The organism is Kribbella sp. NBC_00889 (genome assembly GCF_045207705.1).
Taxonomy (GTDB): Bacteria; Actinomycetota; Actinomycetes; order Propionibacteriales; family Kribbellaceae; genus Kribbella.
Genome location: NZ_CP108783.1, coordinates 3,241,020 through 3,463,838, shown reverse-complemented (window position 1 = coordinate 3,463,838; position 222,819 = coordinate 3,241,020). Strand labels below are relative to the sequence as shown.

The following is a 222,819-nucleotide window of genomic DNA, read 5'->3' as shown; positions in this document are numbered from 1 at the left end:
CCCAGTCGAGATGTTGCCCCGCGACCATGAAATAAAGCTCGTCGCGGTGGTACCCGTACCGCCCGGACAACGCTGTCAATACGACGGCCACGACCCCAGCGACGGCGCAGACGGGAACAGCAGCCAAGGCAGGCACCGACGGACGCGTGGCGGTCATGCTCGAATGCTGACAGCCCGCAGGGTCCCGAACCACCCCGATTCACCCCGAGGAAACCCCGGTTGCTGCGCGGTTGGCATGCCATCGCGCATGATCTGATATGTCAACCGGACAACGTGAGGGGAGAGGCCGTGGCGTTGCTCTACGAGCGGATCAGTGCGCACGTGCTGGAGCAGATCCGGCGTGGTGCACTGCGGCCCGGTGACCGGGTGCCGTCGGAGATGGAGCTCGCGGCGGAGTTCGAGGTCAGCCGCATCACGTCCAAGCGGGCGCTCGAGGTCCTGCGGGAGGCAGGCCTGGTGGAGCGGATCCGTGGCAAGGGGACGTTCGTCGTACGCCATCTGCCCGACCTGACCGGTGTCACCGTGCCGCTGCGGGGCCGGGTGCCGCGTCCGAGGCCGGAGGCCCGCTCGATCGCTCTCGTCATCCCGGATGTGTCCGAGGCGTACGGCCTGGAGTTGCTGTGCGCGGTCGAGGAGCGGTGCGCCGAGTACGGCGCGCATCTGATCGTACGGCGGACGCACGGCCGGCAGTCCGATGAGGAGAAGGCCGTGGACCTCCTGGTGGCGACCGGTGAGGTGGACGGTCTCATCGTGTTCCCGGTTCACGGCGACTTCTACAACGCCAGCCTCCTCCGGCAGGTGCTGGACGGCTATCCGGTTGTGCTGGTCGACCGCCACCTGTCCGGGATCCCCGTCGCGGCGGTCCACACCGACAACGTGGCAGCGGCGAAGGCCCTCACTGAGCGGTTGCTCGACCAGGGGCACCGGCACATCGCCTTCGTGTCTCCGCCACCCGTGAACACGTCGTCGATCGAGGACCGGCTGGAAGGGTTCCGGTCCGCGTTCGGCGACCGCGGTCAGGCCTACGAGCTGACCGATCTGCGCAGCACTCTGCCCGGGTCGACGACGACGGACAGTGTCGAGGCGGATGTCGAGGTGATCCGCGCGTTCCGCGAGCGGCTGCCTGAGGTCACGGCGTACTTCGCCTGCGAGTACAACCTGGCCCGGATGACGGACCGGGCGCTTGGCGGCGACCGCGTGGTCGCCTGCTTCGACTCACCAGGTGACTCGATCGGCGGACCGCCGTACCTGCACGTCCGGCAGGACCAGCAGGAGATGGGCCGGAGAGCGGTGGACCTGCTGCTCGCCCGGCTTCGCGGTGAAGAGGTGCCGAACCTGACCATGGTGCCGTTCGAGCTGGTCGATGCTGAGGGCAACGGGTAGGAGACCTGACTTTCGGCAGTACGGCGATGTCGGGGTGACTGTGTAGCGTCTGGGGCATGAACTGGCGGCGCCTGGGAGACGTCGGCCTGTGGGCCGCGCTGAGTTTCCTCGTGCTCGCGGAGAGCGGTGCCCGCGGCGACCCGTACTGGATGCAGGCCGCCTTCATCGCGACGCTGTTCGTGGCGGTCTTCGTCCGCCGACGCTGGCCACTGGTCGCCCTCACCGCCGTCGCCTGGGCGGAGATCGTCGTCCTGGCCTTCGCGCTCGGCACACAGAACGGCGTACAGGTCGCATTGATCCCGGCGATCACCTTGATGAGCTACCTGGCGGGTCGCCGGGAGACTCAGCTGAAGCACTTCGTGATGGTGTGCAGCTGGTCGCTGCTCGGCGGACTGCTCCTCGCTCTGGTGGTGCAGCGCGAGCAGCACGCCACGGAGGCGGTGCTGAGCTGGCTGGTGATGCTGCTGCTCGCACTGCTTCTGGTCGTGCTCCCGTGGCTGGTCGGGCGGTACCGCGCGCAGCAGGCTCTGCTCGCCTCGGCCGGCTGGGACCGGGCGGAGCGGATCGAGCGCGAGCAGCGGATGGCGATCGACCAGGAGCGACTGCGCGAGCGGTCCCGGATCGCCCAGGACATGCACGACTCGGTCGGCCACGAGCTGAGCCTGATCGCCCTCCGCGCCGCCGCCCTTGAGCTCGACCCGTCCTTGCCGGAGGAGCACCGGCAGGCCGCAACCTCGTTGCGTGAAGCTGCCGCCACGGCGACCGATCGGCTCGGCGAGATCATCGGCGTACTGCGGGACTCGGACGCGCCGACGGTGCCACGTGACGAGAGCGTGCCGTCGCTGATCGAGCGGGCGGCCGAGTCCGGTCTCGAGGTCCGTCTGATCGAGGAGGGTGACGGCGAACTGTCACCAATGGTGGATCGCGCCGTGCACCGCATCGTCCAGGAATCACTGACGAACGCCAGCAAGCACGCACCCTGCGCCGCGGTCACCGTGACCGTGACGCGCACGGACGACGACGTACGCGTGCAGGTCCTCGACACCGGCGCAAAGAGGCCGGTCCAGGCGGTTCCCTCGAGCGGACGCGGCCTGGACGGGCTGCGCGAACGCGTCCGGCTCGTCGGCGGGTCGCTGACCGCGGGGCCAAGGAGCGGCGGCGGTTTCGAGGTGGTGGCAACAATGCCGCGAGCAGGCGGCCCGCCCGAGCCCGAAGCACCGCCGATGTCTGCCGCTGAAGCGGAGCGAGCCACGGTACGACGCAGTGCGCGACGCGGTCTGGTCACGGCCGTCGCCGCACCGCTGATCCTCGGAGCGGTCGTCGGCGTGGTTGCCTTGGGCTACTACCTGATCGCCGGCTACAACTCGATCCTGCATCCTGGCCAGTACGACGCTCTGACCATCGGGCAGCCGGAGGACGACGTGGAGAAGGTGCTCCCGGCGATGCAGATGATCGACCCGCCCAGCGAGGGCTACACGGCCCCGGCCGGCTGGTCCTGCCGCTACTACAGTCCGGACGTCCCGTTCTCGATCACCTACGTCTACAGGCTCTGCTTCGCCGACGAGAAGCTGGTCGCCAAGACGGTCGTGCAGAGCGGCTCCGTCGTACCGACCCCCGAAAGCACAGGATGACCACATGATCAGGGTGCTGCTGGCCGACGACGAGGCGATGGTGCGGGCCGGGGTCCGCGCGATCCTCGACACCGACGAGGCGATCGAGGTCGTTGCCGAGGCAGCCGATGGGGCGGAGGCGGTCGAGCAGGTCCGGCGGCACCGGCCCGACGTGGCGGTGCTCGATATCCGGATGCCGCGGATGGACGGTCTTGCGGCCGGCGCCGAGATCCGGCGGAGCGTGCCCGAGACCGCAGTGGTGATCCTGACGACCTTCTCCGAGGACGCGTACATCGCCCGTGCCCTGGGCGACGGCGCGAGCGGCTTCCTGCTGAAGTCGGGCGACCCGCGCGAGCTGATCGCCGGTCTCAAGGCTGTCGCGGAAGGTGCCGCCTATCTGTCGCCTCGCGTCGCCCAGCGGGTGATCGCCGAGCTGAGCACCGGCACCGGCGGTGGGGCGATGGCCCGCGCCGCGGCTGCCAAGGAGCAGGTCGCCGTACTGAGTCCGCGTGAGCTGGAGGTGCTGGGACTGGTCGGCGCGGGCCTGTCCAATGCTGAGATCGCCGGGCGGCTCTTCCTGGTCGAGGGCACCGTGAAGGCGTATGTGAGCGCGATTCTGCTGCGGCTGGCGGTCAAGAACCGGGTGCAGGCCGCGATCGTCGCCTACGAGGCCGGCCTGGTGACTGGTTGAGGGGTCAGATTCCGTTACCCGGTGGTGGTACGACGCTCCGGGTGGTGACGTGGTGTGGACACCCGGTCATGGGATAGTGGACCTTCCCCGGGGACCTCACCTCCGGAATCGAAACCCAGCAACCCCAGGGGCCACCCGCCCCCTCTGACAGAATCGGGGACCCAGGTCGTGACCGACTCGCACAACTCCGGACAGCACAAGGACCGGGAAGCGGCGGCGGCCGAGGTCCGGAGAATGTGGCAACCGACGCCCTCCTGGACCCAGCCGGATCCGAACACGGCGCCCGCCGACGAGCCCGAGAAGCCCGACGAGCAGCCGGACGCGCTCTCCCAGGAGTTCCCGGGCGACGCGTGGTCCCGGCCCAACCAGCCGCCGCCCAGCCCGTCCTGGTCGCAGCCGGCGGCCGAGTCCGACACTCCGGACGAGTCCGACGACGCCGAGGCGGACAGCGCCGACGACCAGTCGTCCGCCCCGGCAGCCGGCGGTCAGGGCGACAGCGGTACGGCGCCGCAGGGTGCCCCCAACAGCCCGGTGTTCGGCGGATCGTCGTTCCAGGGCTCCGGCGCGGGCCACGGCGCCCCGGAGAACCCTCCGGCGGCGGCCGGTGGACCCGCGCAGAGCGGTCAGCAGCTCTCTCCGGCCGCGCAACACTTCTTCCCACAAGGCGTCCCCGGTCAGAACGTGCCGCAGCAGCGTGAAGTCTCCTACCGCACCGACGAGCTGATCCAGGCGCTTCCGCTGCCTCGGGAGGCTCCGGCGGAGCGCGGCGTCCGCAGTGTGCTGAAGCTGCGTCCGGGCAGCGGCGAGCGGCTGGAGCGGATCGCCCGCGCGACCGCGGCGACGGCGTTCCGGCGCCCGGTGACGATCGTGGTGGCCAACCCCAAGGGCGGGTCGGGCAAGACGCCGACCACGCTCGTGCTCGCCGGTGCGCTCGGTCAGGCGCGCGGTGGTGGCGTAGTCGCCTGGGACAACAACGAGCTGCGCGGCAACATGCACCTGCGCACGCACGACACGAACTCCCGGTCCACCGTCACCGACATGCTCCAGGCGATGCCGATGCTGACCCAGCCGGACGCCCGGCTCGGCGACGTGGCGGCATACCTGCGGCACCAGGTCGCCGGGCAGTACGACGTCCTGACCTCGGCGACCACGACGTACGCGCAGATCGAGGCCAAGGACTTCGACCAGATCCACCGGTTGCTGAGCCGGTTCTACAAGGTGCTCGTGATCGACACCGGGAACAACGAGGGCTCCAGCAACTGGCGTGAGGCGATGAAGGCGGCCGACGCCCTCGTCATCCCGATCAAGTGGAAGAGCCTGTCCTGCGCGGCCGCCGTGCAGATGCTGGAGGAGCTCGACAACCAGGGCCCGGAGGCGCAGCGCCTGATCCGCCGTGCGGTGATCGCGGTGTCGAACGGTCCCGGCGACGTGAACAAAGAGGTCGAGAAGCAGCTCCGGCCGTACTTCGAGTCCCGCGCGGCTGCTGTCGTCGACATTCCGACCGACCAGCACATCGCGGCCGAAGGCCCGCTCGACCACTCCGCCCTCCAGCCGACCACCCGCCGCGCAGGCCTGGAGCTGGCAGCAAAGGTATCGGAGCAGATCACCATCGCCCTGAACGTCCCGCGGTAAGCCCGTGCCGAAGTCGCCCGGACCTTCATGATCCGGGCGACTTCGTCGTTCCTACCGGAACGGGATCAGACGGGGTCGCTGGCGGGTTGTGTACCGGCTGACCGGATATAAGGCGCCAGTGATGGGACAACCCGGTAGCGAGTCGGCCGATCAGGCGTCGCGGTGGGACAGGATCCGCGAGCCGAGGGCGAGACCGAGGACGGCCCACGCGATCAGGAGAACCGCGCTCAGGGTTGGGGAGAGTGGGTCGGTTGTGCCGGTCAGGTAGTTCTGGCCGGCGCCGCCCGGGAGCAGGGCCGCGATCCACACGAGTGCGCGGATCGAGCTCTGGCCGAGCATGAGCGGGACGACCATGAGCAGGAGGAAGGCCACGGTCAGTGTTCCCGCCGTACTGCGGACGACCCAGGCGATTCCGGCTGCGAACAGCCCGGCTGTCGTCGCGTAGAAGGCGACCGACAGCAGGTCGACCGCCAGTGCGCTCGCGCTCCAGTCGGCCCACGAGCCCGCGGCCAGGCCGCCGGCGAGAGCTGCGGCGCCGGCGAGCACCAGGCCGTAGACGAACAGGACCGGTGCGAGCACGATCGCCTTCGCGAGTACGACGTTCCGCCGTACTGGAGTCCACTGCAGGGTCGAGCGGATGCTGCCGGTCGCGTACTCGGAGGTGACGGTCAGCAGGGCGAAGGCGGCGACCACCACCTGCACGATCATGATCACCGAAGCGCCGAACTCACCGACGGCCTCCGTCTGCGCGACCTGCCCCGGCTCCAGATGGGTGCTGGTGTAGGCGAGGTTGAAGCCGAACTGCAGGCCGAGCAGCGTGGTCAGCACGAGTGCTGCCGCGAGGTTCAGCCAGCTCGACCGGACTGTCCACAGCTTGGTCCACTCCGAACGCACCGCGTCCGGGAGACCGGTCCCCAGGGTGACAACCGCCGTACTCACCGCTCACCTGCTTCCACGAGTTCAGCTTCGGGCTCGACGTGAGCCCGCTTCTTCTTGTTCAGTCGGTGCCGGACGACCTCCACGATCAGCGTGACCGCGAGCGCCAGCCCGATGCCGAGGATCACGCCCTTCAGCGGGTTGTCCTCGAAAGCTTTTCCGCCGATGTAACCGACCAGGGTGCAGTACACGCCCCAGCTGACGGCCGCGATGGCGGCGAAGGACGAGAACTTGCGCAGCGGGTACCGCACCGATCCCATCGTCAACGTGACCGCGGTGCGCCCACCCGGCACGTACCGAGCGACCACGAGTACGAGTCCGCCGCGCTCTGCCAGTGCCCGTCGAGCCCACAGCACGGCCGCGTGCCGTTTGGTCCCGGGCTTCATCCGATCGAGCAGCCGGCCGCCGGCGCCGCGGCCCAGCGCGTAGGACACGTGGTCGCCGACGAACGCACCGACGGCGGCGGCCGCGATCACGGCGTACAGGTTGGGTTCACCGTTGGCAGCCACGAACACGCCCGCGGTGACCACGAGCGTCTCGCTGGGGATGGCCGGGAAGAACCCGTCCAGGGCAGCGAAGCCCCACAGCGCCAGGTAGATCCACCACGAGGACATCAACTCCTCGGCGAAATGCAGGATCGCGGAGCTCACGACGCCACCGCGACGCCGTACTGGACGCTGTCCGCGGTGAGCTCCATGTACGCCTCCTCCAGCGAGGCCCGCTGTGTCTGCAACTCGTGCAGCCGCACGCCGAGCTCGTACGCCAGATCTCCGACCCGCTCCGCCGGTACGCCGGTCACGATCAACTGGCCGTCCGCGGACTCCACCCGCTCCGCCTCCGCGACGAGCCGATCCCGCAGTACGGCGAGGTGCGCCCGATCGGGGACGCGGACGGCGACCGTGGTGCGCGACGACCGCGCGATCACGTCCGCGACCGGAGCGTCTGCGATCAGCCGGCCGCGCCCGATCACGACGAGCTGGTCGGCAGTCAGCTGCATCTCGCTCATCAGGTGGCTGGAGACGAACACCGTCCGGCCCTCCGCCGCGAGCGAGCGCATCAGCCCGCGGACCCAGCGGACGCCGTCCGGGTCGAGGCCGTTCACCGGCTCGTCGAACATCAGCACCTCGGGGTCGCCGAGCAGCGCACCGGCGATGCCGAGGCGCTGTCCCATGCCGAGCGAGAACTGTCCGGCCCGCTTGCCGGTGACGGAATCCAGGCCCACGACGGACAGGACCTCGTCCACCCGGCTGACCGGGAGACCGTTGCTCCGGGCCATCGCGATCAGGTGGTTGCGCGCGGACCGCCGCGGGTGCAGCGCCTTGGCGTCGAGCAGTGCGCCGACCTTGGTGAGCGGTACCGGCCAGTCGGCGTACGGGCGGCCGTCGACCAGGGCAGTGCCCTCGGTCGGTGCGTCGAGGCCGAGGATCATCCGCATCGTGGTCGACTTGCCGGCGCCGTTCGGGCCGAGGAAGCCGGTCACCCGGCCGGGGAAGACGGTCAGGTCGAGCGAGTCCACCGCGCGGGTGTCGCCGTACCTCTTGGTGAGTCCTTCGAGCGTGATCACGCTGGGGGCCCTTCTGGAACGGATTGGTGACTCGAACCTAGGAATCCGGGCACCCCTGGCACATCGGACGATGGGCGTCGGCGACCCCCTACTTTCGTCAGGTGGCCGGACCTGTGGATACGCCGTCGGGCCGTGGGTCGCGACTCGATACCATCTGTGGCGTGACCAGCATCTCGGCCGGTCGGCAAACTCGAGGAGTGAACGTGTCGGAAGTCAAGGTCCATCTGATCGGCGTCGAGGGCGAGGCTGAGCGGAGTGTGACCGAGACGACGACGATCGGGGAGCTGTTCGCCGCAATCTTCGGCCAGGACCGCTCCGCCATCGCCGCCCGCGTCAACGGTGAGCTCCGGGACCTGTCCCGGGTGGTCGCCGACGGCGACGAGATCGAGCCGGTGAAGGCGTCGTCGGAGGACGGCCGGGCGATCATCCGGCACTCGACCGCGCACGTGCTCGCCCAGGCGGTGCAGGACCTGTTCCCGGAGGCGAAGCTGGGCATCGGCCCGCCGGTCGAGAACGGCTTCTACTACGACTTCGACGTGCCCACCCCGTTCACCCCGGACGACCTGGGCAAGCTCGAGAAGAAGATGCAGCAGATCATCAAGGAGCGGCAGCGGTTCAGCCGCCGGGTGGTCTCCGACGACGACGCGCGGACCGAGCTCGCGACCGAGCCGTACAAGCTCGAGCTGATCGGCATCAAGGGCTCGGCGGCGGACGCGGCCGAGGGCGCGAGTGTCGAGGTCGGCGGCGGCGAGCTGACCATCTACGACAACGTCCGGCGGGACGACTCCGTCGCCTGGAAGGACCTGTGCCGCGGCCCGCACGTGCCCGCGACCGGCTACCTGGGCAACTTCAAGCTGATGCGGACCGCCGCGGCGTACTGGCGGGGGAGCGAGAAGAACCCGCAGCTCCAGCGCATCTACGGGACGGCGTGGGAGTCGCGCGACGAGCTGAAGGCGTACCTGAACCGGCTGGAGGAGGCCGCCAAGCGCGACCACCGCAAGCTCGGCAGCGAGCTCGACCTGTTCAGCTTCCCCGACGAGATCGGTTCGGGGCTCGCGGTGTTCCACCCCAAGGGCGGCGTACTGCGCAAGGTGATGGAGGACTACTCCCGCCAGCGCCACGTCGAGGACGGCTACGAGTTCGTCTACTCCCCGCACATCACCAAGGCGCAGCTGTTCGAGACCTCGGGCCACCTGGACTGGTACGCCGACGGCATGTATCCGCCCATGCACCTGGACGAGGAGCGGGGCGCAGACGGGCAGATCCGCAAACAGGGCCAGGACTACTACCTGAAGCCGATGAACTGCCCGATGCACAACCTGATCTACGGCGCCCGCGGCCGGTCCTACCGGGAGCTGCCGCTGCGGTTGTTCGAGTTCGGCACGGTCTACCGGCTGGAGAAGTCCGGCGTCGTGCACGGCATGACCCGGGCCCGCGGCTTCACCCAGGACGACGCGCACATCTACTGCACCCGCGAGCAGATGCGCGACGAGCTGCGCAAGCTGCTGACCTTCGTGCTCGGCCTGCTCGCCGACTACGGCCTGGACGACTTCTACCTGGAGCTCTCGACCAAGAACCCGGACAAGTTCGTCGGCTCCGACGAGGTCTGGGAGGAGGCGACCGAGACGCTGCGGGAGGTTGCCGAGGGCTCCGGTCTCGAGCTGGTCCCCGATCCGGGCGGCGCCGCGTTCTACGGCCCGAAGATCTCGGTCCAGACCAAGGACGCGATCGGCCGGACCTGGCAGATGTCCACGATCCAGCTGGACTTCAACCTGCCGGAGCGGTTCGAGCTGGAGTACACCGCGCCGGACGGTTCCCGGCAGCGGCCGGTGATGATCCACCGTGCGCTGTTCGGCTCGATCGAGCGGTTCGTCGCGGTGCTGACCGAGCACTACGCCGGCGCGTTCCCGCCCTGGCTGGCCCCGGTCCAGGTGGTCGGCATCCCGGTCACCGACGGCCACGTGGACTACCTGTACGACGTCGCCGCGCAGCTGAAGGTGCAGGGGATCCGGATCGAGGTCGACTCGTCCGACGACCGGATGCAGAAGAAGATCCGCAACGCCCAGAAGTCCAAGGTGCCGTACATGCTGATCGCCGGCGACGACGACATGGCCGCCGGGTCGGTGTCGTTCCGGTACCGCGACGGCACGCAGAAGAACGGCGTACCGATCGCCGACGCGGTGAGCGAGATCGTGGAGGCCGTCCAGAAGCGCGTCCAAGTATGACGGATTCCCCCGACCAACCGTCCGCCGGCGATCAAGGCGGCGTACCGGAGTCGCCGTACGCGCCGGATGAGGTGGTTGTGCAGGACGGGGTCGGGGTGCCGGATCCGTTCATGCGGTTGTGGACGCCGCACCGGATGGCCTACATCGAGGGGGAGAACAAGCCGACCAGTGGTGCGGCCGGGTCGGGTTGCCCGTTCTGCCGGTTGCCGGGGCTGCCGGACGCCGACGCGCTGATCGTGCACCGGGGCGTGGCGGCGTACGCGGTGCTGAACCTGTACCCGTACAACCCTGGCCATCTGATGGTGGTGCCGTACCGGCATGTCGCGGACTACACGGAGTTGACCGACGCGGAGGTCAGGGACGTCTCGGAGCTGACCCGGCAGGCGATGCAGGCGGTCCGGACGGTGTCGGGCGCGCACGGCTTCAACATCGGCATGAACCAAGGCGAGATCGCCGGCGCCGGGATTGCCGCCCACCTGCACCAGCACGTGGTGCCGCGCTGGGCAGGCGACACCAACTTCATGCCGGCGATCGCCCACACCAAGGTGCTGCCGCAACTCCTGTCCGAAACCAGAGCCCTGCTCGCCAAGTCCTGGCCGTAGGCGGGTCAGCGCAGGAAGAGGGGCATCATCGGGTCGACGATGCCTTGGAGGGTGGTGAGGGGGACCACGCGGGGTGGGTTCGTCAGGCCGGTGACGCGGACGACGCGGCGGCCGAGACGGAAGACGAGTTCGCCCTTGTCCGGCAGGTAGTAGCCGGGCTGGCCGACCGGCGCGAGCTGCGGTGGTGGCGTCCGCTCCGCCTCCGGGATCGTCGGCTGGTCGAACGCCTCGACGATCGACACCGTCGCGTCGTACGTCCCCCAGATGCACGTCAACGCACCACGCACCCGATAGTCCCGCCGCAGCTGCACCTGCGCCCCGGCGAACTCCTCGGCCTGCGAGTTCGACAGCTGGCACGCGGCATCGGTCTGCCGAGCGTTCCGCAGCGACGTCGGTACGGCGTCCCGTGTCGCCAGCGCGATCGCCACCGCCTTGGCCCGGTCGATGCCGTCCGCGGTACTGCGATCGATGCCGCCCGCCGGCGTGATGCGGACCGCCCGGTCGCCGACCGTGAACACCATCCGGGACTCGGTGATCAGGGCGCTCGGTCCGAGTTCGGTCAGAGGCTCGACCTTGCCGGCGCCGGTGAGCAGCCGGTTGAGCGAGTCGGGCTGCCGGGGGAGCGCGGTGACACCGATCGTGACGACCCGATCCTCGAGAAGCAGCGTGCACAGGTCCATAGCCGGCAGGCCGCCATCGTTCCAGGCGTTCGGTTTCGCGGTGACGGGCACGTGCAGCTGGGTGGTCAGCGTTCTGGTGATCGCCGTACACACCTGTGGTCCCGGTGCCCCCGCCGTACCGTCCAGGCCCTCGGCCTGCGGGGGAGCGATGACGGTGGGGACGACGGCGGGAGGCTGCGTCGGCACGGTGAGCGGACGGGAGCCGTCGGCCTTGCGTGCGACCGAGCAGCCGGAGGTCAGCAGCGCCAGAGCCAGTGCACCAGCCAGTGCACTCGCCAGCGCGCCGCGGCTGAGCCGCGGTGTCCTCCGTCGCGTCCTCACCCCGTCAGCATCGCGCGAAATCAGGTCTGTCGCAGGCGGAACGCCGTGGCTTGTCACCGGATGGTGATCCGGCTGGACTACGATCGGCCCGCCATGCTTAACAGATTCCGGCAGTTCTGGACCAAGGTGATCACGCCGATCGCCAAACTTCTGCTCAGGCTCGGCGTGACCGCTGACATGGTCACGCTCGTGGGCACGATCGGCGTGTGCGCGGGCGCGCTGATCTTCTTCCCGCGCGGCCAGCTGTGGCTGGGCGTCGTGATCATCACCTGCTTCGTGTTCTCGGACCTGATCGACGGCTTCATGGCCCGCACGTCGGGCACGTCGTCGAAGTGGGGGTCGTACCTCGACTCCACGCTGGACCGCATCGGCGACGGCGCGATCTACGGCGGCCTGGTGATGTACTACGCCAACTCACGCGCCGGCGACTCGACCCTGATGGCCGCGGTCACGCTGTGGGCGCTGGTGATGGGTGCGGTGACGTCGTACGCGCGGGCCAAGGCCGAGAGCCTCGGTCTGAAGGCGAGCGGTGGTCTGGCCGAGCGCGCCGACCGGCTCGTGTTCACCCTGGTCATCGCGTTCTTCTCCGACGTGTTCGACCTGCCGATCCTGCTGAAGATCGTGATCTGGGCGGTCGCTCTCGCCAGCACCATCACAGTGGTCCAGCGGTCACTGTCGGTCCGCAAGCAGGTCCTCGCCGATCCCGCCAACGCCGGCCTCGACACCCCGCCGCCCGCCACGACAGAGCCCCAGGCCACGACCGAGCCCACTGTCGCCACCGAGCCCCCGGCCGAACCGGATCCGAAGAACTGAGGCATGGACGGCCTCCGTCAGCGGGCTGCCGATCTCGCGTTCGCCCTCGCCTGGGCGCTGGTCCGACGGCTGCCTGAGAAGACAGTCACCTGGTTGTTCCGCCACGCCGCGGATCACGTCGTACGCCGGAACGGTCGCGGCGTACGACGCTTGCGCGGAAACCTGGCAGTGGTCCGCCCGGATGCCACACCGGCGGAGCTGGATGCGCTCACGCTGGCCGGAATGCGCTCGTATCTGCGCTACTGGCAGGAGGCGTTCCGGCTGCCCGAGTGGTCGGACCAGGAGGTCGTCGGCCGGGTCCGTACGGTCAACGAGAAGCTGCTCCGCGACGCTCACGCGGCTGGCCGGGGCGTGATCTGCGCGCTGCCGCACCTGGCGAACTACGATCACGCCGGCGCCTGGGCAGGTCTGACCGGTATGCCGGTGTCGACGGTGGCCGAGCGGCTGAAGCCGGAGTCCCTGTTCGACCGCTTCATCGAGTACCGCAAGAAGCTCGGCATGGAGGTTCTCCCGCTGACCGGCAGTGACCACGATGTCGTCGGGATCCTGGTCGAGCGGCTGCAGGCGGGCGGGTTCGTCTGCCTCGTGGCCGACCGGGACCTGTCCGAGCGCGGCGTACCGGTGACGTTCTTCGGTCGTCCCTCGCGGATGCCGGCCGGTCCGGCCGCGCTGAGCCTGCGGACGGGAGCTCCGCTCATCCCGGCGACACTGCACTACGACGGGCCTCGGCTCGTGATCACGTTCCACGACGCCATCGAGCCCGAGGGCGGCACCGCCGGGATGACCCAGCGCTGCGCCGACGCCTTCGCCGCCGGGATCGCCGCGCACCCCCAGGACTGGCACATGCTGCAGAGGATTTTCCTGGAAGAGTGAGAATCGTTCCGTGAGGATCGGTGTGGTCTGCCCGTACTCGCTGGGCACGCCCGGCGGGGTGCAGAACCATGTCCGCGACCTCGCCGAGGCCTTGCTCGGCGTCGGCCACGAGGTGTCCGTCCTTGCGCCGGTCGACGACTCCGACGCGGTCCCGCCGTACGTCGTCTCGTCCGGGCGCGCGGTCGGGGTCCCGTACAACGGCTCGGTCGCGCGGGTCACGTTCGGCCCACGGACGGCGGCGCGGGTGAAGAGCTGGCTCGCCGAAGGCCGGTTCGACGTGGTCCACGTGCACGAGCCGACGACTCCGAGTGCGTCGATCATCGCGCTTTGGTCGGCCGACGGCCCGTTCGTCTCGACGTTCCACACCTGGCAGGTCCGGTCCCGCGCGATGAGTGCCGCCGCCAGTCTGCTCCGGCCCGCGCTGGAGAAGATCGACGCCCGGATCGCGGTCTCGGAGAACGCGCGTTCGATGATGGTCCAGCACATCGGCGGCGAGGCGGTCGTGATCCCGAACGGTCTCTACACCGCGCGTTTCAAGGGGAGTCCCCGCGCGGAGTGGATGGGCGACGACGGCACGATCAGCTTCCTCGGCCGCCTCGACGAACCCCGCAAGGGCCTGGGCGTCCTGGTGAAGGCCGTCCCCGCATTGATCGCGGAGCGGCCGGGGCTGAAGATCCTGTTGGCCGGGTCTGGTCAGGCGGACGAGGCGCGGCGCGCTGTCCCCGGGCGGTTCCGCGACAACATCCTCTTCCTGGGCGAGATCGACGACGACGCCCGCGCTGACATGCTGGCCGGCTCGGACGTCTATGTCGCGCCGCATCTGGGCGGCGAGAGCTTCGGCATCGTCCTGCTCGAGGCGATGGCGGCAGGTGCTCCCGTCCTGGCCAGCGATCTGGCCGCCTTCCGGCAGGTCCTCGACGGTGGCCGCCTGGGCGAGCTGTTCGAGCCGGGTAGCGCCGACGAGCTCGCTCAGCGTGCACTCAGACTCCTGGGTAGTCCCGACGACCGCGAGAAGCTTCGCTCCGCCGGACTGGGCGCCGTACCTCGGTACGACTGGTCGGTCCTGCTGCCAGAGCTCCTGTCGGTCTACGAGCTCGTCGCCCGCCGGACGTGATCGTCGCGATGACCCGCGGCGAGCCGCACGATCGGCCCGACGCCGTCATCGACTCCGACCCGGACACGTTGGCGCGGGTCCTCGTCGAGGAGGGACGCCTCACCACCACCGGCGACACCGAGGCTGCTGACCGCCTGTTCGACGCCGTCCGGCCCTGATCAGGACCGACCGGAGCGGAAGGCGTTGAGGAGTGCGCTGCGGGCGTCGCCTGGCAAGCCCTCGCCCGGCAGGTCGTTCAGGGTCTGCGACGTCTGACGGATCTGGTCGAGGTAGCGCTCACACCCGTCGCACAGGGCCAGGTGGTCGACGAAGTCCTGCTCCGCCTCGGGACTCAGGGTCCCTTCGAGGAACGCCGTCACGCGCTCGACGAACTCACGGCACTCGAGGTCGCTCATGACCCGTCACCTTCCCGCTGGTAGAACTCTTCCAGTCTGCCGCGCAGGAACGCCCGTGCGCGGTGCAGGAGCACCCGTTGGTTCGCCGCCGTGATTCCGAGCAGCTCGCACACCTCGTCGTACGGGCAGCCCTCGATGTCCCGCAGTACGACGACCAGGCGCTGGCGCTCCGGGAGTTCGGCCAGAGCCTCGGTCAGGTAGGCGCGGACCTCGGCGGTGAGCAACCCTTGCTCCGGCGACGGCCAGGCCGGCGGGTAGTCCCACCAGTGGCCAGGGAACGGATCGCCCGCCGGGCGGAACCGGCTCGGGTCCACGGTCGGCCCCTGGTCGTCGATGCTGCTCATCGGCACGACCTTGTGCTCGCGGGTGCCGCGGCGCTTCGCGGTGTTGGTGAGGATCCGGTAGACCCAGGTCTTCAGCGAGGACCGGCCCTCGAACCCGCCGATGCCCTCGATCACCGCGAGCCAGGTCTCCTGCACGACCTCGGCGGCCGACTCCTCGGTCGACACGAACGAGCGCGCCACCCGCCGCATCCCACCGGACCAGCCGTCCAGGAGCAGCGCGAACACGTCCTCGTCGCCGGTCCGCAACCGCTCGAGGAGTACGTCGTCAGACGGCAGCCCAGCCATCATCGGCTCAGCGTACGGCGACCGCATGCCGCTGCACCCAGACGAGCGCGGCACCGGCGAGCGCGACCGCGCCGGTGATCATCCAGCCCGACACGTAGACGCCGGCGTGCTTGCTCACGGCACCGAAGATCAGCGCGAACGGCGTGAACAGCAACCACGAGACGGCGCTGATCCCGGACGCCACCCCGGTCCGGATCGTCGACGGCACCGCGTCGTGCATCAGTTGACTGAGGTGGATGCCGATCACTACGAGCAGCAGCGTCAGCGCGACCATGGCGGCTGTCAATGCGGCCAGGCTGCGGCTGGTCGTCATGGTCACGCAGGCAGCCAGCATAGTGAGTACGACGATCGCCACGGGCAGCGGTCGCTCGAGATGCAGCAGACTCGCGAGGAGTCCACCGACCCCGATCATCCCGACCAGCAGTGCCCAGAACGGTCCGTAGTACCCGGCCTCTGCCTTGAGCGTGACCAGCCAGAGCGGACCGAACTCGTACATCGCCTGCAAGATCATCGCCGACATGATGGTGGCTGCCGCGATCGGCACCAACCGCCCACGGTCGGTGATCGCGCGGTACGTGACCACGAGGTGATCCCGGAGCGAGGTCCGTTCGGCCGTCCGATGCAGCCGGGGCTCGCAGAACCGGCTCAGCGCGACCAGGTAGAGCGCTGCGAACGGCAGCGTGAGGAAGTACGTCGCCCGCGGCGAAAGCGCGGCTGCGATCCATCCGCCCGCCAACGCACTTCCCACCAGGGCGACGCTCTCGACGAAGCGGACCCAGCCGATCCGCCGCTCGTACTCCGCACCGTCACCGGTCTCCTCGACGACCACGTCGTACACAACGGCCTCGACGGTCCCGGAGTACATCGCGAAGTAGATCCCCAGGATCAGCGCCGCCACGATGTAGGTGACGACGTTCTGGCTGATCGCGCCGATGAACACGCTCAGCAGGAGAGCGACACCAGCCACCATCAGCACGCCCCGCCGCGACCAGCGGTCCGCGAGTACGCCGGACAGCACCTCCATCACCGGCACGAGCGCGGCGTACGCGGCCGCCATCACTCCGATCGTGGCCGCATCGAACCCGATCCCGCTCATGAACAGCTTCTCGACCGGCACCCAGAACCCCACGCCCTGCAGGAAGGTGGCCACCCACAGGGGCAGCAGCCGTCTTCGCAGCAGCGCGCTCTTGGGCTCGACGCACGGCGTGGGAGGAGCGGTGGCGATGGCTTGCGTCATGACGACTCCCAGGGCTGAGGTGTTCGGTCAGCCCTGCAGTGTCGTGAGGGTGCGGCAGCGTTACACCAGCTTCGCGGCCGTGGCTTGGATCTGGTCCATGTCGCCCGGGGTCGGGTGCCAGGGGAGCTGGAGCGGGTCGTCCTGGTACCGCGGGATGACGTGAAGGTGGGTGTGGAAGACCGACTGCAAGGCGGCCTCGCCGATGCAGCTGAGCAGGTTGGCGCCGTCGGCGTCCAGGCGATCGATCATCCGGCTGACCAGCGACTGCGCGAGCAAAGTCGCCGCGGTGAGGTCCTCGGCGCCCGCCTCGCGCAGATCGGTCGAGTGCGCCCGCGGAATCACCAACAGATGCCCGGCCGTCGCCGGGTTGATGTCCATGAACGCGATCGCCCGCTCGGTCTCTGCGACCCGTGTCGCCGGAATGCTCCCAGCGACGATCCCGCAGAACAGACAGTTCGTCTCACTCATCGCCCCAGGCTAATGCCCGCCAGAGCAGTACACTGCGCGTGCCCAGATCGATGGCCCATCGAGGAGCCTCATGCCGGACGAACTGTTGCGCCCGACCATCGGCGCCGGTGTGGACATGTCGGTGCGCCCGTGGCGGCTGATGTCGCAGACGTACGTCGCGTTCTTCGGCGGGGTGATCGCCTCGACGGTGATCGCGTTCCTGAACGCCCGCAGGCTCGGCGTCGACGCGGCCAAGCAGCGCCTGATCCTGGGCGTCGGCGCGATCGGCCTGGCTGTGGTGATCGCGGCCTTCGCCGTCCTGAACACCGACGGTGATCTCGGCTCCGGCCTGCGGGTCGGGATCCGGGTCGTCGCCGTGGTCTGCTGCCTGATCCAGCTCCGGATCCAGCGACCGATGGACCGCGCGTTCCAGCTCCGCGGCACGGACTACGGCTCACTGTGGGGCACGGGCTTCGGAGTGACCATCGCCGGCGCGGTCGCCGAAGCCCTGATCCTGTTCCTTGTGACGGTGGCCCTGTGAGCGAACCGACCGAGGCCCGCCTGCAGATGGCCGGCCACTGGCTGCAGATCGGCCACCCGGAGCGCACCCTCGACGAGCTCCAGGGCCTGTGGGGCGACGCCGCGGTCGACTTCCGTGCGTACCTGTTCCGCGGTGCCGCCCTGCACGCGCTGGACCGCAATGCCGAGGCGATCGACGTACTGAAGGACGGCCTGGCTCAGCACGGCCCGTTCCTCCCGATGCTGCAGATGCTGGGCTCCGCGCTGCGGTCCGAAGGACGTCTCCCCGAGGCCGAGGCCGCGTTCCTGCAAGGTCTCAGCCTGGATCCGAACGATCCCGATCTCCTGATCGGCTACGCCCGGGTGTGTCTGACCGCCGGCCAGGCGCAGAAGGCGAGCGCCCTGGTCGAGCGCGCCGCGTCGTATGCGCCGGAGAGCGCTGCCGTCTCGGCCGCCCGCGCTCAGGTCGCCTTCGCTCTCGGCAACGACCGCGACATGCACCTCCACAGCACGGAGGCTCTCTCGCACGACCCGGAGGACCCCGGCGCCCGCGCCCTGCACGGTACGTCGTCGATGCTCACGGGCGACTCGCGATCCGGCTACAACTCGCTCGCCTCCGCCGCCGCGTCCCAGCCCGGCGACCCCGACCTCCGAGCCGCCGCACGCGAGGCGAAGCTCATGAACCATCCTCTGATGCTGCCGCTGCGTCCGTTCCAGCGCTTCAACCCGCTGGTCGTCTGGATCGGCGCGGTCGCGATCATCTACGGCCTGCGCATGGTCGGGCTGGCCCCGCTCTCGTTCGCCTTCGCGATGGTCTGGCTGGCGTTCTGCGTGTACTCCTGGGTGGCGCCGCCGCTGGTCCGCCGCTGGATCAACAGAAAATGGGGCTCATGACGAACGATCGGATCGCCGCTCTGCGCAAGGCGGTCGACACCAGCCCGGACGACGTACTGCTGCGGCTGGTCCTGGCCGAGTCGCTGGTGAGTGCCGGCGACACCGATGAGGCCCTGGACCAGTACGTCGTACTGCTCGACCAGCAGGGGTTGCCGGAGGACCAGTTCGTGCCGGTCGGTGAACTGGCCGCGGCCAACGGGCGGCTCGCGCTGCTGCGGAGCCTGCTCGAGGCGGCTCGTCAGCAGGGCGTGGTCGAGGGGACCGGTCGCCTGCAGCAGCTCGTCGACGACATGATCGCCGAGCGCAGCGGCGTCAAGATCAAGGTCGGTCCCGAGGCGGACGCGCCGTTCGAGCTGGACGCCCCGAAAGAGACCACGACCTTCGACCAGGTCGGCGGGATGGAGGACATCAAGCGGGTCATCCACCGGATGGTGATCCTGCCGCTCAGCCGCCCGGAGCTGTACGAGAAGTACGGCCGGAAATCCGGCGGCGGTGTCATGCTCTACGGTCCGCCCGGCTGCGGGAAGACCCTGCTGGCCCGGGCGACAGCGGGGGAGTGCGGTCTGCCGTTCATCAACGTCCGGATCGAGGACGTGATGGACCCGTATCTCGGTGTCTCCGAGCGCAACCTGCACGCCGCCTTCGAGCGTGCCCGGGCGAATGCGCCGTGCGTGTTGTTCCTCGACGAACTCGACGCGCTGGCGTTCGCGCGCCACAAGCACGGTGGTTCGGAGGCGCGGCGGCTGGTCGACGTACTGCTGCAGGAGCTCGATGCGATCGGCTCCGAGAACGACGGTCTGCTCGTTCTGGCCGCGACCAACGCGCCGTGGGACGTGGACGAGGCGATGCTGCGCCCGGGACGGTTCGACCGCGTCATCTTCGTCCCGCCGCCGGACGAGCCCGCTCGCGCCGACATCCTGTCCGTGCTGGTGCAGGACGTACCGGCGGACGGACTGGACCTGAAGGCGCTCGCTGGGCAGACACCGATGTTCAGCGGAGCGGACCTGCGCGCCCTGATCGAGCGTGGCGTCGACCAGGTGATCGACGAGGCGCTGTCGAGTGGCGGCGAGCCGCCGCTGGCCATGCACCATCTCACCGACGTGCTGCCCGCGGTCAAGCCGTCGACGCTCGACTGGTTGCACCGCGTCCGGTCGTACATCGAGTTCGCCAACCAGAGCGAGCGGTACGACGACGTCGCGTCGTACCTGAAGTCGCGGGATGTCCGGCGCCGCCTCAGCTGACGGCGGCACCGGACAGTGATCCGTCAGGCAGATGACTTCATCTTCGCCGCGGCGCCCTCCGGCATGGCCTCGTAGCGGGAGAACTCCCGGCTGAACGACGCAGCACCGTGGGACAGCGAGCGGAGGTCGATCGCGTACCGAGTGATCTCGACCTGCGGCACCTCGGCCTTCACCACGGTCCGGTCGTCGCCGACCTTGTCGGTCCCCAGCAGCCGTCCGCGCCGCCCGGACAGGTCGCTCATCACCGCGCCGACCAGATCGTCCGGCACCAGCACCGAGACGAGATCCACTGGCTCGAGCAGACTGACCTTGGTCGCGGCCGCGGCCTCACGCAGGGCGAGCCCACCGGCCATCTGGAACGCCATGTCCGACGAGTCGACGCTGTGGGCCTTGCCGTCGAGCAGCGTGACCCGGATGCCTACCATCGGATACCCGGCGGAGACACCCCGCTCCATCTGCGCCCGGACGCCCTTCTCGACGCTCGGGATGAACTGCCGCGGCACCGCGCCGCCGACCACCTTGTCGACGAACTCGAAGTCCGAGCCCTGCGGCAGTGGCTCGACCTCGATGTCGCAGACGGCGTACTGGCCGTGGCCGCCGGACTGCTTGACATGCCGGCCGTGGCCCTTCGCCTTCCCACCGAACGTCTCCCGCAGCGGAACCCGCAACTCCACGGTGTCCACGGTCACGCCGTACCGGTTGGCCAGGGCGTCGAGTACGACGTCGGAGTGGGCCTCGCCCATGCACCACAGCACGATCTGGTGCGTCTCCGGGTTCTGCTCGATCCGCAGGGTCGGATCCTCGGCCGCCAGCCTCTGCAGGCCGACGCTCAGCTTGTCCTCGTCGGTCTTGGCGTGGGCCTGGACCGCGATCGGCAGCAGCGGTTCCGGCATGTTCCACGGCTTCAGCAGCAGCGGATCGGACTTGTCGGACAGTGTGTCACCGGTCTCGGCCCGGGTGAGCCGGCCGATCGCGCACAGATCACCGGCGACCACCTGAGCCGCCGGACGCTGCACCTTGCCGAGCGGGAACGACAGGGTGCCGATCCGCTCGTCCTCGTCGTGGTCGGCGTGCGAGTTCTGGGCACCGAAAAACGACGTGAAATGGCCCGACACGTGAACCGTCGCGTCGGGCCTGATGGTGCCGGAGAACACCCGGACCAGGCTGACCCTGCCGACATACGGGTCCGACGTCGTCTTCACCACCTCTGCGAGCAGCGGACCGCCCGGATCGCAGGTCAGGCCCGCGCGCGCCACACCGTGCGGCGAGAACACCTCGGGCAGGGCGTGCACGAGCGGCGACGGGAAACCGCTGGTCGCGACCTCGAGCAGCTCGTGGGTGCCGACGCCGGACGCGCTGCAGACCGGGATGACCGGGAAGAACGACCCACGCTCGACGGCGCGCTCGAGGTCGTCGATGAGCACCTTCTGGTCGATGTCCTCGCCTTCGAGGTAGCGGTCCATCAGCGACTCGTCCTCGGACTCCTCGATGATCCCCTCGATCAGCGTGCCGCGCAGTTCCTCGATCTGGTCGTCGTACGACGAGTCGGGCGTGGACGTCGACCGCTTGCCGCCGGAGTAGTCGTAGTACGTCTGGGAGAGCAGCCCGATCAGCCCGTCACCAGCGGGCAGGTAGAGCGGCAGCACCTTGTCGCCGAACGCCGCCTGTGCGGCCGCCAGCGCGCTGTGGTAGTTCGCCCGGGCGTGGTCGAGCTTGGTGATGACCACGGCTCGCGGCATCCCGACGTGGGCGCACTCCTGCCAGACCGTCTTGGTCGGCTCGTCGACGCCCTCGCTCGCCGAGATCACGAACAGCGCACAGTCCGCGGCCCGCAGGCCGGCCCGCAGCTCACCGATGAAGTCGGCGTACCCGGGCGTGTCGATCAGGTTCACCTTGGCGCCGTCGTGCGGCAGCGACGCGAGCGACAGGCCCACCGAACGCTGCTGCCTGATCTCGGCGTCGTCGAAGTCGCACACCGTGGATCCGTCCAGGACGGTACCGGGTCTGTTCAGGACTCCGGAGGCCACCAGCAGGGCCTCGACGAGGGTGGTCTTGCCGGACCCGGACGGGCCGACCAGCACCACGTTGCGGATGGCGTCCGGACTGTCCACAGCGGGCGCGGCTCCGGTGCCTTGGGAAGTGTTCGTCTTGTCTGCCATGACGTTCCTCCTGGTTCACCCACGATTCCCCCAACGGCCCCTTCGCACAAGAGCCATCACGTGCCGGATTCGCTGAGCCGTCAGCCGCCCAGTCGGGCCGCCGCGCCTCGGCGGACCCTCACGCTCGGTAGGGTCGCGGCCATGCGTAGGGCACTCGGGGTCATCATCAGCACGCTCGTCGCCGGTCTGGCAGTCGTCGGTTTCGCACTGCCCGCGGCGGCGGCGACGGGTGACGAGATCAAGAACTTCACGATCGACTACAACGTCACTGCCGACGGCGTGCTGCACGTGAAGGAGACGATCGCCTACAGCTTCGGCGACACCGGCCGGCACGGCATCTTCCGGGACTTGGTGACCCGCGAGCCGTATGTCGACGACGACTCGAAGGACCAGGAGTACGAGGTCTCGAACATCACCGTCGACAGCCCGTCCGGCGCGTCCGACGAGTTCACCACGGAGACGTTCAAGTACAACGACGACCGCGACGAGAGTCTGCGGATCAAGATCGGCTCCGCGAACGAGACCATCTCCGGGTACGACGCGACGTACGTGATCACGTACGACGTACGCGGGGCGCTCCGGCACTTCGACGACCACAGCGAGCTGTACTGGGATGCGACCGGCGACGGCTGGGACGCGGTGCTCGACCAGGTCGATGTCAGCGTCAGCGTGCCTGAAGGTGTGCAGAAGACGCAGTGCTTCCAGGGACCGTACGGCTCGACCGACGAATGTACGAGCAGCGTCAGTGGTGACAAGGGCATCTTCAGCGCCAGCCGTCTGGCCCGCAGCGACCAGATGACGATCGTCGCCGGCATCAAGGCCGGAGTTGTCAGCAACGACGCTCCGATCCTGGTCGACGCGCCCAGCTGGATGGAACGCAACGGCGTGAGCCTGCCGGCACTGATCGGCTCGGGCGTCGTCACCCTCGCCGCGATCGCCGGCGCGTGGCTGTACTCGCAGCGGGGCAACAAGGACCAGCGGTACGCCGGAATGCCACCCGGCACGTTCCCGCCGGACGGTGTCGCTGCCGAGCCGGTGAAGGACGACCTGGCCGAGGACCAGATCCCGGTCGCGTTCGCGCCGCCGAGGATCCCGGTGGCCGAAGGTGGTCTGCTGATCGATGCGAAGGCGACCACGACCGAGACGGCCGCGACGCTGATCGACATGGCGGTGCGCGGCGGCGTACGGGTCGAGAACACCGGCAACGATCAGAAGGCGGTGCTGCTGAACCCGGCGGTCGCGACCGCGCCACACGAGCAGGCTCTGATGTCCGGACTGTTCCCGACGCTGGAGCCGGGGTCGGAGGTTCTGCTGCGCCGTGGTGCGGTGGGGGACCACACGATGCGGCGGGCGCACGACGCGATGATCGCGGCGCTGCGGGCCCAGGTGAAGGAGCGTGCGTGGTACCTGCGGATGCCACGCGCCGGCGGCGGCTCGGTGTTCAAGAGCGGTACCGGGTGCGCGTGCATGGCGATGATCGGGTTCTGGGTGGTCGGTGCCGGCCTGGCAGGCACCGCCACCGCAGCGTTCACCGGCGGCCTCGGTCGTGCGGTGGTGATCGCGGTCCCGGTGATCGCGGTGATCGTTGCCGTCGGCCTCTGGATCGCGATACGCGGGCGTGGGCAGCGCAATCCGGCCGGGCGGGCGGTCACGGATCAGCTGATCGGGTTCCGGAAGTACCTGGCAACGGCGGAGGCGGAGCAGCTCCGCTTCGAGGAGGGTGAGGACATCTTCTCGAAGTACCTGCCCTGGGCGATCGCGTTCGACCTCGCCGACCGCTGGCAGAAGGTCTGCGAGCGGTTGGTCGCCGCGGGCCGGCTGACGCCTGACCCGTACTGGTACAGCGGACCGTCGTACTACACCTCCGGCTGGACGGCCGGCGCGGTCAGCTCGACCGTCGCGCAGACGTTCGATCCGCCTCCCGCTCCGGCCAGCAGTGGGGGAGGCGGCGGTAGCTCGTCCGGCTTCAGCGGCGGTTCGTCCGGAGGCGGTGGTGGCGGTGGAGGCGGCGGTAGCTGGTAGTAGTGGCGGCTCTTACGCTCGGTAGTGTCGCAGGCGTGCGTCGGGCACTCGGGGTCCTGTTCAGCCTGCTCGTCGCGGCTCTGGCGTTGGCCGTGCAAGGCTCGGCACACAACCAACTCTGGCCGGGGCGGCGAGGACCTCAGGCAACCGTGCCGGCCGCATGGGCCACCCGATCAGCCAAGAGACAACTGAGAAGTACTAAACCCGACCGCCGGCCGCAGTCGGAGCGGTGGGGTCGTCGGCGGCGGCTCCGGAGATCTCGCGGGCCAGAAAGTCTTCGAGGTGGAAGAGGTTGTCCCCGGCCCGCTTCGCGACATTGACGAGGGTGGTCATCGCGGCGACCTCCTCGACCTGCTCCTTCAGGAACCACTGCATGAATTGCTCGCCGATGTAGTTGCTCTCGTCCCGAGCGGCCCGCGCCAGCGTCTCGATCTGCTTGGTGACGGTGATCTCCTGCTGCAGCGCGAGCTCCAGCGGCTCCAGCGCCGTCTTGAAGTCGCTCTCCACCTCACCGACACCGGGGATGTGCGGCCGGATGTCCTTGTCCAGCAGGTATTGCACCATCATCATCGCGTGGTTGCGCTCTTCGAGTGCCTGCTTGTAGAAGTGCCCGGCCAGCTGCGGCAGATCCTGATCGTCGTACCAGACAGCGACTGCCGTGTACTGCTGTGACGCCGTGAATTCGTTACGGATCTGTTCCTGCAAAAGTTTCTCGTACGTGCTCATCCCGTCAATCTACTGATCAGATCCGGCGAGCACACGATTGGTGAGCCTGACCTAAGGGCGTGTCCGCCCGAGCTCGACCACCTCGGCACCCCCACCAGGCAGGCTGATCCGCACCGTCGTACCGTCCACCGCGACATCGATGCCCTCGGCAAGCGCTTCCGGCCGCAGCGCGTCCCGCGTCAGCAGTACGGCGCTCACCAGCACGAGCGGATCCCCGTTGTGCGGAGCGGTGAGGTACGGCGTCGCCGAGTGCACACCGAACGGGTTCGCACCGAGACCCCGGTGCACGCCGGCTTCGTCGTACCCGTGCAGACCGACCACCGCGGAGAGCAGCCCGTCGAGAGTGCGGGCCGACGCCGAGCGGTCCCCAGCGGTTGCCTCAGGCAAGGATGCCCCGGCGACCGCGAACCCGCCGCTGCGCACCAACGTCCCGGCCGGCCCTTCGACCAGCGCACACCGGATCTCCCAGCCGCCGTGCACGACCGACGCCGTCTCGATCCGCCACGGTCCGTCCGATCCAAGCCACGCCTTGTGCCACGACGACGCCGTACGTCCGCTGACCGCGATCCGCCGGATCCGCCCGCGCGCGCTCGACCGGCCGTCCGCGTCGACGAGCGCGATCAGGTTGTCGACTCCCGGCGCGTGGTCGGACAACTCCGGCCCGGCGTGGTTCGCGTATGCCAGCCGGTTGTAGTGCGCATCGCCCTCCGGCTCCACACCTTCCGGCTCCGCCTTCGGCGCGTGATCGGCACCGTGGTTCACCAACTGCACGATCTGGTCATGCCGGCTCGCATGCACGATCCACCCTGGCGCCGGCATCGCCCGCACCTGGTCCGCGTCGTCCAGTGGGATCGAGTCCTCCGGGTCTGTCCACACCGGGTGCTCCGGTGGCAGCAGCAGCCCGATGAATCCCTTCGACGCCCAGTACGGCGAGCCAGGCCCGGAGTACTGCTGTGTCGTCGGCAGGAACGTGTCGTACCACCCCAGCGTCAGCAGCCCACGCTCGTCCGGCACACCGTGCTGCACGAAGTGCCGCGCGATCCCGGAGCACAGCCGCCGCGTCTGCCCGGGCGACAGGGGAGTGGAGTCCAGCAGCGCGCCCATCCAGTACGGCGTCGCCGCGGCCATCCGGTACGTGAGAGAGCGGCCCTGGTACACCGGCGCGCCGTCGTTGCCGACCAGATGCACCGCGTCCTCCAGGAACAGACCGATCCGCTCCCGATAGACCTTCAGCCGGTCCTCGTACGCCGCACCCGGCGTCGCAGCAGCCATCCGCGTCCACAGACCCGGGTAGAGGTGCATGGCCCAGCCGATGTAGTTGTCGAAGTTCTGCCCGTCGCCATCGGAGTACCAGCCGTCACCGACGTACCAGTCCTCGATCCGGTCCAGCCCGCCGTCGATGTCTTCCTGCGAGTACGGCGCTCCGACCGACGCGAGGAACTGCTCACTCACGACCTGGAACAGCCGCCAGTTGTTGTCGTGCGTCGTGGACCCGATGAACCCGCCGAGCCACTCGGCCACGTGCTCCTGCGCGCGGGTGTCGAGCCGGTCCCAGATCCACTCCCGCGTCTCGTGCAGGGCCACCGCGATCGCCGCGGCCTCCACCATCTGCTGCGAGCGCGGGGTGAGCCGCAGCCACGACTCCGGGTGGTCCGGGTTCGCACCGTTCGCGACACCGCGGGCGTACCGCTCGATGAGCGCCTCGCACCCCTCACCCCGCACTCCACCGATCCGGAACGCGGCCAGCATGAACGACCGCGCGAAACCTTCCAACTGGTCGGACGCTGTACCCGACCGGCTGGGCCGACCAGGCAGCGCGATCAGCGACGCACCGGGGGAGAAGTACGGCACCAGCGACTCCAACAGATGGTCCGCAAGCGCCTCCCAGTGCGCACGCACCCACCCGGTCTGACGAGAAAGAACACGATCAGTGTCAGGCAGAACAAGGCGGCTCATGCGAGTCTCCCGATCTCGGAAGCGTTGATGGCGTGCTGCAGGGGTTCGCCGGCGGCGAGGCGTTCGAGTTCGCTGACGGCGAGTTCACCGAGCCGGGCGATTTCGTTGCCGACCGCACCGGCTACGTGGGGCGTGACGAAGACGTTCGGTAGGTCGAGCAGTGGCGAGTCCGGCGGCAGCGGCTCGGGGTCGGTCACGTCGAGGACCGCGTCGATCCGGCCGGAGACACACTCACGCTCCAGCGCCTCGGAGTCGATGATCTTGCCGCGGGCGGTGTTGATCAGGACCGAGCCGTCCCGCAGCAGACCGAGCAGGCGCGCGTCCACCAGCCCAACCGTCTCCGGGATGAGCGGCGCGTGCAGGCTGAGGATGTCGCTGCGGCTGAAGAGGGTGTCGTTGTCGACCAGTTCGGCGCCGAGCCCCGCGGCCTCGGCCTCGTTCAGGTACGGGTCGCTGATCAGTACGTTCAGGTCGAAGGTGCGGAGTCGCTCGGCCACCATCCGGGCGATCCGCGAGGCGCCCAGCAGGCCGACCGTCGTACCGTAGCTGCCCGGCATCGCGTGCGGGTCCGACTTGCGCCGCTCCAGCCGGTACTGCGCCGCCAGCCGGAACGCCCGCTTGCCGGCCAGCACGATCGCGGCCACGGTGAACTCCGCGACCGGCAGCGCGTTGGCGGTGGCCGCCGACGAGACCTGGATCCCGCGGTCGAACGCGGACGGGTCGACCATCGCCTTCACGGAACCGGCCGCGTGCAGGATCGCCCGCAGCTTCGGCGCCGCGTCGAGCACCTCGGGACCGATCCGCGGGCAGCCCCACCCAGTCAGCAGTACGTCGACGTCGGCCAGCGCGGCGTTGATCGCGGGGTCGGCGAGGAAGCTGGTCCCGGGACCGACCGGCAGCACGGTCGCGGCCGCTTCCAGGCGCTTGCGGACCCGCGGGACGAGCACGCGATCCCGACTGGCGTCGTTCATCGCCAGCATGACGGTCAGGGCGGAGTCAGGTTCGGTGCGCACGACAGCAACCTAGCAAGCGCTTTCCAACACTGTCTCCCCGGTGCCGAATCTTGGAAGAAGCTGAAAGATCGCGAGCACCGGAATGTGGGCCCGAGGTCGGGCGTTGTGAGGTGGAGAGGGCAGGATAGAAGGGCCTACCCGCCCTGTTGGCCAGATGTGAAGGAGAACGACGATGCTGCGACCGGACGACCTCTACGAGATCGTCGACGAGTCGGTGGCGACCGGCCCGGCGGCGACGCCGAAGGTTCTGGTGCACTCGCTGGACGGGTTCATGGACGCGGGTCAGGCAGGCCGGGTCACGGCCGACCACCTGCTCGAGGTGCTGGACCACCGGCTGCTCGCGCGGTTCGACATCGACCTCCTGCACGACTACCGGGCCCGGCGACCTGAGGTGACGTTCGCCGAGGACCGGTTCATCGACTACACGCCGCCGCGGCTGAGCCTGCACCTGCTGAAGGACGACGCGGGGGTCGAGTTCCTGCTGCTCGAGGGCCCCGAGCCGGACAACCACTGGGACCGGTTCGCCGGCGCGGTCCGGCAGCTGATCGAGCGCTACAACGTGACGCTCACGGTCGGCGTACACGGCATCCCGATGGGCGTGCCGCACACCCGTCCGCTCGGCCTGACCGCGCACGCGACGCGGCCCGAGCTGGTCACCCGCTCGAACATCTGGGACGGCGAGATGCGCCTTCCGGCGAGCGCCGGCACGATGCTGCAGGTGCGGCTCGGCGAGGCCGGCAAGGACGCGATGGGTTTCGCGGTCCACGTGCCGCACTACCTGGCCGAGAACCGCTTCCCGGGCGCCGCGCTGGCGCTGGTGCACGCGGTCTCCGCCGCGACCGGCCTGCTGCTCCCTAGCAAGGCTCTGCTCGACGAGGCCGCCGTCACCGGCCGGCTGGTCGATGAGCAGGTCGAGGCCTCTGAGGACGCGTCCGCGGTCGTGAACGCGCTCGAAACGCAGTACGACGCCGCTGCCGGCTCGGTCAGCCGTGGCAGCCTCCTGGCCGGCTCCACGCCGTCCGCGGAGGAGCTCGGCGCCGAGGTCGAGCAGTTCCTCGCCGAGCTCAACCGCAACGACGAGGACTGACTACCTCCCCGCGCCGGCGGTGCGTACATGATCCGGGGACCTCGGACAGGAAATAACCTGTCCGAGGCCCCCGGTTCTTGTCCGCGTGACCGGTTCCACAGCGGGTTTGGGGCCGGGGCCTGTCAGGATGAGGCATGCCTGAGTCGCTGGAGGATCTGGTCGAGCTGCTCGACCTGGAGATGATCGAGGTCGACCTGTTCCGCGGCCGTCAGCCGGAGACCTCCTTGCAACGCGTGTTCGGCGGCCAGGTGCTCGGTCAGGCGCTCGCAGCGGCGAGCCGGACGGTCGATCCCGAGCGGGTGGTGCACTCGTTGCACGGCTACTTCCTGCGTGCCGGGGACACCGCCGTACCGATCATCTACCGGCCGGAGCCGACGCGGGACGGCGGAACGTTCAGCAGCCGGCGGGTGGTCGCGTCGCAGCACGGCAAGCCGATCTTCTACATGTCCGCGTCGTTCCAGCGGCCGGAGCCGGGGCTCGACCATCAGGACCCGATGCCCGAGGATCTGGTCCCGCCGGAGGAGGCGCCGCGGCTGGCGACTGTCCTCGAAGCACGCTCGGGCCGCAAGGCCGCCGACTGGGACAAGGAGTGGGCGGCGCTCGACGTACGCCTGGCCGGCCTCAGCGGTCGTCAGTTCTGGATCCGTGCCGCAGGCAAGCTTCCCGACGATCGCGCCCTGCATGCGTGCGTCCTGGCCTACGCCAGCGACCTGACCCTCCTCGGCGCCAGCCTCCTGCCCCACGGCATCATCATCGGCGACCGCCGGATCCAGCCGGCGTCTCTCGACCACGCTCTGTGGTTCCACCGGGAGTTCCGCGCCGACGACTGGCTCCTGTACGACCAGGCATCCCCGTCCGCGTCCAATGCCCGGGGGTTCGCCACCGGCCGCCTCTACACCGAGTCGGGCCAGCTGGCCGCCTCGGTCGCCCAGGAAGGCCTCATCCGTCCCGTCGGCCTGGACCTCAGCGAGTAGTACGTCTCCACGCCTGTCGAGTGATCTGTCTCACGCGCCGTCACAACGATCGACGACGCGGTGTCTTGTGGCCGAACCCCGAGACAAGGCAAGGAGAGATCGTGAACCTCGTTCTGTGGATCGCTGCCGGACTGCTGGCAGCAGTCGCGCTGACCGGCGGCATCAGCAAGACGTTCGTCCCCAAGGAGAAGCTGGCTGCGCACAACGGTGGGGAGTGGACCGGGCACTCGGGTGCCGGCTTCGTGAAGAGCCTCGGGATCCTCGAGCTCCTGGCCGCGGTCGGCCTGATCCTGCCCGCCGTCGTCGACATCGCACCGGTGATGGTGCCGGTGACGGCGGTCTGCTGGGTGGCGCTGATGATCGGTGCGATGATCACCCACGGTCGGCTTGATCAGTACAAGTTCGTCATGCTGAACTCGGTCTACCTCGTGCTGGCGGCCTTCATCGCGCTCGGTCGCTTCAGCCTCGAGCCCTTCACCGGCTGACGCCGGGCCGGCCACGAACATGAGGAGCGAAGGATGAGCGACCACGCCGCCGACCGGGCGACCGAGACTTTCGTTGCCCATCGCAACCTGCTCTTCACCGTGGCCTACGAGATGCTCGGGTCGGCGGCCGACGCCGAGGACGTCCTCCAGGAGACCTGGCTGCGCTGGGTCAAGGTCGACCCGGAGGAGGTCCGCGACGAGCGCGCATACCTGGTCCGGATCACCACCCGGCAGGCGCTCAACCGGCTGCGCACGATGAAGCGCCGCAAGGAGGCGTACGTCGGCCCGTGGCTCCCGGAGCCGTTGCTCACCACGCCGGACGTGGCCGAGGATTTCGAGCTCGCGGAGAGCGTGTCGATGGCGCTCATGCTCGTCCTCGAGACACTCACGCCGACCGAGCGTGCTGTCTTCGTACTGCGCGAGGTGTTCGACGTCAGCTACGACGAGATCGCGGCCGCCGTCGACAAGACCCCGCCGGCAGTTCGCCAGATCGCGCACCGCGCCCGCCAGCACGTCGATGCCCGCCGGCCGCGCGCCGCCGTATCGCAGCGCCAGACCAAGGCTGCCTTGCAGTCCTTCCAGCGCGCTATCGAAACCAGGGACCTGCAGGGTCTTCTGGACGTGCTCGCCCCCGATGTCGTCCTGATCGGCGACGGCGGTGGCCTCAAGCAGGCCGGGCTGCGACCGGTCGTCGGCGCCGACAAGGCAATCCGCTACATCCTCGGCGGCATCGGCAAGACACCAGCCACGCTCACCAGTGAACCCACCGTGGTCAACGGCAATCCGGGACTCGTCCTCCGCCTGGACGGCGAGCTCGACGGCGTCATGGCCATCCGCGTCGACGACGACCGCATCACCGGCGTGTACTACGTCCGCAACCCGGAGAAGCTGTCCCGGGTGGAATCCGAGACCCCACTCACCCTCCGGTAAGGCCGGCGAACATCTCGTCCCAGTGCCCGAAGATGGCTCCGCCATGCCCCTCGCCGGGATGGATCACGACGGTGGATGTCGGAATGCGGGCGGCCAGCCACTGACCATGGGACGCAGGAACGAGGCGGTCCTCCGCGCCGTACCAGAGGTAGGCAGGGACCTCCAGCCGAGTGGGATCGATGTCCCACGGGCCTCCCCAGGAGACATTGTCCCGCGCATAACCGTCGTACGTGCGAAGGGCGTCGCGTACGTCGGCAGCCCAGTGGCGTCGGGCGTCGTCGTCGAGCCAGCCGAGGTCGGCTGCCGGTGCGCCGCGGAAGAACTCGTCGATCATCGACTCGTCCGCGAGCGTGAGCATACGGTCGAAGGCGACGCGGCCCTGCACCCGGAACCCGTCCAGCGCGCCGTCCACGTCGCCGGCGTCAGCGAGTGCGAGCAGCGGCAGGTCGGGATCGGTGCTCTCGGTCGACTCGATCAGCCGCCACGGACCGATGCCGGCGGCGAGCCCGACCGCCCGCACCCTGCCTGGATCAGCAAGCCCGGCAGCCAGCGCATAAGGCCCACCTCCGGACGCCCCCAGTACGGCGAACTCCGCGAGGCCGAGAGCGTCGGCCACCCGCAATGTGTCGACACCGACCGACGCGAGACTTGGTGGCGTATCGGTCGAGTCGCCGTACCCCGGGCGGTTGAAGGACACGAGCCGAACGTGATGCCGGGCAGCGGCTTCGGCACCGAGCACCGCCTGGAGCCGTCCGGACGGCGTCCCGTGGTAGAACACGATCGGGAACCCTTCAGGCGATCCGCCCTCCCACACCGAGAGGGTCCGCCCGTCGGCGAGAGTGAGCAACTCGGCGGTCATGGCTCAAAGGTAAATCGTGCGGAAGCCCCGTGGGGGTCTGCTACCGTTGACGACATGTTGCAGCGCGCAGTATTGACGACGCCGGAGTCCGTCCCGGCGCGCTGACATCTGACTGTCTGACAAAGCCCCGGGGCGTGTGCCCCGGGGCTTTGTTGTGCTCCGTGGTCCTCGCCCCACCTCGTGAAGGAGCCACTGAGATGTACGACCACCGCAAGCTCGGCCGTGAACTCGGCCTGTTCGATTCTGACCCGCTGATCGGCGCCGGCCTGCCGTACTGGCTGCCCGCCGGTGCCGCGATCCGCCACTCCTTGGAGAGTTACATCGCCGAAGTGGAGCGAAGAGCCGGCTACCAGCAGGTCTATTCGCCCGTGATCGCAAAGCGAGAGCTGTACGAGATCTCCGGTCACTGGGAGAAGTACAGCGACGACATGTACCCGCCGATGGACGTCGGCAACGAGCAGCTCGTACTGCGACCGAGCATCTGCCCGCACCACGCGCTGATGTATCGATCCAGAGCCCACAGCTACCGCGAACTCCCGCTCCGCTACTCCGAGCTCGGCGGTCAGTACCGCTCCGAGTTGTCCGGCGCGATCGGCGGCCTGAACCGGGTCCGTGCCATGCAGCTCAACGACGCGCACATCTTCTGCCGCCTGGACCAGGTCGAGGAGGAGGCCGCGAGTGCGCTCGAACTGATCAACCAGGCGTACCGCGACATGGGCATCAGTCCGTCCCGCTACGTCCTCGCCTTGCCGTCCGAGGACGCCGATTTCAACAGCCCCGACTGCAAGTACGTCGGTGATGCCGAGAGCTGGGCGCATTCCGCGGATCTCCTGCGCGACGTACTGAAGGACGCGGGCATCGACTACGAGGAGGCGCCCGGCGACGCCGCGTTCTACGGCCCGAAGATCGACATCCAGATGGAGGATTCGGCCGGCCGGGAGTCCAGTCTGTCGACCGTCCAGATCGACTTCCACCAGCCGGAGCGGTTCGGCCTCGAGTACATCGGTGCTGACGGCAACAAGCACCGGCCGGTGATGCTGCATCGGGCGATCGTCGGCAGCATCGAGCGCGCCGTCGCGCAGCTGATCGAGGTGCACGGCGGGGCGTTCCCGGCCTGGCTGGCTCCGGTGCAACTCGTCGTACTCCCGATCTCCGACGACGAGGAGCAGGTCGCGATCGACGTCGCTCGGCGCGCGGCACAGCGCGGCCTGCGGGTCGAGGTCGCGCACGCCGACGAGGGCAGTCTCGGTGCCCGCATCCGGGAGAACCGGTTGGCGCCGTACCAGGCCGTCATCGGTGCTCGTGAAGCGGCCGCCGGGTCGCTGGCGATCCGGGAACGCGGTGGTCAGAAGCACGAGGCCGCACCGATCGGCGAAGTGCTCGACCGGATCGCGAAGCTCAGTGTGCCTGCAGCTGTCCGATCAGGTGAGTGAGTTCGTGCTGCTCGTCGTACAGCGCGAAGTCGGTCGTCTTGCCGGTGTCCTTGAACCCGAACTGCACACGTGACGGGAGCAGCAGCGGCTTGCGGAAGTCGACGCGGACAGTGAAGGCGTCCGGCAGTTTCCCGGCGCGCTCGATGGAGGCGAGCGCGGCGGCCTTGGCCCACATGCCGTGCGCGATCTGGCGCGGGAACCCGAACGCCTGAGCGGTCAGCTTGAACAGGTGGATCGGGTTCCGGTCGCCGGACGCGGCGGCGTACCGGCGGCCGAGGTTGCCGCGCAGGTCCCACCATGCGGCGGGGGCGAGCTCGGGGTCCGGTAACAGGTCGACCTGCACGGACTCGTCACCGGACGAGCGGCTGAGCAGGGTGGTGAGGTCCGTCCACACCACCTCACCGTCGACGCTCACCTCGCTGATCACGTCGAAGACCGTGCCCTTGGGGTGCGGGCGTTCCGGCGTACTGTGCACGCGGATCGCGGGCTCGGTGTGGATCGGGAGCGGCTGCCGCTGCGTGATCGTGTTGGACAGGTGCACGATCCCCATCGGCTTGTAGGGGAACGATGGATCGGACATCAGGTCCAGGTGCAGCGGGAACGCCAGGACATGCGGGTACGTCGCCGGAAGCGCCGGACCTGCCGGGAACCCGGTGACCTCCCGGTACGCCGACAGATGGTCCTGATCGATCGCCGACCGCGGGAGCTCCAGCGTCAGACCGTCCGCGTCCGGCTCGTAGTCCGCTCGCCGCAGCGTCGCCTTCACGGTCCGGGCGTAGAGCGAGCCGAACCCGGGCGTGTCGTCGTACCGTCGGGTCGGCATGTCATGCGCCCAACATGCTCTGGCCGCAGACGCGGACCACGTTGCCGGTCACGCCCGCCGACGCGGGATCGGCGAACCAGGCGATCGTTTCGGCCACGTCGATCGGCTGCCCACCTTGCTGCAGCGAGTTGATCCGGCGGCCGACCTCGCGGATCGTGAACGGGACCTTGGCGGTCATCTCGGTCTCGATGAAGCCCGGTGCGACCGCGTTGATGCGGATGTTCCGCTCGGTCAACTTCGGCGCGAACGCCTGGACCAGGCCGATCACGCCGGCCTTGGAAGTCGCGTAGTTCGTCTGGCCGTTGTTGCCCGCGATCCCCGCGATGCTGGCGACCCCGATGATCGAGCCGCCGTCCCTGACGGCTCCGGACTCGAGCAGATGCTGGGTGATCCGCTCCGGCGCGCGCAGGTTCACATCGAGTACGGCGTCCCACGCGTCCGTCCGCATGTTCGCGAGCCGCTTGTCGCGCGTGATGCCGGCGTTGTGGACGACGATATCGAGTCCGCCGTGCTGCTCCTGCGCGTGTGCCGCGATCCGCTGCGCTGCGTCGACCGCCGTCACGTCGAGGAGGAGTTCGCTGCCGCCGATCCTGGACATCACCTTGCGCAGCGCATCCGCGTTCTGCGGTACGTCGACGCCGATGACGGTCGCGCCGTCGCGAGCCAGCGTGCCGGCGATCGACGCGCCGATTCCACGCGCGGCGCCCGTCACGAGTGCGACCTTGCCGGCCAGCGGGTGACCCGGGTCGTTGCTCACCAGCGGTCCGGTCCCGACCCGCGCGACCTGGCCGTCGACGTACGCGGACTTGGGGGAGAGGAAGAAGCGGAGCGTCGAGTCCAGCTGCTCGTGCGCGTCCGGAGCGACGTACACGAGGTTGACGGTGGCGCCACGCTTCACCTCCTTGCCGAGGCTGCGCGTGAAGCCCTCGAGAGCGCGCTGGGCGATCTGCTGCTCGGTCGAGTACGCGAGCTCCGGCGTACGTCCGATCACGATCACCCGGCCGGCGGGCGCCAGCTGACGGATGACGGGGGAGAAGAACCGTTGCAGACTCGTCAGCTCAGCTGTCGACGTCGCGCCGGTGGCATCGAAGACAAGTGCCTTCGGCCGGATCTCGCTCGACGCGACGCCCTCGGTCGCCGTACTGAACGAGGCCCCGATATCCCGCAGCAGGGCCTGGATCGCCTTGCCGGCGTCGGTCTCGGAGATCGCGCCGAACACGACCGGCCCGTCGATCACCGGCGAACCCTCGGTCCAGCGCGGCAGCGGGGTCGGGTCGGGCAGACCCAGGTTCTTCACCAGCGTCTGGCCGAGCGGCGTGCGGGTGAAGGTCTGGTAGCGATCCGTCATTCTCTGCTCCTACTTCTCGAGGATGGCGACGACGCCTTGGCCGCCGGCGGCGCAGATCGAGATCAGGCCCCGCCCACCGCCGTTCTCGTTCAGTTGCTTGGCCAGCGCGGCGACGATCCGCCCGCCGGTCGCCGCGAACGGGTGGCCCGCGGCCAGCGAGCTGCCGTTCACGTTCAGCTTGTCCCGGTCGATCTCGCCGAGCGGCGCGTCCAGGCCGAGCCGCTCCTTGCAGAAGATCGGGTCCTCCCACGCCTTCAGGGTGGCCAGCACCTGCGACGCGAACGCCTCGTGGATCTCGTAGTAGTCGAAGTCCTGCAGGGTCAGACCGGCGCGGGCGAGCATCCGCGGTACGGCGTACGCGGGCGCCATCAGCAAGCCCTCGGCACCCTTCACGTAGTCGACCGCGGCGGTCTGCGAGTGCGTGAGGTAGGCGAGCGGCCGCAGACCGTGCTCGGTGGCCCACTCATCGGTCGACAGCAGCACGGTCGACGCGCCGTCGGTCAGCGGCGTCGAGTTGCCGGCCGTCATTGTCGCGGTCTCGCCCTTGCCGTAGACCGTCTTGAGCTTGGCCAGCTTCTCCAGCGAGGAGTCCGCGCGGAGGTTCTGGTCCTTCTCGAGACCGAGGTACGGCGTGATCAGGTCCTGCTGGAAGCCGCGGTCGTACGCCTTCGCCAGGTTGACGTGGGAGCGGTACGCGAGCTCGTCCTGGTCCTCGCGGGTGATACCCCACTCCAGCGCGGTCAGTGCCGCGTGGTCGCCCATCGACTTGCCGGTCCGCGGCTCGGCGTTCCGGGGGATCTCGGGTACGACGTCCTTCGGACGGACCCGCGCGAGGACCTTGAGCCGGTCCTGGAAGCTCTTGGCCCGGTTCAGGTCGAGCAGGATGCTGCGCAGCCGGTCGTTGACCGAGATCGGCGCGTCGGACGCGGTGTCGACACCACCCGCGATGCCGACGTCGATCTGACCGAGAGCGATCTTGTTGCCGACCAGGATGGCCGCCTCGAGCCCGGTGCCGCACGCCTGCTGGATGTCGTACGCCGGGGTGGTCGGGGCGAGCTTGGACCCGAGAACCACCTCGCGGACCAGGTTCCAGTCGCGGGCGTGCTTCAGCACCGCGCCGGCCACCACCTCACCGACCTCCTGGCCGCCGAGGCCGGCCCGATCGACCAGGCCGTTCAGTGCGGCGGTGAGCATGTCGGAGTTCGAGGCGTGCCGGTAGGTCTTGTCCTGGCGGGCGAACGGGATCCTGTTGCCGGCGACAACGGCCACTCTGCGGGTCTCGGTCACGATTTCTCTCCTGCTCTGGTGGAGCGCGGGGTTGTCTTCTTGCCGTTCAGGGCCTTGCGGCCCACGGCGGTTGCGAGCGTGGCGGTGATCGCGGTCGACCGGACGGTGCCGATATCCGCATGATGCACGACCGGATGTCCGGGCCGGCCGCTCGACACGATCAACCCGACCCTTGCCATGTGCAACGAACCGAGTGTCTGCGTGTACAGATGGTTGGCGAGGTAGTCGCTGTCGACGTCGTCGAACACCCCGGTCCGCTGGCCGGCCTCGAGGATCGCCGAGATCCGCTCCAGCGCCGAGGCCATCGCCGTACCGAGCTTGGTCATCACCGGCTCGGTGATCTCGCCGAACAGTTCGTCACCGGTCCGCCGCAGCAGGCTCATCGCGCAGTCGGCGAAGGCCGGGAACTCCAGGCAGAAGTCGACGAACACCTCACTGAGCGCTTTCAATCGATTGAGCGGCGCCCGCCGGGGGTTGTCGACCTGGGCCAGCCGCTCGTCGAGCTCGCCGAGATAGTCGACCAGGGTGAGCGCGAACAACTCCTCCTTGCCGGCGAAATGGCGGTAGATCAGGGCCTTGTTGATCCCGACCCGCTTGGCGATATCGTCGATCTGGGCGTCGATCGTGCCCCGCTCGTCGAACAGTTCGCGGGTGGCCCGGATGATGTCCCGCTCCCGGTCGCGCCGGCGCTCCGCCGTGGTGCGGCGGCGTCCGATCGCGAGCAGCGCGGAGCTCATGGAACGATCTTAGTCACAGGGGTGCCCCCCGGTGCAAACGACGGTTACACTCGTCGGTAACATCTGGCTTGTCTGCTTCTTGCCGCCGGAGGATGTTGATGACCGACCCGAAGTCCGCGCCCAACCTGTCCGCCAACGTGATGACGCTTGCCGGAGAGCTCGGCGCCGAGCGATCCAAGCCCGGCTGGAGCACCTTCTCGCTCGCCGTCAACGACGATCAGCGGGAGATCCGCGACTGGACCCACGCCTTCGCCGCCGACGTCATCCGCCCCGCCGCATCCGAGTGGGACGAGCGTGAGGAGACGCCGTGGCCGATCATCCAGGAGGCCGCGAAGATCGGCCTGTACGGCCTCGACATGAACGTCAACCTCTTCGTCGACCCGACCGGCCTGCTGATGCCGCTGGTCCACGAGGAACTGTTCTGGGGCGACGCCGGCATCGCGATGTCACTCAAGGGCACGGGTCTGGCATCGTCCGCGATCTTCTCCAACGGCACCCCTGAGCAGTGGAGCCAGTGGATGGGCCGGTGCTACGGGACACCTGACGACGTACGCGTAGCCGCCTTCTGCTCGTCGGAGCCTGGTGCGGGTTCTGACGTGTCCGCGATCCGTACACGGGCGACGTACGACTCGGTGACCAACGAGTGGGTCATCAACGGGCAGAAGGCCTGGGCCACGAACGGCGGCATCGCGGACATCCACGTCGTCGTCGCCACCGTCGACCCGTCGCTCGGGACGAAGGGACAGGCGGCGTTCGTCGTACCCAAGTCCGAGGTGCACGGGCTGGAGATGGGGACGAAGCTGCGCAAGCACGGCCTGCGCGCGTCACACACGGCCGACGTCTTCTTCGACAACGTGCGCATCCCGGCCGAGAACGTGCTCGGGGGCAAGGAGAAGCTGGACGCCCGCCTGGCCCGCGCTCGCGAGGCCGCGGGCCAGCGCGCTCGGGTGCCCGCTGCCGGCCAGCAAGGGCGCAACGCGTCGATGGCCACCTTCGAGATGACCCGCCACCTGGTCGGCGCCCAGGCGATCGGCATCGCACGGGCGGCGTACGAGGTGGCCCTCGAGTACGCCAAGACCCGCGAACAGTTCGGCCGCCCGATCATCGACAACCAGGGCATCGCGTTCAAACTCGCCGACATGGCCCTCGAGATCGACGCCGCCCGGCTGCTGGTCTGGCGCGCCGCCAACATGTCGTCGGCCCTGATGCGCGGCGAAACCCCCGACTACCAGCACGGCGAAGGCTCCATGGCGAAGCTGAAGGCCGGCGAGGTAGCCGTCAAGGTCACCGAAGAAGCCATCCAAATCCTCGGCGGCAACGGCTACACCCGCGAATACCCCGTAGAACGCATGCACCGAGACGCCAAGATCTACACGATTTTTGAAGGCACCTCAGAGATCCAGCGCCTCGTGATCGCCCGCGCCCTCTCCGGCATGCGAATCAGGTAGAGCAGCCCACACGCGCTACGCAGGCGCTTCGTCGCTTCGCTCCTCCCGCGCCTGCTACGCGCGCTCCCGCCCACCCCCCGGCTTATCGCCGTCCTTCCCATTGCCGGCTGCCGCGGGCGACCGGCGGGCTGCCGCCCGCGGTGCGCGCTGCCGCGCGGGCGACCGCTCCGTGGTGGCGGCAGACCGCGATGGCCGAGGGCACCCTGGACGGAGCCCGCTGGGCGCGCCGTTGCGACTGCCCGCGGGCGTGCGCCACGCCGCGTCCGCTCAGGGGCCAGCGCCTGCTTTGGGGCAGGAACACCAACCAGACCTGGTGAGGTGATCGGGTTGCGCTCGCGGTGGTGCGGCGGAACGGACGCGGGGTGCAGGGACTGGAGGAGAACGAGGGACGTCCCCTCAGCACGTCCGCTCCGCCGGCTTGGTGGCGATCAGAACCTCGTGGGTGCATTGGCGGAGGTGGTCTCTGATCTGAACCGGATGGCCGAGGCCGGCGAGGTGGTGCAGTGTCGGCACAACGAGCGGCTGTCCGTCGGACTCCAGGAGCGATTCGAGGAGGTCGAACGCCGCGCTGGGTGGTCCCGGCTCTTCGACGTACACCTCGGTGAGGTGAAGCTCGTGCTCGATTGCGAGCGCCAGCAGTTCTCGGCGGATGGCGAGGAGTTCGCCGGGGTTGCGTACAAAGGACATGGAGATGAATCCGAGGGCCGGGGTCGCCGACATGTGCACCACTCGTTCCTTACGGCCGCGGTGTCTAGTCGCCGGCCACGATCGTGATGCCGTTGGACTCAAGGCGCTGTCGTACCAACGATGGGTCGCCGGCTACCTCGAGGTGGTGGATGTCGGGCGTGATGATCATGCGCTGTGCGTCCTGCATCACGACCGCGAGTAGATCGTGGAAGGCTTCGGGAGATGTCTCGATCTCCTCGACGTGAATCGCTACGAGCTCCACACCACGAGTCTGAGCGGCTTCGACGATGAGTTTCCGAGCCTTCGCCAACTCCGTCTCGTTCATCAGGAAGTGCTTCCGGATGTAGCCGTACGCCCGCATGGCGCTGCCCAGCTGGTGGTGATTTGTACTTGGAGGAGTGCTGGTCATTTGTCCGGCCGCCATGTCATTCGTTGCGGCCGGACAGGTCTCGGAACAGATCGGAGAGCATCGCGATCGTCAGCCCCGCAGCCAGGCAGATCACGATGAACAGTGGCGTCGTCATGGTGGGTGTCCTTCGTTGATGTGTTGTAACGCTCTGTATTCACACCATGGCGCTGTGGCGGCAACTTCCACTACCGGCTGTGCTCATCGAGGCGACCTATCGGCGACGCCGATAGACGGAGCGGATGCGCGCGGGCTAACTTCACAGAGCCGCCCAGGGACAAGGAGTGACGATGACGGCAACGCAGCCGCTGCTCGACTCCTCGTGGTGGGACAGCTCGGATCTGCGTCCTGTCCTGGCATCTCGCGACGTGGCAGGCATCTTCCGCTGGCTCCAGCGGCATGGCTGGAGCCAGACGCAGATTGGCGCCCGGACATACCAGTCCCAGGGTGAGGTCTCGGAGATCCTCAACGGCCGCCAGGTCAAGGCGTACGACGTCTTGGAGCGCATCGCGGACGCGCTCGAGATTCCGCGAGGAAGGATGGGGCTTGCGTACAGCTCGACCGCCCAAGCGGCGGCCGACGAGTCGCACGAGTTGACCAGCGAAGATCGCAGGAACTTCGCCGGCGCGGTGGCGAGCGTGGCGTTCGGCTCGGTCAATGACCATGCTCGGAAGTGGCTGCCGGAGTTCCCCAGCAGCGTCGCCGCCGTGCCTCCGACGATCACTGAGTCCGACGTCGATCAAGTCGTGTCGATGACAGCAGAATTCCGGAAACTCGATCAGCGCTACGGCGGGGGAGCGGCGGTCGACGCTGCCCGTGGTTTTTACGGCTACGCAAGACGGATGATCCATTCCACCGCCGACCAGCGCACGCACCGAGACCTCAAGGTGTCCCTCGCGGACTTCAGCAGCATGGTCGGATGGTCGTTCCATGACATCGGCGATCAAGCTGCCGCAAGACGCTTCCTGATGAACGCTCTCGTACTCGCGAAAGACGCCGACGAGCCCTCGCTGGCTGCGTCAGTTCTGTACCGGCTCGGTCGGGTCAGCATGCAGGAAGCTCAACCCGTCGAGGCGTTGAAGATGCTGCAGCTCGGCCAACTCGCCGCACAGGACGCGGGCGATCCAGCCGAGGTCGCAAGACTGCACGCCAACGAGGCGCTGGCCTACGCGATGCTGGGCAAGCACGATCACGTCGTCGAGGCTCTCGCTCGTGCGGAACACGAGATGGGACGTGCCGATAGGCGTCGGGTCTCTCCGTGGACGACGCTGTACTTCACGCCAGGCGACTACACCGGACACCAGGCGCTCGTGTACAACTCGCTGTCGAGTTACGCGAAGGACGATGCGCAAGCCCGCGAGTACGCCATACGCGCCGTCGCATTCGCGCAGCAAGCAATCGCAGAATCCGGCCCCGACAGGTCACGCCGAAGTCGGACGTTCGATCGGATCATCTTGTCGACGAACCTCCTGCGTACGAACGAACTGGACGTCGGCATCGACGTGGCTCGTGACGTGATCAACGAAGCGCAACATCTCCGCAGCGGCCGGGGACTCAGCCGCCTGGCCGAGATCGGCACCGCAGCCTCACAACACTCCGACAACTCCGACGCCGTGGACCTGTTACACCAGATCGAATCCGTCCGCACAACCGCGCCGAAGGCACTCACAGCATGACCAACCTGTCCTCAGAGCTCGACCAGCGGCTTAAGCACGCCCTCAAGGGCCTCTGCCAAGAAGCAGGCCTCCTGCCGGATGAAGCCGAGCTGATCAAGTACACCAACAACGCCGTCTACCGGCTTCCCAACCAAGGCGTTGTCGTCAGGTTCGGAGCCGGCGATGTAGCCAGCCAACGGGCCGACCACGTAGCCCGAATCGCCACCTGGCTGGAGCACCACGAAGCGCCGGCAGTCAGGCTCGCGGCAGGTCTGACCCAGCCCGTCCTGTTCGAGAACTACTCGGCCACAATCTGGCAGCTCGTCGAAGCCAGCAACCCCGCATGGACCGGCGCCGACCTGGCAGCCCCACTACTCGGCTGGCACAAACTCGAGCCGATGCCCGGCCTCAAGCCGTGGGACCCGTTCAGCAGTGCCCGTAGTCGCCTTGCCATGGCCGATGGACTCACCGCCGACGACCACGCCTGGCTGTCCCGACAATGGGCCAACATCGAAGCCGACTACCGCGCCCTCACCCCTGACCTCCAGATGGGCCTACTCCACGGCGACGCCTACATCGGCAACCTCCTACGTGAACCCACCGGCCGCTTCGTCCTCTGTGACTTCGACGGCACCAGCATCGGGCCTCTCGCCTACGACCTGGTCGTCGCCGCTGTCAGCGCTCTACGCTTCGGCGCGATCCAGGACCACGAAGCCCTAGCCACCACGTACGGCCTAGACGTCACCACCCTCCCGTCCTGGCCAACCCTCAGTCGCATCCGAGAGCTGGTCCTCGTCACCAGCGTCATCACCGACCTCCGCAACCGCCCCGACATCGCCAAGGTCCACGCGCATCGGCTGGCCACTCTCAGATCGGGTGCCAACGAACTGTGGCACCGCTACAAGTAGTTGTAGGCACCGGTCTAGAAGAGGGCCGCGGCTGGTTCATCCGCTGCGGTATCCGTCATCGCCTTACCCGCTGTGGCATCCAGCAGTTCGAGGAGTGAAAGCGGCTCGCGGCCGGGAGGCGTTGTGAGATGGGAGAGGAGTCAGGCGCAGACCAGCGCGTCGTAGGTCGCACGGTGCGGCATCAAGTCGGCTGGAAGGCCTCTGGCTAGGCCGAACGCGTCGACAAGCGCGCCGAGTTTGTAGGAGGTGCGGCCGGGGAGCAATCGCCGAGCGAGCTTGAGAGTATCCAGGACTCTGGCGGGTTGGAAGCCCGGCAGTTCGCGTCCGAGCACGCCGAGATCGACGCCCGCGTTGTGGGCGACGAACACCTTGTCACTTAGCGCGTGGCGCAGTTCTTCTTCGATGTCGGCAACAGCTGGTGCGTCTACGAGCCGGTCGTCGGTGATCTTGTGGAAGCGTCGCGCCATCGGTGTGATCGGCCTAGGCGGGCGAACAAGCCAGTTCTTCGCAGGGCCGATCAAGCCGTCCTTGATCGCGACGATCGAGATCTCGACCAGGTCTGGTGGCTGCTGTCCGTTGCCCTCGACATCGACGACGGCGTAGTCGAACGCTGTCCACAAGCCATTCGCTTGCTCCACTGCTCGCCGCCTCCCCTCCGATGTTCGAACGGCCGCGCAGGCCAACGTGTACGGCGTTCTGCGCTGTGGACATGTCGAGCAACTCCAAGTCTGCCGCCGTCAGCAGTTCCGCGGCTGCATCCGGACAGGCGCGTCGCTGGCTTATGGCGGGGCGTTAGCACCCGAGTCGGGACACGTTTGATGCGTCGGCTGAGGTGCGCTCGTTGGTTGGTGTTTCGGCGGCTGGCTCGCGCACCGACGTTGGTATCGGCCGCCTGGATCTCAGAGGTGCTCCGGTGGTTTGCGTTCATCGGGTAGCGAGCTCGCGGTGGTGGTCGAGCGTGCTGTGTTGCTCGTTGCCGATCGAGCCGGCTGGACTGACGTGCACGGTGGCGGAGATCAGCCGGGGCACGCCGTGCAGGAGCGCGTGCTCGGCGTCGACCGCGACGGCGTGGGCGGCGACGACGTCGAGGACCGGGTCGACGGTGACGCTGGTCTCGGCGCGCAGGCGGTGGCCGGTCCAGCGCAGTTGGAGGTTGGTGACCTCGCGGACGCCCATCACGCCTCGTAGTGAGCGGTCAGCGGCGTCGACCAGTTCGGGCTCCACGGCATCCATCAGCCGGCGGTAGATGTCGGTGGCGGCGCCCTTCAGGACAACCAGGATGGCGACCGTGATCAGCAGACCGATGATCGGGTCCGCCAACGGGAACCCGGCCATGACGCCGAGCGCGGCGATGACGACCCCGAGCGAGGTGAATCCATCGGTCCGAGCGTGCAGGCCGTCGGCGACGAGCGCGGCAGAGCCGATCTTCCGGCCGACCCGGATCCGGTAGACGGCGACGAGTTCGTTGCCGGCGAAGCCGATCAGGCCGGCGGCGAGCACAACGCCGGAGTTGGTGATCGGCTGGGGCTCGATCAGGCGGCGAACCGACTCGTAGCCCGCGATGATCGCGGACAGCGCGATCATCGCGACGATGAAGATGCCGGCCAGATCCTCGGCCCGGCCGAAGCCGTAGGTGTAGCGCTTGGTGGCGACTCGGCGTCCGAGGACGAACGCGACCCAGAGCGGTACGGCGGTGAGCGCGTCGGAGAAGTTGTGGATGGTGTCGGCAAGCAGCGCGGTCGAGTCGGTCAGGATGACGACGACGAGTTGTGCGATGGCGGTGACACCGAGACCGAGCAGGCTGATCTTGAGTGCGCGGATGCCCTCGCTACTTGCCTCGAGTGCGGAGTCGATGGAGTCGGCAGCGTCGTGGCTGTGCGGCTTGAAGATCGAAAGCAGGAATACACGGATCCCGCGCGGGTGATCATGCCCGTCCGCGTGTCCATGCCCGTGCCCATGGGTGTTTTCGGGCGTGTTTCCGGCATCATCGTGGTGACCATGGCCATGCCCGTGACCATGGCCCTGCTCGGGATGGGAGTGCGTCATGAAGACCTCGCGAGGTGAATGTCGCGGTGTGGAGTGCCGACACTCCAAGTTATCACCTCGTATGCGCATGTGCGCATGGATGCAATCATGAAGTCGCACGAGGAGTTGGCCGCTCCGACGGACGACCAGGTCGTCGTGGCCGTGGATACGTTCCGCCTGTTGGCGGACCAGACCCGGCTGCGGTTGCTCTGGGCGCTCGCCGAGGGGGCCGAGGTAGATGTGAGCACGCTGGCTGATCGGGTCGGGATGTCGCAGCCCGCGACCTCGCAGCATCTTGCCCGGTTGCGGTTGTCCGGTGCTGTCGACGTACGGCGGGATGGTCGTCGTTCGCTGTATTCCATCCGCGGTGTCCACTTGCGCCGGGTCATCGCGGAGGCCCTGTTCCACGCCGATCACACCGTGACCGGCGAACCGCCTCACAACTGACAACGACGTACAGTGCCCGACCCGACCCCGCCACCGGCCGAGGCCCACGTCGATCTCTACTGCGGTGGGTGACCCTGCACGATTCTGATCGAGCGTCGGGCTAGACGGTATGGAGTGACCGCTCGGGGTTGCTGAGTGGTTGCGGGCCGGGGCCTCACTCACACAGATTCGTGGGTTACCGAGCAGGGGCCGCCTGCTCGGCCTATCCGACATGTGTGGGAGGCCCCGGTGTTTCCGAGCGTACGAGTGTTGGGCTTGATGTGCACGCCAGGTCGGTTGCGGCGGCGGCGATTGATGGTGTGACGGGCGAGTTGGTGCAGTCGAGGCTGACTCCGTCGTATGACCACATCGCTGGCTGGCTGCGTGGTCTGCCTGGTCCGGTGGCGGTGGCTTACGAGGCCGGCCCGACCGGGTTCGGCCTGTTTCGGTATCTCACCGCCGCGGGGATCCGGTGTGAGGTGGTGGCGCCGTCGAAGCTTCAGAAGCCGGCTGGTGATCGGATCAAGACCGATGCCAAGGACGCGATCCATCTGGCGCGGCTGCTGCGGTTGGACGAGGTCACCGCGGTGGCGATCCCGGGCGTGGAGCAGGAAGCGGTCCGGGATCTGGTGCGGGCGCGGGAGGATTGCCGCGCTGACCTGAAGCGGGCCAGGCACCGGCTGTCGAAGCTGCTGTTGCGCCACGGGATTGTCTACTGCGGCGGTGCCGCGTGGACCGGCCAGCACGACGCGTGGCTGCGTCGCGAGGCGCTGCCGCAGCTGGGATCGCCTGTGACGCGGCTGGCCTTCGATTCGGGGTATGAGTCCGTGCTCGCGACGAAGGCCCGGCGTGACCGGCTCGACGAACAGATCGAGCAGATCGCCGCCGACTCCGAATTCACCCCACTCGTGCAGCGGCTGGGGTGTCTGCGCGGGATCAGCACCCTGACCGGGCTCGCGCTGGCTGTCGAGATCGGCGACTGGCACCGGTTCACCGGCGGCACCATCGCAACCTTCGTCGGACTCGTCCCGTCGGAGTACTCCTCCGGGCAGTTACGAGCACAGGGCTCGATCACCAAGACCGGCAACGGCCACGCGCGGCGGCTGCTGGTCGAGGCCGCCTGGCACCACCGCGCCCGCTACCGGATCGGGAAGACCATGCGCGACCGTTGGAACCTCGCGCCGGCCGCGGCCAGGATCCGCGGTGACGAGGGCAACCACAGACTCCACCAGCGCTGGGTCCGGTTCATCGAACGCCGCAAACGACACACCGTCGCCAACGTCGCCGTCGCCCGCGAGCTGGCCGGCTGGTGCTGGTCCCTGGCCGTCATGGACGACTGACACCCGAACCGGCTTCGTCGACCACACCAGTGGCAGCAGCGCGTGGAGCGACCCGCGATACCTCTATGAGCAGACCCAACCAGTCCACGCTCGTCCCTAGACACGCGGACCCGCTCCAGCCGAACCACCGTCCTGCGGTAACCAACCCGCGCATATCAGTCTGACCGCGCGTCGCCAACGACACGCTCACCACCAGCACGGCCGACGAAACCACGAAGCGCCCGCCCCGAAACAACCAACCGGGACGGGCGCTTCACCCTGCCACTTGACAGAAACTCACTCCATATCAGCGGTGCGCGGCACCTTGGTCGCCTGGAGGCTGTGGGGTGTCGGGCGCTCTAACAGGCAAAAGTGATATTGCCTGTTAGGGTTAGGTGCGGAGGTGGTTCGGGTGTCGTATCGGCCGGAGTTGATTGGCGGGCATCTTGCGCTCGACCTTGTGAACACTGTGGCGTGGCGGCTCGATCCCGGGCGGGCGGTCGATCGGTTCACCGAGCTGTCGAACGTGGAGCGGTGGCTGCTTGCCGCCGGCGTGATCACGGATGGCGGAGTGGTGACGCGACGGTTGCGCGACGACCTGGTGGCTGCGCGGGACATCGCGTACGACGTCCTCGCAAGCCTCGCCATCGGGGACCGGCCGGCCCGCGCCGCAATCGACGCTCTGCACGGCCTCGTTTCCGAGGTGGTCCGGTCGGCATCCGTCGAGGTGAGTCCGTTCGGGTGGCGGGCCGACGATCCGGGTGGCGTCGTCCGACTGGCAGTCTGGCGGCTGTTCGAGGACGAAGACCTGGGCCGGTTGCGCCAGTGCGGAGATGACGGCTGTGGCTGGCTGTTCCTGGACCGGAGCAAGAACGGCTCGCGCCGGTGGTGCAGTTCGGCCGACTGCGGCAACCGGGCTCGCGCTCGCCGGCATTACCAGCGAGCCCGAGACGAATCGACAGCATGACGGAGTCTGGTCGGCAGTCGTTCGCCCGAGGGCTTCGTCTCGGCATCGGACCGGCGCTCGCGACCTGCGTACTGGCACTGAACTTCGGTGCCGAAGCGCGGGCACGAGGCTGGGGGACCGTGGTGCCGGTGGCCTTCTCCGCGTTCGCGTTCAGCGGCTCGGCACAGTTCACGTTGCTAAGTTCGTTGTCCGGCGCAACGGTGCTGGCGGCGATCGTCGCGGCCATGGTGATCAACGTGCGATACCTGGTGATGAGCGTGGCGATTGCGCCGAGCCTGCGCGGAAGCCGGCTGGCGCGCATGCTCCAGGCACAAGCGATCGTCGACGCGTCGTTCCTGGCCGCGCACGACGAGGACGGACGGTACGACGTCTGGCGGATGATCGGAGTCAGCGTCCCCCAATGGATCTGCTGGACCGGAGGCACCGCCATTGGTGTGCTGGCCGCTCCATCGCCGGATCTCATGCACAGGCTCGGCCTCGACGTGGCGTTCCCGGCGTTCTTCATCGTCTTGCTGATCGACGAAGTACGCCGATCCCGCCGCGCGGTCGCTGCCTGTCTGCTCGGCGCGGTGATCGCCGCCGGGCTGTTGTTCGTCACCGGCCCCAGCTATGCGTTGCTCGGCGCCGCTGCGGCCACCCTGATCGGGCTACGACGAAGGAGGCCTCATGAAGCTGTGGCTGTGCGTACTGGCGGTCAGCGCCGCTAACTGGTTGATGAAGGCCGCAGGCCCACTGGTGCTCGGGAAGCGAGATCTCCCGCCGGCACTGGTCAGTGTCACCAAGCTGACTGCTCCGGCGTTGCTCGCAGGTCTGATCGTCACTGACCTCGGCGGCCGCACGATCGACTGGACCCAACTGATCGGAGTAGGCGTTGCCGGCATCCTCAATCTCCTGAGGGTGCCGATGCTGCCGGCAGCCGCCGCGGGCGTCGCCACCACGGCCCTCATCCGCCTCGCGTCGGCCTAGAAGCCCGCGCGGGCGCCGATTGTGTGACTGCCTGGACTACGGATCGATGTCGAGCTCAGGTCGGGTATGGCTTCGGCGATTGCAGGTAGCGGGTGGGGCGGGACTCCCGCCAGCAGGCTCGGTGGTTGGGTGCTCACTTCGACGACAGGACCACCCGTGCCGCGCGATGCTGCGATGGTGCGATCACTCTGCAGCCCTCATGAGCTGAAGGACCGTTTCGAAGGTGAGGCGGTCCAGCTCCGGCCGTGTGATGGAGAGGACGACTGATGATGATCAGCGACACCCGGACCGTGGCCGCCGGCGGGTATGGCTCGATGGCGGCCCGGAGGGTGCTGCTGGTGGACGACGATCCGCGGATCAGGCGACGTCTGCGGCTCGCCCTCGAGGACGAGGGATACCAGGTTCTCGAAGCCACCAACGGGGCGGAGGCGCTGGCGGCGCTGCGTCGCGAGCCGCCGGACGTCGTCCTGCTCGAACTGATGCTTCCGGACCGGCACGGGTTCGGTGTCTGCCGGGAGATCCGCCGGAGCAGCGACGTCCCGGTGATCATGGTGACGGCCCGGACCGACAGCCACGACGTGGTCGCCGGCCTGGAGTCGGGTGCGGACGACTATGTCACGAAACCCCTGGTAGCCAAGGAGCTGTCGGCCCGGATCCGCGCGGTGATGCGCCGGATCGAGCCCGCCTCGCCGCCGCCGTCGCAACAGTTCGCGGTCGGCGATCTGCTGATCGATGTCGCCTGCCTGGAGGCGACGCGGGACGGCTTACCGTTGCCGCTGACCAGGACCGAGTTCAAGCTGCTGGCCGAGTTGGCCGGTGCGGAAGGCGCGATCTGCAGCCGGGAACACCTGCTCTCCAAGGTCTGGGGATACGGGTACTTCGGCGACAGCCGGATCGTCGACGTGCACGTCCGCCGGCTCCGGCTGAAGGTCGAGCGCGACCCGGCGAACCCTCAGCGCGTGGTCACCGCCCGCGGTCTGGGCTACCGGCTGAAGGCCGCGTCCGTGCCGCTGGCGGTTGGGGAGCGGACCCACTAGACCGGCGGACCCGGCGTCTCGAGTACTCATCCATCCTCGGCGCCGGGTCTGCCGCTCCATCATCCGCGTCGGACGATGAGATTCAGAGAGGACTTGAGATGAGGCGCCGTGCGAACTGGCTGAAGGCCTACAGGCTCGTGTGGAGTGGCTTGTGCGGCCTGGTCGGCGTACTGGGCGTGGTGGCAGGACTGTTCTTCGTGCCGACCGATCTGGTGTTCCCGCTGTTCTTCGTCGCCTCCCTGATCGGATCGGCCGTGGCGGCCAATGCCTGGTCGAAGACGGCGGATGCCAGTGTCCCCGCCAGAGCGTGGAAAGCAGCTGTCGTCGCCGGCACAGTGATTGCAGCCGTCGTCGCGTGCGCGGGCTATGTCGTCCTCCTAGGCCCGGCAGGTCCGTCTTTGGTGGTGATTCTCGGTGTCACGTCACCACCCGCGATGCGCTGGTTCGGCCGCCGGCTCGGGCACGTCCCCGGCAGGCTCTTCAACGGTGCGCTCACCACAGCCGAGCTCTGCACACGATGGCAGGACAGCTACGACGCCCTGCGGGCCGCGACCACGGCGGCCGCTCGCCTGCGCATTGTCGAAGCCAGACAGCACTATCTGGACGAACTCGAACGTCGCGACCCCCGCGGACTCAACGCCTGGCTGGGCAAGAACGCCAGCGCCGCCGGCGATCCCAGCCGGTTCCTGGCGGGCGACGACGGCAGAGATTCCCGCTAGCCGGTACCTGGTGTGGACGCCTGCCCGGACGACAGGCAGCCCGGTTCGCATCATCGTTGGTCGTAGACAGGTTGCGCCCGGAACGACAGCAACGCGGTTGCGAGGTAAGCGGACATGGAACGTGCAGACTGGCTGGGCGGTGCTTTCAATTCCACCCAGGCTCGATTTCTGATGATGACGGCGATCACGCATCACCAGCTCAGTTCGCCGAACTGGGGTGCGGACGAGGTCCGCAAGTTGTACGTCGAACTGGCCGAGATCGAGCTGTCGGCGATGGGATTGGTCGCGGCCCTCCGGGGCGGCGCCCAGTGAGGGTCGCGTGACCGTCGCTCTGCGGGAGGCGTGGCGTACCGTCGTACCGGATCGGAACGATCGCCACGGGCCGTTGCAACCACTGATGCTCGTGCTCACGGTGGTCACGGGTCTGGTGGACGCCTTCAGCTATCTGTCCCTTGGTCATGTCTTCGTCGCCAACATGACCGGGAACGTGGTGTTCGGCGGGTTCGCGATCGCCGGAGTCGGCGGCTTCTCGCTCGTCGCCACGGTCGTGGCACTGGCTGCCTTCGCCGGGGGAGCGTTGCTTGGCGGGCGGGTCATTCGCCGGGGCGAGGCGCACCGAGCCGGCATTCTCTACCGCGCACTGGTCGTGGAGGTTCTCCTCGTCGGCGCGGCGTTCGTCGTAGCCGAGCTGTCCGGCACGCCCGGACAGGACGGCACCCGCTATCCGCTCCTCGTCCTGCTCGGGCTCGGACTCGGCGTGCAGAACGCCACTGCCCGGTCGCTGGCAGTCCCCGATCTCACGACCACCGTGCTGACGCTGACCATCACCGGTACGGCGGCCGACAGCCGGCTGGCCGGCGGCCCCGGGTCCAGGGCGGGCCGGCGTCTGTTGTCCGCCGCGGCCATGTTCCTCGGCGGCCTCATCGGCGCACTTGTCCTGCACAGCGGCCGGCACGCGGCACCGCTCTTGATCGCTACCGTGCTGCTCGCGGTCGCCTGCATCACCGCCCGTCGGCTCGCCCGTTCCCGCGCGCCCTGGACTCAAGCCCCGTAGTGCCGTCGCCGTCAGGCCGGGAGCCCCAGCACGTCACGGATAGCGAGAGCGGACAGTCTGGTCTTGGGCAGGAACCCGGCGACCGGGCTCGCCGAGATCAGCTCCGTGTAGTCCTCCTCGGCGTGGGTGGAGACCAGGATCACAGTGGACGGCGCCAGGTCGGTCTCACGGATCAACCGGCGTACGACGTCGAAGCCGCTCTCCCCGCCGAGGTCGATGTCGACCAGCGTGACGTCCGGTCCGAGTTCCGTGGCGCGGCGAACGGCATCGTTCCCGTTCGAGGCAACAGTCACCACCATGCCCTCACGCTCCAGCAGACCGCGAGCAGCCGACAGGAAATGAGGGCTGTCATCGACGATCAAGCAGCGCAACTCCATGGCATCAGCATGTCAACCGTCCGGTCGTCGGACAATCCGGCTACCTGGACCTTGGTGTCACCAGGCTGCGGGAATCCTGCTGGCAGGTACCCAGTGCCCCGTGCTGGCGGTATCGAAGAGGAGCGGGCCGGCTGGCACCGTGGGTGACGTGAAGAACTCGATCAAGCGGTGTCGGCTGCGGACGACCTGACGATGATCGGATTCCTGCAGCAGCTCGGTGGACAGCTCGGGGCGTGGTTCTACGTCATCGCAGGCGGTCTCGCCTGTGCCGAGGCCGCGGTCATGGCCGGGCTGGTCCTCCCCGGCGAGACGGCCTTGGTGGTGGCCGGATTCGCTGCCCGCCAGGGCTGGATCGCCCTGTGGCCGATGGTGGCGGTCGCGGTCGGTTCGGCCGCCCTCGGCGACAGCGTGGGCTACGAGGTCGGTCGCCGACTCGGGCCGAGGCTGCGCTCATCGCGATTGGGTCGCCGGGTCGGTGACGATCGGTGGCGGCGTACTGACGACTTCCTGCGGCGGTACGGCGGACGCGCGGTGCTGCTCGGCCGATTCACCGCGGGCCTGCGAGCGCTGACACCGGGTATGGCCGGCATGGCCCAGATGCCGTACCTGCGCACTTTCCTGCCGTGGAATGCTGTCGGCGCCCTGGTCTGGGGCGCGGGCTGCGTATTGCTCGGCTACGCCTTTGCTGCCTCGCTGGCAACGCTTGCCCACGCTCTGACCTATGTGCCGCTGGTGCTGATCGCCGTGGCCGCGGCCGTCCTCGTCGTCCGCATCCGGAGGAAGCACCGCCGGGTTCGTTGACGACCGCAGGTTTACCGCCAGCCGGTATGGCGAATGGCCGCTCACCCTGACGACTTCCGGGCGTTCTGGCGACACCGTGGAGGGAGGACGGAAGCACCCCGGGAGTGGTCGGAAGGGATTGATCGTGGCAACCCGATCGAGGTTGTGGGCCAAGGCGTTCAGGCCTGCTCGAACGGTACGGCGCTGGACCGCCCTCGTGCGCCGGCCGGCGGTTGTATCGACGCTGGTCCTGTCCTTGACCGGGTACGGAATCGGTCCGCACGTGCAGCCCGACTGCGATCCGCCGACCGTGGCCTCGTCGGCCGCGCGGGTGGCGAAGACGCTGGCCGACGCGTCACCCGGTGATCAGGCCCGGGTGGACGCGACGCTGGGCGCGGCCGGCTCCGCGGAGCGGCCGTTTCTCCTTCAGGCATTGGCGGCCGGGCACAACGCCGACGACATCGTCACGTTCGCGCGGCTGATTCGAGGTGAGAAACCCGAATGGCTGCGCAGACACCTCAGCCTGATCGATCCGGACGGACCGGGATGGGTGGCGTACCGCTTCTCTCCGGTGCAACAGACCGACAACATCAGCTGCGGGTCGATGACGATCCTGATGGCGCGGGCGATGGCAGATCCGCTGTATGCGCTGTACCTCACGACCGGCGACAGCACCGACCGCTCCGATGCGAGCGCGGAGCATTTCCAGGCGCGGCTGACGGCCGAGGAACATCGGATCCACGATGCGACCAACCGCTTCTGGCCGAAGCGGCTGGGCTCGACACCGGCCGGAGTGAGTACCGAGCTGAACCGGCATGCCGACGCTCTGGGAACGCGGTACAAGTCGCGACTGGTCACCGGGACTGGTGGCAAGCAGGCGCTGGAGGATGCGGTCAAATCTGCCGGCAGTCATCAGCCGGTGCCGGTGCTGATCGGTGACTGGATCCCACGGCACTACATCCTGCTGATCGGCCGCGAAGGTTCTGACCTGCTCTTCTACGAACCCGGCTACGCGACGGTGGATCGGATCAGCGCGCAGAGCTTCCTCGACGGCAAGATCGACGTGATCGGCTTCCACCACGTCTACGCGGTGATCACACCCACCCGCTAACCGGTACTCCGTTTTGAGATCAACCGCCCTTCCGCGGTGCGCGTGCGCACCCGGAAGGCATGTGAGAGGAACACACAATGGCAAAGCTGGCATTCATCGGTCTCGGCCTGATGGGCACACCCATGGCCAGTCGGTTGCTCGAGGCCGGTCACGACGTGACGGTATGGAACAGGACGGCTGAGAAGACCAAACCGCTGACCGACCGCGGCGCTACCGCCACATCCACGCCGATGGAGGCGATCGCGGGTGTCGATGCCGCGATCACCATGGTGACCAACGCGGAAGCGCTCGAGCAGGTGGTGTTCGGCGAGGACGGCGTCGCCGCCGCGCTGGTACCGGGGCAGTTGGTCATTGACATGTCGACCGTGGGTCCGGACGCGGTGCGCTCGGTCGCATCCCGGCTTCCAGATGGCGTCGCCATGGTCGACGCACCGGTGCGGGGCAGCGTTCCCCAGGCCACGACCGGCCGGCTGGCTATCTACGTCGGCGCGGATCCGGCCGACTTCCAGCGCGTGGAGCCGATCCTCACGCCACTCGGCACGCTGCACCCCGTCGGCGGGCTCGGAGCGGGTGCGGCCATCAAGGTCGTCGTGAACTCCACGCTCGGCGCGGCGATCGCCGCCTTCGGCGAAGCCCTTGCCCTCGGCGACGACTTCGGCCTGGATCGTTCCGTCGTACTCGACGTACTGAGTGACACTCCGATCGCGGGAACCGTCGAGGCCAAGCGTGCCAATGTGGAATCCGGCAACTACCCTGCAAACTTCAAGCTCAGCCTGGCCCTCAAGGATCTCAACCTGGTCACTGAGATCGCCGACCAGTTCGGCCGGCGGCTGGAGGTGGCGGCGGCGTCACGTGACTGGCTCGAGGAGGCCGCCGCGGCCGGCGCGGGCGACCTCGACTATTCGGCGGTGATCCCCACGATCACTTCGGATGGGGGACGACGTCCTGAGTGACCATGGGCCTCATGCTCGCGATGAGCGCTCGGTGGTGGTGACGGTGGGTCCGGCACCGCGGTCAGGTCGCCGGTGCCGGACGAGGTCGACGACTGCGATCAGCAAGGCCACGAGCATCAGCGCGGAGGCGCTCAGCAGCGCGTCGGAGACCGCCGGTGGGTAGTCATGGTCGGAGCTCATCAGGACGTGGTAGAAGATCGTCGCCAGTACGGCGGTGCCGATCGCCGAGCCGATCCGCTGAGCGGTCTGCAGGGCGCCACCCGCCGCGCCGGCCATCCGTACCGGGACGTGCTGCAAGGACAGCGTGATGTTGGGTGAGGTGACCATGCCGCCGCCCAGTCCGGCTACCAGCAAGGGCCCGGCGGTCGCCCACGCCGCGGTGTCGCCACCGACGTGGCGCAGCAGAAGCGCGGTGGTCACCAGTCCGGCGATCGTCGCGGTCAGGCCGGTCACGGTCAGCACCCGACCGAACCTCGAGACCAGGCGCCCCGCGACAGCCGCCGACACCGCGGCCCCGATCGCGAACGGTGTCACTGCCAGCCCGGAGCGCAGCGGTGAGTAGCCGTATCCGTCCTGGTAGAACAACGCGAGCACCAGCCAGATGCCGGTGAAGCCGATGAAGTAGACCATGCCGATGATCGAGCCGGCGGGAAAGCCAGAGGTGTGTGCCAGCCGTGGGTCGAGTACCGGCTCGCGGCCCCTGCGTGCGGTACGTAGCTCCCACCTGGCGAAGAAGGTCAGCAGCAATGCAGCGACCACGAACAGCCACCAGTCGCCTCCCAGACCGTGGCTCTCGGCCTCCACCGCCGGGAGCAGCAGGCAGAGCACGCCGGCGCCGAGCAGCAGCGACCCGGTCAGGTCCAGGTGGGGCCTGCCGCGGCCAGCTCCCGAACGGGCCGGAACCCAGCGCGCGGCCAGCAGCAGCGCGACCACACCGATCGGCACGTTGACGTAGAAGACCCAGCGCCAGGCATCCGGTCCGGAGATCAGCGTGATGATCAGACCCCCGGCCACGGGGCCTGCCGCGGTGGCCACTCCGATCGTGGCACCGAGAATGCCGAACGCCCTGCCTCGTTCGGCTCCCTGGAAGAGTTCCTGGATCAAGCCGGAGTTCTGCGGTACGAGTATGCCGCCGGCGACGCCTTGCAGCAGCCGTGCGGCGATCAGCAGACCGATGGTCGGCGCCGCACCCGTGAGAGCGCTGGTCAGCACGAACGCGGTCAGGGCGATCAGGAACATCCGGCGCCGGCCCAGCGCGTCGCCGAGCCGGCCGGCCGGTACCAGCGCCAGCCCGAAGCTGAGCGCGTATCCGGACACCACCCACTGCGCGGTTCCGGCCGGCACTGCGAGCACTCGCTCGATGGACGGCAGCGCCACGTTGACGATGCTGACGTCGAGTAGCGCCATGAACGCGGCGAGCTGGGTCACCGCCAAGGTCCGCCACCGCAGCGGATGGCCGGTCGCGGGCGGTGCTGCCGTTGCGCTCGTGGCGCTGATCCGGTCGTTGTCCACGACCACCAGCATCGGCCGACTGATAGTTGCCGGGCATCGCCGCCAGCGGCCATTCCCAGTGCTGGTCAGGAGGGGCTCCGCACCCCCTGCTAGCTGGTGGCACAATCGAGAGCCAGGTTCGGCGGTCTGCCGCGGGCGCCTGCGGCGAGCTGGTCCGTCGGCGTGTCCGAGGGAAGCGATGATGGCACGGAGCCGGCTGAATCCAGCCAGCGCCCGCTGGTTGCGCGGGCTGTTGGCCAGCGTGGCCCTGGTAGCGGTGGTGACCGGTGTGGTCGCGCTGCTCAGGCCGTACGTCCCTGTGCTGAGCCTGCTGGTGTTGTACCTGCTCGCCGTCCTGCCGATGGCGGTGGTGTGGGGAGCGCGGCTGGCGGCGGTCACGTCGGTCCTCAGCGTCGTGGCGTTCGCCTTTCTTCTGCCGCCTGAGGGTTCGGTCTGGCTCGCCGACTCCCGGAACCTGGTGGTGCTCGGGGTGTTCCTGGTGACCTCGTTCGTGGTGTCCGAGCTGGCAGCGCGGTCGCGGCGGGCGGCGGTGGAGTCGGTGCGCCTGACCGAGGAGCAGTCGGCGTTGCGCCGGGTCGCGACCCTGGTTGCGGAGTCGGAGTCGCCCGCGGCGGTGTTCGAGGCTGTCACCCGCGAGGTCGGGCTGTTGTGCGGGGCCGATCTGGCCCGGATGGAGCGCTACGAGGCAGACGGGACCGTGACCGGTGTCGCCGCCTGGACCAGGGTGCCCGCCCGCCTCACTGTCGGCACACGGATCGAGTTGGACGGACTGAGCGTGGCCAGCGAGGTGCGGCAGACCGGTCGGCCGGTCCGGCTCGACAGCTTCGTGGGCGCTACCGGAGCGATCGCCGAGGAAGCCCAGGCGCTGGGGATCCGCTCATCCGTCGGCTGCCCGATCCTGGTGGCCGGCGAGGTGTGGGGGGTGATCGCCGCCTCGACGAAGAGCGATGAGCCCTTCGCGGCGAACACGGAGTCACAGATCGCAAGCTTCACCGAGTTGGTCGCCACCGCCATCGAGAACGCCGAAGCACGGGCCGAGCTGCGCCGGATGGCCGACGAGCAGGCCGCACTGCGGCGGGTGGCGACGCTGGTCGCGCGCGGGGCGGAACGCAGGCTCGTGTTCGCCACGGTGGCCGAGGAGCTCGGCCGGCTGACCGGCGCCGACCTCACCGCGATCTTCCGGTTCGAAGCCGACGGAACGGCGACGCTGATGGGAAGCCGTGGCTTGCTCGAGGACACCATCCGGGTCGGCGAGCGCCGGACGCTGGAGTCGCGGTCGGCGATCGGAACGGTGCAGGCGACGGGCGAGTCGGCTCGGTACGACCTGGACGACGAGATGCGCGGGCGCCTCCCCGAATTCGTTCAGGAATGGGACGTCCGGTCGGCGGTGGCCAGCCCGATCGTCGTCGAGGGGCTCTGCTGGGGTGGCATCACCATCGCATCGCGAGGTCACCCCTTCCACCCGGCCGCCGAGCAGCGGATGGTCGAGTTCACCGAGATCGTCGCCACCGCCATCGCGAACGCGGAGAGCCGGGCACAGCTCACGGCGTCCCGCGCGCGGGTGGTCGCCGCCGGGGACGAGATGCGGCGCCGGCTGGAGCGGGACTTGCACGACGGGGCCCAGCAACGGCTGGTATCGCTCGCTCTCGAACTACGCGTCGCCCAGAGCGGCGTACCGGCGTACCTGCCGAGGCTGCGGACCGACATCGGACAGACCGCCCACGACCTCACCGAGGTGGTGGACGAGCTGCGCGAGCTAGCCCGGGGCATCCACCCGGCGGTCCTGGTCGAAAGTGGCCTCGGCCCGGCCTTGCGGACGCTGATCCGTCGCTCGACCGTCCCGGTCGACCTGGCGGTCGAGACCCAGTCCCGGTACCCGCCGCCGCTGGAGGTTGCGACGTACTACGTCGTGTCCGAGGCACTCACCAACATGGCCAAGCACGCCGGCGCATCGCACGCCGAGGTCTCTCTCGAGGAACGGGACGACGCACTGCGGCTGTCCGTCCGGGATGACGGCGCGGGCGGTGCCGAACCACGCGGTGGATCAGGTCTGGTCGGACTGCAGGACAGAGTCGAGTCTCTGGGCGGGTCGATCCTCGTCATCAGCCCGGTCGGACACGGTACGGCGATCCACGTCTCGCTCCCCTTGGACGGTGCCTAGCCCAACGACACCCCCGCCGGTTGCGTCGGCCGGGACGACGCCGGTGCTCGGCCAGCGGTGGGTGAGCCCGTCCCCGCTCTTGAGGAACCAGACGGACGCGGGCTGTGACCCAGGCCACGGAGTTATCGCTTTGGCAGGTCGTCCAGCGGACGTAGCGTAACGGCAATCTCGTCGTCCGGCGGTCGGAGGAGATCCGGTGGAACACCTCTCCCGACAGTGGCAGCACGGTTCAGACCACCACCGTGGCTCCCGGCGCGGTCCGGGACGCTCGCGCACGGTCCAGTGGGTCTGCGATCTTCTCCGTACCGAACTGCTCAGCGGCGACTGGGCCGAAGCGCCGCTACCTGCCGAAGACGCTCTGATCCGCAAGTACGGCGTCAGCCGCAGCATCATCCGAGACGTACTGGCGATCCTGGCTGAACAGGGACTCGTCGAGCGGGTTCGCGGCGCCGGCACGTTCGCGTTGACCCCGAGCGCGTTGCAGCACGGCATCGAGGTGTCGCAGGATCTCGCGCAGGATGTCAACACTCAGGGGACGCGGGTGGCGATCCGGACGACGTACGCCAGCCTGCATCAGGCGCCCGCGTTCATCACCGAGCGGCTGGAGCTTCCGGTCGGAGCAGAGGTGGTGATCCTGGAGTCGGTCACGTCGCTCGACGGATTTCCACTCAGCATCCGGTCCGCGTTCATGCCGGCCGATCCGTTCGCCGTGCTGCTGACGGGCTCCTTCGCGAGTCTGAACCGATCGCCGTACGAGCTGATCGCCGACGTACTGCATGAGCCGGTCGGTGATACCGAGTTGCAGATCGGCTGCTCGAGCGCGGACCCGATCAGCGCGGAGGCGCTGCGGGTCGACGTCGGGTTCGCCCTCCTCGACACCAGCCGGGTGGTGCGAGCGCTGGACGGCCATCCGTTGGAGTACAGCGTGTCGCACGCGCGCTCCGACCGGCTGGTGTTCGCCACCGTGATGCGCGGGCCGGTATCGAGGACGCCGCCGAGCGGGGCGCCCTCGATGCCGTTGCCTCAGGCCACAGCCACAGGGACGGCCGAGGCCTGAGCGAGCGCGGGCTGCCGCAAGTGCCAATCCGTGTCCTGCTGGTAGGCGTCGCCGGCTCGCAGTACGAGCGCCTCGTCGAACGGTCTTCCGACGAGCTGTAACCCGAGTGGGAGACCTCGTGCGCCGAGCCCCATCGGTATCGACAGCGCCGGGTTACCGACCGCATTCCAATAGGACGTGTGCATCGCACGGAAGCGTTCGGTCGCGAGACTGCCCAGCCCGTCGATCGTGAAGGCCTCGACGCTCGCGGTCGGAGTGACGATCAGGTCGACCTCGGTGAACAATGACGCCAACTCCCGTTGACCGACCCGTCGTACCCGCTGGGCCTGGACGTAGTCGGCACCTGTGTACGCGGCCGCGATGCCGACGCCCTGCCGAGTGGCCGCGAAGTAGTCGGACCACCGGGTGCGCAGATCGGGTGCGTGGTACGCGAACGCCTCGCTCCGCGACGTGATTCCGGTGGCCGCGGTCAGCTCCCGGTAGTACGGCAGCCGCACCGGTACGACGGTCGCACCGCGCGCAGTCAGTACAGCGAGAGCCGCCTCGAGGAGCTCGCCGAGCTGCGGATCCTGGTCTGCCCGGCGGTACTCCGCGAGTGGGTCGACGCCGATCCGCAGCCCACCCAGGTCACCCGTCAACGCGTCCTCGTAGTCCGGCACCGGCTCGTCCACCGAACACGGGTCACTCGCGTCGCACCCCGCCAGGACGGTCAGCATGATCGCGCAGTCACGGGCCGAGCGGGCCATCGGGCCGATGTTGTCGAGGCTGTAACCGAGCGGGACGCACCCCGACTTCGGCACGCGTCCGAAGGTGGCCTTGAGCCCGGAGATCCCGCAGAACGCGGCCGGGATCCGGATGCTGCCACCGGTGTCCGTGCCCAGCCCACCGAGGAACGCCCCGGCCGCCACACCGTTGCCGGTCCCGGAGCTGGACCCGCCTGTCCAGTGATCGGGATTCCACGGGTTGCGGGGGATCGGGAACGGCTTGGACGGATCGGGCACGCCGGTCGCGAACTCCATGGTGGTCGTCTTGCCGCTGATAATGCCGCCCGCGGCGCGGAGCCGGCCCACCACCGGAGCGTCGAGCTGGTCGCCCCAGGCCGGGTCGTGGACCAGGCTCTGGGCGGTGGTCGGTCCCTCGACCGTGGTGATGATGTCCTTGATGCCCAGCGGGATGCCGAGCAGGGGACCGGCCGGATCACCGGCCGCATAGATCTCGTCAGCCGCGGCGGCGGCTTCCCGCGCCGGCTCGTCGAACCGGGCCAGGTAGATGCCGAGCTCGCCGTCATGGGCATCCGCAGCCGTGATCGCCTCGTCCACCAGGCCGGACGCGGTGACCTCGCCGGATCGCAGCGATGCGAGCGCAGCGGAGATCGTCCGCGCGGTCATGGCCGCGCGGAGAAGATCAGGCCCGGTTCCTCGTAACGGGCGGCGGTGACGGAGTACACCAGCGCGGCGTTCTCCCGGGCGGTGCCGAAAGCCGTTGCCATCGGCACCAGTTCGGCTTCGGCCGGCTCTACTCCGGCGAGCGCGAGCACGGTCGCCAGAGGTTCTGATTCGTTGCTCATGGTGTCCTTTCAGGCGGCGAGGGCGTCGACCGGCGGTACGGCGAGGTGCCAGTCGCTGACGCGTTGCAGTGCGTCGGCGACCTTCAGCACTGTGGCCTCGGCGAACGGTTTGCCGACGATCTGCATCGACAGCGGCAGCCCGCTGCTGGAGAATCCGGTCGGTACGGCGACCGCCGGCAGGCCGGTGAGATTCCACTGGCCGGTGTAGCTGGGGGTCAGCAGGCGCTTGCTCGGTGACAGTCCGGCAGCAGGCTCAGCCGGTACCGGCGCGGACGGCGTGATGATCACGTCGTAGCTCGTGAACAGCTCCGCGACCTGACGGGAGAAGAACCGGCGGAACCGCTGCGCCTGGGCGACGTCACCGGCGGTGTAGAAGGCTCCGCGGGCGAGCGTCGGCCGGGTGTGGACGCCGTAGTCGTTCCAGCGGCTGACGAGATCGTTGCGGTGGTAGGCGTACGCCTCTGAGACCATGATGATGTGGTTCGCGTCCTTGGCCTCGGCCGCGTACGGGAGGTCCAGCTCGGTCGAGGACGCACCGAGCCCGACCAGCTGCTTCACGGCCGTGAGCACAGCGTCGTGCATCTCCGGATCCAGCTGCTCGTGGTCGAAGAAGTACGGCATCGGCAGCGCGATCCGCAACCCGTCCACTGAACCGTCCAGCAGTTGCGTGTACGCCGGGACCGGCTGCTGCGCGGAGTTGGGATCAGTCGGGTCGTATCCCGCCATCACCTCGAGCAGCGCCGCGCAGTCCCAGGCGCTGCGTGCCATCGGGCCGATGCTGTCCAGGCTGAAACCGAGCGGGACGACCCCGCTCTTCGGCACCCGGCCGAACGTCACCTTCAGGCCGGTGTGGCCGTTCACGGCAGCTGGGCTGCGGACCGAACCGCCCGTGTCCGTGCCGAGCCCGCCAAGGGCGAGACCGGCCGCGACGGCGATGCCGGTGCCGGAGCTGGACCCGGCCGGCGTGTGGTCGACGTTCCAGGGATTGTGCGGGACCAGGAAGCGTTTCGTTGCGTCGGGCAACCCGCAGGCGAACTCGCTGGTGGTCGACTTGCCCACGAAGACTGCGCCGGCATCACGGAGCCGGGCGACGACCGGTGCGTCCGTCCCGGCTCCCCAGTCCTCGGCGAGCACATGGCTGTTGGCGGTGGTGGGTGCGCCCTTCATCGCGATGATGTCTTTGATCGCGAGCGGGATGCCCTGCAACGGACCGCGATCGTCCCCGGCGGCCAGGGCCGTGTCGGCCGCGCCTGCTTGCTCGAGGGCCGCGTCCGCGGTGATCTCGACGTACGCGCCAAGAGCGGGGTTGAGGGCGACGGCGCGGTCCAGGATCTGCTGGGTCAGTGCGGTAGAGGTGAGGCTGCCGTCGCGCAAGGCGGCCGCTGCGTCCTTGATGGTGGTCATCAGGCGTCCTTTCCGGCGGAGTAGAAGTCGAGCGGGTCGAAGCGGATCGCCGGCTCGTCGGGGTCGAACTCGGGCCGGTACAGCGCGTCGGCCGCCTGTCGCATCAGCGGGTAGTCCCGGATGAACGTGGCCAGCTCGCTCTCGGAGACGGTGAGCTGGGCCGCGGCCAGGATCGCGGGGACGACCTCTGCGGGTGTGGACATTCAAACCTCCTGCGGGTGGGGGAGTGGTACTGCGGAGTCGGCGTACAGGTGGCAGGCGACCGTGCGGCCCTCGGTGACGGCGACCCGCGGCGGTGCGACCTGTGCGCAGACATCCATCGCGAACGGACAGCGGGTACGGAACCGGCAGCCGCTCGGTGGATCGATCGGACTGGGGATCTCAGTGCCGTCGGTGCTGTCGACCGGTTCGTCGCGCGTGCTCTGGGTCGGGTCGAGTGTCGGGACCGAGGACAGCAGCAGTTGGGTGTAGGGGTGTTGGGGGTTGTCGTAAAGCTCCTGCGCATCACCGCTCTCGACCACCTGGCCGAGATACATCACCGCGACGTCGTCGCTGATGTAGCGCACGACATTGAGGTCGTGGCTGATGAAGACGTAGGTCAGCCCGTACTCCTCCTGCAGGTCGCTCAGCAGGTTGAGCACCTGTGCCTGGATCGACTTGTCGAGCGCCGAGACCGCCTCGTCCAGGACGACCAGCTTCGGTTGCAGGGCCAGCGCCCGCGCGATGTTGACTCGTTGGCGCTGCCCACCACTGAGCTGGTGCGGATAGTGCGACGCGTACGCCGCGGGCAGACCGACGTCCCGCATCACCTTCTCGACCCGCTCCGCGATCAACGTCTTCGGCACGCCCTGGACCTGCAGCGGGAACCCGATCGACTCACTGATCGTGGCACGCGGATTGAGCGCCGACGACGGGTCCTGGAAGACCATCTGCATCCGCTGCAGCTCGGCCGGCGTACGGCGTTTGCCGGTCAGCACCTGTTTGCCGTCGAAGATCATCTCGCCGTCGTCGGCCAGGTGCAGGCCGACGATCACCCGGGCCAGGGTGGACTTTCCGCATCCGGACTCGCCGACGATGCCGAGCGTCGTCCCCGGCCGGACCGTCAGCGAGACCTGGTCGACCGCGGACAGCCTGGCCCGGCGTCCGCCGGCCCGGACGTGGAACTGTTTCGAGACGTCGATCAGTTCGAGCAACTCCATCGGGGTTCTCCTTCCGCACCGGCTCAGAGCCGGCTGTCCATGGCTTCCCGCAGCGCGTCGCTGGCCAGGTTGAAGGCCACCGAGGTGAGGAAGATGAAGAAGCCGGGCACGATCGCGACCAGCGGGGCGACGCTGACCATGCCGCGCAGGCTGTTCAGCATGTAGCCCCACTCGGGCGCCGGCGGCGCCGAGCCGAGGCCGAGGAAGCTGAGGCTGGCCGCGATGATCATCGCCACGCCGACCAGGCCGGAGGAGTAGACGATCACGTCGTTCAGCACGTTCGGCAGCACCTGGGTGCGGGCGACCCGCAGCCGGCTCGCGCCGCTCAGCCGGGCCGCCTCGACGAACTCCTGGACGACGACCCGGCGGGTCGCGGACTCGGCGACGCGCGCGACCGGTGGGATGAACACGATCGTGACCGCGATGATCGTGTTGGTCAGGCCCGGACCGAGCGAGGCGCCGACCGCGATCGCCAGCAGGATCGCCGGGAACGCGTACAGCATGTCCATCGCCCGCATCAGGACCGTCCCGACCGCGCCACGCACGATGCCGGCGGTGACGCCGATCGCCGTACCGATCAGGGCCGCGCCGAGCGTCGGTACGAATCCCGCGAGCAGTGACAGGCGGCCGCCGTACAGGACTCGGGCGAGCATGTCGCGGCCCTGCTCGTCGGTGCCGAGGAGGTGACCCGGCGAGCCGAGGTTCTGCAGCCGGTCGAGCGGCTTGCCGAGCAAGGGGTCCGCGCTGGTGAGCAGTGGGGCGAAGATTGCCCCGAGCACCAACAGCAGGACGATGACCGCGGCAACCACTCCGACCTTGTTGGCGACGAACCGGCGCAGCGTCGCTCGCCAGAAGGATGTCGGTCGTTCGCTGGTCCGGGCCGCGTTCCACTCGTCGCGGCGGCGCGCGGCCTCCGCGCGGTCGGCAGCCGTCGTACTCGCGCCGAAGCTCTTGTCGAGCAGGGTCGGAACCACTGTCTCGCTCATGCGACCGCTCCTCTCACCCGTGGGTCGATCCAGGCCTGCAGCAGGTCGACGACCAGGTTGACCAGCACGAAGGTGACCGCGATGACCAACGTGGCGCCCTGGACCACCAGCAGGTCCCGGGCCGAGATCGCGGTGAACACCAGCAGACCCATCCCCGGCCAGCGGAAGATCGTCTCCACCAGCACCGAACCGCCGAGCAGGGCGCCGATCTGGACGCCGGAGGTGGTCAGCACTGGCGAGATCGCGTTCCGCAGGATGTGCTGCCGGACCTCCCGCTCGCTCAGTCCCTTGGCCCGCAGCGTCTCCACGAAGTCCGCCCCGGCCACGTCGACGATGCTCGCGCGGGTCACCCGGGCCGTGATCGCCATGGTGATCAGTGATCCGGACAGCACGGGCAGCACCAGACTTCGCAGTGCCATCAGCAGTCCCGAGTCGAGGTTCGCACCACCTGACGGCAGCAGCCGCAGCCCGCCGGCGAACACCGCGAGCAGGATGATCGCCAGGAAGAACGACGGGATACTCAAGCCGGACAGGCTGAGTACGCCGGTGATCCGGTCGATCAACGAGCCGCGACGTGTCCCGGCGACGTACCCGAGCCAGAGGCCCAGGCTGATCCCGAACACGGCGGAGACGACTGCCAGGACGGCCGTATTGCCCCACGCCTGCATGAGCAGGTCGGTGACGTCGCGGCGGCGCTGGGCCGAGTACCCGAGATTGCCCTGGAGCGCGTCACCCAGCCAGTGCAGGTACCGCAGTGGCAGCGGGTCGTTGAGCCCGAGCTCGTCGCGGATCGCCTGCCGCTCGGCGGCAGACATGTCGTCGCTGACCAGCGAGGCCTCCGCCGACCCGGGCAGTACGTTCATCAGCAGGAACACGATGACGGAGACGCCGAACAGGATCGGCACCGCCATCCCGATCCGAAGTACCACGACACGGAGCATGGGTCAGTCCTCCTCGACCGAGATCTGGGTGAAGTCCACCCACCACGACTGGGGCTGGACGTAGCCGTGCACTTTCGGGCTCAGCACCCGCAGGTTGAGGTCGTGCATCCAGAAGAGGAAGTACGCGTTCTTCAGCGCGACATCCATCATCTGCTGCAGATACCGGTACTGCGCCGCGACGTCGGGCTGCTGACTGGCCGCGGTGAGAGCGGCGTCGATCGCGGGGTCGCACAGGCCGGTGGCGTTCGGCAGTCCGCCGGGGCGGTTGCAGAAGTAGGTGGCGCTGTAGCCGGTCGGCATCATCCCGGCGGCGGGGGAGGCCCAGAGGATGTCGATATCGCTCCACTGCTTGGCGTTCAGGCCGTCCAGACCGATCGAGATGATCGTGTTCCACTCCAGCGGCCGCAGATTCGTGCGGACCCCGATCGCGGCGAAGTCGGCCTGCAGCTTCTGCATCATGGTGTCCGGATACATGTTCCCGGAGCCACCGGTCGGATAGGCCATCGTGATCGTCAGCTGACCGGGCTGATAGCCCGCGTCGGCGAGCAGCCGCTTCGCCTTCTCCACGTCGTAGCTGTAACCCTGCGTCTTCCTCGTGTACGACGGGTTGCCGTCGTACACGTACTCGGTCGCGGGATAACCGACGTTGTTCAGCAACGCGGCGGTGCCCTGGCGGTCGAGGGCGTAGTTCAGTGCCTGGCGCAGCTCGAGGTTGTCCTTGAAGGGCGCCCGGAACAGGTTGAACCGCGGCATGATCCCGTGCGGGTACTTGCCCATCTCGATCTGGTAGCCCTCGTTGCGTAACTGCTGGACCGAGTCGGGTGACGGGACCTCTGCCCAGTCGACCTCACCGGATTGCAGCATCGACAGTCGTGAGGCGGGTTCGGGTTGCGGATAGAGCACGATCCGGCCGAGCTTGACGGGGCCACGCCAGTAGTCGTCGTTGCGGGTGAGCTCCATCTCCTCGCCGTCGACGTACTTCGTCATCCGGAACGGACCGGTGCCGGAGGCATGCTTGTTGTAGTCGTTGTTCCCGTACTTCTTCACCACCGCCGGGCTGGGGAAGAAGATGGCGGCGAGATCCCACGGCAGCCACGCGTAGGGCTTGGTGGTGGTGATCTGGACGGTCCGGGCGTCCACCTTGCGCCAGGACTTGAAGTACCTGAACGACGCGGCCGCACTGGCTGCGGACTTCGTGTCGTAGTACTGGGAGGTCTTGGTGCGCAGCCGATCGAACTGGAAGATCACCGCGTCCGCGTCGAACGTCGTACCGTCGTGGAAGTGGACGCCCTGACGGAGCTTGAAGGTCCAGGTCGTCAGGTCCTTCGACGGCATCCAGGACTCGGCCAGTGACGGCTGGGGAGTCGGCAAGGCGGCCGACTGGTTCAGATTCAGCCGGGTCAGGCCGTCGTAGATGTTGTTGCCGACGAACCGGTACCCCTCGTACCCCTCGTTCGGCGGGGTGGACGGGAACGGGATGTTGCCCGCGGACATGGCGATCCGGAGCTCACCACCGGCCGGCGGCGGTCCGCTCGCGGCTGCCGCCGTACACCCGGCCAGTACGACGAGCAGCAGCGCGAGGAGGGCGTGTCTGATGCGTGGGCGGAGATGCATGTCAGGACGCCAGTGCGGTCTCGCCGTGGACGAGCAGGCAGCTGCTCGAGTGGCCGACGTTCACTGTCTTGGCCGTCGGCCGGGTCTCCCAGCAGGCGCCGACTGCGTAGCCGCAGCGGGGTGCGAAGGCGCAGCCGGGCGGCAGTTGGTCGAGGCTCGGCGGCGCCCCCGGGATCGCGTTGGGCCGACGATCCTGCCCGGCCCGGACGTTCGCCTCGATCAGGCCTTCGGTGTACGGATGCGATGGTGCCGTGAGCACCTGGACGGCGGAGCCGTGCTCGACGAACCGGCCGGCGTACATCACCGCCACCTCGTCGGCGAGCTCGGCCGCGACGCCGAGGTCGTGCGTGACGATGACCAGACCCATGTCGATGTCGCGCTGGATCTGCCGTAACAGTCGCATCATCCGGGCCTGCACCGTGACATCGAGCGCGGTGGTCGGCTCGTCGGCGAGCAGCACCGTCGGCCGGCCGGCGATCGCCATCGCGATCACCACTCGTTGCCTCATGCCGCCACTCAGCTCCGACGGGTACGCCTTCAGCCGGGTGCCGGCCGACGGGATCTGGACGAGCTCGAGCAACTCGAGGGCCCGCAACCGGGCCTCGGACCTGCCCAGACCCTCGTGGTGCTTGCGGATCGCCTCGACCAGTTGCTTCTCGATCGTGTAGACAGGGTCCAGCGCGGTCAGGGGATCCTGGAACACCATCGACACGTCACTGCCGCGGGCCGTGCGGCGGTCCCGAGGTGACATCGTCTGCAGGTCCCGGCCACCGACCGAGATCTCCCCTGTGATCAGGGTGGTCGGCGGGTTGATCCCGATGATCGAGCGCAGCATCGCGCTCTTGCCGCTGCCGGACTCGCCGATCACCGCCAGCACTCGGCCGCGCGGCACCGTGAACGACACCCCGTCGACCGCGCGGACCGCGCCGTACCGGCTGCGGAACTCGGTGACCAGGTGACGCACCTGTAACGCGGGCGAGATCACCGGCGTTGTTTTCCCGACCTGTCGGGTTTGGGTCATCATCGACATTGTTGTGTTCCTTCCAGGGGATTTCTCGACCGGCTCCGGCACGTATTCAGCGGAGTGAGGACGGGGCCCGAAGCCCTGTCGTAGAAGGAGTTCCAGGTTCAAACTATGGCGCTGATGTTTCAGTGGTCGACGACTTCGGTATCTCGTTCGTAAACGATTCCCGGAATCGTTCCGGGGGAATTCGCCAGTATTACCGGACGGGACCGGACGACCATCATGGCGACCGCTCCGGCCGCGGCGGCCAGCAGGCCGAGCGTGCCGGCCAAGCCGATCGCCCGCATCGGGCCGACGTGCTCGGCCAGCATCCCCAGCACTGGAGCGCCGAGCGCACCGCCACCGAGGAAGAACGTCAGGTAGACGGCCACGACCCGCCCGCGCAGCCCCGGCTCGGCGGTCAGCTGAACGGACGTGTTCGCCAGTACGGCGAACGACATGAACATCCCGCCGCAACAGACCAGCGCGATGCCGAAGGCAACCAGCATCGGCATCAGCGAGGCGATCACCAAACTGCCTCCGAGTGCCGCCGCGGCACCGATGACCCAGCGGTACCTCGGCATCCCGCTGGTCGATGCGGCCAGCAGCGCTCCGGTGAGACCACCGACCGCGAGGCACGACGTGATCAGGCCGAAGCCGACTGCTCCGACATCGAACACTTCGGTCGCGACCAGCGGCAACACCACCTGCAGGCTGTTCGCCCCGACGATCCCGATCACGCCGGCCAGCACGATCACCGTTGCCAGCACTGGATCGCCGGCTACTTGCCGCAGGCCCGCTACTAGTTGCCCCCGGCTCACAGGTGAGCGCGGCACCTGGCGTAGTTCTGAGCGGTCGATCCGCGACAACGCGATCAGGATGCCGGCCGAACTGATCGCGTGCAGCGCGAAGATCAACGGCGTACCGGCCACGCCGATCAGGAGGCCCGCGATCGCCGGCCCGATCAGCCGGGCGACGTTGAACGAGGCCGAGTTGAGCCCGATCGCGTTCACCACCCGATCGGGGCCGACCAGCTCGGACACCACCGCCTGCCGGGCCGGGATGTCGAACGCCGTGACGATGCCCATCGCACCGGCCAGCACCCAGACCTGAACCAGGGTGAGGATCCCGAGACCGTCGAGGACCGCCATCACCACGCTGCCCAGCCCGACCAGCCCTTGGGTCACGATCAAGACCCGGACCTTGTCGACCCGGTCGACCAGGGCCCCGGTGGCCAGGCCCAGCAGCACCGTCGGAAAGAACTGCAGGAAGGTCGCGATGCCGAGGGCCAGGCCGTCGCCGTGACTAAGCACGACGACGGCCCACGCCTGCGCGGTCCGTTGCATCCAGACCCCGATGTTGCTCACCGTTCCACCCCAGAAGAAGTTCCGGTAGTTGCGAACCTGCAGCGAACGGAAGATGCCTCGGTTGGTCATGCCGCCTCGACAGCGAGCCACTCCGTGAACGGAACGGCTTGGCTGAACGCGTGCGCGGCGCGCAGCAGCAGCGCGTCGTCGAACATCCGGCCGACCAGCTGGATGCTGACCGGCAGCCCGTCGCGTTTCTCGCACGGCACCGCCAGCGCGGGATGGCCGGTGAAGTTGAACGGCCGGGTGTTCGCGACCGCGCTCTGCGAGACGGGGCTCTGCAACGCGAAGTCCAGCGCGGTCATTCGGTCGTCGATCGGCTCGAAGCGCGGTGCCTGGGTGATCGTCGTCGGCATCACCAGCAGGTCGACGTCGGACAAGACCCGGTCGTACGCCGCGATGAACGCCGGCCGGACGTTCTGCGCCTTCGCGTACAGCCGGCCGGCCCAATAGCGGCGACTGAACTCGCCGGCCATCAGCGTGAGCAGGCCCCGCGGATCCAGTAGTTCCTGGTCGCGCTGCCAGGCCCGGGTGATCGCTGCGATCGTGTCCTCGGGGTAGTAGGTCCGAGTGAACGCGCCGTAGAACCCGGAGCCGCGGACCGCCAGTGCGGCCTCGGCCGACAACGCCATCTGCGCCGCGCCGATGGTCAGGTGCTCCGGCACGGACACCTCGGTGACCACCGCGCCGAGCTTCTCGTACACCTCGATCGCCTGCTGGACCGAGTCCGTCACCGCCTCGGTGGCGCCGAGGAATCCTTCCCGCAGTACGCCGATCCGCAGTCCTTCGATGTCGTTGGTCAGACCGCTCGTGGCGTCGTACCAATCGGGTACGTCGCGGGTCTGGCGCGGATCGAGTCCGTCGTACCCGGCGACGGCCTCGAGGGCGAGGGCGGCGTCGCGCACCGACATCGTCATCGGGCCGGTGTAGTCGATGCTCTGGTCCGAGCCGAAGCCGATGCCGAAGTGGGAGATCAGGCCGAAGGTCGGCTTGTGCCCGACGGTTCCGGACCAGGCGGCCGGGATCCGGATCGAGCCGCCCTGATCGCCGCCGAACGAGATGTCCACCTCGCCGTCCACCAGTGCTGCCGCGGACCCGGACGATGACCCACCGGTGAGGTGCAGTGGGTTGTGCGGGTTCAGTGGGCGGCCGTAGTCCCCGACGCCGCCGCCGAAGCCGTAGCCGCCGGCCAAGCCGTTCATCACGTTCTTCCCGACCACCGTCGCGCCGGCTTCCAGGGCACGCTGAACGACGGTCGCATCGAAGTCGGGCACGTGGCCGGACAGAGCGTGCGCGCCGAAGGCCATCGGCATGCCGGCGACCGCGGTGTGATCCTTGTAGCTGACGCTCTTGCCGGTCAGGGTGCCCTCGCCACTGCCCGCGACGGAACACTTCCAGGTCCACGCGTTGTGCGGGTCCTCGTCCGGGCCCGGGCGGTAGCCGGGCTCACGGGCGCCCGGGAACCGCGGTGGCCGGACCTCGGCGGTGCGGGCCTGGACGAAGTCGTCGAATTCGGCGAGCATCCGGGTCAGATGGCGGCGATAGACCTCCGCCTCTTCGCTGCTGAGCTGCGTGCCGAGCCGTTCAGCGGTTGCCTGGAGCTCGGGTAGATCGGGAACTCGATGCATGGCGGCCTCCTCGATCGTCGGATGATCGACGGTCGCGAGCCCGGGTTACATCACCGGCCCAGTTGCGTTCGCACCGTGTTAAGCGGGTTCGCCTCGCGCCTGACCCGTCCCTGACCTGCGCGGATGCCCCGGCAGTTGGTCAGCAACGCGGCCCCACCGCCGAACCAGCGCCACCATTCTCGCGGTTGGACGTCCTGCGACCCACGCGCCCATCGCCCGCCGTTGCGCGCTACCGCGCTTGCCGTCTCACGCACTGGCGCTGGGGGAGCAAGTCCGGCTTCGCGGCCGGGATCGTGACACCAGGTGACCGAGCGCTTGTGCGGGCGATTCCTGCTAGCGGGTAGTGATGATTCCCGGCAGCATGCCCGGTGGGGGAGTGCTCACGGCGACGACACGGCCACACGTGTCGCGGGATGCTCCGAGGGTGCGAACACTCTGCAGTCCTGACGAGCTGAAGGACCGCTTCGAAGCCGAGGCGGTTCCGCTTCGGCCGCGTTTGTACGTCGCTGCCCTGCGGCTGACCGGGAATCACACCGACGCGGAGGACTTGCTGCAGGAGACGTACCTGCGAGCCTACAAGGGGTTCTCCGGGTTCGAGCCCGGAACCAACCTGACCGGATGGCTGTACCGGATCCTGCGCAACACGTTCATCAACACTTACCGCAAGCGGCGGAACGAACCGAGAACCGTTCCCGAGAGTTGCCGGGTCACCGCTGGCGTCGAGCGCAACGTCGAGGCTTCCGCCGAGACGACCGTGATCGAGGCGATCGCCGATCAGCGGGTTCAGGAGGCGCTGGCGGCGCTACCTGACCGTTACCGGCGGGCGGTGCTGCTGCGCGACGTCGAGGGCTTCAGCTACCAGGAGATCGCGGGAATCGTCGGAGTTCCCCGCGGAACGGTGATGTCGCGGATCCACCGCGGCCGCAAGGCCCTGAAGGTACGGCTGCTGCTTGCCCGCGCGCACAGGCGCGCGTCAGCGGAGCCCATGGAAGCAGTCATGGGCAACTAGACCGGCGGACCCGGCGGTCTCGAGTACTCACCCCTCCACGCCGGGTCCGCCCCGCCACGCCGGGTCCGCCGCCCGGATTGGACGACGAAACCGTGAGAGGTGCGAGATGCGCTCGAGACACCGGGCCTACCGGCTTGTGTGGAGCGCGGGCACCCGGTGACTTCAGGTCACCTGTAGCACGGGATTTCGGATGGCTGCGGGCGGGAACGGATCGGGATACCCTTTGTCATGGCGACCGGGCCGTCCTCGCAGCACCGGCACAGCAATGGTGCCGTTGTCACGCGTGTGTTGTTGGCCGAGGACGATGTCCTCCTTCGTGAGGGCCTGGCCAGCCTGCTGCAGCGATCCGGGTTCGAGGTGGTCGGGCAGACCGGCGACAGTACGTGGATCCTTCCGATGGTGCGCGAACTGAAGCCCGACCTGGTCGTGCTCGACATCCGGATGCCGCCGACGCACACCACGGACGGACTGGATGCCGCGCGGCAGATCCGCACCGAGCTTCCGGAGATCGGCATCCTGGTGTTGTCGGCCCACGCCGAAGTCGAGGATGCGATGGAGCTGCTCGCCACCGGTCAGCGGATCGGTTACCTGTTGAAAAGCCGCGTGACGGATGTGGACGAGTTCATCGACACACTGGAGCGGATCGTCAAGGGTGGATCGGTCATGGACCCAGCTCTGGTGCAGGAGCTGGTGACCGCGCGGCGCCGTGACGACCCGCTGGCCGGTCTCAGCGAGCGGGAGCACGAGGTGCTTGCGCTGATGGCCGAGGGACGATCCAACGCAGGCATTGCCCGGCGACTGTGGGTGACCGAAGGAACCGTGGAGAAGCACGTCCGGCACATCCTGTCCAAGCTGGGCCTGTCGGAGACCGACGACGACCACCGCAGGGTGCTCGCAGTGGTCACGTTCCTCGAGACACGCTGACCCGACGAGTTGCGCTTCCGTATCGTCTGGGAGCCGAGGTCATTCCAGCGGGGGACCGAGGGTCCGTCGCGTGGTGGATTCTTGATGACGAGCCGCCGTGCAAGCCCGAAGTACCCACAGGTCGTCTTCCACCCCTGACAACACGACTTCTTGACGGACGGCACCTACCGGCCGATCCACGCTACGGAAGATGGCGGTTGATCCGACGCAGCAATGGGCCGAGGACCGGCCGGTTGTGCCAGTCACGGGCGATCACCCATTCGCGTGAGCGCCGTACGCCGGTTCGTAGCCCCGTGGTCGCCGTCGGTCTGAGTTCGTCTTCGCGTTCACCGGCGCGCTGCTTCACATCGAGGGCGCACGCCAGACAGATCCCGACCTCCGGATGAGCGCCCAATCGCACCAGTTCGCGCTCGTCGTACTCCTTGTCGCAACACCAACATTTCGTCGGCGACGGCTGTGCCGTCTGTTCGTTCGTCGTCACCGAATCATCATGTCCCCCGACGCCACGCGAGAGCGCTCAGGTGAGCCAGCGGCGGCCTTGGCCGGCCAGGACCCGGCCGAACTGGAGTTCGGGGAAGTGGGCGCCGGCACCCAGAGTGTTGCCGTCCTCCAGCTCACGGAACAGTCGCTCGCGAACCTGCTGGGCGAGTTCGGGATCGACGTCACCCATTGACCGCCAGGTCGGCTCGTCGAGCTGGACCGGGCAGATGATCGCGTCGCCGAGCAGCAGCGCGCGACTCGTTCCGGAGGAGACGATGACGCAGAGATGACCGGGCGTATGGCCGGGCGTCATGGTCAGGGTGATGCCTGGCGCGAGCGTGGTGTCGCGATCGACCAGGCGCAGGCGGTCGCCGCGATCCGCCGCGCTCCGGAGGCCGTGCCGGATGTGTTCGCGCATCGCGTGCGCCGGGTCCTGCACGAAGTGGTGCCAGTCGCCCGCACCGATCCAGATGGCGGCGTTGGGGAACATCGGCGCGGCGTCGAGGTCGAAGAGCCAGCCGCAGTGGTCGGAATGAAGATGGGTGCAGATGACGTCGGTGACCTGCGACGGGCTGATGCCGACAGCGCGGAGCCCTAGCGGCAACTGCCCGCCGATCAGCAGCCGCCGAGGACTGGCATCGGCGATATCCGGTCCCATGCCCGCGTCGACCAGAACCGTCCGGTCCTTGGTTCGCACGAGGAAGCAACCGATCGGCAGCCAGGCCATGCCGTGGCGGGTGAAGAGGTCCTCGTGGCCCTCGGCGCGCGCGTGGTCCCCGAAGTACGCGGGCGATGCCCGGAAAACGCCGTCGGTAACCGGGTGGATGTCGATCTCACCGATCCGCATGATGCTCCCGTCGTTGGACACCTCCCTAGTCTTACTCCGCATCTGCACGCGGACGCCGTGTTCCTGACCGCCCGCCGCCGGCGGGTGCCCCGAAGGTGTTGCTGGTGGTCGGTGACGACATCGGTTCGACCGACGACACCTTCGACGTCGGCGAGGACTGGGGCACACCCATCTCGCCGGCCACCATTCCGCTTCACCGGCACTCTCAAAACCGTCACCATCGAAGCCCAGTGGCGTGGTGCCAGGCGATCTCAGACCGGTTCCGTGTCGGCCAATGGTTGGTTCGCGACTGGATCAGGCGTGTCGGGCGGGTCCGTCTTGCCGGAGATCAGCGGCAGTGCCCAGCGGGTGTGGGGATCGGCTTCGACCAGGAGTGCTTTGGTGAGAAGACTCAGCGGTACGGCGAGCAGCGCGCCGAGCGGTCCGATCACCCAGGTCCAGAACACCAGCGACATGAACGTCAAGGTGGGAGTCAGCCCTACCGCATCCCCGACGACGCGTGGCTGGATGATGGACTGGATCACGAAGTTGATCACGCTGTAGACGACGATGACTGCGATCATCAGCCCTGGGCCAGCGTCCAGTAGCGCGATGAGCGCCGGCGGGATCACTCCGATGATGAAGCCGATGTTGGGGATGAAGTTGGTGACGAAGGCGAGCACTGCCCACACGAAGGCGCCGGGGACGCCCATGATCCAGAGGGCCAGTCCGTCGAGCACCGCGACGACGAGTCCGAAGCTGGCCGAGACGCCCATGTAGTTGCGGGTTCCGTGCGCGAAGTTGTCGAGCGCACCCACGGGGTTGGGGAAGCGGTCGCTGAGCATGGCGAAACCGCGGCGGGTCGAGTCGGTGTCGAAGGCCATGAAGAGCAGGACGGTGAGCAGGAAGAAGAGGTTGCTGAGGACGCCGAGCGTGCTGGACAGCACCGACATCGCGAGGTCGACGAGTTGTCCGGGGTCGACGGCGTTGACGACTGCGTTGATCTGGTCCTGCTTGACGCCGAGGTCTCGCAGCGCGTTCCCTGCGTTCGCGATCGCGTCGGTGATTTGAGCGCTGTACTGCGGGACCAGCGCGGCCAGCTGTGCGACCGACACCACCAGGGCAAGGGTGAGCAGGAGCAGCAGCAGGTACGCGGCCATCACCATGAGGATCGACGCGACCCATCCCGGGATCCGCTGATGCCGTTCGAGCCGGATGCGGATCGGATGCAGGGTGATCGTGATGACCAGCGCCAGGAAGGCCGGCCCGATGATGTCTGCGATAGACCTCAGCCCGGCCAGCGCGATCGTGAAGGCGGCGACGCCCAGCAGGATCGTCAGGGCGAACGGGCGGGCTCGCTCGTAGGCGTCACGTATCGACGCTGGCGCGCTGGTCATCCGATGCTCCTGTCAACGTGAGGAGGATGATTCGTGATCAGGCGGTGGCGTCGCGACCGTGGGCGATCAGTGCCCAGATCACGAAGACGTCGACCGCGATGATGGTCAGCGACCAGAACGGGTAGTACGGCATGAAGGCGAAGTTCGCCAGCAGGCTGAGCACCGCCAAGATGATGCCGATGACCCGTCCCCACATCTTGCCGGCCATCACCGCGAACCCGGCGCCCACGACGAGCAAGCCGCCGAGCAGGTGGATCCAGCCCCAGGCGGTGGCGTCGAACTGGAGCAGGTAGTTGCGGGTGGCAACGTAGAACTCGTTCTCGAAGAGTGCGACCAGACCCATGAAGGCCTGGAAGCCGCCGGCCACGATCATCATGATGCCGGCGAACAAGATGAACCCAACTGCCCAGCTACTCTTCTCCTCCGCTTGGACCGCGGATCGATGACCAGGTGCTGTCTGCTCTGCCATTTCGGACCCTCCTTCACGGGGCACCACGACGGAAGGCGACAACGCTGTCGCAGTAGCCATGGCGCAACTGACTTGAGTCCATCCCACAACCGGGACCGCCGGGTGGAATCACTCTCATCGTGTGAAATCCGGGTGCGGACCGCCGCTTCACGCGATCTGGATGATGCGGCAACCGCGCGGATCGGAGTGGAATCGAACCAGGAACAGTCCACCCACCCAACGAGGGGACGCATCATGTCCGAATCCACCACCGAGAGGCCTGTCCTCGACCAGCTCGCACGGATGACCGCCGACTCGGTTGCGGTATCGAGTCTCGATCCCGAGGTCCTGATGCTCGTCCGTATCGCCGCCCTGGTCGCCGTCGACGCGCCGCCGGTCTCGTACCTGTTGAACCTCGGCGCGGCCAGCGAGCTGGGTGTCGATGCCGAGCAGGTCCGCGGTGTCCTGGCTGCGATCGCGCCGATTGTCGGTACGGCGCGTGTTGCCTCGGCGACGGGGAGGATCGTCGAGGCGCTCGACGTCGCCATCGAGATCGCAGAGCTCGAGGCCGAAAGCAACGGATAGCCGCGCAGGCCGTTGTCATGACACCAAGTGACGATTCGCAGGTGACTCCTGCTGACGATCTGACCTCCGGGCGCCGCCGGTGGCTGATCGCGCGGGGTCTGCTCCGCGCAGGGGTCACCGCGGCTGCCCTGGTCGTTCTGTACTACGTGCTGCCCCTCGATCGCCGGTCCGACGGGTACCTCGTTCTCGACCTTGTGATCGGTGTTGTGTTGTTGATGGCAACGATTGCGTGGCAGGTCCGCGCCATCCTCCGAGCCGCCTATCCAGCCATCCGGGCTACACAGTCCCTGGCATCGACAGCGCCCTTGTTCCTGCTGTTGTTCGCGTCTACCTACTTCATCATGAGCCTGGACGACTCCGGCGCTTTCACCGAGTCGCTGACCCGATCCGACGCGCTCTACTTCACGGTCACCGTCTTCTCCACGGTCGGCTTCGGCGACATCTCACCCCGGGGGGAGGCGTCACGTCTCGTCGTCGCCGCCCAGATGCTGTTGGACCTGGTGGTCCTCGGGGTGGGCATTCAGGTCATCCTCGGCGCCACCAAACGAGGTAAAGCGCGGGTGGCGGCGGAGTAGCGACGCGCGAAAGCGAACGCTTGACCGGCCGGTCGACGGTGGTTCCGTCGTGCGTGCGGGCGGCTGCCGTATTCGAGGTCGATGGAAGTCACCCTGCGCGGATGAGTCGATCCGCGGGCTCCTGCGGCAAGGTTGCGAGCGGGAGCAGGTGGGGGCGGCTACGCATGGTGGGCGAGGAATCGCAGGGAGCGGCGCCGGTCGTCGGCGGGCTGGATCGGCTGCTACTGGACGCGAAGTTGTCGGTCCCGCAGGCGCGCCCGGGTTCGGTGAGTCGCGCCGGCCTGATCGAGGCGGCTCGCGCCAGCCAGTGCCGTGTGGTCGGCGTCACCGCGTCTGCGGGGTACGGCAAGTCGACCTTGCTGGCTCAGTGGGCACGGGCGGAGAATCGTCGCATCGTCTGGGTGTCTCTTGACCGCTTCGATGACGACCCCGCGTTGCTTCTGTCCGTGTTGGCGACCGCGTACGCGCGGGTCTCACCGGCAGATGCCGACCTGCTGGCCGACCTGCGCAGTCCGGGCGTATCGCCGCTGGGTCGGGGCGCGCCGCGCCTGGCGTCGGTACTCAGGACCAGCCCGGCACCGTTCGTACTGATGCTGGACGACCTTCACGAACTGCGGTCGTCGGCCTGCCACGACGTACTGGGCGTGGTGATCTCAGGGATCCCGCGGGGCTCTCAGTTGGTCTCTGCGAGTCGTTCGGAGCAGCCTCACATCCCGCGGCTGCGGTCGGCGGCGGACGTGGTGGAACTCGGCGCGGCGGAGCTGGCCCTGGACGCGGTCGGTGCCGAGCAGGTCTTCGCGGCCGCCGGCGTCCAGGTGGCGCCCGATGTGGTGGCCGGGGTGACGGCTCGAACCGAAGGCTGGCCGGCCGGCCTGTACCTCGCCGCGGCGATCGCGCGTGAGAGCCACGGGCAGGCGGTGGCTGTGTCCGGTGAGGACCGGTACGTGACCGACTACCTGTATCGCGAGTCGCTCAGCCAGTTGCCCGGCGCAACGCAGGCGTTCCTGCGCCGCACGGCCGTCCTGGACCAACTCCATGCACCGTTGTGCGATGCCCTCCTCGGAGAACCTGGCGGACAGCAGCAGTTGCGCACCATCGAGGCTTCGAACTCGTTCCTGATACCGCTCGACCGCCGGCGTCTGTGGTACCGCTACCACGCGCTGTTCCGGGAGTTCCTTCTCGGTGAGCTGCGCAGGGTCGAGCCCGAGGTCGTCATGAAGCTGCATCTGCGCGCGGCCGACTGGTACGAGTCGAACGGATCTCCGGTGCTCGCCCTGGAACACCTGCTGAACACGACCGAGCGAAGTCGCTGTGTCCGGCTGGTGACAGCGTTGGCACTGCCGACGTACAGCGCCGGCCAGATCACGACAGTGCAGCGGTGGCTGTCCGCGCTGGGGGACTCTGCCATCGAGGAATACCCGCCGCTCGCCGTGCTCGCCGGCTGGATCACCGCGTTGGCGGGTCACACCGGCGAAGCGCAACGCTGGGCGGCGATCGTGGATGCGGCTTCGTTCGATCTGGTGCCGGCGGACGGCACGGCGTCGTTCGGCTCGGCGCGGGCAATGCTTCGGGCGGTCATGTGCGCCTCCGGGCCGGAGCAGATGCTGATCGACGCGAACCTCGCGCTTGCTCAGGAACCGCCCTGGAGCCCGTGGCGCGACACTGCGCTGTGCATGTCGGCCGAAGCCCATCTCCTCTTCGGAGACGTCGACGCGGCGTGCGAACTGTTCGTGGAAACGTCGGCCGTGGCCGAGGCGCTCGGCAATACCGACACCATCGTCGAGAGCGAGTCCGAGTTGGCATCGGTGGACATGGATCGCGGCCGGTGGGCGCAGGCGGGCGAACACGTCGATCGGGCTCTCGCGCTCATCGACAGGCATCGGATGCACGATTACGCCACGAGTGTGATCGCCTTTGCTCAGGCGGCGCGGCTGGCCGTGCACCGGAGCGATCTGAACGAGGCGGACCGACAGCTCACCAATGCGATGCGAGCGCGCCCGGCCTGCACGTTCGTGCTGCCCTTCTTCGCGGTCCGTGGACGGCTCCAGCTCGCGAAGGCGTACTGGAGCATCGGCGACGCCTCGACCGCTCGTCACCTGTTGCGTGAGATCGACGACGTCCTGCTCCATCGGCCTGCGCTGGGTGCCCTGGTCGACGAGGTCTCCGACTTTCGCAGGATCGTCACCTCGAGTGCCCGGACCGGTGCGAGCGGTGGATCGCCCCTGACCCCGGCCGAGTTGCGGCTGCTGCCGTACCTGCAGACGCATCTCACCATCGGCGAGATCGGCCAGCGACTGTTCGTCAGCCGCAATACCGTGAGCTCCGAGGTCGCCTCGATCTACCGGAAGCTGGGAGTCTCCTCACGCAACGACGCCGTGCAACACGCGATGGCGATCGGGTTGCTCGGCGGTTAGCCCTCTTCATCCACCAACTGCCGATCCGGCTCCTCGTTGACGTCGTAACCCAACGCCAGCGCCACCTTGGGTCCTGCGGCCACCGCTCGTGGGAGTCCGGTGATCGGAACGATGCTGAACAGTACGTCGACGATCTCCGCCGCCGTCGCTCCCGCGTCCACCGCGGCATCCGTCTGCGCGCCGTACGACGGGACAGCCCCGCCGACCGCGACCAGCGCGGCGAGGCGTACCAACGCCCGCGTTCTCTGATCAAGGACGGGATCCAGTACTGAGTGGTCGTCTCCACCATCGTCGGCCAGGCATGCGTCGTTGATGGCCAGACGACGCAGTCGTTCGATGTAGTCCACGACCAACTCATCCTTCCGCATGCTGAACCTCTATTGCGCGTCGGACCAGACGCAATCCGCATCACGCAGATCACATGAATCCGCGGTCGGAGTCACTCGATATGAGTGATGCCTCGCGGCAGGTCGTCGAGCACGCTGGGAACCGATGCTCGGAACGAACGAGACGAGTGACGCGGGCGAACGCCCGGCGGGAGTCGTGGAGAGGCGGCAGTGATGTCAGACATGGTCTCGAAGGAAACTCTGGAGTCGATCTCGATTCCGGATTTCGTGGACACCCGGATCGGACCGCTCGACTTCGTGAACGGTGCACCCAGCCGGACCACGGTCGAGAAGGCATATGACCACCTGGACTTCTTGCACGGCGTCACTGCGTACCTGAACGCGTTCGCCGGTGCCTCGACGTACGCAGCGCGCAAGGGCTTCATCGAGGCCGGCGCGGACGACAACTCGATCCTCATCTTCTCCGAGCTGATGGACTCCCAGTCCCTGTTCCTCACCGCCAACGCGGACACGGTGTACTTCGTCGGCATCGTCGACCTGTCCGCCGGACCGATGGTCGTCGAGACGCCACCGGAGGCGCTCGGCATCTTCGACGACATGTGGTTCCAGTGGATCGTCGATTTCGGCCTGCCGGGACCGGATCGCGGTGAGGGCGGCAGGTTCCTGCTGGTCGGCCCGGGCCATGGCGGCTCCCTGCCGGACAGCGGCTTCCACGTCGCGCACTCCCGCACGACCCGGGTAGTGCTGCTGGGGCGAGCGTTCATGGACCACGACGATCCCGGGCCGACGGTCGAGCGGATCAAGACGACCCTGAAGCTGTACCCCTATGTCGAGGGTGGACAGGGCACCAGCATCGCCACGCTGTTGAGCGGCCAGGTCCATCCGGGGACCTCCACCCCGACGCCGGAGACGAGATTCGTCGAAGCCAGCGGCAAGGCGTTCAACACCATTCCGCCGTCCGACTTCGGTTTCTTCGAACTGCTGAACGAGATCGTCCAGCAGGAGCCGGCCGACGCCACGGACCCCGAGACCCTGGGGCAACTGGAGGCGATCGGCATTGTCAAAGGCCGGCCGTTCGCACCGGATGAGCGGATGCGCGGCATCCTGGAGCAGGCCGCGGCCGTCGGCAATGCCACCTCCCGCGCACTGGTGTTCAATCCGCGCCAGGCAGAAGCCTTCGAGTACTACCCGGGCTCGTCCTGGTCGAACATGCTCTTCGTCGGTGGCTACAACTTCGAGACACCGCCGCCTCTGGTCGGTCCCGACGGCGTACAGCCGCTCGCGCCGACCGGTGCCCGCAAGCTGCATGCCCGTACGGCGTTCTTCTACGGCTACACCGGCATCACACCCGCGATGTGCATGCGGCTGACCAACGTCGGCTCGCAGTACGTCATGGCGTTCACCGACGCCGACAAGAACTACTTCGACGGGGCCAAGACTTACCGCGTCGTCTTGCCGCCCGGCATCCCCGAGGCGCGATTCTGGTCGCTCACGCTGTACGACAACGAGACCCGGTCAATGCTCCAGACACCGCAACGATTCCCCCGCGCCGGAAGCCAGAGCTACCCGACGCCGGCGGCGACGGCCGACCCGGACGGTTCGACCGCCGTGGTCCTCGGACCAGAACAGCCCGACGGCGTGCGCGACGGGAACTGGATCCAGACTGTTCCGGGCAAGGGGTTCTTCGTCATCTTGCGTCTGTACAGCCCACTCCAACCCTTCTTCGACAAGACCTGGCGGCCCAGCGAAATCGAGCCCATCACCTAGCCGTCGCGACGTACGCCAAGCCGGAAGCCTGCTCGTCGGGGCGGGATCGGAGACGCGATGGGGCAGGCGCTGCTTCAGCTGATACCGCTGGCCCTTGCCGCGGCGCTGAGCAGCGTCCCCATCACCGCCACCATCTTCATCCTGCTGTCGGAGAGCCGCAGCCGCTCCGGCCTGGGCTTCCTGGTCGGCACACTGCTCGGCACCTTCGCCACCGTCGCGCTGGCGGCCGTGGCCGGCCAGGCGCTTCCCGGACGACCGCGCGAACACGACGCCCTCGTGGGGAAGGTGGAGGTGGCGATCGGCAGTGCCCTCGTGCTGCTGGGCGTGGTGACCCTCGCACGTCGGTCTCGCGCTGGGAGCGGAAGCGGACCGAGCTGGCTCGACCGCATCGGCACGTTCGGCACTCTGTCTGTGTTCGGCATCGGCCTGGCGCTGAACCTTCGTCCGAAGGCGATCCTTCTGGCTGCGGCGGCGGGCCTGGCGATCGTCGGGGCGGACCTGGCGTTCCGCGACAATCTCGGGCTGGTGGTCTTCTACACCGTGATCGCCACCTGCACCGTGGGCGTTCCGATCGTCGCGACGATCCTGTTTCCGCGGCGGATGGAACCTCGGCTCCTCTCGGCGAAGGGGTGGATCGCCGCGCACTCCACTACGGTCGGTGCCGCGATGATGATCCTGATCGGCGGCTTCGTCGTCGGCGTCGGGCTGAGCTCCTAGTCCTCGGTCGCGGCGGGGTTCCCGCTGAGGGACTCTTGGTAGATGTCGGCGTAGGTGCGCGAGTCCTTGACCAGGTCGTCGCAGAAGGCTGCGACGTCGTTGCCGATGAGTTCCAGGACTCCCTTGCCGGCCGCCACGCCCTCCTCGAAGAAGTCGACGATCTCTGCGAGTAGGTTCCCGTCGGTCAACTCGACCGGTCCGATCTTGAAGAAGTACTTCTGCATCTCCTTGTAGACGATCTGATAGTCCGGTGGAAGCGCCTTGACTCGCGCCAGGTGCGCCCGCCACTGCTTCTTGCCCTCGATGATGTCCTGGATGCCCACGTCAGCCTCCTAGCTGGCCCAGTTTCCTTGCGACGTTCCGGTTCAACTGCTCGCGCCACCGGTCGCGATAGCTCCGCGCCCCTTCTCCGCCGGCCAGCGCCGCGCAGAAGCCCTGGACGTCGTCGCCCAGCACGTCGTGAACGCTCTGCCCGTCCGCCGCCGTCTCTTCGAGCAGCCCGAGTGCGCCGTCCATGATCGGCATCAGGTTGCGACCCGTGAAGCTCCCGTAGGGAAAGAGGTGAGCCTTGATCTGGTCCCACGCCGCCCGGTAGTCGGCCGGCAAGGCCGCGGCCCGGGCTTCGAACGCCTTGTACTCCCTGGTGAGATCGCTGCCTGTCATGCGTTCCCACAAGTTCATCGTCCGCCCTCCTTGAGTTTGTCGATCCGGGATGAGAGGTACTCCCACTTCGCCCAGAACCTCCCGAGTTCTTCGCGCCCCGCGTCGTCGAGCGCGTAGAACTTGCGCGGCGGCCCCAGCTCGGATGGTCGTTTCGTCACCTGAACGAGCCCGTTCTTCTCCAGTCGCAGCAAGATGGTGTAGACGGTCCCCTCGATGACGTCGGCGAAGCCGAGCTCGTTCAGCCGGCGCGTGATGGCGTACCCGTAGGTCTCCTCCCGGCCGATGATTTCGAGCACGCAGCCCTCGAGCGTGCCCTTCAACATCTCCGTCAGGTCGTCCATCGCGGATCCTCTCAGTACTCCGTAGCACCGAGTACCACTATACGGTATCACCGAGTAGTCCGGCGACGCCGCCAGGACTGTGCGGCGTGGCAACGGTGTGCGATGCTGTGCCGACTATGAGTGAGGTGGTACGGCGGAACGTCGGGCGGACGGTGGTGCCGCGGACCGCGGAGGCGCTGGCCGGGAGCTTGCTGCTTCACCTGCGGCCGGTGACCGACGCGCTGGTGCAGACCATCTACGAGCAGAACCCTGCCTATCGCGAGCTGGATTCGGTTCCGCCGGATGACCTGTGGCGGTCATGTCATGACAACGTCGCCCGGGTCGTGCAAATGATCGCCGACACGGACCGTCGGCGCGGTGGGACCGCAGCTGACGAGTACTTCGATGCCGCACGGGAAACGGGACGGCGCCGGGCCGAGCAGCGGATACCGCTGGACGACGTACTGCGCTCGTTCCGCCTCGGCGGTCGGCTGGTGTGGGAGGCGCTGATCGACGAGGCCCGGGCGCAGGGCGTGGTCGACTCCGATGCCCTGCTGGATATCGCGAGCAAGGTCTGGGAGGTCGTCGACAGTACGTCGTCGCAGGTCGCGGCCGCCTATCACACCGCGGAACGCCAACTCGTCCGCGCCGACGAGCGACGCAGATCGACGCTCTGGGAAGGCTTGCTGCACGGCCGAGCGAAGGACCGGGCGTTCGTCCAGGAGGCCGCGACCGTCCTCGACGTACCGGTGAACGGCCCGTACGCCGTGGTGGCGATCGACAACCTGGTCGACGACGAGTGCACGGTCGCGTCGCTCAGACGGCGGTTGGCCGGCGTCCACGTCGGCTCGGCGTGGCAGGTGCGAACGCACACGGTCGTCGGGTTGCTTGCCTTGGGCGCGGAGTCTCAGGACGCCGTACTCCGATCGCTGCGCGACGCCGTCCGCGCGCCCGCGGGCATGTCAGGCGTCGTCTCAGGACTTGCCGATGTCGACGTCGCGTACCGTCAGGCGACGCTGGCCCGGCGAACCCTGCCGAGCGGCGAGACCGGGGTCGCGTCGCTGACCGAACGGCTCCCCGAGGCATTGCTGCTCAGCGCCCCGGAGCTGGCCGAGCAACTCGTCCAGACGTGGCTGGTGCCGCTCATGGAGGTGCCGGCAGCCGAACGTGAGCTACTGCTCGACACCCTCGAGAGGTGGGTCGCCGCCGGCGGTTCCGTCCGGCGCACGGCCGATTTGGCGTACTGCCACCGCAACACGGTGATCAATCGCCTCCACCGGATCCATCAGATCACCGGTCGGGACCTCACCGACGCAGCCTCCCACCTGGATCTCGGCCTGGCGATCCGGGCCGTCAGGCTGTTTCCGCCGCAGGGCCGCTGATGACCCGCTGAGCTCCGCCGCTGTGCGTTGTGCACAGTCCGGCCGGGCCAAACGTAGGCGTTCTGGCCATGCCGCGGCGCCTTCTCCGCTGTCAGACTGCGTTCCCTGCACTGGTCGAATCACGGAGGAATCCTCATGGCCGAACACCGTCGGTCGCCGGACGAGTCAACACAACAGCCGGCCGGCGAGCGTGGCCTGCTGGGGCGCCGTCGCGTGCTCGGGTACATTCTCGCCGCCCCGACCCTGGCGGTCGGTGTGAGCTGGATCGCCGGCTCGGCCGATCCCCGGCCGGCGGATGCCGCGGTTCCCTCACTGCCGCAGCCCGAGGAGATCTTCGACCTCGGCGATCTGCAGAACCTCGCGGCCTCGCCCACCTCGGGCCTGATCTCGGTTGAACTGAAGACCGACGGCACCGCGTACTTCGCCGTACCCAGGGCAGAGGTCGGCCAGGGCATGACCACGGCGATCGCGATGATCGTCGCCGAGGAACTGGACCTGCCGATGGACAAGGTCACCATCGGGCTCGCCGACGCGCGGCCGGAGTTGCTGATGAATCAGCTGACCGGAGGCTCGAACTCGATGCGCAGCATGTACCTCCCGGTACGCACAGCCGCTGCGATCACTCGGCAGCGCCTGGTGGAAACGGCCGCTGCGCACTGGGGCGTGTCGGCCGGCAAGGTGACGACTCGCAAGGGTGTGGTCAGTGGACCGAGCGGGCGTACGGCGACGTACGGATCGTTGACCCGGGCGGCCGCCAGTTCCCGGACGATCAAGGTGTCCGCCGAGCTAAAACCGCGGTCCGAGTTCAGCATCCTCGGGCGCCCGCACAACCGCGTCGACGCTCACGACATCGTCACCGGCCGCAAGCAGTTCGGGACGGATCTGCAGGTCGCGAACGCGAAGCCGACCATGGTGGCCCGGCCGCCGACGATCAACGGCACCGTGAAGTCTGTCAACAATCTCGCCGCCGTACGGGCGATGTCCGGTATCACGGATGTCGTCGCCATCACCCACGGTGTGGCGATCCGAGGCGAGACGTTCGGCCAGTGCATCGACGCCATCCAGGTGGTCGACGCGACCTGGGGCCCCGGAACTGTGGACGGCGAGTCCGACGCCACCGTGCTGGCGAAGCTCCGTGCGGCCCAGTTGCCGATGGCCGTGCCGCCGCTGCTGTCGAACACGATCGACGCCGAGTTCGTGTTCGCCTTCGCCAGCAACAGCCCGCTGGAACCGGACTGTGCGATCGCCGACGTCACCCCGGCCAGCGCCGAGATCTGGGCCAGTCTCAAGGTACCGATCGTCGCCCAGGAGGACATCGCCAAACGGCTCGGTCTGCCGGTCGACGCGGTGAAGGTGCACGTCATCCAGGGCGGCGGCTCGTTCGGCCGGCACCTGTTCCATGACGTGGCGGCCGAGGCGGCGGAGATCTCCCAGAAGATGGGCAAGCCGGTGAAGCTGTCGTGGTCGCGCACGGACAACTTCCGCCAGGGCCGCGTCCACCCGATGTGTACGTCGCGCGTCCGGGTCAACTATCTGGCCGGCAACGTGCTCAGCTACGAGCAGCGGCACACCAGTGTGGAGACGGACTTCGGTCACGGGCTCGGAGAGATGATCACCGCGTTCGCCGCGGACCTGCCGGTCGGTGGCAACCTCTCGTTCGCCGAGACGATCTTCGCGCTCAGCCAGTCCTCGCCGTACAACTTCGGTGTCACCACGCAGCTGCTGAACGAGATCCCGCTGAAGTTCAACACCGGCAGCATGCGCAACATCTACTCGCCGAACGTCGTGTGTGCAGAGGAGCTTGTGGTCGACCGGCTCGCCGCGAAGTTCGGCCAGGACCCGGTGCGGTTCCGTCGCAACTTCCTCAAGGACAAGCGACTGCTGGCGGTGCTGAACAAGGCGGCCGAGGTCGGCCGATGGGGCAAGGCCATGCCGAAAGGCACGGCGCAGGGGGTCGCGGTGCACGCGGAGTACTGCGGTGCGGTCGCGACACTGGTCGAGATCGACTGCCGGCCGGAAACGGTGAACAGACCCATTCGGGACGGAGTGAGCGGCCCGCGCGTGACCAAGGCCGTGATCGTGGTCGATCCCGGGTTCTGCATCAACCCGCGCGGGCTGGAAGCTCAGATGATCGGTGGCCTGCAGGACGCCATCGCGCTCGCGCTGACCTCGAGTCTGCACATCAAGAACGGCATGCCGCTCGAAGGCAGTTGGGACAACTACTTCTACACCCGGCAGTGGAACACACCGCCGGACGTACAGGTGGTCATCATGCCCAACACCAGCGACAGTCCCGGCGGCGCCGGTGAGTTGGCGGTGGCCCCGGCCTTCGCCGCGGTCGCGTGTGCCTACGCCCGCGCCACCGGGACGATGCCGACGTACTTCCCGATCAACCACGGCAAGCTGGGCTTCCAACCGCTGCCGCTGGAGCCGTCCACCCCGCAGTCACCGACCGACGGTCTCGACCACACGTTCTGAGGAATCCATGGCAACCCACACTTTCACACTCAACGGCAAGCGGATCAGCGTCGAGGCCGAGGCAACGTTCGTCTGCTGTGGGTTCTGCGCGACCTGCTCGGCGTCACCGGACCGAAGTACGGGTGCGCGTTGGAGGTCTGCAAGTCGTGCACCTCTCACATCAACGGCAAGGCCTTCAATCCGTGCTCGGTGCAGGTCAAGGACATCGAGCCGGCCGACGAGATCACGACGATCGAAGGCCTGCCGGCGACCGTCGGCAAAGACCTGCACCCGATGCAGCAGGCCTGGCTCGACCACGATGTCTCCCAGTGCGGCTACTGCCAGCCCGGCCAGATCATGGCCGCCGTGGCCAAGGTCAAGCAGGCCCACGCGGAAGGCCGCGAGATCACCGATGCGGACCTCGACGAGTTGCGCAACATCTGCCGGTGCGGCACCTACTCCCGGATCCGCGAGGCCATGAAGGCCGGCGCCGAGGACATGTGAGGCAGCGTGCGTGATCTGCTCCCGCACATCCGGCCGTGGTACGCCGATGGCGGCCGATTCGCCGTGGCCACGGTGATCGACACGTTCCGTTCGGCGCCTCGCCAACCGGGCGCGGCGATGGCAGTGTCGGGCGACGGAGTCGTGGTGGGCAGCGTGTCCGGCGGCTGTGTTGAGGCCGACGCGGCCCGCTCCTCAGCCACCGGCCGGCCCCTGTCAACCACCAAAGGCCGAATCCACCGCGAGCCCGCAGAACACCCCTCAGTCGCACGGGCAGGCGTTGCCTAGGGCAACCACGTGGGCGCGGTCTCAGTCGGCCGGCCCCTTGTTCATCAGGAGTCGGTGGGTGCACACTGCGTTCAACGACTCAGGGGAGGGTCGGATGCCCCAACCGGCTGAAGTCTCGGGACAGTAGCGCTGGTCGGCGGCGGAGGGGGGCTGGCTGTGCGGGATGCACGAGGGAGGCTCGGGCTGGGGCCGCCGGTTGTCACTGTCGGCGCGATTGTGCTCTTGTTTGCGCTGGCTGCGGTGCTTGGGGCGGGGGACTCGACGGGTTCGGCGGAGAGCGAAGCCTTGGTCGGTGGTGTGCCTTGGATGGTCTGGAGGATGGTCGGGGCTGCGGCGATCCTGGTGTTCGTCGGGCTGGCAGTGACGGCGATCCGTGTTCTGGTTGCCGCGGACACGTGGGGGATCGACGCCTCCAAGTCCCTGCGCTGGACGTACGTCATCTGTGCCGCGGCGGGACTCGGGGTTGTGATTGCCGGCCGAATCGTTGCCGGCGGCGCCAACCCCGACGTTCCGGTGCAGAATCTCGACGCCCGGACAGGTGTTGTGTTGGTGAGCGCACTGCTTGCCGCGATTCCGTGGCTCGTGCTCGTCTGGCTCGCGCTGCACACCTGCCAGGTCCTACTGCATCGGATCGGGGAGTTGCCGCCGATCCCGGCGAGACCAGGCGATGATCCTCCCGGCCCGATCCACTCTGATAGCCCGCACCGTGAAGTGATCGTCCAGATGTTGCGTCTCTGGGATCTGCTGGTGCTGTGCGTTGGGGCGTTCGTGATCGGTGTGGTCGCGGCCATCGTCACGTCGAGCACACTGCGTGCTGCGTTCCTCGATGTGCATCCGGATCGGGCGGACGAGTTCCCTGCGGCGAACGTCCTGTACTACGGTGCGCTGTTCGCCGTACTGGCAGCGGTGCTGAATGTGCCACTGGTTGCGGCCTGGCGGCGATGTGCCCGAGGTGTTGTGGATGGTGCCTACCCCCTGCCGTGGGACGGGCAACCGACAGAGGCGTGGGTAGCTGCGCGGAGTCGTCTCGAGGCACTGCTGCACCTCGACGTCTCCCTGCTGCGAAATCCATTGACCGGCTTCGCGGTCCTGTCGCCGCTGCTCACCAGTGCGCTCGTCGCGTTCATCCCGCAGCTCGCGCAGTCCTGATGCGGCGCGGATCCTGCTGAGCTGGCTCGAACCATGACGCGTCATCCAAGAGGGCGCCGTTAATCGATTGACGGTGGGGATGGGGGCTGATCTGCTGGGGGGACGTGCGCCGGACGAGTCGGCGCGGACCGGGAGGAGGGAAGCCGATGTCTGTCTTGTCCAGCAGCTTCGCTCTGAAAGGGTCTTTGGCTTGGCATTCGCACGTTCGTTCAGCTGTGAACACTGCGGCGTAGAGGTCTCTCTCGACGCCCCCGGAACTACCCATCGAAATCATTGCCCGAGTTGTCTGTGGTCGCGCCATCTCGACCGCAACGTGCCGGGTGATCGCAAGGCCGACTGCAGCGGCGGTATGGAACCGATCGCGGTCACGGTCCGCGGCGAGGGCCGTTGGGTCCTCATCCACCGGTGCACCAACTGCGGCCGCCTCCGGCTCAACAAGACCGCCGGTGATGACAACGTCCTGCTCCTGATGCGGCTGGCGGCGCTGCCGCTGACCATGCCGTTCATCCCGTTCGCGGCCGAGCCCGAGACGGAGGGCAATGGCAATGGCAACGGTTCGCATCCCGCCCCTCGCAAGCCGAGGGCACGCAAGGCCAAGGCCTGAGTGAGGCCATTCGATCAGGGGAAGCGCCGGGCGCTTCCCCTGATCCTCAGACGCTGGGGTGTGGTGCGGCGGGTAGCTCGACAGTTGCCCGGAGGCCGCCGGAGGGGCGGGGAGTGAGCGTGAGGGTTCCGTCGTGGGCTTGGGTGATGCTTCTGACGATGGCCAAGCCGAGGCCGACGCCTGCGTGGTGGGTGCGGATGCGTTGGGTGCCGCGCTGGAACGGCTCAGCGAGCGTGGACACAAGCTGTGGAGTGAGACTCTCGCCGGTGTTCTCGACCGTGAGCAGTACGGTCCTGGGGCGCGCGCTGGTGGTGACCCACACGGTGCCATGGTCGGGCAGATTGTGGACGATCGCGTTGTGCACGAGGTTCGTGGTCAGCTGCAGCAGCAGCGCGTGGGAGCCGATGGTGGGCGTGATGGTGCCGGACGTCTCGATGGTGAGGCCCTGTTTCTCGGCGAGTGCGAGGAGCGTTTCCGTGGCTTCTTCGGCCAGCAGGGAGAGGTCGACGTGTTCTCGGGTGAAGGACCGTTGGTCGGCGCGGCTCAGCACAAGCAATGCTTCGGTGAGGTCGATCGCCCTGGTGTTGACGGCGTGAAGGCGATCGACCAGTGCGCGGTTGTCGCCGTTCAGATCGTTGCGGGCCACGTCGAGAAGGGTCTGCGTGATCGCCAGTGGGGTGCGCAGTTCGTGGGAGGCGTTGGCCGCGAATCGCTTCTGTTCGGCGTCATGTGCTTCGAGCCGGGCGAGCATGGTGTCGAAGGCGTCGGCGAGTTCGCGGAACTCGTCCTGGCGGCCTTCCAGCATGATCCGGTGCGAGAGCGATCCGTTCGTCGCCTGCCGGGCGGCATTGGTGATGCGAGTCAGGGGCGCAAGCATGCTGCCGGCGAGAATCCAGCCTCCGACCAGGCCGACGACAAGCAGGAACATCAGCATCATGATGGCCTTCGGGAGGAAGGCCGCCATCAGGTCGGAGCGGTCGGGTATGGACATGGGCGAGGGTAAGAGGAACACCGGTACGTAGCGCAGCAGGAACACCCACACGACCGCGAGCAGCGAGACACCGACAAGCATCACGAGCCCCGCGTAGCTGAGGGTGAGCTTGAGGCGAACGCTCCAACCAGGCTCTCTATCCACCCTCGTCTCCCGTGTCGATGCGGTAGCCGACGCCCGGCACGGTCGCGATGATCCAGGGCTCGCCGAGGCGTTTGCGCAGGGCGGAGACAGTGATGCGTACGGCGTTGGTGAACGGATCCGCGTTCTCGTCCCACGCCTGCGCCAGGAGCGCTTCGGCGCTGACGATGCCGCCTTCGGCAGTGACGAGGACTTCGAGTACGGCGAACTGCTTGCGGGTGAGCGCGACGTACCGGCCGTCACGGTAGACCTCGCGGCGGAACGGATCCACCCGGAGACCGGCGATCTCCCGCACGGGTGGTCGGTTGTGGGAGCGCCTGCGGTAGAGCGCTCTGAGCCGGAGCACGAGTTCCTGGAGCGCGAAGGGCTTGGTCAGGTAGTCGTCGGCGCCGAGTTCGAACCCGGAGGCCTTGTCGTCGAGCCTGTCGGCGGCAGTCAGCATGAGGATCGGCATACCGCTGCCGGAGGCAACGATCCGCTTGGCGATCTCGTCGCCGGACGGGCCGGGTATATCGCGGTCGAGTACGGCGATGTCGTAGGTGTTGATGCTCAGCAGTTCGAGCGCCGTGTCACCGTCACCGGCGATATCGGCCGCGATCGCTTCCAGGCGGAGGCCATCGCGGACGGCGTCCGCCATCTCGGGTTCGTCCTCGACGATCAGCACGCGCACACTCTTGATGGTACGAGCCGGACCATATCGTCGGCGTATCCAAAACCGGATACGCGCCGGCAACAGCACGCTGCCTTGACTGAACGCATGTCCGCCAGCGAACCGGCACAGACAGCAGGCCGCCGTACCAAACTGACCGTCCGCGCGGCATTCGTCGTCGCCAATGTGGCGCTTGTCGGCGTCTTCATCCACCAGTCGCTGACGACGTTCTCATTCCCGGTCGCATCGCCCAGCGACGCTCGCCACGGTGCACTGGCCGATGGCTTCGTCCCTGCGGGCGTCAAGGTGTTCGACGACGAGATTCCCGGTGTGGCCAACCTCGACCCGGACTTGCTCGGTGCGCTGCGCAAGGCCGCGACAGATGCCGCGGACGACGGGGTCGAGTTCTTCGTCAACAGTGGCTGGCGTTCCCCGGCGTACCAGGAGCAACTGCTCAGTGAGGCGGTCGCGAAGTACGGCTCGAGGGAGGAAGCAGCCCGATGGGTGGCGACCCCAGCCACGTCGCCTCATGTGTTGGGGCAGGCGATCGACATCGGGCGGTCAGACGCGACCGCGTGGCTGTCCAAGCACGGCGCTGCGTACGGACTGTGTCAGATCTACGACAACGAACCCTGGCACTACGAACTGCGCCCTGAGGCCGTCGATCGCGGTTGTCCACCCAGGTACGCCGACCCTACGCACGACCCCAGGATGCAGCAGTGACCCTGACTGTCCAGCCGATCGGCGCCGCCGAGCACTTGGCGTTCGTGCAGGCACAGCGGTCGGTCAGTTTCCTGCAGACCCCGGCATGGGGGAGCGTCAAGACGGAGTGGCGCAGCGAGTCTCTCGGCTGGTACGACGGCCGGCGGCTGGTCGGCGCCGGGCTCGTGCTTCACCGCCCCGTGCCGCGGCTCGAGCGCTACACGCTGGCCTATGTGCCCGAAGGGCCGGTGATCGACTGGACCGGCGAGATCGACGCGTGGCTCGACCCGCTGGCGGCGTACCTCAAGGCGCGCGGCGCGTTCGCGATCCGGCTCGGTCCACCGGTACGCACGGACACCTGGTGTGCGGCCCAGGTCAAGGAAGGCATTGCTGACCCGGGCATCGAGCGGCTCACAGATCTACCCAGCCGGGGCGTCGACCCGGTCGGTGCCCGGGTAACCAGCCAACTGCGGGACGCCGGCTGGCGGCTGCAGAGTCCGGAGAACGGGTTCGGCGCCGGGCATCCGCAGTACAACTTCGAACTTCCGCTGGCCGGTAGGACCGAGGACGACCTGCTCAGGGGCATGAACCAGCTGTGGCGACGCAACGTCAAGAGGGCAGCCAAGGAGGGCGTCGAGGTCAGGGTCGGCGAGGATCTGAAGGCGTTTCACGACCTGTACGTCCACACCGCCGCGCGCGACCACTTCACGCCCCGGCCGCTGCGCTACTTCGAGACCATGGTCGCGGCGATGAGCACCGAGGATCCCGAGCGGATCAGGCTCTACGGGGCCCGACACCGGGGCGACCTGGTCGCCGCCGCCATCATGGTCCGCGTCGGCGCCCAGGCTTGGTACTCCTACGGCGCCTCCTCCACCGAGAAGCGTGAGGTGCGCGGATCGAACGCCTGCCAGTGGGCGATGATCCGCGACGCGCTGGCGGCCGGCTGCATTGTCTACAATCTGCGCGGCATCACCCCCACCCTCGGCGCCGACGACCCGCACATCGGGCTGATCCAGTTCAAGGTCGGCACCGGTGGACAGGCTGTGAGGTACGTCGGCGAGTGGGACCTGCCGCTGCGGCCGATGGTCTACCGGGCCTTCGACCTCTACATGAGCAGGCGCGAGTCCATCAGGCGGCGCGGACGACTAGATTCCATGACCTGACGGAAAGTGGGGGTCGCGTGATCATCAACGGGTGGGACCACTGGTTCGACACGTTCACTGGCGTTGCCTTCCTGACCGTGGCCTTGCTGCCGTTGGCCGCGCTGGTGGTGTGGGTGCTGGCACACCGGCGGAAAGCCACTGGCGTGACGCGGCCGTGGCGCACCTCGCTCGCGGAGGTCGGCATCTTCTACGGGACGGTGCCGTGGGTATGGATGATCCTGCTGCCAGGCAGCCGCGCGGGTGAGGTCCCCGGCCGGGTGAGCCTCGTACCGCTGCGGGACCTACTCACGATGTCGACGCCTCAGGTTGCCGGCAACCTGCTGGTGTTCGCAGCGCTGGGGTTCTTCGTCCCCCTCCGGTTCGCCGCGCTGGCGTCGGTTCCGCGGATCCTGGCGCTCGCGGCGGGTTGCTCGATCCTGGTCGAGGTCGCGCAGTACGTCCTGCGGCTTGACCGGGTGTCCTCGGTGGACGACGTACTGCTCAACACCGCCGGCGCCGGGCTGGCCGCGCTGGCGTCGTACCGCTGGTGGTGCATTCCTGTCGTCACTCGGCCACGGGTTACCCGTCGTTAGCATTTCGTCGGCGTATCGAAATCCGCATACAGGCGGACAACACCGTGCCCCCTTGACTGGGTGGCATGACCTACAGCGAACCAGCGGCTCTCGTTCGATGGCTGGCGTCGTCCACCTCGGCCGCCCCGGTCACGGGAATCACGATCTTTGGATGCGGGCAGGACGAGGCGGTTCTGTTCCGAGAGTTGGCACCTCGTTTTAGGGTCACGCCAACCATCACAGCCGAGGCGGTATCTGAAGCGAATGTCGACCTCGCCTCCGGAAATCGCTGCATCAGCGTCGGTCACAAGACCCAGATCACCAACGCCACTCTGCTGGCGCTCAGCCGGGCCGGCGTGGAGTACGTCTCCACGAGAAGCGTCGGGTACAACCACGTCGATGTGAAGTACGCCGAGAGCGTCGGGCTCCTCGTCGAGAATGTCGACTATTCGCCCGACAGCGTGGCCGACTACACGCTGATGCTCATGTTGATGGCGGTGCGCGATGCGAAATCCATCATGCGCCGTGTAGATGTTCATGATTACAGACTGAATGAGGTGCGCGGGAAAGAACTCCGCGACCTGACTGCCGGGGTCATCGGAACGGGTCGCATCGGCACCGCAGTCATGGACAGGCTACGAGGCTTCGGCTGCCGTGTCCTGGCGTATGACAAGCGGCCCAAGGCGGGTGCCAATTTCGTACGGCTCGACGAACTGCTCGAGCAAAGCGACATCGTCTCCCTCCATACGCCGCTCACCGCGGACACGCGCCACCTCTTGAATCGCGAACGTATCGGGCAGATGAAGTACGGCGCGTTCATCGTCAACACCGGGCGCGGCGCGCTGATCGACACCGAGGCCCTTGTTCCAGCCCTGGAAAGCGGAAGCATCGGTGGCGCGGCGCTGGACGTCCTCGAAGGGGAGGAAGGAATCTTCTACGCCGACTGCAGAAATGAACCCATCAACAGCACGTTGTTGTTGCGACTCCACGAACTGCCCACTGTGCTGATCAGTCCGCACACCGCCTACTACACCGACCGTGCCCTGAGTGACACCGTTGAGAACTCTCTGACCAACTGCCTCGCGTTCGAACACAGAAAGCAGCAATGGATATGAAGATCGGCATTCTGTTCGGCGGCTGTTCCGAAGAACACCCCATCTCCGTCAAATCCGCGCAAGAGATCGCACAACACCTCGATGCCGAAAAGTACGAACCGTACTACATCGGGATCACGACGAGCGGTGCGTGGATGCTCTGTGACGGCCCGGCCGTAGGCTGGGAGACCGATGACTGCCGTCCGGTCGTCCTGTCGCCGGACCGAGGCGTCCACGGATTGCTGGTCCTGGAGCAGGGACGATACGAGACGATCAGCCTGGACGTGGTGTTGCCTGTTCTGCACGGCAAACTCGGCGAGGACGGCGCGATCCAGGGCCTCTTGGAGCTCTCCGGCATCCCCTATGCAGGGTGCGACATCCAAGGTTCCGCCCTGTGTATGGACAAGTCCCTGGCCTACATCGTGGCCGGCAGCGCGGGGATCGCTACACCGAATTTCTGGACGGTCTCGGCGGACGAGAACATCGACGCCGGCCAGTTCAGCTATCCGGTCTTTGTCAAGCCGGCCCGTTCGGGCTCGTCTTTCGGTGTCAGCAAGGTGTCCCGGAAGGAAGAGTTGCCGGGCGCAATGGAATTCGCACGGCAGTACGACTCGGGGGTGTTGATCGAAGAAGCCGTCGTCGGCAGCGAGGTCGGATGTGCCGTCCTCGGGAACGATCTGGATCTGGTGGTCGGCGAGGTGGATCGGATCGCGCTGACTCATGGCTTCTTCCGAATCCATCAGGAGAGTTCGCCCGAGACCGGTTCTGACAACTCGACACCGATCGTTCCGGCTGACATCTCGGCAGAAGCGCGTTCGCTCGTTCAGGAGACAGCGAAGGCCATCTATCGTGCCTTGCGCTGCAGGGGAATCGCCCGGGTGGACATGTTCCTCACCGAAGACGGTGAGGTGGTCCTCAACGAGGTCAACACATTCCCTGGTATGACGTCGTACAGCCGTTATCCGAGGATGATGGCCGCCGCCGGGATGCCGATGGCCGAGGTGATCGACGCGATGGTGTCGCTGGCGGTGACAGGCAAGCTCCGATGAAAGCTGACCTTGTCTTCGTGGACGAGTTCGTACCCGGCGTACGGTGGGATGCCAAGTACGCCACCTGGGACAACTTCACCGGCAAGCCGGTCGACGGGTATCTGGCCAACCGAATTGTCGGTACGACGGCCATGTGCGCGGCCCTGGGAAGAGCCCAAGAGTCGGCCGCTTCCCTCGGCTTCGGCCTGCTTCTCTGGGACGGCTATCGCCCTCAGCGCGCCGTGGACAGCTTTCTGCGCTGGTCGAAGCAACCGGAGGATGGGCGGACGAAGCTACGGCACTATCCGAAGATCGACAGGGCCGAGATGTTCGACAGGGGATATGTGGCCGCCAGGTCGGGTCACACCCGAGGCAGCACTGTTGACCTGACGCTCTATCACTTGACCACCGGTGAACTCGCCTCCATGGGAGGTGACCATGACCTGATGGATTCGGTCTCACACCATGGAGCCAAGGGAATCACGCCGGTCGAAGCGGCAAACCGCAGGTACCTTCGCTCTGTCATGGAAGCCAGCGGGTTCAGCTCCTACGACTGCGAATGGTGGCATTACACACTGCGGGACGAACCCTACCCAGACACCTATTTCGACTTTCTCATCGCCTAGTTGACCGGGGACAGCGTGCGGATAAGACCGGCACACACGACCGATGCGGACGCCGTCAACGAGCTGCTTGAGCAGCTCGGGTACGCCCAGGACGGCACCGCGACAACAGCAACCAGAATCCAGACCTGGGGTGACGACACCTTGAGCGCAGCCTATGTGGCCGATGCTGACGGCAACCTTCTCGGCCTGGTCGCGGTCCACATCTGTCCGTTCTTCCAGCTCGCCGGCTCCTCGGGTAGGATCATGGCTCTGGTCGTCTCCGATCACGCACGCGGCCAGGGCATCGGCGGCGAACTGGTTGCGGCGGCGGAATCGTTCGCTGCAAGCCAGGGATGCGTACGCATGGAGGTCACCAGCGCGGACCGCCGCCAGGATGCACATGCGTTCTACCGACGCCGCGGTTACCTAGACCAAACAGGAACGTCTTCCCGGTTCCTGCGTGATCTCAACCAGCTCAGCGGAACCGCTCGCAGACTGCTCAATGATCCCGAGCGGAGCGTGCGACGCAGTTCCTGAGGACTGGGCAGCGGTGCGGTTGGTTGACTCCGCACCGCTGCCCGGGAGCGAGCGTTAGGTGCCGGGGCAGAACGCGTCTCGCGGTGGGCGTTTGCCGTCGACCAGGAAGGTGGTCTCGATGTTCTTCGCGCAGGTGTTGTTGCCGAAGAGGTAGGACAGGTGGCCGCCTTGGTCGACGGTGATCAGGCGGGATCCCGCACCGAGCTTCCGGTGCAGCTCGACGGCCCCGACGTACGGCGTGGCCGGATCGCGCAGATTGTTCACCAGCAGGATTGTCGACGATCCTGCTTTGCTGATGTCTACTCGCGGCTCGGGTTTGGCCGGCCAGAACGCACACGGCCAGACGCTGGCCGCCGCCGGGCCGAACAGCGGGTAGCGAATCCGGTCGACAGCCACGTGGCGCTGGTAGGTGTCGACGTCCCGAGACCAACCGGGGGAGTTGCAGACCAGCGCAAGCATGCCGGAGAAGTCTCCGCCCGCGGGCGGAGGCGGCAGCTGCGGTGCTTGGCCGCCGGCGAGTGCCTGCAGGGCCGACGCCAGGGCCGGGAAGATCGAATCGCTGAACAGCATGCCGTACGTCATGGCGCGCAGAACGGCCCCGCTGATTCCGGCGACTGGTTCCTGGTCGAGCTTGTCGACAATCTGCAGGTACCGCGTCCGCACCTGCGCCGGGGTGGCACCGAGTCCGTACGTCGCGTCCTGAGATGCGGCCCACCGCGCAAAGTCCGGGAACCGCAGCTCGAATCCCAGGCCCCACCTCCGAGCGCCGACGGCATCGAGCCCACCGAGACCGCTGACGCTGTCGAACACCATCCGGTCGGTGCGCTTCGGGAAGAGCGCGGCGTAGAGCGTGCCGAGGTAGGTTCCGTGCGAGTACCCGAGGTAGGAGATCCGCTGCTCGCCGAGAGCTTGGCGGATCCGGTCCATGTCCCTCGCGACGTTGGTGTTGGTGATGTAGGGCAGCAGATGCGCGGTGCTGGACTGCGCGCACTGCTCGGCGATCTGCCGGGCGTCGGCGGCACGCTGGTCGACGTCCGCGGCCGTCCGTGCGTACGGCGGCGGGATCAGAGTGGCCGCCTGGTCGGGCCGCAGGTTGCAGGTCAGCGGCGTACTGCGTCCGATGCCGCGCGGGTCGAACTCGATGAGGTCGTAGCTCTCCCGCACACTGGCAGGAAGGCCCAGCGACACCAGCGTGAGCGGCAGCGCCGCCTGCGAGTCACCTTGGCCGCCGATGTTGAGGAACAGCACGCCACGCCGGCGAGCAGGGTTGGTGCTCGGCAGCCGCGAGACCGCGATCTCGATGGTCTCGCCGGCAGGTTGTGCGTAGTCCAGTGGGACGCGAACCGTGGTGCATTCCAGCCCCAGGGCCGGCTCGGGTACTCCGGGACAAGGCGTCCAGGACAGTGAGCTGCCACCCACGTGTGCGGCGGAGGGTACCGGCGTGATGCCCATTGTGAGTCCGCTCGCCGCCGCGACGGCCGCCAGTGCGGTGGCCGGCAGCCGTCGTCTGTGCGCGCGGAAGCGCTCGATGAATGAAGGCATGGGAGCTTCCTCTCGTTGGTCGATCACGTCGCCTGGCAGTGCGTCGAACGAGGTGCTGCCAGTTCGACACCGCGTGCTACACCTGACGTGAACAGATCTGCCAGGAGCCAACGGCGGGCGATCGCGCCCAAGCCCTTGAAAGGTAGGAATCATGGCGGTTCTCACGAAGGCCGAGGCCATCGCGATCATTCGCCGCGCCTACGGACCCGATGTCGCCGAGTCGGTCGCAGACCAGTTGCCAGATCAGTTCGACCCCGACGACGACGCGGACGCAGAGATGCTGAACCGCCTCGGCCTCACCCGAGACGGCCTCGCCAACGCCCTGGGCGGCGAACTCTGACCCGACGCCCGGCCGATCCAGAGCGGTTGGTGACGGAAGGCGCCTCTTGCGGTTCAGCTGAGGAAGGTGAGGGCTCGTTTGGCCCAGTCGAGTTTCTCGTCGGCCCAGCTGAGGATGTCGAGGGTTGGGGTGACGTTCCCGGGTGGGCGTTGGACCAGGGTGTCGAGGCGGATCAGGCGGTCGAAGTCGACGTTGACGGGGTCCGGGCGCGGCGTGCCGTTCGGAGTGGTGAAGGGGACGCCGGCGACGCGGAGGATGTTGATCGTTTCCTGGGCGAGGATGCCGTAGGCGACCGTGGTCGGATGGACGCCGTCGAGTGAGAAGAGGCCGCCGGCCGCACGTCCGCCTCGCCCGTCACTGGCGAGGTACCGCGAGTCGACGACGGGTTGCAGCGCTTTCAGAGCGGGCGGCAGTGGATAAGGCGTCCACCAGTCCGGTCGCGCGTTGGGATCGGTGATGAAGCGGCGCGAAGCCATCCGGTCGAGCAGGCCGGCGGCGTCCAGTAGGTACCAGTCGCGTGCTGGGTTTCCCTTACGGGCAGCGCGTACGGCGTCCTCGATGGTCTGGTTGAACATGTCGATCGCGACATCCACCGCGAACGCTTCCGGGCCGGTGATGGACTTGTCCTGGCGCGGGTCGAAGTCCTCGTCGCGTATCCACGGTCTGGTGTAGTGCGGGAAGTACCGCGAACCCGGCTGGATCTTGGTGCCGATGCCCCGGCTGATCGGCGGGATCGTCACATGCGGGACGGTGCAGAGGATGACGTGCCGGGCGTTGATCTTCTTGATCTCGTCGACGATCTCCGCGAACTCGGCGGCGAAATGAGTTGGTTGCCAGACCGTGTACTGCTCCTTCTTGCCGAGCTCACGGTAGTCGTCACCGCTCCAGCCGACGCGCAGTTGGGTCACGCATTTCAGCGCGTTGTTGGCGCCCAGAAAGACGATCAGAGTCTCGATGCCGCACTCGGAGTCCTCCTTCTCGTCTCCCAGCTTGGCCGCGGCTTGGAAGAGAGTCAGCTTCCGATCGTCGTCCGACCCATTCGGATAGACGGACAGGGCGGCCCGATCGTTGTGGTTCTGGACTATCTGGTGAATCAGATCGTCGCGGGGCGAGCCGATCCGTGCGGCGCAGGTGTCATAGGTCTTCTCGAGCGCGTCGCGCAGATCCCAGCCGTACACGGCCAAGGCGTGGTTGTACCCGGTGGTCATCGGCACGTGGCTGCCGTCGCCACGTTCGTAGTAGTCCTCGAGCTTGCCCATCCACGACCTGGCCGCGAACAGCGCCAGCGGAACTTCGAAAAGGTTCAGCTCGGCGCCGAAGCGGTCCGCCAACTCACGGAGAAGAAGTTCCATGTTCAACGGCAGGCCGCCGTACCCGGGATAGCGCGGATAGCGGAACTTGTCGAGCCACCCGAGCTCGTAGGCGATGATGGCCGGGTAGGAGATGTCGGTGTTGAACACCGCCCCACTCTGGAACCCGTGCGTCAGCGAGTCCCCGATCGCCACCAGCCGATGCTTGGGCGTCCCATTCCGCTTCGGCACCTTGATAGCAGGTACGCCGACAGTCGCGTCGAACTGCGGCGTCCTCGCCTCTTTCTTCGAGCGATCCTTGACTTCCTTAGGAGCGCTGTCCGCGACAGAAATCTCCCCTGAAGCTGGCATGGTGTCTCCCCCTGGAGCAGCCTTCTTCAGACACTGATCCGCACCCGGACACTTGTCAACGACTCGCCGAGAACGCGGGGCTACGCTTCGAACGTGGGGGCCGGCGGCTGACACCGACGCTCGCCGGGCGCCTGTGCGCAGATGTCACCCGCCAGCCTGCGTCCGGGCCGGCGGGTGCGCTCGTCTGAGCGGCCGGGGCTGTCAGACGTGGGGCGGGGCTGGGCCGCGATCGGCCTGTGAGTATTCGGGGCCTTCCATCGCGCTCCAGGGGGCGTCGCCTACGCCGCCCAGGCTGTCCTGCACCTCGGACCACTTGGCGGTCAGGGCGTACAGGACGATGACATCCAGCGCGAGCATCAGCACCGCCCAGACGGGATAGGCGCTGAGCCACGCGATCTGCGTCACCGCGTGCAGGCTGACGACCACGATCCCGGCGATCCGGGACCAGGAGGCTCCTGTCAGCAGGGCGCCGCCGATGGGGATCAGGAGCAGCCCGGAGATCAGGACCACCCACCCCCAGGCGGTCACGTTCACGATGACGAGCCTTTCCTGGTGCATCCCCAGCCGCTCGTCGGAGAGCAGAGCGGTGAGCCCGTGGACCACATTGATCAGGCCCTCCACCATGAGCAACGCGCCGGCGAAAACCACGAAGCCGGCGAGTTTCTTCCCACCACCCTCAGCCATGTCTGCCCTCTCCTCTCGCTGCGTCCGCCGGCCGCAACCAGCAGCGGGCCGCACCTGGATGCTCTCCCTCCACGCCCGGCCAGCGCCTCACCCCACCTGGATGAGACCCGCCGGACACCCGGGACGAGCGGCAGGCGTAGGTACCGCGGATGGGATGTATCTCGGGGGTGGTCCGGCGGTTCTTTTGTGCGGAGAGGCTCGAGCTCGGGCCGCACCGGTAGCTTGTCCGGGGGGACGTCTAGGTACGGGAGGCCTGATGGGGTCGGCGGTGGTGGTTGGTGGGGGTGTTGTGGGGCTCGCGGTGGCGCGGGCTTTGCAGCGGCTGGATCCGGGTACGCCGGTTGTGGTGCTGGAGAAGGAGTCCGCGGTTGCGGCCCACCAGACCGGACACAACTCGGGCGTCATTCACTCGGGGTTGTACTACAAGCCTGGATCGCTCAAGGCGCGGCTGGCGGTGGCCGGTGGGGCGGCGCTGCGGGAGTTCTGCGAGGCCAAGGAGATTCCGGTGGATGTCCCCGGGAAGCTCGTGGTCGCCACGACCGAGGCCGAGATGGTGCAGCTCGACCGGCTCTTTGGCCGGGGGCATGAGAACGGCGTGCCGGTACGGCGGCTGACTCTCGACGAGGTCAGGGAGCGTGAACCGCACCTGCGCGTGAGAGGTGCGCTGGCGGTCGATTCGACCGGGCGCGTGGACTTCAAGCTGGTGTCGCGTGCGCTGGCCGACGACGTTCGGGCGGAGGGTGGCGAGATCCGCACGGGCGTGACGGTCACCTCGGTCCAGAGTGCCGGCTCGGTGGTGCGGGTGCAGACGACGGACGAGGTGATCGAGGCGAATCGGGTCGCGGTCTGTGCCGGTCTGCACAGTGATCGGCTCGCTCGGGCCTCGGGTCTGGAGCCGGGCGTGCAGATCCTGCCGTTCCGCGGTGAGTACAGCGAGATCGTGCCGGAGCGTGACTATCTGGTGAAGGGACTCGTGTATCCGGTGCCCGACCCGGATCTGCCGTTCCTGGGAGTGCACCTGACCCGGGGTATCGACGACACGGTGCACATCGGGCCGAACGCCGTACCGGCGCTGGCTCGGGAGGGTTACCGCTGGTCGAAGATCGTGCCGAAGGACCTGTGGGAGTCGTTGACCTACCGAGGCTCCTGGCGACTCGCGCGGCGATACGGCAAGACCGGGGCACAGGAATTTCTGCGCTCACTCACCGGCAAGGCCTTGGTCCGCGCCGCGCAGCGGATGTTGCCCGACTTGCAGGTGGCCGACGTACGGCGGGCAGGCTCGGGCGTCCGTGCTCAGGCGGTGACGAAGCAGGGGCAACTCGTCGACGACTTCCTGTTCCTCCGTGACGGCCGGACACTGCATGTCCTCAATGCGCCGTCCCCAGCCGCCACGGCCTGCCTGCCGATCGGTGAACACATCGCCCAGGAGCTCTGCGGCCGCCGGGCTTGAGTCACGCGAGGAAGTCGACGTGGTGTTCGCGGCTGCCGAAGCTGAACGTGTCGCCGAGCCCCAGACCCTTGAGCGACGCGTAGATCGGTGAGTCGGAGGAGAGCCCTTCGTACGTGACGCCGTCGCATTCGAACGCTTCAGCCACCACTCCGACGACGTACCGTTCCCCGTCGAAGCCGACGAGTGCGCCTGGCGCCACGGCCGTCTTGATCCCGGAGTCGAGCGCCTTGATGTGGGTCAGGATCCGCTTCTGCCGAGCCTCGACGTCGTCGAGCAGTCCGCCCAGGTCAGCGGCCTCGCCGGACTGGGACAGGTCGTCGACCGAATCCGCCGCGTCGGAGTCCAGCATTGCGGCGGAGTCGTGCTCCGCCACACTCGCCCGCGACGACCGGAGCCCCGCCTCGGCCTGAGCGATCAGCGCATCCTTGACGCGCTGCTTGGCATCAGCATCCATCACGGCCTCCAGATCGACGTCGGCCAAGCCAGCCTAACGCGGTCGTTACGTGAGGCTGTTGGCGATGAAGGCCAGGCTGAGGCTTTCGATCTGGCGGAGATCGGGGGCATCGCGGAGTGGGCCCTGGCCGGTGAGTACGGCGGTTCCGTGCACGATGGACCAGATGGGGTATTCGATGCCCTCGCGTCGCTGCGGATCGAGGACGCCGGCTTCCACCAGCTCGTCCAGCGCGTCCCGCAGCAGACCCAGGGGAGTGCGGTCGTTATAGCCGTGCTGTTGCGGCACAGCGAACGCGGTGGCGAACAGCCCGGGCTCCTCATGGGCGAACCGCAGGTACGCCGTCCCGATCGCACCCAGCCGGCGTTGGGCCGCACCGGGGTTCCCGCGCTTGCCGCGGACGCGAGCGATGTCAGCAGCCATGCGGTCGGCCAGCTCGTTCATGGCCACGGTGCAGACCTCGGCGAGTAGCTCGTCGCGGTCTGCGAAGTGCCGGTAGGCGGCGTTGGGTACGACGCCGACGATCCGGGTCGCTTCGCGCAGTACGACCGCGTCAGGACCGCCCGTGCGAGCCAGCTCGACCCCGGCGGCGACCAAGCCGGCGCGTACGTCGCCTCGCGGGCGCCGCCGCGACCGTGGTGCTCCCTCGCCGATGCTCACCAGCTCAGGTTATCAATGTGGACACTGTCCACCAAACCGAGCTAATGTGGACGGTGTCCACATTAATTCCAGGGAGGACCCCACATGGAGACGACGACCGACACGCCGAGGGTGACCGCGGACGCATGGTTCGCAGGCGGCCGGCGGATCTGGTACGACGCCGAGTCCGCTCGTGTACTGACCGATGACGAGGCCGCCAGCAGACCCGGCGTGCTGAAAGTCTTCGAGCGCGCGACGCCCACAGCTGGGGATGCCGTGTGGCTGACGATGCTGCCGGGATTCCCGGACGGTTCGTACGGCTGGGCGCAGGTGGATCGTCTGCTCCCCGCCGGCGTCGGTCCACGCCTGTACGTCGACCCCGTCGGGCAGGGGGATTCGGACAAGCCCAAGCGCTACCCGCATTCCACGGTCGGACGGGCCGATCTCGTCGGCGCCTTATGGCGGCACCACGGCGTGCGTCGTACCGTCGTGGTCACCTTCGACTACAGCTCGCTGGCGCTTCTGGAACTCCTGCGCCGACCGACCGGGCCGGAGATCGCCGCGGTCTTCATGGTGAACGGCGGCTTGTTCGCCGACGCGCATACGCACCCGTGGCAGGGAACTCCGATGCTCCGGTCTCCGCTCGGTGCCCTCGGAGCGCGGAGTTTGCAACGGTCGTTCGCGTCGTTCGTCCGGGGCTGGAAGCAGGCCCGCATGTACTCCCGCGACTACGACCCGACCGAGACCGAACTCAAGGAACTCTGGTCGGCAGTGGTGCGCCGCGACGGAGCGATGTTCCTCCACGACGGTGCCGGATTCGTCAAGGAACACCGCCGCAACGCGGCGCGCTGGGACTTCGCCGCGATCGCCCGAGAACTGAACGGCACAGTGCCCTTGTACGTCGGCGGCAGCACCGAAGACCCCTACGAGCACCGCCAGATCACTGCCACTCGGGAAAGGGTGCCCGAAGCCCGGATCATCACCTTCCCGGGCGGCCACCTGACCACCAGCGAACACCCGGACCTCCTGGCCGCCGCGATCGCCCGCATCGCGTCGGGTCACGGAGTGGAGGAGGCATGACAGACGCACTTCCGGCCCAGTACGTGACCGGCAAGTCCCGGGCCGCCATCGAGCAGGCCCTCGTTGCTGCTGGCAAAGACCTGGACGGGCTCGAGGCCGCCGATCTCGCGCTGCTCGAGGATTACCACACCGGCGGCCGACTCGTGACCGTCCAGCTTGTGGACCTGGTCGACCTCACGCCGAACAGTGAAGTGCTGGACGCCGGCACAGGCATCGGAGGATCCGCACGCTACCTCGCGGCCCGTTTCGGCTGCGCGGTGACGGCGGTCGACCTGTCCGAGGAGTACTGCGACACCGCCCGCTGGCTCAACGGTCTCGTCGGCCTGGACGATCGGATCGTCGTACGGCAGGGGGACGTGACCGCGCTGCCTTTCGACGAGTCGTCGTTCGACGTCGTGTTCAGCCAGCACGTCCAGATGAACGTGGCCGCCAAGGACCGCCTCTATCAGGAGGCGAGGCGCGTTCTGAGGACCGGCGGTCAGCTCGCCGTGTGGGACATCGCCGCCGGCGACGAGCTCCGACTCGACTACCCGTTGCCGTGGGCCGACGTACCCGAGCACACCCATCTGAGCACTCCGGCAGCCCTGTGTGCCGCGATCGAGTCGGCCGGATTCACCGTCGAGCACTGGACGGATCTGACCGAGCAAGTCGGTGCCATGATGCGAGCGATGCAGTCACTTCCACCCAATCCGCTCGGGCTGCACGCGTTCGTCCCCAACTTCCGCGACCGGGTGAAGAACCTCACCGAGGGTCTGTCCGACGGCCGGCTCCGAGCCATCCAGGCGGTCGCCCGAGCCCATTAGTCTGCGCGTCCTCACCCGTCAGGGAGGAGTACTGCGCCCGCGGTCGCGCCTAGCGTCGTAGATCCGTGATGCGTGTGCCCGGGGGAGCGATGCGATGGGTGAGGGCTGGGACCCGTGGTGAGCCGGTGGGCCGAGCATCCGCTCGTACTGCGGGTGGTGCGGATCGTGCGGCAGAGCGTCGTCTGGCGGATCGTGGTCGCCTCGATCGAGATCAGGTTCTACGACCGGGCGCTGACGCTGGCAGGGCAGGCCTTCATCGCGCTGATTCCGCTGCTGGTCGTGCTGGCGACGTGGTTCAGCAGTTCCGACTCGCTGGCGGTCGGTGACTGGGTGATCGACAGGTTCTCGCTGACCGGCCCGTCCGCGGATGCGGTGCGGTCCCTGTTCGGGCGGCCGCCGGGCGACTCGGGCGGTCTGACCTTCCTGAGCGTGATCACCGTCCTGGTGTCCGCGAGCAGCTTCGCGCGATCGGTCCAGCGGACCTACGAACTGGCGTGGAACCTGCCTGCTCGCGGGCTGCGCAGGACGGTCAACGGCATCGAGGGTGCGTTCCTCCTGCTCATCGCCCTGATCCTGCTGGGCTACCTGGCGAGTCTGGCTGATGAGCTGCCGGTCGGCCTCCTGATCACCGTGATCGCTCAGATCTGTACGGCGGTTCCGGGGTGGTGGCTCGCCAGCTGGCTGCTGCTGAGCCGGCGGGTCTCCTGGCGCCTGCTCTTCCCTGGCGCCGTCGTCAGCGCGGTAGCTCAGGTGGTCGTCACCTCGGCGGGCGCCGTGTACGTACCGCACCTGATCGAGCGCAACACAGAGCGGTACGGCGTGATCGGCGTAGCGATCGCGTTGATCTCGTGGCTGGTCGTGCTCGCTCTCGTGATCGTCGGCTCAGCGGTCGTCGGCGCCCAGCTCAGTGCGGCCCTCGCCGAGCACGACGAGCGCCGTACCTGACCGGCCGGTTCAGGCGCAGGCCTGCACTCCTCCTTGTACTCCGGTGTTGAAGGCCGACGTCCGTTCCTGAGCGTTGCCGTGATCGCTCTCGTTGGTCCAGGGGTAGTCGTCGGCGACAGCGGCCAGCGTCTGGGCGAGCTCCTCGCTGTCGCCGGGCTCGATCTCGATCAGCCCGTCCTTCGCGGCGCCCTGGAGCGCGGCGCCGGCCAGGCAGTCCGCCTGCAGTTCCGCCTGGACGGAGACCTGGTCCCGGTTCAGCCTGGCCTGGATCGCATGGCCCCACTCGTGGGCGATGATCAGGTAGATCCACGCGTCCCCGATCTGGCTGTAGCCGGCTGCCATCAACTGCTCGTCCCACGCGAGGAAGTCGCCCGGCCCGCAGTAGAACGCGTTGAACGGTACCGACGGTTCTCCTCCACACGACGGTCCGTTCGCACCGACGTAGCTGCCCTCCACCCGGGGGCTCTTGTACTGGCCGTCGAAGTGCTCGGAGAAGTGCGTGCGCCAGTACGTGTCCACCGCCTTGACGGCGGACTCCTCGTCCACACGCATGGCAGCGAGATCGACCGGCGCCGAGGTGCCGGTAGTCGCAGCCTCTGGTGTCGCGGTCGTCGTACCAGCAGGTGGCGCCGACGTCGTCCCGCCGCAGGCGGCCGCCAGGACCGCGACGGTGGTCGCGAATCCAGCGAGCCTGAGGCGTCGGAGCACCGGGTCGACGGCTGTCACTACGCGAGGGCCTTGGCCTTCAGGGTGTCGAACTCCGTCTGCGTGATCGTGCCCGCGGTGAGGAGTTGCTGTGCCTGGTTGATCTGCTCGGCCGGCGACGAGGACCCGGCGACCGACTTGATGTAGTCGTCCTGCGCGGCCTTCGCGCTTCCCCACGCCGCCGCTGAACGCTCGGCCATGCCCTTGCCGCGGGCGATCAGGTAGACCAGGGCGGTCAGTAGCGGGAAGAAGACCAGACAGATCACCCAGAGGGCCTTGGCCCAGCCCGCGAGCGACTTGTCGCGGAAGATGTCCGTGATGATGTGGAACAGCACCATCAGGTACGCGACGAACGCGAACGTGACGATGATGAACCAGATGATGTCCCAGAAACTCATGACTGCATCCCTTCGCTGTCGCGCCGATCAGTCCCTCTCGGGACCACGGTCGCGGTCCGGCGGCCGTCTGGGATCACCCGGCATGGATGAGCTCGGGTCCGGACCGTGGATCGGCGACGTGCTCACCCGACGCGGGTGAGGAAGTCACCGCCCGTGCTGGTCAGGCTCGAGTTCCTCGCCAGACCTTCACACCCTGAACCGGACCCCACCCCAACCGGCCACGTCTGACCACAGCAGGTGGACTGAGGTCCTGAGTGCGGGGGTACGGTCGTCCTCGGGTTCGTCCGCTGATCTGAGGAGTGCGCGTGGCTGGTGACATCAGGCTCATTGTTCAAGGTGACGACTTCGGTATGTGTCATGCCGTCAATGTCGGCACGATGGAGGCGTTCCGGGAGGGGATCCTGACGCAGGCCTCCACCATGGCTGCGTGCCCCTGGTTCACCGAGGCCGCGGCGCTGGCGCGTGAGTCCGGGATTCCGCTCGGCGTGCATCAGACCCTGACCTGCGAATGGGACTTCCTGCGGTGGCGGCCGCTGACCGACGGACCGTCGCTGGTCGGTGATGACGGAACGTTCCTCCGCACGGTCGACGCGGCGCGGGCTTCGATCACCCATGCCGACTCCGTCCGCGAGCTGTCCGCCCAGGTGGCGAAGTTCGCCGCGGAAGGGCTCTCGATCGACTACCTGGACGTCCACATGGGGCAGTCCGCGCAGGAGTCGGCGTACGACGAGGTCTCGAACGCTGCCGGCAAGCCGTTCATCTACGGCCCGGTCGAGTCGCAGCGGTTCGCCTCGATCGTGACCTTGAGCGACCGGGAGGCGGACGGCAAGAAGGCGTGGATGCTCGACCACATCGCCGGCCTGACGCCCGGCGTACACCTGTTGGTCACGCACTGCGCCGCCGCTCATCCGGAACTCGCGGCGATGACGTCGCCCGGCACGTACACCTACCGGTGGGCCGAGGAGTACCGGCTGTCGGACCAGGAGATCGTGACCGACCCGGAGGTCCGCAAGGCGATCGAGGAGCGGGGCATCGAGCTGGTGTCGATGCGCAACGCGTTCACCGACTGACAGCCGGTACGGCGGGTGGCATGCCGAAGGCGGCCACGTGGTGTGGGCCGACGAAGGCGTTGCTCTCCACGATCCGGCCGCCCTCGATGGTGAGGACGTCGACGACCATCGCGTCGTACTGATCACTGCCGGGGCTGCGCAGATAGCAGATCAGGGCAGGACGGCCGTTGGCGGCGGACGGGAACGTTCGCCAGTCCAGCGGCCTGGTCAGGAACTCGGCAACGGCATCGATCCCGATGACCGGTGCGTCCGGCGGCATGGTGATGCGTACGTCGTCGGCCAGCAACTCCCGGAGGCTGGCTGGGTCGGTCGCTGCCGCGTACCGGCGGAGGATCTCCTCGTCCTCGGCGGTCAGCGCCGGCCGGCGCCAGTGCCGCGGATCGCCCGGAGCGTGCCGGCGAATCGTCCGCCGGGCGCGCTGGATCAGACTGTTCACCGCAGGCACCGCGAGGTCGAGGGCCTCGGCGATCTCGGCCGCCGTCCAGCCTGACACGTCCCGGAGGACGAACGCCGCCCGTTGCCGTGGCGGCAGATACATCAGCGCGGCGATCAGCGCGAGCTCGACGGTCTCCCGCGCCACCAGGTCGGCCTGTGGGTCCTCGCCCGGCACGGCGTCAGGGTAGGGGCCGATGTCGGTGCACCACTCCAGGGGATCGCCCGCCGGTACGGTCCGCCGCGCCGCTGCCTTGTGGTGGTCGAGATAGACGTTGGTGGAGATCCGGTAGAGCCAGGTCCGGATCGCCGCCCGGCCCTCGTACTGCGCGCGAGAGCGCCAGGCGCGCAGGAACGTTTCCTGCACCAGGTCGTCCGCGTCGGCGACGTTGCCTGCGAGCCGGTAGCAGTGCGCATGCAGCGAGCGCCGGTGCTCGTCGAACGCGTCACGGAACCGGTCGTCGGCCGCGGCGCTCGTCATGCGGTTCACCGTACCAACGGTGCCGTCGACCAACTGGGCGAAAGAAAAGCGATGACGATTCGGCGGGTCGCTCGTCCAACCTTCTGACAGCATCCACCGAAAAGGACGACGCCATGACCGAAGCGACCGCCACGCCACCGATCGTCGACCGGGAGACCTTCCTCCGCGAACGCCGGGGGCTGCTCGCCCGCGAGAAGGCCCACACCCGGGAGGGCGACGCGATCGCCGCGGCCCGGCGCCGGCTGCCGATGACCGAGGTCGACGCGTCGGCGAGCCTGGTCGGCGAGGGCGGGCCCGTCTCGTTGGGGGACGTGTTCGATGGCCGCGACCAACTCATCGCCTACAAGCACATGTGGCATACCGGCAAGGGGATCGAAGGTCAGTGCGAGGGGTGCACCGCGTCGATCTTCGACGTCCACGACGCCAGCTATCTGAACCATCGCGGAGTGTCGTTCGCAGTCTTCTGCGAGGGACCGTGGGAGGAGATCGCCCCGTTCCGTGAGTTCATGGGTTACACCCTGCCGTGGTACTCCATGGCCGGTGTCGAAGACCCCGGCGTCGGGCCGGGCCTGCTTGACGACCCAGGTAACATCGCCTGCTATTTGAGGATCGGCGATCGGGTGTTCCTGACCGGTGAGACGATCGGCCGGGGTGTCGAGGCGACCATGCTGCAGGCCCGCCTGCTCGATCTGACGGTGTACGGCCGTCAGGAAGAGTGGGAGGACTCACCGGCGGGCTGGCCGCAGTACCGGACCTACACCTGGTGGGCCCAGGACGGCCGGCCCGTCCCGCAGTGGACCAGGCCGGGGGCCGTACGGCAGGACGAATCCGCCGGCGACCCGGAGGGTCATTGCTGTGGACAACCAGCGTCAGAACCGCGGCAAGGACAGTAGGCCGTCGCTGCCGTCGGCCGTCAGGCCGCTGCGCACCGAGCGTCGCGTCGGATGGTTGGCCACGTGCAGGCGCGGCCCGCGCTGTCCGCTGGGCCATTGGAGGTACGCATGCCCCCGTGACCGGGCGATCCAGAGCACGAGATCGCCGATAGAGCTTTCCTCCGGCCCCGCATTGCCCTCCCATCGGACGGTCGTCACACCGTCCACATCGTCATGACCATTGGCCAGGCGAATCGCAGTGACAAGGACCATCGATTGACTTGCCAGGCTCATCTCTCGGCGCACCTCCAGCTCGCCCTGTCGACAGCAGCAGAGTGGCACGGCGGACGGCCTGCGGGAAGCCTTAATTAGGCGTTTCCAGGAGGGAGAATCGCGACGCGAACGGCCCGTGCTCTGACCATGACCGAGTGCGATCAATCGGGTCCTGGCGGCCTCAACTGCCCGGGCTGTTGTACCTCCGGATCATCCGGTTGAAGAAGGCGAGACCGAGGGCGAAGACGACCAGCCCGCCGGCCGGTGAGAGGTACGCCAGCCAGGCAGGTATCGGCAGGTCGTCGGTTCGATCGAGGAGCACGGTGGCCGGGAGGTAGGCAATGAACGCCATTGGGAAGATGAAGGTGAGGGACAGGAATCCCCAGCGGCTGAACATCGTCAGCGGATAGCCGCTGAAACGCGTGATGGTGTCGTCGGCGAGGATCCGCAGCGACATGGTGGACGTCATCCGGAAGGACAGCCCGGCCAGGAAGGTTTGCATGCCGGTCTCGACCAGGCCACCACCGACCAGCGCGGCGATCAGGAACGCCACCTTTCCCGGCGTCCAGTCCACCGAGGCCTGAGGGGCGAAGACCGCCAGCGCTCCGAACCCGAGCAGAGCGTCGCCGAGGGCCATGAGTGGTGCGTAGCGGGTCACGACCTGCAGGTAGATTCCGGCCGGGCGCAGCAGGTAGCGGTCGACATCGCCTTGCTGGATCGCCTGGTCGATCGAGAGCAGCGCACCGAACGGGACCACGTAGAACGCATGCGCGGCCAGCCTCATCCCGAACAGGAACGCGATGTCGTTCAACCGCCAGCCGTCGATGACGTTGAACTTCGCGAGCAGGACCCCGATGAACAACAGTTGCGTACCCTGCAGCACCATTCCGCCGAGGATCGCCGAGAGGAAGCTGACGCGATAGCTCATCGCGGCACGCCAGCCGGCCCTCAGCAGGATCCGGCTCGCGCGCAGATCCTCCCGGACCGCGGTCAGGGTCGTGACCTGCTCAGCCACCGAGCACCACCACCTTGTGGACGGCTCGGCGCCAGACCAGTTGCAGGAGCAGGAAGAGCACCACCACCCAGCCGAGCTGGAGCGCCAGCGTGCCGACCAGTTCGGCCCCGTGCCTGGTCCCGAACCAGATGGACAGCGGCGCGTAGATCTGCGCCTGGAACGGAAGCCAGCCGATGATCGGTTGCAGCCACTCCGGCATGAACCACGGTGGGATCAAGGCGCCGGACAGGAACGCCGACCCGAACCGGTAGAGGATCATGATGCCGCCGATCTCGAGAGTCCAGAACGCGGTCATCGACACCAGCAGATTGATGGTCATGATGTTCGCGACACCGAGCGCCATCGACACGACCGAGGCCAGCAGGTCGAGTACGGTGTGCGGCGCCTTCACCGCTCCGAGCGCGAGGCCGGTGACCAGGCCCGCTGCCCCGAGCGGAAGTCTGCCGACCATCGTGCCGCCGGTTTGGGCCAGGTTCTGGCTGATCAGCGACCGCGGCCGGATCATGTCCACGCCGATCTGACCGCGCATGACTCGCAGTGGGAGTGACGAGAACTGCCACGGCATGACGACCGCCTGAAGACAGGCCGCCAGTACGGCGTACGCGACCGCGGTTGCGCTCCCGATTCCGGCGACCTGCTCGTGACCGACGAACAGAACGCGCCAGACGACCACGGTCAGCGTGGCCTGGATGACCAGCCCGACGATCCCGAACAGAAGGTCCGCGCGGTAGGCGAGGACGGACTGGTACCCGGCCCGGTAGAAGCCGCGAAGCCCGGTCAGGCGGGTGCTCAGTGTGTCGACGGGCATCAGTCGCCCGTACTGCGTGCGGCCACCGGCGTCCGCTCCGTGTACAGCTGCCGGATCACGTCCTCGAGGTCCGGCTCGAGCAGGGACAGGTCCGTGATCGGGTAGCGCGAGGTGAGGTCGTGGACGACCTTCGGTGCGGCCGTCGCGTCCGGGTCGAACCGCAGCGTCGCCTTGACGGTGTCGGCCGAGACCACCTCCGCGAACGGGGACGCGATCGTGGTGGCGTCGAAGTCCGTGCAGTGCACCACGACGTCCCGGCTGGTGACGTACTGCGCCTTGAGCATCTCGACGTCGCCCTCGTACAGGATCTTGCCGTGGTCGATGATCACCACCCGCCGGCAGAGCCGCTCGACGTCGTCCATGTCGTGGGTGGTCAGGATGACCGTCGTACCGCGGCCGGCGTTGATCTCCGCGACGAACTCCCGGATCTTGCCTTTGGCAACGACATCGAGTCCGACCGTCGGTTCGTCGAGGTACAGGATCCGCGGGGCGTACAGCATCGCGGCGACCAGGTCGCCGCGCATCCGCTGACCGAGCGAGAGCGACCGCACCGGGGTGTCGATGAACTCGTCCAGGTCGAGCAGCTCGGTGAACTCCCCGAGCCGGGTCCGGTACGTCGCCGGGTCCATCGTGTAGAGGTCCCGGATGATCTCGAACGAGTTGCGCAAGGGGAGGTCGTACCAGAGTTGGGTCCGCTGCCCGAAGACGGCGCCGATGGTGCGTGCGTTCCGGCGGCGATCACGCCACGGGACCTGGCCGGCGACCGTGACGGTGCCCGAGGTGGGGACCAGGATGCCGGTGAGCATCTTGATCGTGGTGGATTTGCCCGCGCCGTTCGGACCGAGAAATCCGATCAACTCACCGTCGTCGATCTGGAAACTGATCCCGTCGACCGCTCGGGTGACTTTGCGGGCCCGGGTGAACAGCGATCGCGTGCCCGCGAAGCGTCCCGGGCGCACATCCGGCCGTGAGAAGTCCTTGGTGAGATCGGAGACCTCGATGATCACGTGCGCATCCAACCTTCCACTGACGGCAGGTCTCCGCACGCGCACACCGGGACCTGCGGGGCGTCATCGGACCATACCAGTTCGGATTCGCCCCGGCACTCGATTTTCGCGCTCGCCCTGGCCGCGGTCGTCGACCCTTGACCTGCTTCGGTCGGCAGGCAGAGGCTGACGAGTGGAAGCCCCGGCTGCGAAGGAGATGGCGTGATGGCGAAGGTGCTGATTCTGACCGGTGATGCCGCCGAAGACCTGGAGGTGTTCTACCCCTACCAGCGGCTGCTCGAGGAGGGGTACGACGTCCACGTGGCGGCGCCCGCGGTGAAGAAGTTGCAGTTCGTGGTGCACGATTTCGTGGACGGGTTCGACACGTACACCGAGAAGCCCGGGCACACCTGGCAGGCCGATATCGCGTTCGCCGACGTGGATCCGGCCGACTACGTCGCGCTGGTGATTCCGGGTGGGCGTGCACCGGAGTACATCCGCAACGACGCCGACTGCCAGCGGATCGTGAAGCACTTCTACGGCGAGTCGAAGCCTGTGGCCCAACTCTGTCACGGACCACTCATCCCGGCGGCTGCCGGCCTGTTGAACGGGCGGAAGACGTCGGCGTACCCGGCGCTTGCACTCGACATCACGGCCGGGGGAGGGGAATGGGTCGACGGCGACGCGGTGGTCGACGGCAACGTAGTCTCCGGCCGCGCCTGGCCCGACCACCCCGCGTGGATGCGAGCCTTCATGACAATCCTGAAAGAGCACGCCCCGGCCTGACTGCCCGAAGCCCGCGGAGGTTCCCTTGTGGGATCTCAGCCGATAACATCGCTGGATGGCGATGACACCTGGTTTGGTCGATGTTGGGGTTGACGAGACTCGGGCGTTGGTGGTGGCGGCGTGTCTTTTCAATGGGTTCAGTGATGTGTCTCGGCTCGCGATCGTGCGGCATCTGGCGCTCGGTGAGCATCGTGTGGTGGATCTGACTGAGCATCTTGGGCTGGCGCAGTCGACGGTGTCGAAGCATTTGGCTTGTTTGCGGGACTGTGGGCTGGTGCAGTCCCGCCCGCAGGGGCGGGCTTCGGTGTTCAGCCTCACGCATCCTGAGGCGACGCTCGAGATGCTGTCGGCGGCCGAGCGGCTGCTCAGCCTGACGGGCGACGCAGTCGCACTCTGCCCGAACTTCGGCGAGGCAGCACGGCAGCCCGAGGACACCACGCCATGAGCCACAACCATCCAGAGCACCATGAATCTGCTGGTCGGCCGGAGTTGCAGTTGCAGCCGGTGCAGATCACCACCGCGCCGTCCAGCACCTGGACCAGTGATCCGGAGGAGCGGCGCCGCCTGGGCCGCCGTGCTCAGCTGCTCGCCGGCGCGTCGGTCGCCTACAACGTGATCGAGGCCGCGGTCGCCATCAGCGCGGGCCTCGTGGCTGGCTCCGTTGCGCTGGTCGGCTTCGGGCTCGACTCGGTCGTGGAGGTTTCCAGCGGACTGATCATCTTGTGGCAGTTCCGCCATCACCTCCCGGAGACCCGCGAACGTCAGGCGTTGCGGCTGCTCGCGTTCTCGTTCTTCGCACTCGCGGCGTACGTCGGCTTCGAGTCGACCCGGACGCTGATCACGGGCGCTGACCCGGACACCTCGCCGGTCGGGATCGGGCTGGCGATCGCTTCGCTGATCGTCATGCCGTTGCTGTCGTGGGCGCAGCGCCGTACCGGCCGGGCGCTCGGCTCGAACGCAGTCGTTGCCGACTCCACCCAGACACTCCTCTGCACCTACCTGTCCGCCGTCCTGCTCCTGGGCCTGGTGCTGAACGCGACCCTCGGCTGGGGCTGGGCCGATCCGATCGCCGGACTGGCCATCGCCGGCGTCGCGGTGCGCGAGGGTCTCCAAGCCTGGCGCGGCGAAGGCTGCTGTGCGCCCCTTGCCGACGGCAGTGCCGGATGCACGGACGGATGCGCCGACGACTGCTGCAAGGACTGACCCGATCGCTCTGCTGGGCTCTCCTGACGTACCTGCTAATGGGAAGGACTGACGTCCGGCTGGCTGTACGCGAAGTCGGCGGCTGGCCGCAGCGACATCGGCCCGCTCGCGCGAAATCGTCGGAGGTGAGCCCCCGCGTCCTGGGGACTCCGTCTGTCAGCGCGTCAGGAAGGAAGCAGAAATGCCAGCCACACCGTTGAGCAGGGTGCTCTACACCGCCGAGGCGACCGTGGAGGGCGGCCGCGCCGGGCATGGTCGGACTACCGATGGTCATCTGGACGTCTACCTGTCGGTACCCGCGGACATGGGCGGCCAGGGTGGTCCCGGCACGAATCCCGAGCAACTGTTCGCGGTGGGTTTCGCGGCTTGCTTCCAGTCGGCGCTCCTGGGCGTCGCGCAGGGTCGCAAGCTCGATGCCGCCGACTCCCAGATCCGGTCCCGCGTCGGGATCGGCCCGACCGGTCACGGCGGGTTCGGCCTGCAGGTGACCTTGGACCTGCACGCACCGAATCTCTCGGCCGCCGACGCTGCGGACCTGATGCTCCGCGCGGACCAGCGGTGCCCGTACTCCAACGCGACCCGCGGCAACATCGACGTCATCCTCAGCGTCGACGGGCAGCAGATCGAACAGGCCGCCGCCTGACCGTACGACGGCGCAGGCACCTCCTACGGCGTGCAGCCGCAGGAGGTGCCTTCATGCTGTCCGTGGGGTTCCTCCGGATTCCTGCTAGCAGGGGGGAGGGACGGGGGCTGGCGGTGTCGACCGGGGAGGGGCGGACGGCCCAGTCTGGGAGAGTCCCCACAGGTGTCCCGGGAGGTGTGACGGGAGCCGGCCCCGGCTAACCCGTTCCACCCCTCGCCGGAGGGCGATCTGCCCCCGGACGGTGCCGCGCCCGACGGTACGAGGAGGTCGAACAGTGAACGTGGTCGTGGAATACAACCCGGTAACTGACGGCGCCCCGGTCGTCGTCTGCAGCGAGCGGGCCGGTGAGTGGCTGATGCGGTGCCGGGTCTGCGACTCGGACCGGATCGAACCCACTCAACTCGACGCGATCGTGATGAGCGTAGTGCACTACATCATTGGCGAGGCCAACGGATGCAACGCCTTGAAGCTCGCCGAGCACCGGCGCATCGCGCGCAGTACCCGGTGAAGCAGGCACCACTCGCCTGGGGGACCCAGATCGCTTCAAGTCAAGGGATTCCGGGCACATGATCGTCGTCGTTCTCTGCGGACTGTCACTCGCGCTGCTGTCGGGCGTGACCTATCTCGTCGTACGCCGGGTCAGGTCCCGGCGGCTCGGCTACCCGGACAGTGCTCTGGAACCGATCGGGCCGCCGATCGAGGAGATCGCGGTCAGCCTTCGGCAGTTGCTGCAGCGGCACGACAGGTACGCACGCTCGGATGACCGCGTCTTGCGGCTCCGCAGGATGTCGGAGCTGGAATCGGTGATCAACCTGCGGGCGGCCCAGGCTGCCCTTGCGCTCGACGTACCTCACCCGGCGTGGCAGCTGTACGGCGAACTGGACAGGGAGCACCTGCGCCTGCTCCTGTTCGCGCTCGTCGCGGCGGGTCTTATGCTGCCGACCGCAGTCGCGCTGATGGCGCCCGACGGCCGGCGCTGACGATCTCGCCGGGAAGGGCAGTCATGGGTGAGGCGGACCGCCGCCGGGCCGACGTACTGGTCAACGGCTTGTACGCCGAGTACGGGCGGAGCGTGCTGCTGTTCGTCACTCGGCTGACAGGCGACCGTAGCGGAGCCGAGGACATAGTCCAGGAGACGCTGGTCCGGGCCTGGAAACACGCCGACGACCTGGTCGAGGACAAGGGCTCGGTGCTCGGCTGGCTGCTCACGGTCGCGCGGAACCTCGTCGCCGACCGCGCCCGGGCTCGAGCCCTTCGTCCCCTGGAGCTGGGAGACATCGCCGAGCACAGCCGCATCCATGGAGATCACTCCGAGTCCGTGGTGAACACCATGATGCTCGGCGACGCCCTTCGCCAGGTGTCCGCCGCACACCGCGACGTCGTGGTGGAGCTGTACTACCGCGGCCGATCCGTCACCGAGGCCGCCCGCGAACTCGGCGTACCTCCCGGCACCGTGAAGTCCAGGTTGTACTACGCGCTCCGTGCCCTCCGCACCCTGATCAGCGTGCCCGGCCCCTGACTCCGACGGCGGCGACGACCAGGCCGATCACGATGATGATCGGGCCTGCGACCGTCCAGAACGTGGTGCCGCTCATCGCGCTGCCGCCGATGACACCGGCGCCTTGCAGGTTGAAGAGGAGGCCCAGGAGCGCCACCACAACACCCACCACAATCATCAGTGGCTTCTTCATTTTTGCTTGCTCCCTTGAGGATCAGTCGGTGTGGACGTAGCGGCTACCGCGGAAGAGTGAGGCGACGGCGGCGATGAGCGACATTGCGATGGCTGCGCTGAACACGATCACCAGGCCGTGATGGAACGGGGTGGCGATGAGTTGTGGGAAGAACTGCTTGCTGGTCAAGGTGTTCAGGTCGGCGCCATGGATCGCCGATGCCGGCAGGCTGCCGAGAAGCGTTCCGATCGGGTTCGCGCCGAGGAAGGCGGCGAACAGGCTGCCGACGGGCGGCTGCTGTCCGATGCCGTTTGCGACCGTTGCGGAGACCCCGTGCGCTTCGAGGCCGGAGGTCAGTGCTGCCGGCAACGTCTGCGCGAGGCCGACGATCATCAGGCTGAAGAAGATGCCGATGGACAACGACGTACCGGAGTTGAAGAACGTGCCGCGCATGCCGGACGCGACGCCGCGCCGGTTGGCCGGAACACTGTTCATGATCGCGGTGGTGTTCGGCGCGGAGAACAGCCCGGAACCGATGCCGTTCAGCACCAGCAAGCCGCCGAAGGCCCAGTAGTTGAAGTTGGTGGGCAGCATCATGAGACCAAGGAAGCTGAGTGCCGCCAGCAGGAGGCCGCCGGTTGCGAAGGCCCTCGCGCCGTACCGATCGGAGAGGAAGCCGGACATGGGTCCCGCGATCAGGAACGCCACGGTCAGTGGCAGCAGGTAGATTCCGGCCCACAGTGGCGTGCTGGCGAAGCTGTAGCCGTGCAGCGGCAGCCAGATGCCTTGCAACCAGATGATCAGCATGAACTGCAGTCCGCCCCGGCTCACCGAGGCCAGCAGACCAGCCAGGTTGCCTGCCGTGAATGCTCTGATGCGAAACAGCGACAGGTTGAACATCGGCGCCTCGACCCGTGCCTCGACCACGCAGAACACGGCCAGCAGTGCGGCGCCGCCGATCAGTCCGGCCAGTACCCACGGATTCGTCCAGCCCATGTCGTGGCCGCCGTACGGCTGGATGCCGTACGTGATGCCCGCCAGGATCGCGGTCAGGCCGACCGCGAACAGTGCGTTGCCGACCCAATCGACGCGCGCCCGCGTGCGGACACTGGTCTCGCGCAGGCTCTTGTACGACCAGATCGTGCCGATCAATCCGAACGGTACGGAGATCAGGAAGACCAGCCGCCAGTCCACCGGTGCGAGCAGACCGCCGATGACCAGCCCCACGAACGACCCGCCGATGGCGGCGACCTGGTTGATACCCAGCGCGAAGCCGCGCCGATCGGACGGGAACGCGTCGGTGAGGATCGCGGTCGAGTTCGCGAACAGCATCGCGGCCCCGACGCCTTGGACCAGCCGCCACAGGATCAGCCACAGCGCTCCGCTGCCCTGGGTGAACGGATCGAACACCAGGGCGATCGACCCGACCGTGAACACGGCGAAACCGAGGTTGTAGATCTTCACCCGGCCATAGATGTCGCCGAGCCGGCCGAGGGAGACGACCAGGACCGCGGTGACGAGCAGGAAGCCCATCAGCATCCACAGCAGGTAACTCACGTTGCCCGGCTGCAGCGGATCGAGCTTGATGCCGCGGAAGATGTCCGGCAGCGAGATGATCACGATGGAGGAGTTGATGGTTGCCATCAGCATGCCCACCGTGGTGTTCGAGAGCGCGATCCATTTGTAGCGAGGATGATCGGCATCAACAGTGAACCGGGACGACGTACCGACCGGTGCAGAACTCACGTGTACACCCCAAACAATATCGTTAGCAAAAGTAACGATACCCACGCCCCAACCACATCCCAACCGCCTCCGCCCCCGATCATCTGTCCGGTACGGGTGTGGTTGGTCACTCCCACGCCGCCGCCACGCGCGGGTAAGACGCCGGACGGACACCGGGGTGGGTGTCCGTCCGGCGTGTCTCGGATCGGGCGGTCAGCGGGTGACGTCGTACACGAGTTTCTGGATGCCGTTGGGGTAGGACTGGCTTTCTGCCAGGGTGAGGTTTTGCTTGTCCTTGTCGGTGTCGCTGAAGAGGCGTTTGCCGGCGCCTAGCAGGACGGGGAAGACGAGCAGGTGGTAGCGGTCGATCAGGCCGGCGTCGGAGAGGTTGCGGTCCAGGGTGGCGCTGCCGTGGATGATGATCGGGCCGCCGTCGGTCTCCTTGAGGGCGGCGACGTCGTCCAGCGACCGCAGGATGGTGATGTCGCCCCAGTTGGTGACCAGGTCCTTGTCCTGCAGGGTGGTCGACACGACGTACTTCGGCAGAACCTTGTAGCGCGGGAAGTCGTCGAGCATGTCCGGCCAGACCGGTGAGAAGGCCTCGTAGCTGACCCGGCCCATCATCATGGCCGCGGCCTGCTCCTGCTCGCGGCCTTTGAGCTCGTACGCCGCCTCGTCGAACGCGACGTCCTTGAACGTCCAGCCGGAGTTGCGGTAGCCGGGCTCCCCGCCGGGTGCCTCGACGACGCCGTCGAGTGAGACGAACGCGGTGGCGATCAGGGTGCGCATCAGTTCCTCCTTGGGGTGATGTGACGTGCTGTCGTCAATGCGTCGAACAAGGGCCGCCGGGTACGACACATCGCGTCGACAACGTACATCCGCCGCGAGATCACGGGATCATGCGCAGGTGGTTGCGCGCCGTGAGTACGCCGAACGCGACCATGCTGAACGTCGTCAGCACGGCCGGCACGAAGAAGACGTGGGGGAGACCGATGGCTGCCACGCCGATGCCGCCGATCGTGCCGCCGACCGCGGAACCAAGCGGGATCGCGCTGAGGAAGATGCCGGACGCCGTACCGACGCCTTCGGGGTAGAGCTGCTGTGCGATCGACACTCCGAGCGCACCGACGCAGGCCCACAGACCGGCCGTCAGTGCTTGCCCGAGGAACAGTCCTCCGACCGAGGTACTTGTCGCGTAAGCGAGGTTCCCGGCCAGGCCCAGCGCGGCGCCTCCCGTCATGACCAGCATCGGCCCGAAGCGGTCGGCCAGCCGGGCGACCACGGGTAGCAGCAGCAATTCGAGCAACGGCTGTACGCCGATCACCGCGCCGCGCACCGAATCGGAGACATGGAGCTGTTCGGCCATGTAGATGGGCAGATAGCCGAACTTGATCGTGTCACCGGTCATCGCCAGTACGCAGACAGCGGTGAAGATCAGCAACGGCATCAGCTGGTCGATCTGCCGCCGGCTCGCGGGTCGCGGTGGCAGGGACAAGTTGTGATAGCGCTCCACGCGTTGGCGCCCGAGCGGGATCAGTTGCGCGAAGGTGCAGACGGCGGTCGCCACCAAGAGCGCCCGAAGCCCGAACACACCGCCGAACCAGCTCCCGAAGACCGGTCCGAGGATCCAGCCGGTCGTGAACGCCATCCGGACCGTTGCCACGACCCGGTTCTCGGCTTTCGTCGGGTGCCGGCTCAGCTCGTCCCGGCAGGCCGCGAACAGCTGCGCCATGGATCCGCCGGCGACACTCAGCGCCACGGCGCTGATCACGAACGGGAGCCAGACCGTGCTCGCGGCTGCCATCGCGAGCCAGGCGGCAGTCCCGATCAGCGCGCAGATGCGGAACCAGAGCAGTCGATCGTGGCTCCGGTCCGACAATCGGCCGACTGCGTAGCCGGCGATCGGCGCGGCCAGGTTGGTGACGTAGTACAGGCCGGCCACGGGCAGGGGAGCGCCCAGGTCGCGGACGAGGAACAGGGTCAGCTGAGGAGTCGCGGCCGACACCCCGATCCCGGCGATCAGCAAGGACAGGAACGCCGAACGGTAGAAACGCGACTGGACGACGATGCTCAGCGCAGACTCGGACCGGTCGAGCATGGGCCTCCCCCCAAGTCGCGGCTGTCGAAACCCTATCCGGCCCGAGCAGGTCCGCGCCCCGCTGTCCGGCGTACGGTGAGCGCATGATCGCGCGCATGTGGCGGGGCTGGGTGCCCACCGAGAAGGCGGCCGAGTACGTCGACATCGTCGAGCGCACCGGGATGTCCGGCTATCGGCGTACGCCGGGAAACCAGGGCGCACAGCTGCTCACCCGCGATCTCGGCGACGGCCGGACCGAGATCATCACGCTGAGCTGGTGGACCGACCTCGACCACATCCGCGCCTTCGCCGGCGACGACATCAGCCACGCGAAGTACTACCCCGAGGACGACGAGTACCTCCTCGAGCGGGAGGACACAGTCACCCACTTCGAGGTCGCTCCGGTGCCGAGCGAGGCGTGACTACTGTGGTTCCTGACGGCCGCATGACCGCCAGCCGCGCTTGAGGAGGAATCATGACGGATGAACCGTTCGAGACGTCTGAGGATGCTCGGCGCGATCGGCGGGAGCATGGCGGGGCTTCGTCGCTGCGCCCCGATGACGACGAGTTGGCCCGGCGGACCGAGCAGGAGCGGGTCGAGGCCGGCATCGACGACTACGATCCGGACGACGTACCGCCGGCGACCGACGAGCCAGTGCCGACCGACCTCACCGAGTCCGAGGAGTACCAGGAGGCCGAGGCGGAGCTCCGCCGGGAAGAGTCCGAGGGCGAGGTCTACCCACTGACGGAGAAGCACCCGTTCCCGCCAAGCCACTACGACCGTTCCTGACCGATCCCGGCCGGCGGCATGCTCAGGGTGAGTAGGTCGGCCAGGCCGAAGGTTGGTCCGGCGGTGCGCAGGGTCGGGTGCCAGGTGGGCTCGAGGCTCAAGTAGCTGGCCGGGTCGGCGCGAAGCAGGCCGATCAAGACCTCCGCGACGATCTGGCCGCCGACCGGGCCTAACCGGTCTCCGTCGCCGCGGTGCTCTGACTCCTTGAGGATGTAGAACCACAGCGGCGTACCGTGCGGCCAGTTCTGCTGCAGCTCGTCGGCGGTCAGTGGCTGTGCGCCGATGAGCCTGGCGATCGCCTCGCCGCTGGGCAGCTGGGTCGTCTCGCCGCGGAGCAGGTCGCGTACCGCCAGCGAGCGGTAGGACGCGGTGTCGACCGCGCCGGTCACCTGCTCGGGCAGCCCGATGAGGCTGGCTGCGAGCCGACCGTCGAGGCGTTTGGCGCGCTGCGCGGGCGGGCTGCCAGGCAGATCGAAGATCTGCGCGAGATCGAGACGCCGGTCGGCCGGCGGCGGCCGGAACCCAACCAAGTCGGGGAACAGCGGTACGGCGGGACCGCCCTCGACGAGCTGGTAGGTATGCCGGATCTGGCCGTGTCCATACCGGTACGCCGCGTCGGCGAACTCCAGCGGGATGTACGCCTGCAGCGGCTCCGGCGTGAACCACCGGCCGCCCTCGGCGAGCACCTGTTCCACCAGCGGCGCGCCAACCAGGCGCGGCAGGAAGTCGTGGACCACGATCCACTGGTAGTGCCACGTCAGCGCGGTCCGGGCCTGGCCGAAGACATCGGCCTCAGGTACGCCGTCCGCGCGCAGCTTGTCAACAATCCGATTGTGCGCATGCAGCAGGGCGACGTGCAGCGTCAACGAGAACAGATGGACGTCGTTGCGCGGGTCACCGATCAACGCGACGCCCTGGTGATTGCGCGGTACGTCGCCACCGTCGGGACCGAGCAGGAACTTCGCCGGGTCGCCCAGATCGAACAGGTACGGCGATCCGATCGGGCCGTCGGAGTACACGATCTCCAGGTTGAGCCTCGGAGTGCGGGCGTTACGCAAAGCCTCGGCGTCGACGCCCCCGGCGATGGGGGAGCGGTCGGCCGTGATGTCGTGTGCGATCAACTGGCCGAAGAACGGCCAGCCCGCGGCTTCAGTAGCGTCGTCGCCCGCGCTGACCTCGTCCAGAGCTGCGGCCGCGTCGCAGATGCCACCGGTGCCGCCTGCGCGCATCAGCACCTGAGGGTCGGTGCCGAGCGGCTCCAGCCCGGGAAACATCCGCCCGTAACGCGCCGAGCCGGTGGGCCGGTCGACGGCACGTGCCGGGCTGAGGCAATGGTCCCGGGCGACCTGGTGACTGCCATGCACCTGGGGTGGAGCGCTGTGCGGCACCTGAATGACCTCCATGAAGGACGGGGACAGACCAGTCGCTCACTTAGACAGGACAGCCACTCGGTCTGTGACGTCGCGCGTGCGCGTCCGCCAGGGCCGTGGAAGCCACCAGTTGGCATCGCCGAGGAGAGTCATCAGGGCTGGGACCAGGGCCAGCCGCACGATGGTGGCGTCGATCAGCACGGCAACCGCCAGGCCCAGACCGAACATCTTCGCGGTCGGATCGTCGGTGAGGGCGAAGCTGACGAAGACCGAGATCATGATGAGCGCTGCCGAGGTGATGACGCGGCCGGTGGTGGCGATGCCGTGCACCGTCGCACCGTTGTTGTCGCCGGTCCGCACGTGCTCCTCCCGGATCCGGGTGAGCAGAAAGACCTCGTAGTCCATCGACAGACCGAACACCACGGCGAACATGAACATCGGGATGAAGGGCAGGATCGGAAGTGTCGACTCCAGCCCGATCAGGCCGGCCGCCCAGCCCCACTGGAACACCATCACCATCACGCCGAACGACGCGCCGATGCTCAGCAGGTTCATCAACGCCGCCTTCAGCGGTACGACGACCGAGCGGAAGACGACGGTCAGCAGCACAACGGACAGCAGGATCACCGCGCCGATGAACAGCCCGAGCCGATCGTTGACCTTGGCACCGACATCCGCGAGCGTCGCCGTCTGACCACCGACATGCGCGGTCGCCGGGCTGTGCCGCAGTACTGAAGGAAAGACCTCCGCGCGGAGTCGCTTCACCGTGGTCATCGTGGCGTCGTCCTGCGGTCCGGTCGTCGGTACGGCGATCAGCGTCGCGACTCCGGCCGAGGTGTTCACCTCGGGACGTGCGACCGAGGCGATACCCGGATCGGCCTTGACGGCGTCGACGAGCGGCTGCACGACGGTGGAGTCCTTCGAGATGTCGACGGCGATGACCAGCGGACCGTTGCTCCCGGCACCGAATCCCGCGGCGACGAGGTCGTACGCCCGGCGCTCGGTTCGCTGCACGGGAAGTGCACCGTCGTCGGGTGTGCCGACCCGCAGCGCGAGAACCGGTGCGGCGAGTGCCAGCAGCAGCACGGTCGCGCTGATTGCATACGCGGTGGCGTGCCGCGACACATGTCCCGCCCAGCGTTGCCATCCCGGGCCGGGGGAGGACCGCACGCGACGTACCCGGAGGCGGTTGATCCGGTGCCCGGCAAGGCCGAGGAAGGCGGGTAGCAGGGTGAGCGACGCGAGCACCATGATCAGGACGATGAGCGAGATGGCAACGCCACCAGCAGTCATGAACGGTACGCCGGCCACGGCCAGTCCGAGGATCGCGACCACCACCGTGCCGCCGGCGAAGAGCACAGCCCGACCAGCGGTGGCGACAGCCTGACCGACGGACTCCTCGACGCTCACCCCGCGGGCCAGCGACTCGCGGTGCCGCGTGACGATGATCAGCGCGTAGTCGATACCCACCCCGAGACCGATCATGCTGCCGAGCACAGGTGCCCAGCTGGGCAGCTCGATCAGGTAGGTGACGAGTGACAGCGAACTGATCCCGAGCGCGAGGCCGAAGAGCGCCATCCCGATTGGCAGGCCCATCGCGATGATCGAACCGAAGGCGAGCAGCAGGATGACGATCGCCGCGATCAGACCGAACGCCTCGCCGAGACCGGCCTGGCCCTCCTCGAACGCGTAGAACAGGTCGCCGCCCAGCTCGATCCGCAGCGGCGAACCCGCGGCTGCCAATGACTTGAGGTTCTCCAGGTCGCTCGGCTCCAGCTTCGCCAGCACCGGGTATTGGAGGCGGATGAGACCGACCCGGCCGTCGGGTGAGATGACGGGATCGCCCACGCGAAGCACGTGAGGAAGCCCGGCCGCGGTCGACCGGACCTGGGTCAGAGCAGTCCGTAGCTCCGGCGAGGTCAGCGTTGCGTTCTGGTCGCGCGGGGTGACCACGACCTGCGCGGTCAGGCCGGCCTGATCGGCTCCGGCGGCCGACAGCAGATCGGTCGCGGTCTGCGAGTCGACGCCCGGTGCCCCGAACGACTCCTCGAGTTTCTTGCCGAAGGCGCCGGACGCCGCGACCACGAGCGCCGCCACCACCAGCCACGCCCCGATGACCACCCACGGCCGGCGTGCGGCGTACCGGCCCAGTCTGTACAGGTTCGACCTCATGGTTCAGCTCCTTCGGCGAGGGTTCGCGATCATCCGGCGAGGGTTCGCGATCATCGTGTCGGCGACGAGCAGGACCGCGCCTCGGGCAATGGGGCGGACTTTCCTCGGCCGATCAGCCGAGCCATGAGCCGTACTTTGAGCCGATCCGCTGGGCGCCCGATGTCCCTACGCTGTGGGCATGTTGAGAAACGCCGTCCGCTCGCTACTGGCCGAGCCGCGAGCGCCGTATCCGCCCAAGCGGGTGTGGCGCGACTGGGTGCTCGTTGCCGGCTTGCTGACGGCGGTGGTCATCGAGGGCGTGGTCCGCGATGACGTGGTCTGGAGGCCCGTCGCGATCGTGGTGGCCGTGGCCGTCGTCTGGGCGCTTCTGTGGCGACGTACTCAGCCTCTCGCCGTGGTGGCCGCGGTGTTCGGTGCCGTGATCGTGATCGACATCATCGCGTTGATCAGCGGTCGCGGACCCTTCGGCCTGAATTCGATGATCTGCGTGATCCTGCTGCCCTACGCGCTCGTCCGCTGGGGATCCGGGCGCGAGATCGGCATCGGGCTCGTGATCATCCTGGCCGCGATGGTGCTGGCGAACATCAGCGACTTCACCGGGTACGTCGAAGCCGTCGTCGGCAGCATGTTCTTGTTGTTCCCGGCCACGCTCGGGGCCGCCGTGCGGTACCGGTCGACTGCCCGGCTGCGCGAACTGGACCAGGTGCGGCTCCGCGAGCGCGAGCAGTTGGCTCGCGAGTTGCACGACACGGTCGCCCATCATGTGTCGGCCATCGTCATCCGGGCGCAAGCCGGCCGGGCCGTCGCCGTCTCCCGTCCCGAGGCTGCGGTGGACGCGCTCGCGGTGATCGAAGCAGAAGGCACACGTACTCTCGCCGAGATGCGGCGGATGGTCGGCGTACTGCGCGATGAAGGGACGGCGGCGCTCGCGCCGAACCCGGGAGTGGCTGACCTGCAGCGGCTCGCGCGCAGCGTGGGGGATCGGGTTCAGGTCGAGGTGTCGGGCGATGTCGAGGATCTCGGACCGGCGGTGGATGCGGCGATCTACCGCATCGCTCAGGAGTCGATCACGAACGCGGTACGGCATGCACGTCAGGCGACTCGCATCGATGTCCGCGTGGCGGTGGACGGTGACGCCGTACGGCTCACCATCCGCGACGACGGAGAAGGCGCCTCGGCGCCCGCGACTTCCCTCGGCTATGGGTTGGTGGGGATGACCGAGCGCGCGATGCTTCTCGGCGGCTCGTTCGCCGCTGGGCCTTCCTCGGACCGGGGCTGGACTGTTGACGTCGTGCTGCCGCGAACGGCGGGCCGATGAGCATCCGGGTGCTCGTCGCCGACGACCAGGATCTCGTCCGTACTGGGCTCGCGATGATCCTCGAGGCGCAACCCGGCATCGAAGTGGTCGGCCAGGCGGCCGACGGGCGGGAGGCCGTGGAGCTGGCGCGCCGGCTTCGGCCCGACGTGTGCTTGTTCGACATCAGGATGCCTGGCATGGACGGGATCGCCGCGACCCGCGAGCTCGCCGGCGCCGGCGTCGACGACCCGATGGCGATCGTGGTGATCACGACGTTCGACGTGGACGAGTACGTGTACGGCGCGCTGAAGGCGGGCGCGCGGGGCTTCCTGCTCAAGGATGCCGGGCCGGACCTTCTGGTCCAGGCGATCCACGCCGCCGCCAACGGCGACGCCCTGATCGCGCCGAGGATCACCGCGCGGCTGCTCGCCGCGTTCTCCGATCAACCCACCGGCCGTACGCCGGTTCAGCTCGTCGATCCACTCACCACGCGCGAGGAGCAGGTCCTCATCGCCACGGCCACCGGCCGGACCAACGCCGAGATCGCGACAGACCTCCACATCAGCCTCAGCACCGTCAAAACCCACCTGACCAGCGTCATGGGCAAGATCGGCGCCCGGAACCGCGTCGAAATCGCCATCTGGGCCTTCGAAACCGGCCGCATCAATCACCGTGGGAAGTCGTAGACCCGAATGGATCCGGGGTTGATGGGGCACGTGGGCACTACGAGGAGCAGCGGCCCCGGGAAGGATCGGGCGATGGGCAAGGGATGTTCGGGTTGGGCGGTCCAGCCGCCTATGCCGCCGCCAGAGCCGCCGGAGCCTTCGGAGCCGCCGGCGCCTCACATGCCGCCTGAACCGCTCGAGCCGACCGGGCCGGCCGAGCCGACGGATCCGGTTCCGCTTCCTGGGCCGATCCGTGCGCCCTACGGTTCACAGAAAGCTACTTCCGGGTAAGACTGGTGGGTCAGGGCGTGCCCTCGAGCAGGGAGATGCGGCGTGACGACGGAGCAGGTACCTACGGACCAGATGACCGAGCAGCCGGGAACAGCGCGGAACGCCAGCGAGCGCGAGGCCCGCGAAGTCGCCGAGGCGGCACGGCAGACCGAATGGGACCGGCCGAGTTTCGCCAAGAAGCTGTATCTCGGTGACTTCGACCTGTCGTTGATCCACCCACACCCGCGCTCTGCCCCGGATGACGTCTCGCGAGGCGAGGAGTTCCTGGCCAAACTGACGGCGTACTGCGAGACCCTCGACGGCCAGCTGATCGAGCGGGAGGCGAAGGTCCCGGACGAGTACCTGCAGGGTTTCGCCGAGCTGGGCGTGTTCGGCATCAAGGTCCCGACCGAGTACGGCGGCCTCGGCCTGTCGACGACGTACTACGGCAAGGCCCTGATGATGGTCGGATCGGTTCATCCCAGCCTTGGCGCACTGGTGTCCGCACATCAGTCGATCGGCGTACCGGAGCCGGTCAAGATGTTCGGCACCGACGAGCAGAAGGCCGAGTTCCTGCCGAGGTGCGCCGCCGGCGCGGTGACGGCGTTCCTGCTGACCGAGCCCGACGTCGGATCCGATCCGGCCCGGATGGCGTCGACCGCGACCCCGACCGAGGACGGCGAGGCGTATCTGCTCGACGGCGTGAAGCTCTGGACCACCAACGGAGTGATCGCTGAACTGGTCGTCGTGATGGCGCGCGTGCCGAAACACGACGGCGGTCGCGGTGGCATCAGCGCGTTCGTGGTCGAGGCCGACGCACCAGGCATCACGGTGGAGAATCGCAACGCCTTCATGGGACTGCGCGGCCTCGAGAACGGCGTCACCCGGTTCCACCAGGTCCGCGTGCCGGTCGAGAACCGCCTGGGTCGCGAGGGTGACGGTCTGCGGATCGCGCTCACCACGCTGAACACCGGCCGGCTCTCCATCCCGGCAACCTGCACCGCGGCCGCCAAGTGGTGTCTGAAGATCGCCCGGGAGTGGTCCGCGGAACGGGTCCAGTGGGGCCGACCGGTCGGCAAGCACGCCGCGGTCGCCGAGAAGATCTCGTTCATCGCCGCCACCACGTTCGGGCTCGAGGCAGTGCTCGACCTCTCGGCGAAGCTGGCCGACGCGGGGAGCAAGGACATCCGGATCGAAGCCGCGCTGGCGAAGTTGTGGTCCAGTGAGATGACGTGGCTGATCGCCGACGAATTGGTCCAGATCCGTGGTGGTCGCGGCTACGAGACCGCCGACTCGCAGGCGGCACGCGGGGAACGTGCGGTGCCGGCCGAACAGATTCTGCGTGATCTGCGGATCAACCGGATCTTCGAGGGATCGACGGAGATCATGCACCTGCTGATCGCCCGTGAAGCCGTCGACGCGCACCTGGCCGCGGCGGGCGACCTCGCCTCGGCGGACGCCGACCTGCAGGCCAAGGCGAGGGCAGCGGTGAAGGCGAGCGGCTTCTACGCGAAGTGGCTTCCACAGCTTGCCGTCGGCAAGGGTTCGGCGCCGACGTCGTACGCCGAGTTCGGGCCGCTGGCGAAACACCTCCGGTACGTCGAGCGCACGTCGCGCAAGCTCGCACGGCAGACGTTCTACGGGATGGGCCGCTGGCAGGCGAAGCTCGAGTACCGGCAGGGCTTCCTGGGACGGATCGTCGACATCGGCGCGGAGCTGTTCGCGATGGCGGCCGCCTGCTCCCGGGCCGAGATGCTGCGCGCGGACGATCCGGCGCGCGGCGAGACGGCGTACGAGCTGGCAGGCGCCTTCTGCGAACAGGCCAGGCTCCGGGTGGACCACCTGTTCGAGCGGCTCTGGAAGAACACCGACGACACCGACCGCCGCCTCGCGAACCACGTCCTCGACGGCGCCTACACCTGGCTCGAATCCGGCATCGTCGACCCCTCCGAAGGAACCGGCCCCTGGATCAGCGAATGGCAACCAGGTGAGTCCACCGCCGAAAACGTCTCCCGCCGCTACCGCTGAGAACAGTCAGGTGAGGTTGAGGCGCATGAGGATGCGGGGGTGGCCGGCCAGGACGGAGGTGGTGTCGGCGGCCTTGGTGAAGCCGGCGCGTTCGAAGTTCTTGCGGATGCCGGGGTAGGCCATCGTCAGGTCGACCTTGGCGTCGCAGCTGTCGAGCGGGTACGCCTCGATCGCCGGCGCGCCGTGCTCGCGAGCGAAGTCGACCGCACCGTCGATCAGGGCGTGGGAGATGCCCTGCTTGCGGTGCCCGGGACGGACCCGGATGCACCACAGCGACCAGACCGGAAGGTCGTCGACCTGCGGGATCTTGCGGTTGCGGGCGAACGACGTGTCCGCACGGGGCGCGACCGCGGCCCACCCCACCGGCGTCTCGTCGTCATAGGCAAGAACTCCCGGAGACAGGTCTGCACGGCACAGTTCAGCGACGTACTCGCCTCGGTCCGGTCCGCGGAGCTCGTTGTTCAACTTGGACGGGATCCGGTAGCTCAAACACCAGCACACATTCGACGTCGGCGACTTCGGCCCGATGACGGCACGAACATCCTCGAACACCTCAGCCGGCCGAACCTCAATCGACATGCCACCACGATCCCACGACCGACGCGATATTTCGGTCGAGATGTGCTGCCGGGCGTCCTAGGGTCGGCGGGGTGAACTCGACTTGGACGAATGAAGCCGCGATCAGTCAGTGGGACGCCTCGAGTACGCAGGAGGCGATGGAGGCGACCGCGGAGGAGGGGGACTTCGTCAAGCGGCATCTGGTGAACCCCGAGTTGTTGCGGTTGCTGGGCGACGTACGGGGACGGCGGGTGCTGGACGCCGGATGCGGTAATGGATATTTCAGCCGCATGCTCGCCGAGCGCGGAGCTGAGGTTGTTGGCGTCGAACCGACCGAGGCCATGGTCACCTTCGCTCGCGACAAGGAAGCCGAGAGCGGTCAAGGCGTCCGGTATGTCCAGGCCGATCTGACCCGGTCGCCAGACCTCGGCGGAGCCTTCGACGCCGTGGTGTGCAGCATGGTGTTGATGGCGATCCCCGACTGGAAGCCCGCGATGCGCGCCTGCGTAGAAGCGCTGCGACCCGGCGGCCTGTTCGTCTTCGCCCTGGTCCACCCTGCCTTCGAGAACCTGCTGACGACCTGGCGCGATCACGGCGAGTACCGCCAGGACCGATACCTGGAGGAGTACGTCGTCCACGGTCCGGCGGCCCCCGACTTCCACCGCCCCCTCTCGGCGTACCTGAACGAACTCGCCGCCCTCGGCTGCCGCCTCCGCGAGGTCGTCGAGCCAACGCTGGACCCAGCCGCCGCAGCCTCCGTGCCAGGCGCCGTCGCCTACACCCGTCTCCCGAACTTCCTGATCGTCGCCGCCGAAACCCCCGCCTGACATCCTCTCCCAGTGGGCGTATCTCTAGTTGATCTGCGGATCACTGGATATGTTCACAGGGTGTTGAGTCTTGGTGCGCTGCTGAGCGATCGGTCGCTGGAGTTGCGGCTGCTGGTTCCGGGTGAGGAGGGAGCGGTCGAGCGGGAGGTGTTGTGGGTGCACAGCACCGAGTTGCCGGACCCGTCGCCGTACCTTCGGACCGGCGAGATCGTGCTGACCAACGGACTGTGGCTGCGGGAGACGTCCGCGGCCGACTTCGCGGCCAACGTACGACGGTCCGGGGCCGCGGGCATCGTGTTCGGGCTGCGTGACGTGATGCCGCAGACCCCGGCCGAGCTGATCGAGGCGTGCCGGCGGGAGGGGGTGCCGCTGGCGGAGATCGCGATCGCGGTTCCGTTCACCGCGGTGGCCGAGGCTGCGTCGGCGCTACAGGCCGACGAGCGACGGGACGCTCTGGTCGGCATGGTTCGGCGCGGTGATGCGCTGGCCTCGGCGATCTCGCACGGTGCGGGCGCTTCCGGCGTACTGGCTGTACTGCGGCGCGAGCACGAGCTACCGCTGGCGGTCGTGGACCGGATGGCGAGGCCGCTGGCGTCGGCGGGCGTGGACCTGTCGGCAGAGCAGCGCCGACGCGTTGCCGACGGACTGGCCCGCCATCCACCACCGCTGGAGATCGATCTCGGTGGGCCGGAAGGTCGCGCGACAGTGTTCCTGGTCGGTGCCGTCGGCGACACGGACGCTGCCCTGTTGTGCCTGCGGCCGGTCACCGAGCTGACCAAGCCGCAGCAGGATGCGCTCGACCAGGTGGCACGCTTCCTCAGCCTCGAGGTGGCCAAGCAGCAGGCGATCCAGGCGATCGAGTTGCGGTTCGCGAGTGAGCTCCTGGACATGATTCTGTCCGGTGCGCAGCGGGCGGCCGAGGTGCCCGACCGGCTCCGGGCGTTCGGGGTGGATCCGTCCGGTCGGCTGGCGGTGCTCACGGTCGCGTTCGCCGACGGTGCCGAGTCGACCTTGCCGGGCCTGTCGGAGACGATCGGCGAGTTCTTCCTGGCTCAGGGGCTGGCCGTGGTCGTCGCCGGCGGCAGTCAGGATGTGGTCGCGGTGCTGCAGGAGCCCCGGCAGGAGCTCAAGGAGCTGGCCGAGGCGCTGGGTACCGTGCTCCGGAAGCGATTCCCGGATCGCCGGCCGGTCGTCGGGCTCGGTGACACCGCCGCCTCGGCACGGGAGTTGCGGCAGCCGTTGGTGCAGTCCCGCGAGGCCTGCCAGGTGTTGCGCCGCCGGCGTGGAGGACACGCGGTCGCGTCGTTCCGGGAACTGGGGACCCACCGATTGCTCCTCGGACTGCAGGACGCCGGGACGCTGCGCGGCTTCGCGGACGGTGTGCTCGGACCGCTACGGCAGCACGACAACACGCGGGACAGTGAGCTCGAGTCCACACTGCGAGCCTTCCTCGCTCATGACGGCCAGTACGGCGCAACCGCCGCCGCGCTCTACGTCCATGTGAACACCCTGCGGAACCGCCTGGCCAGGATCACCGAGCTGACCGGGCGCGACGTCGCCCGGACCGAGGACCGGGTGGATCTCTACCTCGCCCTGGAAGCGGACGAGCTCGCCGGGTAGCAGTCAGCGCATGACCTCGATGGCGAGATCGGTCGGCCGGGAGTTGTTGATGACGGTCAGGTCCTGCGGGCACGCGGAGACCACGACCACGCAGTCGAGTTCGGCGCGGAACGTGACCGAGTCGCCGGGGGCCGTGGCCGCGGGCAACCAGTCGAGGGTGCCGCCGGGCCGCACCGGCACGTGCATGAAGAGGTTGACCGGCTGCGGCACGACGTCGATGTCGCGTCCGAGCGCGTCCCGCAGGTTCCGCGCACACGACGGATGATCCGGTACGCCGAGTCCGGCGTACCGGGCGTCGTCGCAGGCTGCGATGAGCAGGTCGTGCCGGCCCGGTGAGGTGTCCTCGAGCAGGGTCAGGATCGGGCGGCGCTCGTTGGTGGTGAAGGCTTCACCGATGGTGGGGAAGAGCCGGCTGGTTGCCGTCCTCGTGTGCGAGGCGCTGAGGTGTTCGGTGGTGATCCCGGACGGCGCGGCGACGTACGCGAAGAGATCGCCGACCTGTCCGCCGGCGACGTCGACGACGCGGACGTGGTCGCCCCGCTGGACCAGGACGGCGCGTCCGGCCCGGGCCGGCACCGGGGTACGTGCGACTGTCTGCATGCCACCAACTCCAGCAGGTCGAGTCATCGGCCTGCAGTGGACGATCGTCCAGCATGACAGCGCTGATCTTGTGGCTTGATCCATCGCGAGGCTGCACCCAACGCTGATGAAGTTCAGGGCATGGAACTGACGACAACTCACCCGGCCCTGCGACCGATCGGAGTCGGCGCCGTCGAGCTCGCGAACCGATTCGCCGTCGCGCCGATGTCACGCGTGTCCGCGACGCCGGACGGCGTACCGACCGACGAGATGGCCGACTACTACGCGGCGTTCGCCGAGGGCGGGTTCGGCCTGCTGATCACCGAAGGCACCTACACCGACCCGGCGTACAGCCAGGGCTATCTGAACCAGCCGGGTCTCACCACCTCGGCTCAGGTGGCGGGATGGCGGGAGGTGACTCGCCGGGTTCATGCGGCCGGCCGGCCGATCATCGCCCAGTTGATGCACGCCGGCGCCATCTCGCAGGGCAATCCGCACCGCGCGGAGCGAGTCGGGCCGTCGGCGGTCCAGCCGATCGGCGAGATGCTGTCCGAGTACGGCGGGCAGGGTCCCTGGCCGACGCCGCGCGAACTGTCCGCGAGCGAGATCGACGAGGTGATCGCCGGCTTCGTCGCGGCAGCGGTCCGGGCGCACGAAGCCGGATTCGACGGCGTGGAGATCCACGGCGCCAACGGATACCTGCTCGACCAGTTCCTCACCGTCTACACGAACCAGCGCACGGATGCGTACGGCGGACCGGTGGCGAACCGGATCCGGCTGACTGCCGAGGTCGCCGCGGCGATCGTCGCGGCGACACCGGCCGGGTTCGTCGTCGGCGTACGGCTCTCGCAGACGAAGGTGAACGATCTCGAGTACCGCTGGCCCGGCGGCGCGTACGACGCAGAGGTCGTGTTCGGGATCCTGGCCGCTCAGGGTGTCGACTATCTGCACCTCGCCAGCGAGGGCCGGGACTGGCTCGAGACCGCTCGGCTGCCGGGCGGCCAGACGATCACCGGGCTCGCTCGCAAGGTGAGCGGGCTGCCGGTGATCGCGAACGGCGGCATGCACGACCCGGAGCGCGCGGATCGCGTCCTGACCGACGGCCACGCCGATCTGGTCTCGATCGCCCGGGGTGCACTCGCGAACCCCGATCTACCCCGGCGGCTCGCCGACGAGCACCAGCTCGACCGGTTCGACCGCGGGATGCTCGAGCCGGCGGCGACCCTGGCCAACGCGAAGCAGTGGCAGACTGCTCGGTCATGACGACCCCGACGTGGCATGGCGGGGCACAGGCCGTCGTCACGCTCACCTTCGACGTCGACGCCGAGACGCCGATCCTCGCGGCCGGGCGCCGGTACGCCGATCACCTGACCACGATGTCGCACCAGGCGTACGGCCCGGACGTCGGCGTACCGCGGATCCTGGAGCTGCTCGCGGATCTCGGCGTGCCGGCGACGTTCTTCGTGCCGGGCTGGGTCGCCGAGCAGCGGCCGGGGCTCGCGGCGACCATCCAAGAGCGTGGTCACGAGGTGGCTCACCATTCCTACAGTCATCGCGCGCCGACCGCGCTCACCGCGGCGGACGAGCGGGCGGACTTCGAGCGGGCCCTCGACGTATTCGCTGCGCAGGGCATCGAGATTCACGGGCACCGGGCCGCGCTGTGGGAGGCCACCCGGACCACGCTGGACCTGGTCGCCGAGCACGGGCTCTCGTACGACTCGTCGCTGATGGGCGACGACCGCCCGTACCTCCTCGACGTCGGCGGCCGGCCGGTCGTGGAGCTGCCGGTGCACTGGTCACTCGACGACTGGGAGCAGTACGCGTATCTCCCGTCGCCGCAGATCGGCACGGTCATCGAGTCGCCGCGCAAGGTCCTGGAGCTGTGGCGCGCGGAGCTGGACGCGATGCGGCACTATCGCTGTCTGTTCAACCTGTGCCTGCATCCGTTCCTGTCCGGCCGTCCGAGCCGTCTCCTGGCCCTGCGCGACCTGATCGAGTACGCCCATTCCTGCGGCGACATCACCTTCGCCCGCTGCCGGGACCTGGCCGCCGCTGCCCGCGCTGACCCCGCACTCCCACCTCGAACGCCGCCGGCCGTCGTGCCGGATCCATCCGTCTACCCGTTGGGTTGATGACCGAGGAGAGTGATGGCGTCGATGAGCTTGGCCCAGAAGGCGGTTTGGTCGAGTTCGATGGCGACCTGGGCGTTGGGCGCCCGCCCGGTGTAGTGGTGGAGGTCTACGGCGGTGGCGCCGGCGGTCCACTCGCCCTTGGTTTCGATGACTACGTTGGCCTCGACGCAGCGGACGATGGTGGGGTCGATGACTCGGGCGACGGCGACCGGATCGTGAAGCGGTGGTGCTGTGAAGCCCCAGAGACGCTCGTAGGTCGAGGCGAAGAAGGTCATCCACTCGATGCAGATGCCGGCCAGCGGCGTGCCGATGCGTGCGAAGGAAGCCAGTACGTCGTCCGTCACCAGCGCCTGATGCGTGACGTTGAGACCGCACATCGTGAACGGAACGCCCGATCGCAGGACCTGGTCCGCGGCCTCGGGATCGACGAAGCAGTTGGCCTCGGCGTACGGCGTCACGTTGCCACGCTCGGTCGAACCGCCCATCCAAACGACCTGGTCGATCCGGTCGGTCAGCTCCGGGCGTTCCGCGAGCAGCCGGGCGACGTTCGTCAGCGCGCCGGTCGCCACGATCGTGACCGGCGACTCGTGCGTGGTCAGTACGTCGACCAGTAGCTCGTGGGCCGTGATCGTTGCCTCGGGCACCGTCGGGTCGCCGTCGAAGAGCGGACCGTCCAGCCCGGTCTCGCCGTGTACGTCGTCGGCGATCCGCAACGGCCGCACCGACGGGCGGTCGGCCCCGCGAGCGACCGGGACATCCCGCGCACCGGCCAGCGACAGCACCCGGCGAGCGTTGATGGTGCACTTCTCGACCGTCTGATTGCCGGCCACGGTGGTGACCGCGAGCAGGTCGATCGCAGGGTCCCCGACTGCCAGCAGCAACGCCATCGCGTCGTCATGCCCAGGATCGCAGTCGAGCACCACCGGTATCGCCACCCGCACATGCTAGTGCCGGGCCGCCGTCAGCCTGCGGGCTGGAACAGCTCGATGAGGTTGCCGGCCGGGTCGGCGATCAGGACCTGGCGGCCTCCTGGGCCGGAGGTGGGTTCGCTGCGGAACTGGACCTGGGCGGCCTCGAGCCGGTCGATCTCGGCGTCGAGATTGTCGACAATCAGATGGATGCGGTTTCGGCCGGCGTCCGACGCGTCGTCCGGGGTGGCGCGGGCGCCAGAGGTCTGCGGTCCGGAGAGCAGGAGGCGCAGTGGTCCGCGGGTGACGTCGGCGAACGCCGGCGCCGGATTGCTCCGCAGTACGAAACCGAGCTGGCTGGTGTAGAAGTCGATGGCCGCCGGTACGTCGTCGACGATGTAGCGGACGCTGGCGAAGGTCTCCTCGTCGTTCATGGTTGGTCCTCCTTGAGGCTCGGCAGCAGGTGCCGAACGCGGTTGTCGATGTCCGCCGCCGCGGAGACAAACCTCGAGTAACTGCTCCGGCCGTCGTCGCCGGCCGAAGGGTCGGGGATGCTCCAATGCGCGCGGGGCGGGTTGTCGGCGAGCGTTTCGCGCGCTTTGTCGCACAAGGTGATCACGCGCTTGAAACGACTGTGCAGGGTCGAGTTGAGCGACCGTGGTGCTTGCTCCTCGATGTCGATGTCGTAGTGCTCCCGCAGTACTCGCACGGCGTGCGGATGGATTCGGTCCTTGGGCCGGGTCCCGGCACTGCTGACGCGCACGCGGTTCCCGGCTCGGTGTCGCAGGAGCGCCTCCGCAATCGGCGAGCGTGCGCTGTTGCCGCTGCAGACGAACAACACGCTCGAACGGCGTGGCGGGTCCTCGGGCACCGGCGTCATCCGGAGCGCCGGATGCAGCGCGGTGCCGGCATCGGCCAGCGCCTCGGCACAGCGGTCGAGGTCGAGGTGGTAGTAGCTGTCGCGGGCGTCGAAGCTGCTGCGCCGCGAGGCCACCAGGCCGCCGTCGCGCAGGAGCCTCAGGTGGTACGAGACCAGGTTCTGCGGCTCGTCGACAACGGCGACCAACTCACGCACTCGCAGATCGCTTCGAGCGAGCTCGGCCACCAGCTGCCATCGCAGCGGATGACCGACCAGCCGGACGAACTCAGGCACACCGTTCACGGCGCCTGACATTACATCAAATGCATTTGATGGACCACCCGTCGGCGACAGCAGCTGGAGGTTGCAGGCTGTGGTCTGACGGTGTGGATGCGCGTACGGTTGGAAGGTCGCTGGGGGCTGGGGCGATCGTGGGGATTCAGCGCTATGTCTCGTGGGGAAATTGGGCCCGTGTGGATGCGCTGTCTCGGGGCTGCGGGGGAGTCGCGTGCGGCGCAGGTGGTTTGTGACGCGCTGGCGGGGGAGGGCGTAGTGGTGCCGGAGTCGGCACCAGCCGTGGGGCGGATCGGTGTCGTTGTCGTTGACACCATCACCGAGCGGGAAGTGGCGTTCGTGCGCGCGGCGGCCGCGGACGGGGAGCGGCGGGTGCTGGTTGTCGTGCCGGCTGGTGCGTCGGTCGACGTCGACGGGTCATGGCAGTTGATGTCGGCGGGTGCGGCCGATGTCATCGTCTGGGACCGGTCGGACGATCCGGCGTCGGATGCGGTGGAGCGGTTGCGGCGGTGGCAGCAGGTCGACGCGTTGATGGACTCGGCCGCGGCGACCGAGGAGTTGGTCGGGCGCTCGCCGGCTTGGCGACGGGTACTGCGCCAGATCGTCGAGGTCGCGCACTTCACCACGTTGTCGTTGCTCATCACCGGTGAGAGCGGGACGGGTAAGGAGCTCGTGGCGCGGCTGGTCCATGCGCTGGACCCGAGGCCGGACAAGGGCGACCTCGTCGTACTGGACTGCACGACGGTGGTGCCCTCGCTGTCCGGCAGCGAGTTCTTCGGGCACGAGCGGGGAGCCTTCACCGGCGCGGTCGCCCAGCGGGTCGGCGCCTTCGGACAGGCCGACGGCGGGACCTTGTTCCTCGACGAAGTAGGTGAGCTTCCGCTGCAGCTCCAGGCCGAGCTGCTCCGCGTGATCCAGGAGGGGACGTACAAGCGCGTCGGTGGGAACACCTGGCACCGGACGACGTTCCGGCTGATCTGTGCGACGAACCGGGACCTGCTCGACGACGAGAGGCGCGGGGCGTTCCGGCGGGACTTCTACCATCGGATCGCCGCGTGGCGGTGCGCCCTGCCCAGTCTCCGCGAGCGGACGCGCGACATCCTTCCGCTCGCCGAGCACTTCGCTGCGATGCAGGAGGCCGCCGGTGGATTCGACCCGGCAGTCAGTGCATTGCTGACCGGGCGGCCCTACCCCGGGAACGTGCGTGATCTGAGGACGCTGGTCGAGCGGATTGCTCAACGGCATGTCGGGCAGGGGCCGATCACGGTTGGCGACGTACCTGATGACGAGCGGCCCTCGGATGACGCGCGGGAGGCGTGGCGGACGGGACGTGCGTTCGAGGGTGCGGTGATGCAAGCACTGGCCGGAGGGGCGTCGCTGAAGGAGATCGGTGACGTCGCACGGGACACCGCGGTTCGGATGGCTGTCGCGCAGGAAGACGGGAATCTGAAGCGGGCCGCGCGGATCCTGACCGTCAGCGAGCGGGCGCTCCAACTGCGGCGGGCCGCTCAGCTCCAAGAGGGTTGAGGAGTCCCAGCAAGGTGCCGCCGAGGACGGCCTGTTCGTCCCGCCGCGACAGGCCGAGTGCCTTGACCTTCGCGAGCTCCAGTCCGGGATGCAGCCAGGGGCCGTCGGAGCCGAAGATGAGTTTCTCCGGCCCGGCCCGGCGTACTGCGTCGACGAGCAGGTCGAACCGCCGTACGCCGGAGGTGTCGGCATACACGTTGGGCAGTCGCACCAGCAGGTCGATCACCGCACGCTGCGCGGCCCAGTCGTCGGCGAAGCTGCCCAGGTGCGGCACGATGAACGCGACCCGCGGGAACTCGGTGGCGAACAGCTCCAGAGGCGCCACCTGGCCCATCGGGTCGTAGAGCACCGGCAGACCGAACCGGTCCGCGGCGCGCGCGATCTCGGGCGTCAGTGCCGCGTCGTGCCGGTGCACTTTCAGCCCGCGGAAGCCGAGTTGGTGCACGGCCTCGTGCACCAACTCGGCGACCCTCCCGGCATCCCGGGCCGGGTGGACGAACGCGAACCCGATGAATCGCTCGGGCTTGCCGGCCACCACCCGCGCCACGGCCCGGTTGGCGGTCAGGTAGTCGCCGTGGAACACCGAGAAGAGGACCGTGTGCGTGATCCCCGCGGCGTCGGCCCGGCGCAGGTAGTGGTCCAACCGGCCGACGTCCCACGGCCCGGTGAGTGTGTCTCCTCTCCCCACATGGCAGTGGGCGTCGACGATGGTCATCGCCCTAGGGCCGTTGGACTCGTACGGCGCCCGCCGGCAACTTCGAGAACCGGTCCTCGATGAAGAACGCGTTGTTCCGCTGGTTGAGGCCGGCGCGCTGGCCGATCCACTGCCAGCGCTGGCCCTTGGCGTAGTCCTGGGTGAACTTGGTCCACTGCGGGTCCGTTGGCAGCCGTCCGTGCCGGTCGCGGAAGTAGACCGCCGTACTGGCGAACTGGGTGGCGTTGCCGATCGGGTTCGAGATGGCGCCGGTCAGGGCGGTCGTGGCGAGGTTCCGCGCAGGCTGGGGGAGCGCCGACCACGCGGTGCTCTGGAGCTTGAGGAACTGCCGCAGTTGACCGACCGGGATCCCCGGCGGCGCCGGTGGCGGGTACGTCGCACCCGTCTTGACGAACTCCGGCTTGTGCATGTGCCGGCGGGCGGCACCCCAGTTCTTCAGTGACGCCTGCAGCGGTGTCGAGTACGCCCGCAGGAATCCGTGGAAGGTGGGGTACTGGCGATGCCGGATCAGACCGTAGAGGTTGATCATTGCCCAGATGACCGCCCGGTTGTCCGCGTTGTCACGCCCACCGGCCTCACCGACGATGAACCGCGCCGTCCAGACCAGGTCGTCGCTGGTGAACTGATAGGTGAAGCGCGTGCCGTCGGGCCGCGTCGCGTGGATCGTGCCGAGCCGGACATTCTGAGCCCCGCCCCCTGGAGCCGCCTGCATCGGAGGAGCGCTCGGCACGTACGAACCGCCTGGAGCCGCCTGCGGCGGAGGCGCGCTGGGCACGTACGAACCGCCTGCCGCCGGGAAGGACCCTCCGGTCGCGGGCGTGGTCGTGAAGGAGACGTGCATGTGGTCGTGGTGACCACTCAGCGGGGAGACGCCCTTGACCTGTGGGTCGTTGAAGAAGACCCGCGACACCTGCAGCACCGGGTTGCCCCGGATCAGGTCGACCAACTCCTGGGTGAGCTGACGGGAGTACACCGGCATCGTGTAGTTGACCGGCTCCTCCTTGCCGTCGTTGCGCACCGGCCGGATGTCGACGTCCGTCCCTTTCTGGTGCGACTTGTGCGGCGACATCGGGCCGCCGCCGCGCAGGCTGATGTCGGTGATCCCGATCCTCGGCCCGCTCGGGTGCCGCCGAGCCCATTCAGCCGCGATCGCGGTCACCGCGCGCAGCGTCTCGCGGCGACCGAACTGGCGGCCGGTGCTCTTGCAGTAGAACCCCGGACCCGACTGGGGCAGGGCGTTGTCCAGTGCGTCTGCGCCGCCCGGGGTGGAGACCTCGCCCCACGTCTCGTCGAGGAACGCTTGGGTCGTCATGATTCAGCCTCCCTGGTCAGAACGTTCCGGAGTAACCGGGCAGCTGCACGGGCGCCGCCGACGTACGACGAGAGCCAGTGCCGGCCAACTGGTCGAGCAGTCGCTGCCGGAGCAGGATCGACGGCATCGTGGTGTCCACCGGGTCGACAGTGAGATCGGCTCCGGTCACCGCCTGGTAGGCGTGGATGTAGCCCTGCAGCTCCGGACGCCAGTAGCGGACCCAGTTGGCGGCCTGCTGCGGCAGCCTGATGTCGTTCCAGTTGCCGTAGCGGATGCCGAGCAGGAGTTGCTCACCGAAGATCGCCAGGTCGCGGAAGTGCAATACGGACGCATCCGGCCAGCCGTACAGGCGCTTGACCGTCTCCACCGGGTCCATCCAGGCTTCCGGGTAGGCGACCATCACTCGGCTCGGCAGGAACTCCCGCATCTCCGGCCGCGCCAGCATGTACTGGTACATCAGGTCCTCCTGGCGCGCCTGCCAGGGCAGCTCGAGGTACTGGTTGCCCTGCCCCTCGGTGAGCTGCAGGTGCACCTCCTTGAGTGCGTTGAGGACGGGGAAGGCATCCGCGAGCACTGTGGTGTCGTCGTCCTCCTTCAGGAAGATCGAGACCACGTGCAGCAACCGGTGGAAGCTGCTGAGGAAATGCACCCTGCTGTCGGCCGGCCGCATCGGCGGCTGACCGGGCTGCAACATGCTGATGCCGTAGTGGTGGAACAACTCGTACGCGACCCGGGTGTCGGTGAGGCGGTGCTGCTCGTCGTTGACCATGCCCCACATCAGGTTGCTCAACGGCCGGAGCGGATCGATCTCCAGATGCGCGAGGGGGTCCGGGCCACGACCGGTCCGGACGTTCTGGAAGCGCAGCAGCAGCGCCGACATCGCGTGCACCAGATGAGCCTCGCGGTGCCAGTAGTTCCAGATCAGCTCGATCAGGCAGGGGTTGGTCAGCTTGCTCTGCAGGATGCCGTAGGTGTTCACGCCGAAGTCGCGGTCGCCGACGATGTCGACATCGCCGAGCTTGAGCCGGATCACCGCCAGGTACGGCAGGAACGCCTGGTCCTCCTCACCCGGCAGCCGCGGGCCTTCGGTGATGTAGTCCTCCCATTGGTGCCGGATCTCGGCGCGGAACGGGTCGTCGTCCAGATCCGGACGGTTCAGCCGGACCCGCTCCTCGTCGAGGTTGAGTCCCTTGAACGGCCGGCCCAGCCGGTTCGCGTCGACCCGGACACCGCAGTGCGCCATCATGAACACTTCGGTCGCGGTCTTCAGCACCCGGTACTGGTCCATGTCCGGGAACGGCAGCGCGCGGACCTTCTGCAGCTTCGCGAGCCGGCGTACGTCGCGTCTGCGCATGGTGCCGGCCAGGAATTCGGAGTACCGGTTGAAGGAGAGGGCCTGGGTGCTGTTGCGGATCGCGACCCAGAACGCCTGGTCGTCGGTCTCCACGACGTCGCCGCGGCGCATGGTCACCGCGACCGCATCGCCGGAAGCGAACGGCCGGGCCCGCACGGTGACCTCCTCCTTGCCATTGACGACGACGGTGATCGGCGCCGGGGGAGAACCGCCGCTGCCCCGCCTGACCGGCTGCAGCTCCGCAGTCACCTTCACGCGGATGTCGAAGGTCCCGGGGGTCTGGTCGTCCGGAACGTGCCAGACCGCCTTGGCCTCGGTGACCTCGTCGTCGGGGTCGTAGGTCTGCACGATGAACGGTCCGCGACCCGGGAAGTTCCAGGACGCCTCGGTGATGAAGTAGGTCTCGGATGTGTCGAGCCTGGCGGTGAGCCGGACGCGGCCGCCCTGCTCGATCGTCTCCGGGCTGGGGGTCAGGATGACCTCGGGTTCGTTGCTTGGCATCAGGGTGTCTCCTTTGAACTGGTGAGAGATGTGCCGGCGGCGGCGAACGTGGAGTCGAGCGCCCACCGGGTGAGCAGGTCGTTGACGACCGTGCTCTCGTCCTCGGGTCTGAGCCGGCCGTCGGCGCGGGCCTGGCCGAGGATCGCGAACGCCAGCGTCGGAGGTTCCCGGCACAGCCGACCGGGGTCGGTCAGTACGTCGTCGTACTGCCGCGCGAGCCGGTCAGGAGTGCGTTCGCGGGTCGGGAAGATGTCTGCGAGCGCGTGATCGCGCAGGGCCGGAGGGCGGTGGCCGGCGAGGAGTGCGGCCAGCAACGGACAGGTACGGCGAAGCGTTGCGAACAGCCGTTGCCGCGCCGCATCGAGACCCGTCGCCGGGTAGAGCTCGTCCCACAACCGCGCCACGGCCGCCCATTGCGGATGTGGATAGAGAACGTCGCCGAGCGCGCAGCTGAGGTGGACCCGGATCCAGGGGAACGGATGCGGATCGCCCTCGGTCATTCGCAGGACGAAGACCCGGGGGAGACTGACGACACCCATCAGCCCGAGCGTCGAGCCGATCCCGAGCTTGCCGACCGAATGCAGGTCGGCCACGATCTCGGACAGCCACCGCTGCCACAACTGCCAGGCGGGCCGCTCATCGTCCGGTCGCCTCCGCGCATAGCGCCGTACCTCGTGGTGCAGGGACGGGACCAGCTCCAGCAGGGCCGCGACCTGGTGGCCGCATTCGTGCAGGAGCGACGACGCGATTCCGCTCGAGCCGATCATCCGCTCGCGCGGGATGAGGACCAGGGCCGTCGGGCTCGGGTCGCCACCTGCCAACCGGGTCCGCGCCCGCCGGATCGCCGCGCCCTGACCCCGATCCAGATAGCAGATGATCGGCGGTACGGCGATGCCGGGAAGCTGCAACGCATCCCGGGCTGCCACATCCAAGCCGGACAGCCAGATACCGATCCGGCTCTCGCTGCGTTGGGTGATGGCCTGCTGGAACGTGTCGAACTGCGTGAGTACGTCGTTGAACCGCCAGCGCAGGCTGACGAACCGGCGTTGCTGCTCGTCGGGTGGCGCCGAAGCACCGGCGCCGAGGAGCCAGTCGTAGTACGCGTCCAGTCGACGCCGTAGCTCCTCGCGGCCCTGGATCAGGAAGCGCTCGACCGCCAGCAAGGCGTCCGGCGCCAGCGCGGCCGCCGGCAGCATCGACTCGTGCAGCACGAACGGCTGCACGAGTGCCAGCCGCGTGCGCAGCGCACGGCACTCCTGCTCCAGGAACCACACGGCGTCGGGCATCGCGGTCACGCCCCGTAGAGCACGATCTGGCTGCCGCGGCGTACCCAGCGACCGCCTGAGCCCTGCCTCGACGACGACCCGTGGTACCCGTACTCGCTCTGCCCGCCGGAGTCCGGTGGCGCATCGGGTGGCGGCGCGTCCGGCGGCGGTCCTCCGGCCGGTTTGGGTGCCGCACCGTTCGGCGCGGCACCGCCCGGGGGCTCCTGCTGCGGAGGCTCCTGCTGTGGGACCGGATAGGGCGGTGGGAACGGCGGCACCGGGTACGGCCAGGCGGCGTAAGGGTACGGTCCGGGCTGCTGCGGGTGATGGTGCCGCCTGCGGCGTTGCTGCTGCGAGCCGTGCCACTGACCCGGCCGCGCGAACGACGGGTAGCGCCGAGCCACTCCGCCGGCATGCCGGCGCGCAGCACCGTAGGCGGCTGCGCGGGCTGTCCGCTGTGGCTGTCCGTGCCGCGGGGACAATGCCGCGTTGCGGGTGGCGGCGGCGGAGAACCGGACGTACCGGCGGGCGACCTCGAACTCGGCCTCGTCCTGGCTGAGCGCCTCCAGTTCACCTACCTCGGCCTCGAACAGCTTGGTCGCCATACTGCCCAGCCGGGTGCCGATCGCCGTACCGATGCCGGGGGCAACGAACGAGCCGATCGCACCGCCGACCATCGGCAGCGCCTTCTTGGCGACGTTCTTGAGGATCCCGCCGAGGGCCTTGCCGGTCGGCGAGTCGAGGAAGCCGCCGACCCCCTTGGCCACGTTCTTGATCAGGCCGCCGAGGAACTGCTCGAGCTCAGCCTCGTCGCGGATCTCGAGCAACTGCGCGGCCAGCTCCATCTCCTGCTGCTCGCCGAGTGGGCTGGAGTACTCGCCGTTCAGCTCCTGGAGCTCGGCCTCGAACCGCTCCAACTCGCCGGGCATGGCCTCCTGCAGTTCGCCGAACTCGGCTTCGCCGTACTGCTCACCCTCCCCGAACTCGTTGTACTCACCTTCTCCGAATTCTCCGTACTGTTCGCTTTCGCCGTATTGCTCCCCTTGGCCGAACTCGTTGTACTCGCCCTGGCCGTACTCCGTCTGGCCGAACTCGCCCTGGCCGAACTCGCCCTGGCCGAACTCGCCCTCGCCGTACTCGGCGTACTGCTCGCCCTCGCCGAATTCGGCATAGACCTCGCCCGGACCGAACGAGCCTTCGTATCCGTAAGCCGCCATCATGCCGTTCCTTCCTCCTGGTCCATCTGTCAAGGTCGCGAACCGATCCCAGGCCGACCGCACCAGCTCACGAGTCACCTCGAGCTCGCGGTCCTCCGCGCTCAGTCCCTCCAGCTCGAGCCCGAGCAACGTGCTGACCCGCGCCGGATCGGAACCTTCCTGGAGCCGGATCCAGAGCGGGAGAATCTGATCCACCAGCCGCGCCACCTGCTCGGAGGTCGCGGTCGGGAGGAGTCCGGCCAGGCTGGTCGCCATGGCACGCAGCGCCGGCACGGCTCCCGCGCGGTCCCGCACCTCGATGGCGCGGGTCGCGAGCTCCAGCTCATGCACCGGATCCAGTTGCTGCACGAAGACCCTCCCCGGTCACCCGATCTGTCGCGAGATCTGTTCGACCACTGGGATGCACGATCCGTGCCAGGGTCATCGGTGCGACCGCCGAAGTCTTCTTCGTCTAGTGGGCCTTGGATGGGCTACGCCGGCGAAGTTCGCTTCAGCGTCGGGACTGCGCGGCGATTCCGAGCTGGGCTCGGTATTTGGCGACGGTACGACGGGCGATCGGATGGGCCGTGGTCGACAGCAGCCGCGCGATCTCGCCGTCCGACAGCGGCTGGGCCTCGTGCGCGATCAGGTCGCGAACCGCGTCGCGCGGTTCGGCCGACGTACAGAAGAAGTCCGCCATCGGGGTGAGTCGTCCCGACGGCAGCTGCGCCCAACGGGCCGACACCGCGCGGGACACCGTCGACTCATGGACGCCGACCGTGCGCGCGACGTCGGCGCGGGTCAGGGGAGCGGGACAGCCGGACCTCCCGGCCAGGAAGACTTTCTGATTGTCGACAATCGCCTCGCCGACCGCGCGCATCGTCTGCCAGCGCTGGTGCAGACGGCTGATGAACAGCCTCGCCCGCGCCAGCCACTCCTGGGCCTCCGCACCGCCGGTCCGGTACGACCAACTGATCGCCAGCGAATGCCGAGCCTCCTCGGCGATCTCGATCGTGAACTCGTCCGCGAACACGTAGTCCGGCCGCAGCACCTCGGCCCGGGCGTTCGTGGTCCGCGGCGGCCAGCACCCGAGATCGAGTGCCACGAACGGCACTAGCTGCTCCTTGATGAAGTCCGCCGCTGTCTGGATCTCCGCAGCGGACGTCCCGAGGGCGTTGGCGATTCGGTCGAACCGCCGGCCGGCCAGGTCCTCGAGATGCCGGTCCACCACTGCTCTGACGACGGTCGGAGTCCAGTCCTCGATCTGGAGCAACAGGCAATCCCGCAGATCCTGAGCCCCGATCCCAGGTGGCCCAACCTTCTGCACGGCCGCGAGCGCACTCACGACTCGCGTCGTACTGACTCCGAGGCAGCCGGCGATCTCAGTCGTCGTACTCGTCAACCGCCCACGCTGGTCCAGGCAGCCCACGACGTACTCCACGATGGCTCCATCGGCGGAAGGCACCAGCAATCCTGCCTCCGCCCGCAGGGCACCCACCTCGCCGCCGTCAACCCACTCGGTCACCCCGGCAACAGGTCCGCGCCCAGCGCCGTCGTCGACTCGCTCGATCGCGGGGTTGTCGCCCAGTTCCCGCTCGACAAGCTCGTCCACCCCGACCGCCGGCAGCTGCAGCAGCTCGGCAAACGCGACGATCTGCGGCCGCAACTCCAACCGCAGCCCGACCCGTCCCTCCAACGCCAACTCCACGCGCCCCACCCCCTCCTAACCATCCCCCGTCTGCAAGCTCCGTGCCAGCCACTCGCACTGTGGAGTGGCGCCGTAGGGTGGTTGGGTGAGCGAAGAGCGGGGAGCACCGGGCGCGCTGGATACGGCTGATTGGCGGCGGCGCGTGTTCGCGCTGTACGGCGTTGTTCGAGCGGCCGGCGACCCGGCCGAAGGGCATGCGCTGTGGCGGGCAGGGAGAGATGAACTGCTGGCGACCCACCCTGCATCGCCTGTCGAGGAGCGCGACGGCTTCAAAGGGGTTCCGGTGGGGGACTACCGGCCGGAGCTGCGGTTCGAGGTCGAGGTCGACACGGATGTCGAGCCGGTCCGTTGGGAGGTCCCCTCGGCCACCGACGGCGTGATCCCGTTCTCGCGGGTCGGCGTACTGCACCTGCCCGCGATCGGCGACCTCGACGTGTGGTGGCTGGAGTCGTACGGCGGCGGTGTGTTCGTGCCGATCAAGGACGCACTGGCAGGATCACGCACGTACGGCGGTGGCCGTTATCTGCTGGACACCGTCAAGGGCGCCGACCTGGGCGGTGACATCCGCGAGGGCCGGCTCATCGTGGACCTGAACTTCGCCTACAACCCGTCGTGCGCCTACAGCCCGCTGTGGACCTGCCCGCTCGCGCCCGCCACCAACACGGTGAAGGCAGAACTGCCCGTCGGCGAACTCACCTCAGACCTCTAGGGCTGCCAGCAGAACCAGCACCACGGTGACGACGGCGAACAGGCCGTGGCCGCCAACGACAGCGACGGGGAAGTGCCGCTCAGCCGGGACGTCTGCTGTTGCCACCTCGGCCGCGGCACGCGCTCGGTACGTCGGCAGCCAGCGTCGCAGCATCGCGAACCCGAGCAAGGCGACCGGCACGAGCAGAATGAACGCGACCCAGGCCAGGGCATTGCTGTCGGCGATCAGGTAGATGATCCACAGGACGAGCCCGATGGCCGCGAGGGCGAAGTGACTGAAGATCAGTGCCGGCCGGAACTTGCTCGTGCTCGGCTTGCGTGGCCCGCCGTTGCTGATCCAGGTGAACAGCAGGTAGAAACCACCGACCGCGGTGATCAGCCACGTGACGAGTGCTGCGATACCCATGTCATCTCCTCGGCTCGAAACCTTCGGCCTGGTCGTCCTCCTCGGCGACCCGTACGCCGTACCGGAAGGCCAGCTTTCCCCCGAGATAGCCCGACACCATGAGTGCGGCCAAGCTGACCGCCGACAGGACGATGGGACCGACCGCGACCTCGTCGGCATCGGATCCGCGGCGCCAGAGCGCGTTGACGACGTACGCCACGACGACCGCCACGTTCAGGAGCAGGTGGATCAACCCGGTCCGGAACGCCGGCGTGCCGGGCGGGATGGCGAAGAAGTCCAGTAGCCCGACGGCCGCGGCCGCGAGGGCGCCGACGATGCCGATCACGATCAGCCACGTCGACGCCTGGACCAGGTACGCCGCGTCCGCCGCCTGCGACCCGATGTCGAAGACGAAGCTGGCCACCCAAGCGCCGATCGGGATCGTCACCAGGATCGGGTGGAACGGGTGACCGTACGGCCCGGTGAGCAGCGCACTGACGGGGTGCTTCGCGGCAGACGACCGATCGGACATCGGCACCTCCTATTTCACCAACCGAGTTTGGTCTTATTCGGACTGGCAGGTCAAGAGGTGGGCGCGCGTCTACGTCGCTTTTCGCCAATGTTCGTGTCCGTTATCGTGGACGGGTGGCTGACGAGAGGCTCGGTGCGGACGCGACGATCAGGGCGGTCTCGGCGTTGAGCGACGAATCCCGGCGCCGGATGTTCGAGTTCTGCCGTCGGGCCGGCCGGGCGATCAGCCGGGACGAGGCGGCGGCCGAGGTCGGGATCTCGCGGAAACTGGCCGCGTTCCACCTGGAGAAGCTGGTCGAGGCCAGGCTCCTGCGAGCCCACTACGAGCACGGCGGCAGGCTTCGCAAGGTCGGCCGTGCACCGAAGCTGTACGAACCGGTCGAGACCGACGTGCGGGTGTCGATCCCGCCGCGCCAGCCGGACCTGCTCGCGGAGATCCTCCTCGACGGTGTCCTCAGCCATGACGATGTCCTCAGCCCGATGGACTCGACCCTCGAGGCGGCGTTCCGCCGAGGTGAACGCGTCGGCGAAGAGGAACGCGCCCGATCCCGCCCCGGCCGGTTGAGTTCGGAACGTGCGTTGACGTTGTCAGAGGCAACGTTGTCGCGCGTCGGCTTCGAACCGGACCGTCCACGCCCGAACTGCGTCCGGCTGCACAGTTGCCCGTTCCACCCGCTCGCGCAGGCTCAGCCTGACGCAGTCTGCGGCATCAACCACGCGTTCCTCACCGGCATGCTCAACGGCCTGCGGGCAACCACCGTCCGCGCCGTCCTCGACCCAGCCGGCGGCGAGTGCTGCGTCGAGATCACCGCCGACTGACAGGCCGCCTAGTCCTAGAGCGTGTTCTCCAGGGCGTCCGTCAGGAGGGCCGCCAGGGCTTCGAGCTGGAAGTCCGCGGAGGACGAGACCTCGTCGTCGGAGCCGTCGAGGGCCCGGGCGGCGAGGCTGGACTTGCTGTCGATGAGGTCGGCGATTCTGGTGTCGATGGTCTGGGCGGCGATGATCCGCCAGGCGGTCACCGGCATGTCCTGGCCGATGCGGTGGACCCGGTCGATCGCCTGCGTCTGCTCGGCGTTCGTCCAGGACAGCTCCGCGAGTACGACGTTCGACGCGACCTGCAGGTTCAGGCCCACACCGGCGGCCAGCAGCGAGCAGACCGCGACGGAGACCTCTGGGTCGTTGACGAAGGCGTCGATGTTCTTCTGCCGGTTCCTCGCGGTCTGGTCGCCCCGGATCGAGGAGAAGCGGATGCCGCGCTCGGTGAAGAGCTCCTCGGCGGCGTCCATCACCTCGATGTGGCGAGCGAAGAAGACGACCTTGCCGACGTTCTGCGCGAGCTGCGCGGCGTAGTCGGCGGCCAGGCCGGCCTTCGCGGTGCCGATCCGGCGTACCAGGGTGAAGACGTTCTCGCCGGTCTTCGCGTTCGCCATCTCGGTGCGCTCCCAGCCGGCGACCCGGCGGACGAGCTCGTGGTCGATGCCCTCCACGGTGGTGCCGGACGTCCGCGTCTCGAGTGCGGTCCGGTACCGCTGCACAAGGCGGTTGGCGAGCTCGCGCTCGGCGTCGCGGATCGAGCGGCCGAGGGCGCCGTCGAGCTCGACGGGCAGATCGGCGATCCGGCGGGCCGGGATGTCGGCGGCCACGTCGACCTTGCGGCGGCGGACGATGCCGAGGTCGATGACCGACGTGCGGGCGGCGGCGTAGAAGCCGGGGTCGGCCGGCGTCAGCTCGGTGTCCTCGAGCGACTCCATCAGCTCGGCCCGCGGACCCTTCTCGTCGATCCAGCCGAGGTACTGCCAGATCGCGGTGAAGTCCTCGATCGAGTTGATCAGCGGCGTTCCGGTGAGTGCCATCAGCAACGGACGCGGCGTACGGGTCCGGATGCGTTCGGACAGTTGCAGGACGTTGCGCGACCGCTGCGACTTCCTGTTCTTGATGAAATGCGCCTCGTCGACCACCATGCCGCGGAAGCCGAGGTCGCCGAGCCAGCCGACGTGACGGTCGAGTACCTCGTAGTTGACGACGACGATGTCCGCGAACCCGTCGATCGTGTCGCCGTCGCCGTGGATCACCGTGGCAGTCTTCTGCGGCGTCCAGAGGCCGGCCTCGCGAGCCCAGTTCGTCTTCACGACGTTCGGTACGACGGCCAGCAGGGGATAGGCGTTGGCGGCGCGAGCGGCCAGCAGGGCCTGAGCGGTCTTGCCGAGGCCCGGCTCGTCGGCGAGCAGGAACGTGCGGTGGCCGGCCGCGGCGGACGCGATCAGGCGCGCCTGGTGTGGCATGAGCTCCAGGCCGCCGGCCGCGTTCAGAGAGGTCGGCTCGGGCAAGGTCATGCTGGCCGCGGCGCCGGCGTACTCGAACGACTTGAGCAGAGGCCCGATGAGCTCCCAGCCGGCCAGTCGGCGCGGGCGCGGCGGCCGCGACGGGGCAGCCGAGAAGTCGGGCGCGAGGAACGGGTTGGCGAGCTGACGCTGGACCACTGCCTGCGGTACGACGCGGCGCGCGGCGTCTGGTGGAGTCACCGGCTCGGTCGGCGCGGGCTCCTCGTGCGGCGCCTCGAAGCCGGCCGACTTCAGCATGTCGCGCTTGAGCCGCGTACCCGCCTCGGAGACGACGGCGTCCTCGGCCAGCAGCCCTAGGAGCGAGGTCTCGCGGGCCGCCGCCTTGGCGAGGATTGTCGCGACGCCGTCCAGCCGCCGGAGTTGCTCGGCGCGGTAGGTGTCGGTCGCGTTCTGGTCCGCGTTCACGCGGGCCCGCTCCTCGCGCACCAGCAGCGCGACGACCTGGAACTTGGTGCGCACCGACGGGCGTACGTCGGAGCGCTCGACCGCGCCCTCGACCTCCCGCACGGCACGCGCGAGGACCGGGATCAGACCGTCACCATCGCGGGCAGGACGCCGGCGACGGGGAGCGGAACGGGCAGCGCCGGACTGGCGCTGGCCTCGTGGGGCCAAAGACTCCTCCTCAGTACTGCCACGGCGCGAGAGCCATGGCTGAACGCAGCACCGCACGGCCATCCCGCCGCCGCGACACGTCGCGCCGAGAGTCCGGTAGGGCCACCGGGAAACGGCGCAGAACCACCGCTTCCGCGAGCGATCGCTGTCCCGGACTCCACCGGGACCGGCCACCGCGTGCGATTGGCGACCTCTAGTCGATGACTGTGACCTCCGGGCCAAGACGCAGCCGTCGCCGGGGGCGGTCGGCATTGCCGATGTTCGGTGCTCTGCCAATAGTAGCCTGCGTCCGCGGCCACGGCTGTTCACCCTCGGTAAAGTTCCGATCCGGGTCGTCTGACGAGCGCTGCTCGGGGTGGCGACATGTAACGGATTCGTGTCGTACAGCGATATGGGCTTGCGTGGGCGGCCTTGCCGGGGAGGGCGAGGCTGGTGTGGGGCCCGCGGGGCGGCCGTCTGGTCGTGACGTGTCTGACGTGGGGGAGCGTGCTGCATGTCGTATCGATTCAACCCGCCGCCGAACTGGCCGAGCCCGCCGGCCGGCTTCGTCCCTGAGCCGGGCTGGGAACCCGACCCGAGTTGGCCGCCGGCCCCGCCTGGGTGGCAGCTGTGGGTCGAGAACGTGCCCGTCGGATCGCACGCGAGCGCCGTACCGGAACCTCCGCTGCAGAGTACGGTTGCGGTCCGCGCGAGGCATGCGGCGCGGACCGAGCACGCGGAACAGGAGACCGCTCCCGCTGAGGCGGCTGGACTCGACATTCCGGGCCGCCGCGAGGGACGCGGGTTGTTCGGCGGGAAGAAGCGCCTGGAGAACGAAGTCCAGCGTCTGCACCACCTGGTGGATCAGCTCGGTGGGATGGATGCGCTGACCATCGCTGCCGAGACGGACCGCCTGCGCGGCGAGCTCGGTCAAGTGCAGTCTGCGCTGGGCAGCGCCCGGCAGGATGTGTCCGACGCTCAGGCCGAGCTGACCGCCGTACGGCAAGAGGTCATCGAGACCAACGAGGTTGCGATGCTGCAGGAGGTGGGCATCTACGCGTACTCGCATCCGTTGGAGGACGCGGTTGCCTACAAGGCGCGGCTGGCCGAGCTGAAGGACCGGTACAAGGCGCTCGCGCGAGGCGACGGCGCGGTCACGGCTTCGACGACCTGGCAGGTCAACAACTCGGCGCGTGAGGGTGCCAAGATGGTTCGCGAGATCTCCAGGCTGATGCTGCGCGCGTACAACGCCGAGGCGGACAACTGTGTCCGGACAGTCCGGCCACATCGCCGGGCGTCGAGTGTCGAGCGCCTGTCCAAGGCTCGCGAGTCCATCGCGCGGCTGGGTCAGAGCATGAACATCAGAATCAGCGAGGACTACCACGCGCTGCGCGTCGACGAGGTCCTGTTGACTGCCGACTACCTCTCGAAGGTCGAGGAGGAGAAGGAACGGATTCGCGCGCAGCGGGAGCAGCAGCGCGAGGAGGAAGCCGCGCGGCGCGAGTTCGAGCGGGAGAAGTCGAGGCTGCTGAAGGAGCGGTCGCACTACGAGACCGCCCTGGCTCGGGTGGAAGCGACAGGAGACACGGCCGCGATCGACCAACTCCAGGCACAGATCGCCGAGATCGAATCGTCGATCGCCGGCGTCGAGGAGCGCGAGGCGAACATCCGGGCCGGCTATGTCTACATCATCTCGAACCTCGGATCGTTCGGTCAGAACATGATCAAGATCGGCATGACGCGGCGACTCGATCCGCTGGACCGGGTGCGCGAGTTGGGCGACGCGTCGGTTCCGTTCAGGTTCGACGTCCACGCGATCATCTTCAGCGAGGACGCGCTCGGCCTCGAGGGTGGACTCCATGCGGCGTTCGCGGAGAAACGCGTCAACAAGGTCAACCTGCGGCGCGAGTACTTCTATGCGACGCCCGCCGAGGTCCGTGACGAACTGGCCCGGATCGCGGGGCAGCACCTCCTCGAGTACCACGATCTGCCCGAAGCTCTCGAGTGGCGGGCAAGCGGCGGCGCGACGCCTGCCTAACGCCCGAGATCGGTGAGCGCTGTGGCGATGAGGGCGGTGCCGGGTGCTGTTCGGCCGCCGGGGCCGGGGGACGGGGAGACGTCGGCGGCGGTGAGAGGGTCGCCGCATTCCGAGCAGGTGACTGTTGGTGTCGTGCGGTGGCCGCAGGTGGTGTGGGTGAAGTGGAGCGGTTGCCCGGCGGGTGGAGTGGCCCAGCGGTCACCCCAGGCGGTGAGAGCCATCAGGATCGGGATGAGTTCGCGGCCGGCTTCGGTGAGGGCGTAGGTGTAGCGAACCGGGTTGTCCTGGTACGGCGTGCGGACGACGAGGCCGCCGTTCATCAGCGTGGTGAGCCGGTCGGTGAGCAGATTGCGCGAAATGCCGAGGTCGGTGACGAACTCGTCGAAGCGGTTCAGGCCGAGGTAGAGGTCGCGCAGTACCAACGGGGTCCACCAGTCGCCGATGACTTCGAGGGACTGGGCGAGCGAGCAGTGCATCGAGGCGAAGCTGGTGTTCCGCATGTCACCACTCTAGTCAGTTGCGGTATTGAACTCACCGTCTCTACGGTGGAGGCGACGGCTGACGAGAGGGGAGCGGGGCATGTACCACCGGATCGTGGCGGCGCAGGTGCGGAAGGCGTTCGCGGAGATCAGCGCCGGGAACTGGGAGGCCATGGTCGCGGGGATGGCGCCGGCCTTCACCTACCGGTTCTACGGCGATCACGCGTTGGGCGGTGAACGGCACACGCACGATGCGTTGCGGCGCTGGTGGGAGCGGTGTTTCCGGTTGCTCCCGGACACCCGGTTCGACGTACAAGACATCTTGGTCGCGGGCTGGCCGTGGGACACGCGAGTCGCAACCGCGGTCACAGTCCACGTGGGCGTGGTCGACGGCTCCCACTACGAGAACGTCGTACACCAGTTCCTCCGCCTCCGCTGGGGCAAGATCACCGAAGTACGCACCCTCGAGGACACCGCCGTACTCGAGAAGACCCTCAACCGCCTGGCCGCCACCGGCTACCCGGAGGCCCACGCACTGCCAATCACCGACTGAATCAGCGCTTCTGGCTGCAGTACCTGACGACACGGTGGCTGAAGTCGCACCACGGCTTGTCGTTCGACGCACCACATCGGCACAGCGGCGCCTCGTGGTCAGTCAGCGAGGTGACCGAGCCGTCCTCGTGGACCACATCCATCCCGGCCACCATGATCGGTCCGTTCTCCACGAAGGCGAGCCGGGGCTGGACGCCAGCCTCGCGCGATGTGTCCGGGCCACGTCCGGCCGGATCCGCTTGGAAGCCTGAGCGCTCGCAGGTCTCGTCGCAGTTCGGCAGGGAGCCCGAGCGTCCGCACCGGCACAAGAGCACGGCGTCGGCAGGAGCACCAGGCGTCAGACGACCCGTCGAGTAGTCGGAGCGTGAGCGCGCGAAGAGCACGGTGACCATGTCGGCGGAGGTGACCGCGTACGGGCCGTCCGGGGTGATCACAAGGCGAGGCGGTTCAGCCATGGCGAGAGCCTAGAAGCAGCCTCCGACAAACCGCCGACCGAGGTCAGCGGGCGGCTTGTGCGTGCAGGTGGACAGGAGGTGTTGGGTCGATAGGTAGTGCAGTTGAGCGGGCGTGCGTTCTGTGTACGGTGTCTCGGAGGTGCACTACCTGTCGGTTTGCACAGCCGGAAGCTGCTGCGGGCTCAGGCGCGGCGGCGGAGTTCGGGGAGTACTTCGGTGCGGTAGAGGTTCATCATGTCGACGGAGTGCGGGCCTATGTTGGCGACGTAGATCTCGTCGAAGCCGGCGTCGACGTACGGCATGAACGCCTCGACGTGTGCGTCTGCCTTGGATCCGCAGGTGACGGACTGCGCCGTCGATTCCTTGGTGACGAGTTGGCTCGCCTGCTCGAAGTGCCGGGGTGACGGCAGAACCTGGGACAGTTCGCCCGGCAGACCGGAGTTCCCCCAGATCCGGTGCGCCTGCTCGATGCCTTCTTCCTCGGTCGGCGCGTAGCTGACCTTGAACCCGGCCTGCGCCGGCTTGTCCCCACCGCCGTTGTCGCGGAACCGCTGCAGCAGTTCGCGGTCCGGCGTGGTGGTGATGTAGCCGTCCGCGATCCGCGCGGCGACATCGGTTGCCTCCGGCCCGAAGCCGGACATGTAGATGGGTAGCGGTGCCTCCGGCCGGGTGTAGATCCGGGCGGTGTCGACCGTGTAGTGCTTGCCGTGGTGCGAGACGAACCCCTCCTCCGTCCACAGCCGCCGCATGATCTCGACCGCCTCCTCGAGCATCTCCAACCGTACGTCGACTGTCGGCCAGACGGACCCGAGCACGTGCTCGTTCAGGGCCTCGCCGGTACCGACGCCGAGCTGGAACCGCCCGTTCAGCAGTACGGCGCTGGTCGCGGCCGCCTGCGCGATGATCGCGGGATGGATCCGCACCGTCGGACACGTCACCGCGGTGGTCACCGGGAGTTCGCACACCTGGGAGATCGCGCCGATGGTGGACCAGACGAAGGCGCTCTGACCCTGTTCGTCGTTCCACGGATGGAAGTGGTCACTGATCCACAGCCCGTCGAACCCGGCGTCTTCGGCCAGCCGCGCCTGCTCGATCAACTGTGCCGGCGTGTACTCCTCACTGGACAGGAAGTAGCCGATCTTCACGTCGTACTCCGATCGTTTGAGTTACCCGCCGAGTGCCCGCTCCCGATTCATCCATGCACGCGGCTGATTGTGTGAGAGATGTCGGGGTACCGGCCGGAACGTCGGAAGGAGCGGATCATGCCCGCAGGATCGAACGCCAAGCGCGAACGGCAGTACGAGCACATCAAGTCCGGCCTGAAGAAGCGTGGCCGCAGCGAGGACACCGCGGAGGAGATCGCCGCGCGGACCGTGAACAAGGAACGCGCCCGCTCCGGCGAGGCCAAGGAGAAGAGCCGTACGTCGACCCATGACATCTCGTCGGGCCGCCGCGGCGGACTCCGCTCGCACAGCGGCTCGAAGGGCCGGACCAAGGAACAGCTCTACAACGAGGCCAAGCACAAGAACATCAAGGGCCGCTCGAAGATGACCAAGGCCCAACTCGCCAAGGCCGTCGGCAGGTAGTTCATTGCAGTAGCTCTCTGGCGGTGCGGAGGTCGTTGACGAAGTGGGCGAAGTCGCGGCGGAATTCCTGGGACCGTACGACGGCTGACGGATGGACCGTCGCCACCGCGGCTTGGCCGTCGGGAAGTTGCACAGGCGAGCCTCGGTGTTCGGTAACTTTGAAGCCGGAGCCGAGCAGGGCGCGGGCGGCGACGGCGCCGAGGATGACGACGAGGTCGGGTTTCACGATCTCCAGTTCGCGGTCCAACCAGGGGCGGCAGGCAACGATCTGACCGGCCGACGGGGTCTTGTGGATCCGGCGCTTGCCCTGGCGTTCGAACCGGAAATGCTTGACCGCGTTGGTCAAGAACACCTCGGAGCGCTCGATCCCAGCCTCGACCAGCGCCTTGTCCAGCAGCCGGCCGGCAGGCCCGACGAAGACGTGCCCCTCTCTGTCCTCCACGTCGCCGGGTTGTTCCCCGATCAGCATCATCCGGGCGCGGACCCGTCCTTCGCCCGGCACGACCTGCTCGGCGTACTCGTGCAGGTCGCAGCCACGGCAGTCCGGGAGCGTCGCCGTGATCTTCCGCATCCCGCCGTCGTGCGGAACCCACGGTGCGGCGCCAGTGAAGTCGTTCACGTCAGCCTCCCGTGGCCGAGTGTGGTGCGTGGACCGGCTTCGACTGGGCCGAGCGGCGCTGGCGCAGGTAGATGGACCCACCGACAATGGCCGCCACGGCGAGGAACTCGCTCTGCCAGTTCTGGAACGACTCGTACCAGAACTGTGACGTCCCCAGATACTGCCACGTCGTCATCGCCATACCGCCGTGGAGCTCCTGCTCCTGACTGTACGACGCCGCACCGGTGACCGCGTGCAGCCAGAACGACAGCAGGAACACCAGCCCGAAGGCGATCGCCAAGGAGTTCTCGTACAGCTTCAGCACCACCGCCGATCCGTGTCGCACCGGCCAGGGTGCCTCACGATCGGTGCGGTGATCCCGTGGGTCCTCGTCCTGGGGTGTGGCCTCGTCGATCGGGCGAGACTCCGCGGAGCCCTTCTGCACCAGGTAGGCGGTGAGCAGGACGTACATGCCCATCTGCAGGAATTCGGACTCCCAGTTCTCGAAAACCGCCTCGCCGAAGGACGACGAACCGACGTACTGGCCCAGGGTCTCGGTCGGCTGCCCGTGATCGGTGAGCTCAGCGTTGTCCTGCGCGTGACCGGTGAGAACGAGACCGATCAGGAACACGAAGAACAGCACCAGATTGACCGTCAACAGCGCCCGAAGCCGAAACCATCGCATGACCGACCGGTACCCGGCCCCGGGCGAACGTAGACAGCGCGGCTCAGGTGCTGGTCGGCGCCAGGGCCTCCCGTACGACGACCAGCCCGAACAGCACGAGGGTCAACGCGTGGACGACGGTGCACCACAGGCAGATCGCGTCGATCTGGAAGAGCTCGGCCCAGACGAGGTAGAAGACGAACAGCACTCCGACAACGACCGCGGCGAGGCGCACCCGGCCGGGCCACGGCGAGGTGGCGCGCCACATCTGCGGCAGGCACAGGACAGTCATCGCGACGAAGAAGCCTAGTCCCAGGAGCGCGACCGGGATGCCGACGACGGCCGAGTACTCGCTCGATGTGACCTTCAGGCAGTTGACCACGCCGGTGTCCGGGCAGGCGAGCGTCGACCCCGCGGTGAAGTGCTCATAGGTCAGGTACGCCGCGACCGCGACGCCTGCGATCGACAGTCCCAAGGTTGTCCAGGGCAACCATCCCAGCGGTGCGGCCTGCTCGGATTGTTGCTCTGTCCCCGCGGTCTTGCTCACGTCTCAGCTCTTCCCGAGCTTGCCGGCGGCCGCGGTGACGGCGGCGCTCGAGCACACGTTCGAGGGCTGGTTGCCAGTGACCTGGCAGAGCGCGGCGGTGTACAGGTTGGAGGAGCCGACGATCGCCTTCGCGATCGGGCTGGACGGATCCTTCAGCGCGGCCGCGACCTCGGCCTGCGTCTTCCCGGCCAGGATCTCCGGACTGTACGACGCGCCCGAGGCGACGAACTTCCCGCCGAGGTCGACGAAGGGGATCGAGCCCCCCTCCTTCACGTACGGCGGCGCGTTGTACGTGTCGAACGTCTTCTGGTCCTCGGCCGTCGGCGTGTCCAGCGGGGCGTACTGCCCGTTGACCTGCTGGTTCGTGGTCGTCTCGACGCCGGTGAAGGTCAGGTACTGACTCGTGTACTTCGCTCCGTGGAACGACAGGGTCGGGGTGTTCGGGAAGACGTCACTGGCCGACGAGTGCGTCGTACCGAGGTTGCTGAAAGTCCCGAACCGCGAGAGCGCGACCGTGACAGGCCAGCGCTCGGCGGCGCAGAACGGGCAGTACTCGGCACCGATGTAGAGAACCTTCGGCTTCCCGCCCGCGGTCAGCGGCGGGGCCGTGATCGCCGACGGACCGCCCTGCACGGCGTCGGTGCCGACCTCGGTGAACGTCGAGTCCGGGACGGACGCCAGCGCGCTCGTGATCTGCGAGTCGGCGGCACCGGACGGCGCGGTCGCGGTGTTGTCCTTCCCGCCGCCGGCCAGCCGGATGATCACCAGACCGGCGACCACGATGACCACAACCGCCACCGCACCCGCCGCGAGCAGCACGCGCCGGCGCCGCTCCGCCCGCGCCTGTGCAGCCTGCTGCGCTGCGATCCTCTCCCGAGCCCGAGCCTTCTGCTCGACACGCCTTGCCATGACTCTCCTCGTCTCACCACCGGTAAACGCCCATTCACTCAACTGCCGACCACCCCCGGAAGTTCCGCGCCGTCCACCAGTTGAGCGCGGCGGCTGTTGGGGCTTGCGTCCTATCATCGGTAGATGGAGTGGATAGTCGTCTTGATCGCCTGCGGCGGGCTTGCCGGTGCGCTGGCGTACTTTCGCGCGCGGCAGGTGGCGCGGGCCGGGCGGGCGCTCGAGGTGGAGCGGGTACAGCAACTCGCCGAGGACGACGTTACCCACTTCGGAGAGCAGTTGACACGGTTCGGGACGACGCTCGACGGCACCAAGCTGGACGACGCGACGCACCACGACTACCAGACCGCGCTCGACGCGTACGAGAAGGCCAAGACCGCGGCGCCGCGGATTGCTGCTCCGGAAGGGATCAGCGCGATCGTCGACACCCTGACCGACGGGCGCTTTGCGCTGGCGTGTGTGCAAGCCAGGCTCGCCGGGCAGCCGGTCCCTGAGCGGCGGGTGCCGTGTTTCTTCGATCCGCGGCACGGACCGTCGACAGGCGACGTCCTCTGGACGCCGCCGGGGCGCGGAACGCGGAAGGTGCCGGCCTGCGCTCAGGACGCGGCGCGGATCGCGGCCGGCGCGGAGCCGGAGGTCTACTACATCAAGTACGGCGAACTGAACGTCCCGTACTGGGAAGCCGGGGCGCCGGGGGAGTCGTACAAACTCGGCTTCTTCGGCGCGACCGGCGTACGGGCGCTGTCGATCGGGCTGCGGATGCAGAACAAGGGCATCGATGTCGGCCGAGGGCGGCGCGACCCGACCATCGTCCGGCGGAGCGACGCGGACTGACGACAGGCCGTCAGGAGCTCAGGCGGTCGTGGAGGAGGTTCAGTTGCGCCGGGTTGGCGGTGAACACCACCGCCTGCTGATCGGCGTCATGAGCCTCGGACGGGCGTCCCGCCGCGCGAAGCAGTTCGGCGCGGGTGGCGTGGAACAGGGCGTACTTGCCGAGTGCGCCCTCCAGTTCCTCGAGCTCGGCCAACGCCGGCTCCACGCCCTCGACGTAGCGCACGGCGACTGAGCGATGCAGACGGGTGACAGCGTTCGGCTGCAGGCGAAGCAGCATGTTGTAGAGAACGAGGATCTGCTCCCAATCCGTCTCGGCCCATGTGGCCGCTTCGCAGTGGCAGGCGGCGATGGCCGCCTGGAGTTGATACGGCCCGGGGGAGTGGTGCCTGCGCGCGGTCCGCATCAGCAGGGCGGTCGCGTCGGCGATCGCGGCATGGTCCCATCGCCACCGATCCTGGTCTTGCAGTAGGACAATCTGACCGTCAGCAGTGAAACGCGCGGCGACCCGAGCACGGTGGAGCCGGATCAGTACGAGCAGGCCCGTCACCTCAGGCTCGTTCGGCAGGAGACCGGCCAGTAGTGCGGTCAGCCACTCCGCGTCGTCGACGAGGTCACGCGAATGCGCCTGCTCGGCGGTGCTGGACAGGTAGCCCTCGTTGAAGAGCAGATAGATGACGGTCAGCACTTCGCTCAGCCGTTCGCCGAGCTCGTCGTCACGGGGAATGCGGTACGGGATCCCCGCGTCCGCGATCTTCCGCTTCGCCCGGGTGATTCGCTGCGCCACGGTGGTTTCCGGTACGACGAACGCCGCCGCGATCTGCGCCGTCGTCAGACCGCACACGACTCGGAGAGTGAGCGCAATCTGAGCCTCCCTCGCCAGCGCGGGGTGGCAGCACGTGAAGATGAGCCGCAGCCGGTCATCCGGCTCAGGCCGGACCGGCCACTGCAGCTGCGCCAGCTTGGTCCGGTAGTTCTCCTGCCGCCGCAGTACGTCGAGGCCGCGGCGCCGGGCAACGGTGAACAGCCACCCGTCGGGCCGGTCCGGGATGCCCTCCTCGGGCCACCGCCGCAGCGCACTCTCGACCGCGTCCTGGACGAGATCCTCGGCGGCGGAGAAGTCGCCCAGCAGCGACATCAGCGACGCCGCGAGCCGGCCCGCGTGCTCACGCACCACCCGGGCCAGCTCATCAGCGGACGCGAGGTCGGTCATGACTCCACGGGGCGGATCTCGATCACCGGGCAGGCCGGCCAGGTCTTCACCATCCGCAGCGCCTCGTCCAGGTCCGCGACATCGATCTCGATCACGCCCGAGATCACTTCCTTGCCCTCGATGAACGGTCCGTCGGTCGTCACCGGCTCCGGCCCGTCCAGCCGGACCGTGGTCGCCGTCGCCGCACCCTGCAGCTTGCCGGTCCGGGCACTGATCCGGTCCGCGTTGTCGATGAACCACTGGTTCACCCGCCCGTACGCCGCCTCCAGTTCGGCCGGGCTCATCGCCTCGACCTCCTTGGTGAACTCCGGGGTGTCGACGAACATGAGCACGTACTTCACTGCACCACCTCCTGGGATCAGTCTGGTCGGTCGCGGGTCAGCTCGCCGGGAGGTCGGCGTACAGGTCGATGCCGTTTCCGGACGGGTCGGTGACAGTGGCGTACCGCATGCCCCACGGCGCGTCGTACGGCTCCTGTAGCCCGGTGACCCCGTCCGCGGTCAACTCGGCGTACGCCGCATCGACCTCGGCCGCCGTCTCGAACCCGAACGCGAGGAACATCCGCCCCTGGCTCGGCGGCGTCCAGCGCGCGGCGATCTTGGCGCGCATCTCGTCGGTATCGAGCATCAGGTGTACGCCGTTGGGCAGATCGCAGCCGGCGTGGTCGTCGGGCATGTACTGGTCCCGGACGAAGTCGAGCCCGAGCCGCTTGTAGAACTCGATAGCCGCGCCCAGATCGGACACCGCGATGTCCAGGACGTTCACGGTCGGTTGCATGGTCGTCTCCCTGGTTGTGAGTGGGTTTCACTCAGGAGACGATCGGCACCGACCGGTTTACGACACCCGCGGATCGGTCAGTTGCGGCGGAAGACCAGGAGTTCGGTGCGGCCGCCGCTGAGCGGGACGAAGCGGCTGCCGACCAGGGCGAGGTCGCGCTGGGCCAGGAAGCCGGACACCCAGGCTCGTGGGGCGACCGAGTAGATGGTCATCCGGTCCGGCTCGGTCAGCCAGACCTTGGTGGTCGAGTCGTCCAGGCAGTCGTCGGTGACCATGTCGAACGCGACCGTGCCGCCGGAGCGGACCACCCGGGCCATCTCGTCGAGGTAGCCGAGTGCGGTCGCGAACGGGATGTAGCTGAGCAGCTTGTGCGTGTGCACGAGGTCGACCGAGGCCGAAGGCGTCGACCCCAGGGTTTTGCCGTCTGCCGGTTGGAAGACGAGACCAGGCAGTTCCCGGCGAAGGTAGGCGATCCAGTCAGGTGCGGTCTCGTACACCTCGTACGAGCCCGGCCGGAGCGCCGACAGGATCCTGGTCGAGTAGCGGCCCGAGCCAGGCCCGATCTCGCAGACGCGCTCCGCGGTCGTGAGACCACTGAGCTCGAGCATGGCCTCGACCGTCTCCGCGGTGGCGCCGGGCTCCGCGCTGTAGCTGTCGAGGAAGTCGCCGACCGACTGGCCGGCCCGGTCGGCCTGTTTGACGATGCGCTTGGCCGGTAGGAACGCACTGATCGCCGGATCGGCGCTGTGACCCCGGACGAGTTGGAAGCCCGTGGGCCGAAGAGTCTTGTTGACCGCGGTATTGATGGTGTGACGGACTGACATGTATTTCCCCCATGACGAGTAGCGAAGCCACCGCCCGGCCCATCATGCCTACGACCCGACCAGGAACCAAGGAAAGTGGGCAACTATCACTGCCCGCGCTGTGGCTGTCGCCCTGTGCCTCGAATTGCCTTGTTTTCAAGGGAATCAGCCGCTTGCTGAGTAATCCGGTCGTCGCAGACGGTCGTGGATCGTGCGGCGACACGCCGTCGGCGACGACGCCGGAGCGTGACTGGTTCCTAGCATCGGAAGGGCCCGTGCGTCCGAGGCGAGGAGCTCTGTGGTGATCGATGAATCTGCCCTTGCCGGACGCAGCGGCGTCGCGCGATTGCTGACCGAACTCGCGTACGACGTCTTCGACGGACCAGTGCCCATCGCGACGGCACCGTTCCGGCTCACCTGCACGGTGGAGTCGGTTGCCTTTAGCACCGACCAGGCCGAGTTCGTTCGGAGCAGGTTGTGGCCGTGCCCGCCAAACCTGGTCACGAGTGCCTCACATCGGGTGACCTGGGTCGACAGTGAGGGCGTGACGAACGTCGCCCACTGTGGATCACTCGGTCCGACAGTCCCGATCGTTGCACGGGAAGCAACGCTGGCGTTGTGGGCGAGGTTGCGGGCGGACGCTCGGCTGGCGGAGCGTGCCGAGGCCGTCGACTCGGTGCAGTCGGACCTGCTGGCTGCCATCACCACGGACAAGGTGCCGGCCGAGATCCTGCGGACAGGAGTCGACGCCGCCGCGCGGGTCCTCATCCAGCATGCCTATCTCGCGGGTACGACGCCGTACGACGAGCCGGCCGGGTTCGCGGAGGAGGTGCCGGACATGACGTGTCAGCACTGCATCCGGACCATCACCAAGGCGGTCGGCGAGTTCGGGGTCGCGCCGCCGGAGTTCGACCTGGAGACCAAGCGGGTGGTCGCGAGCTTCGGCTCGGCCGAGGTCCGGGCGCAGAGCTTCGCCGCGATCCGGGCCTGCGGCTACACCGTCGTACCTGGGCCTCGGTAGCTGACCGCCGTCGTTCAGGTTGTCCAGGGGCGGAGCTTCTCCGGGTTGCGGACCGCCCAGATGTGCTTGATGCGGTCGTCGGCGACGTCGAACGCGATGACGGTCTCGGTGACGCCCTCGCGCTGGATGACCAGCCCCGGCTGACCGTTGACGGTCCGCTCCAGAACGACCAGCCCGTGCGCACGGTCGACCAGATCGGCGAAGTACTGCGCGACCTGCGTGCCACCGTGAACGGGGTGCGGAGCGGCCGTGACCACGCCGCCACCGTCGCCGATCGCGACCACGTCGGGGTCGAGCAGCGTGATCAGCGTCTGGATGTCCTTCGCCGCCCACGCTGCCTTGAAGTCACGGACGATCTCGGCCTGTTGCTTGGTGGGTGCCGTCGGGCTCTGCGCCGTACTGATCCGCCTGCGCGCCGATGAGGCCAGCTGCCGGCAGGCCGCCGGCGTCCGGCCGACGATCTCGGCCACCTCGGGGAACGGATAGCGGAAGACGTCGTGCAGGATGAACGCCACCCGCTCGGCCGGGGTCATCGAGTCCAGCAGGACCAGGAACGCCATGTTGACGGATTCGTCCAGTGTGACGCGATCGGCCGGGTCGCCGCCCGGCTGATCGCCGAGCCACTCGGCCTGGTCGGGCACCGGCTCCGGGACCCACTCGCCGACGTACCGCTCGCGCCGGGCGCGGGCCGATCGGAGCAGGTCGAGGCAGATGCGGCTGGCGACCTTGGTCAGCCAGGCGGCCGGGTTGTCGATCGCGTCCTGCTCCTCGCGGGACATCGCGTACCACCGGGCATAGGTGTCCTGGACGACGTCCTCGGCGTCGGCCAGCGAGCCCAGCAGCCGGTAGGCGAGGTTGATCAGCTGCCGCCGCTCGCTCATGATCGCGCTCAGGCTCGGATCCGACCCGGTCATGGTGCTCCCTTCGACATCTGCTGCCTTCACTGTGCCGTTCAATGGGTCCGACGAGGCAGGCAGGCGAAGTGTGAGCTCACAGTTCGCCGGGCTGTCTCGTCGTACCGATCATGACCACACAGAACGCGGTAGACGAAGTAGACATCCGGCAACGGATCGACACGTTGGTCGCGTCGGTCCAGGCAGGTGACCTCGACGGACTCAAGACGATGTTCGCGCCGAATCTCGTCTCGTTCGACATCGAACCGCCGCTGCGGCACCTGGGCGCCGAGAAGAAGTGGCAGAACTGGGTGAACGTCTTCGCGGCGTACCAGGAGCCACCCAGCTACGAGGTGCGGGACCTGACCGTGCTGGTCAGCGGCGATCTGGCCGTCGTGTACAGCCTGAACCACATCAGCGGCACGTTGCGCAGCGGCGCTCCGACCGACTACTGGGTCCGCTGGACGGCCTGTTTCCGCAAGCTCGACGGCGCCTGGCTGATCGTGCACGACCAGGTGTCGGTGCCGGTCGACTTCCCGACCGGGAAAGCCCTGCTCGACCTCCAACCCTGACCCCCTGAGCACTGGAAGGACCCCGTTTCTGATGGAACCCGTGAAGGCCGCGATCATCTACTACAGCGCCACCGGCACTGTGCACACGCTCGCCCAGGCCGCGTTCGAAGGCGCGGAGAAGGCCGGCGCCGTGATCCGGTTCCGCAAGGTCAGAGAGAACGCGCCGCTCGAGGCGATCAACTCCAGACCGGAGTGGCGTGAGCATGTGGACGCCACCGCCGACGTACCCGAGGCCGTGCTGGACGACATCGCCTGGGCTGACGTGGTGCTGTTCGGCACGCCGACCCGCTTCGGTACGCCGGCCGCGCAGCTCAAGGCGTTCATCGACAGCACCGGTCCGTTGTGGGCTGCCAATCAGCTGGCCGACAAGGTGTACACCGCGTTCACCGCGAGCGGCACCAAGCACGGTGGGCAGGAGTCGACGATCCTCTCGCTGTCGAACGTCTTCTACCACTGGGGCGGGATCATCGTGCCGCCCGGCTACACCGACGAGATCCAGTACAAGACCGGTAACCCCTACGGCACGTCGCACGTGACCGGAGACGGACCGGTCGACGACATTCACCTCGAGGCGGCGCGGTACCAGGCGCGCCGGGCCGTCGAGACGGCGGCGGCCCTCAAGGCCGGTCGCGCGGCCTGATCTGGTCAGGGCGCGATCTGGGTCCCGGCGGTGCCCGCGATCACGGCGGTGGCGTCGTCGAGCGACCCGATGGCCGCCCGGCCCTTCGTCCCCTCCGCGAACCGCCGGGCGGCCGTGACCTTGGGGCCTATCGATCCGGCCGAGAACGTGACAGCCGCGAGGTCCGCGGTGCTGACGTCGCGCAACGGTCGTTGAGCCGGTGTGCCGTAGTCGAGGTAGACAGCGTCCACGTCGGTGAGCATCACGAGCAGGTCCGCCCGCAACTCGGTCGCGATGAGGGCCGCGGTGAGGTCCTTGTCGACGACAGCCTCGACTCCGCGAAGACGGCCGCCGTCCTCGACCACCGGTACGCCGCCACCGCCTCCGAGGATCACGGTGACACCGCTGCGCAGCAGGAGTTCGGCGGCGTCGAGTTCCACCACTCGTCGCGGCACCGGCGACGGGACCACGCGGCGCCACTGCGCGCCGTCCGGCCGGACCGACCATCCGTTGGTCAGGGCAAGCTTGCGCGCGTCGTCCACGGGGTAGCCGCTGCCGACGTACTTCGTCGGGATGCCGAAGGCCGGATCGTCCGCGTCGACGACGGTCTGGGTGACGAGCGTGACGGCCGGGCGGGTGAGCCCGGCATTGCTCAGCGCTTGCTGGATCCAGTACCCGATCACACCCTGTGTCTCGGCGACCAGATCGCTGAGTGGGTACGGCCTCGACAGTCCGGTGTCCGCCGTACTCTCCAACGCCAGCAAGCCGACCTGCGGGCCGTTGCCATGGACAATGAGCACGTCGTGTCCGGCCGCGATCGCGGCCAGCGACGGAGCTGTGGCGGCCAGCCGGGCGATCTGGATGTCCGCATCGGGCCGTTCGCCCCGCCGCAGCAACGCATTCCCCCCGAGCGCGATCACGATCCGCATGCCTCAGCGTCCCACGCAGGCCCGCAGATCGTCGTACGCCGGGATCCTGCGGGCCGTGTGGCGGGGGATTTGGGACCTTTGGCCCTGATCCGGACAGTGGCCGAGGGCTGGAATAGAGGGGCGAGGGAGGCCGGCGAATGCGGTGCCCGGCCGATCCAGAACAGCCACCGCGGGCACTGCATCGCGAGTCCCGGCCTCCTTCCATTCGCGCCAGACCGGAGCAGGAGCAAGTGAGGGAGGCCCCTGGTCCGCCGGGGTAGGAGCCGATAGGTGGGGACGGCTTCTCTCCCGGGGGGCGAAGGAAGAGGGAATCGCCCGGTGGGACGACTGGATTTCGGGGGAGTCGTCAGGGGTCGATTCCTGAATCGCTGGGGCTGCGTGGAGGAGCGTGTCCCCAGCATCGGTTGTCGTGCGGCTTGACCTCATCGGCCGCACGGCACCGGCCGATCGAACTCAGCCGAGAGGGGCGCGGAGTTCGAGGATGGTGCCGTGCGGCTGTCTCCTCTCGAGCCGTACGGCACCACCCAGGGCCTCGGCACGTTCGCGCAGATTGCGCAGTCCGCTCTGCTGGTCCCCGGGCGTGAACCCGACACCGTCGTCGCTGACCCGCGTCACGACCTCGCCTTCGGCCACCGTCACCTCGACCGACACGGCCGACGCCTGCGCATGCCGGACGACGTTCGACAACGACTCGCGGATGGCGGCCAGGATCTGTGGGCGGACGGCCGCCGGTACGGCGAGGTCGAGCGGTCCGGAACACGTCAGCACCGGCCGGAAGCCGAGCGGACCGGCGTACTCCGCGACAAGCGTTTGAACGTCGGCCCGCAGCGACCGCCGGCGCGGCTGATGATTGAGCTCGAAGATCGCGGCCCGCAGGTCCCGGATGGTCGCATCGATGTCCTCGACCGCTCGCTTGATCCGTTCCCGTCCCTCGGGCTGCACCATCGACTGCATGCCCTGCAGCTGCAGGCCGGTGGCAAACAAACGTTGGATGACCAGATCGTGCAGATCCCGGGCGATGCGGTCGCGGTCCGACAGGACCGCGATCATCGACTGATCACGCTGAGCCTGAGCCCGGTCGAGGGCGATGGTGGCCTGACTGGCGAACATCCGGACCAGGTCGGTCCCTTCGCTGACCTCGAGTACGGCGCCCCGCTCGGCGGCCACGAGCAGCAGTCCACCGGCCACATGCGTTCCGGCCGGCAGCGGTGCCAGGACGACCCGTCCCAGTGATTCGACCTCGGGAATCTCGTCGATCCGCCCGCTCTGCTTCGCGACGTCGACGATGTCGTCGATCAGCACCTGGCGATCGCCATGCATCACCTCGTAGAGGATCGGGAGGACGACCGTCCGCCCGACGTACCGCTGGAACTCGTCCGGGCCGTCGACCGCCTCGATGATCAATTCGTCATCGGCGGACAGAATCACCACGCCGAGCCGGGAGCCGGAGACCTCGCGGGCCCGGCGGGCGATGAGCTGGAGAGCCTCCTGCGGCTCGAAGGCGCCGAGCATCAGCTGGGTGATCTCGGCCGTCACCTCGTACCAGCGGCGCCGCCGCTCGGTGTCGGCATGCCACCAGACGCTGTCGATCACCACGCCGGCAGCGAGAGCGCTCGTCGTCACGGTTCGCTCGTCGTCTGGGCTGAACTCGGTCCCGCGGCTCAACGAGAGGCTGCCCACGACTCCGTCGCGGCCGTGGATGGGTACGTCGATCGAGCGCGATGCCGGCGCGGCGTCGCCCAGGACGCTGCGATGGACGATCCCGGTGCCGTCCTGGCCGAACACGCTCAGTACGCCGTGGCCCGCCCCGGCCAGCGCGCACGCCGCAGCGAGGATCCGGTCCAATGCACCGTCGTCCCAGGCCCCACTCGGTTTCTGACCCACGGCCACCACGGTAAGGGGCGGGACACCGCTTACACGAGGAGTCGGTGGCCGCTCAGCGATTCCACGCCGAGCCGGATCAGCTGCCGGCCGGGCTCGGACGGCGCCAGGACGAGTGCCTCCTCCGGAGGTACGACGGACAGGTGCCCGACCGCTGTCACGGTCCATCCCCCGTGCTGGTCGGCATCGAGGTCGTCCGCTTCGAAGGCCACCACGTCGCCCCGCAACGCGGCCCGGATCCCCTCCCCCTCGTCGTCCGCCACGAAGACGATGGTGTCCTCATCGACCCGGAACCCCACCACCCGCACCGCCGGCAGACCGCCGCGAGTGAAGACGACCCGGCCGACCGGCACCGTCCGAAGCAGGCGCAGGCACTCGCGGTCCTCGAGGAGATCGATTCCGGCCGGGCCGAAACGCCGTTCGGTGTGCATCACGACCTCCAGGGCTGGTGCGGCGCTACTCTGAGCGAGACGGTCGGGCCTGGGGGGATCGAGGTGCGATGGCTATCAAGGTGTTCCTGCTTGACGACCACGAGGTCGTCCGGCTCGGCCTGCGCCAGTTGCTGGAGAACGAGCCGGATATCGAGGTGGTCGGGGAGGCGGCGACGGCGGCCCAGGCGACCGCGCGGATCCCGGCGCTGCGGCCGGACGTCGCAGTACTGGACGTGCGGCTTGCCGACGGCGACGGGATCACCGTGTGCCGCGAGATCCGTTCGTCGATGGCGGATCCACCGGCCTCCCTGATGCTGACGTCGTTCTCCGACGACGAGGCCCTGTTCACCGCGATCATGGCCGGTGCTGCGGGCTACCTGCTCAAGCAGGTGAGTGGCACGGACCTGGTCGGAGCGGTACGACGCCTGGCCGCGGGGGAGTCGCTGCTCGATCCCGCGATGACCAGGGCGGTGCTGGAACGGCTGCGCAATCCGGAGCACGAGCAGGACGACCCGCGGTACCAGTCGCTGACCGATCAGGAGCGCCGCATCCTCGACGAGATCGCGGAAGGCAAGACCAACCGGCAGATCGCGCAGAGCATGCTCCTGGCCGAGAAGACGGTGAAGAACTACGTGTCCGGACTGCTCCGCAAGCTCGGCATGGATCGCCGGATCGAGGCCGCCGTGTACGCCGTCGAACGCGCCAAGCGCCGGCCGAAGACCTGACCGCTTGGCGAGTCCGGTCGCCGTCGCAGGGCCGCGGTCGACTGTCATCGGACTCCCCTCCCAGCAGTGTTCCCATCGAAGCCGCCGCTGTGCCCCACGCGGCAGGGTCGCAGGGCCCGGGACTTCGGGACCGACGGTCCGGATCCGGGTGGCGGTGGCCCGGCGCAGGCCCCATTCTTTGCGCATGGGTGACGAGGGTGGGCGGCTGCACTTCCTGGACTGGTTGCGGGTGCTGGCCGTGTTCGGGGTGTTCGTGTTCCACACGCTGCGGCCGTTCGACGACGCCGACTGGCATGTGAAGAACGCCGAGACGAGCGAGGGGATCTCGATCGCGATCGCGTTCCTCGGGCTGTGGGGGCTGGCGTTCTTCTTCATGCTGTCCGGCGCGGGTGCGTGGCTGGCCCTGCGGTGGCGGACCGCGGCCGGCTACCTGCGTGAGCGAGTGCTGCGGCTGCTCGTGCCGTTCGTGGTCGCGTATGTGCTGTTGTCGCCACCGCAGTACTTCATCGAGGAGCACCACAAGGGTCGGTCCGACGCGTCGTTCTTCGGGGATGTGAAGACCTTCTTCAGCGACCTGAGTGGGCACACACCGTTGTGGCTGCGGGACACCTATCACCTCTGGTTCCTGATCTACCTGCTGCAGTTCGCGCTGCTCGGTCTGCCGGTGTTTCTCTGGTTGCGTGGCGCGCAGGGCCGGCGGATGGTCGACTGGATCGCGCGGCGGTGCGAGCGGCGCGGACGGATCCTGCTGCTGGCCGCTCCGCTGGTGCCGGTGCATCTTGTGCTGCTCGCCGCGCCTGGTCCGGAGCATGGCTGGGGCGAGTTCGTGTTCTTCTTCGACTTCTTCGTGGTCGGGTGTCTGGTGATGTCGGACGACCGGCTGATGGCCGCCGTACGACGAGACGCCGTACCCGCGCTCGTGCTCGGACTCGGAGCGTTCCTGCTCGGGGTGGCGACCGGGATCATCGACTTCCTCGACGGCTGGTGGGAGGACCCGAGCTATTCGTGGGTCTACATCTGGTACTCGACGCTGATCACCTTCGCGGTGTGGGGCTGGCTGTCGGCGGTGCTCGCGTTCGGCATGCGGGCGCCCGCGTTCCAGCGGCCGCTGCCGGCACCGGTCGCACGGGCGGCGATGCCGTTCTTCATCGTCCACCAGCCGATCATTCTCGCGGTCGCGTACTACGTCGTCGGCTGGGACGCGAACCTGTGGATGAAGTACGCCGTACTGCTGCCAACTGCCTTTGTGTTGGCCGCCGCACTCGCGTGGGTGCTGTCGGTCCTGCCTGGGGTGTCGGTGCTGTTCGGGGTGAAGCGTCAGGCCCAGGTGAGCATCGGCTCGACGGAGCGAAGGAAGACGCCCTGAGGCAACAGTCGTGCGGTGGTGTTGCGAAGCGGGACGGTCAGCCGGCCGTGCGCTTGGGCGAACCGGCCGACGGCGGCTGACCGCCTGGCGATGGCCACCTGCCCACCGTGCGAGGTTGACCTCGGACCTGGGTCCAGGGTTCAGGATGGAAGCATGCGGACAGGAGAGCTGGCCGGCCAGGTGGGCGTGAACGTCGAGACGCTGCGGTACTACGAACGCCGCGGGCTCCTCGACGAGCCACCGCGCACGGCTGGTGGTTACCGTGACTACCCGACCTCGGCGCTGGAGCTGCTGAGGTTCGTGAAGCGCGCCCAGGAGCTCGGCTTCAGCCTCGACGAGGTGGAGGAGTTGCTCGACCTGGATGCCGGCGGCCCGGTCGGGTGTGACGCGGCGCGAGCGTTGGCCGAGCACCGGCGCCAGGATCTGGCGGCCCGGATCCGGGATCTCCAGCGGATGCACGACTCGCTCGCGGTACTGATCACCACCTGCGACCTACCACGGGCCGACCGCAGCTGTGCGTTGCTGGAGGCGCTCGGACCGGAGGCGGAGCGATGAGGCTGGAGGTTCTGCATGTCCCGGACTGCCCGAACCTGCTGCCGCTGCTCGAGCGTCTAGCGCAGGTCACCGACCTTCCGATCAGCACCCGGATGATCGAGTCGCCCGCGGACGCGGAGCGCTTCGGCATGGCAGGCTCACCGACGCTACTGATCGACGGTCAGAACCCGTTCGCGATGGGAGCAACGCCAAGCCTGGCCTGCCGTCTCTCCGTCCCATCGACCAAGCAGTTGCGCGAGGCAGTCAACTCGTCCGGCTCGCCGGCCACCGAGATCCTCAGCACGTGGCGGCGGCGCGCCGTACCTCTGGATGCTGTCACGCGAGCAACACACCGCGAGGTTCTTCGCGCCTTCGCGACCACCGGCGCTCCGCCTTTCGGTGGTACGACGGAGGTTCTCAGGGCACTGCATGAGCTCGATGCGATCCGGCTGACATCGGACGGGGAGATCGCTGTCGCCTACCCGTTCTCGGCCACCCCGACGAGGCATCGCGTCCGGATCGCCGACCAGGTCGACGTGTACGCGATGTGCGCTGTCGACGCGCTCGGCATCGCGCCGATGCTGGGCCAGGACACCGTGATCCACTCCACCGACCCCACCGATGGGAGTGGCATCACGGTCGTCCGCCGAGCGGACTCCGCACACTGGGATCCCGCTGGCGCAGTCGTCTTCATCGGCGCCGATCCCGGCGGTGGCCCGTCCGCCGACTGTTGTTGCGACTACCTCAACTTCTTCGCGACCCGCGCCGCGGCCGAGGCCTGGACGACCGCGCATCCGCAAGTTCCCGGGCAGATCATCAACCAGCGGGAAGCCGAGGACCTCGCCGTCCGCCTGTTCGGCCAGTTGCTGGACGAGTGACGGTCAGACGCTGCGCAGGACCGAGACCACGATGCCGAGAACGACCGCGTTGTCGCCGTCGATGACCTCGTACGCCGGGTTGCGCGGCTCGAGGTAGACGTGGCCGTTGCGGCGGCGATAGACCTTCACGGTCGCCTCCTCGTCGATCATCGCGGCGACGATCTGGCCCGAGTGCGCCTCGGACTGCTGCCGGACGACCACGATGTCACCGTCGCAGATCGCGGCGTCGATCATCGACTCGCCGCGGACCCGCAGCCCGAACACGGTCCCGCGGCCGGTGAGTCCGCGCGGCAACTGCAGTACGTCGTCCACGTGCTCGACCGCGGCGATCGGAGTACCGGCGGCGATGTCACCGACCACCGGCACCGGCACCGAGTCCTCGCCCGACTGCCGCGACGGCGAGTCCTGCAGGAACATCCGTACGTCGATCGGCCGGGAGACCGACGGGCTGCGGCGCAGGAACCCCTTGTCCTCGAGAGCGCCCAGGTGCCTCGACACCGAGGAGGTGGAGCGCAGGCCGACCGCGTCACCGATCTGGCGGGTGCTGGGGGAGTACCCGTGCCGCAGCACCCAGTCCCGGATCACCACCAGGATCCGCTGTTGCCGCTCCGGTAGCGCCGCCGTGTCCAGGTCCCCGAACAGATCAAGATCAGTCACCACGAGATCCTAGAGCGCGGCACTGTCCCGGCCTGCATCCGACCCGCCGCACCGAATTGGCAACATCCTCCAACCGGCTCCGACGTCCGGTCCGAGAGCGCGCATCGGACGCGCTCGAGGAGGTCGTCATGAACGCGACAGATCGAGCACGCTGGTCGGTGACCGCAGTGTTCTTCGTCAACGGGTGTCTGGTGTCGAGTTACCTGGCCCGGATCCCGTCGATCAAGGTCGAGCACCAGCTCAGCGAGAGCCAGCTGGGCATCATCCTGACGCTCTTCGGCGCGGCCGCGCTGGTCTCGATGCAGTTCGTGGGGAGCCTGGTCGCGCGGTCCGGTAGCCGCCGGCTGATCCAGGTCGGCCTGGCCGCGCTCCCCATCCTCCTGGCAGGCGTCGGTCTGGCCCGCAACCCGGTGCAGCTCGGTATTGCCGTACTGCTGATGGGTCTCGTGCATGGCGCGGTCGACGTCTCGATGAACGCTCATGCGGTCGCGGTCGAGCGCCTTCGCGAGAAGCCGATCCTGAACGGCTGTCACGCCGCTTGGAGCGTGAGCGCCGTACTCGCGTCCCTCGTCAGCGCCGCAGTCACCCGCGCCGGTGTCGGCATCGGTGCACAGTTTCTCGTGGTCGCCGCCGTACTGCTGATCGCCGGTCAACTGGCGACCCGCAATCTCCTTCCGCCCGAGGCAGACCGGTCCGGTACGACGAACGGCGAGCAGCGGACCGGCTGGAAGTCGGGATGGACCCGCCCAGTGCTGATCTTCGGCGCGATGGGCTTCGTCGTGATGATCGGCGAGGCAGCCGTGATCAGTTGGAGTGGAGTGCTGCTGCACGAATCACGCGGTGCCGACCTGGCCACCGCCGGGCTCGCCTTCACGGCGTACACGGCATGCCAGACCGCGGGCCGCCTGATCGGTGACCGTCTGACCGAGCGGTACGGCGCCGCAGCCGTGTTCCGGATTGCCGCATCGGTGGCCGTGATCGGATTGGCCGTGGTGGTCGCCGTACCGCTGTGGTGGATGTCGATCGCCGGATTCGGACTGGTCGGTCTCGGTGGGTCCGTCCTGCTACCGCTGATCTTCAGCGCTGTCGGTCGCGAGGGCGGGACTGCCGCCGCGACCGCGGTGTCGCGACTGACCACGTTCACCTACGCCGGAGTCCTCATCGGGCCGGCGGTCGTGGGCTGGATCGCGGCTGCTGCCGGCCTGATCTGGACCTTCACGGGCCTGCTGCCGTTGCTGGCCGGCGTCGCTGTGAAGAGCCGTCTGCTGGCGCGCAGGTCACCGGTTGGGCACGTTTCGGCGTCAGAACCTCGGTAGGAAGCAGACTGCAGCTAGTCGCGTACCGAGGATCGGGCGGGTGACCAAGCCTCCGCCGGATCCCGTCCTGGACGAGTGCGTACGGCGGCCGGCAGAACGGTGCCCAGGGCAACGAGACCCAGGACCGCGCCGATCCAGGCGACGGAGGGGTAGCCGGCGTTGGCGTCGATGGCCAGGCCGCCGAGCCATGGTCCGATGGTGATGCCGACATTGAAGGCCGAGATGTTGAACGCGGCCGCCAGCGTCGGCGCGGACCCGGCCAGGCCGAAGACCCGGGTGTTGATCGCGGGGTTGTTCGCGAAGCCGAAGGCCCCGACGAGCACGATCGCCACGACCGCGAGCCACGGCGTACCGGTGCCGAGGGCAAGGACGATGGATGCCGCGATCCCGCCACCGATGCCGACATGCAGCGTCGCGAAGGGCCGTGCATCCGCCGTCCGGCCGCCGATGGTGATGCCGGCCAGCCCACCAACGCCGTACAACGCGAGCACGACCGGGACCCAGCCTTCGGTGAGGCCGGTGGACTCGGTGAGCAGGGGAGCGAGGTAGCTGAAGATCACCAGGTACGCCGCGGTGGACATCGCCGTCGTGCCATAGGCGAGCCATAGCTTGGGGTTGATCATCGCGCGCAGTTCGGCGCGAAGATCAGGCGTAGTGCCGGAGCGCCCGCCCGGAACGGTGGCGACGACGCCGATCATGGCCAGCGCGGACAGAACGGCGACGGTCCAGAACGCGCCTCGCCAGCCCAGGTGCTGGCCGATGACGGTACCTGCGGGGAGGCCGACGATGGTGGCGATCGTGAGCCCGCCGGCGACGATGCTCATCGCCTTGCCGCGCGCCTCCGGCCCGGCCAGGCCGATGGCTGTCACCGCGGCGACCGCCCAGAAACCGGCGTACACGAAGGCGCCGACGATGCGTGTGGCGACGAGCATGCCGTAGCTCGGCGCCAGGGCGCCGACGACGTGAGTGAGCGCGAAGACAGCCAGGAAGGCCAGCAGTGCAGTACGCCGTGTCCAGCGCAAGGTGACGACGGCCAGGATCGGTGCGCCGACCAGCATGCCGACAGCGAAGGCGGAGATCAGCAGGCCGGCAGCCGGAATGGACACGTTCAGGTCGCCGGCGATCTCAGGCAGGAGACCAGCAAGCATGAGTTCGGACGTGCCCTGGGCGAAGATCGCCAGACCGAGCACATAGACCGCGAGCGGCATAAGTTTCCCTCGTATTGGATCAAACAGTTCACAACGCGGGCAGCGGTGACCGCGGACGGAGGTTGTTCAGAAGGCGCGGAGCGCGGCCGCGACGACGGCTTCCTGGGCACTGCGTGTCGCGCCACCACGGGCGGCGACTCGCAGCCCACTCAGGACGACGAACACGTACTCCGCGAGACCGGCGGCGTCCTGGCCGGCGATCTCGCCCGCCGCTTGCGCGGTACGGATTGCCGTGGTCAGCGCAGCCAGCCGGGTGGCGTGGTCGCGCTCAAGTGCTGCGGCGATCTCGGGATCGTTGGGCGCAAGGTCGACCAGTGTGTTCACGACCAGGCAACCGGCCGGATCGGTCGGATCCGGCTCGACCGCGTCCCAGAGAATGCGGCGAACGCGCTCTCTGGTCGGCAGGTCGCTCTCGATCACCTCGAGCTGACCGCCGGTCCGGTCCTCCATGTAGTGCCGGAGCGCCCGGTCGAAGAGGTCACGCTTGCTGTGAAAGGTGTTGTAGATGCTGCTCCGGCCGAGCCCGGTCGCCTCGCACAGGTCCTGGGTCGACGTGCCGTCGTACCCGAAGGTCCAGAACACCTTCATCGCGGCATCGACAGCGCGCTCCTCGTCGAACGTCCTCGGCCTGGCCATGACGTCAACGATAGCACGTTATAGATCGATCGATCCAAAACTGTTTGTATCGGCACCTGACCTGGGTCTATCGGCGGTGGCGATCGGTTTGATCGAGAAGAATCGTTTTTCGGGATGGCCGTCCCCGACTTACGGTCGGGGACATGACTACCTCGGAGAAGCTGTACCCGGTCAACGGTGTCGAGCTGTGTGCGGAGACCTTCGGTGATCCGGCCGACCCGGCGGTGTTGCTGATCCATGGGGGATCAGCGTCCATGCTCTGGTGGGAGAGCGGACTGTGCAGGAAGCTCGCCGAGCGTGGGCGGTACGTCATCCGCTACGACCAGCGCGACACCGGCCTGTCGACGTCGTACCCGGTTGGCCGGCCCGGATACTCGATGCGCGACCTCGCCGCCGACGCGGCCGGGCTGCTGGATGCCTTGGGCATCGATCAGGCGCACGTGGTCGGGCAGTCGATGTCCGGCGGCACGGCGCTCGTGATCGGCGTGGACCATCCGTCGAGGGTGGCATCGCTGACGTTCGTGTCCACGTCCACGGGAGCCGACGACCTGCCCCCTCCGTCCGGGTCGATGCCGCACCTCGATCCACCCGACTTCACTGACCCGGCCTCGGTCGAGGAGTATGTCGTACGGTCGATGGAGGCGGAGTACCTCGACCACTTCGACGAGGCCGCGGCCCGGGACCTGGTACGGCGGGACATGGCGCGGGCACGGGACTTCGAGGCTTCGCTGACCAACCACTACGCGATGTCGTTCGACGGTCCGGTGAACGGTGGGTTCGGCGACCTGACGATGCCGGTGCTCGTGGTGCACGGCGGGCTGGATCCCGTGTTCCCGTTGGCACACGGCGAAGCCATCCGGGACGCCGTTCCCAACGGCCGACTCGTGGTTCTGCCGGACGTCGGCCACGGAGTGCCGGCGCCGCGGTGGGACGACTTCGTCGACGCGATCGCCTCTCACACCGGGAGCCGATGATGCGCTTCGCGTTGTGGGTTCCGCTCTTCGACGAACTCGCCGACCCGCGCGAGGTGGCGCGTCTCGCGGCCGGGGCAGAGGAGGCCGGCTGGGACGGGATGTTCGTCTGGGACCAGCTGTGGTGGCGGGCGCCGGTGTCGTCGGTGGCGGATCCGTGGATCACGATGGCCGCGATGGCTGCCGTGACCGACCGGCTGCGGCTCGGACCGATGGTGACACCGGTCGCGCGCCGGCGACCGGTGAAACTGTTGCGGGAGGCAACCACGCTCGACGTACTGTCGGGTGGGCGGCTCACGCTCGGCGTCGGACTCGGCAGTGACCGGTTCGCGGGGGAGTTCTCCCGGTCGGGTGACGAGGTCGACGACCGGATCCGCGCCGAGCAGCTCGACGAGGCCTTGGAGATCCTGACCGCCGGTTGGACCGGTGACCCGGTGTCGCATCACGGCACGCACTACACCGTCGACTCGGTCACCTTCCTGCCGCGCCCGATCGCGGGCCACATCCCCCTCTGGGTCGGCGGATTCCCGGGCAAACTCAAACCGCTCCGTCGGGCCGCGCGCTACGACGGCTACTTCCCGGTCAACCTGACCTCCCCGGACCAGCTCGCCGAGTCCGTCGCTCTCCTCGAGTCCATCCGTGGCGACCTCACGGACTACGACATCGTCATCTCGCTACCTCCCGGGACCGACCCAGCGCCGTACGCCGCTGCCACCTGGTGCCTCACCGACGTCGACCCGTCCACCCTGCGCTTGGCCGACGTACGCGCCGTCCTGACCGCGGGCCCGCCGCGCTGAGGTGGGCCTGCCTCTGTCGCCCTGGGCCCGACCGGGTGTCTAATCGAACGGACAGTGGGTGGCGTGGTGGGCGTCGCGGGAGGTCGAATGGCGAGCGTCAGCGAACAGACCGGGATCACTGAACGTACTGGCCCGTCGGTGGGAGTGGCACCGGCGCGGCGGCCTTTGGGGCAGGTGATCGGACGGTTGCTGTCGACGACCGACCACAAAGTGATCGGTCAGCTGTATCTGGTCACCTCGTTCGCGTTCTTCCTGATCGCCGGGCTGATGGCGATGATCATCCGCGCCGAGCTGGCCGAGCCGGGCCTGCAGATCGTGGACGAAGAGGTCTACAACCAGCTCTTCACCATGCACGGCACGATCATGCTGCTGCTGTTCGCGACACCACTGTTCGTAGGTTTCGCCAACGTGATCATGCCGGTGCAGATCGGTGCTCCCGACGTCGCGTTCCCGCGGCTGAACATGTTCAGTTACTGGCTGTTCCTGTTCGGCGGCCTGATCACACTCGGCGCGTTCGCGACTCCCGGTGGCGCGGCCGACTTCGGCTGGACGGCGTACGCGCCGCTCTCGAACGGCATTCGTTCGCCCGGTGTCGGCGGTGACCTGTGGGTGATGGGCCTGTGGATGGCCGGCCTCGGCACGATCCTGGGTGGCGTCAACTTCGTCACCACGATCATCACCATGCGGGCACCGGGAATGACGATGTTCCGGATGCCGATCTTCTGCTGGAACATCCTGGTCACGTCGATCCTCGTGCTGATCGCGTTCCCGATCCTGGCCGCCGCGTTGCTGATGCTGGAGGCGGATCGGCTACTCGGAGCCCATGTGTACGACGCCGCGAACGGCGGAGCGCTGCTGTGGCAGCACCTGTTCTGGTTCTTCGGCCATCCAGAGGTCTACATCATCGCGTTGCCGTTCTTCGGCATCATCACCGAGATCCTGCCGGTGTTCAGCCGCAAACCGGTGTTCGGCTACATCGGTCTGGTCGCGGCGACGATGGCGATCGGCGCGCTGTCGATCGCGGTGTGGGCCCACCACATGTTCGTGACCGGTGGCGTGAATCTGCCGTTCTTCTCGTTCATGACGTTCTTGATCGCGGTGCCTACCGGGGTGAAGTTCTTCAACTGGATAGGCACGATCTGGGGCGGGTCGGTGTCGTTCGACACGCCGATGCTGTGGAGCGTCGGCTTCCTGGTGACGTTCCTGTTCGGCGGGCTGACCGGGATCATCCTGGCGTCGCCGCCGCTGGACTATCAGCTCAACGACAGCTACTTCGTGGTGGCGCACTTCCACTACGTGGTGTTCGGGACCGTGGTGTTCGCGATGTTCGCCGGGTTCTACTTCTGGTGGCCGAAGATGACCGGCCGGATGCTGAACGAGCGGCTCGGGAAGCTGCACTTCTGGTTGCTGTTCATCGGTTTCCACACGACCTTCCTGGTCCAGCACTGGCTCGGTGTGGAAGGCATGGCGCGCCGCTACGCGACGTACGGCGCGAACGAGGGCTTCACCACGCTGAACCAGGTCTCCAGTGTCGGTGCGTTCCTCCTTGGCGCCTCGACGTTGCCGTTCCTCTACAACGTCTATCGGTCCCGCCGCACACCTCCGGTCGGTGTCGACGACCCGTGGGGTTGGGGTCGCTCGCTGGAGTGGGCCACGTCGTCGCCGCCGCCCCGGCACAACTTCGAGCAGTTGCCACGCATCCGCTCGGACAGCCCCGCCTTCGACTTCCACCACCCTGAGTTCTCCCAGGGCGAGCCGCAGTCCAACCTGCTCACCAAGGCCGGGACCGAACCTGAGACCGAGTCCCAGACCGACTCCGAGCGCGAGCCCGACTGATCAGCCGGCCATCCGATCGAGCAGCTCGGTGAGGAGTTGCTCGGTCTGCTGGGGTGCGGGGTTGGTCGCGGCCAGCAGGTCGAGGGTCTGGGTGTAGGTCTCGACGTCGTCGCGTTTGTCCAGGTAGAGCGCGCTGGTGAGGTGCTCCAGGTAGACGATGTCGGGCAGGTCGTGCTGGGGGAACCGCAGCAAGGTGAACGCGCCACCGGTTGCGGCGTGGCCGGGACTGCGGAGCGGGACGATCTGGAGCGTGACGTTGGGCCGACGGGATGCCTCGCGGAGGGCGTCGAGCTGGTCGCGGAGGACATCGAGGCCACCGATCGGGCGGAGCAGGACCGACTCTTCGATGACGGCCCAGAGCTTCAACGGTGGCTCACGGTCCAGGACCCGCTGGCGCCGGGTGCGAAGAGCGACGATCCGCTCGATCTCCTCGTCCGCCCGGGCGTTGCCGGGCGTCAGGCGAGCGACGGCGCGGGCGTAGTCGGCTGTCTGGAGCAACCCGGGAACGAACTGGATCTCATAGGTCCGGATCAGTTCCGCTGCTGCCTCGAGGCCGAGATACGCGTCGAACCAGTCCGGCGTGACATCGCCGTACCGGTGCCACCAACCGCGGTTGTTCGCCTCCCGCGCCAGCTCCAGGAGCCGCTCCCGCTCGCGCGCCTCGGTGACGCCGTACAGGCTGAGCAGGTCCTCGACGTCGCGCTCCTTGAACCCGACGCGGCCGAGCTCGAGCCGGCTGATCTTCGACTCCGACGCCCGGATTGTCCACCCGGCATCGGACCGGCTCACCCCAGCCCGCTCTCGCAGACGCCGCAGATGACTGCCCAGCATCATCCGTAACGCCGTCGGCCCAACAACACCTTGCCCCGCCATAGGACGAGTCTACAGCATTATCGAACATATGTTCCCATGAGATCCGATGGGATGAGCGACCGGCTTGTCATGTCGCAGGACATCGGTGACAGTTCTGCATCAGGACATCGGTGACATTTCTGGTGGGCTTGGTGGTGACACTTCGGCCGCGAGGCTCGGGCGGTGCCAGCCAATGAACCTATCGATCCCCGTGTCCGCCTTGCGATCTCGCAGTGGCCGGACGATGCTCCGCGCGGTGCGGTCTCGACCTTCTGCGCCGAGCACGGCATTTCGCGCAAGTCCTTCTACGAGTTGCGCAAGCGCGCGACGGCCGACGGTCCGGCGGCCGTGCTCGAGCCCAGGTCCAGGCGCCCGAGGACGAGCCCGGCGAAGTTGACCGAGGAGGTCAAAGAACAAGCGGTGCAGGTGCGGGCTGCGTTGGAGGCCTCCGGGCTCGACCACGGGCCGATCAGCGTGCACGACAAGATGCGCGCGATGGGGCTGGAGGTGGTGCCCTCGGTCGCGTCACTGGCCCGGATCTTCCGGCAGGTCGGTGTGGCGCGGTTCGAACCGCGGAAGAAGCCACGCTCGGCCTGGCGCCGGTTCGTCTATCCAGCTCCGAACGCCTGCTGGCAGCTCGACGGCACCGAGTACGTGCTCACCGGTGGGCGTAGGTGTGTGATCCTCCAGCTCATCGACGACCACTCCCGCTATGCGGTCGCTTCCCACGTCGCGTGGGGCGAGACATCTGCCGCGGCGATCGCCGTGTTCGACAAGGCCGTGGCCGCCAACGGCGTGCCTCAGCGGCTGCTGTCCGACAACGGATCCGCGCTCAATCCGTCGCGCCGTGGGCTCCTGGGTCAATTCGTCGTCCACCTGATGGCACTGGGGGTCGAGCCGATCACCGGCAAGCCCTACAAGCCGACGACCCAGGGCAAGAACGAACGCTTCCACCAGACCCTGTTCCGTTACCTCGACAAACAACCGCTCGCCGAGACGCTCGACGAACTGCAGGCCCAGGTCGAGGCCTTCGACCACATCTACAACACCCAGCGCCCCCACCAGGGCCTGCCCGGACGCGTCACGCCCCAGGCCGCCTGGGAAGCCACCGCGAAGGCCGAGCCGCCACGTCCCACACACAACCTTCCCCGTCGCTCCCACCGTCCCGCCAGCCGGCCCCGGCCGCCTCTCGCACCGGCGCCCGCTGACCTGCCCGACGACACCGTCGTCAAGAAGCTGACTCCCGCCGGCATGTTCTACCTGGACAAGGTCCAATACCTGGTCGACGGGCGACGCGGCTTCCAGCAGGTCCTCGTCATCAGCACCGGCAACAAGCCCGGCGACAAGATCACCGTCACCGACCTGGAAGGCGAGATCCTCATCGAGCACACCAGACCCGCACCAGGAGTGACCTACGTCGGCAACGGCCGCCCCCGCGGCCCACGCCAAGACCCCTGAACCGTCACCGATGTCCTGACACACCAACTGTCACCGATGTCCTGATGCAGAACTGTCACCCATGTCCTGAGACATCACAGATGAGCGACCGGCTACCGCGCGATCCGGGCCTCGAAGTAGTACAGCTCGGAGTCGGCTCCGACCTGGGCGAAGCCTGCCTTTTCGAGGGTCCGCTGTGACGCGACGTTGCCGAGATCGGTGTCTGCGCGGATCGTCGTCACGCCATGCGCGGCGGCGATCTGCATGACGGTCGTCAGTGCTTCCGTTGCATAGCCGTGTCCTCGCGCGGACGGCGCCAGTCCGTAGCCGACCTCGACGACGTCACCGTCGGGGCGCCCCTTGAAGCCGATGCCACCAACCGCCAGCCCGTCGGACTGACGCCTGATCTGGTAGTAGCCGAACGGACGCTGGTCGCCGTTCTGCTCGGTGGCGCGCAGGAAGCCGCCGATGGCGGCCAGGTCTCCGTCGAACGGGTAGTCGGCCGCCCAGGTGTCGTCGGTGTCGGGTGCACGATCGCGAATACGCCGCGCCTCCAGCTCATCGATCGGATGCAAGCTCAGCCGTGCGGTGCGGGTATCCATGGCGAGCACTCAACCAGCACGATGGTCCATCCTCAACCGACTAATGACGGCTCAGCAGACCAGCAGCTCAGTCGGCCGGTGCGCTAGTCGATCCGTTGCTCAGCGAGATCTGCCCAGTGCTCGACCGCCGCGGACGTGTAGTGGCGGATCGCCCAGTCGACCATCCGCAGACTCATCACGGCCCACAGCGGGCGGAGTACGTCGGCCGGCAGCGCGTCGAGGATGGCGTCGAGGCGCGGAGTCACCCGTCCGAGCGGCGGCTCGGAATGTACGCCGAACCGCAATGTGACCAGGTCGAATCGACGGTCGCCACGCGCAGCGCCATCCCAATCGATGATCCCGGTGACGGTCCCGTCGACGGCGAGGAGGTTGCCCGGATGATAGTCGAAGTGGACCGCGTCGACCCCATCCAGCAGCGGTGGGTACGCCGCTCCGACCTCCCGCACCCAGTCCTCGATCCGGGCGGTACGACGGTTGTGCGCGCGCAGCGGACCGTGCAAGCAGAAGCCCGGCCCATCGTGGTCCAGGAACAGGTCCTGGGCCGGCACATCCGGTCGATCCCGGAGCAGCCCGGCGTGCAATGAGTTGAAGTCCAGCGCCTGCGTCAGCCCGTGGTCGTCGAGTCGCCTGATAGGTGCTCCGGGCAACAGCTCTTGGACGGTAGCGATCGCCGTACCGAGCTGGACGGCGAGCTCGGTCCGCGGCGCCGGCACGCCCGCCACTCGCGCCGCCTCGGTGACCGCCAGCGGACCGGCTTCGAGGTCCGGCAGTCGCACGCCCGGCCGCCACTTCAGGATGGAGCGATGCCCGTCCTGCCACCGCACGACAGCGGCACCGACGTTACCGCCGGCGCCAAGCCCCTCGACAACCAGCGGAACGCCGGTCTGTTCCTCCAACTCGGCGGCGAGCTGTGCCGCATCGAGCCGTTCGACCGGTGACCAGGCGGAAGAAGTCATCTAGCGAGTCGCCTCCTGTGGGGGTCGCAGAGTCTGCTCGTACAGGTCGACCGCGCCGTGGACCTGCTCGAGGGGAGTGCTCAGACGAAGTTGGAGCAGCGTGCCGTCGAGCGTGATGAGCGAATACGTCACCAGGTGGTCCAGCGGGACATCGGTACGCACGGATCCTACGTCCCGCAGGGTCTGCAGCCGGTCGCGGACCGCCTCCACGACAACCTGTCCCCGCCGCTCCCAGCGCTGCCGGAAGTCCGGATCCGTCAGCAGTTGGCGCCCGACTTCGAGATAGCTGGCGGTGTACCGGAGTCCGGTCTGCGCGTAGTCGTCGACGACTGCACGCAGACCGCCTTCGCGCCACCGCTGCGCGCCGTGGGCGGAGTCCTCCTCGGCGAGAGCGATGAAGATGTCGAGCTTGGTGGGGTAGTAGTTGAAGATCGCCCCGCTCGACAGCCCGGACTCGGTTTCGAGTTCGCGGATGGTCGTGAGTTGGTAGCCCTTCCGGGCGAAGCAGGTGCGGGCGGCGTCGAGGATGAGGGTCCGTCGAGCGGCCTTGTGGGTGTCCGAAACGCGGGGCATGGGTCCCAGTTTACAAAACCGAGCGCGCGCTTTATTTTAGCTGAATGGACACCCTGAGTGCGCAGCGTGGTCTCCGGCCGTTACTCGTCGCCGAGATCGCGTCGTCGTTCGCGCTGGCCGTGCAGGCGATGGCGATTCCGTGGCTGGTGCTGACCAACGGCGGCAGCGCGACGGACGTCGGTGTCGTGATGACCGCGGGGCTGGCGCCGGCGATCGTGCTCGGGATCCCGCTCGGTGGGCTGGTCGAGCGAGTCGGGGCGCGCCGCTGGATGATCGGATCCGACGTGGTCAGCGTCGCGTTGGTGGCCGCCATCGTGACGCTCGCCGAGGTAGATGCCCTGCCGTTGTGGGCCTTGGCCGCGCTCGTCTTCCTGCTCGGGTCGCTGCGGACGCCGTACATGGGAAGCCAGCAGGAGCTTCTGTCCAAGCTGGTCGGCGACCGGGAGGGTCTGCTGGCGCGGGCGACCAGCATTCTTCAGGGTGCGAACCGCACCTCATTGCTGCTCGGTCCGCCGATCGCCGGCGTACTGGTGACTGCCATGGGCGCGGCACCAACGCTGCTCGTGACGATCGCGACCCTGATCGTGGTGATCGCGATCCTGCGGCTCGCCGTACCCCGGGAGACTCGGCAGGTGACGGCCGCTCGGCCGCGGCTTCTCGACGGGCTGCACGAACTCCGGCGCGACCGGCTCGTGAGTTCGTGGATCTCGGCCAGCACGTTCAGCGAGGCCGCGTACCAGGCGCTGTTCGTAGCGATCCCGATCCTGACGGTTCATCGGTACGACGCGACCGCCGCGGCAGCCGGCGTACTCACCGGAGCCTTCGGCGGCGGCGCTGTCGCCGGAAGCTTCGCCGCGATGGCGCTGGCCTCCCGGGTCCGGTCTGTTCGGCTGGCCCTGGCCGGGAAGTTCCTGCAGGCGTTGACGTTCGTGGGCCTGATCCTCGCCGTACCGCTATGGGGTGCGGTCGCCCTGATCGCGGCGCTCGGCATCGCGAACGGCCTGACGAACGGCCCGTCATCTGCGGTGATGATCCCGCGACTGGGCGAACGCCATCGCGGCAATGCGCTCACCGCCGCCGCGACGATCATCATGAGCGGAGGTGCCGTCGGTAGCGCCGCGGCCGGACCGGCGCTCGACCACACCTCGGCGGAGGCACTCTTCACCGTCGCCGCGATCCTGATGGGCGTGAGCTGCGCCCTCTACGTCCGCGGTGCGGTCCTGGCTAGTCGCGGAGGTACTCCGCCCGCCAGCGAAGGATCGTGGGATCGACCGGACTCGGAGACTGATCGAGTTGAATCAGCCGCAGGTCCGGCGTAGCGAACGACTCGATAGCGGCACGGGTCAACGGCCACGGCGGACCTTGGACCTCGGAGTCCGGAACATCGTCCGCGCGAGAGGCCGCGATCACGAGCAAGGTCCCGTCGGGAGCTACCTGCTCACCGACCTGTTTGATGGCGGCAGGCTGGAGGTCGATCGGCAAGGCCTGCACGGTGTAGATCTCGACGACCAGGTCAAAGGCGCGGTGCCACTCGGCAGGCGGGGCCAGCAGGTCAGCGGTGACGTACTGCGCCTTGGAGTCGGGATGGTTGCGGTGTGCGGCCTGGACGGCTGTGGGGGAGATGTCGAACGCGGTGGTCTCATAGCCGAGGTCCGCGATGAGCTCCGCGTCCCATCCGGTGCCGGCGCCCACGATCAGCGCCGTCTTCCCGGTCCCGTCCGGGTGGGATTCGTCGACCCACTCGGTGAGCATCGGGTGGGCCGTACCTCGATCCCACGGGACGACGGCGGCGCCGTCCTCGGCCGCGGAGTAGAGCCGATCGAACCAGCCGGTCGGATCGTCCTGGGACAGCGACTCGTGGGCGATCCGGCGTGACACGACGTCCGGATCCTCCTGTGGCTCAGACATCCGCGCCACCTTCCCGCTTCGCGTCGGCTTCGAGACCTTCGTGTATCGCTCGCACCGTCTGGACCGTATCAACTTGATCAGGGGTCTTGTCGTCCCGATAGCGCAGTACCCGGGCGAACCGCAGCGCCATGCCCGCGGGGTAGCGCGGCGAGGTCTGAACGCCGTCGAAGGCGATCTCCACCACCACCTCTGGCCGGAGATAGACGGTGTACTCGTCGCGGCGCTCCTCGAGCTCCTGGAACCGCTCGGTCTGCCAGCGCAGCAGCTCGTCGGTCAGCCCCTTGAAAGTCTTGCCGAGCATCACGAACTCGCCGGTCGCCTCGTCCCGCGCACCCAGATGCAGGTTCGACAGCCAGCCAGTACGACGCCCGTGGCCCCACTCGGCCGCGAGCACGAGGAGGTCGAGCGTGTGGGTCTGCTTGACCTTGACCCAACCGGATCCGCGCCGACCCGCCTCATAGGGAACGGTCAGGGACTTGACCATCACACCCTCGTGGCCGCGCTTCACCGCGTCGAGGAAGAACGCCTGCCCGGCGTCCGCGTCGTCGGTCACCAGCCGCGGGATCCGTTGTTCCTCAGGGATGAGCTTGCTCAGCCACTCGTGCCGCGCGGCACCGTCGAGACCGATCAGGTCCTGCCCGTCCTGATGCAGGATGTCGAAGAAGTACGGCGTCAACGGCACCGACTCCGGCCCGGTCGCCGCCCGGGTCGCCGTCCGCGACCCGGTGACCTGGAAGGCCTCCGGCCGACCGTCCCGCCGCAGGGCGATCAGCTCACCGTCGAGCACGACCTGCTGCGCGTCGAGAGCGAGTACGGCGCTGACCACCTCGGGCACCCGCTTGGTGATGTCGTCGAGCGTGCGGGTGTAGACCACCACGTTGTCGCCGTCGCGATGCGCCTGGATCCGGATCCCGTCCAGCTTCCACTCGAGGGCGGCCGGCGTACCGGTCTTGGTCAGAGCGTCCGCGACGCTCGTCGCGGACTGGGCGAGCATCGGCTGCACGCCGCGCCCGACCTCCAGCCCGAACTGCGCCAGGCCCGCCTCGCCCTCGGTCAGTACGGCCACCGCAACCGGCGCGGCCGCGCCACGCAACATCGTCGCGGCCCGAATCTTCTCCAGCGGGATCCCGGTCGCTCGGGCGACCGCATCGGCCATCACGCCGTCCAGTGCGCCCTGCCGCAACTCGCCGCCGACCAGCAGCCGCAGGAACCGCTGCTCGTCCTCGGTCGCACGGCCGAACAACGCGTCGATCGCCTCCCGTCGGCGGGCCTGTGACCCGGCCCCGGACATCTCGGCCAGCTCGGCGAACGCGCTGTCGACCTCCTCGACCGTCAGCGACGGGCTCTCGGCGGGCGTCGGCGCGTCCATCAACGTCCGCCACCCGACGCCCGTACGTCGCTGGCGCAGCTCACCGGACAGGTACGTCACCACGATCTCGGTCTCGGCCGGCTCGGTCGCCCGCGACAGCAGCCCGGCGATGAACTCCGCCTTCTTCAGCCGCGACCGCGTCCCGGCCAGCGCGGTCGAGGTCTCGACCACCTCGGTCAGCAACATGACCCCAGTCTCACCCATCCCACCGACAGTCCGGCGTACCCGGAATTCCGAGCGTCAGGGTGCGGGCGGGAGATCGTCGAGGAACTCGGACGTGGGGGTGAAGAACAGCGATCCGGTGACCGCGATGGAGAAGTCGAGGATGCGGTCGTAGTTGCCCTCGGGCTCGCCGATGAACATCCGCCGCAGCATCAGCTCGGTCACTGACGGGGTCTTGGCGTAGCCGATGAAGTAGGTGCCGAACTCCTGCGTCCCGATCGTCCCGAACGGCATGTTGTCGCGCAGGATCTGCAGTTCGTTCCCGTCCTCGTCCTCGATGACGTTCAGCGCGATGTGCGCGTTGCTCGGCTTGTCGTCGTCGGACAGTTCGATGTCGTCGAGCTTGGTCCGGCCGATCGCCAGCTCCTGCTGCTCGACGGTCAGCGCGTTCCAGGCCTTCAGGTCGTGCAGGTACTTCTGCACGATCACATAGCTGCCGCCGGCGAAGTCGGGATCCTCGGCCCCGATCAGTACGGCGTCCTCCGCCTCTGAACCGGCCGGGTTCTCGGTGCCGTCGACGAAGCCCAGCAGGTCGCGCATCTCGAAGTACTTGAAGCCGTGGACCTCGTCGAGGACGGTGGCGGCGCCGTCGAGCGCCTTCATGATCTGGCCGGCCAGCTCGAAGCACTGGTCCAGGTGCGCGGCGCGGATGTGGAAGAGCAGGTCGCCGGGAGTGGAGACGGCGCGGTGCTTGGCGCCGTCGAGTTCGATGAACGGGTGCAGGTGGGCGGGCCGCGGCCCGCTGAACAGCCGGTCCCAGGCGTCCGACCCGATGCTGGTGACGCACGACAGATTCCCGGCTGGTACCCGGAAGCCGACGGACCGGATCAGACCGCTGACCCGTTCGAGCAGATCGCGGGTGGCCTCCTCGCCTCCCGGCTCGATCCGGACCACGAGGAAGATCGCCGAACCGGTCAACGGCATCAGCACCGACTGCGGCAAGGCCCGCGTCGTGGCTGCTGCACCAAGGGTCGGATCAGTCACCACTGTGTTCTCCTCCAGCTCCTTGGCCCGATCTTCTAGAGTCCATTCATGGACCCGCAATCGGGCGAACCGCGCCCACAGGACTCGCCGCCCCCCGGCAACCAACCGAACCCGTGGGTCCCGCCGTACCAACCTGGCCCATCCTCGCAGCCCGGTCAGTACCCGCCGCCCCCGCCCTACCCCCAACCGGGTCCCTATCAGCAGCCTGGCCCGTACCAACAGCCTGGTCCCTACCAGCCTGGTCCCTACCAGCAGCCTGGCCCCTACCAGCCGCAGTGGCCCGGGCCGCACCAACAGCAGCAGTACGGCGCACCGCCGCCGTACCCGGGCCAGTACGCCTACCGGGAGCCGCGCATCATCCCGGCTCCCGGGGGTACGCCGTACCACCGGCTCGGGCGGACGCCGAAGCACAGATGGTGGCGGCCGATCGTCGGGACACTGTTCCTCGCCTCTGGCGCCTTCTTCCTCACCGCGGCGGTACTCGTCGGCTGGGAGATCGTCCACACGCTGATCGCAGGCGAGTTCGTCCAGCCGCAGGGCAATGACATCTTCCCGAGCGACACCGAGAACCTGGCCGTCACGCTGGTCATGCTCGCAGTCCTCACGCCGTTCGTCATGCTGACCGCCTGGCTCGTCCAGCGCCGGCCGGCCTGGAGCGTGGCGTCCGTCCTGAACCGGATCCGCTGGCGCTGGCTGCTGATGTGCTGCCTGCCCGGCCTCGGCTACCTGGCGCTGTCCTACGGGCTGGGTATCGTCGCCGACGCGATCTTCCCGAGCAGTGACGCCACGGCGACCGACGACGGCTCGTGGGTCGGCTTCAGTGCGTTCATCGTGCCGGCGCTGGTAATCCTGCTGCTGGTGCCGCTCCAGTCCGCGGCCGAGGAGTTCGTGTTCCGCGGCTGGCTGCTGCAGGCGATCGGCGCCTACGGCCCGGACCGGCCGGAGGGGCGCGCGCGCTGGCTCCGGGTGCTGTTCCGTTCGCCCTGGCCGGGCATCGTGATCAGCAGCCTGGCATTCGTGTCGGCGCACGGGTACACCGGGTGGGCGATGGCCGACATCTTCCTGTTCGCGGTCACCATCGCGTGGCTGACGGTGCGGACCGGTGGTCTGGAAGCCGGCATCGCGCTGCACGCGATGAACAACCTGTTCGCGTTCTTGTTGCCTGCGGCAACTGGGCAGCTGGACGGCTGGGACCAGCAGGGCGGCGCCCCGTGGACGCTGCTGGCGCTGGACATCCCGTGCCTCGCGTTCTACGCGGCCGCCGTGGTGTGGGTGTCGAAGCGGAACCGGATCGCCCGGGTGAGCTGAGAAAACCGGGCGAGAATTGTCCGGGCTGTCTGCCAGGGTAGGCGCGTGACGAACACGAGGATCGAGGCCGTCCTGTTCGACTGGGGCGGCACACTGGCGACCTGGCACACCATCGACCTGTACGCCGTCTGGCGGACGGTGGCGGCGGTGATCGACGAGGCCCGGGCGGACGAGCTCGCGGGCCGGCTGTTCGAGGCGGAGGCCTCGGTCTGGGCCCGGTCGCGCGACCATCACTTGAGCAGCACGCTCGAGGAGGTCTGCCTGCTGGCCGACGTGGTGATGACCCCGGCGGCCCAGGTCGAGTACGAGCGGCAGTGGCACCCGCACACCGAACTCGAGGCCGACGCGATCGACACTCTGCGCGATCTCCGGGCCCGCGGGCTCAAGGTCGGAGTGCTGTCGAACACGATCTGGTCGCGTAGCCGCCACGAGGAGATCTTCGAGCGGGACGGCGTACTGGAGTTGCTGGACGGGGCGGTCTACACCAGCGAGATCCCGTACACGAAGCCGCACCCGGAGGCGTTCCTGTCGGCCATGCGGGCGTTGGGGGAGTCGGAGCCGTCGCGGTGCCTGTTCGTGGGCGACCGGCTGTTCGACGACGTGTGGGGGGCGCAGAACGTTGGGATGCGGGCCGCGCACATCCCGCACAGCGCGATCCCGGTGGAGCAGATCGGTCACACCGAAGGCGAGCCGGATGCGACCGTCCAGCGGCTGTCCGAGCTCCCCGCGCTCATCGACACCTGGAACAAGGCCGTCGCCTGACCAGTCACGTCATGTGTTCGACTCGCTACGACTAGCGGCCGGACACCAAGTACTGGATCCTCACCACCCCCGGGATGCGTGTCTCGCAGGCGAACATCAACACCTTCAGCAGCAGTGGACAGTTCCCGAGCGACCACCTGCCGGTCGAATCCTGGCTCCACTTGGGCTGAGAAGTGAAGGACCCCCAGCCGGTGTGGCTGGGGGTCCTTCGAGGGGTTTCGGGGTGGGGGTTACGCGGCGAGGGTCGGGTCTGCCAGCAGGCGGAGGCGGCCAAGGGCCTCGCGCTCGATCTGGCGGACGCGCTCGGCGGAGATGCCGTGCACGGCGCCGATGTCGGCGAGTTTGGCCTGCCGGCCGTCATGCAGGCCGTACCGCCGCCGGATCACGTCGGCCGACCGCGGGTCGAGCTGATCGACCAGGCTGAACAGGCCCGAGCGGTCCGACGCGTCGGCGACCAGCTGGTCCGGACCCGGTGCGGTCTCGGCCGCGATCAGGTCGCCCAGCGAGGTCTCGCCCTCGTCGTCGATCGGGTTGTCCAGGCTGATGTGGTCCCGGCCGATCCGGATCAACTCGGTGACCCGCTCCACGTTCAGGTCCAGCTCCGCCGCGATCTCGTCCATCTCCGGCTCACGTCCGAGCTTGCGCTCCAGCGTCCGCCGGGCCGACCCGATCTGGTTCAGCTGCTCCACCACGTGCACCGGCAGCCGGACCACGCGGGCCTGCTGCGCGATACCGCGGGTGATGGCCTGCCGCACCCACCAGGTCGCGTACGTCGAGAACTTGAATCCCTTCCGGTAGTCGAACTTCTCCACCGCCCGGATCAGACCCGTGTTGCCCTCCTGGACCAGGTCCAGCAGCGGCATCTGGGATCGCCCGTACCGGCGTGCGATCGACACCACCAGCCGGAGGTTCGCGGTCACGAACCGCTGCTGCGCGCGCTGGCCCTCTTCGGCCAGCCACTCCAGCTCTTCCTCCGTGGCATATTTGGGCGCTCCGCCCTTCTTGCGTCCAACCCGCCCCTCGGCCAGCAGTTGCTCCGCCAGGAGTCCTGCCTCGACCGTCTCAGCGAGCTCGACCTCTTCCTCAGCCGTCAGCAAAGGTGTCCGCGCGATCTCCTCGAGATAGAGACCGACGCTGTCCTTGCCGTCGATACCGTCGTCCGCCGAGCGGACACGAGCCATGCGAGCCACCGAAACTCCCTTCGTCGTTACATGGAGAGCAACGCTCGAGTGAGGTTCAAGATTCCATGACGAGTGTGTAAACACCCTGAAGGTTCCCTGAGAGTTCCTGGCACGATCGCGCCCTGGAAACCGATGTCCAGGAGCCGCTCGTGTCCGCTTCCCGGCCGCCTTTGCGTCCGGGCGTCCGAATTCCCTTTGCTTTGCGCGGGAATTCGCCTCCGGTGCCCAGCGGCACCCCACGGAAGAAACCTGAGAATCTGTCCAGAATCACCACCACCTCCGGTGTCTTGTGTGGTGCACAACACACGCCGTGCGTGGTGCCGGGGGAACCTTGCCTCCAACCTCTCCAACCAGCAGCAACGCCACCGGTACCCGCCGTGTTCCCGCCCGAAACGAGGGATCAGGCCAGACCGAGGGTGTCGAGTTCCCAGGCCAGGCTGAAGGCGATCTCGTGCCATGCGTCGTACCGTCCGCTGCGCCCGCCGTGGCCGGCGTCCATTTCGGTTTTCAGCAGTACGTCGGCGTCCGCGACCGCGCGGAGTTTGGCCACCCACTTCGCGGGTTCGACGAAGAACACCCGGGTGTCGTTCAGGCTGGTGATCGCAAGGATCCGCGGATACCGCTGGGCGGTGACGTTTTCGTACGGCGAGTAGGACTTCATGTACTCGTACACGTCTGCGTCTTCGAGCGGATTACCCCATTCCTCCCACTCGATCACCGTCAACGGCAGCGACGGATCCAGGATCGTGGTCAGCGCGTCCACGAACGGCACCTCGGCGACGATTCCGCCGAACGCCTCCGGCGCCAGGTTCGCCACCGCGCCCATCAGCAGGCCGCCGGCACTGCCGCCCTGCGCCACGATCCGCTCCGGCCGGGTCCATCCCTCCTTCACCAGGTGCTCGGCCGCGGCGATGAAGTCGGTGAACGTGTTCCGCTTGGCCAGCATCTTGCCGTCGTCGTACCAGTGCCGGCCGAGCTCGCCGCCGCCGCGCACGTGGGCGATCGCGAAGACGACGCCTCGGTCCAGCAGCGACAGCCGCGCGATCGAGAACCACGGGTCCATCGAGCTCTCGTACGAGCCGTAGCCGTACAGCACGACCGGCGCGTTGCCGTCCTTTGCGACGTCCTTGCGTGCGACCAGCGAGATCGGCAGCTTCGTCCCGTCGCTCGCCGTCGCCCACTCGCGGTACTGCGTATACGCGCCGAGGTCGACCCCGCCGAGCACGGGCTGTCGCTTGAGCAGCCGGCGCTCACCGGTCGCCACGTCGACGTCGTACGTCGAACCCGGCGTGACGAGAGACGTGTAGCCGAACCGGTAGCGGGTCTCGTGCCACTCGTCGTTGCGACCGGGGGACACGGTGTGGATCGGCTCCTCGAACTCCAGCACCTCGGGCTCCCCGAAACCTCCCTCGGTACGGCGCATGATCGCGAGCTCGGTGAGGGCGTCACGACGGCGGTGCAGGATGACATGGTCTGCGAACGCGTCGACACCGAGCAGCCGGCTCGATGCGTCGCCCTCGAGCAGCGTGGTCCAGGAGCCGGGGGAGTCCAGCGGCGCGGTCGCGAGGGAGAAGTTCGCCGCGTCCGCGTTGTGCGTGATCAGCAGTTGGTCTCCGGCGTGCTCGACGTCGTACTCGACGCCGCCACGGCGGGGTACGACGACGACTGGCTCGCCGGTGGGGTCGTTGGCGTCGAGCAGCCAGACCTCGCTGGTGATCTTGCTGCCGAGCACGATCTGGATCGCCTGCTCGTTGCGGGTCAGGTCGACGCCGACCCAGAACCGCTCGTCCGGCTCCTCCTTCACCAGCACGTCCTCGGTCGTGCCGAGGGTGTGCCGCCAGACCTGGTACGGCCGCCAGGCGCCGTCGACCTTGGTGTAGAAGATCGTCGACCCGTCCGCGGACCAGGCCGAGCCGTAGTGCACCTCGGGCAGCTCGTCCGGCAGCAGTTCGCCGGTGGCGAGGTCCTTGATCCGCAGGGTGAACCGCTCGTCGCCCTTGAGGTCGACGGAGTACGCGAGCAGCCGGCCGTCGGGGGAGACGTCGACGGTGCCGAGGGAGAAGAACTCCGAGTCGCCGGCCACCTCGTTGCCATCCAGCATCACCTCTTCGCCGGCGATCTCGCCGTCGGTGGCCGGGGGCTGGTCGCCGTCCACCTTCACCCGGCAGTGGATGCCGTACTGCTTGCCCTCGATCGTGCGGGCGTAGTACCAGTACCCGCCGCGCCGGGCCGGCACGCTCAGGTCGGTCTGCAGGGTGCGGTCCGAGATCTCCTTGAAGATTGCCTCACGCAACGATTCGAGGTGCGCCGTGCGGGCCTCGGTGTAGCTGTTCTCGGCGCGCAGGTGGTCCAGCACCTCGTCGTCGGTCTTGTCCCGCAACCACTCGTAGTCGTCGACGAACACATCGCCGTGATGACTGCGTTCGATCGGCTTCCGGGCGGCGACCGGGGGCTTCGCGGCGGTGTTGTCTGCGGAGGGGTTCAAGTCGGACATGCCGCGAGACTACCCGCCGGAGACCGGACGTGGCTGCCGGTTTCCGTGGCCGTCCGATCAGACGTCGTACGTCGCCACGACGGGAGCGTGGTCGCTCCAGCGTTCGGCGTACGTCGGGGCGCGGTGGACGACGCAACCGGTGGCGGATTCGGCGAGTTCGGGCGAGGCGATCTGGTAGTCGATACGCCAGCCGGCGTCGTTGTCGAACGCCTTGCCGCGCCAGGACCACCAGGAGTACGGGCCGGGGCCTTCGCCGCCGAAGTGCCGCCCGAGATCGACCCAGCCGGAGTCGAACAAACGATCCATCCAGGCGCGCTCGTCGGGGAGGAAGCCGCTCTTCTTCCGGTTCGCCTTCCAGGCCTTCAGGTCGACCTCGCGGTGCGCGATGTTCAGGTCGCCGCACATCAGCACGTGCCGCCCGTCCGCCCGCAACTCGGTCAGCCGCGCGGTGATCGCGTCCAGGAACGCGTACTTCTCCTCCTGCCGCGGCGGCGTCTCGAACTCACCCGTGAACACATACGTGCTCACCGCCGTCAGCGTCGTACCGTCGTCCAGTACGACGTCCGCCTCGACCCACCGGCCACACCCGGCGAACCGCTCCGGGCCGATCTCTCCCCGCTCGTCCTTGATCGGCCGACGGCTCGCCACCGCGACTCCCGCACGGCCCTTGTGCCCGTCGATCGACGGCTCCGCGTGCGCGATGTTCCAGTCCCCGCCGAGTTGCTCCCGCAGTACGTCGTCCGTCGCGCGAACTTCCTGCATCAGCAACAGATCCGGATCGGTCTGTTGCAGCCACGGACCCATCCCGCGCCGGAACGCGGCCCTGACACCGTTCACATTCACCGTGGCAACCTTCAGCACCCGTGAACCCTAACCCTCGGTGGTCGTGAGGATGGCGTCGAGGGATTGTTCGCAGAGGTGTTCGAGGGCCTCGGGGGAGATGGTGGGGTTGTCGATCCAGGTGAGCAGAGTCTGCTCGACGTACCCCTGCCAGCCGTGGCAGGCCAGCTCGACCATGGGGGTGATCTCGATGCCGCTCTGGGCCACCGCGCTGACGACCCACGTGCTGAAGACCCGTCGGATCTCGGAGTGCAGTGCGCGTACGTCGGGGTCGCCGGCGGCTGACATCAGCAGGGTGGCGCGGTAGAGCTGAGGTGCTTCGAGGACCGCACGGACGAAGGCGCGGATGCCGGACCGGAGCTGCTCGTCCGGCGGCAGCGACGGGTCGGGCGCGGTGCGCAGCATGACTTCGGCAGCCGCTTCCTCGATCACGGCGTACTGGAACTTCTTCTTCGAGCCGAAGTAGTGGAACAGCAGTGCGGGGGAGACCTTGGCCTCGGCAGCGACCAGTTCGACCGTGAGTTCGCGGTGCGGGTCGGCGACCAGGACGCGGCGGGCGGCCGCGAGGATCTGGTTGCGACGTTCGCCGGGGCGCAGCCGGGCGGACGAGGTCTGGGTCATACCCCCAGTCTATTGAGTAATCGGTCAACAAGCACTTACTGTCGAGTATCCACTCAACAAGCTGGAGGTCCAGATGCGTGGTCAGGTCGTCCTCATCACCGGTGCGTCCCGCGGAATCGGCGCCGCGGTCGCCCGGAAGCTGGCGCGGGACGGCGCCACGCTGGCGCTGATCGGTCTGGAGCCGGACGAGCTGAAGAAGGTCGCCGAGGACTGCGGGCCGGACGCTGGGTGGTGGGAGGCCGACGTCACCGACACCGAGTCGCTGCGGGCCGCGGTCGAGGCGGTGGCCGAGCGGTACGGCCGGATCGACGTCGTGATGGCGAACGCCGGCATCGCCGCGCCCGGGTTCAGCCGGAGCATGGACCCGAAGATGTGGGAGCGCGTCGTGGACGTCGACCTGTTCGGCGTCTGGCGGACCGTTCACTTGACCCTGCCGTATCTGCTGGAGAGCAAGGGCTACCTGCTGCTGGTCTCGTCGCTCGCGGCGATCGTCCACATCCCCGGGCTGGCGGCGTACAACGTGGCGAAGGCCGGCGTGGAGGCGATGGGGGACACGCTGCGGCCCGAGCTCAAGCACCTGGGCGTGCGGGTCGGAGTCGCACACATGACCTTCGTCGACACCGACATGGTGCGTGGCGCTGACGAACACCCGGTGTTCGGCAAGATGCGCACCGGTATCCCGCTGGCGAGCAAGGTGTACCCGCTGGACTTCGCGGTGGACAAGTTCGTCGACGGGATCAGGAAGCGCCGTCGGAGCGTGCACGTGCCGGGCTGGATCGGGGCGATGAAGGTGTTCCGCTGGGTGATCCCGCACGTCATCGAGGCGGGCTCGCGGTTCAGCGTGCCGAAGGCCGATCGGGCCGCGCTCGCCGACGTCCAGGCGCGCGGCGCCGCTGCCTCCTCCCGTGCAACCGGCGCCGGCGGCCGCGCCGACGCCGAGAAGGCTGCCGGCCAATGAGCCGCGAGTACGACGTCGTCCTGCTCGGCGCGAGCGGCTTCACCGGAGCCCTGACCGCGGAGTACCTGGCCAAGAACGCGCCGCCGGACCTCAAGTGGGCAGTTGCCGGACGCAACCAAGGCAAGCTCGAGGCCTTCGGCAAGGACGTCCTGCACGCGGATGTCACGGATCCCCGATCTCTACGAGCCCTTGCCGAGTCGGCCAAGGTCGTCGCCACCACCGTCGGTCCCTACATCCAGTACGGCGAGCCAGTGGTGGCAGCCTGTGCGGACGCGGGGACCGACTACCTCGATCTGACCGGTGAGTCCGAGTTCGTCGATCGCATGTACGTGCGCCATCACGAACGTGCCGTTCAGACCGGTGCCCGGATCGTGCACGCCTGTGGCTTCGACTCGATCCCGTACGACCTCGGTGTCCAGTTCACCGTCGAGCAGTTGCCGCGGCGCGTCCCGATCCAGGTCGACGGTCTGCTGCGGGGCGGCGGTCGTCCGTCCGGGGGCACCTTCCATACCGCGATCACGGCGTTCTCCCGGCCCAAGCAGCACCTCGAAGCACACCGGGCACGTCGCCGCGCAGAGCCAGGGCCGGACGGTCGGAAGGCCAGGGCGGTCTCCGGCAGGATCCACCGGCAGCAAGGCTTCTGGGCGGTTCCGTTGCCGACCATCGACCCACAGATCGTCGGCTACTCCGCCCGGCTGCTCGAGGAGTACGGCCCGGACTTCCGCTACTCGCACTACGCCGCGCTCGAGCGCCTCCCGATGGTTGCCGGAGGCATCGGTGGGACCGCCCTGCTGATGGCGGCTGCCCAGATCCCGCCAGCGAGGAACGCGTTGCTCAAGCGGCTGCAGCCAGGCGACGGGCCGAGCCCGGAGCGCCGGGCGAGGTCCTGGTTCAACGTCCGCTTCGTCGGGCGTGGTGGCGGCAAGCAGGTGATCACCGAAGTTGCCGGCGGCGATCCCGGGTACGACGAAACCGCCAAGATGCTGGCCGAGAGCGCCCTCTGCCTCTGTCTCGACGACCTCCCCACGACAGCCGGCCAGACCACCACCGCCGCCGCGATGGGACCGGCGCTGCGGCAACGCCTGGTGAACGCCGGGATGACGGTTGCCACTCTGAGCACCGACGAGTACTAGTACGCCTGCTCCCGAGTCAGGGTCCCCCGGAATGATCCCGGGCTTGTGGCGCGGAGCGTTCTGGAGCACCCCATGGGGTGGCAGGCTGAGAGCATGAGGACACTGCTCAACCTGATCTGGCTGGTGCTGGCCGGGTTCTGGCTGGCGATCGGCTACGCGATCGCCGGTGTGATCTGCTGCGTGCTGATCGTGACCATCCCGTTCGGCATCGCGTCGTTCCGGATCGCCGGGTTCACCCTGTGGCCGTTCGGCCGGACCATGGTCGACAAGCCGAGTGCCGGGGCGGGCGCCGTACTGGGCAACATCATCTGGGTCGTGTTCGCCGGCTGGTGGCTGGCGCTCGGACACCTGGTCACCGGGATCGCGCTCTGCGTGACGATCATCGGTATCCCGCTCGGCCTGGCCAACTTCAAGCTGATCCCGATCTCGCTGCTGCCGCTGGGCAAGGAGATCGTGCCGACCGACCAGCCGTTCGCCGTCCGTTGAGGGCGCTGACCGTCCTCGGCTCGTGCGGCGCCTGGCCGGAGGCCGGACGAGCGTGCGCCGGCTTCCTGCTCGAGTACGACGGGTTCAGTGTCGTGCTCGATCTCGGGTACGGAGCTCTGCCGCGACTGCTGGAGCATCGGCCCAAGGGTGAGGTCGACGCGGTCGTCGTCACGCACCAGCACCCCGATCACTGCGTCGACGTGAGCGGTCTCGCGCGCGTTCGCTTCTACGAGGCACCGGACGCACCGCCGGTCCCGCTGCACTGTCCGCCGGGGGTGGTCGACGTACTGCGGGCGCTCGAGCCGGACCCGGATCCGGCGACCGTCTTCGACGTACACGACCTCGCGGCGACCACACGGCTCGGTCCGTTCGCGGTCGAGACCGTGGAACTGCCGCACTACAAGACCAACTTCGGTGTCCGCCTGACTGCGCCCGGGGTGTCCGTCGCCTACACCGGGGACAGCGGTCCGTCACCCGACCTGCGGAAGCTGGCCGAGGGAACGGAGCTGTTGATCTCGGACGCGACCCATCAGGGGCCGTCACCGGACACGACGCCGCGCTATCTGATGACGGCGACCGAGGCTGGTCGGCATGCGCGCGGTGCGAAGCGCTTGCTGCTGACGCATTTCTGGCCCGGCTCCGACCGGTCGATCTCGGTCGCCGAGGCACGGCAGGAATTCGACGGCGAGGTGATCGCGGCCGTGGAAGGCCTCACGATCCCGCTGTAAGCCTCAGGCACTCTCGACGATCTTGCGGACGTTGGTGATGTGGCCGCAGCCGGACTCGATCAGGCGGGCGCGTTCTTCGGCGAAGGCGTCGCCGAGGTTGCGCCGGGTTTCCTCGGACACGTCGGTGCGGGCGGGGTTGAGAATGTCGCGTTCCTCCTCGTCCAGGTGGTGCGTGAGCGCCTCGGACAACTCATGCAGGTTCTCGCTGAACTTCTCGCTGCCGGTGTCGTCGACCTCCATCAGAGCGAGCAGCGCCGCGTTGCCTTCGTCGTGCTCGTGTTCGGAGTGCTCGACCTCGTCGGCGTCGATCGCATCCTTGCGCCGCAGCGTCGGGTAGACCTTCGACTCCTCCGCCTCCGCGTGCGCGATCAGCACCGTCGCCAGGTCAGCCAGTACGGCGGACCGATCGCTGCGCACGTCCCGCAGTTCACGCAGCGCCTCCTCGAACCACCGGTGGTCCGCCAGGATGATCTCGACCACATCGCCGCCGGTCGCCGGCAGGATCTTCGGCATCGGTTGCCCTCCACATCTAGAAGCGTCAGCCCGGCCGGTACCCAGGCCGGCACCGGTTAACCTGCACAGATGCCGTCTGCCCTGGTCCGACGCCCCAGCCCGCGCCTCGCCGAGGGCCTGGTCACTCACATCCGACGCAGTCCGGTCGACGCGGACCTCGCCGTACGCCAGTGGCAGCGGTACGTCGACGCCCTCGAGGCGCACGGCTGGACCACGATCGAGGTGCCGGCGAGCGACGAGTGCCCGGACGGTGTCTTCGTCGAGGACACGATGGTGGTGTACGGCGACCTCGCGGTGATCGCCCGATCAGGCGCGGACGAGCGACGACCCGAGGCACCCGAAGCCGAGCGCACCGTTGCGGCGCAGGGCTACCGCATCACCCACATCACCGAGCCCGGCACTCTCGACGGCGGCGACATCCTCAAGATCGGCTCGACCGTGTACGCCGGCCACGGCGGTCGCACGAACGACGAGGGCATCCAGCAACTCCGTGAGGCCTTCGCGCCTTTGGGAGCCGACGTCCGCGCCGTGCCGGTGCGGAAGGTGTTGCACCTCAAGTCCGCGGTCACCGCGCTACCGGACGGGACCGTAATCGGCTATGAGCCGCTCGTCGACGACCCCCAGGCGTTCGAGTCGTTCCGCCCGATGCCTGAGGAAGCCGGGTCGCACGTCGTACTGCTGGGGGAGGGGCGTCTGCTGATGGCTGCCTCGGCGCCGGAGTCCGCGAAGCTGCTCGAGCAGTTCGGCTACACGCCGGTCGTCGTCGACATCAGCGAGTTCGAGAAGCTCGAAGGCTGTGTCACGTGCCTGTCGGTGCGTCTTCGGCGGTGAGCAGCGGCCTCGCCGTTCCTCATTCATTCAACCCGTTCTGACCCGTTTCGGGGTTCGTCGTCTTCTTCCGCTGAGCCGGTAACAACTCTTGTCAAGGCCGGGTCGTCGACCGCGAAGGTCCGGACCGGACCCGGCGGTGTGTCCGCGGTCTCGAACCGCACGGTCACGCGTCCGCGGCCCGAGCCCCAGACCCAGCCGCGCCCATAGTCGGGATGAGCGACGTCCTGACCCGGGTAGAACCCGATCTGGTCGCGCGGGCGCTCCGGCAACTCGACCACCTCGACCGGGGCGTCGGCGTACTCGCTCTCGGTGAAGAGGTCGTCCTGGATCCAGTCCGCGAGCGAGGAAACGCCCACACCGAGCAGGCGGATCCCGCCGCCGATCTCGCTGTCGTCGAGCAGTCGTCGCGCGACTCGCGCGATCACCCGGGCGTCGTCGGTCGGCCCGGCCAGCGTGGACGATCGCGTGTGCGTGGTGAAGTCGTGCATCCGCGTCTTGACCGTGACTGTGCGGCCGGAGAGCTGCGCCTTCTGCAGCCGCTCGGAGACGCGGTGCGCCATCCGGTCGCCGATCGCGGCCAGCAGCGAGCGGTCGATGAGGTCGGTCTCGAAGGTGTCCTCGACGCTGACCGACTTGGTCTCCCGGTCGCTCACCACCGGACGGTCGTCGGCCGCGATCGCCAGCCGGTACAGGCTGCTGCCGTGCGCGGAGCCGACCTGACGGATCAACTCGTCCTCGTCGAGTTGCTGAAGGTCGGCGACGGTCCGCACGCCGGCCATACTGAGCCGCTGCGCGGTCGCCGGCCCGACACCAGGGATCACGGTGACCTGCATCGGCGCGAGGAACTCCGCCTCTGTCCCGGCCGGCACGACGACCACTCCGTCGGGCTTGTCCAGGTCACTGGCGATCTTCGCGATCAGCTTCGACGTACCGGCGCCGACCGATGCGGTCAGGCCGCCGCTCGCCTTCCGGATCGCGGCCTTGAGATCCAGGGCGATCGCCTGCACGTCCTCGACGGTGAGCCCGGTCAGCCCGGACGCGGACAGATCGATGAACGCCTCGTCGAGCGACAACGGCTCGACCAGCGGCGACAACGCCCGCATCTCGGCCATCACCGCCTGGCTGCTCCGCCTGTACACCTCGAAGCGTGGACCGAGGTACGCCGCGTGCGGACAGCGCGATCGTGCTTCCGCAGTCGACATCGCGGAGCGCACGCCGTACTTGCGGGCCTCGTACGACGCGGTCGAGACGACACCGCGGACGCCGACGCCACCGACCACGACCGGCTTGCCCCGCAACGACGGCTTGTCGCGCTGCTCGACCGCCGCGTAGAACGCGTCCAGGTCGACATGCAGCACCGACGGATCCCCTCGCACGGCACCAGTCTCCCTGGCATGACCGACAATTCTGGAATGACATTCCCCGCGCACTGGGACGACGGCACCGACCCGGCCAGCCCAGAACACCAGATCCACTGGTACGACCAACGCACGGCGATCATCCGCCAGTCGCTTCGGACCAGTTTCGAAGGACCGTTCATCTACCTGCTGCTCGGCACTGAACGGGCACTGCTGCTCGACACGGGTACCGGTGACGCCAAGCTGCGGCCGGTGGTGGAGAGCCTGCTGTCCGGTCAGGAGCTGATCGTCGCGCACACCCACAGCCACGGCGACCATGTCGGTGGCGACGCCGAGTTCGACCAGGTCGTCGGCAGGACGGCCGAGGATGTGGCGGCGTACTTCGGGATCGCCGACTGGCCGAACGAGGTGGTCCAGCTCGATCTCGGCGACCGGGTGCTCGACATCATCCCGATCCCGGGGCACCACGCGTCGCACATCGCCGTCTACGACCGGACGTCGAAGGTGCTGTTCAGCGGCGACTCGCTGTACCCGGGCCGGCTGTACGTCTTCGACTGGCCCGCGTTCCGGGCGAGTGTGGCCCGGCTGGCCGGGTTCGTTGCCGCGGGCAATCCGGTCGAGCAGATCCTGGGAGCGCACATCGAGCTGACCCACGAGCCCGGCCGCGACTTCGAGATGGGCGCCGACAAGCATCCGGATGAGCACGAGTTGCCGCTCGATCCCGGCGTACTGACGGAGCTGGCCCAGGTCCTCGACGAGGCCGGGCCGGAGCCGGTCCGCATCGTGCGCGATCACTTCATCGTCTATCCGGTCTGACTCCACCACGCGATTGCGTCTCACACAGGTGGGCACCCTTCAGGCACACTAAGGCCATGTCCGGTAATCCCCCGCCTACTGCGCGGCACTCGGCACGGCACCGCGCCGCACTGGCGCAAAGGCCACGATGCTCCGCATCGAGACCTTCGCTCCAGCACGCCGATGCACCGCACCGAGCACCTGCTCGCTACGGCGCGGGATCACCGGACACGGCCTGAGGCCAGTAGCCACCAGGGGAGGCGCAGATGGGCGAGGAAGTCGACCGGGTCGAATTCACCCGGGCGGATCGGACGGCGTTCCGCAACCAGGTCCATCGCAATCTCGACGCCTTCGCGCGGATGCTGCGCGAGGCCCGGTTCGCGCCGGACCGGCCGATGACGGGGATCGAGATCGAGTTGAACCTGGTCGACGAGAAGTGCGATCCGGCGTTCAAGAACTCCGAGGTGCTGAGCGCGATCGAGGACGACGCGTTCCAGACCGAGCTCGGCCAGTTCAACATCGAGATCAACGTTCCGCCCGGGCAGATCGACGGCATCGGCCTGGACACGATGGAGTCGAGCATCCGCGACAGCCTGAACGCGGCCGAGGAGAAGGCGGCCCGGACCGGCTCGTCGATGGTGGTGGTCGGGATCCTGCCGACGCTGCTGACCGAGCACATCCATCGCGAGGCGCTGAGCACGAACCCGCGCTACGCCTTGCTCAACGACCAGATCTTCGCCGCCCGCGGCGAGGACGTGCAGATCGGGATCGACGGCATCGAGCGGTTGCAGGTGACCGCGGACAGCATCGTGCCCGAGGCCGCGTGTACGTCGACGCAGTTTCATCTGCAGGTGACACCGGACGCGTTCCCGCGGTACTGGAACGCGGCCCAGGCGATCTCCGGCGTCCAGCTGGCCGTGGGTGCGAACTCGCCGTTCCTGTTCGGTAAGGAGCTATTGCGGGAAACGCGGATCGCATTGTTCGAGCAGGCCGCCGATACCCGCACCCACGAGTTGAAGACGCAGGGCGTCCGGCCGCGGGTGTGGTTCGGTGAGCGATGGATCACCTCGATCTTCGACCTGTTCGAGGAGAACTCCCGCTACTACCCGGCGCTTTTGCCGGTCACCTCCGACGAGGATCCGATCGCCGTTCTCGATCGCGGCGACACCCCAGCTCTTTCGGAGTTGCGGCTGCACAACGGGACGATCTATCGCTGGAACCGGCCGGTGTACGACGTTGTCCGGGAGAAGCCGCATCTGCGGGTGGAGAACCGCGTGCTGCCGGCCGGCCCGACCGTGGTCGACACGATCGCGAACGGGGCGTTCTACTTCGGCCTGGTCCGCGCACTGGCCGACGACGAACGGCCGATCTGGTCACAGATGTCGTTCAGCGCGGCGGAGGAGAACTTCCACGCAGCGGCGCGGCACGGCATCGACGCGGAGGTCTTCTGGCCGGGCGTCGGGACCGCGCGGGCGACCGAGCTTGTGCTCAGACGCCTGCTCCCGTTGGCTTCCCGCGGTCTGGACGCCTGGGGCGTCGACGCCGCGGTGCGTGATCGGCTGCTGGGAATCATCGAGCAGCGGTGCCTGACCAACCGCAACGGTGCGTCGTGGCAGGCCGACGAGTTTCACCGACTGTATACAAAGGGGTCGTACGGACGGCGCGACGCGCTGCGCGGAATGCTCCATCGCTACCGCGATCACATGCACGAGAACACGCCTGTGCACGAGTGGCCGGTGGACTGAACCGGTTAGTTGGTTTCCGACAACGTCGGACAGTGTGGGCGGAACTGAGGTCCCTCCGGCGGAACCGCTGCGACCTTGCCCAAGGCAACTGGGTGGACGAGTTCGATAACGACCCGGACTACAGGGGTGGCGCGTCGGGTGACACCCCTGCAAGGGTGTGGCCACCGGAAGGTTAGACAGTCTTCTCGCGGGTAGTACTCGGGCACCGGCGCGGCTGCCACATCGGCGGCCGGGGCGGTGGTGGAGTACTACCCGCGCGACGATCAGCCGTCCGTCACGGCCGCGACACAGCTGGTGTAAATCCAGCGGATGCCGACCACGGTCGGGAGCAGTATCGTTCGAGACGGGTCGACACGACACCCGGAGGTGAGGCAGGGCGATGACGACCATCGTCGTGGGTTACGTGCCGAAGGCTGAGGGCCGTGCGGCCCTGCGGCGAGCGGCCGAAGAGGCGACGCTTCGCGACGCCAAGCTGGTGGTGGTCAACTCACACCGGGGTGGGCGCAGTTTCGACAGCGATGAGGCCGCGGCGAGCGATGCCGCGTTGACGGAGGTACGTGAGCAACTCGACCCGACCGGTGTGCCTTACGAGGTGCGGCAACTGGTGCGTGGACTCGACCCGGCGGAGGACCTGGTGGCCGTCGCCGAGCAGGTGCATGCCGAGTTCATCGTGATCGGGCTTCGGCGCCGGTCCCCGGTCGGCAAGCTCATTCTCGGCAGCAATGCCCAGCGGGTGCTGCTCGACGCTCCGTGTCCGGTGCTGGCCGTAAAGGCCGACGAAGGGGAGGACTGAGGTGACTTCGACACGCAGCAAGAAGCTGTGCCTCGCACAGCAGCCCGACGCCGACGAGATGCTGAGCAGAGATCCTTTCGCCCTGCTGGTGGGCATGTTGCTGGACCAGCAGATTCCGATGGAGCGCGCGTTCGCGGGACCGGTCGCGATCGCCAAGCGGATGGACGGCCCCTTCGATCCGTCCACGGTGGCGCACTACGACCCGGACGCGTTCGTCGAGGTGGTGGCCGGTCCGCCGGCTGTGCATCGGTTCCCGACCGCGATGGCGGCCCGGATCCAGACGCTGGCCAAGCACCTGGACGAGGAGTACGGCGGTAACGCTTCGGGCCTCTGGTCCGATGTGAAGTCAGGGGACGACCTGCTGGCCAGGTTGTCGGCCCTGCCGGGCTTCGGCGCGCAGAAGGCGAAGATCTTCGTCGCGCTGCTCGGCAAGCAACTCAAGGTCCGGCCGCGGGGCTGGCGCGAGGCATCCGAGCCGTACGGCGAGGACGGCGCGTACAAGTCCGTCGCGGACGTGATCGACGTGGCGTCTTTGGTGAAGGTGAGACAGTTCAAGCAGGAGCAGCAGTTGGTCCGGCAACGCGTGGTGGCCCGTCCACTGCGGCAGACCCGGAACGGCTGAGAACGGACGACCGCAAACGCACTGTTCGACGGCGGTACCGACCAGGCCTCCACCGGAGCGGAGACATCCGCCCCGGCGGGGGCCTGAGCGCGCCGATCGGGGGGTCGTGGCGCGCCCGGGCTTGGTTCGCGGATTACAATGGAGTGTTGCCGCCGCCTGACCAGCGAGCAGCCGCACACAGTCATACCCAAGAAGACCCTGAGTACGTGGCACCACCAGCACCAACACAACGTCGTACCGCCGTACAAACCCTGCGTCAGACGAGAGGTAATTCGTGTCGTCCAGCTCGTCCGAGAATCTTCCCGCCGAGTCAGCCCGGGCCGTGGCCGCCACCGCCCGCAGCACGGCTCCGAGGACCAGCGCCCGAGTGACCGAGCCTGCAGCCAAGAAGGCGGCAGTGAAGAAGGCCGCGGCCAAGTCTGCCGCCGGCACCAAGGAGGACGGTATCCCCGCGAAGAAGGCCGCCGCGAAGAAAGCGCCGGCGAAGAAGGCCGTCTCCGAAGCTGGTCTGGCGATCGACCCCAAGACCGGCAAGCCGCGCTCGCTGGACGATGTCGATGAGGCCGACTTCAGCCCGGACGCGGTGAAGCCGCTGGAGAAGGAGCTGACCGAGGACGAGGGCTTCGTCGTCTCCGAGGCCGACGAGACCGACGAGCCCGAGCAGCAGGTGATGGTGGCCGGGGCCACCGCCGACCCGGTCAAGGACTACCTGAAGCAGATCGGCAAGGTCCCGCTGCTGAACGCCGAGCAGGAGGTCGAGCTCGCCAAGCGGATCGAGGCCGGCCTGTTCGCCGAGGAGCAGCTCGGCGATGAGGCCGCCAAGCTGAAGGAGAAGGTCCGCGACGAGTACGACTGGATCTCCGAGGACGGCCGCCGGGCCAAGAACCACCTGCTCGAGGCCAACCTGCGCCTGGTGGTGTCGTTGGCCAAGCGCTACACCGGCCGCGGCATGCTGTTCCTGGACCTGATCCAGGAGGGCAACCTCGGTCTGATCCGCGCGGTCGAGAAGTTCGACTACACCAAGGGCTACAAGTTCTCCACCTACGCCACCTGGTGGATCCGGCAGGCGATCACTCGCGCGATGGCCGACCAGGCGCGGACGATCCGTATCCCGGTGCACATGGTCGAGGTGATCAACAAGCTGGCCCGGGTGCAGCGGCAGATGCTCCAGGACCTCGGTCGCGAACCCACTCCGGAAGAGCTCGCCAAGGAGCTCGACATGACCCCGGAGAAGGTCATCGAGGTGCAGAAGTACGGCCGTGAGCCGATCTCGCTGCACACGCCACTGGGTGAGGACGGCGACTCCGAGTTCGGCGACCTGATCGAGGACTCCGAGGCGATCGTGCCGGCCGAGGCCGTCTCGTTCACCTTGCTCCAGGAGCAACTGCACGCGGTGCTGGACACCCTGTCCGAGCGCGAGGCCGGTGTGGTCTCGATGCGCTTCGGCCTGACCGACGGCCAGCCGAAGACGCTGGACGAGATCGGCAAGGTGTACGGCGTCACCCGCGAGCGGATCCGGCAGATCGAGTCCAAGACGATGTCGAAGCTGCGCCACCCGTCTCGCTCGCAGGTCCTGCGGGACTACCTGGACTGATGACGATGGGTCAGGCACTCGCCGGCGTACTCGCGCTGGTGATGCCTGTCCTCGACACGGCAACTCTGGCCGCCGCCGTCTTCACGGCGGCGGCCTTGCTGTTCACTCTGCTCCTGGTGGCGCGCTCGTCGGCGCGGGGCCCGGTCGCCTCGCCGCTGCCGGCGCGCGTCAGCGCCACCCGGGCCAACGCCCGGCGTACTGCTTATCTGTCTCTCCGCGATCCCGACGCGGCGGGCAGGCCACGTCCACGAGCACCGGGACGGTAGCGCTCTTCCTCGCTACCCGTTCCTTCTCACTCGTGGAGTTGTGCTGTGCCTTCCTTCCTGGAGGCACCGGTCGCCGGTGCCTATCACTTGCTCACGTCCCTCGTCACCGCTATCGAACCGCTCGCCGGCAGCTCTGCCGCTGTGATCGCGATCGTCGTCTGCACCCTCGTCGTACGGCTGTGTCTGGTTCCACTCAGCGTGCGGGCGCATCGCGGGTTGCGTGCTCGCGCCGAACTGATGCCTCAGCTGAAGAAGCTCAGCGATCGTCACCGCGGTGATCCCGAGCGTCTCCAACGCGAGCTCGCCAAGCTGCAAGCAGAGTCCGGTACGTCGGTCTTCGCCGGTCTGCTGCCGACGCTCGCGCAGCTGCCCTTCTTCTGGCTGATGTACACGCTGTTCTCCCGGGCGATGGTGGCGGGGGAGTCGAACCAACTGATCAGCGGCAGCCTCCTCGGCGCACCGCTCGGCCTGCACTGGCCGGTCCTCACCGGTACGCCGGCCTTCCTCGTGCTCGCCGTACTGCTGGGAGTCGTCGCCTGGTTCTCGGCCCGCTTGCAGCTTCGCCAACTCGACGAGACCGCGACGCCCCTGTCCCGCCGGCTCGCCCGGATCCTGCCCTTCGGCACGCTGCTGAGTGCCGCCTTCCTCCCGCTCGCCGCAGGGCTCTACCTGCTCACCACGACGACCTGGACCGTCGTCGAACGCACGATCCTGCAGCGCTGACGGTTGCCTTGAGCAACAGTTGGTTGCCACCTGCCGACTGATTCTGATACCGTCTTTAATAAAGCCGGTTGCATAATAAGTTGGGGTCGATGGACACTGTACGAGGAGCCGCTCAGGCGGAGCGATCGGCCAATCAGGTCGCCTGTCTGCGCGCGCTGGCCGACGCCGACGACGCGCAAACCGTCGGCGTCATCAGCGCGGAGACCGGACTGTCGCGACCCACGGTGCACGCCGTGCTCGACGATCTCGTCGAGGCTGGTCTGGTTGTGCCCACCGATGCGTCGATCGTGGGGCCGGGGCGGCCTGCGCGTGCGTTCCGGTTCGCCCGGGAGGCGGGACTCGTTGCCGGAGTGGACCTGGGCCCGCGCGGGGTGCGAGCCATCATCTGCGACCTGTCCGGCCGCCGACTGGGCTACACCGAGCTGAAGCGGGACCGGCCCGCTGAGATCTCGTCGATTCGGAGCGCGATTCACGCCGCGGCGGCCGAGAGCTCGCTCGATCTCGGACGCCTTCGTGCGGTCGGACTCGCTCTCCCCGGTGTGGTCGAGGCGAACGGTCACCTGCGCGCCAGTCTCGCACTCCCTGAACTGGTCGGCCTGCCGATCGCGGAGACCGTATCGCAGGACCTCGGCCGTCCGGTTGCCATCGACAACGACATCAAGCTGGCCGCACTCGCCGAGCAGCGCGGTGGCGCGGGACGCGGGTACTCCGATGTCGTCTATCTCCAGATCGGCCATCGGCTGTCCGTGTCGATCGTCCTGAACGGCGTCATTCGGCAAGGGCGCCACCGCCTGGCCGGCGAGCTCGGAGCGCAGCGAGGCATGCGCTGGACGCGCAACGCGGACCGAGGACAGCTGATCTGGACGTCACATCCGACCGGTGAGGCCGTGCTGAGCGCGGCGGCTGCCGGCGACGCGGACGCCCAGGCGGAGATCGACGACTTCTGTGCGCAGATCGCCGGACGCATCGCCACGGTGTTGCTGGTCGTCGATCCCGAGATCGTAGTCGTGCGGGGTGGACCCGCGCATGACAGTGCCGTGCTGCTTCGTTCGCTCGAGGCCGCGGTCGAGAGGGAGTTGCTCTTCCCCGAGCGCCCACCGTTCGTCGCCTCGGCCCTCGGCCGCGAGGCCGTGGTGCTCGGGGCGGTCGGCACAGCGTTCGACCAGTTCAGTACACGCATCTACGGCGTTCACGACTACCCGAGTCCGTGGCGCCGGATCACTCACGACCTGGAGAGGACCAGCAAGTGAAGCTAGGAGTCAGCTCGTACTGCTTTCGCAGCCTCATGGCCAGCGGCGAGATGGACCTGATCGCAGTCCTGGATTGGGTCGCGTCGTCACCCGCGGGGCATCTGGAGATCGCCGCCATGGACGGCGAGTACTATCTGGAGAACGACGGTGTGGTCCGTGATGCGGCCGCGCACGCCGGCGACATCGGCGTACCGATCGTGAACTATCTGGTCAGCGGCGACCTGCGGACAGCGGAGGACAAGGAGATCGACCGCCTCCGCCGGCAGCTGGATGTCGCGCACCGGTTCGGAGCTCGCATCTTCCGTCACGACGTCGCCCCGTGGTCGTGGCGCGAGCAGGACCCGGGGGAGTTCGAGTCGACGTTCGAGAAGGTCGTCGAAGGCTGCCGTGCGGTCGCCGACCACGCCGCCGAGCTGGGCATCGTGTCGACGATCGAGAACCACGGCTTCTTCATGAACGGGAGCGACCGGCTGGCCCGGCTGGTGCACGCCGTGGATCGCCCGAACTTCCGGGTCACGCTGGACCTCGGCAACGGACTCTGCGTCGGCGAGGTGCCCGGCAAGACCGCCGCCGGACTGATCGACATCGCGGCCATCGTGGGCGTGAAGGACTTCCACATCCGCCGATCGGCGGGGGATGGCTGGCTGAAGACGCTGGCCGGCGACTACCTGCTCGGCACGATCGCGGGGCACGGAGATCTGGACCTGGCGGGCCTGCTCGCGCTGGTCGGGACCAGGCCCGAACTCCATGTGAGCCTCGAGTTCGAGGGCCTGGAGTCGACTCCGAGCGCCATCGAGCGCTCGCTCAACAACATCCTCGGACTGGCTGGAGCTGCCTGACATGACGACTCGCATTGCTGTGATCGGGGTGGGCTCCATCGCCACCCAGCACCTGATCTCGTACCAGAAGAATCCGCAGGCCGAGCTGGTCGCCGTGTGCGACATCGACCGGACCCGCGCCAAGGCACAGGCCGACAAGTTCGGCGTACCGAAGGCGACGGATGTCGTCGACGAGATCCTGTCCGATCCCGAGGTCGACGCGGTGAGCATCTGCGTGCCGAACTTCCTGCACGCCAAGTTCGCCGAGGCGGCGCTGCGGGCCGGCAAGGACGTGCTGGTCGAGAAGCCGATGTCCGTGAACGTCGCCGAGGCCGAGGCGCTGGTCCAGGCGACCAAGGAGACCGGGCAGGCCCTGCAGATCGGCTACGTACGCCGGTTCGCTCCGAACGCCCTGGTCACCAAGCGGTTCCTGGACGAGGGCGAGTTCGGCGACATCTACGCCGCGCGGGCGACGATCATTCGTGCCGCCGGCAACCCCGGTGGCTGGTTCGGTGACGTGACGGTCTCGGGCGGTGGCCCGCTGATCGACCTGGGTGTCCACATCATCGACCTGTGCTGGTACTTGATGGGGATGCCCGCTCCGGTGTCGGTTTCGGGTGCGACCTTCTCGGCGCTGGGTGCCCGGGACAACATCAAGCATCTGACCCGGTACCGGGCCGCGTCGGAGACCCGGGTGAACAACGTCGAGGACTACGCGACCGCGCAGGTCCGGTTCGAGAACGGGGCGGTTCTCGACGTGGACACGTCGTACTCGCTGCACGCGCGGAACTCGACGAGTGTGAAGATCCACGGCGACAAGGGCGGCGCGGAGATCGAGCCCGAGCTGCTGATGATCACCGAGCGGCACGACACCCTGTTGCACATCCAGCCGCAGATCGATTCGCTCGGGTTCGACTTCACGGTCGGGTTCGCCAACCAGATCGACCACTTCCTGCAGATCTGCCGCCGGGAGATTCCGGCCGACGCCACGGCGGAGCAGGGTCTCGAGATGGCCCGCATCCTGACCGCGATCTACGAGTCCGCGCGGAACGGGTCCGAGGTAGCCATCACCCGCTGAGCGGGACCGGCTTCAGCTACGACCCAACCGGGCCTCGACACCGTCGAGGATCCGGTTGAGGCCGTAGCTGAAGCCGTCTTCGGCGCCGGCCTGGAGGTCGGCACCGCCGTAGGCGGCGTACAGGGCGCGCATCCGCGAGTACGGCTCGGCCGCTCGCACCGCCGCCGGCCAGACTGCCGCCTGCCATTCGGCCATCGCCGCGGTGCAGTTTGCTGATCGTCGCCGCCTCGACCGAGGCGATCCCGATGACGTAGCCGAGCACGGTCTTGGAGGCCTGGTCCGCCTCGAGCAGTCCGAATCCGGCGGTCATGTAGATGCCGAGCATCTCGTCCGAGACGCGCATCAGGTTCGGACCCAGGTAGTTCATCCCGACATCGGCCAGGGTCGGCGCGACCCAGATTGGCGCAGCCGGCTGCGACCGCCGCGCTGATGGGTGCGGTGCCGCACGAGCACGCCGGTGTCGGCTCGGCGCTGAACGACACCGTTCAGCAGGCAGGGGCGGCGCTCGGGATCGCGATCCTGGGCAGCGCGCTGGCCCACAACTTCACCGCGAAGATGCCGGAGTCCACGCCGGCCAAGGCGCGTGGCTCGATCGGTGAGGCGCTGGCCGTCGCCGCGAGCACAGGGGACAACGCCCTTGCTCGAGTCGCCAAGACGACGTTCGCCCATGCGATGTCCGGGACCTTCGTCGTCAGCGCGATCGCCGTTCTCGGGTCGGCGGTGCTCGCCTTCGTCCTCCTCGCGACAAGAAGGCCGACGCCGCCGAGGAGACCCCGGCGGTTGTGCGCTGATCCTGCAGCTCTGCTTTAACTGAGCAGGGCCGCAGTGATGGAGTCGGCGTTGTCGTCCAGCCACACCTGACGGTGCTTGATCGAGTCGCCGACGCCTTCGCTCCACATCCGCTGCCAGCCGCCCCCCAGCGTCTCCGCGCGGTACTTCATGTTGTGCCAGCCCCGCTCGTTGAGTGCGGACGAGAGATCCATCAGGCGATGGCGGTCCGGCACCGACAGCCCGTACGCGTCGGCGATCAGACGGCACCGGCGCGGCCGGTCCAGGCCACGCTGGGCCGGGTCGAGATCGGCGTCGTCGCCGAACGGTGCCCACCACAACATGAGGTTGACCAGCTCACGGGCCCGGCTGACCGGGCGGGCGAAGTCGAAGTCGATCAGTGCGTACGCGCGGCCGTCGCGGAACACGACGTTGTCCGGAGTGATGTCCTGATGGCCGACCAGCTCCAGCGGATCATCCAGCTCGGGCAGGCCGGGCGGCTCGATCGGCGCCGGCAGGTCGGTAGGGATCCCGAATCCCTCGACCGCGTCGTGGTACGCGCGGACCAGTCGAGCGACCGAGGTCATGCGCTCCTCGTCGGCCATCCAGCCGGGCTGCGGCCGGCCGGCGACCTCACCGTCGATGTAGCTGAGCACCTCGCGGCCGGCGGAGTCGATCCCAAGGAAGCGCGGCGCGCCGTCGAACCCGACCGACTCCAGGTGCCGCAGCAGGTCCCGGATCATTTCGGGCCGCTCACCGGGCGGACGCCGTACGGTGTCGCCGACGCGGACGAGCCCCTCGGTCACGTCACCACCGGTCAGTGGGATCTCTTCGCCGTCTTCCGTCCACGTCTGCATGGCGCCCCCGTTCGTAGTCCCATGTGAAGGCTCTACGCGGAGCCAGCCGGACACGCTACCCGATCGTCGGCCTGGCGTTCACCGGACTTTCGCTGAGGCCGGTCACCTGGATGTCATCAGAAGACCCGAACCTTGGTGTTCATGAGCACCCTGAACCTGGTCAACCAGCTCGGCTTCCGTGTCCTCGACGAGGAGGACGACGACCCCGTGCTGTTGCGCGCGGACGGTACGCCGGTCGACACCTGGCGCGAGGGTTACCCGTACGCCGAACGGCTCGCGCGGGAGGTCTACGACCGGGACAAGCGGCTGCTGCAGATCGAGCTGCTCAAGCTGCAGTACTGGGTGAAGCGGTCGCATCAGAAGCTGGTGATCGTGTTCGAGGGACGCGACGCGGCCGGCAAGGGCGGCACGATCAAGCGGTTCATGGAGCACCTGAACCCGCGCGGCGCACGGATCGTGGCCCTGGAGAAGCCGACCGAGCGCGAGAAGACCCAGTGGTACTTCCAGCGGTACGTCGAGCACCTCCCGTCGGCCGGCGAGGCGAGATGGTGCTGTTCGACCGGTCCTGGTACAACCGCGCCTGCGTCGAGCGAGTGATGGGGTTCTGCGCGCAGGACGAGTACGAGGAGTTCATGCGGCAGGCGCCGGAGTTCGAGCGGATGCTGGTCCGCTCGGGCATCCTGCTGGTGAAGCTGTGGTTCTCGGTGTCGCAGGCCGAACAGCAAACCCGGTTCACGATCCGCCAGATCGACCCGGTCCGGCAGTGGAAGCTCTCGCCGACCGACCTCGCGTCGCTGGACAAGTGGGGCGCCTACACCGAGGCCAAGGAAGCGATGTTCCACTACACCGACACCAACCACGCGCCCTGGACCGTGGTGAAGCGCAACGACAAGAAGCGCGCCCGGCTCGAGGCCGCGGCACGTGCTGAGCCTGAACGACTACGCCGACAAGGACGTCGAACTCGTCGGCCGCCCGGACCCGAAGATCCTCGGACCAGCCGCCGAGGTCCTCGAACACGGCGAATCCGCCACCCGCGCCTTCCCCGTCCTCTGACCCGTCTGATGGGCTGACCCATCAGACGGTGGGTTGGCCAGGCGCTCACGGCTCGCCAACCCACCCGCCGGTGGGTCAGCCAGGCAAACGGAGACGCCGGGGCTGGAACCGGGGACGGCGGGGCTGGATCGGGGACGGCGGGGCTGGATCGGGGACGGCGGGCTGGATCGGGGACGGCGGGCTGGATCGGGGACGCCCGGGTGGGCGCCCCGGCGTGGGCGGGCCTGGGGACCGCGGACAGGATCTGGGGACCGCGGACAGGATCTGGGGACCGCGGACAGGATCTGGGGACGGCGGACAGGGGACAGGATCTGGGGACCGGGGACAGGATCTGGGGACTGCGGACATGAAATAGCCTGTCCTCGGTCACCACAAGATGTCCGCGGACCCCGCCCCGACCGCGCCGCCCCGACCGCGCCGCCCCGACCGCGGGTGGGGTTAGGGGTTGAGGGGCAGGTGGACGGTGAAGGTGGCGCCGTGGGGGGTGGTGTCGGTGACGGTGACTCGGCCGTGGTGGGCGGCGACCAACGCAGCCACGATGGACAGGCCGAGGCCGGAGCCGCCGGTCGAGCGGGTCCGGGCGGAGTCGGCGCGGTAGAAGCGTTCGAAGACGCGCGCCTTCTGGTCGTCGGTCAGCCCGGGACCTGAGTCGCTCACCTCGAGTACGGCCTCACCGTCGCGCGTCCCGACCGAGACCAGGATCGGGGCGTCCGTCGGCGTGTGGTGGAGCGCGTTGCTGATCAGGTTGCCGAGCACCTGACGGAGCCGGGTCTCGTCGCCTTCGACCACGGGCGCTTCCGATTCCGGCAGGATCTTCAGCGAGATGTTCCGCTCGGGCTGCACCGCCTGCGCGTTGTGCAGCGCGTCGGCGGCGATCGGCAGCAGATCGACCGGCTCCATCCGCAGCGGTCGCTGCTGGTCGAGGCGTGCCAGCAGCAGCAGGTCGTCGACGAGCAGGCCCATCCGCTTTGCCTCGTCCTCGATCCGGCGCATCGTGTCGGCGTCGCCGCTGTCCCCGCGCTGGCGGGTCAGTTCGGCAAAGCCCCGGATGGACGTCAACGGCGTACGCAGCTCGTGCGACGCGTCCGCGACGAACCGCCGCATCCGCTCCTCCGACTGCCTCGCCGCCTCCTCCGATCTCCGGGCCACGTCCTCGGATCGGCGAGCGGCGAACTCCGACGCAGTGCGTTGCGCGAAGGCTGTCTCGATCTGTCCGAGCATCTGGTTCAGCGCGAGTGACAGCCGCCCGACCTCGGTCCGTGGATCCCGTTGCGGTACGCGCCGGCTCAGATCACCGCCGGCGATCGCGACAGCGGTGTTCTCGACGTCCTCCAGTCCGCGAAGACTTCGCCGTACGACGAAAGTCCCGACGCCGGCCAGCAGCACGAGCAGGATGACGCCGGCCGCGGCCTGGACCCCGACCAGCCGTTGCAACGTGCGGCTCATGTCGTGCAGGCTCTGGGCGACCATCACCGAACCGCTGCCGTCGGACAGCGGTACGGCGAGCACGCGCCAGGATGCACCACCCGACACCGCGTCGACGTTGAACGGGTGCCCGTCGAGCGCCCGGACCTGGTTGAGGTTGAGCGTGGGCAGGTCTGGCAGTGGCGCCTCGCCCTCGACCAACTGGGCGCGGAACGGTCCACCGCTGGCCTGGCCTTCGGAGTCGTTGAACTGCACCACGAACACACTCGGCAGTGGTCGTCGCCGGCCGTCGCCGGGCCCCATCGGCCGGTCCAACGGGTTGCGCTGCAGGGGCATCGAGGCCTGCTGCAGTTGCTCGTCGACCCGGTCGACCAGGTACCCGCGCATGATCGTGGTCGCCAATACTCCGGAGGCGACAAGTGCGAGCGCCACCAACGTCAGCAGGACGACGACGATGGTGACGCGGAGCGGGTACCGGTCGGTGAAGCGCCGGTCGTTCAGCTGCATCAGTTGGGGCCTCGTGGGGTGCGCAGGACATAGCCGACCCCGCGGACGGTGTGGAGCAGCTTCTGGTCGCCGGTGTCGACCTTACGGCGCAGGTACGACATGTACGACTCGACCACGCCCGCGTCGCCGGCGAAGTCGTAGTTCCAGACCGCGGACAGGATCTGGCCCTTCGACATCACCCGTTCGGCGTTCTCCAGCAGGCAGCGCAGGAGCTTGAACTCGGTCAGCGACAGCTGGACCGCCTCACCGGCTTTGAAGACCTCGTAGCTGTCCTCGTTCAGCTCGAGATCTGCATACTTCAGTACGGCGGCATCCGGCGTGGCCTGCTCGCGGTGGCCGGATCGGCGCAGCAGCGCCCGGACCCGGGCGACGAGCTCGTCCAGGCTGAACGGCTTGGTCACGTAGTCGTCGCCGCCGGTGTGCAGGCCGAGCACCTTGTCCTCGACCGCGTCGCGCGCGGTGAGGAAGAGCACCGGCACATGCCGGTCCTCACCGCGCAGTCGGCGGACCACCTCGAAGCCGTCCAGTCCAGGCATCATGACGTCGAGGACGACGAGGTCGGGCTCCACCTCGCGCGCCTTGCGCAGCGCCTCGGCGCCATGGGTTGCCGTGGTCACGTCGTACCCGGCGAAACGCAGGCTCGCGGACAGCAGCTCGACGATGTTCGGCTCGTCGTCGACCACCAGCAGATGCGGACTCATGTCCCCAGTCTGCCGCCGGCACCCGTGGGAACCCTGGAAGGTTCCTGGCAATCAGCTGTGAGTCTCTGGTCAGCGGGGCCCGCGCTTGAAGCCCCACTTCTCGCCGGCCGTCTGCCGGACGGTGCCGTCGTTGACCGAGCTCGCGGTGGCCTTACCGTCCGCGACCACTGCGGTCACCTGGACGGTATTGCCGACCTTGACATCGTCGATCCCGTCCCGGGCGGCGTTCACGAGGGTGTCCTCGGTAAGGGAGTAGGTCCGGCTGTAACCGTCTTCGCTCTTCACCGTGATCGAGTCCTTGCTGACCGCGGTCACCTCACCACGCTGGGTCGCCACGGTCTGGTAGCCGCCGCCGTCCTTCGGCACCACGAACTCGCCGTGCAGCGCGCCGCCCATTCCGAACTCGCCGCGGTGGCCGAGGCCCTTGCCCGGGCCAGGCTGGTTCGACGGGGCCGAGGGGGAGGCGGAGGGCGAGGGGGACGGCGTCGGGTCGGCGTTGGTCGCTGCCCAGGCAACACCACCCGCGGTTGTGGTCGCCGCGACGGCGGCGACTGTGCCGGCGATCCGCCAGCGCTTGTCCGAGAGCTTCTGCAACGTCGCCATGCGTCTACTGCCTTCCGTACTGCGTGCCGGCCGAATCACCGGCACTGGTACTCCCCAGGCTGCCGCACGGACCTGAGACGAGGCTCCGGTGGACCTTGGAAAACCCTGGCAATCAGGACAGGAAGAGCACCGCGGCGAGCCAGACGGCGGCGGCGAGCGACGTACCGATGAGCTCGATCAGGATCGACAACCCGGTCGCCCGGAGCGCGTGCTTGGTCGACGTCCAGGCGTGCGCGTGCGCCTTCAACCGCTGCCACTCGGACAGATAGACGCCGAGGGGGAAGCCGACGAACATGCCGACCACGGGAATCACGAAGAAGCCGACGATGCCGAGCAGGACTCCGACGACCATCGATCGCCGGGGAACGCCGGACTCACGCAGGTGCCGCTCCGGTACGACGTACTTGACCACCTGGCTGGCCCCGATCAGGACGACCGCCGCGGACAGCACGATCCAGGCCGTCGGGCCCTTCTCCACCAGTGCCCAGACCAGGATCGCCGCCAGGCTGAGGATGGCGCCCGGCAGCACCGGGATCACGATCCCCAGAATGCCGACGAAGATCACCAGCCCGATCAAGAACGTGCCAAGAGTGTCCACGGGGGCAACTGTGCCGCAAAACCGGGCCCTTAGGGTGGAGGTATGTCCCAGCTGCACGAACTGGTCACCGCACTCGCTGCTCCGTGGGTGGTCCTCTCGCCGCGTTCCGGTCAGTTGACCGGGAGCAACGGCGTGGAGGGCGTGTACGCCCAGGACCGCCGGATCCTGTCCCGGTCGGTCGTCACGATCAACGGACGCGAGCCGCTCCCGGTGCACGCCGACGAACGAGGCGCGGCATCCCACCAGTACGTCGCCCAGGTCGAGGGCGTCGGCGACACCCGGCACGACCCGACCGTGATGCTGTACCGGACCCGCGACGTCGACCGCCACGGCATGACTGAGCGGATCACGCTGGTGAACCGGTCGCGCGCGGCGATCGAGTGCCGGCTTGATGTTGCCCTGGGCACCGATCTGGCCCCGATGGCCGCGGTCCGCAACGGTACGGCGGACGAGCTGCCCGACCTGACGCCCGAGCGCGACGCAGAGACCGTCCTGCACTGGGAGAGCGCGGGCACCCGGGTGAGCGCGAGCCTCGATCCCGGTGTCAGTGCGACGCCGCGGCTCGAACCGGGGGAGGAGTTCACCCTCACGGTTCGCGTGACCGCCGAGTTCCCGCCGTCGACCACCGGGTTCAGCATCGACCCGCCGCCGGCGACGCCGGAGTACGGGCTCGACGTCGACTGCGATGACAAGAGGGTCGAGCGCTGGGTTGAGCGGTCGCTCGAGGATGTGCGGGCGCTGCAGCTCGCAGCCGGCGACGACCGCTATCTCGGCGCCGGACCTCCGTGGTTCCTGACGCTCTTCGGCCGCGACTCGCTGATCGCGTCCGGCATGCTGATCCCGGTCGATCCCGAACTCGCCGCCGGAACGCTGCGTGCGCTTGCGGCCAAGCAGGGCACCAAGGTCGACCCGGACACGGCAGAGCAACCGGGCAAGATCCCGCACGAGCTCAGGGTCGAAGATGCCGACCACGGTGGCGGTCTGGTCCTGCCGCCTGTGTACTACGGAACGCACGACGCGACGCAGCTGTGGATCACGACGCTGCACAAGGCGTGGCGCTGGGGCATGCCCGCCGACGAGGTGCGGGAGCTGCTGCCGAACCTCGTCCGCGCCCTGACCTGGATCAAGGAGTACGCCGACCCCGACGGCGACGGCTTCCTCGAGTACATCGACGAGTCGGGACACGGACTGGCCAACCAGGGCTGGAAGGACTCCGGCGACGCGGTCCAGTGGCCGGACGGCACGCTCGCCACAGCACCAATAGCGCTGTGCGAGGTGCAGGGCTATGCCTACGCGGCGGCTGTCCAGGGCGCCGAATTGCTGGAGGCGCACGGTGAGTCCGGCGACGAGTGGCGGCTGTGGGCGACCGCGATGCAGGAGCGGTTCCGCAGCGCGTTCTGGGTCGACGGCTATCCGGCCATCGCACTCGACGGTGCCAAGAACGCAGTGGCGGGCCGGGCGTCGAACATGGGGCACTTGCTCGGGACCGGACTGCTGGACGCCGACGAGGAGCAGACCGTCGCGGAGATCCTGGCCGGCGACGATCTGGACAGTGGGTTCGGTCTGCGAACGTTGTCCACGGCAATGACCCGGTTCAATCCGCTCGGCTACCACACTGGCAGCGTCTGGCCGCACGACACCGCGATGACGGTCCAGGGCCTGTACGCCACCGGTCACGCGGCGCTGGCTTCGTCGTACGTGGACGGACTGATCCGTGCCGCGGAGGCCTTCGGGTACCGACTGCCGGAGCTGTTCGGCGGGCGGGGGAGAACCGCGGAGCGGACGCCGACGCCGTACCCGGCGTCCTGTCGGCCACAGGCCTGGGCGGCTGCCTCGGCGATCGCGGTGGTGGTGGCCGCGCTCGGGATCGAGCCCGACGTTCCCGGTGGCCGGCTGGTCGTGAACCCGGCCGAGGAGCTGCCGTGGGAGCGCCTGGAGGTCAGCGGTCTGCGGCTCGGCGGCGAGGTCCTGTCGGTGCGTCTGGAGGCCGGGAAGCTCACAGTGCTGGAAGCTCCGAAGGATCTCCAGCACTGATCAGACAGTGAGTACGGCGGCTGTCGCCAGGACGAGGTAGACGGCGGCGACGAGCCGGTTGCGCCAGGCGCTCGTCGTACGGGCTGAGCGGACCCGGCGGCCGATCGCGTCAGCGCCGACGGCGTAACACAGGTCCAGGGACAGACCGATCAGCATCGCGCCGGCGCCGAGCAGCAGCATCTCGGTGCGGAGCTGATCGGGTCCGGCGTCGCGCGTCGTGAACTGCGGGAGGAAGGCGAGGAAGAACAGCGCGGCCTTCGGATTCAGCAGGTTCACCACGATGCCGTCGCGGAAGATCCGGCCGAGCGGTGCGGGCGGAACACCGCCGTGCGGCTCCGTCGTCGGAGCCTTCAGCATCTTCACGCCGAGGAAGGCGAGGTAGAGCGCACCGGTCAGAGTGATCGCGGTGAACAGCGTCGGCGACGCCTTCACGAGGGTCGCCAGGCCGAGGGCCGCAACCACGATGTAGACCAGCGTGCCGGTCTCGATCGCGAGTGCGGACACCACGCCGGCCCGGCGGCCCTGGGTCAGGCTGCGGAGCGAGATGTAGAGGTTGTTCGGTCCTGGCATTCCGACCAGCACCACCGTCGCGCCGGCGAATCCCAGCAATTGACCGATCCCCATGATCCCTGCCTCCCACTCGAACTGGACTGCCTCCTGCGTCTAGCCTGGCGGCGCGGGAACCAGTCCACCCGAGCCAATAGGGGGAGAAGTGGACCGTTCTGGAGACCCGGCTGTCCTGGCCGACCTGATCGGCAGTCGCCTGACCGGTCAGGCAGGTGGCCTGTATCGGCGGCTGGCCGATGCCATCGCGGGGTTGATCGGTTCCACCGAGCTCCCGATCGGCGCGCGCCTCCCGGCCGAACGCCGGCTCGCCGAGGCTCTCGCGATCAGTCGCTCCACCGTCGTCGCGGCGTACGACGAACTGCGCGCGCGCGGGCTCGTGGAGAGCCGCCGGGGGAGCGGTACGACGGTCGCCCGGGCAGCGGGACGTGGTCGTTCACGAGCGGACAAGCGAATGCCGGCCGGGTACGGCGACTCGCTGTTCCACCGGATCGCGGTCGGTCCGGGCGAGGTCATCTCGCTCACGTACGCCGTCGACCCGGGACTGCCGGAACTCGCGGACGAACTGATCGACCTGGCGAGTGGGGACCTGCCCGCACTGCTCGACGACGTCGGGTACCACCCGCGGGGTCTGGCGGTGTTGCGTGAGCGGATCGCTGATCACTTTTCTGAGTCCGGACTGCCGACGTCGCCCGACGAGATCGTGGTCAC

At 68.1% G+C, this 222,819-nt stretch carries 235 protein-coding genes and 1 pseudogene (2 of these 236 running past the window's edge); 121 read left to right on the top strand and 115 right to left on the bottom strand.

Features of this window, described 5'->3' with window-relative positions:
* Positions 1-157, bottom strand: partial view of an ArnT family glycosyltransferase gene (locus OG817_RS16840; protein WP_406055734.1) — the start only. Its footprint begins 1,301 nt before the window's first position; 157 of the gene's 1,458 nt are visible here — the first part of the coding sequence; it begins with the start codon at positions 155-157; its stop codon lies beyond the left edge, outside the window.
* A gap of 131 nt (positions 158-288) precedes the next feature.
* Between OG817_RS16840 and OG817_RS16835 the strand changes: the two genes are divergently transcribed.
* The 4 genes from OG817_RS16835 (at position 289) to OG817_RS16820 (ending at position 5,316) form a co-directional block, all read left to right on the top strand.
* Positions 289-1,383, top strand: coding sequence for a GntR family transcriptional regulator (locus OG817_RS16835; protein WP_406055732.1), 1,095 nt, complete (start codon positions 289-291; stop codon positions 1,381-1,383).
* A 56-nt stretch (positions 1,384-1,439) separates the two neighbouring features.
* Positions 1,440-3,014 carry a sensor histidine kinase gene (locus OG817_RS16830; RefSeq protein ID WP_406055730.1) on the top strand — a complete coding sequence of 525 codons (1,575 nt, stop codon included), beginning with the start codon at positions 1,440-1,442 and terminating at the stop codon, positions 3,012-3,014.
* 4 nt (positions 3,015-3,018) lie between these two features.
* On the top strand, positions 3,019-3,684 hold the full coding sequence (locus OG817_RS16825; protein ID WP_406055728.1) for a response regulator: 666 nt from the start codon (positions 3,019-3,021) through the stop codon (positions 3,682-3,684).
* 168 nt (positions 3,685-3,852) lie between these two features.
* Complete coding sequence (locus OG817_RS16820) at positions 3,853-5,316, top strand: AAA family ATPase (RefSeq protein WP_406055726.1); 1,464 nt, start codon at positions 3,853-3,855, stop codon at positions 5,314-5,316.
* Positions 5,317-5,466: 150 nt separating this feature from the next.
* Here OG817_RS16820 and OG817_RS16815 read toward each other — a convergent pair whose 3' ends face one another.
* From OG817_RS16815 to OG817_RS16805, 3 genes are read right to left on the bottom strand one after another with little or no spacing between them, the layout of a single operon-like run.
* Positions 5,467-6,255: an ABC transporter permease gene (locus OG817_RS16815; protein WP_406055724.1), complete on the bottom strand. Its 789-nt coding sequence runs from the start codon at positions 6,253-6,255 to the stop codon at positions 5,467-5,469.
* Positions 6,252-6,902, bottom strand: coding sequence for a DedA family protein (locus tag OG817_RS16810; RefSeq protein WP_406055722.1), 651 nt, complete (start codon positions 6,900-6,902; stop codon positions 6,252-6,254). Before OG817_RS16810 ends, OG817_RS16815 begins: the two co-directional genes overlap by 4 nt.
* Positions 6,899-7,816, bottom strand: a complete 918-nt coding sequence (locus OG817_RS16805; protein ID WP_406055720.1) for an ATP-binding cassette domain-containing protein — start codon at positions 7,814-7,816, stop codon at positions 6,899-6,901. Before OG817_RS16805 ends, OG817_RS16810 begins: the two co-directional genes overlap by 4 nt.
* Positions 7,817-8,019: 203 nt before the next feature.
* Here OG817_RS16805 and thrS (OG817_RS16800) point away from each other — a divergent pair, with 203 nt between their 5' ends.
* Positions 8,020-10,041, top strand: coding sequence for a threonine--tRNA ligase (gene thrS / locus OG817_RS16800; RefSeq protein ID WP_406055718.1), 2,022 nt, complete (start codon positions 8,020-8,022; stop codon positions 10,039-10,041).
* Positions 10,038-10,643, top strand: coding sequence for an HIT family protein (locus tag OG817_RS16795; protein WP_406055716.1), 606 nt, complete (start codon positions 10,038-10,040; stop codon positions 10,641-10,643). Before thrS (OG817_RS16800) ends, OG817_RS16795 begins: the two co-directional genes overlap by 4 nt.
* Before the next feature lie 5 nt (positions 10,644-10,648).
* Here the strand turns inward: OG817_RS16795 and OG817_RS16790 are convergent, their stop codons facing one another.
* Positions 10,649-11,644: a hypothetical protein gene (locus tag OG817_RS16790; protein WP_406055714.1), complete on the bottom strand. Its 996-nt coding sequence runs from the start codon at positions 11,642-11,644 to the stop codon at positions 10,649-10,651.
* A gap of 93 nt (positions 11,645-11,737) precedes the next feature.
* Between OG817_RS16790 and pgsA the strand changes: the two genes are divergently transcribed.
* The 4 genes from pgsA to OG817_RS16770 are packed head-to-tail and all read left to right on the top strand — an operon-like array spanning position 11,738 to position 14,602.
* Positions 11,738-12,457, top strand: coding sequence for a phosphatidylinositol phosphate synthase (pgsA, locus tag OG817_RS16785; RefSeq protein ID WP_406055712.1), 720 nt, complete (start codon positions 11,738-11,740; stop codon positions 12,455-12,457).
* 3 nt (positions 12,458-12,460) lie between these two features.
* A complete protein-coding gene (locus OG817_RS16780) occupies positions 12,461-13,330 on the top strand; it encodes a phosphatidylinositol mannoside acyltransferase (protein WP_396390149.1) in 870 nt (289 codons plus the stop codon).
* A 10-nt stretch (positions 13,331-13,340) separates the two neighbouring features.
* Positions 13,341-14,444 (top strand): glycosyltransferase family 4 protein, encoded by a 1,104-nt coding sequence (locus OG817_RS16775; RefSeq protein WP_406055710.1) that lies wholly within the window; start codon positions 13,341-13,343, stop codon positions 14,442-14,444.
* A gap of 8 nt (positions 14,445-14,452) precedes the next feature.
* A complete protein-coding gene (locus tag OG817_RS16770; RefSeq protein ID WP_406055709.1) occupies positions 14,453-14,602 on the top strand; it encodes a hypothetical protein in 150 nt (49 codons plus the stop codon).
* On the opposite strand, the gene OG817_RS16765 is transcribed toward OG817_RS16770, so the two are convergent.
* From OG817_RS16765 to OG817_RS16750, 4 genes are read right to left on the bottom strand one after another with little or no spacing between them, the layout of a single operon-like run.
* Positions 14,603-14,839: an anti-sigma factor family protein gene (locus tag OG817_RS16765; RefSeq protein WP_396390151.1), complete on the bottom strand. Its 237-nt coding sequence runs from the start codon at positions 14,837-14,839 to the stop codon at positions 14,603-14,605. It abuts the gene before it with no gap.
* Positions 14,836-15,471: an RNA polymerase sigma factor gene (locus tag OG817_RS16760; RefSeq protein WP_406055707.1), complete on the bottom strand. Its 636-nt coding sequence runs from the start codon at positions 15,469-15,471 to the stop codon at positions 14,836-14,838. The genes OG817_RS16765 and OG817_RS16760 overlap by 4 nt, the downstream gene beginning before the upstream one ends.
* Positions 15,472-15,475: 4 nt before the next feature.
* Positions 15,476-16,705, bottom strand: a complete 1,230-nt coding sequence (locus OG817_RS16755) for an MFS transporter (RefSeq protein ID WP_406055705.1) — start codon at positions 16,703-16,705, stop codon at positions 15,476-15,478.
* A 60-nt stretch (positions 16,706-16,765) separates the two neighbouring features.
* Entirely contained in the window at positions 16,766-17,173 is a 408-nt protein-coding gene (locus OG817_RS16750; protein ID WP_406055703.1) for an HIT family protein, read from the bottom strand.
* Between the two features lie 70 nt (positions 17,174-17,243).
* Here OG817_RS16750 and OG817_RS16745 point away from each other — a divergent pair, with 70 nt between their 5' ends.
* From OG817_RS16745 to OG817_RS16735, 3 genes are read left to right on the top strand one after another with little or no spacing between them, the layout of a single operon-like run.
* Positions 17,244-17,693, top strand: a complete 450-nt coding sequence (locus tag OG817_RS16745) for a hypothetical protein (RefSeq protein WP_360457579.1) — start codon at positions 17,244-17,246, stop codon at positions 17,691-17,693.
* The gene (locus OG817_RS16740; RefSeq protein ID WP_406055701.1) at positions 17,690-18,565 is read left to right on the top strand and encodes a tetratricopeptide repeat protein; all 876 of its coding nucleotides are present in this window, start codon (positions 17,690-17,692) and stop codon (positions 18,563-18,565) included. The genes OG817_RS16745 and OG817_RS16740 overlap by 4 nt, the downstream gene beginning before the upstream one ends.
* Positions 18,562-19,806: an AAA family ATPase gene (locus OG817_RS16735; RefSeq protein WP_406055699.1), complete on the top strand. Its 1,245-nt coding sequence runs from the start codon at positions 18,562-18,564 to the stop codon at positions 19,804-19,806. The genes OG817_RS16740 and OG817_RS16735 overlap by 4 nt, the downstream gene beginning before the upstream one ends.
* A 23-nt stretch (positions 19,807-19,829) precedes the next feature.
* Here OG817_RS16735 and OG817_RS16730 read toward each other — a convergent pair whose 3' ends face one another.
* On the bottom strand, positions 19,830-21,965 hold the full coding sequence (locus OG817_RS16730; protein ID WP_406055697.1) for an elongation factor G-like protein EF-G2: 2,136 nt from the start codon (positions 21,963-21,965) through the stop codon (positions 19,830-19,832).
* Between the two features lie 141 nt (positions 21,966-22,106).
* On the opposite strand from OG817_RS16730, the gene OG817_RS16725 reads away from it, so the two are divergent.
* Positions 22,107-23,987, top strand: coding sequence for a DUF2207 domain-containing protein (locus OG817_RS16725; protein ID WP_406055695.1), 1,881 nt, complete (start codon positions 22,107-22,109; stop codon positions 23,985-23,987).
* Positions 23,988-24,185: 198 nt separating this feature from the next.
* Here the strand turns inward: OG817_RS16725 and OG817_RS16720 are convergent, their stop codons facing one another.
* The 3 genes from OG817_RS16720 to OG817_RS16710 are packed head-to-tail and all read right to left on the bottom strand — an operon-like array spanning position 24,186 to position 27,682.
* Positions 24,186-24,713 carry a ferritin gene (locus tag OG817_RS16720; protein WP_406055693.1) on the bottom strand — a complete coding sequence of 176 codons (528 nt, stop codon included), beginning with the start codon at positions 24,711-24,713 and terminating at the stop codon, positions 24,186-24,188.
* 51 nt (positions 24,714-24,764) lie between these two features.
* Positions 24,765-26,612, bottom strand: coding sequence for a DUF2264 domain-containing protein (locus OG817_RS16715; protein ID WP_406055691.1), 1,848 nt, complete (start codon positions 26,610-26,612; stop codon positions 24,765-24,767).
* 53 nt (positions 26,613-26,665) lie between these two features.
* A complete protein-coding gene (locus OG817_RS16710) occupies positions 26,666-27,682 on the bottom strand; it encodes a hydroxyacid dehydrogenase (protein WP_406055689.1) in 1,017 nt (338 codons plus the stop codon).
* Between the two features lie 172 nt (positions 27,683-27,854).
* Here OG817_RS16710 and OG817_RS16705 point away from each other — a divergent pair, with 172 nt between their 5' ends.
* The 4 genes from OG817_RS16705 to OG817_RS16690 all read left to right on the top strand — a co-directional run bounded on the left by OG817_RS16705 (position 27,855) and on the right by OG817_RS16690 (position 31,158).
* On the top strand, positions 27,855-28,769 hold the full coding sequence (locus OG817_RS16705; protein ID WP_406055687.1) for a proteasome assembly chaperone family protein: 915 nt from the start codon (positions 27,855-27,857) through the stop codon (positions 28,767-28,769).
* Between the two features lie 134 nt (positions 28,770-28,903).
* Complete coding sequence (locus OG817_RS16700; RefSeq protein ID WP_396390168.1) at positions 28,904-29,743, top strand: acyl-CoA thioesterase; 840 nt, start codon at positions 28,904-28,906, stop codon at positions 29,741-29,743.
* 101 nt (positions 29,744-29,844) lie between these two features.
* The gene (locus tag OG817_RS16695) at positions 29,845-30,228 is read left to right on the top strand and encodes a DoxX family protein (RefSeq protein WP_406055685.1); all 384 of its coding nucleotides are present in this window, start codon (positions 29,845-29,847) and stop codon (positions 30,226-30,228) included.
* A gap of 33 nt (positions 30,229-30,261) precedes the next feature.
* Positions 30,262-31,158 carry an RNA polymerase sigma-70 factor gene (locus tag OG817_RS16690; protein WP_406055683.1) on the top strand — a complete coding sequence of 299 codons (897 nt, stop codon included), beginning with the start codon at positions 30,262-30,264 and terminating at the stop codon, positions 31,156-31,158.
* Here OG817_RS16690 and OG817_RS16685 read toward each other — a convergent pair.
* Positions 31,145-32,017, bottom strand: coding sequence for an alpha/beta fold hydrolase (locus tag OG817_RS16685; RefSeq protein ID WP_406055681.1), 873 nt, complete (start codon positions 32,015-32,017; stop codon positions 31,145-31,147). The genes OG817_RS16690 and OG817_RS16685 overlap by 14 nt on opposite strands.
* A 197-nt stretch (positions 32,018-32,214) precedes the next feature.
* On the opposite strand from OG817_RS16685, the gene thrS (OG817_RS16680) reads away from it, so the two are divergent.
* On the top strand, positions 32,215-33,450 hold the full coding sequence (gene thrS / locus OG817_RS16680; protein WP_406055679.1) for a threonine--tRNA ligase: 1,236 nt from the start codon (positions 32,215-32,217) through the stop codon (positions 33,448-33,450).
* Here the strand turns inward: thrS (OG817_RS16680) and OG817_RS16675 are convergent.
* From OG817_RS16675 to OG817_RS16660, 4 genes are read right to left on the bottom strand one after another with little or no spacing between them, the layout of a single operon-like run.
* Positions 33,416-34,273, bottom strand: a complete 858-nt coding sequence (locus OG817_RS16675) for a MaoC/PaaZ C-terminal domain-containing protein (protein ID WP_406055677.1) — start codon at positions 34,271-34,273, stop codon at positions 33,416-33,418. The genes thrS (OG817_RS16680) and OG817_RS16675 overlap by 35 nt on opposite strands.
* A 1-nt stretch (position 34,274) precedes the next feature.
* Positions 34,275-35,621 (bottom strand): 3-oxoacyl-ACP reductase, encoded by a 1,347-nt coding sequence (locus OG817_RS16670; RefSeq protein ID WP_406055675.1) that lies wholly within the window; start codon positions 35,619-35,621, stop codon positions 34,275-34,277.
* A 9-nt stretch (positions 35,622-35,630) separates the two neighbouring features.
* Positions 35,631-36,908 (bottom strand): acetyl-CoA C-acetyltransferase, encoded by a 1,278-nt coding sequence (locus tag OG817_RS16665; protein WP_406055673.1) that lies wholly within the window; start codon positions 36,906-36,908, stop codon positions 35,631-35,633.
* Entirely contained in the window at positions 36,905-37,645 is a 741-nt protein-coding gene (locus OG817_RS16660; RefSeq protein WP_406055671.1) for a TetR/AcrR family transcriptional regulator, read from the bottom strand. The genes OG817_RS16665 and OG817_RS16660 overlap by 4 nt, the downstream gene beginning before the upstream one ends.
* Positions 37,646-37,743: 98 nt before the next feature.
* On the opposite strand from OG817_RS16660, the gene OG817_RS16655 reads away from it, so the two are divergent.
* Positions 37,744-39,093 (top strand): acyl-CoA dehydrogenase family protein, encoded by a 1,350-nt coding sequence (locus tag OG817_RS16655; RefSeq protein ID WP_406055669.1) that lies wholly within the window; start codon positions 37,744-37,746, stop codon positions 39,091-39,093.
* Positions 39,094-39,489: 396 nt separating this feature from the next.
* On the opposite strand, the gene OG817_RS16650 is transcribed toward OG817_RS16655, so the two are convergent.
* Positions 39,490-39,813, bottom strand: coding sequence for a hypothetical protein (locus OG817_RS16650; protein WP_406055667.1), 324 nt, complete (start codon positions 39,811-39,813; stop codon positions 39,490-39,492).
* Positions 39,814-39,844: 31 nt separating this feature from the next.
* Positions 39,845-40,189 (bottom strand): hypothetical protein, encoded by a 345-nt coding sequence (locus tag OG817_RS16645; protein WP_406055665.1) that lies wholly within the window; start codon positions 40,187-40,189, stop codon positions 39,845-39,847.
* Between the two features lie 287 nt (positions 40,190-40,476).
* Here OG817_RS16645 and OG817_RS16640 point away from each other — a divergent pair, with 287 nt between their 5' ends.
* Both OG817_RS16640 and OG817_RS16635 read left to right on the top strand, forming a co-directional pair.
* Positions 40,477-41,862 carry a helix-turn-helix domain-containing protein gene (locus OG817_RS16640; protein WP_406055663.1) on the top strand — a complete coding sequence of 462 codons (1,386 nt, stop codon included), beginning with the start codon at positions 40,477-40,479 and terminating at the stop codon, positions 41,860-41,862.
* Positions 41,859-42,749, top strand: coding sequence for a phosphotransferase (locus OG817_RS16635; RefSeq protein ID WP_406055661.1), 891 nt, complete (start codon positions 41,859-41,861; stop codon positions 42,747-42,749). Before OG817_RS16640 ends, OG817_RS16635 begins: the two co-directional genes overlap by 4 nt.
* A gap of 140 nt (positions 42,750-42,889) precedes the next feature.
* On the opposite strand, the gene OG817_RS16630 is transcribed toward OG817_RS16635, so the two are convergent.
* A complete protein-coding gene (locus OG817_RS16630; RefSeq protein ID WP_406055659.1) occupies positions 42,890-43,387 on the bottom strand; it encodes an exonuclease domain-containing protein in 498 nt (165 codons plus the stop codon).
* Positions 43,388-43,673: 286 nt separating this feature from the next.
* A complete protein-coding gene (locus tag OG817_RS16625; protein WP_406055657.1) occupies positions 43,674-44,795 on the bottom strand; it encodes a cation diffusion facilitator family transporter in 1,122 nt (373 codons plus the stop codon).
* A gap of 87 nt (positions 44,796-44,882) precedes the next feature.
* On the opposite strand from OG817_RS16625, the gene OG817_RS16620 reads away from it, so the two are divergent.
* The 9 genes from OG817_RS16620 (at position 44,883) to OG817_RS16580 (ending at position 51,262) form a co-directional block, all read left to right on the top strand.
* Positions 44,883-45,221, top strand: coding sequence for an ArsR/SmtB family transcription factor (locus OG817_RS16620; RefSeq protein ID WP_406055655.1), 339 nt, complete (start codon positions 44,883-44,885; stop codon positions 45,219-45,221).
* A 215-nt stretch (positions 45,222-45,436) separates the two neighbouring features.
* On the top strand, positions 45,437-46,540 hold the full coding sequence (locus tag OG817_RS16615) for an IS110 family transposase (protein ID WP_406055653.1): 1,104 nt from the start codon (positions 45,437-45,439) through the stop codon (positions 46,538-46,540).
* A gap of 382 nt (positions 46,541-46,922) precedes the next feature.
* Complete coding sequence (locus tag OG817_RS16610) at positions 46,923-47,486, top strand: CGNR zinc finger domain-containing protein (protein ID WP_406055651.1); 564 nt, start codon at positions 46,923-46,925, stop codon at positions 47,484-47,486.
* The gene (locus tag OG817_RS16605; RefSeq protein WP_406055649.1) at positions 47,483-48,193 is read left to right on the top strand and encodes an AzlC family ABC transporter permease; all 711 of its coding nucleotides are present in this window, start codon (positions 47,483-47,485) and stop codon (positions 48,191-48,193) included. Before OG817_RS16610 ends, OG817_RS16605 begins: the two co-directional genes overlap by 4 nt.
* Entirely contained in the window at positions 48,153-48,452 is a 300-nt protein-coding gene (locus tag OG817_RS16600; RefSeq protein ID WP_406055647.1) for an AzlD domain-containing protein, read from the top strand. Before OG817_RS16605 ends, OG817_RS16600 begins: the two co-directional genes overlap by 41 nt.
* Before the next feature lie 269 nt (positions 48,453-48,721).
* Positions 48,722-49,489: a response regulator gene (locus tag OG817_RS16595; RefSeq protein ID WP_406057455.1), complete on the top strand. Its 768-nt coding sequence runs from the start codon at positions 48,722-48,724 to the stop codon at positions 49,487-49,489.
* A gap of 98 nt (positions 49,490-49,587) precedes the next feature.
* On the top strand, positions 49,588-50,208 hold the full coding sequence (locus OG817_RS16590) for a hypothetical protein (protein ID WP_406055645.1): 621 nt from the start codon (positions 49,588-49,590) through the stop codon (positions 50,206-50,208).
* 114 nt (positions 50,209-50,322) lie between these two features.
* Positions 50,323-50,520 (top strand): hypothetical protein, encoded by a 198-nt coding sequence (locus OG817_RS16585; protein WP_406055643.1) that lies wholly within the window; start codon positions 50,323-50,325, stop codon positions 50,518-50,520.
* Between the two features lie 7 nt (positions 50,521-50,527).
* Positions 50,528-51,262, top strand: a complete 735-nt coding sequence (locus tag OG817_RS16580; protein ID WP_406055641.1) for a YoaK family protein — start codon at positions 50,528-50,530, stop codon at positions 51,260-51,262.
* 11 nt (positions 51,263-51,273) lie between these two features.
* On the opposite strand, the gene OG817_RS16575 is transcribed toward OG817_RS16580, so the two are convergent.
* Entirely contained in the window at positions 51,274-51,639 is a 366-nt protein-coding gene (locus OG817_RS16575; RefSeq protein WP_360446233.1) for a response regulator, read from the bottom strand.
* Between the two features lie 168 nt (positions 51,640-51,807).
* Between OG817_RS16575 and OG817_RS16570 the strand changes: the two genes are divergently transcribed.
* The 3 genes from OG817_RS16570 to OG817_RS16560 all read left to right on the top strand — a co-directional run bounded on the left by OG817_RS16570 (position 51,808) and on the right by OG817_RS16560 (position 54,483).
* Positions 51,808-52,440, top strand: coding sequence for a DedA family protein (locus tag OG817_RS16570; protein ID WP_406055639.1), 633 nt, complete (start codon positions 51,808-51,810; stop codon positions 52,438-52,440).
* A 124-nt stretch (positions 52,441-52,564) separates the two neighbouring features.
* Positions 52,565-53,530: a hypothetical protein gene (locus OG817_RS16565; RefSeq protein ID WP_406055637.1), complete on the top strand. Its 966-nt coding sequence runs from the start codon at positions 52,565-52,567 to the stop codon at positions 53,528-53,530.
* A gap of 77 nt (positions 53,531-53,607) precedes the next feature.
* Positions 53,608-54,483, top strand: a complete 876-nt coding sequence (locus OG817_RS16560; protein WP_406055635.1) for an NAD(P)-dependent oxidoreductase — start codon at positions 53,608-53,610, stop codon at positions 54,481-54,483.
* 9 nt (positions 54,484-54,492) lie between these two features.
* On the opposite strand, the gene OG817_RS16555 is transcribed toward OG817_RS16560, so the two are convergent.
* Positions 54,493-56,007, bottom strand: a complete 1,515-nt coding sequence (locus tag OG817_RS16555) for an MFS transporter (RefSeq protein WP_406055633.1) — start codon at positions 56,005-56,007, stop codon at positions 54,493-54,495.
* Positions 56,008-56,176: 169 nt separating this feature from the next.
* On the opposite strand from OG817_RS16555, the gene OG817_RS16550 reads away from it, so the two are divergent.
* Positions 56,177-58,156 carry a GAF domain-containing protein gene (locus OG817_RS16550; RefSeq protein ID WP_406055631.1) on the top strand — a complete coding sequence of 660 codons (1,980 nt, stop codon included), beginning with the start codon at positions 56,177-56,179 and terminating at the stop codon, positions 58,154-58,156.
* Positions 58,157-58,352: 196 nt separating this feature from the next.
* Complete coding sequence (locus tag OG817_RS16545) at positions 58,353-59,213, top strand: GntR family transcriptional regulator (protein WP_406055629.1); 861 nt, start codon at positions 58,353-58,355, stop codon at positions 59,211-59,213.
* On the opposite strand, the gene OG817_RS16540 is transcribed toward OG817_RS16545, so the two are convergent.
* The 11 genes from OG817_RS16540 to OG817_RS16490 form a co-directional block, all read right to left on the bottom strand.
* Positions 59,180-60,601, bottom strand: a complete 1,422-nt coding sequence (locus tag OG817_RS16540) for an amidase (protein WP_406055627.1) — start codon at positions 60,599-60,601, stop codon at positions 59,180-59,182. The two genes, OG817_RS16545 and OG817_RS16540, sit on opposite strands and share 34 nt — an antisense overlap.
* Complete coding sequence (locus OG817_RS16535; protein ID WP_396390206.1) at positions 60,598-60,780, bottom strand: hypothetical protein; 183 nt, start codon at positions 60,778-60,780, stop codon at positions 60,598-60,600. Before OG817_RS16535 ends, OG817_RS16540 begins: the two co-directional genes overlap by 4 nt.
* A 9-nt stretch (positions 60,781-60,789) precedes the next feature.
* Positions 60,790-62,184, bottom strand: a complete 1,395-nt coding sequence (locus OG817_RS16530; RefSeq protein ID WP_406055624.1) for an amidase — start codon at positions 62,182-62,184, stop codon at positions 60,790-60,792.
* Entirely contained in the window at positions 62,184-62,387 is a 204-nt protein-coding gene (locus tag OG817_RS16525) for a hypothetical protein (RefSeq protein ID WP_360446217.1), read from the bottom strand. The genes OG817_RS16530 and OG817_RS16525 overlap by 1 nt, the downstream gene beginning before the upstream one ends.
* Positions 62,388-63,383 (bottom strand): ABC transporter ATP-binding protein, encoded by a 996-nt coding sequence (locus tag OG817_RS16520; protein WP_406055622.1) that lies wholly within the window; start codon positions 63,381-63,383, stop codon positions 62,388-62,390. It abuts the gene before it with no gap.
* 23 nt (positions 63,384-63,406) lie between these two features.
* Positions 63,407-64,369, bottom strand: coding sequence for an ABC transporter permease (locus OG817_RS16515; RefSeq protein ID WP_406055620.1), 963 nt, complete (start codon positions 64,367-64,369; stop codon positions 63,407-63,409).
* Positions 64,366-65,310, bottom strand: a complete 945-nt coding sequence (locus OG817_RS16510) for an ABC transporter permease (RefSeq protein ID WP_396390210.1) — start codon at positions 65,308-65,310, stop codon at positions 64,366-64,368. Before OG817_RS16510 ends, OG817_RS16515 begins: the two co-directional genes overlap by 4 nt.
* Before the next feature lie 3 nt (positions 65,311-65,313).
* Positions 65,314-66,924: an ABC transporter substrate-binding protein gene (locus OG817_RS16505; protein ID WP_406055618.1), complete on the bottom strand. Its 1,611-nt coding sequence runs from the start codon at positions 66,922-66,924 to the stop codon at positions 65,314-65,316.
* Position 66,925: 1 nt separating this feature from the next.
* Positions 66,926-67,945 carry an ABC transporter ATP-binding protein gene (locus tag OG817_RS16500; protein WP_406055616.1) on the bottom strand — a complete coding sequence of 340 codons (1,020 nt, stop codon included), beginning with the start codon at positions 67,943-67,945 and terminating at the stop codon, positions 66,926-66,928.
* 128 nt (positions 67,946-68,073) lie between these two features.
* On the bottom strand, positions 68,074-69,363 hold the full coding sequence (locus OG817_RS16495) for an MFS transporter (protein WP_406055614.1): 1,290 nt from the start codon (positions 69,361-69,363) through the stop codon (positions 68,074-68,076).
* Complete coding sequence (locus tag OG817_RS16490) at positions 69,360-70,922, bottom strand: amidase family protein (RefSeq protein WP_406055612.1); 1,563 nt, start codon at positions 70,920-70,922, stop codon at positions 69,360-69,362. The genes OG817_RS16495 and OG817_RS16490 overlap by 4 nt, the downstream gene beginning before the upstream one ends.
* 424 nt (positions 70,923-71,346) lie before the next feature.
* On the opposite strand from OG817_RS16490, the gene OG817_RS16485 reads away from it, so the two are divergent.
* Positions 71,347-71,931 (top strand): sigma-70 family RNA polymerase sigma factor, encoded by a 585-nt coding sequence (locus tag OG817_RS16485; protein WP_406055610.1) that lies wholly within the window; start codon positions 71,347-71,349, stop codon positions 71,929-71,931.
* 228 nt (positions 71,932-72,159) lie between these two features.
* Entirely contained in the window at positions 72,160-72,855 is a 696-nt protein-coding gene (locus tag OG817_RS16480; RefSeq protein WP_406055608.1) for a response regulator, read from the top strand.
* Positions 72,856-73,036: 181 nt separating this feature from the next.
* Here the strand turns inward: OG817_RS16480 and OG817_RS16475 are convergent, their stop codons facing one another.
* The 4 genes from OG817_RS16475 to OG817_RS16460 form a co-directional block, all read right to left on the bottom strand.
* Positions 73,037-73,336 (bottom strand): hypothetical protein, encoded by a 300-nt coding sequence (locus tag OG817_RS16475; RefSeq protein WP_406055606.1) that lies wholly within the window; start codon positions 73,334-73,336, stop codon positions 73,037-73,039.
* A gap of 36 nt (positions 73,337-73,372) precedes the next feature.
* Entirely contained in the window at positions 73,373-74,203 is an 831-nt protein-coding gene (locus OG817_RS16470) for an MBL fold metallo-hydrolase (RefSeq protein WP_406055604.1), read from the bottom strand.
* A gap of 230 nt (positions 74,204-74,433) precedes the next feature.
* Complete coding sequence (locus OG817_RS16465; protein ID WP_406055602.1) at positions 74,434-75,558, bottom strand: AI-2E family transporter; 1,125 nt, start codon at positions 75,556-75,558, stop codon at positions 74,434-74,436.
* Positions 75,559-75,595: 37 nt separating this feature from the next.
* Positions 75,596-76,027 (bottom strand): hypothetical protein, encoded by a 432-nt coding sequence (locus OG817_RS16460; protein WP_396390222.1) that lies wholly within the window; start codon positions 76,025-76,027, stop codon positions 75,596-75,598.
* A 234-nt stretch (positions 76,028-76,261) separates the two neighbouring features.
* Here OG817_RS16460 and OG817_RS16455 point away from each other — a divergent pair, with 234 nt between their 5' ends.
* From OG817_RS16455 to OG817_RS16445, 3 genes are all read left to right on the top strand, one after another.
* Entirely contained in the window at positions 76,262-76,591 is a 330-nt protein-coding gene (locus OG817_RS16455; protein WP_396390223.1) for a carboxymuconolactone decarboxylase family protein, read from the top strand.
* A gap of 41 nt (positions 76,592-76,632) precedes the next feature.
* Positions 76,633-77,166, top strand: a complete 534-nt coding sequence (locus tag OG817_RS16450) for a potassium channel family protein (protein ID WP_406055600.1) — start codon at positions 76,633-76,635, stop codon at positions 77,164-77,166.
* 101 nt (positions 77,167-77,267) lie between these two features.
* Positions 77,268-79,580: a LuxR C-terminal-related transcriptional regulator gene (locus OG817_RS16445; RefSeq protein WP_406055598.1), complete on the top strand. Its 2,313-nt coding sequence runs from the start codon at positions 77,268-77,270 to the stop codon at positions 79,578-79,580.
* Here the strand turns inward: OG817_RS16445 and OG817_RS16440 are convergent.
* Positions 79,577-79,948, bottom strand: a complete 372-nt coding sequence (locus OG817_RS16440; protein WP_406055596.1) for a carboxymuconolactone decarboxylase family protein — start codon at positions 79,946-79,948, stop codon at positions 79,577-79,579. The genes OG817_RS16445 and OG817_RS16440 overlap by 4 nt on opposite strands.
* A gap of 192 nt (positions 79,949-80,140) precedes the next feature.
* Between OG817_RS16440 and OG817_RS16435 the strand changes: the two genes are divergently transcribed.
* Positions 80,141-81,694 (top strand): DUF1254 domain-containing protein, encoded by a 1,554-nt coding sequence (locus OG817_RS16435; protein ID WP_406055594.1) that lies wholly within the window; start codon positions 80,141-80,143, stop codon positions 81,692-81,694.
* 57 nt (positions 81,695-81,751) lie between these two features.
* Entirely contained in the window at positions 81,752-82,411 is a 660-nt protein-coding gene (locus OG817_RS16430; RefSeq protein WP_406055592.1) for a GAP family protein, read from the top strand.
* Here the strand turns inward: OG817_RS16430 and OG817_RS16425 are convergent.
* The 3 genes from OG817_RS16425 to OG817_RS16415 are packed head-to-tail and all read right to left on the bottom strand — an operon-like array spanning position 82,408 to position 83,415.
* Positions 82,408-82,734, bottom strand: coding sequence for a DUF1048 domain-containing protein (locus OG817_RS16425; protein WP_406055590.1), 327 nt, complete (start codon positions 82,732-82,734; stop codon positions 82,408-82,410). The genes OG817_RS16430 and OG817_RS16425 overlap by 4 nt on opposite strands.
* Position 82,735: 1 nt before the next feature.
* A complete protein-coding gene (locus OG817_RS16420; protein WP_393389023.1) occupies positions 82,736-83,092 on the bottom strand; it encodes a DUF1048 domain-containing protein in 357 nt (118 codons plus the stop codon).
* Positions 83,089-83,415 carry a PadR family transcriptional regulator gene (locus OG817_RS16415; RefSeq protein WP_396390230.1) on the bottom strand — a complete coding sequence of 109 codons (327 nt, stop codon included), beginning with the start codon at positions 83,413-83,415 and terminating at the stop codon, positions 83,089-83,091. Before OG817_RS16415 ends, OG817_RS16420 begins: the two co-directional genes overlap by 4 nt.
* A 116-nt stretch (positions 83,416-83,531) precedes the next feature.
* On the opposite strand from OG817_RS16415, the gene OG817_RS16410 reads away from it, so the two are divergent.
* From OG817_RS16410 to OG817_RS16385, 6 genes are all read left to right on the top strand, one after another.
* Positions 83,532-84,776, top strand: coding sequence for a PucR family transcriptional regulator (locus OG817_RS16410; protein ID WP_406055588.1), 1,245 nt, complete (start codon positions 83,532-83,534; stop codon positions 84,774-84,776).
* Positions 84,777-84,911: 135 nt separating this feature from the next.
* Positions 84,912-87,254 (top strand): molybdopterin cofactor-binding domain-containing protein, encoded by a 2,343-nt coding sequence (locus tag OG817_RS16405; RefSeq protein WP_406055586.1) that lies wholly within the window; start codon positions 84,912-84,914, stop codon positions 87,252-87,254.
* A 189-nt stretch (positions 87,255-87,443) separates the two neighbouring features.
* A complete protein-coding gene (locus OG817_RS16400) occupies positions 87,444-87,737 on the top strand; it encodes a (2Fe-2S)-binding protein (protein ID WP_406055584.1) in 294 nt (97 codons plus the stop codon).
* A 6-nt stretch (positions 87,738-87,743) separates the two neighbouring features.
* Positions 87,744-88,022: an XdhC family protein gene (locus OG817_RS16395; RefSeq protein WP_406055582.1), complete on the top strand. Its 279-nt coding sequence runs from the start codon at positions 87,744-87,746 to the stop codon at positions 88,020-88,022.
* Between the two features lie 318 nt (positions 88,023-88,340).
* Positions 88,341-89,171: a hypothetical protein gene (locus OG817_RS16390; RefSeq protein ID WP_406055580.1), complete on the top strand. Its 831-nt coding sequence runs from the start codon at positions 88,341-88,343 to the stop codon at positions 89,169-89,171.
* A gap of 79 nt (positions 89,172-89,250) precedes the next feature.
* Complete coding sequence (locus tag OG817_RS16385; RefSeq protein ID WP_406055578.1) at positions 89,251-89,775, top strand: RNHCP domain-containing protein; 525 nt, start codon at positions 89,251-89,253, stop codon at positions 89,773-89,775.
* Positions 89,776-89,821: 46 nt separating this feature from the next.
* On the opposite strand, the gene OG817_RS16380 is transcribed toward OG817_RS16385, so the two are convergent.
* Together OG817_RS16380 and OG817_RS16375 are read right to left on the bottom strand one after the other, a co-directional pair.
* On the bottom strand, positions 89,822-90,910 hold the full coding sequence (locus OG817_RS16380) for a sensor histidine kinase (RefSeq protein WP_406055576.1): 1,089 nt from the start codon (positions 90,908-90,910) through the stop codon (positions 89,822-89,824).
* On the bottom strand, positions 90,903-91,577 hold the full coding sequence (locus OG817_RS16375) for a response regulator transcription factor (RefSeq protein WP_406055574.1): 675 nt from the start codon (positions 91,575-91,577) through the stop codon (positions 90,903-90,905). The genes OG817_RS16380 and OG817_RS16375 overlap by 8 nt, the downstream gene beginning before the upstream one ends.
* Before the next feature lie 87 nt (positions 91,578-91,664).
* Between OG817_RS16375 and OG817_RS16370 the strand changes: the two genes are divergently transcribed.
* The 7 genes from OG817_RS16370 (at position 91,665) to OG817_RS16340 (ending at position 97,236) form a co-directional block, all read left to right on the top strand.
* Positions 91,665-92,279, top strand: coding sequence for a M15 family metallopeptidase (locus OG817_RS16370; RefSeq protein ID WP_406055572.1), 615 nt, complete (start codon positions 91,665-91,667; stop codon positions 92,277-92,279).
* Positions 92,276-93,421, top strand: a complete 1,146-nt coding sequence (locus OG817_RS16365; RefSeq protein WP_406055570.1) for a lipid II:glycine glycyltransferase FemX — start codon at positions 92,276-92,278, stop codon at positions 93,419-93,421. The genes OG817_RS16370 and OG817_RS16365 overlap by 4 nt, the downstream gene beginning before the upstream one ends.
* Before the next feature lie 17 nt (positions 93,422-93,438).
* A complete protein-coding gene (locus OG817_RS16360; RefSeq protein ID WP_406055568.1) occupies positions 93,439-93,993 on the top strand; it encodes a VanZ family protein in 555 nt (184 codons plus the stop codon).
* 65 nt (positions 93,994-94,058) lie between these two features.
* On the top strand, positions 94,059-95,087 hold the full coding sequence (gene vanH, locus OG817_RS16355; protein WP_406055566.1) for a D-lactate dehydrogenase VanH: 1,029 nt from the start codon (positions 94,059-94,061) through the stop codon (positions 95,085-95,087).
* Positions 95,084-96,115, top strand: a complete 1,032-nt coding sequence (vanA, locus tag OG817_RS16350; protein ID WP_406055564.1) for a D-alanine--(R)-lactate ligase — start codon at positions 95,084-95,086, stop codon at positions 96,113-96,115. Before vanH ends, vanA begins: the two co-directional genes overlap by 4 nt.
* The gene (gene vanX, locus OG817_RS16345) at positions 96,112-96,720 is read left to right on the top strand and encodes a D-Ala-D-Ala dipeptidase VanX (protein ID WP_406055562.1); all 609 of its coding nucleotides are present in this window, start codon (positions 96,112-96,114) and stop codon (positions 96,718-96,720) included. Before vanA ends, vanX begins: the two co-directional genes overlap by 4 nt.
* Positions 96,721-97,236, top strand: coding sequence for a GNAT family N-acetyltransferase (locus OG817_RS16340; protein WP_406055560.1), 516 nt, complete (start codon positions 96,721-96,723; stop codon positions 97,234-97,236).
* Positions 97,237-97,290: 54 nt separating this feature from the next.
* On the opposite strand, the gene OG817_RS16335 is transcribed toward OG817_RS16340, so the two are convergent.
* Positions 97,291-98,778, bottom strand: a complete 1,488-nt coding sequence (locus tag OG817_RS16335) for an alpha/beta hydrolase (RefSeq protein WP_406055558.1) — start codon at positions 98,776-98,778, stop codon at positions 97,291-97,293.
* Between the two features lie 151 nt (positions 98,779-98,929).
* Between OG817_RS16335 and OG817_RS16330 the strand changes: the two genes are divergently transcribed.
* Positions 98,930-99,118, top strand: coding sequence for a hypothetical protein (locus OG817_RS16330; protein ID WP_406055556.1), 189 nt, complete (start codon positions 98,930-98,932; stop codon positions 99,116-99,118).
* A 53-nt stretch (positions 99,119-99,171) separates the two neighbouring features.
* Here OG817_RS16330 and OG817_RS16325 read toward each other — a convergent pair whose 3' ends face one another.
* Together OG817_RS16325 and OG817_RS16320 are read right to left on the bottom strand one after the other, a co-directional pair.
* On the bottom strand, positions 99,172-100,779 hold the full coding sequence (locus OG817_RS16325) for a hypothetical protein (RefSeq protein WP_406055554.1): 1,608 nt from the start codon (positions 100,777-100,779) through the stop codon (positions 99,172-99,174).
* 201 nt (positions 100,780-100,980) lie between these two features.
* Positions 100,981-101,463: a hypothetical protein gene (locus tag OG817_RS16320; RefSeq protein WP_396390248.1), complete on the bottom strand. Its 483-nt coding sequence runs from the start codon at positions 101,461-101,463 to the stop codon at positions 100,981-100,983.
* Positions 101,464-101,719: 256 nt separating this feature from the next.
* Between OG817_RS16320 and lhgO the strand changes: the two genes are divergently transcribed.
* Positions 101,720-102,913 carry an L-2-hydroxyglutarate oxidase gene (lhgO, locus tag OG817_RS16315; RefSeq protein ID WP_406055552.1) on the top strand — a complete coding sequence of 398 codons (1,194 nt, stop codon included), beginning with the start codon at positions 101,720-101,722 and terminating at the stop codon, positions 102,911-102,913.
* A gap of 1 nt (position 102,914) precedes the next feature.
* Here lhgO and OG817_RS16310 read toward each other — a convergent pair whose 3' ends face one another.
* Positions 102,915-103,367 carry a hypothetical protein gene (locus OG817_RS16310; protein WP_406055550.1) on the bottom strand — a complete coding sequence of 151 codons (453 nt, stop codon included), beginning with the start codon at positions 103,365-103,367 and terminating at the stop codon, positions 102,915-102,917.
* Between the two features lie 45 nt (positions 103,368-103,412).
* Positions 103,413-104,018 (bottom strand): TetR/AcrR family transcriptional regulator, encoded by a 606-nt coding sequence (locus OG817_RS16305; RefSeq protein ID WP_406057453.1) that lies wholly within the window; start codon positions 104,016-104,018, stop codon positions 103,413-103,415.
* 90 nt (positions 104,019-104,108) lie between these two features.
* On the opposite strand from OG817_RS16305, the gene OG817_RS16300 reads away from it, so the two are divergent.
* The 3 genes from OG817_RS16300 (at position 104,109) to OG817_RS16290 (ending at position 106,831) form a co-directional block, all read left to right on the top strand.
* Positions 104,109-105,083, top strand: a complete 975-nt coding sequence (locus tag OG817_RS16300; protein ID WP_406055547.1) for an alpha/beta fold hydrolase — start codon at positions 104,109-104,111, stop codon at positions 105,081-105,083.
* Positions 105,080-105,886, top strand: coding sequence for a methyltransferase domain-containing protein (locus OG817_RS16295; protein WP_406055545.1), 807 nt, complete (start codon positions 105,080-105,082; stop codon positions 105,884-105,886). The genes OG817_RS16300 and OG817_RS16295 overlap by 4 nt, the downstream gene beginning before the upstream one ends.
* Positions 105,887-106,003: 117 nt before the next feature.
* Complete coding sequence (locus OG817_RS16290; protein WP_396390253.1) at positions 106,004-106,831, top strand: YhjD/YihY/BrkB family envelope integrity protein; 828 nt, start codon at positions 106,004-106,006, stop codon at positions 106,829-106,831.
* Between the two features lie 9 nt (positions 106,832-106,840).
* On the opposite strand, the gene OG817_RS16285 is transcribed toward OG817_RS16290, so the two are convergent.
* Together OG817_RS16285 and OG817_RS16280 are read right to left on the bottom strand one after the other, a co-directional pair.
* A complete protein-coding gene (locus tag OG817_RS16285) occupies positions 106,841-107,557 on the bottom strand; it encodes a neutral zinc metallopeptidase (RefSeq protein ID WP_406055542.1) in 717 nt (238 codons plus the stop codon).
* Positions 107,557-107,934 carry a PLDc N-terminal domain-containing protein gene (locus tag OG817_RS16280; protein WP_396390255.1) on the bottom strand — a complete coding sequence of 126 codons (378 nt, stop codon included), beginning with the start codon at positions 107,932-107,934 and terminating at the stop codon, positions 107,557-107,559. The genes OG817_RS16285 and OG817_RS16280 overlap by 1 nt, the downstream gene beginning before the upstream one ends.
* Before the next feature lie 305 nt (positions 107,935-108,239).
* On the opposite strand from OG817_RS16280, the gene OG817_RS16275 reads away from it, so the two are divergent.
* The gene (locus OG817_RS16275; protein WP_396390256.1) at positions 108,240-109,004 is read left to right on the top strand and encodes a carbohydrate deacetylase; all 765 of its coding nucleotides are present in this window, start codon (positions 108,240-108,242) and stop codon (positions 109,002-109,004) included.
* Here the strand turns inward: OG817_RS16275 and OG817_RS16270 are convergent.
* A complete protein-coding gene (locus tag OG817_RS16270) occupies positions 108,994-109,917 on the bottom strand; it encodes an RNA polymerase subunit sigma-70 (RefSeq protein ID WP_406055540.1) in 924 nt (307 codons plus the stop codon). The genes OG817_RS16275 and OG817_RS16270 overlap by 11 nt on opposite strands.
* A 113-nt stretch (positions 109,918-110,030) precedes the next feature.
* Here OG817_RS16270 and OG817_RS16265 point away from each other — a divergent pair, with 113 nt between their 5' ends.
* A complete protein-coding gene (locus OG817_RS16265; RefSeq protein ID WP_406055538.1) occupies positions 110,031-110,810 on the top strand; it encodes a DUF899 family protein in 780 nt (259 codons plus the stop codon).
* Here OG817_RS16265 and OG817_RS16260 read toward each other — a convergent pair.
* The 4 genes from OG817_RS16260 to OG817_RS16245 all read right to left on the bottom strand — a co-directional run bounded on the left by OG817_RS16260 (position 110,787) and on the right by OG817_RS16245 (position 113,892).
* Positions 110,787-111,083, bottom strand: coding sequence for a hypothetical protein (locus OG817_RS16260; protein WP_406055536.1), 297 nt, complete (start codon positions 111,081-111,083; stop codon positions 110,787-110,789). The two genes, OG817_RS16265 and OG817_RS16260, sit on opposite strands and share 24 nt — an antisense overlap.
* A 160-nt stretch (positions 111,084-111,243) precedes the next feature.
* Positions 111,244-112,077 carry an ABC transporter permease gene (locus tag OG817_RS16255; protein WP_406055534.1) on the bottom strand — a complete coding sequence of 278 codons (834 nt, stop codon included), beginning with the start codon at positions 112,075-112,077 and terminating at the stop codon, positions 111,244-111,246.
* Positions 112,070-112,885: an ABC transporter permease gene (locus OG817_RS16250; protein ID WP_406055532.1), complete on the bottom strand. Its 816-nt coding sequence runs from the start codon at positions 112,883-112,885 to the stop codon at positions 112,070-112,072. The genes OG817_RS16255 and OG817_RS16250 overlap by 8 nt, the downstream gene beginning before the upstream one ends.
* Positions 112,885-113,892 (bottom strand): ATP-binding cassette domain-containing protein, encoded by a 1,008-nt coding sequence (locus tag OG817_RS16245; RefSeq protein WP_406055530.1) that lies wholly within the window; start codon positions 113,890-113,892, stop codon positions 112,885-112,887. Before OG817_RS16245 ends, OG817_RS16250 begins: the two co-directional genes overlap by 1 nt.
* Before the next feature lie 204 nt (positions 113,893-114,096).
* On the opposite strand from OG817_RS16245, the gene OG817_RS16240 reads away from it, so the two are divergent.
* The 7 genes from OG817_RS16240 (at position 114,097) to OG817_RS16210 (ending at position 118,022) form a co-directional block, all read left to right on the top strand.
* A complete protein-coding gene (locus tag OG817_RS16240; protein WP_406055528.1) occupies positions 114,097-114,657 on the top strand; it encodes a DJ-1/PfpI family protein in 561 nt (186 codons plus the stop codon).
* Positions 114,658-114,712: 55 nt separating this feature from the next.
* A complete protein-coding gene (locus OG817_RS16235) occupies positions 114,713-115,102 on the top strand; it encodes an ArsR/SmtB family transcription factor (protein WP_406055526.1) in 390 nt (129 codons plus the stop codon).
* On the top strand, positions 115,099-115,860 hold the full coding sequence (locus OG817_RS16230; RefSeq protein ID WP_406055524.1) for a cation diffusion facilitator family transporter: 762 nt from the start codon (positions 115,099-115,101) through the stop codon (positions 115,858-115,860). The genes OG817_RS16235 and OG817_RS16230 overlap by 4 nt, the downstream gene beginning before the upstream one ends.
* A gap of 181 nt (positions 115,861-116,041) precedes the next feature.
* Positions 116,042-116,503 carry an organic hydroperoxide resistance protein gene (locus OG817_RS16225; protein ID WP_406055522.1) on the top strand — a complete coding sequence of 154 codons (462 nt, stop codon included), beginning with the start codon at positions 116,042-116,044 and terminating at the stop codon, positions 116,501-116,503.
* A 274-nt stretch (positions 116,504-116,777) separates the two neighbouring features.
* Complete coding sequence (locus tag OG817_RS16220; RefSeq protein WP_396390263.1) at positions 116,778-117,011, top strand: hypothetical protein; 234 nt, start codon at positions 116,778-116,780, stop codon at positions 117,009-117,011.
* A 58-nt stretch (positions 117,012-117,069) separates the two neighbouring features.
* Entirely contained in the window at positions 117,070-117,483 is a 414-nt protein-coding gene (locus OG817_RS16215; RefSeq protein WP_406055520.1) for a hypothetical protein, read from the top strand.
* 23 nt (positions 117,484-117,506) lie between these two features.
* A complete protein-coding gene (locus OG817_RS16210) occupies positions 117,507-118,022 on the top strand; it encodes a sigma-70 family RNA polymerase sigma factor (protein WP_406055518.1) in 516 nt (171 codons plus the stop codon).
* Here the strand turns inward: OG817_RS16210 and OG817_RS16205 are convergent.
* From OG817_RS16205 to OG817_RS16190, 4 genes are all read right to left on the bottom strand, one after another.
* Positions 118,003-118,194: a hypothetical protein gene (locus OG817_RS16205; RefSeq protein WP_406055516.1), complete on the bottom strand. Its 192-nt coding sequence runs from the start codon at positions 118,192-118,194 to the stop codon at positions 118,003-118,005. The two genes, OG817_RS16210 and OG817_RS16205, sit on opposite strands and share 20 nt — an antisense overlap.
* A gap of 21 nt (positions 118,195-118,215) precedes the next feature.
* Positions 118,216-119,919: an MFS transporter gene (locus OG817_RS16200; protein ID WP_406055514.1), complete on the bottom strand. Its 1,704-nt coding sequence runs from the start codon at positions 119,917-119,919 to the stop codon at positions 118,216-118,218.
* A gap of 192 nt (positions 119,920-120,111) precedes the next feature.
* Positions 120,112-120,687, bottom strand: coding sequence for a dihydrofolate reductase family protein (locus OG817_RS16195; RefSeq protein ID WP_393389151.1), 576 nt, complete (start codon positions 120,685-120,687; stop codon positions 120,112-120,114).
* Positions 120,688-120,787: 100 nt separating this feature from the next.
* Entirely contained in the window at positions 120,788-121,996 is a 1,209-nt protein-coding gene (locus OG817_RS16190; protein WP_406055511.1) for an MFS transporter, read from the bottom strand.
* 83 nt (positions 121,997-122,079) lie between these two features.
* Here OG817_RS16190 and OG817_RS16185 point away from each other — a divergent pair, with 83 nt between their 5' ends.
* Positions 122,080-122,397 (top strand): antibiotic biosynthesis monooxygenase family protein, encoded by a 318-nt coding sequence (locus OG817_RS16185; protein ID WP_396390268.1) that lies wholly within the window; start codon positions 122,080-122,082, stop codon positions 122,395-122,397.
* A 53-nt stretch (positions 122,398-122,450) separates the two neighbouring features.
* Positions 122,451-122,765, top strand: a complete 315-nt coding sequence (locus tag OG817_RS16180) for a hypothetical protein (RefSeq protein ID WP_406055509.1) — start codon at positions 122,451-122,453, stop codon at positions 122,763-122,765.
* Here the strand turns inward: OG817_RS16180 and OG817_RS16175 are convergent.
* Positions 122,750-124,168, bottom strand: a complete 1,419-nt coding sequence (locus OG817_RS16175) for a peroxidase family protein (protein WP_406055507.1) — start codon at positions 124,166-124,168, stop codon at positions 122,750-122,752. The two genes, OG817_RS16180 and OG817_RS16175, sit on opposite strands and share 16 nt — an antisense overlap.
* A 24-nt stretch (positions 124,169-124,192) precedes the next feature.
* Positions 124,193-126,307: an MMPL family transporter gene (locus OG817_RS16170; protein WP_406055505.1), complete on the bottom strand. Its 2,115-nt coding sequence runs from the start codon at positions 126,305-126,307 to the stop codon at positions 124,193-124,195.
* 178 nt (positions 126,308-126,485) lie between these two features.
* Here OG817_RS16170 and OG817_RS16165 point away from each other — a divergent pair, with 178 nt between their 5' ends.
* The 3 genes from OG817_RS16165 (at position 126,486) to OG817_RS16155 (ending at position 130,567) form a co-directional block, all read left to right on the top strand.
* Positions 126,486-127,625, top strand: coding sequence for a sensor histidine kinase (locus OG817_RS16165; RefSeq protein ID WP_406055503.1), 1,140 nt, complete (start codon positions 126,486-126,488; stop codon positions 127,623-127,625).
* The gene (locus OG817_RS16160; RefSeq protein ID WP_406055501.1) at positions 127,622-128,290 is read left to right on the top strand and encodes a response regulator; all 669 of its coding nucleotides are present in this window, start codon (positions 127,622-127,624) and stop codon (positions 128,288-128,290) included. Before OG817_RS16165 ends, OG817_RS16160 begins: the two co-directional genes overlap by 4 nt.
* A gap of 312 nt (positions 128,291-128,602) precedes the next feature.
* A complete protein-coding gene (locus tag OG817_RS16155) occupies positions 128,603-130,567 on the top strand; it encodes an acyl-CoA dehydrogenase family protein (protein WP_406055499.1) in 1,965 nt (654 codons plus the stop codon).
* A 6-nt stretch (positions 130,568-130,573) separates the two neighbouring features.
* On the opposite strand, the gene OG817_RS16150 is transcribed toward OG817_RS16155, so the two are convergent.
* Entirely contained in the window at positions 130,574-131,146 is a 573-nt protein-coding gene (locus OG817_RS16150) for a GNAT family N-acetyltransferase (RefSeq protein WP_406055497.1), read from the bottom strand.
* A 71-nt stretch (positions 131,147-131,217) separates the two neighbouring features.
* Here OG817_RS16150 and OG817_RS16145 point away from each other — a divergent pair, with 71 nt between their 5' ends.
* Complete coding sequence (locus OG817_RS16145; protein WP_406055495.1) at positions 131,218-131,952, top strand: class I SAM-dependent methyltransferase; 735 nt, start codon at positions 131,218-131,220, stop codon at positions 131,950-131,952.
* A gap of 60 nt (positions 131,953-132,012) precedes the next feature.
* A complete protein-coding gene (locus tag OG817_RS16140) occupies positions 132,013-133,572 on the top strand; it encodes a PucR family transcriptional regulator (RefSeq protein ID WP_406055493.1) in 1,560 nt (519 codons plus the stop codon).
* A 3-nt stretch (positions 133,573-133,575) separates the two neighbouring features.
* On the opposite strand, the gene OG817_RS16135 is transcribed toward OG817_RS16140, so the two are convergent.
* On the bottom strand, positions 133,576-134,172 hold the full coding sequence (locus OG817_RS16135; protein ID WP_406055491.1) for a DUF1989 domain-containing protein: 597 nt from the start codon (positions 134,170-134,172) through the stop codon (positions 133,576-133,578).
* A gap of 120 nt (positions 134,173-134,292) precedes the next feature.
* Here OG817_RS16135 and OG817_RS16130 point away from each other — a divergent pair, with 120 nt between their 5' ends.
* Both OG817_RS16130 and OG817_RS16125 read left to right on the top strand, forming a co-directional pair.
* Positions 134,293-135,414 carry a tRNA-dihydrouridine synthase gene (locus OG817_RS16130; RefSeq protein ID WP_406055489.1) on the top strand — a complete coding sequence of 374 codons (1,122 nt, stop codon included), beginning with the start codon at positions 134,293-134,295 and terminating at the stop codon, positions 135,412-135,414.
* Positions 135,411-136,283 (top strand): polysaccharide deacetylase, encoded by an 873-nt coding sequence (locus tag OG817_RS16125; RefSeq protein ID WP_406055487.1) that lies wholly within the window; start codon positions 135,411-135,413, stop codon positions 136,281-136,283. Before OG817_RS16130 ends, OG817_RS16125 begins: the two co-directional genes overlap by 4 nt.
* On the opposite strand, the gene OG817_RS16120 is transcribed toward OG817_RS16125, so the two are convergent.
* Genes OG817_RS16120 through OG817_RS16110 form a run of 3 tightly spaced genes read right to left on the bottom strand, consistent with a single transcriptional unit; the run spans position 136,268 to position 138,353 of the window.
* Positions 136,268-137,218, bottom strand: a complete 951-nt coding sequence (locus tag OG817_RS16120) for a nucleoside hydrolase (protein ID WP_406055485.1) — start codon at positions 137,216-137,218, stop codon at positions 136,268-136,270. The genes OG817_RS16125 and OG817_RS16120 overlap by 16 nt on opposite strands.
* 26 nt (positions 137,219-137,244) lie before the next feature.
* Positions 137,245-137,625, bottom strand: a complete 381-nt coding sequence (locus OG817_RS16115; RefSeq protein WP_406055483.1) for a VOC family protein — start codon at positions 137,623-137,625, stop codon at positions 137,245-137,247.
* Positions 137,622-138,353: an ArsR family transcriptional regulator gene (locus OG817_RS16110; RefSeq protein ID WP_406055481.1), complete on the bottom strand. Its 732-nt coding sequence runs from the start codon at positions 138,351-138,353 to the stop codon at positions 137,622-137,624. Before OG817_RS16110 ends, OG817_RS16115 begins: the two co-directional genes overlap by 4 nt.
* Positions 138,354-138,527: 174 nt before the next feature.
* On the opposite strand from OG817_RS16110, the gene OG817_RS16105 reads away from it, so the two are divergent.
* Positions 138,528-139,871: a sigma 54-interacting transcriptional regulator gene (locus OG817_RS16105; RefSeq protein ID WP_406057451.1), complete on the top strand. Its 1,344-nt coding sequence runs from the start codon at positions 138,528-138,530 to the stop codon at positions 139,869-139,871.
* Here the strand turns inward: OG817_RS16105 and OG817_RS16100 are convergent.
* The 6 genes from OG817_RS16100 to OG817_RS16075 form a co-directional block, all read right to left on the bottom strand.
* The gene (locus OG817_RS16100) at positions 139,819-140,586 is read right to left on the bottom strand and encodes an amidohydrolase family protein (RefSeq protein WP_406055479.1); all 768 of its coding nucleotides are present in this window, start codon (positions 140,584-140,586) and stop codon (positions 139,819-139,821) included. The genes OG817_RS16105 and OG817_RS16100 overlap by 53 nt on opposite strands.
* Before the next feature lie 4 nt (positions 140,587-140,590).
* Complete coding sequence (locus tag OG817_RS16095; RefSeq protein WP_406055477.1) at positions 140,591-141,898, bottom strand: penicillin-insensitive murein endopeptidase; 1,308 nt, start codon at positions 141,896-141,898, stop codon at positions 140,591-140,593.
* A gap of 16 nt (positions 141,899-141,914) precedes the next feature.
* Positions 141,915-143,753, bottom strand: a complete 1,839-nt coding sequence (locus OG817_RS16090; RefSeq protein WP_396390290.1) for a hypothetical protein — start codon at positions 143,751-143,753, stop codon at positions 141,915-141,917.
* Positions 143,753-145,048 carry a hypothetical protein gene (locus OG817_RS16085; RefSeq protein ID WP_406055475.1) on the bottom strand — a complete coding sequence of 432 codons (1,296 nt, stop codon included), beginning with the start codon at positions 145,046-145,048 and terminating at the stop codon, positions 143,753-143,755. The genes OG817_RS16090 and OG817_RS16085 overlap by 1 nt, the downstream gene beginning before the upstream one ends.
* Positions 145,045-146,583: a hypothetical protein gene (locus OG817_RS16080; protein WP_406055473.1), complete on the bottom strand. Its 1,539-nt coding sequence runs from the start codon at positions 146,581-146,583 to the stop codon at positions 145,045-145,047. The genes OG817_RS16085 and OG817_RS16080 overlap by 4 nt, the downstream gene beginning before the upstream one ends.
* A gap of 142 nt (positions 146,584-146,725) precedes the next feature.
* Complete coding sequence (locus OG817_RS16075; protein WP_406055471.1) at positions 146,726-147,922, bottom strand: hypothetical protein; 1,197 nt, start codon at positions 147,920-147,922, stop codon at positions 146,726-146,728.
* 85 nt (positions 147,923-148,007) lie between these two features.
* On the opposite strand from OG817_RS16075, the gene OG817_RS16070 reads away from it, so the two are divergent.
* Complete coding sequence (locus OG817_RS16070) at positions 148,008-148,631, top strand: DUF1684 domain-containing protein (RefSeq protein ID WP_406055469.1); 624 nt, start codon at positions 148,008-148,010, stop codon at positions 148,629-148,631.
* Here OG817_RS16070 and OG817_RS16065 read toward each other — a convergent pair.
* Entirely contained in the window at positions 148,620-149,036 is a 417-nt protein-coding gene (locus OG817_RS16065; protein WP_406055467.1) for a hypothetical protein, read from the bottom strand. The genes OG817_RS16070 and OG817_RS16065 overlap by 12 nt on opposite strands.
* 1 nt (position 149,037) lies before the next feature.
* A complete protein-coding gene (locus OG817_RS16060) occupies positions 149,038-149,547 on the bottom strand; it encodes a DUF2231 domain-containing protein (RefSeq protein WP_406055465.1) in 510 nt (169 codons plus the stop codon).
* Positions 149,548-149,660: 113 nt separating this feature from the next.
* On the opposite strand from OG817_RS16060, the gene OG817_RS16055 reads away from it, so the two are divergent.
* On the top strand, positions 149,661-150,365 hold the full coding sequence (locus OG817_RS16055; RefSeq protein ID WP_406055463.1) for a helix-turn-helix transcriptional regulator: 705 nt from the start codon (positions 149,661-149,663) through the stop codon (positions 150,363-150,365).
* Between the two features lie 14 nt (positions 150,366-150,379).
* Here OG817_RS16055 and OG817_RS16050 read toward each other — a convergent pair whose 3' ends face one another.
* Entirely contained in the window at positions 150,380-152,500 is a 2,121-nt protein-coding gene (locus OG817_RS16050) for a DEAD/DEAH box helicase (protein WP_406055461.1), read from the bottom strand.
* Between the two features lie 493 nt (positions 152,501-152,993).
* Here OG817_RS16050 and OG817_RS16045 point away from each other — a divergent pair, with 493 nt between their 5' ends.
* Entirely contained in the window at positions 152,994-154,517 is a 1,524-nt protein-coding gene (locus tag OG817_RS16045; RefSeq protein WP_406055459.1) for a DUF4041 domain-containing protein, read from the top strand.
* Here the strand turns inward: OG817_RS16045 and OG817_RS16040 are convergent.
* Entirely contained in the window at positions 154,514-155,017 is a 504-nt protein-coding gene (locus OG817_RS16040; protein ID WP_406055457.1) for a winged helix-turn-helix transcriptional regulator, read from the bottom strand. The two genes, OG817_RS16045 and OG817_RS16040, sit on opposite strands and share 4 nt — an antisense overlap.
* Positions 155,018-155,096: 79 nt before the next feature.
* On the opposite strand from OG817_RS16040, the gene OG817_RS16035 reads away from it, so the two are divergent.
* The gene (locus OG817_RS16035) at positions 155,097-155,549 is read left to right on the top strand and encodes a nuclear transport factor 2 family protein (RefSeq protein WP_406055455.1); all 453 of its coding nucleotides are present in this window, start codon (positions 155,097-155,099) and stop codon (positions 155,547-155,549) included.
* A gap of 1 nt (position 155,550) precedes the next feature.
* On the opposite strand, the gene OG817_RS16030 is transcribed toward OG817_RS16035, so the two are convergent.
* Both OG817_RS16030 and OG817_RS16025 read right to left on the bottom strand, forming a co-directional pair.
* A complete protein-coding gene (locus OG817_RS16030) occupies positions 155,551-156,003 on the bottom strand; it encodes a CDGSH iron-sulfur domain-containing protein (RefSeq protein WP_406055453.1) in 453 nt (150 codons plus the stop codon).
* A gap of 182 nt (positions 156,004-156,185) precedes the next feature.
* A complete protein-coding gene (locus OG817_RS16025; RefSeq protein ID WP_406055451.1) occupies positions 156,186-157,148 on the bottom strand; it encodes a TIGR03557 family F420-dependent LLM class oxidoreductase in 963 nt (320 codons plus the stop codon).
* Between the two features lie 117 nt (positions 157,149-157,265).
* On the opposite strand from OG817_RS16025, the gene OG817_RS16020 reads away from it, so the two are divergent.
* Positions 157,266-157,589 (top strand): plasmid stabilization protein, encoded by a 324-nt coding sequence (locus tag OG817_RS16020; RefSeq protein WP_360446020.1) that lies wholly within the window; start codon positions 157,266-157,268, stop codon positions 157,587-157,589.
* A 1-nt stretch (position 157,590) separates the two neighbouring features.
* Here OG817_RS16020 and OG817_RS16015 read toward each other — a convergent pair whose 3' ends face one another.
* Genes OG817_RS16015 through OG817_RS16000 form a run of 4 tightly spaced genes read right to left on the bottom strand, consistent with a single transcriptional unit; the run spans position 157,591 to position 160,307 of the window.
* The gene (locus OG817_RS16015; RefSeq protein WP_406055449.1) at positions 157,591-158,208 is read right to left on the bottom strand and encodes a UdgX family uracil-DNA binding protein; all 618 of its coding nucleotides are present in this window, start codon (positions 158,206-158,208) and stop codon (positions 157,591-157,593) included.
* Position 158,209: 1 nt separating this feature from the next.
* Positions 158,210-158,872 carry a DUF6766 family protein gene (locus OG817_RS16010; RefSeq protein ID WP_406055447.1) on the bottom strand — a complete coding sequence of 221 codons (663 nt, stop codon included), beginning with the start codon at positions 158,870-158,872 and terminating at the stop codon, positions 158,210-158,212.
* Between the two features lie 43 nt (positions 158,873-158,915).
* Positions 158,916-159,398, bottom strand: coding sequence for a vitamin K epoxide reductase family protein (locus OG817_RS16005; RefSeq protein ID WP_406055445.1), 483 nt, complete (start codon positions 159,396-159,398; stop codon positions 158,916-158,918).
* Positions 159,399-159,401: 3 nt separating this feature from the next.
* Positions 159,402-160,307, bottom strand: a complete 906-nt coding sequence (locus OG817_RS16000; RefSeq protein ID WP_396390307.1) for a DUF929 family protein — start codon at positions 160,305-160,307, stop codon at positions 159,402-159,404.
* A gap of 123 nt (positions 160,308-160,430) precedes the next feature.
* Here OG817_RS16000 and OG817_RS15995 point away from each other — a divergent pair, with 123 nt between their 5' ends.
* A complete protein-coding gene (locus tag OG817_RS15995; RefSeq protein WP_406055443.1) occupies positions 160,431-161,138 on the top strand; it encodes a hypothetical protein in 708 nt (235 codons plus the stop codon).
* A gap of 10 nt (positions 161,139-161,148) precedes the next feature.
* Here the strand turns inward: OG817_RS15995 and OG817_RS15990 are convergent, their stop codons facing one another.
* The 4 genes from OG817_RS15990 to OG817_RS15975 all read right to left on the bottom strand — a co-directional run bounded on the left by OG817_RS15990 (position 161,149) and on the right by OG817_RS15975 (position 163,949).
* On the bottom strand, positions 161,149-162,348 hold the full coding sequence (locus tag OG817_RS15990) for an RNA polymerase sigma factor (RefSeq protein WP_406055441.1): 1,200 nt from the start codon (positions 162,346-162,348) through the stop codon (positions 161,149-161,151).
* On the bottom strand, positions 162,345-162,689 hold the full coding sequence (locus tag OG817_RS15985) for a YciI family protein (protein ID WP_393389255.1): 345 nt from the start codon (positions 162,687-162,689) through the stop codon (positions 162,345-162,347). Before OG817_RS15985 ends, OG817_RS15990 begins: the two co-directional genes overlap by 4 nt.
* Positions 162,690-162,726: 37 nt before the next feature.
* Positions 162,727-163,125, bottom strand: coding sequence for a VOC family protein (locus tag OG817_RS15980; RefSeq protein ID WP_406055438.1), 399 nt, complete (start codon positions 163,123-163,125; stop codon positions 162,727-162,729).
* Positions 163,126-163,202: 77 nt separating this feature from the next.
* The gene (locus OG817_RS15975) at positions 163,203-163,949 is read right to left on the bottom strand and encodes a class I SAM-dependent methyltransferase (protein WP_406055436.1); all 747 of its coding nucleotides are present in this window, start codon (positions 163,947-163,949) and stop codon (positions 163,203-163,205) included.
* A 280-nt stretch (positions 163,950-164,229) separates the two neighbouring features.
* Between OG817_RS15975 and OG817_RS15970 the strand changes: the two genes are divergently transcribed.
* A complete protein-coding gene (locus OG817_RS15970) occupies positions 164,230-164,949 on the top strand; it encodes a heavy-metal-associated domain-containing protein (protein WP_406055434.1) in 720 nt (239 codons plus the stop codon).
* A 14-nt stretch (positions 164,950-164,963) separates the two neighbouring features.
* On the opposite strand, the gene sigJ is transcribed toward OG817_RS15970, so the two are convergent.
* Complete coding sequence (sigJ, locus tag OG817_RS15965; RefSeq protein WP_406055432.1) at positions 164,964-165,863, bottom strand: RNA polymerase sigma factor SigJ; 900 nt, start codon at positions 165,861-165,863, stop codon at positions 164,964-164,966.
* A 110-nt stretch (positions 165,864-165,973) separates the two neighbouring features.
* On the opposite strand from sigJ, the gene OG817_RS15960 reads away from it, so the two are divergent.
* Together OG817_RS15960 and wrbA are read left to right on the top strand one after the other, a co-directional pair.
* Positions 165,974-166,414 carry a YybH family protein gene (locus tag OG817_RS15960; RefSeq protein WP_406055430.1) on the top strand — a complete coding sequence of 147 codons (441 nt, stop codon included), beginning with the start codon at positions 165,974-165,976 and terminating at the stop codon, positions 166,412-166,414.
* Between the two features lie 31 nt (positions 166,415-166,445).
* On the top strand, positions 166,446-167,054 hold the full coding sequence (gene wrbA / locus OG817_RS15955) for an NAD(P)H:quinone oxidoreductase (protein ID WP_396390315.1): 609 nt from the start codon (positions 166,446-166,448) through the stop codon (positions 167,052-167,054).
* A 5-nt stretch (positions 167,055-167,059) separates the two neighbouring features.
* Here the strand turns inward: wrbA and OG817_RS15950 are convergent, their stop codons facing one another.
* The 3 genes from OG817_RS15950 to OG817_RS15940 all read right to left on the bottom strand — a co-directional run bounded on the left by OG817_RS15950 (position 167,060) and on the right by OG817_RS15940 (position 170,274).
* Positions 167,060-167,962, bottom strand: coding sequence for a carbamate kinase (locus OG817_RS15950; RefSeq protein ID WP_406055428.1), 903 nt, complete (start codon positions 167,960-167,962; stop codon positions 167,060-167,062).
* 453 nt (positions 167,963-168,415) lie between these two features.
* Positions 168,416-169,846, bottom strand: a complete 1,431-nt coding sequence (locus tag OG817_RS15945) for a GAF domain-containing sensor histidine kinase (RefSeq protein ID WP_406055426.1) — start codon at positions 169,844-169,846, stop codon at positions 168,416-168,418.
* 29 nt (positions 169,847-169,875) lie between these two features.
* The gene (locus tag OG817_RS15940; protein ID WP_396390318.1) at positions 169,876-170,274 is read right to left on the bottom strand and encodes a pyridoxamine 5'-phosphate oxidase family protein; all 399 of its coding nucleotides are present in this window, start codon (positions 170,272-170,274) and stop codon (positions 169,876-169,878) included.
* 68 nt (positions 170,275-170,342) lie between these two features.
* Between OG817_RS15940 and OG817_RS15935 the strand changes: the two genes are divergently transcribed.
* The 4 genes from OG817_RS15935 (at position 170,343) to OG817_RS15920 (ending at position 173,777) form a co-directional block, all read left to right on the top strand.
* On the top strand, positions 170,343-170,999 hold the full coding sequence (locus OG817_RS15935) for a response regulator (protein WP_396390319.1): 657 nt from the start codon (positions 170,343-170,345) through the stop codon (positions 170,997-170,999).
* Between the two features lie 184 nt (positions 171,000-171,183).
* On the top strand, positions 171,184-172,365 hold the full coding sequence (locus OG817_RS15930; protein ID WP_406055424.1) for an acyltransferase family protein: 1,182 nt from the start codon (positions 171,184-171,186) through the stop codon (positions 172,363-172,365).
* 153 nt (positions 172,366-172,518) lie between these two features.
* A complete protein-coding gene (locus OG817_RS15925; RefSeq protein WP_396390321.1) occupies positions 172,519-172,920 on the top strand; it encodes a MerR family transcriptional regulator in 402 nt (133 codons plus the stop codon).
* Complete coding sequence (locus OG817_RS15920; protein WP_406055421.1) at positions 172,917-173,777, top strand: alkylmercury lyase family protein; 861 nt, start codon at positions 172,917-172,919, stop codon at positions 173,775-173,777. Before OG817_RS15925 ends, OG817_RS15920 begins: the two co-directional genes overlap by 4 nt.
* 3 nt (positions 173,778-173,780) lie before the next feature.
* Here the strand turns inward: OG817_RS15920 and lexA are convergent, their stop codons facing one another.
* Complete coding sequence (lexA, locus tag OG817_RS15915) at positions 173,781-174,434, bottom strand: transcriptional repressor LexA (protein WP_406055419.1); 654 nt, start codon at positions 174,432-174,434, stop codon at positions 173,781-173,783.
* A gap of 128 nt (positions 174,435-174,562) precedes the next feature.
* On the opposite strand from lexA, the gene OG817_RS15910 reads away from it, so the two are divergent.
* Positions 174,563-175,750 (top strand): MFS transporter, encoded by a 1,188-nt coding sequence (locus OG817_RS15910; protein ID WP_406055417.1) that lies wholly within the window; start codon positions 174,563-174,565, stop codon positions 175,748-175,750.
* Positions 175,751-175,764: 14 nt separating this feature from the next.
* Here OG817_RS15910 and OG817_RS15905 read toward each other — a convergent pair whose 3' ends face one another.
* Positions 175,765-176,958 carry a Cmx/CmrA family chloramphenicol efflux MFS transporter gene (locus OG817_RS15905; protein ID WP_406055415.1) on the bottom strand — a complete coding sequence of 398 codons (1,194 nt, stop codon included), beginning with the start codon at positions 176,956-176,958 and terminating at the stop codon, positions 175,765-175,767.
* A gap of 66 nt (positions 176,959-177,024) precedes the next feature.
* Positions 177,025-177,594: a TetR/AcrR family transcriptional regulator gene (locus OG817_RS15900; protein ID WP_406055413.1), complete on the bottom strand. Its 570-nt coding sequence runs from the start codon at positions 177,592-177,594 to the stop codon at positions 177,025-177,027.
* Positions 177,595-177,737: 143 nt separating this feature from the next.
* On the opposite strand from OG817_RS15900, the gene OG817_RS15895 reads away from it, so the two are divergent.
* The 3 genes from OG817_RS15895 (at position 177,738) to ctaD (ending at position 181,198) form a co-directional block, all read left to right on the top strand.
* Complete coding sequence (locus OG817_RS15895; RefSeq protein ID WP_406055411.1) at positions 177,738-178,568, top strand: alpha/beta fold hydrolase; 831 nt, start codon at positions 177,738-177,740, stop codon at positions 178,566-178,568.
* A complete protein-coding gene (locus OG817_RS15890) occupies positions 178,568-179,362 on the top strand; it encodes an LLM class flavin-dependent oxidoreductase (protein WP_406055409.1) in 795 nt (264 codons plus the stop codon). The genes OG817_RS15895 and OG817_RS15890 overlap by 1 nt, the downstream gene beginning before the upstream one ends.
* Before the next feature lie 87 nt (positions 179,363-179,449).
* A complete protein-coding gene (gene ctaD, locus OG817_RS15885; protein WP_406055407.1) occupies positions 179,450-181,198 on the top strand; it encodes a cytochrome c oxidase subunit I in 1,749 nt (582 codons plus the stop codon).
* Here the strand turns inward: ctaD and OG817_RS15880 are convergent, their stop codons facing one another.
* Entirely contained in the window at positions 181,199-182,071 is an 873-nt protein-coding gene (locus tag OG817_RS15880) for a helix-turn-helix domain-containing protein (RefSeq protein ID WP_393389303.1), read from the bottom strand.
* A gap of 204 nt (positions 182,072-182,275) precedes the next feature.
* Between OG817_RS15880 and OG817_RS15875 the strand changes: the two are divergent.
* Positions 182,276-183,490, top strand: a pseudogene (locus tag OG817_RS15875) (integrase core domain-containing protein); the annotation flags it as partial.
* A gap of 110 nt (positions 183,491-183,600) precedes the next feature.
* On the opposite strand, the gene OG817_RS15870 reads toward OG817_RS15875, so the two are convergent.
* The 3 genes from OG817_RS15870 to OG817_RS15860 all read right to left on the bottom strand — a co-directional run bounded on the left by OG817_RS15870 (position 183,601) and on the right by OG817_RS15860 (position 185,618).
* Positions 183,601-184,089, bottom strand: coding sequence for a GNAT family N-acetyltransferase (locus OG817_RS15870; protein WP_406055405.1), 489 nt, complete (start codon positions 184,087-184,089; stop codon positions 183,601-183,603).
* 83 nt (positions 184,090-184,172) lie between these two features.
* Complete coding sequence (locus tag OG817_RS15865; protein WP_406055403.1) at positions 184,173-185,045, bottom strand: phosphotransferase family protein; 873 nt, start codon at positions 185,043-185,045, stop codon at positions 184,173-184,175.
* Positions 185,046-185,618 (bottom strand): TetR/AcrR family transcriptional regulator, encoded by a 573-nt coding sequence (locus OG817_RS15860; protein ID WP_396390334.1) that lies wholly within the window; start codon positions 185,616-185,618, stop codon positions 185,046-185,048.
* Between the two features lie 44 nt (positions 185,619-185,662).
* On the opposite strand from OG817_RS15860, the gene OG817_RS15855 reads away from it, so the two are divergent.
* On the top strand, positions 185,663-186,937 hold the full coding sequence (locus OG817_RS15855) for an MFS transporter (RefSeq protein WP_406055401.1): 1,275 nt from the start codon (positions 185,663-185,665) through the stop codon (positions 186,935-186,937).
* Here the strand turns inward: OG817_RS15855 and OG817_RS15850 are convergent.
* The 3 genes from OG817_RS15850 to OG817_RS15840 are packed head-to-tail and all read right to left on the bottom strand — an operon-like array spanning position 186,843 to position 190,101.
* Positions 186,843-187,526 (bottom strand): class I SAM-dependent methyltransferase, encoded by a 684-nt coding sequence (locus OG817_RS15850; RefSeq protein WP_406055399.1) that lies wholly within the window; start codon positions 187,524-187,526, stop codon positions 186,843-186,845. The genes OG817_RS15855 and OG817_RS15850 overlap by 95 nt on opposite strands.
* The gene (locus OG817_RS15845; protein WP_406055397.1) at positions 187,519-189,099 is read right to left on the bottom strand and encodes an ATP-dependent DNA ligase; all 1,581 of its coding nucleotides are present in this window, start codon (positions 189,097-189,099) and stop codon (positions 187,519-187,521) included. The genes OG817_RS15850 and OG817_RS15845 overlap by 8 nt, the downstream gene beginning before the upstream one ends.
* A gap of 36 nt (positions 189,100-189,135) precedes the next feature.
* Entirely contained in the window at positions 189,136-190,101 is a 966-nt protein-coding gene (locus tag OG817_RS15840) for a Dyp-type peroxidase (protein ID WP_406055395.1), read from the bottom strand.
* Positions 190,102-190,149: 48 nt separating this feature from the next.
* Between OG817_RS15840 and OG817_RS15835 the strand changes: the two genes are divergently transcribed.
* Together OG817_RS15835 and OG817_RS15830 are read left to right on the top strand one after the other, a co-directional pair.
* Positions 190,150-191,409 carry a type II CAAX prenyl endopeptidase Rce1 family protein gene (locus tag OG817_RS15835; protein WP_406055393.1) on the top strand — a complete coding sequence of 420 codons (1,260 nt, stop codon included), beginning with the start codon at positions 190,150-190,152 and terminating at the stop codon, positions 191,407-191,409.
* Between the two features lie 45 nt (positions 191,410-191,454).
* On the top strand, positions 191,455-192,171 hold the full coding sequence (locus OG817_RS15830; RefSeq protein ID WP_406055391.1) for an HAD family hydrolase: 717 nt from the start codon (positions 191,455-191,457) through the stop codon (positions 192,169-192,171).
* Between the two features lie 230 nt (positions 192,172-192,401).
* Here the strand turns inward: OG817_RS15830 and OG817_RS15825 are convergent, their stop codons facing one another.
* The 4 genes from OG817_RS15825 to OG817_RS15810 all read right to left on the bottom strand — a co-directional run bounded on the left by OG817_RS15825 (position 192,402) and on the right by OG817_RS15810 (position 197,307).
* Positions 192,402-193,361: an RNA polymerase sigma factor RpoD/SigA gene (locus OG817_RS15825; RefSeq protein WP_396390341.1), complete on the bottom strand. Its 960-nt coding sequence runs from the start codon at positions 193,359-193,361 to the stop codon at positions 192,402-192,404.
* Positions 193,362-193,752: 391 nt separating this feature from the next.
* Positions 193,753-195,846 carry a S9 family peptidase gene (locus tag OG817_RS15820; RefSeq protein ID WP_406055389.1) on the bottom strand — a complete coding sequence of 698 codons (2,094 nt, stop codon included), beginning with the start codon at positions 195,844-195,846 and terminating at the stop codon, positions 193,753-193,755.
* A gap of 57 nt (positions 195,847-195,903) precedes the next feature.
* Complete coding sequence (gene xth, locus OG817_RS15815) at positions 195,904-196,707, bottom strand: exodeoxyribonuclease III (RefSeq protein WP_406055387.1); 804 nt, start codon at positions 196,705-196,707, stop codon at positions 195,904-195,906.
* A 9-nt stretch (positions 196,708-196,716) separates the two neighbouring features.
* Positions 196,717-197,307 (bottom strand): TetR/AcrR family transcriptional regulator, encoded by a 591-nt coding sequence (locus OG817_RS15810; RefSeq protein ID WP_406055385.1) that lies wholly within the window; start codon positions 197,305-197,307, stop codon positions 196,717-196,719.
* Between the two features lie 73 nt (positions 197,308-197,380).
* Between OG817_RS15810 and OG817_RS15805 the strand changes: the two genes are divergently transcribed.
* The 4 genes from OG817_RS15805 (at position 197,381) to OG817_RS15790 (ending at position 200,612) form a co-directional block, all read left to right on the top strand.
* On the top strand, positions 197,381-198,265 hold the full coding sequence (locus OG817_RS15805; RefSeq protein ID WP_406055383.1) for an SDR family oxidoreductase: 885 nt from the start codon (positions 197,381-197,383) through the stop codon (positions 198,263-198,265).
* Entirely contained in the window at positions 198,262-199,398 is a 1,137-nt protein-coding gene (locus OG817_RS15800; RefSeq protein WP_406055381.1) for a saccharopine dehydrogenase family protein, read from the top strand. The genes OG817_RS15805 and OG817_RS15800 overlap by 4 nt, the downstream gene beginning before the upstream one ends.
* Positions 199,399-199,491: 93 nt before the next feature.
* Positions 199,492-199,884, top strand: coding sequence for a YccF domain-containing protein (locus OG817_RS15795; RefSeq protein ID WP_406055379.1), 393 nt, complete (start codon positions 199,492-199,494; stop codon positions 199,882-199,884).
* The gene (locus tag OG817_RS15790; RefSeq protein ID WP_406055377.1) at positions 199,881-200,612 is read left to right on the top strand and encodes an MBL fold metallo-hydrolase; all 732 of its coding nucleotides are present in this window, start codon (positions 199,881-199,883) and stop codon (positions 200,610-200,612) included. Before OG817_RS15795 ends, OG817_RS15790 begins: the two co-directional genes overlap by 4 nt.
* 3 nt (positions 200,613-200,615) lie before the next feature.
* On the opposite strand, the gene OG817_RS15785 is transcribed toward OG817_RS15790, so the two are convergent.
* On the bottom strand, positions 200,616-201,125 hold the full coding sequence (locus tag OG817_RS15785) for a hemerythrin domain-containing protein (RefSeq protein WP_406055375.1): 510 nt from the start codon (positions 201,123-201,125) through the stop codon (positions 200,616-200,618).
* A 69-nt stretch (positions 201,126-201,194) separates the two neighbouring features.
* Between OG817_RS15785 and ddaH the strand changes: the two genes are divergently transcribed.
* On the top strand, positions 201,195-201,956 hold the full coding sequence (gene ddaH / locus OG817_RS15780) for a dimethylargininase (RefSeq protein WP_406055373.1): 762 nt from the start codon (positions 201,195-201,197) through the stop codon (positions 201,954-201,956).
* Positions 201,957-201,979: 23 nt separating this feature from the next.
* Here the strand turns inward: ddaH and OG817_RS15775 are convergent, their stop codons facing one another.
* Entirely contained in the window at positions 201,980-203,332 is a 1,353-nt protein-coding gene (locus OG817_RS15775; RefSeq protein ID WP_406055371.1) for a DNA polymerase IV, read from the bottom strand.
* 18 nt (positions 203,333-203,350) lie between these two features.
* On the opposite strand from OG817_RS15775, the gene OG817_RS15770 reads away from it, so the two are divergent.
* The 10 genes from OG817_RS15770 to OG817_RS15725 all read left to right on the top strand — a co-directional run bounded on the left by OG817_RS15770 (position 203,351) and on the right by OG817_RS15725 (position 212,998).
* A complete protein-coding gene (locus OG817_RS15770; RefSeq protein WP_406055369.1) occupies positions 203,351-204,130 on the top strand; it encodes an MBL fold metallo-hydrolase in 780 nt (259 codons plus the stop codon).
* Positions 204,131-204,375: 245 nt separating this feature from the next.
* Positions 204,376-205,854 (top strand): glutamate--cysteine ligase, encoded by a 1,479-nt coding sequence (locus OG817_RS15765; protein ID WP_396390352.1) that lies wholly within the window; start codon positions 204,376-204,378, stop codon positions 205,852-205,854.
* A 379-nt stretch (positions 205,855-206,233) separates the two neighbouring features.
* Complete coding sequence (locus OG817_RS15760; protein ID WP_131515653.1) at positions 206,234-206,647, top strand: universal stress protein; 414 nt, start codon at positions 206,234-206,236, stop codon at positions 206,645-206,647.
* A 1-nt stretch (position 206,648) separates the two neighbouring features.
* Positions 206,649-207,269, top strand: a complete 621-nt coding sequence (locus OG817_RS15755; RefSeq protein ID WP_360445922.1) for an HhH-GPD-type base excision DNA repair protein — start codon at positions 206,649-206,651, stop codon at positions 207,267-207,269.
* A 274-nt stretch (positions 207,270-207,543) separates the two neighbouring features.
* Complete coding sequence (locus OG817_RS15750; RefSeq protein ID WP_393389367.1) at positions 207,544-208,863, top strand: RNA polymerase sigma factor; 1,320 nt, start codon at positions 207,544-207,546, stop codon at positions 208,861-208,863.
* Positions 208,863-209,129 carry a DUF6412 domain-containing protein gene (locus OG817_RS15745; protein ID WP_396390353.1) on the top strand — a complete coding sequence of 89 codons (267 nt, stop codon included), beginning with the start codon at positions 208,863-208,865 and terminating at the stop codon, positions 209,127-209,129. The genes OG817_RS15750 and OG817_RS15745 overlap by 1 nt, the downstream gene beginning before the upstream one ends.
* Before the next feature lie 45 nt (positions 209,130-209,174).
* A complete protein-coding gene (locus OG817_RS15740; protein ID WP_406055365.1) occupies positions 209,175-209,852 on the top strand; it encodes a YidC/Oxa1 family membrane protein insertase in 678 nt (225 codons plus the stop codon).
* A gap of 89 nt (positions 209,853-209,941) precedes the next feature.
* Positions 209,942-211,102 carry an ROK family protein gene (locus OG817_RS15735; protein ID WP_396390356.1) on the top strand — a complete coding sequence of 387 codons (1,161 nt, stop codon included), beginning with the start codon at positions 209,942-209,944 and terminating at the stop codon, positions 211,100-211,102.
* Positions 211,099-211,941 carry a sugar phosphate isomerase/epimerase family protein gene (locus OG817_RS15730; RefSeq protein WP_406055362.1) on the top strand — a complete coding sequence of 281 codons (843 nt, stop codon included), beginning with the start codon at positions 211,099-211,101 and terminating at the stop codon, positions 211,939-211,941. The genes OG817_RS15735 and OG817_RS15730 overlap by 4 nt, the downstream gene beginning before the upstream one ends.
* Before the next feature lies 1 nt (position 211,942).
* Positions 211,943-212,998, top strand: a complete 1,056-nt coding sequence (locus OG817_RS15725; protein ID WP_406055360.1) for a Gfo/Idh/MocA family protein — start codon at positions 211,943-211,945, stop codon at positions 212,996-212,998.
* Positions 212,999-213,010: 12 nt separating this feature from the next.
* Here the strand turns inward: OG817_RS15725 and OG817_RS15720 are convergent, their stop codons facing one another.
* The gene (locus tag OG817_RS15720) at positions 213,011-213,193 is read right to left on the bottom strand and encodes a hypothetical protein (protein ID WP_406055358.1); all 183 of its coding nucleotides are present in this window, start codon (positions 213,191-213,193) and stop codon (positions 213,011-213,013) included.
* A 204-nt stretch (positions 213,194-213,397) separates the two neighbouring features.
* Between OG817_RS15720 and OG817_RS15715 the strand changes: the two genes are divergently transcribed.
* Positions 213,398-213,808, top strand: coding sequence for a hypothetical protein (locus tag OG817_RS15715; protein WP_406055356.1), 411 nt, complete (start codon positions 213,398-213,400; stop codon positions 213,806-213,808).
* On the opposite strand, the gene OG817_RS15710 is transcribed toward OG817_RS15715, so the two are convergent.
* On the bottom strand, positions 213,805-214,623 hold the full coding sequence (locus OG817_RS15710) for a phosphotransferase (protein ID WP_406055354.1): 819 nt from the start codon (positions 214,621-214,623) through the stop codon (positions 213,805-213,807). The two genes, OG817_RS15715 and OG817_RS15710, sit on opposite strands and share 4 nt — an antisense overlap.
* A 141-nt stretch (positions 214,624-214,764) precedes the next feature.
* On the opposite strand from OG817_RS15710, the gene OG817_RS15705 reads away from it, so the two are divergent.
* Together OG817_RS15705 and OG817_RS15700 are read left to right on the top strand one after the other, a co-directional pair.
* On the top strand, positions 214,765-215,220 hold the full coding sequence (locus OG817_RS15705; protein ID WP_406055352.1) for a hypothetical protein: 456 nt from the start codon (positions 214,765-214,767) through the stop codon (positions 215,218-215,220).
* Positions 215,169-215,693, top strand: coding sequence for a hypothetical protein (locus tag OG817_RS15700; RefSeq protein WP_406055350.1), 525 nt, complete (start codon positions 215,169-215,171; stop codon positions 215,691-215,693). Before OG817_RS15705 ends, OG817_RS15700 begins: the two co-directional genes overlap by 52 nt.
* Positions 215,694-216,114: 421 nt before the next feature.
* On the opposite strand, the gene OG817_RS15695 is transcribed toward OG817_RS15700, so the two are convergent.
* From OG817_RS15695 to OG817_RS15680, 4 genes are all read right to left on the bottom strand, one after another.
* Complete coding sequence (locus OG817_RS15695; protein ID WP_406055348.1) at positions 216,115-217,608, bottom strand: sensor histidine kinase; 1,494 nt, start codon at positions 217,606-217,608, stop codon at positions 216,115-216,117.
* Positions 217,608-218,309, bottom strand: a complete 702-nt coding sequence (locus OG817_RS15690) for a response regulator transcription factor (protein ID WP_360448976.1) — start codon at positions 218,307-218,309, stop codon at positions 217,608-217,610. Before OG817_RS15690 ends, OG817_RS15695 begins: the two co-directional genes overlap by 1 nt.
* A gap of 69 nt (positions 218,310-218,378) precedes the next feature.
* On the bottom strand, positions 218,379-218,912 hold the full coding sequence (locus tag OG817_RS15685; RefSeq protein WP_406055346.1) for a hypothetical protein: 534 nt from the start codon (positions 218,910-218,912) through the stop codon (positions 218,379-218,381).
* A gap of 112 nt (positions 218,913-219,024) precedes the next feature.
* Positions 219,025-219,510, bottom strand: a complete 486-nt coding sequence (locus tag OG817_RS15680; RefSeq protein WP_406055344.1) for a DUF456 domain-containing protein — start codon at positions 219,508-219,510, stop codon at positions 219,025-219,027.
* A gap of 42 nt (positions 219,511-219,552) precedes the next feature.
* Between OG817_RS15680 and OG817_RS15675 the strand changes: the two genes are divergently transcribed.
* On the top strand, positions 219,553-221,544 hold the full coding sequence (locus OG817_RS15675) for a glycogen debranching N-terminal domain-containing protein (RefSeq protein WP_406055342.1): 1,992 nt from the start codon (positions 219,553-219,555) through the stop codon (positions 221,542-221,544).
* Here OG817_RS15675 and OG817_RS15670 read toward each other — a convergent pair whose 3' ends face one another.
* Positions 221,545-222,168, bottom strand: a complete 624-nt coding sequence (locus OG817_RS15670) for a LysE family translocator (RefSeq protein ID WP_406055340.1) — start codon at positions 222,166-222,168, stop codon at positions 221,545-221,547.
* 88 nt (positions 222,169-222,256) lie between these two features.
* Between OG817_RS15670 and OG817_RS15665 the strand changes: the two genes are divergently transcribed.
* Positions 222,257-222,819, top strand: the 5' end (the start) of a protein-coding gene (locus OG817_RS15665; RefSeq protein WP_406055338.1) for a PLP-dependent aminotransferase family protein. The gene runs 913 nt beyond the window's last position; only the first 563 of its 1,476 coding nucleotides appear in the window; it begins with the start codon at positions 222,257-222,259; its stop codon lies off the right edge, out of view.

Excerpts from the sequence above, each read along its gene's own strand:
- OG817_RS16830 (WP_406055730.1), top strand. The coding sequence starts at position 1,440 with ATGAACTGGCGGCGCCTGGGAGACGTCGGCCTGTGGGCCGCGCTGAGT.
- OG817_RS16825 (WP_406055728.1), top strand. The coding sequence starts at position 3,019 with ATGATCAGGGTGCTGCTGGCCGACGACGAGGCGATGGTGCGGGCCGGG.
- OG817_RS16795 (WP_406055716.1), top strand. The coding sequence starts at position 10,038 with ATGACGGATTCCCCCGACCAACCGTCCGCCGGCGATCAAGGCGGCGTA.
- pgsA (WP_406055712.1), top strand. The coding sequence starts at position 11,738 with ATGCTTAACAGATTCCGGCAGTTCTGGACCAAGGTGATCACGCCGATC.
- OG817_RS16780 (WP_396390149.1), top strand. The coding sequence starts at position 12,461 with ATGGACGGCCTCCGTCAGCGGGCTGCCGATCTCGCGTTCGCCCTCGCC.
- OG817_RS16770 (WP_406055709.1), top strand. The coding sequence starts at position 14,453 with ATGACCCGCGGCGAGCCGCACGATCGGCCCGACGCCGTCATCGACTCC.
- OG817_RS16765 (WP_396390151.1), bottom strand. The coding sequence starts at position 14,839 with ATGAGCGACCTCGAGTGCCGTGAGTTCGTCGAGCGCGTGACGGCGTTC.
- OG817_RS16760 (WP_406055707.1), bottom strand. The coding sequence starts at position 15,471 with ATGATGGCTGGGCTGCCGTCTGACGACGTACTCCTCGAGCGGTTGCGG.
- OG817_RS16755 (WP_406055705.1), bottom strand. The coding sequence starts at position 16,705 with ATGACGCAAGCCATCGCCACCGCTCCTCCCACGCCGTGCGTCGAGCCC.
- OG817_RS16750 (WP_406055703.1), bottom strand. The coding sequence starts at position 17,173 with ATGAGTGAGACGAACTGTCTGTTCTGCGGGATCGTCGCTGGGAGCATT.
- OG817_RS16745 (WP_360457579.1), top strand. The coding sequence starts at position 17,244 with ATGCCGGACGAACTGTTGCGCCCGACCATCGGCGCCGGTGTGGACATG.
- OG817_RS16735 (WP_406055699.1), top strand. The coding sequence starts at position 18,562 with ATGACGAACGATCGGATCGCCGCTCTGCGCAAGGCGGTCGACACCAGC.
- OG817_RS16730 (WP_406055697.1), bottom strand. The coding sequence starts at position 21,965 with ATGGCAGACAAGACGAACACTTCCCAAGGCACCGGAGCCGCGCCCGCT.
- OG817_RS16725 (WP_406055695.1), top strand. The coding sequence starts at position 22,107 with ATGCGTAGGGCACTCGGGGTCATCATCAGCACGCTCGTCGCCGGTCTG.
- OG817_RS16720 (WP_406055693.1), bottom strand. The coding sequence starts at position 24,713 with ATGAGCACGTACGAGAAACTTTTGCAGGAACAGATCCGTAACGAATTC.
- OG817_RS16705 (WP_406055687.1), top strand. The coding sequence starts at position 27,855 with ATGCTGCGACCGGACGACCTCTACGAGATCGTCGACGAGTCGGTGGCG.
- OG817_RS16700 (WP_396390168.1), top strand. The coding sequence starts at position 28,904 with ATGCCTGAGTCGCTGGAGGATCTGGTCGAGCTGCTCGACCTGGAGATG.
- OG817_RS16690 (WP_406055683.1), top strand. The coding sequence starts at position 30,262 with ATGAGCGACCACGCCGCCGACCGGGCGACCGAGACTTTCGTTGCCCAT.
- OG817_RS16685 (WP_406055681.1), bottom strand. The coding sequence starts at position 32,017 with ATGACCGCCGAGTTGCTCACTCTCGCCGACGGGCGGACCCTCTCGGTG.
- thrS (WP_406055679.1), top strand. The coding sequence starts at position 32,215 with ATGTACGACCACCGCAAGCTCGGCCGTGAACTCGGCCTGTTCGATTCT.
- OG817_RS16675 (WP_406055677.1), bottom strand. The coding sequence starts at position 34,273 with ATGCCGACCCGACGGTACGACGACACGCCCGGGTTCGGCTCGCTCTAC.
- OG817_RS16670 (WP_406055675.1), bottom strand. The coding sequence starts at position 35,621 with ATGACGGATCGCTACCAGACCTTCACCCGCACGCCGCTCGGCCAGACG.
- OG817_RS16660 (WP_406055671.1), bottom strand. The coding sequence starts at position 37,645 with ATGAGCTCCGCGCTGCTCGCGATCGGACGCCGCCGCACCACGGCGGAG.
- OG817_RS16655 (WP_406055669.1), top strand. The coding sequence starts at position 37,744 with ATGACCGACCCGAAGTCCGCGCCCAACCTGTCCGCCAACGTGATGACG.
- OG817_RS16650 (WP_406055667.1), bottom strand. The coding sequence starts at position 39,813 with ATGTCGGCGACCCCGGCCCTCGGATTCATCTCCATGTCCTTTGTACGC.
- OG817_RS16645 (WP_406055665.1), bottom strand. The coding sequence starts at position 40,189 with ATGACCAGCACTCCTCCAAGTACAAATCACCACCAGCTGGGCAGCGCC.
- OG817_RS16640 (WP_406055663.1), top strand. The coding sequence starts at position 40,477 with ATGACGGCAACGCAGCCGCTGCTCGACTCCTCGTGGTGGGACAGCTCG.
- OG817_RS16635 (WP_406055661.1), top strand. The coding sequence starts at position 41,859 with ATGACCAACCTGTCCTCAGAGCTCGACCAGCGGCTTAAGCACGCCCTC.
- OG817_RS16625 (WP_406055657.1), bottom strand. The coding sequence starts at position 44,795 with ATGACGCACTCCCATCCCGAGCAGGGCCATGGTCACGGGCATGGCCAT.
- OG817_RS16620 (WP_406055655.1), top strand. The coding sequence starts at position 44,883 with ATGAAGTCGCACGAGGAGTTGGCCGCTCCGACGGACGACCAGGTCGTC.
- OG817_RS16605 (WP_406055649.1), top strand. The coding sequence starts at position 47,483 with ATGACGGAGTCTGGTCGGCAGTCGTTCGCCCGAGGGCTTCGTCTCGGC.
- OG817_RS16600 (WP_406055647.1), top strand. The coding sequence starts at position 48,153 with ATGAAGCTGTGGCTGTGCGTACTGGCGGTCAGCGCCGCTAACTGGTTG.
- OG817_RS16595 (WP_406057455.1), top strand. The coding sequence starts at position 48,722 with ATGATCAGCGACACCCGGACCGTGGCCGCCGGCGGGTATGGCTCGATG.
- OG817_RS16590 (WP_406055645.1), top strand. The coding sequence starts at position 49,588 with ATGAGGCGCCGTGCGAACTGGCTGAAGGCCTACAGGCTCGTGTGGAGT.
- OG817_RS16585 (WP_406055643.1), top strand. The coding sequence starts at position 50,323 with ATGGAACGTGCAGACTGGCTGGGCGGTGCTTTCAATTCCACCCAGGCT.
- OG817_RS16575 (WP_360446233.1), bottom strand. The coding sequence starts at position 51,639 with ATGGAGTTGCGCTGCTTGATCGTCGATGACAGCCCTCATTTCCTGTCG.
- OG817_RS16560 (WP_406055635.1), top strand. The coding sequence starts at position 53,608 with ATGGCAAAGCTGGCATTCATCGGTCTCGGCCTGATGGGCACACCCATG.
- OG817_RS16555 (WP_406055633.1), bottom strand. The coding sequence starts at position 56,007 with ATGCTGGTGGTCGTGGACAACGACCGGATCAGCGCCACGAGCGCAACG.
- OG817_RS16550 (WP_406055631.1), top strand. The coding sequence starts at position 56,177 with ATGGCACGGAGCCGGCTGAATCCAGCCAGCGCCCGCTGGTTGCGCGGG.
- OG817_RS16540 (WP_406055627.1), bottom strand. The coding sequence starts at position 60,601 with ATGACCGCGCGGACGATCTCCGCTGCGCTCGCATCGCTGCGATCCGGC.
- OG817_RS16535 (WP_396390206.1), bottom strand. The coding sequence starts at position 60,780 with ATGAGCAACGAATCAGAACCTCTGGCGACCGTGCTCGCGCTCGCCGGA.
- OG817_RS16530 (WP_406055624.1), bottom strand. The coding sequence starts at position 62,184 with ATGACCACCATCAAGGACGCAGCGGCCGCCTTGCGCGACGGCAGCCTC.
- OG817_RS16525 (WP_360446217.1), bottom strand. The coding sequence starts at position 62,387 with ATGTCCACACCCGCAGAGGTCGTCCCCGCGATCCTGGCCGCGGCCCAG.
- OG817_RS16520 (WP_406055622.1), bottom strand. The coding sequence starts at position 63,383 with ATGGAGTTGCTCGAACTGATCGACGTCTCGAAACAGTTCCACGTCCGG.
- OG817_RS16515 (WP_406055620.1), bottom strand. The coding sequence starts at position 64,369 with ATGAGCGAGACAGTGGTTCCGACCCTGCTCGACAAGAGCTTCGGCGCG.
- OG817_RS16510 (WP_396390210.1), bottom strand. The coding sequence starts at position 65,310 with ATGCTCCGTGTCGTGGTACTTCGGATCGGGATGGCGGTGCCGATCCTG.
- OG817_RS16505 (WP_406055618.1), bottom strand. The coding sequence starts at position 66,924 with ATGCATCTCCGCCCACGCATCAGACACGCCCTCCTCGCGCTGCTGCTC.
- OG817_RS16500 (WP_406055616.1), bottom strand. The coding sequence starts at position 67,945 with ATGACCCAAACCCGACAGGTCGGGAAAACAACGCCGGTGATCTCGCCC.
- OG817_RS16495 (WP_406055614.1), bottom strand. The coding sequence starts at position 69,363 with ATGACCAACCGAGGCATCTTCCGTTCGCTGCAGGTTCGCAACTACCGG.
- OG817_RS16490 (WP_406055612.1), bottom strand. The coding sequence starts at position 70,922 with ATGCATCGAGTTCCCGATCTACCCGAGCTCCAGGCAACCGCTGAACGG.
- OG817_RS16480 (WP_406055608.1), top strand. The coding sequence starts at position 72,160 with ATGGCGACCGGGCCGTCCTCGCAGCACCGGCACAGCAATGGTGCCGTT.
- OG817_RS16465 (WP_406055602.1), bottom strand. The coding sequence starts at position 75,558 with ATGACCAGCGCGCCAGCGTCGATACGTGACGCCTACGAGCGAGCCCGC.
- OG817_RS16460 (WP_396390222.1), bottom strand. The coding sequence starts at position 76,027 with ATGGCAGAGCAGACAGCACCTGGTCATCGATCCGCGGTCCAAGCGGAG.
- OG817_RS16455 (WP_396390223.1), top strand. The coding sequence starts at position 76,262 with ATGTCCGAATCCACCACCGAGAGGCCTGTCCTCGACCAGCTCGCACGG.
- OG817_RS16445 (WP_406055598.1), top strand. The coding sequence starts at position 77,268 with ATGAGTCGATCCGCGGGCTCCTGCGGCAAGGTTGCGAGCGGGAGCAGG.
- OG817_RS16440 (WP_406055596.1), bottom strand. The coding sequence starts at position 79,948 with ATGCGGAAGGATGAGTTGGTCGTGGACTACATCGAACGACTGCGTCGT.
- OG817_RS16435 (WP_406055594.1), top strand. The coding sequence starts at position 80,141 with ATGTCAGACATGGTCTCGAAGGAAACTCTGGAGTCGATCTCGATTCCG.
- OG817_RS16430 (WP_406055592.1), top strand. The coding sequence starts at position 81,752 with ATGGGGCAGGCGCTGCTTCAGCTGATACCGCTGGCCCTTGCCGCGGCG.
- OG817_RS16420 (WP_393389023.1), bottom strand. The coding sequence starts at position 83,092 with ATGAACTTGTGGGAACGCATGACAGGCAGCGATCTCACCAGGGAGTAC.
- OG817_RS16415 (WP_396390230.1), bottom strand. The coding sequence starts at position 83,415 with ATGGACGACCTGACGGAGATGTTGAAGGGCACGCTCGAGGGCTGCGTG.
- OG817_RS16410 (WP_406055588.1), top strand. The coding sequence starts at position 83,532 with ATGAGTGAGGTGGTACGGCGGAACGTCGGGCGGACGGTGGTGCCGCGG.
- OG817_RS16405 (WP_406055586.1), top strand. The coding sequence starts at position 84,912 with ATGGCCGAACACCGTCGGTCGCCGGACGAGTCAACACAACAGCCGGCC.
- OG817_RS16390 (WP_406055580.1), top strand. The coding sequence starts at position 88,341 with ATGGTCGGGGCTGCGGCGATCCTGGTGTTCGTCGGGCTGGCAGTGACG.
- OG817_RS16385 (WP_406055578.1), top strand. The coding sequence starts at position 89,251 with ATGGGGGCTGATCTGCTGGGGGGACGTGCGCCGGACGAGTCGGCGCGG.
- OG817_RS16370 (WP_406055572.1), top strand. The coding sequence starts at position 91,665 with ATGTCCGCCAGCGAACCGGCACAGACAGCAGGCCGCCGTACCAAACTG.
- vanH (WP_406055566.1), top strand. The coding sequence starts at position 94,059 with ATGACCTACAGCGAACCAGCGGCTCTCGTTCGATGGCTGGCGTCGTCC.
- vanA (WP_406055564.1), top strand. The coding sequence starts at position 95,084 with ATGAAGATCGGCATTCTGTTCGGCGGCTGTTCCGAAGAACACCCCATC.
- vanX (WP_406055562.1), top strand. The coding sequence starts at position 96,112 with ATGAAAGCTGACCTTGTCTTCGTGGACGAGTTCGTACCCGGCGTACGG.
- OG817_RS16335 (WP_406055558.1), bottom strand. The coding sequence starts at position 98,778 with ATGCCTTCATTCATCGAGCGCTTCCGCGCGCACAGACGACGGCTGCCG.
- OG817_RS16330 (WP_406055556.1), top strand. The coding sequence starts at position 98,930 with ATGGCGGTTCTCACGAAGGCCGAGGCCATCGCGATCATTCGCCGCGCC.
- OG817_RS16325 (WP_406055554.1), bottom strand. The coding sequence starts at position 100,779 with ATGCCAGCTTCAGGGGAGATTTCTGTCGCGGACAGCGCTCCTAAGGAA.
- OG817_RS16320 (WP_396390248.1), bottom strand. The coding sequence starts at position 101,463 with ATGGCTGAGGGTGGTGGGAAGAAACTCGCCGGCTTCGTGGTTTTCGCC.
- lhgO (WP_406055552.1), top strand. The coding sequence starts at position 101,720 with ATGGGGTCGGCGGTGGTGGTTGGTGGGGGTGTTGTGGGGCTCGCGGTG.
- OG817_RS16310 (WP_406055550.1), bottom strand. The coding sequence starts at position 103,367 with ATGGATGCTGATGCCAAGCAGCGCGTCAAGGATGCGCTGATCGCTCAG.
- OG817_RS16300 (WP_406055547.1), top strand. The coding sequence starts at position 104,109 with ATGGAGACGACGACCGACACGCCGAGGGTGACCGCGGACGCATGGTTC.
- OG817_RS16295 (WP_406055545.1), top strand. The coding sequence starts at position 105,080 with ATGACAGACGCACTTCCGGCCCAGTACGTGACCGGCAAGTCCCGGGCC.
- OG817_RS16280 (WP_396390255.1), bottom strand. The coding sequence starts at position 107,934 with ATGAGTTTCTGGGACATCATCTGGTTCATCATCGTCACGTTCGCGTTC.
- OG817_RS16270 (WP_406055540.1), bottom strand. The coding sequence starts at position 109,917 with ATGACGAGCGCCGCGGCCGACGACCGGTTCCGTGACGCGTTCGACGAG.
- OG817_RS16265 (WP_406055538.1), top strand. The coding sequence starts at position 110,031 with ATGACCGAAGCGACCGCCACGCCACCGATCGTCGACCGGGAGACCTTC.
- OG817_RS16260 (WP_406055536.1), bottom strand. The coding sequence starts at position 111,083 with ATGAGCCTGGCAAGTCAATCGATGGTCCTTGTCACTGCGATTCGCCTG.
- OG817_RS16250 (WP_406055532.1), bottom strand. The coding sequence starts at position 112,885 with ATGCCCGTCGACACACTGAGCACCCGCCTGACCGGGCTTCGCGGCTTC.
- OG817_RS16240 (WP_406055528.1), top strand. The coding sequence starts at position 114,097 with ATGGCGAAGGTGCTGATTCTGACCGGTGATGCCGCCGAAGACCTGGAG.
- OG817_RS16235 (WP_406055526.1), top strand. The coding sequence starts at position 114,713 with ATGGCGATGACACCTGGTTTGGTCGATGTTGGGGTTGACGAGACTCGG.
- OG817_RS16230 (WP_406055524.1), top strand. The coding sequence starts at position 115,099 with ATGAGCCACAACCATCCAGAGCACCATGAATCTGCTGGTCGGCCGGAG.
- OG817_RS16225 (WP_406055522.1), top strand. The coding sequence starts at position 116,042 with ATGCCAGCCACACCGTTGAGCAGGGTGCTCTACACCGCCGAGGCGACC.
- OG817_RS16215 (WP_406055520.1), top strand. The coding sequence starts at position 117,070 with ATGATCGTCGTCGTTCTCTGCGGACTGTCACTCGCGCTGCTGTCGGGC.
- OG817_RS16210 (WP_406055518.1), top strand. The coding sequence starts at position 117,507 with ATGGGTGAGGCGGACCGCCGCCGGGCCGACGTACTGGTCAACGGCTTG.
- OG817_RS16205 (WP_406055516.1), bottom strand. The coding sequence starts at position 118,194 with ATGAAGAAGCCACTGATGATTGTGGTGGGTGTTGTGGTGGCGCTCCTG.
- OG817_RS16195 (WP_393389151.1), bottom strand. The coding sequence starts at position 120,687 with ATGCGCACCCTGATCGCCACCGCGTTCGTCTCACTCGACGGCGTCGTC.
- OG817_RS16190 (WP_406055511.1), bottom strand. The coding sequence starts at position 121,996 with ATGCTCGACCGGTCCGAGTCTGCGCTGAGCATCGTCGTCCAGTCGCGT.
- OG817_RS16185 (WP_396390268.1), top strand. The coding sequence starts at position 122,080 with ATGATCGCGCGCATGTGGCGGGGCTGGGTGCCCACCGAGAAGGCGGCC.
- OG817_RS16180 (WP_406055509.1), top strand. The coding sequence starts at position 122,451 with ATGACGGATGAACCGTTCGAGACGTCTGAGGATGCTCGGCGCGATCGG.
- OG817_RS16175 (WP_406055507.1), bottom strand. The coding sequence starts at position 124,168 with ATGGAGGTCATTCAGGTGCCGCACAGCGCTCCACCCCAGGTGCATGGC.
- OG817_RS16170 (WP_406055505.1), bottom strand. The coding sequence starts at position 126,307 with ATGAGGTCGAACCTGTACAGACTGGGCCGGTACGCCGCACGCCGGCCG.
- OG817_RS16165 (WP_406055503.1), top strand. The coding sequence starts at position 126,486 with ATGTTGAGAAACGCCGTCCGCTCGCTACTGGCCGAGCCGCGAGCGCCG.
- OG817_RS16160 (WP_406055501.1), top strand. The coding sequence starts at position 127,622 with ATGAGCATCCGGGTGCTCGTCGCCGACGACCAGGATCTCGTCCGTACT.
- OG817_RS16150 (WP_406055497.1), bottom strand. The coding sequence starts at position 131,146 with ATGTCGATTGAGGTTCGGCCGGCTGAGGTGTTCGAGGATGTTCGTGCC.
- OG817_RS16135 (WP_406055491.1), bottom strand. The coding sequence starts at position 134,172 with ATGCAGACAGTCGCACGTACCCCGGTGCCGGCCCGGGCCGGACGCGCC.
- OG817_RS16130 (WP_406055489.1), top strand. The coding sequence starts at position 134,293 with ATGGAACTGACGACAACTCACCCGGCCCTGCGACCGATCGGAGTCGGC.
- OG817_RS16125 (WP_406055487.1), top strand. The coding sequence starts at position 135,411 with ATGACGACCCCGACGTGGCATGGCGGGGCACAGGCCGTCGTCACGCTC.
- OG817_RS16115 (WP_406055483.1), bottom strand. The coding sequence starts at position 137,625 with ATGAACGACGAGGAGACCTTCGCCAGCGTCCGCTACATCGTCGACGAC.
- OG817_RS16105 (WP_406057451.1), top strand. The coding sequence starts at position 138,528 with ATGCGCTGTCTCGGGGCTGCGGGGGAGTCGCGTGCGGCGCAGGTGGTT.
- OG817_RS16100 (WP_406055479.1), bottom strand. The coding sequence starts at position 140,586 with ATGACCATCGTCGACGCCCACTGCCATGTGGGGAGAGGAGACACACTC.
- OG817_RS16095 (WP_406055477.1), bottom strand. The coding sequence starts at position 141,898 with ATGACGACCCAAGCGTTCCTCGACGAGACGTGGGGCGAGGTCTCCACC.
- OG817_RS16090 (WP_396390290.1), bottom strand. The coding sequence starts at position 143,753 with ATGCCAAGCAACGAACCCGAGGTCATCCTGACCCCCAGCCCGGAGACG.
- OG817_RS16065 (WP_406055467.1), bottom strand. The coding sequence starts at position 149,036 with ATGGGTATCGCAGCACTCGTCACGTGGCTGATCACCGCGGTCGGTGGT.
- OG817_RS16060 (WP_406055465.1), bottom strand. The coding sequence starts at position 149,547 with ATGTCCGATCGGTCGTCTGCCGCGAAGCACCCCGTCAGTGCGCTGCTC.
- OG817_RS16045 (WP_406055459.1), top strand. The coding sequence starts at position 152,994 with ATGTCGTATCGATTCAACCCGCCGCCGAACTGGCCGAGCCCGCCGGCC.
- OG817_RS16040 (WP_406055457.1), bottom strand. The coding sequence starts at position 155,017 with ATGCGGAACACCAGCTTCGCCTCGATGCACTGCTCGCTCGCCCAGTCC.
- OG817_RS16035 (WP_406055455.1), top strand. The coding sequence starts at position 155,097 with ATGTACCACCGGATCGTGGCGGCGCAGGTGCGGAAGGCGTTCGCGGAG.
- OG817_RS16030 (WP_406055453.1), bottom strand. The coding sequence starts at position 156,003 with ATGGCTGAACCGCCTCGCCTTGTGATCACCCCGGACGGCCCGTACGCG.
- OG817_RS16020 (WP_360446020.1), top strand. The coding sequence starts at position 157,266 with ATGCCCGCAGGATCGAACGCCAAGCGCGAACGGCAGTACGAGCACATC.
- OG817_RS16010 (WP_406055447.1), bottom strand. The coding sequence starts at position 158,872 with ATGCGATGGTTTCGGCTTCGGGCGCTGTTGACGGTCAATCTGGTGCTG.
- OG817_RS16000 (WP_396390307.1), bottom strand. The coding sequence starts at position 160,307 with ATGGCAAGGCGTGTCGAGCAGAAGGCTCGGGCTCGGGAGAGGATCGCA.
- OG817_RS15995 (WP_406055443.1), top strand. The coding sequence starts at position 160,431 with ATGGAGTGGATAGTCGTCTTGATCGCCTGCGGCGGGCTTGCCGGTGCG.
- OG817_RS15990 (WP_406055441.1), bottom strand. The coding sequence starts at position 162,348 with ATGACCGACCTCGCGTCCGCTGATGAGCTGGCCCGGGTGGTGCGTGAG.
- OG817_RS15980 (WP_406055438.1), bottom strand. The coding sequence starts at position 163,125 with ATGCAACCGACCGTGAACGTCCTGGACATCGCGGTGTCCGATCTGGGC.
- OG817_RS15975 (WP_406055436.1), bottom strand. The coding sequence starts at position 163,949 with ATGTCAGTCCGTCACACCATCAATACCGCGGTCAACAAGACTCTTCGG.
- sigJ (WP_406055432.1), bottom strand. The coding sequence starts at position 165,863 with ATGACCGGGTCGGATCCGAGCCTGAGCGCGATCATGAGCGAGCGGCGG.
- OG817_RS15960 (WP_406055430.1), top strand. The coding sequence starts at position 165,974 with ATGACCACACAGAACGCGGTAGACGAAGTAGACATCCGGCAACGGATC.
- wrbA (WP_396390315.1), top strand. The coding sequence starts at position 166,446 with ATGGAACCCGTGAAGGCCGCGATCATCTACTACAGCGCCACCGGCACT.
- OG817_RS15950 (WP_406055428.1), bottom strand. The coding sequence starts at position 167,962 with ATGCGGATCGTGATCGCGCTCGGGGGGAATGCGTTGCTGCGGCGGGGC.
- OG817_RS15940 (WP_396390318.1), bottom strand. The coding sequence starts at position 170,274 with ATGCACACCGAACGGCGTTTCGGCCCGGCCGGAATCGATCTCCTCGAG.
- OG817_RS15935 (WP_396390319.1), top strand. The coding sequence starts at position 170,343 with ATGGCTATCAAGGTGTTCCTGCTTGACGACCACGAGGTCGTCCGGCTC.
- OG817_RS15930 (WP_406055424.1), top strand. The coding sequence starts at position 171,184 with ATGGGTGACGAGGGTGGGCGGCTGCACTTCCTGGACTGGTTGCGGGTG.
- OG817_RS15925 (WP_396390321.1), top strand. The coding sequence starts at position 172,519 with ATGCGGACAGGAGAGCTGGCCGGCCAGGTGGGCGTGAACGTCGAGACG.
- OG817_RS15920 (WP_406055421.1), top strand. The coding sequence starts at position 172,917 with ATGAGGCTGGAGGTTCTGCATGTCCCGGACTGCCCGAACCTGCTGCCG.
- OG817_RS15910 (WP_406055417.1), top strand. The coding sequence starts at position 174,563 with ATGAACGCGACAGATCGAGCACGCTGGTCGGTGACCGCAGTGTTCTTC.
- OG817_RS15905 (WP_406055415.1), bottom strand. The coding sequence starts at position 176,958 with ATGCCGCTCGCGGTCTATGTGCTCGGTCTGGCGATCTTCGCCCAGGGC.
- OG817_RS15900 (WP_406055413.1), bottom strand. The coding sequence starts at position 177,594 with ATGGCCAGGCCGAGGACGTTCGACGAGGAGCGCGCTGTCGATGCCGCG.
- OG817_RS15895 (WP_406055411.1), top strand. The coding sequence starts at position 177,738 with ATGACTACCTCGGAGAAGCTGTACCCGGTCAACGGTGTCGAGCTGTGT.
- OG817_RS15890 (WP_406055409.1), top strand. The coding sequence starts at position 178,568 with ATGCGCTTCGCGTTGTGGGTTCCGCTCTTCGACGAACTCGCCGACCCG.
- ctaD (WP_406055407.1), top strand. The coding sequence starts at position 179,450 with ATGGCGAGCGTCAGCGAACAGACCGGGATCACTGAACGTACTGGCCCG.
- OG817_RS15880 (WP_393389303.1), bottom strand. The coding sequence starts at position 182,071 with ATGGCGGGGCAAGGTGTTGTTGGGCCGACGGCGTTACGGATGATGCTG.
- OG817_RS15870 (WP_406055405.1), bottom strand. The coding sequence starts at position 184,089 with ATGGATACCCGCACCGCACGGCTGAGCTTGCATCCGATCGATGAGCTG.
- OG817_RS15865 (WP_406055403.1), bottom strand. The coding sequence starts at position 185,045 with ATGACTTCTTCCGCCTGGTCACCGGTCGAACGGCTCGATGCGGCACAG.
- OG817_RS15860 (WP_396390334.1), bottom strand. The coding sequence starts at position 185,618 with ATGCCCCGCGTTTCGGACACCCACAAGGCCGCTCGACGGACCCTCATC.
- OG817_RS15855 (WP_406055401.1), top strand. The coding sequence starts at position 185,663 with ATGGACACCCTGAGTGCGCAGCGTGGTCTCCGGCCGTTACTCGTCGCC.
- OG817_RS15850 (WP_406055399.1), bottom strand. The coding sequence starts at position 187,526 with ATGTCTGAGCCACAGGAGGATCCGGACGTCGTGTCACGCCGGATCGCC.
- OG817_RS15845 (WP_406055397.1), bottom strand. The coding sequence starts at position 189,099 with ATGGGTGAGACTGGGGTCATGTTGCTGACCGAGGTGGTCGAGACCTCG.
- OG817_RS15835 (WP_406055393.1), top strand. The coding sequence starts at position 190,150 with ATGGACCCGCAATCGGGCGAACCGCGCCCACAGGACTCGCCGCCCCCC.
- OG817_RS15820 (WP_406055389.1), bottom strand. The coding sequence starts at position 195,846 with ATGTCCGACTTGAACCCCTCCGCAGACAACACCGCCGCGAAGCCCCCG.
- OG817_RS15810 (WP_406055385.1), bottom strand. The coding sequence starts at position 197,307 with ATGACCCAGACCTCGTCCGCCCGGCTGCGCCCCGGCGAACGTCGCAAC.
- OG817_RS15805 (WP_406055383.1), top strand. The coding sequence starts at position 197,381 with ATGCGTGGTCAGGTCGTCCTCATCACCGGTGCGTCCCGCGGAATCGGC.
- OG817_RS15800 (WP_406055381.1), top strand. The coding sequence starts at position 198,262 with ATGAGCCGCGAGTACGACGTCGTCCTGCTCGGCGCGAGCGGCTTCACC.
- OG817_RS15795 (WP_406055379.1), top strand. The coding sequence starts at position 199,492 with ATGAGGACACTGCTCAACCTGATCTGGCTGGTGCTGGCCGGGTTCTGG.
- OG817_RS15785 (WP_406055375.1), bottom strand. The coding sequence starts at position 201,125 with ATGCCGAAGATCCTGCCGGCGACCGGCGGCGATGTGGTCGAGATCATC.
- ddaH (WP_406055373.1), top strand. The coding sequence starts at position 201,195 with ATGCCGTCTGCCCTGGTCCGACGCCCCAGCCCGCGCCTCGCCGAGGGC.
- OG817_RS15770 (WP_406055369.1), top strand. The coding sequence starts at position 203,351 with ATGACCGACAATTCTGGAATGACATTCCCCGCGCACTGGGACGACGGC.
- OG817_RS15765 (WP_396390352.1), top strand. The coding sequence starts at position 204,376 with ATGGGCGAGGAAGTCGACCGGGTCGAATTCACCCGGGCGGATCGGACG.
- OG817_RS15760 (WP_131515653.1), top strand. The coding sequence starts at position 206,234 with ATGACGACCATCGTCGTGGGTTACGTGCCGAAGGCTGAGGGCCGTGCG.
- OG817_RS15745 (WP_396390353.1), top strand. The coding sequence starts at position 208,863 with ATGACGATGGGTCAGGCACTCGCCGGCGTACTCGCGCTGGTGATGCCT.
- OG817_RS15735 (WP_396390356.1), top strand. The coding sequence starts at position 209,942 with ATGGACACTGTACGAGGAGCCGCTCAGGCGGAGCGATCGGCCAATCAG.
- OG817_RS15725 (WP_406055360.1), top strand. The coding sequence starts at position 211,943 with ATGACGACTCGCATTGCTGTGATCGGGGTGGGCTCCATCGCCACCCAG.
- OG817_RS15720 (WP_406055358.1), bottom strand. The coding sequence starts at position 213,193 with ATGGCCGAATGGCAGGCGGCAGTCTGGCCGGCGGCGGTGCGAGCGGCC.
- OG817_RS15710 (WP_406055354.1), bottom strand. The coding sequence starts at position 214,623 with ATGCAGACGTGGACGGAAGACGGCGAAGAGATCCCACTGACCGGTGGT.
- OG817_RS15705 (WP_406055352.1), top strand. The coding sequence starts at position 214,765 with ATGAGCACCCTGAACCTGGTCAACCAGCTCGGCTTCCGTGTCCTCGAC.
- OG817_RS15700 (WP_406055350.1), top strand. The coding sequence starts at position 215,169 with ATGGTGCTGTTCGACCGGTCCTGGTACAACCGCGCCTGCGTCGAGCGA.
- OG817_RS15695 (WP_406055348.1), bottom strand. The coding sequence starts at position 217,608 with ATGCAGCTGAACGACCGGCGCTTCACCGACCGGTACCCGCTCCGCGTC.
- OG817_RS15690 (WP_360448976.1), bottom strand. The coding sequence starts at position 218,309 with ATGAGTCCGCATCTGCTGGTGGTCGACGACGAGCCGAACATCGTCGAG.
- OG817_RS15685 (WP_406055346.1), bottom strand. The coding sequence starts at position 218,912 with ATGGCGACGTTGCAGAAGCTCTCGGACAAGCGCTGGCGGATCGCCGGC.
- OG817_RS15675 (WP_406055342.1), top strand. The coding sequence starts at position 219,553 with ATGTCCCAGCTGCACGAACTGGTCACCGCACTCGCTGCTCCGTGGGTG.
- OG817_RS15670 (WP_406055340.1), bottom strand. The coding sequence starts at position 222,168 with ATGGGGATCGGTCAATTGCTGGGATTCGCCGGCGCGACGGTGGTGCTG.